This window comes from Undibacterium sp. FT79W, assembly GCF_014284215.1.
Lineage (GTDB): Bacteria > Pseudomonadota > Gammaproteobacteria > Burkholderiales > Burkholderiaceae_D > Undibacterium > Undibacterium aquatile.
In genome coordinates this window covers 286,936-508,059 of sequence record NZ_JACOGB010000002.1, presented here as the reverse complement: position 1 = coordinate 508,059, position 221,124 = coordinate 286,936, and the positions used below count along the sequence as shown (strand labels likewise).

189 protein-coding genes, 9 tRNA genes and 2 riboswitches (1 of these 200 only partly in view) are annotated in these 221,124 nt (G+C 49.2%); of the genes, 115 read left to right on the top strand and 83 right to left on the bottom strand.

Annotated elements, in window-relative coordinates:
* Both H8K38_RS18390 and H8K38_RS05425 read left to right on the top strand, forming a co-directional pair.
* A partial coding sequence (locus H8K38_RS18390) for an ExbD/TolR family protein (protein ID WP_370587062.1) occupies nucleotides 1–129 on the top strand: 129 nt, incomplete at its 5' end.
* 166 nt (nucleotides 130–295) lie between these two features.
* Complete coding sequence (locus tag H8K38_RS05425; RefSeq protein ID WP_186883760.1) at nucleotides 296–1,543, top strand: hypothetical protein; 1,248 nt, start codon at nucleotides 296–298, stop codon at nucleotides 1,541–1,543.
* Nucleotides 1,544–1,637: 94 nt separating this feature from the next.
* Here the strand turns inward: H8K38_RS05425 and H8K38_RS05420 are convergent, their stop codons facing one another.
* Nucleotides 1,638–3,167 carry a transglycosylase SLT domain-containing protein gene (locus H8K38_RS05420; protein WP_186883759.1) on the bottom strand — a complete coding sequence of 510 codons (1,530 nt, stop codon included), beginning with the start codon at nucleotides 3,165–3,167 and terminating at the stop codon, nucleotides 1,638–1,640.
* A 337-nt stretch (nucleotides 3,168–3,504) separates the two neighbouring features.
* On the opposite strand from H8K38_RS05420, the gene H8K38_RS05415 reads away from it, so the two are divergent.
* Nucleotides 3,505–5,190: an amidohydrolase gene (locus H8K38_RS05415; protein ID WP_186883758.1), complete on the top strand. Its 1,686-nt coding sequence runs from the start codon at nucleotides 3,505–3,507 to the stop codon at nucleotides 5,188–5,190.
* Nucleotides 5,191–5,285: 95 nt separating this feature from the next.
* Here the strand turns inward: H8K38_RS05415 and H8K38_RS05410 are convergent, their stop codons facing one another.
* The 3 genes from H8K38_RS05410 to H8K38_RS05400 all read right to left on the bottom strand — a co-directional run bounded on the left by H8K38_RS05410 (nucleotide 5,286) and on the right by H8K38_RS05400 (nucleotide 7,798).
* A complete protein-coding gene (locus tag H8K38_RS05410; protein ID WP_186883757.1) occupies nucleotides 5,286–5,660 on the bottom strand; it encodes a VOC family protein in 375 nt (124 codons plus the stop codon).
* A gap of 87 nt (nucleotides 5,661–5,747) precedes the next feature.
* Nucleotides 5,748–7,550: an ABC transporter transmembrane domain-containing protein gene (locus tag H8K38_RS05405; RefSeq protein WP_186883756.1), complete on the bottom strand. Its 1,803-nt coding sequence runs from the start codon at nucleotides 7,548–7,550 to the stop codon at nucleotides 5,748–5,750.
* A 68-nt stretch (nucleotides 7,551–7,618) separates the two neighbouring features.
* The gene (locus tag H8K38_RS05400; RefSeq protein WP_186883755.1) at nucleotides 7,619–7,798 is read right to left on the bottom strand and encodes a hypothetical protein; all 180 of its coding nucleotides are present in this window, start codon (nucleotides 7,796–7,798) and stop codon (nucleotides 7,619–7,621) included.
* On the opposite strand from H8K38_RS05400, the gene H8K38_RS05395 reads away from it, so the two are divergent.
* From H8K38_RS05395 to gcvP, 4 genes are all read left to right on the top strand, one after another.
* A complete protein-coding gene (locus H8K38_RS05395) occupies nucleotides 7,797–9,197 on the top strand; it encodes a DUF2799 domain-containing protein (RefSeq protein WP_222610752.1) in 1,401 nt (466 codons plus the stop codon). The genes H8K38_RS05400 and H8K38_RS05395 overlap by 2 nt on opposite strands.
* Nucleotides 9,198–9,487: 290 nt before the next feature.
* Nucleotides 9,488–9,586, top strand: a riboswitch (glycine riboswitch).
* Between the two features lie 9 nt (nucleotides 9,587–9,595).
* Nucleotides 9,596–9,734: riboswitch (glycine riboswitch) on the top strand.
* A 75-nt stretch (nucleotides 9,735–9,809) separates the two neighbouring features.
* Entirely contained in the window at nucleotides 9,810–10,940 is a 1,131-nt protein-coding gene (gene gcvT, locus H8K38_RS05390) for a glycine cleavage system aminomethyltransferase GcvT (RefSeq protein ID WP_186883753.1), read from the top strand.
* Between the two features lie 59 nt (nucleotides 10,941–10,999).
* Nucleotides 11,000–11,377 carry a glycine cleavage system protein GcvH gene (gcvH, locus tag H8K38_RS05385; protein ID WP_186883752.1) on the top strand — a complete coding sequence of 126 codons (378 nt, stop codon included), beginning with the start codon at nucleotides 11,000–11,002 and terminating at the stop codon, nucleotides 11,375–11,377.
* 89 nt (nucleotides 11,378–11,466) lie between these two features.
* The gene (gene gcvP / locus H8K38_RS05380; RefSeq protein ID WP_186883751.1) at nucleotides 11,467–14,346 is read left to right on the top strand and encodes an aminomethyl-transferring glycine dehydrogenase; all 2,880 of its coding nucleotides are present in this window, start codon (nucleotides 11,467–11,469) and stop codon (nucleotides 14,344–14,346) included.
* 148 nt (nucleotides 14,347–14,494) lie between these two features.
* On the opposite strand, the gene H8K38_RS05375 is transcribed toward gcvP, so the two are convergent.
* The 18 genes from H8K38_RS05375 to H8K38_RS05290 all read right to left on the bottom strand — a co-directional run bounded on the left by H8K38_RS05375 (nucleotide 14,495) and on the right by H8K38_RS05290 (nucleotide 41,166).
* Nucleotides 14,495–15,091 carry a trans-aconitate 2-methyltransferase gene (locus H8K38_RS05375; RefSeq protein WP_186883750.1) on the bottom strand — a complete coding sequence of 199 codons (597 nt, stop codon included), beginning with the start codon at nucleotides 15,089–15,091 and terminating at the stop codon, nucleotides 14,495–14,497.
* A gap of 42 nt (nucleotides 15,092–15,133) precedes the next feature.
* The gene (locus H8K38_RS05370; RefSeq protein ID WP_186883749.1) at nucleotides 15,134–18,574 is read right to left on the bottom strand and encodes a hypothetical protein; all 3,441 of its coding nucleotides are present in this window, start codon (nucleotides 18,572–18,574) and stop codon (nucleotides 15,134–15,136) included.
* A complete protein-coding gene (locus H8K38_RS05365; protein WP_186883748.1) occupies nucleotides 18,571–19,920 on the bottom strand; it encodes an ATP-binding protein in 1,350 nt (449 codons plus the stop codon). The genes H8K38_RS05370 and H8K38_RS05365 overlap by 4 nt, the downstream gene beginning before the upstream one ends.
* Before the next feature lie 18 nt (nucleotides 19,921–19,938).
* Entirely contained in the window at nucleotides 19,939–26,193 is a 6,255-nt protein-coding gene (locus H8K38_RS05360) for a contractile injection system tape measure protein (protein WP_186883747.1), read from the bottom strand.
* Between the two features lie 5 nt (nucleotides 26,194–26,198).
* Complete coding sequence (locus tag H8K38_RS05355; RefSeq protein WP_186883746.1) at nucleotides 26,199–28,727, bottom strand: hypothetical protein; 2,529 nt, start codon at nucleotides 28,725–28,727, stop codon at nucleotides 26,199–26,201.
* Complete coding sequence (locus tag H8K38_RS05350; RefSeq protein ID WP_186883745.1) at nucleotides 28,717–29,010, bottom strand: hypothetical protein; 294 nt, start codon at nucleotides 29,008–29,010, stop codon at nucleotides 28,717–28,719. The genes H8K38_RS05355 and H8K38_RS05350 overlap by 11 nt, the downstream gene beginning before the upstream one ends.
* 3 nt (nucleotides 29,011–29,013) lie before the next feature.
* A complete protein-coding gene (locus H8K38_RS05345; RefSeq protein ID WP_186883744.1) occupies nucleotides 29,014–29,832 on the bottom strand; it encodes a hypothetical protein in 819 nt (272 codons plus the stop codon).
* Nucleotides 29,829–33,599, bottom strand: a complete 3,771-nt coding sequence (locus H8K38_RS05340; protein ID WP_186883743.1) for a baseplate J/gp47 family protein — start codon at nucleotides 33,597–33,599, stop codon at nucleotides 29,829–29,831. The genes H8K38_RS05345 and H8K38_RS05340 overlap by 4 nt, the downstream gene beginning before the upstream one ends.
* A gap of 18 nt (nucleotides 33,600–33,617) precedes the next feature.
* Nucleotides 33,618–34,031 (bottom strand): GPW/gp25 family protein, encoded by a 414-nt coding sequence (locus tag H8K38_RS05335; protein WP_186883742.1) that lies wholly within the window; start codon nucleotides 34,029–34,031, stop codon nucleotides 33,618–33,620.
* A gap of 18 nt (nucleotides 34,032–34,049) precedes the next feature.
* The gene (locus H8K38_RS05330) at nucleotides 34,050–34,349 is read right to left on the bottom strand and encodes a PAAR domain-containing protein (RefSeq protein WP_186883741.1); all 300 of its coding nucleotides are present in this window, start codon (nucleotides 34,347–34,349) and stop codon (nucleotides 34,050–34,052) included.
* A 19-nt stretch (nucleotides 34,350–34,368) separates the two neighbouring features.
* A complete protein-coding gene (gene vgrG, locus H8K38_RS05325; protein WP_186883740.1) occupies nucleotides 34,369–36,159 on the bottom strand; it encodes a type VI secretion system tip protein VgrG in 1,791 nt (596 codons plus the stop codon).
* Nucleotides 36,160–36,200: 41 nt separating this feature from the next.
* Nucleotides 36,201–36,881 (bottom strand): peptidoglycan-binding protein, encoded by a 681-nt coding sequence (locus H8K38_RS05320; RefSeq protein ID WP_370527212.1) that lies wholly within the window; start codon nucleotides 36,879–36,881, stop codon nucleotides 36,201–36,203.
* 2 nt (nucleotides 36,882–36,883) lie between these two features.
* On the bottom strand, nucleotides 36,884–37,048 hold the full coding sequence (locus H8K38_RS05315) for a DUF5908 family protein (protein WP_186883739.1): 165 nt from the start codon (nucleotides 37,046–37,048) through the stop codon (nucleotides 36,884–36,886).
* 12 nt (nucleotides 37,049–37,060) lie between these two features.
* Nucleotides 37,061–37,528: a phage tail protein gene (locus H8K38_RS05310; RefSeq protein WP_186883738.1), complete on the bottom strand. Its 468-nt coding sequence runs from the start codon at nucleotides 37,526–37,528 to the stop codon at nucleotides 37,061–37,063.
* An 8-nt stretch (nucleotides 37,529–37,536) separates the two neighbouring features.
* Nucleotides 37,537–37,995: a phage tail protein gene (locus tag H8K38_RS05305; RefSeq protein ID WP_186883737.1), complete on the bottom strand. Its 459-nt coding sequence runs from the start codon at nucleotides 37,993–37,995 to the stop codon at nucleotides 37,537–37,539.
* A 74-nt stretch (nucleotides 37,996–38,069) separates the two neighbouring features.
* Nucleotides 38,070–39,755, bottom strand: a complete 1,686-nt coding sequence (locus H8K38_RS18385) for a phage tail sheath C-terminal domain-containing protein (protein ID WP_186883736.1) — start codon at nucleotides 39,753–39,755, stop codon at nucleotides 38,070–38,072.
* Nucleotides 39,756–39,772: 17 nt separating this feature from the next.
* The gene (locus tag H8K38_RS05295; RefSeq protein ID WP_186883735.1) at nucleotides 39,773–40,582 is read right to left on the bottom strand and encodes a hypothetical protein; all 810 of its coding nucleotides are present in this window, start codon (nucleotides 40,580–40,582) and stop codon (nucleotides 39,773–39,775) included.
* Complete coding sequence (locus H8K38_RS05290) at nucleotides 40,579–41,166, bottom strand: DUF4255 domain-containing protein (RefSeq protein WP_186883734.1); 588 nt, start codon at nucleotides 41,164–41,166, stop codon at nucleotides 40,579–40,581. The genes H8K38_RS05295 and H8K38_RS05290 overlap by 4 nt, the downstream gene beginning before the upstream one ends.
* A 506-nt stretch (nucleotides 41,167–41,672) precedes the next feature.
* On the opposite strand from H8K38_RS05290, the gene leuE reads away from it, so the two are divergent.
* Complete coding sequence (leuE, locus tag H8K38_RS05285; protein ID WP_186883733.1) at nucleotides 41,673–42,338, top strand: leucine efflux protein LeuE; 666 nt, start codon at nucleotides 41,673–41,675, stop codon at nucleotides 42,336–42,338.
* 155 nt (nucleotides 42,339–42,493) lie between these two features.
* Nucleotides 42,494–43,438, top strand: coding sequence for a prenyltransferase (locus H8K38_RS05280; RefSeq protein ID WP_186883732.1), 945 nt, complete (start codon nucleotides 42,494–42,496; stop codon nucleotides 43,436–43,438).
* Between the two features lie 44 nt (nucleotides 43,439–43,482).
* Here H8K38_RS05280 and H8K38_RS05275 read toward each other — a convergent pair whose 3' ends face one another.
* Nucleotides 43,483–44,055: a lipocalin family protein gene (locus tag H8K38_RS05275; RefSeq protein WP_255422825.1), complete on the bottom strand. Its 573-nt coding sequence runs from the start codon at nucleotides 44,053–44,055 to the stop codon at nucleotides 43,483–43,485.
* A 423-nt stretch (nucleotides 44,056–44,478) separates the two neighbouring features.
* Between H8K38_RS05275 and H8K38_RS05270 the strand changes: the two genes are divergently transcribed.
* The 3 genes from H8K38_RS05270 to H8K38_RS05260 all read left to right on the top strand — a co-directional run bounded on the left by H8K38_RS05270 (nucleotide 44,479) and on the right by H8K38_RS05260 (nucleotide 47,619).
* On the top strand, nucleotides 44,479–45,366 hold the full coding sequence (locus H8K38_RS05270; RefSeq protein ID WP_222610751.1) for a hypothetical protein: 888 nt from the start codon (nucleotides 44,479–44,481) through the stop codon (nucleotides 45,364–45,366).
* Between the two features lie 2 nt (nucleotides 45,367–45,368).
* On the top strand, nucleotides 45,369–46,697 hold the full coding sequence (locus tag H8K38_RS05265) for a choice-of-anchor X domain-containing protein (RefSeq protein WP_222610750.1): 1,329 nt from the start codon (nucleotides 45,369–45,371) through the stop codon (nucleotides 46,695–46,697).
* 169 nt (nucleotides 46,698–46,866) lie between these two features.
* Nucleotides 46,867–47,619 (top strand): SDR family NAD(P)-dependent oxidoreductase, encoded by a 753-nt coding sequence (locus H8K38_RS05260; RefSeq protein ID WP_186883731.1) that lies wholly within the window; start codon nucleotides 46,867–46,869, stop codon nucleotides 47,617–47,619.
* 140 nt (nucleotides 47,620–47,759) lie between these two features.
* On the opposite strand, the gene H8K38_RS05255 is transcribed toward H8K38_RS05260, so the two are convergent.
* From H8K38_RS05255 to prpR, 9 genes are all read right to left on the bottom strand, one after another.
* Nucleotides 47,760–48,284, bottom strand: coding sequence for a hypothetical protein (locus H8K38_RS05255; RefSeq protein ID WP_186883730.1), 525 nt, complete (start codon nucleotides 48,282–48,284; stop codon nucleotides 47,760–47,762).
* A gap of 148 nt (nucleotides 48,285–48,432) precedes the next feature.
* Complete coding sequence (gene phnE / locus H8K38_RS05250; RefSeq protein WP_186883797.1) at nucleotides 48,433–49,254, bottom strand: phosphonate ABC transporter, permease protein PhnE; 822 nt, start codon at nucleotides 49,252–49,254, stop codon at nucleotides 48,433–48,435.
* Complete coding sequence (locus H8K38_RS05245; RefSeq protein WP_255422824.1) at nucleotides 49,254–50,117, bottom strand: ABC transporter permease; 864 nt, start codon at nucleotides 50,115–50,117, stop codon at nucleotides 49,254–49,256. The genes phnE and H8K38_RS05245 overlap by 1 nt, the downstream gene beginning before the upstream one ends.
* 14 nt (nucleotides 50,118–50,131) lie before the next feature.
* Complete coding sequence (locus H8K38_RS05240) at nucleotides 50,132–51,031, bottom strand: phosphonate ABC transporter ATP-binding protein (protein WP_186883729.1); 900 nt, start codon at nucleotides 51,029–51,031, stop codon at nucleotides 50,132–50,134.
* The gene (locus H8K38_RS05235; RefSeq protein WP_186883728.1) at nucleotides 51,031–51,939 is read right to left on the bottom strand and encodes a putative selenate ABC transporter substrate-binding protein; all 909 of its coding nucleotides are present in this window, start codon (nucleotides 51,937–51,939) and stop codon (nucleotides 51,031–51,033) included. The genes H8K38_RS05240 and H8K38_RS05235 overlap by 1 nt, the downstream gene beginning before the upstream one ends.
* 137 nt (nucleotides 51,940–52,076) lie before the next feature.
* A complete protein-coding gene (locus H8K38_RS05230) occupies nucleotides 52,077–53,096 on the bottom strand; it encodes a GGDEF domain-containing protein (protein WP_186883727.1) in 1,020 nt (339 codons plus the stop codon).
* Entirely contained in the window at nucleotides 53,096–53,707 is a 612-nt protein-coding gene (locus H8K38_RS05225; RefSeq protein WP_186883726.1) for a chemotaxis protein CheC, read from the bottom strand. The genes H8K38_RS05230 and H8K38_RS05225 overlap by 1 nt, the downstream gene beginning before the upstream one ends.
* Nucleotides 53,707–54,069, bottom strand: a complete 363-nt coding sequence (locus H8K38_RS05220) for a response regulator transcription factor (RefSeq protein WP_186883725.1) — start codon at nucleotides 54,067–54,069, stop codon at nucleotides 53,707–53,709. The genes H8K38_RS05225 and H8K38_RS05220 overlap by 1 nt, the downstream gene beginning before the upstream one ends.
* 53 nt (nucleotides 54,070–54,122) lie before the next feature.
* On the bottom strand, nucleotides 54,123–55,808 hold the full coding sequence (prpR, locus tag H8K38_RS05215; RefSeq protein ID WP_186883724.1) for a propionate catabolism operon regulatory protein PrpR: 1,686 nt from the start codon (nucleotides 55,806–55,808) through the stop codon (nucleotides 54,123–54,125).
* A gap of 219 nt (nucleotides 55,809–56,027) precedes the next feature.
* On the opposite strand from prpR, the gene prpB reads away from it, so the two are divergent.
* From prpB to H8K38_RS05190, 5 genes are all read left to right on the top strand, one after another.
* Nucleotides 56,028–56,918, top strand: a complete 891-nt coding sequence (gene prpB, locus H8K38_RS05210) for a methylisocitrate lyase (RefSeq protein WP_186883795.1) — start codon at nucleotides 56,028–56,030, stop codon at nucleotides 56,916–56,918.
* 151 nt (nucleotides 56,919–57,069) lie between these two features.
* Nucleotides 57,070–58,218 carry a 2-methylcitrate synthase gene (gene prpC, locus H8K38_RS05205; RefSeq protein ID WP_186883723.1) on the top strand — a complete coding sequence of 383 codons (1,149 nt, stop codon included), beginning with the start codon at nucleotides 57,070–57,072 and terminating at the stop codon, nucleotides 58,216–58,218.
* Nucleotides 58,219–58,351: 133 nt separating this feature from the next.
* Nucleotides 58,352–60,943, top strand: a complete 2,592-nt coding sequence (acnD, locus tag H8K38_RS05200) for a Fe/S-dependent 2-methylisocitrate dehydratase AcnD (RefSeq protein ID WP_186883722.1) — start codon at nucleotides 58,352–58,354, stop codon at nucleotides 60,941–60,943.
* Between the two features lie 66 nt (nucleotides 60,944–61,009).
* Complete coding sequence (gene prpF, locus H8K38_RS05195; protein WP_186883721.1) at nucleotides 61,010–62,200, top strand: 2-methylaconitate cis-trans isomerase PrpF; 1,191 nt, start codon at nucleotides 61,010–61,012, stop codon at nucleotides 62,198–62,200.
* Between the two features lie 321 nt (nucleotides 62,201–62,521).
* The gene (locus H8K38_RS05190) at nucleotides 62,522–64,417 is read left to right on the top strand and encodes a propionate--CoA ligase (RefSeq protein ID WP_186883720.1); all 1,896 of its coding nucleotides are present in this window, start codon (nucleotides 62,522–62,524) and stop codon (nucleotides 64,415–64,417) included.
* Between the two features lie 73 nt (nucleotides 64,418–64,490).
* On the opposite strand, the gene H8K38_RS05185 is transcribed toward H8K38_RS05190, so the two are convergent.
* Nucleotides 64,491–65,372, bottom strand: coding sequence for an HDOD domain-containing protein (locus tag H8K38_RS05185; RefSeq protein WP_186883719.1), 882 nt, complete (start codon nucleotides 65,370–65,372; stop codon nucleotides 64,491–64,493).
* A 254-nt stretch (nucleotides 65,373–65,626) separates the two neighbouring features.
* A complete protein-coding gene (locus H8K38_RS05180) occupies nucleotides 65,627–67,465 on the bottom strand; it encodes a DUF885 family protein (RefSeq protein ID WP_186883718.1) in 1,839 nt (612 codons plus the stop codon).
* Between the two features lie 195 nt (nucleotides 67,466–67,660).
* Here H8K38_RS05180 and H8K38_RS05175 point away from each other — a divergent pair, with 195 nt between their 5' ends.
* Nucleotides 67,661–68,650 carry a fumarylacetoacetate hydrolase family protein gene (locus H8K38_RS05175; RefSeq protein ID WP_186883717.1) on the top strand — a complete coding sequence of 330 codons (990 nt, stop codon included), beginning with the start codon at nucleotides 67,661–67,663 and terminating at the stop codon, nucleotides 68,648–68,650.
* Between the two features lie 115 nt (nucleotides 68,651–68,765).
* Here H8K38_RS05175 and H8K38_RS05170 read toward each other — a convergent pair whose 3' ends face one another.
* On the bottom strand, nucleotides 68,766–70,973 hold the full coding sequence (locus H8K38_RS05170) for a patatin-like phospholipase family protein (protein WP_186883716.1): 2,208 nt from the start codon (nucleotides 70,971–70,973) through the stop codon (nucleotides 68,766–68,768).
* A 168-nt stretch (nucleotides 70,974–71,141) separates the two neighbouring features.
* Here H8K38_RS05170 and H8K38_RS05165 point away from each other — a divergent pair, with 168 nt between their 5' ends.
* The 4 genes from H8K38_RS05165 to H8K38_RS05150 all read left to right on the top strand — a co-directional run bounded on the left by H8K38_RS05165 (nucleotide 71,142) and on the right by H8K38_RS05150 (nucleotide 73,606).
* Nucleotides 71,142–72,083, top strand: coding sequence for a CysB family HTH-type transcriptional regulator (locus H8K38_RS05165; RefSeq protein WP_186883715.1), 942 nt, complete (start codon nucleotides 71,142–71,144; stop codon nucleotides 72,081–72,083).
* A gap of 95 nt (nucleotides 72,084–72,178) precedes the next feature.
* Nucleotides 72,179–72,832 carry a class I SAM-dependent methyltransferase gene (locus tag H8K38_RS05160; protein WP_186883714.1) on the top strand — a complete coding sequence of 218 codons (654 nt, stop codon included), beginning with the start codon at nucleotides 72,179–72,181 and terminating at the stop codon, nucleotides 72,830–72,832.
* Between the two features lie 87 nt (nucleotides 72,833–72,919).
* Nucleotides 72,920–73,216, top strand: coding sequence for an SCP2 sterol-binding domain-containing protein (locus tag H8K38_RS05155; RefSeq protein ID WP_186883713.1), 297 nt, complete (start codon nucleotides 72,920–72,922; stop codon nucleotides 73,214–73,216).
* Nucleotides 73,217–73,306: 90 nt separating this feature from the next.
* Nucleotides 73,307–73,606 carry a 2Fe-2S iron-sulfur cluster-binding protein gene (locus tag H8K38_RS05150; RefSeq protein ID WP_186883712.1) on the top strand — a complete coding sequence of 100 codons (300 nt, stop codon included), beginning with the start codon at nucleotides 73,307–73,309 and terminating at the stop codon, nucleotides 73,604–73,606.
* On the opposite strand, the gene H8K38_RS05145 is transcribed toward H8K38_RS05150, so the two are convergent.
* Nucleotides 73,593–74,621, bottom strand: coding sequence for a CapA family protein (locus tag H8K38_RS05145; RefSeq protein ID WP_186883711.1), 1,029 nt, complete (start codon nucleotides 74,619–74,621; stop codon nucleotides 73,593–73,595). The two genes, H8K38_RS05150 and H8K38_RS05145, sit on opposite strands and share 14 nt — an antisense overlap.
* On the bottom strand, nucleotides 74,618–75,076 hold the full coding sequence (locus H8K38_RS05140) for a hypothetical protein (RefSeq protein ID WP_223826895.1): 459 nt from the start codon (nucleotides 75,074–75,076) through the stop codon (nucleotides 74,618–74,620). Before H8K38_RS05140 ends, H8K38_RS05145 begins: the two co-directional genes overlap by 4 nt.
* 460 nt (nucleotides 75,077–75,536) lie before the next feature.
* On the opposite strand from H8K38_RS05140, the gene H8K38_RS05135 reads away from it, so the two are divergent.
* Nucleotides 75,537–75,740, top strand: coding sequence for a cold-shock protein (locus H8K38_RS05135; RefSeq protein WP_162021796.1), 204 nt, complete (start codon nucleotides 75,537–75,539; stop codon nucleotides 75,738–75,740).
* Between the two features lie 218 nt (nucleotides 75,741–75,958).
* Nucleotides 75,959–77,677 (top strand): methyl-accepting chemotaxis protein, encoded by a 1,719-nt coding sequence (locus tag H8K38_RS05130; protein ID WP_186883710.1) that lies wholly within the window; start codon nucleotides 75,959–75,961, stop codon nucleotides 77,675–77,677.
* Between the two features lie 62 nt (nucleotides 77,678–77,739).
* Here the strand turns inward: H8K38_RS05130 and H8K38_RS05125 are convergent, their stop codons facing one another.
* Nucleotides 77,740–78,645 (bottom strand): LysR family transcriptional regulator, encoded by a 906-nt coding sequence (locus H8K38_RS05125; RefSeq protein WP_186883709.1) that lies wholly within the window; start codon nucleotides 78,643–78,645, stop codon nucleotides 77,740–77,742.
* Nucleotides 78,646–78,821: 176 nt separating this feature from the next.
* Between H8K38_RS05125 and H8K38_RS05120 the strand changes: the two genes are divergently transcribed.
* The 5 genes from H8K38_RS05120 to H8K38_RS05100 all read left to right on the top strand — a co-directional run bounded on the left by H8K38_RS05120 (nucleotide 78,822) and on the right by H8K38_RS05100 (nucleotide 83,975).
* Nucleotides 78,822–79,499, top strand: a complete 678-nt coding sequence (locus H8K38_RS05120) for a haloacid dehalogenase type II (protein WP_186883708.1) — start codon at nucleotides 78,822–78,824, stop codon at nucleotides 79,497–79,499.
* A gap of 31 nt (nucleotides 79,500–79,530) precedes the next feature.
* On the top strand, nucleotides 79,531–81,117 hold the full coding sequence (gene aceB, locus H8K38_RS05115) for a malate synthase A (RefSeq protein ID WP_186883707.1): 1,587 nt from the start codon (nucleotides 79,531–79,533) through the stop codon (nucleotides 81,115–81,117).
* 229 nt (nucleotides 81,118–81,346) lie between these two features.
* Nucleotides 81,347–81,913, top strand: a complete 567-nt coding sequence (locus tag H8K38_RS05110; RefSeq protein ID WP_186883706.1) for a DUF1415 domain-containing protein — start codon at nucleotides 81,347–81,349, stop codon at nucleotides 81,911–81,913.
* A 499-nt stretch (nucleotides 81,914–82,412) separates the two neighbouring features.
* Nucleotides 82,413–83,663: an aspartate kinase gene (locus tag H8K38_RS05105; RefSeq protein ID WP_186883705.1), complete on the top strand. Its 1,251-nt coding sequence runs from the start codon at nucleotides 82,413–82,415 to the stop codon at nucleotides 83,661–83,663.
* Nucleotides 83,664–83,883: 220 nt separating this feature from the next.
* A tRNA-Ser gene (locus tag H8K38_RS05100) sits at nucleotides 83,884–83,975 on the top strand.
* A gap of 121 nt (nucleotides 83,976–84,096) precedes the next feature.
* Here H8K38_RS05100 and H8K38_RS05095 read toward each other — a convergent pair.
* The gene (locus H8K38_RS05095; protein WP_186883704.1) at nucleotides 84,097–85,302 is read right to left on the bottom strand and encodes an HPP family protein; all 1,206 of its coding nucleotides are present in this window, start codon (nucleotides 85,300–85,302) and stop codon (nucleotides 84,097–84,099) included.
* A 452-nt stretch (nucleotides 85,303–85,754) separates the two neighbouring features.
* On the opposite strand from H8K38_RS05095, the gene H8K38_RS18625 reads away from it, so the two are divergent.
* Nucleotides 85,755–87,485 carry a DUF1566 domain-containing protein gene (locus tag H8K38_RS18625; RefSeq protein WP_222610749.1) on the top strand — a complete coding sequence of 577 codons (1,731 nt, stop codon included), beginning with the start codon at nucleotides 85,755–85,757 and terminating at the stop codon, nucleotides 87,483–87,485.
* A 67-nt stretch (nucleotides 87,486–87,552) separates the two neighbouring features.
* On the opposite strand, the gene H8K38_RS05085 is transcribed toward H8K38_RS18625, so the two are convergent.
* The 3 genes from H8K38_RS05085 to metE form a co-directional block, all read right to left on the bottom strand.
* Nucleotides 87,553–89,310 (bottom strand): hybrid sensor histidine kinase/response regulator, encoded by a 1,758-nt coding sequence (locus H8K38_RS05085; protein WP_186883703.1) that lies wholly within the window; start codon nucleotides 89,308–89,310, stop codon nucleotides 87,553–87,555.
* A gap of 9 nt (nucleotides 89,311–89,319) precedes the next feature.
* Nucleotides 89,320–89,985 carry a response regulator transcription factor gene (locus H8K38_RS05080; RefSeq protein ID WP_255422823.1) on the bottom strand — a complete coding sequence of 222 codons (666 nt, stop codon included), beginning with the start codon at nucleotides 89,983–89,985 and terminating at the stop codon, nucleotides 89,320–89,322.
* Nucleotides 89,986–90,314: 329 nt separating this feature from the next.
* Nucleotides 90,315–92,591: a 5-methyltetrahydropteroyltriglutamate--homocysteine S-methyltransferase gene (gene metE, locus H8K38_RS05075; protein WP_186883702.1), complete on the bottom strand. Its 2,277-nt coding sequence runs from the start codon at nucleotides 92,589–92,591 to the stop codon at nucleotides 90,315–90,317.
* 99 nt (nucleotides 92,592–92,690) lie between these two features.
* Between metE and H8K38_RS05070 the strand changes: the two genes are divergently transcribed.
* The 3 genes from H8K38_RS05070 to H8K38_RS05060 all read left to right on the top strand — a co-directional run bounded on the left by H8K38_RS05070 (nucleotide 92,691) and on the right by H8K38_RS05060 (nucleotide 96,517).
* A complete protein-coding gene (locus H8K38_RS05070; RefSeq protein ID WP_186883701.1) occupies nucleotides 92,691–93,578 on the top strand; it encodes a LysR family transcriptional regulator in 888 nt (295 codons plus the stop codon).
* A 323-nt stretch (nucleotides 93,579–93,901) separates the two neighbouring features.
* On the top strand, nucleotides 93,902–95,617 hold the full coding sequence (locus H8K38_RS05065) for a methyl-accepting chemotaxis protein (RefSeq protein ID WP_186883700.1): 1,716 nt from the start codon (nucleotides 93,902–93,904) through the stop codon (nucleotides 95,615–95,617).
* Between the two features lie 144 nt (nucleotides 95,618–95,761).
* On the top strand, nucleotides 95,762–96,517 hold the full coding sequence (locus H8K38_RS05060; RefSeq protein WP_186883699.1) for a carbonic anhydrase: 756 nt from the start codon (nucleotides 95,762–95,764) through the stop codon (nucleotides 96,515–96,517).
* Between the two features lie 154 nt (nucleotides 96,518–96,671).
* Here H8K38_RS05060 and H8K38_RS05055 read toward each other — a convergent pair whose 3' ends face one another.
* Nucleotides 96,672–98,198 carry an acetyl-CoA hydrolase/transferase family protein gene (locus tag H8K38_RS05055; protein WP_186883698.1) on the bottom strand — a complete coding sequence of 509 codons (1,527 nt, stop codon included), beginning with the start codon at nucleotides 98,196–98,198 and terminating at the stop codon, nucleotides 96,672–96,674.
* Nucleotides 98,199–98,315: 117 nt separating this feature from the next.
* On the bottom strand, nucleotides 98,316–99,254 hold the full coding sequence (locus H8K38_RS05050; RefSeq protein WP_186883697.1) for a bestrophin family protein: 939 nt from the start codon (nucleotides 99,252–99,254) through the stop codon (nucleotides 98,316–98,318).
* A 143-nt stretch (nucleotides 99,255–99,397) separates the two neighbouring features.
* Here H8K38_RS05050 and hpaR point away from each other — a divergent pair, with 143 nt between their 5' ends.
* From hpaR to H8K38_RS05030, 4 genes are all read left to right on the top strand, one after another.
* On the top strand, nucleotides 99,398–99,853 hold the full coding sequence (hpaR, locus tag H8K38_RS05045) for a homoprotocatechuate degradation operon regulator HpaR (RefSeq protein WP_186883696.1): 456 nt from the start codon (nucleotides 99,398–99,400) through the stop codon (nucleotides 99,851–99,853).
* Nucleotides 99,854–100,217: 364 nt separating this feature from the next.
* The gene (locus tag H8K38_RS05040) at nucleotides 100,218–102,095 is read left to right on the top strand and encodes a potassium transporter Kup (protein WP_223826891.1); all 1,878 of its coding nucleotides are present in this window, start codon (nucleotides 100,218–100,220) and stop codon (nucleotides 102,093–102,095) included.
* 56 nt (nucleotides 102,096–102,151) lie between these two features.
* Nucleotides 102,152–102,228 (top strand) — tRNA-Arg (locus H8K38_RS05035).
* A 187-nt stretch (nucleotides 102,229–102,415) separates the two neighbouring features.
* Nucleotides 102,416–102,492: transfer RNA gene (locus H8K38_RS05030), tRNA-Arg, on the top strand.
* A gap of 107 nt (nucleotides 102,493–102,599) precedes the next feature.
* Here the strand turns inward: H8K38_RS05030 and H8K38_RS05025 are convergent.
* Nucleotides 102,600–103,010: a thioredoxin family protein gene (locus H8K38_RS05025; RefSeq protein WP_186883695.1), complete on the bottom strand. Its 411-nt coding sequence runs from the start codon at nucleotides 103,008–103,010 to the stop codon at nucleotides 102,600–102,602.
* Between the two features lie 73 nt (nucleotides 103,011–103,083).
* Here H8K38_RS05025 and tsaB point away from each other — a divergent pair, with 73 nt between their 5' ends.
* The 4 genes from tsaB to H8K38_RS05005 are packed head-to-tail and all read left to right on the top strand — an operon-like array spanning nucleotide 103,084 to nucleotide 106,035.
* Nucleotides 103,084–103,773 carry a tRNA (adenosine(37)-N6)-threonylcarbamoyltransferase complex dimerization subunit type 1 TsaB gene (gene tsaB / locus H8K38_RS05020; protein WP_186883694.1) on the top strand — a complete coding sequence of 230 codons (690 nt, stop codon included), beginning with the start codon at nucleotides 103,084–103,086 and terminating at the stop codon, nucleotides 103,771–103,773.
* Nucleotides 103,774–103,805: 32 nt separating this feature from the next.
* Nucleotides 103,806–104,252, top strand: a complete 447-nt coding sequence (gene rimI / locus H8K38_RS05015; RefSeq protein WP_186883693.1) for a ribosomal protein S18-alanine N-acetyltransferase — start codon at nucleotides 103,806–103,808, stop codon at nucleotides 104,250–104,252.
* The gene (locus H8K38_RS05010) at nucleotides 104,252–105,064 is read left to right on the top strand and encodes a uracil-DNA glycosylase family protein (protein WP_186883692.1); all 813 of its coding nucleotides are present in this window, start codon (nucleotides 104,252–104,254) and stop codon (nucleotides 105,062–105,064) included. The genes rimI and H8K38_RS05010 overlap by 1 nt, the downstream gene beginning before the upstream one ends.
* Entirely contained in the window at nucleotides 105,064–106,035 is a 972-nt protein-coding gene (locus H8K38_RS05005) for a DUF1853 family protein (RefSeq protein ID WP_186883691.1), read from the top strand. The genes H8K38_RS05010 and H8K38_RS05005 overlap by 1 nt, the downstream gene beginning before the upstream one ends.
* Here the strand turns inward: H8K38_RS05005 and lplT are convergent.
* Nucleotides 106,032–107,294 carry a lysophospholipid transporter LplT gene (gene lplT / locus H8K38_RS05000; RefSeq protein WP_186883690.1) on the bottom strand — a complete coding sequence of 421 codons (1,263 nt, stop codon included), beginning with the start codon at nucleotides 107,292–107,294 and terminating at the stop codon, nucleotides 106,032–106,034. The two genes, H8K38_RS05005 and lplT, sit on opposite strands and share 4 nt — an antisense overlap.
* Before the next feature lie 138 nt (nucleotides 107,295–107,432).
* Here lplT and radA point away from each other — a divergent pair, with 138 nt between their 5' ends.
* On the top strand, nucleotides 107,433–108,812 hold the full coding sequence (radA, locus tag H8K38_RS04995) for a DNA repair protein RadA (RefSeq protein ID WP_186883689.1): 1,380 nt from the start codon (nucleotides 107,433–107,435) through the stop codon (nucleotides 108,810–108,812).
* A 28-nt stretch (nucleotides 108,813–108,840) separates the two neighbouring features.
* Here radA and hpnE read toward each other — a convergent pair whose 3' ends face one another.
* Both hpnE and hpnD read right to left on the bottom strand, forming a co-directional pair.
* On the bottom strand, nucleotides 108,841–110,172 hold the full coding sequence (gene hpnE, locus H8K38_RS04990; protein WP_186883790.1) for a hydroxysqualene dehydroxylase HpnE: 1,332 nt from the start codon (nucleotides 110,170–110,172) through the stop codon (nucleotides 108,841–108,843).
* Nucleotide 110,173: 1 nt separating this feature from the next.
* A complete protein-coding gene (hpnD, locus tag H8K38_RS04985; protein WP_186883688.1) occupies nucleotides 110,174–111,007 on the bottom strand; it encodes a presqualene diphosphate synthase HpnD in 834 nt (277 codons plus the stop codon).
* Between the two features lie 253 nt (nucleotides 111,008–111,260).
* On the opposite strand from hpnD, the gene H8K38_RS04980 reads away from it, so the two are divergent.
* Complete coding sequence (locus H8K38_RS04980) at nucleotides 111,261–112,142, top strand: hypothetical protein (RefSeq protein ID WP_186883687.1); 882 nt, start codon at nucleotides 111,261–111,263, stop codon at nucleotides 112,140–112,142.
* Nucleotides 112,143–112,234: 92 nt separating this feature from the next.
* Here the strand turns inward: H8K38_RS04980 and H8K38_RS04975 are convergent, their stop codons facing one another.
* Together H8K38_RS04975 and hpnC are read right to left on the bottom strand one after the other, a co-directional pair.
* Nucleotides 112,235–112,939, bottom strand: coding sequence for a M24 family metallopeptidase (locus tag H8K38_RS04975; RefSeq protein WP_222610748.1), 705 nt, complete (start codon nucleotides 112,937–112,939; stop codon nucleotides 112,235–112,237).
* Nucleotides 112,940–113,419: 480 nt separating this feature from the next.
* Nucleotides 113,420–114,241 carry a squalene synthase HpnC gene (hpnC, locus tag H8K38_RS04970; RefSeq protein WP_186883686.1) on the bottom strand — a complete coding sequence of 274 codons (822 nt, stop codon included), beginning with the start codon at nucleotides 114,239–114,241 and terminating at the stop codon, nucleotides 113,420–113,422.
* A 186-nt stretch (nucleotides 114,242–114,427) separates the two neighbouring features.
* On the opposite strand from hpnC, the gene H8K38_RS04965 reads away from it, so the two are divergent.
* From H8K38_RS04965 to lon, 7 genes are all read left to right on the top strand, one after another.
* A complete protein-coding gene (locus H8K38_RS04965; protein WP_370587059.1) occupies nucleotides 114,428–115,645 on the top strand; it encodes an efflux RND transporter periplasmic adaptor subunit in 1,218 nt (405 codons plus the stop codon).
* Nucleotides 115,642–118,737, top strand: a complete 3,096-nt coding sequence (locus H8K38_RS04960) for an efflux RND transporter permease subunit (protein ID WP_186883685.1) — start codon at nucleotides 115,642–115,644, stop codon at nucleotides 118,735–118,737. The genes H8K38_RS04965 and H8K38_RS04960 overlap by 4 nt, the downstream gene beginning before the upstream one ends.
* A gap of 223 nt (nucleotides 118,738–118,960) precedes the next feature.
* Nucleotides 118,961–119,047: transfer RNA gene (locus H8K38_RS04955), tRNA-Leu, on the top strand.
* Between the two features lie 28 nt (nucleotides 119,048–119,075).
* Nucleotides 119,076–120,425: a trigger factor gene (gene tig, locus H8K38_RS04950; RefSeq protein ID WP_186883684.1), complete on the top strand. Its 1,350-nt coding sequence runs from the start codon at nucleotides 119,076–119,078 to the stop codon at nucleotides 120,423–120,425.
* 19 nt (nucleotides 120,426–120,444) lie between these two features.
* Nucleotides 120,445–121,071, top strand: coding sequence for an ATP-dependent Clp endopeptidase proteolytic subunit ClpP (gene clpP, locus H8K38_RS04945; RefSeq protein WP_304941546.1), 627 nt, complete (start codon nucleotides 120,445–120,447; stop codon nucleotides 121,069–121,071).
* A 182-nt stretch (nucleotides 121,072–121,253) separates the two neighbouring features.
* A complete protein-coding gene (gene clpX / locus H8K38_RS04940) occupies nucleotides 121,254–122,519 on the top strand; it encodes an ATP-dependent Clp protease ATP-binding subunit ClpX (RefSeq protein ID WP_186883683.1) in 1,266 nt (421 codons plus the stop codon).
* Nucleotides 122,520–122,736: 217 nt separating this feature from the next.
* Entirely contained in the window at nucleotides 122,737–125,142 is a 2,406-nt protein-coding gene (gene lon / locus H8K38_RS04935; RefSeq protein ID WP_186883682.1) for an endopeptidase La, read from the top strand.
* Between the two features lie 102 nt (nucleotides 125,143–125,244).
* On the opposite strand, the gene lexA is transcribed toward lon, so the two are convergent.
* Nucleotides 125,245–125,901 carry a transcriptional repressor LexA gene (gene lexA / locus H8K38_RS04930; RefSeq protein WP_186883786.1) on the bottom strand — a complete coding sequence of 219 codons (657 nt, stop codon included), beginning with the start codon at nucleotides 125,899–125,901 and terminating at the stop codon, nucleotides 125,245–125,247.
* A gap of 233 nt (nucleotides 125,902–126,134) precedes the next feature.
* Here lexA and rpsF point away from each other — a divergent pair, with 233 nt between their 5' ends.
* The 7 genes from rpsF (at nucleotide 126,135) to H8K38_RS04895 (ending at nucleotide 131,037) form a co-directional block, all read left to right on the top strand.
* A complete protein-coding gene (rpsF, locus tag H8K38_RS04925; protein ID WP_186883681.1) occupies nucleotides 126,135–126,503 on the top strand; it encodes a 30S ribosomal protein S6 in 369 nt (122 codons plus the stop codon).
* A gap of 34 nt (nucleotides 126,504–126,537) precedes the next feature.
* Nucleotides 126,538–126,837, top strand: a complete 300-nt coding sequence (gene priB, locus H8K38_RS04920) for a primosomal replication protein N (RefSeq protein WP_186883680.1) — start codon at nucleotides 126,538–126,540, stop codon at nucleotides 126,835–126,837.
* A 9-nt stretch (nucleotides 126,838–126,846) separates the two neighbouring features.
* On the top strand, nucleotides 126,847–127,131 hold the full coding sequence (rpsR, locus tag H8K38_RS04915) for a 30S ribosomal protein S18 (protein WP_110252960.1): 285 nt from the start codon (nucleotides 126,847–126,849) through the stop codon (nucleotides 127,129–127,131).
* Between the two features lie 26 nt (nucleotides 127,132–127,157).
* Entirely contained in the window at nucleotides 127,158–127,610 is a 453-nt protein-coding gene (gene rplI / locus H8K38_RS04910; protein WP_186883679.1) for a 50S ribosomal protein L9, read from the top strand.
* Nucleotides 127,611–127,775: 165 nt separating this feature from the next.
* Complete coding sequence (locus H8K38_RS04905; protein ID WP_370527217.1) at nucleotides 127,776–129,164, top strand: replicative DNA helicase; 1,389 nt, start codon at nucleotides 127,776–127,778, stop codon at nucleotides 129,162–129,164.
* Nucleotides 129,165–129,287: 123 nt separating this feature from the next.
* A complete protein-coding gene (locus H8K38_RS04900) occupies nucleotides 129,288–129,914 on the top strand; it encodes a DUF47 domain-containing protein (RefSeq protein ID WP_186883677.1) in 627 nt (208 codons plus the stop codon).
* A gap of 112 nt (nucleotides 129,915–130,026) precedes the next feature.
* Entirely contained in the window at nucleotides 130,027–131,037 is a 1,011-nt protein-coding gene (locus tag H8K38_RS04895; protein WP_186883676.1) for an inorganic phosphate transporter, read from the top strand.
* Nucleotides 131,038–131,121: 84 nt separating this feature from the next.
* Here the strand turns inward: H8K38_RS04895 and H8K38_RS04890 are convergent, their stop codons facing one another.
* The 3 genes from H8K38_RS04890 to H8K38_RS04880 all read right to left on the bottom strand — a co-directional run bounded on the left by H8K38_RS04890 (nucleotide 131,122) and on the right by H8K38_RS04880 (nucleotide 135,716).
* The gene (locus tag H8K38_RS04890; RefSeq protein WP_186883785.1) at nucleotides 131,122–131,877 is read right to left on the bottom strand and encodes a LytTR family DNA-binding domain-containing protein; all 756 of its coding nucleotides are present in this window, start codon (nucleotides 131,875–131,877) and stop codon (nucleotides 131,122–131,124) included.
* An 8-nt stretch (nucleotides 131,878–131,885) separates the two neighbouring features.
* On the bottom strand, nucleotides 131,886–133,244 hold the full coding sequence (locus H8K38_RS04885) for a sensor histidine kinase (RefSeq protein ID WP_186883675.1): 1,359 nt from the start codon (nucleotides 133,242–133,244) through the stop codon (nucleotides 131,886–131,888).
* Between the two features lie 222 nt (nucleotides 133,245–133,466).
* Nucleotides 133,467–135,716, bottom strand: coding sequence for an EAL domain-containing protein (locus tag H8K38_RS04880; protein ID WP_255422822.1), 2,250 nt, complete (start codon nucleotides 135,714–135,716; stop codon nucleotides 133,467–133,469).
* A gap of 265 nt (nucleotides 135,717–135,981) precedes the next feature.
* Between H8K38_RS04880 and aroC the strand changes: the two genes are divergently transcribed.
* The 24 genes from aroC (at nucleotide 135,982) to H8K38_RS04760 (ending at nucleotide 157,680) form a co-directional block, all read left to right on the top strand.
* Complete coding sequence (gene aroC, locus H8K38_RS04875; protein WP_186883674.1) at nucleotides 135,982–137,076, top strand: chorismate synthase; 1,095 nt, start codon at nucleotides 135,982–135,984, stop codon at nucleotides 137,074–137,076.
* A 402-nt stretch (nucleotides 137,077–137,478) separates the two neighbouring features.
* Nucleotides 137,479–138,882 (top strand): 3-isopropylmalate dehydratase large subunit, encoded by a 1,404-nt coding sequence (gene leuC / locus H8K38_RS04870; protein WP_186883673.1) that lies wholly within the window; start codon nucleotides 137,479–137,481, stop codon nucleotides 138,880–138,882.
* A 21-nt stretch (nucleotides 138,883–138,903) separates the two neighbouring features.
* On the top strand, nucleotides 138,904–139,035 hold the full coding sequence (locus H8K38_RS04865) for an entericidin A/B family lipoprotein (RefSeq protein WP_186883672.1): 132 nt from the start codon (nucleotides 138,904–138,906) through the stop codon (nucleotides 139,033–139,035).
* Nucleotides 139,036–139,043: 8 nt separating this feature from the next.
* Nucleotides 139,044–139,691, top strand: coding sequence for a 3-isopropylmalate dehydratase small subunit (leuD, locus tag H8K38_RS04860; protein ID WP_186883671.1), 648 nt, complete (start codon nucleotides 139,044–139,046; stop codon nucleotides 139,689–139,691).
* 15 nt (nucleotides 139,692–139,706) lie between these two features.
* Nucleotides 139,707–140,780, top strand: a complete 1,074-nt coding sequence (gene leuB / locus H8K38_RS04855; protein ID WP_186883670.1) for a 3-isopropylmalate dehydrogenase — start codon at nucleotides 139,707–139,709, stop codon at nucleotides 140,778–140,780.
* A 45-nt stretch (nucleotides 140,781–140,825) separates the two neighbouring features.
* Nucleotides 140,826–141,953 (top strand): aspartate-semialdehyde dehydrogenase, encoded by a 1,128-nt coding sequence (gene asd, locus H8K38_RS04850; protein ID WP_186883669.1) that lies wholly within the window; start codon nucleotides 140,826–140,828, stop codon nucleotides 141,951–141,953.
* 315 nt (nucleotides 141,954–142,268) lie between these two features.
* Nucleotides 142,269–145,034 (top strand): FimV/HubP family polar landmark protein, encoded by a 2,766-nt coding sequence (locus H8K38_RS04845; protein WP_370587058.1) that lies wholly within the window; start codon nucleotides 142,269–142,271, stop codon nucleotides 145,032–145,034.
* A 71-nt stretch (nucleotides 145,035–145,105) separates the two neighbouring features.
* Nucleotides 145,106–145,921 (top strand): tRNA pseudouridine(38-40) synthase TruA, encoded by an 816-nt coding sequence (gene truA / locus H8K38_RS04840; RefSeq protein ID WP_186883667.1) that lies wholly within the window; start codon nucleotides 145,106–145,108, stop codon nucleotides 145,919–145,921.
* Nucleotides 145,922–146,087: 166 nt separating this feature from the next.
* Nucleotides 146,088–147,881, top strand: a complete 1,794-nt coding sequence (lepA, locus tag H8K38_RS04835; protein WP_186883666.1) for a translation elongation factor 4 — start codon at nucleotides 146,088–146,090, stop codon at nucleotides 147,879–147,881.
* On the top strand, nucleotides 147,878–148,789 hold the full coding sequence (gene lepB, locus H8K38_RS04830) for a signal peptidase I (protein ID WP_186883665.1): 912 nt from the start codon (nucleotides 147,878–147,880) through the stop codon (nucleotides 148,787–148,789). Before lepA ends, lepB begins: the two co-directional genes overlap by 4 nt.
* 30 nt (nucleotides 148,790–148,819) lie before the next feature.
* Nucleotides 148,820–149,215: a DUF4845 domain-containing protein gene (locus H8K38_RS04825; RefSeq protein ID WP_186883664.1), complete on the top strand. Its 396-nt coding sequence runs from the start codon at nucleotides 148,820–148,822 to the stop codon at nucleotides 149,213–149,215.
* An 11-nt stretch (nucleotides 149,216–149,226) separates the two neighbouring features.
* Nucleotides 149,227–150,093 (top strand): ribonuclease III, encoded by an 867-nt coding sequence (rnc, locus tag H8K38_RS04820; RefSeq protein WP_186883663.1) that lies wholly within the window; start codon nucleotides 149,227–149,229, stop codon nucleotides 150,091–150,093.
* 7 nt (nucleotides 150,094–150,100) lie between these two features.
* Entirely contained in the window at nucleotides 150,101–151,003 is a 903-nt protein-coding gene (gene era / locus H8K38_RS04815; RefSeq protein WP_186883662.1) for a GTPase Era, read from the top strand.
* Nucleotides 151,004–151,011: 8 nt separating this feature from the next.
* Complete coding sequence (gene recO / locus H8K38_RS04810; protein WP_186883661.1) at nucleotides 151,012–151,854, top strand: DNA repair protein RecO; 843 nt, start codon at nucleotides 151,012–151,014, stop codon at nucleotides 151,852–151,854.
* Complete coding sequence (locus H8K38_RS04805; protein WP_186883660.1) at nucleotides 151,851–152,612, top strand: pyridoxine 5'-phosphate synthase; 762 nt, start codon at nucleotides 151,851–151,853, stop codon at nucleotides 152,610–152,612. Before recO ends, H8K38_RS04805 begins: the two co-directional genes overlap by 4 nt.
* A gap of 1 nt (nucleotide 152,613) precedes the next feature.
* Nucleotides 152,614–153,021 carry a holo-ACP synthase gene (acpS, locus tag H8K38_RS04800; RefSeq protein ID WP_186883659.1) on the top strand — a complete coding sequence of 136 codons (408 nt, stop codon included), beginning with the start codon at nucleotides 152,614–152,616 and terminating at the stop codon, nucleotides 153,019–153,021.
* Complete coding sequence (gene uvrC, locus H8K38_RS04795) at nucleotides 153,021–154,895, top strand: excinuclease ABC subunit UvrC (protein WP_186883658.1); 1,875 nt, start codon at nucleotides 153,021–153,023, stop codon at nucleotides 154,893–154,895. Before acpS ends, uvrC begins: the two co-directional genes overlap by 1 nt.
* Nucleotides 154,896–154,933: 38 nt before the next feature.
* The gene (gene pgsA, locus H8K38_RS04790; protein WP_186883657.1) at nucleotides 154,934–155,521 is read left to right on the top strand and encodes a CDP-diacylglycerol--glycerol-3-phosphate 3-phosphatidyltransferase; all 588 of its coding nucleotides are present in this window, start codon (nucleotides 154,934–154,936) and stop codon (nucleotides 155,519–155,521) included.
* A gap of 50 nt (nucleotides 155,522–155,571) precedes the next feature.
* Nucleotides 155,572–155,647: transfer RNA gene (locus H8K38_RS04785), tRNA-Gly, on the top strand.
* Nucleotides 155,648–155,680: 33 nt separating this feature from the next.
* Nucleotides 155,681–155,756: transfer RNA gene (locus tag H8K38_RS04780), tRNA-Gly, on the top strand.
* A gap of 36 nt (nucleotides 155,757–155,792) precedes the next feature.
* Nucleotides 155,793–155,868 (top strand) — tRNA-Gly (locus H8K38_RS04775).
* A gap of 83 nt (nucleotides 155,869–155,951) precedes the next feature.
* Nucleotides 155,952–156,025 (top strand) — tRNA-Cys (locus H8K38_RS04770).
* A gap of 70 nt (nucleotides 156,026–156,095) precedes the next feature.
* A tRNA-Leu gene (locus tag H8K38_RS04765) sits at nucleotides 156,096–156,188 on the top strand.
* Between the two features lie 223 nt (nucleotides 156,189–156,411).
* Complete coding sequence (locus H8K38_RS04760) at nucleotides 156,412–157,680, top strand: integrase arm-type DNA-binding domain-containing protein (protein ID WP_186883656.1); 1,269 nt, start codon at nucleotides 156,412–156,414, stop codon at nucleotides 157,678–157,680.
* 29 nt (nucleotides 157,681–157,709) lie between these two features.
* On the opposite strand, the gene H8K38_RS04755 is transcribed toward H8K38_RS04760, so the two are convergent.
* Entirely contained in the window at nucleotides 157,710–157,949 is a 240-nt protein-coding gene (locus H8K38_RS04755) for a hypothetical protein (protein ID WP_186883655.1), read from the bottom strand.
* 200 nt (nucleotides 157,950–158,149) lie between these two features.
* On the opposite strand from H8K38_RS04755, the gene H8K38_RS04750 reads away from it, so the two are divergent.
* The 9 genes from H8K38_RS04750 to H8K38_RS04710 all read left to right on the top strand — a co-directional run bounded on the left by H8K38_RS04750 (nucleotide 158,150) and on the right by H8K38_RS04710 (nucleotide 166,456).
* Nucleotides 158,150–158,407: a type II toxin-antitoxin system Phd/YefM family antitoxin gene (locus H8K38_RS04750; protein WP_186883654.1), complete on the top strand. Its 258-nt coding sequence runs from the start codon at nucleotides 158,150–158,152 to the stop codon at nucleotides 158,405–158,407.
* A complete protein-coding gene (locus H8K38_RS04745) occupies nucleotides 158,404–158,670 on the top strand; it encodes a Txe/YoeB family addiction module toxin (RefSeq protein ID WP_186883653.1) in 267 nt (88 codons plus the stop codon). The genes H8K38_RS04750 and H8K38_RS04745 overlap by 4 nt, the downstream gene beginning before the upstream one ends.
* 27 nt (nucleotides 158,671–158,697) lie before the next feature.
* On the top strand, nucleotides 158,698–159,462 hold the full coding sequence (locus tag H8K38_RS04740; RefSeq protein ID WP_186883652.1) for a hypothetical protein: 765 nt from the start codon (nucleotides 158,698–158,700) through the stop codon (nucleotides 159,460–159,462).
* 133 nt (nucleotides 159,463–159,595) lie between these two features.
* On the top strand, nucleotides 159,596–159,796 hold the full coding sequence (locus H8K38_RS04735; protein WP_186883651.1) for an AlpA family transcriptional regulator: 201 nt from the start codon (nucleotides 159,596–159,598) through the stop codon (nucleotides 159,794–159,796).
* Nucleotides 159,793–160,209, top strand: coding sequence for a hypothetical protein (locus H8K38_RS04730; protein WP_186883650.1), 417 nt, complete (start codon nucleotides 159,793–159,795; stop codon nucleotides 160,207–160,209). Before H8K38_RS04735 ends, H8K38_RS04730 begins: the two co-directional genes overlap by 4 nt.
* A 304-nt stretch (nucleotides 160,210–160,513) precedes the next feature.
* A complete protein-coding gene (locus tag H8K38_RS04725; protein WP_186883649.1) occupies nucleotides 160,514–160,972 on the top strand; it encodes a hypothetical protein in 459 nt (152 codons plus the stop codon).
* A complete protein-coding gene (locus H8K38_RS04720; protein ID WP_186883648.1) occupies nucleotides 160,965–161,333 on the top strand; it encodes a hypothetical protein in 369 nt (122 codons plus the stop codon). The genes H8K38_RS04725 and H8K38_RS04720 overlap by 8 nt, the downstream gene beginning before the upstream one ends.
* Nucleotides 161,334–161,475: 142 nt before the next feature.
* Nucleotides 161,476–164,448, top strand: coding sequence for a DUF927 domain-containing protein (locus H8K38_RS04715; RefSeq protein ID WP_186883647.1), 2,973 nt, complete (start codon nucleotides 161,476–161,478; stop codon nucleotides 164,446–164,448).
* A 1,369-nt stretch (nucleotides 164,449–165,817) separates the two neighbouring features.
* The gene (locus H8K38_RS04710) at nucleotides 165,818–166,456 is read left to right on the top strand and encodes an ATP-binding cassette domain-containing protein (RefSeq protein ID WP_255422821.1); all 639 of its coding nucleotides are present in this window, start codon (nucleotides 165,818–165,820) and stop codon (nucleotides 166,454–166,456) included.
* 199 nt (nucleotides 166,457–166,655) lie between these two features.
* Here the strand turns inward: H8K38_RS04710 and H8K38_RS04705 are convergent, their stop codons facing one another.
* Both H8K38_RS04705 and H8K38_RS04700 read right to left on the bottom strand, forming a co-directional pair.
* Nucleotides 166,656–168,218 carry a cryptochrome/photolyase family protein gene (locus H8K38_RS04705; RefSeq protein ID WP_186883646.1) on the bottom strand — a complete coding sequence of 521 codons (1,563 nt, stop codon included), beginning with the start codon at nucleotides 168,216–168,218 and terminating at the stop codon, nucleotides 166,656–166,658.
* A gap of 185 nt (nucleotides 168,219–168,403) precedes the next feature.
* Nucleotides 168,404–168,547, bottom strand: a complete 144-nt coding sequence (locus H8K38_RS04700) for a DUF2256 domain-containing protein (RefSeq protein ID WP_370587061.1) — start codon at nucleotides 168,545–168,547, stop codon at nucleotides 168,404–168,406.
* 616 nt (nucleotides 168,548–169,163) lie between these two features.
* Between H8K38_RS04700 and katG the strand changes: the two genes are divergently transcribed.
* A complete protein-coding gene (gene katG, locus H8K38_RS04695; RefSeq protein ID WP_186883644.1) occupies nucleotides 169,164–171,386 on the top strand; it encodes a catalase/peroxidase HPI in 2,223 nt (740 codons plus the stop codon).
* A gap of 146 nt (nucleotides 171,387–171,532) precedes the next feature.
* Here katG and H8K38_RS04690 read toward each other — a convergent pair whose 3' ends face one another.
* Together H8K38_RS04690 and H8K38_RS04685 are read right to left on the bottom strand one after the other, a co-directional pair.
* Nucleotides 171,533–172,210, bottom strand: a complete 678-nt coding sequence (locus H8K38_RS04690) for a type 1 glutamine amidotransferase domain-containing protein (protein ID WP_186883643.1) — start codon at nucleotides 172,208–172,210, stop codon at nucleotides 171,533–171,535.
* Nucleotides 172,211–172,241: 31 nt separating this feature from the next.
* Complete coding sequence (locus tag H8K38_RS04685; RefSeq protein ID WP_186883642.1) at nucleotides 172,242–173,666, bottom strand: coniferyl aldehyde dehydrogenase; 1,425 nt, start codon at nucleotides 173,664–173,666, stop codon at nucleotides 172,242–172,244.
* Between the two features lie 176 nt (nucleotides 173,667–173,842).
* Here H8K38_RS04685 and H8K38_RS04680 point away from each other — a divergent pair, with 176 nt between their 5' ends.
* Nucleotides 173,843–174,730, top strand: coding sequence for a LysR family transcriptional regulator (locus H8K38_RS04680; protein WP_186883641.1), 888 nt, complete (start codon nucleotides 173,843–173,845; stop codon nucleotides 174,728–174,730).
* Nucleotides 174,731–174,767: 37 nt separating this feature from the next.
* Here the strand turns inward: H8K38_RS04680 and H8K38_RS04675 are convergent, their stop codons facing one another.
* From H8K38_RS04675 to H8K38_RS04655, 5 genes are read right to left on the bottom strand one after another with little or no spacing between them, the layout of a single operon-like run.
* Nucleotides 174,768–176,213, bottom strand: coding sequence for an efflux transporter outer membrane subunit (locus tag H8K38_RS04675; protein ID WP_186883640.1), 1,446 nt, complete (start codon nucleotides 176,211–176,213; stop codon nucleotides 174,768–174,770).
* A gap of 13 nt (nucleotides 176,214–176,226) precedes the next feature.
* Nucleotides 176,227–177,114 carry an HlyD family secretion protein gene (locus H8K38_RS04670; protein WP_186883639.1) on the bottom strand — a complete coding sequence of 296 codons (888 nt, stop codon included), beginning with the start codon at nucleotides 177,112–177,114 and terminating at the stop codon, nucleotides 176,227–176,229.
* Between the two features lie 3 nt (nucleotides 177,115–177,117).
* Complete coding sequence (locus H8K38_RS04665; protein ID WP_186883638.1) at nucleotides 177,118–177,327, bottom strand: DUF1656 domain-containing protein; 210 nt, start codon at nucleotides 177,325–177,327, stop codon at nucleotides 177,118–177,120.
* Nucleotides 177,324–179,357, bottom strand: a complete 2,034-nt coding sequence (locus H8K38_RS04660; RefSeq protein ID WP_186883637.1) for an FUSC family protein — start codon at nucleotides 179,355–179,357, stop codon at nucleotides 177,324–177,326. Before H8K38_RS04660 ends, H8K38_RS04665 begins: the two co-directional genes overlap by 4 nt.
* A gap of 15 nt (nucleotides 179,358–179,372) precedes the next feature.
* A complete protein-coding gene (locus H8K38_RS04655) occupies nucleotides 179,373–179,798 on the bottom strand; it encodes a MarR family winged helix-turn-helix transcriptional regulator (protein WP_255422820.1) in 426 nt (141 codons plus the stop codon).
* A gap of 304 nt (nucleotides 179,799–180,102) precedes the next feature.
* On the opposite strand from H8K38_RS04655, the gene flhB reads away from it, so the two are divergent.
* From flhB to motD, 7 genes are read left to right on the top strand one after another with little or no spacing between them, the layout of a single operon-like run.
* Nucleotides 180,103–181,254: a flagellar biosynthesis protein FlhB gene (gene flhB / locus H8K38_RS04650; RefSeq protein WP_186883635.1), complete on the top strand. Its 1,152-nt coding sequence runs from the start codon at nucleotides 180,103–180,105 to the stop codon at nucleotides 181,252–181,254.
* Nucleotides 181,251–183,353: a flagellar biosynthesis protein FlhA gene (gene flhA, locus H8K38_RS04645; protein WP_186883634.1), complete on the top strand. Its 2,103-nt coding sequence runs from the start codon at nucleotides 181,251–181,253 to the stop codon at nucleotides 183,351–183,353. Before flhB ends, flhA begins: the two co-directional genes overlap by 4 nt.
* Nucleotides 183,350–184,621 carry a flagellar biosynthesis protein FlhF gene (gene flhF / locus H8K38_RS04640; RefSeq protein ID WP_186883633.1) on the top strand — a complete coding sequence of 424 codons (1,272 nt, stop codon included), beginning with the start codon at nucleotides 183,350–183,352 and terminating at the stop codon, nucleotides 184,619–184,621. The genes flhA and flhF overlap by 4 nt, the downstream gene beginning before the upstream one ends.
* The gene (locus H8K38_RS04635; protein ID WP_255422819.1) at nucleotides 184,614–185,459 is read left to right on the top strand and encodes an antiactivator of flagellar biosynthesis FleN protein; all 846 of its coding nucleotides are present in this window, start codon (nucleotides 184,614–184,616) and stop codon (nucleotides 185,457–185,459) included. Before flhF ends, H8K38_RS04635 begins: the two co-directional genes overlap by 8 nt.
* Before the next feature lie 7 nt (nucleotides 185,460–185,466).
* Nucleotides 185,467–186,198: an RNA polymerase sigma factor FliA gene (locus H8K38_RS04630; RefSeq protein WP_186883781.1), complete on the top strand. Its 732-nt coding sequence runs from the start codon at nucleotides 185,467–185,469 to the stop codon at nucleotides 186,196–186,198.
* The gene (locus H8K38_RS04625) at nucleotides 186,180–186,926 is read left to right on the top strand and encodes a flagellar motor protein (RefSeq protein ID WP_186883632.1); all 747 of its coding nucleotides are present in this window, start codon (nucleotides 186,180–186,182) and stop codon (nucleotides 186,924–186,926) included. Before H8K38_RS04630 ends, H8K38_RS04625 begins: the two co-directional genes overlap by 19 nt.
* A gap of 2 nt (nucleotides 186,927–186,928) precedes the next feature.
* Nucleotides 186,929–187,708: a flagellar motor protein MotD gene (gene motD, locus H8K38_RS04620; protein ID WP_186883631.1), complete on the top strand. Its 780-nt coding sequence runs from the start codon at nucleotides 186,929–186,931 to the stop codon at nucleotides 187,706–187,708.
* Between the two features lie 61 nt (nucleotides 187,709–187,769).
* Here the strand turns inward: motD and H8K38_RS04615 are convergent, their stop codons facing one another.
* From H8K38_RS04615 to flgA, 3 genes are all read right to left on the bottom strand, one after another.
* The gene (locus tag H8K38_RS04615; RefSeq protein ID WP_186883630.1) at nucleotides 187,770–188,249 is read right to left on the bottom strand and encodes a flagella synthesis protein FlgN; all 480 of its coding nucleotides are present in this window, start codon (nucleotides 188,247–188,249) and stop codon (nucleotides 187,770–187,772) included.
* 2 nt (nucleotides 188,250–188,251) lie between these two features.
* The gene (gene flgM, locus H8K38_RS04610) at nucleotides 188,252–188,557 is read right to left on the bottom strand and encodes a flagellar biosynthesis anti-sigma factor FlgM (protein WP_186883629.1); all 306 of its coding nucleotides are present in this window, start codon (nucleotides 188,555–188,557) and stop codon (nucleotides 188,252–188,254) included.
* Nucleotides 188,558–188,664: 107 nt separating this feature from the next.
* Nucleotides 188,665–189,372 (bottom strand): flagellar basal body P-ring formation chaperone FlgA, encoded by a 708-nt coding sequence (gene flgA / locus H8K38_RS04605; RefSeq protein WP_186883628.1) that lies wholly within the window; start codon nucleotides 189,370–189,372, stop codon nucleotides 188,665–188,667.
* A 195-nt stretch (nucleotides 189,373–189,567) separates the two neighbouring features.
* On the opposite strand from flgA, the gene flgB reads away from it, so the two are divergent.
* From flgB to flgL, 11 genes are all read left to right on the top strand, one after another.
* Nucleotides 189,568–189,969, top strand: a complete 402-nt coding sequence (gene flgB / locus H8K38_RS04600; RefSeq protein ID WP_186883627.1) for a flagellar basal body rod protein FlgB — start codon at nucleotides 189,568–189,570, stop codon at nucleotides 189,967–189,969.
* Between the two features lie 5 nt (nucleotides 189,970–189,974).
* Nucleotides 189,975–190,379, top strand: coding sequence for a flagellar basal body rod protein FlgC (gene flgC / locus H8K38_RS04595; protein WP_186883626.1), 405 nt, complete (start codon nucleotides 189,975–189,977; stop codon nucleotides 190,377–190,379).
* Between the two features lie 21 nt (nucleotides 190,380–190,400).
* A complete protein-coding gene (locus tag H8K38_RS04590) occupies nucleotides 190,401–191,069 on the top strand; it encodes a flagellar hook assembly protein FlgD (RefSeq protein ID WP_186883625.1) in 669 nt (222 codons plus the stop codon).
* 51 nt (nucleotides 191,070–191,120) lie between these two features.
* On the top strand, nucleotides 191,121–192,473 hold the full coding sequence (gene flgE / locus H8K38_RS04585) for a flagellar hook protein FlgE (protein WP_186883624.1): 1,353 nt from the start codon (nucleotides 191,121–191,123) through the stop codon (nucleotides 192,471–192,473).
* A 54-nt stretch (nucleotides 192,474–192,527) separates the two neighbouring features.
* On the top strand, nucleotides 192,528–193,268 hold the full coding sequence (flgF, locus tag H8K38_RS04580) for a flagellar basal-body rod protein FlgF (protein WP_186883623.1): 741 nt from the start codon (nucleotides 192,528–192,530) through the stop codon (nucleotides 193,266–193,268).
* A 72-nt stretch (nucleotides 193,269–193,340) separates the two neighbouring features.
* Nucleotides 193,341–194,123 (top strand): flagellar basal-body rod protein FlgG, encoded by a 783-nt coding sequence (gene flgG / locus H8K38_RS04575; RefSeq protein ID WP_186883622.1) that lies wholly within the window; start codon nucleotides 193,341–193,343, stop codon nucleotides 194,121–194,123.
* 24 nt (nucleotides 194,124–194,147) lie between these two features.
* A complete protein-coding gene (locus H8K38_RS04570) occupies nucleotides 194,148–194,810 on the top strand; it encodes a flagellar basal body L-ring protein FlgH (RefSeq protein WP_186883621.1) in 663 nt (220 codons plus the stop codon).
* A 78-nt stretch (nucleotides 194,811–194,888) separates the two neighbouring features.
* Entirely contained in the window at nucleotides 194,889–195,959 is a 1,071-nt protein-coding gene (locus H8K38_RS04565; RefSeq protein WP_255422834.1) for a flagellar basal body P-ring protein FlgI, read from the top strand.
* Nucleotides 195,960–195,968: 9 nt separating this feature from the next.
* On the top strand, nucleotides 195,969–196,892 hold the full coding sequence (gene flgJ / locus H8K38_RS04560) for a flagellar assembly peptidoglycan hydrolase FlgJ (RefSeq protein ID WP_186883619.1): 924 nt from the start codon (nucleotides 195,969–195,971) through the stop codon (nucleotides 196,890–196,892).
* 118 nt (nucleotides 196,893–197,010) lie between these two features.
* On the top strand, nucleotides 197,011–199,257 hold the full coding sequence (flgK, locus tag H8K38_RS04555) for a flagellar hook-associated protein FlgK (protein ID WP_186883618.1): 2,247 nt from the start codon (nucleotides 197,011–197,013) through the stop codon (nucleotides 199,255–199,257).
* A 7-nt stretch (nucleotides 199,258–199,264) separates the two neighbouring features.
* Nucleotides 199,265–200,479: a flagellar hook-associated protein FlgL gene (gene flgL / locus H8K38_RS04550; RefSeq protein WP_186883617.1), complete on the top strand. Its 1,215-nt coding sequence runs from the start codon at nucleotides 199,265–199,267 to the stop codon at nucleotides 200,477–200,479.
* Between the two features lie 51 nt (nucleotides 200,480–200,530).
* On the opposite strand, the gene H8K38_RS04545 is transcribed toward flgL, so the two are convergent.
* The 3 genes from H8K38_RS04545 to H8K38_RS04535 all read right to left on the bottom strand — a co-directional run bounded on the left by H8K38_RS04545 (nucleotide 200,531) and on the right by H8K38_RS04535 (nucleotide 204,817).
* Complete coding sequence (locus tag H8K38_RS04545; protein ID WP_186883616.1) at nucleotides 200,531–200,797, bottom strand: hypothetical protein; 267 nt, start codon at nucleotides 200,795–200,797, stop codon at nucleotides 200,531–200,533.
* 167 nt (nucleotides 200,798–200,964) lie between these two features.
* Nucleotides 200,965–203,223, bottom strand: coding sequence for an OPT family oligopeptide transporter (locus H8K38_RS04540; RefSeq protein ID WP_186883615.1), 2,259 nt, complete (start codon nucleotides 203,221–203,223; stop codon nucleotides 200,965–200,967).
* 271 nt (nucleotides 203,224–203,494) lie between these two features.
* Nucleotides 203,495–204,817, bottom strand: a complete 1,323-nt coding sequence (locus tag H8K38_RS04535) for an MFS transporter (protein ID WP_370587056.1) — start codon at nucleotides 204,815–204,817, stop codon at nucleotides 203,495–203,497.
* Between the two features lie 232 nt (nucleotides 204,818–205,049).
* On the opposite strand from H8K38_RS04535, the gene H8K38_RS04530 reads away from it, so the two are divergent.
* The 5 genes from H8K38_RS04530 to dcd all read left to right on the top strand — a co-directional run bounded on the left by H8K38_RS04530 (nucleotide 205,050) and on the right by dcd (nucleotide 208,925).
* Nucleotides 205,050–205,673, top strand: coding sequence for a PolC-type DNA polymerase III (locus H8K38_RS04530; RefSeq protein ID WP_186883614.1), 624 nt, complete (start codon nucleotides 205,050–205,052; stop codon nucleotides 205,671–205,673).
* Between the two features lie 61 nt (nucleotides 205,674–205,734).
* The gene (locus H8K38_RS04525; protein WP_370587055.1) at nucleotides 205,735–205,980 is read left to right on the top strand and encodes a DUF1653 domain-containing protein; all 246 of its coding nucleotides are present in this window, start codon (nucleotides 205,735–205,737) and stop codon (nucleotides 205,978–205,980) included.
* A 302-nt stretch (nucleotides 205,981–206,282) separates the two neighbouring features.
* Complete coding sequence (locus H8K38_RS04520) at nucleotides 206,283–207,086, top strand: substrate-binding domain-containing protein (protein WP_186883613.1); 804 nt, start codon at nucleotides 206,283–206,285, stop codon at nucleotides 207,084–207,086.
* Nucleotides 207,087–207,220: 134 nt separating this feature from the next.
* Nucleotides 207,221–208,240, top strand: a complete 1,020-nt coding sequence (locus H8K38_RS04515) for an XdhC family protein (RefSeq protein WP_186883612.1) — start codon at nucleotides 207,221–207,223, stop codon at nucleotides 208,238–208,240.
* Nucleotides 208,241–208,358: 118 nt separating this feature from the next.
* On the top strand, nucleotides 208,359–208,925 hold the full coding sequence (gene dcd, locus H8K38_RS04510) for a dCTP deaminase (RefSeq protein ID WP_186883611.1): 567 nt from the start codon (nucleotides 208,359–208,361) through the stop codon (nucleotides 208,923–208,925).
* An 88-nt stretch (nucleotides 208,926–209,013) separates the two neighbouring features.
* On the opposite strand, the gene H8K38_RS04505 is transcribed toward dcd, so the two are convergent.
* From H8K38_RS04505 to iscU, 13 genes are all read right to left on the bottom strand, one after another.
* Nucleotides 209,014–209,937 carry a flagellar brake protein gene (locus H8K38_RS04505; protein WP_186883610.1) on the bottom strand — a complete coding sequence of 308 codons (924 nt, stop codon included), beginning with the start codon at nucleotides 209,935–209,937 and terminating at the stop codon, nucleotides 209,014–209,016.
* 183 nt (nucleotides 209,938–210,120) lie between these two features.
* Nucleotides 210,121–212,391, bottom strand: a complete 2,271-nt coding sequence (locus tag H8K38_RS04500) for an arginine/lysine/ornithine decarboxylase (protein ID WP_186883609.1) — start codon at nucleotides 212,389–212,391, stop codon at nucleotides 210,121–210,123.
* Between the two features lie 303 nt (nucleotides 212,392–212,694).
* Nucleotides 212,695–213,483 (bottom strand): MipA/OmpV family protein, encoded by a 789-nt coding sequence (locus H8K38_RS04495; RefSeq protein WP_186883608.1) that lies wholly within the window; start codon nucleotides 213,481–213,483, stop codon nucleotides 212,695–212,697.
* A gap of 15 nt (nucleotides 213,484–213,498) precedes the next feature.
* Nucleotides 213,499–214,068 carry a DUF4337 domain-containing protein gene (locus H8K38_RS04490; protein WP_186883607.1) on the bottom strand — a complete coding sequence of 190 codons (570 nt, stop codon included), beginning with the start codon at nucleotides 214,066–214,068 and terminating at the stop codon, nucleotides 213,499–213,501.
* Between the two features lie 11 nt (nucleotides 214,069–214,079).
* Entirely contained in the window at nucleotides 214,080–214,562 is a 483-nt protein-coding gene (locus tag H8K38_RS04485) for a dihydrofolate reductase (protein WP_186883606.1), read from the bottom strand.
* A gap of 25 nt (nucleotides 214,563–214,587) precedes the next feature.
* Entirely contained in the window at nucleotides 214,588–215,382 is a 795-nt protein-coding gene (locus H8K38_RS04480; protein WP_186883605.1) for a thymidylate synthase, read from the bottom strand.
* A 238-nt stretch (nucleotides 215,383–215,620) separates the two neighbouring features.
* A complete protein-coding gene (locus tag H8K38_RS04475; RefSeq protein WP_186883604.1) occupies nucleotides 215,621–217,234 on the bottom strand; it encodes a sensor histidine kinase in 1,614 nt (537 codons plus the stop codon).
* Between the two features lie 238 nt (nucleotides 217,235–217,472).
* The gene (iscX, locus tag H8K38_RS04470; protein ID WP_186883603.1) at nucleotides 217,473–217,667 is read right to left on the bottom strand and encodes a Fe-S cluster assembly protein IscX; all 195 of its coding nucleotides are present in this window, start codon (nucleotides 217,665–217,667) and stop codon (nucleotides 217,473–217,475) included.
* 16 nt (nucleotides 217,668–217,683) lie between these two features.
* Complete coding sequence (gene fdx, locus H8K38_RS04465) at nucleotides 217,684–218,022, bottom strand: ISC system 2Fe-2S type ferredoxin (RefSeq protein ID WP_186883602.1); 339 nt, start codon at nucleotides 218,020–218,022, stop codon at nucleotides 217,684–217,686.
* A 48-nt stretch (nucleotides 218,023–218,070) separates the two neighbouring features.
* On the bottom strand, nucleotides 218,071–219,936 hold the full coding sequence (hscA, locus tag H8K38_RS04460) for a Fe-S protein assembly chaperone HscA (RefSeq protein WP_186883601.1): 1,866 nt from the start codon (nucleotides 219,934–219,936) through the stop codon (nucleotides 218,071–218,073).
* Nucleotides 219,937–219,999: 63 nt separating this feature from the next.
* Nucleotides 220,000–220,503, bottom strand: coding sequence for a Fe-S protein assembly co-chaperone HscB (gene hscB, locus H8K38_RS04455; protein ID WP_186883600.1), 504 nt, complete (start codon nucleotides 220,501–220,503; stop codon nucleotides 220,000–220,002).
* Nucleotides 220,504–220,511: 8 nt separating this feature from the next.
* Nucleotides 220,512–220,835: an iron-sulfur cluster assembly protein IscA gene (gene iscA / locus H8K38_RS04450; RefSeq protein WP_186883599.1), complete on the bottom strand. Its 324-nt coding sequence runs from the start codon at nucleotides 220,833–220,835 to the stop codon at nucleotides 220,512–220,514.
* Between the two features lie 96 nt (nucleotides 220,836–220,931).
* Nucleotides 220,932–221,124, bottom strand: the end of a protein-coding gene (gene iscU / locus H8K38_RS04445; protein WP_186883598.1) for a Fe-S cluster assembly scaffold IscU. It continues 194 nt past the right edge of the window; only the last 193 of its 387 coding nucleotides appear in the window; its start codon lies off the right edge, out of view; it ends in the stop codon at nucleotides 220,932–220,934.

The window sequence follows — 221,124 nt, the reverse complement described above, 5'->3', positions numbered from 1 at the left end:
CAACCGGAAGTGCATCTGCGTCCGAATGCGGTGGTGCCGTACAAATCGGTGGCGGCGGTAATGGCCTCGGCTCAGCGCATTGGTGTGACCAAGATCGGTATGGTCGGCAATGAGCAGTTCTTGAAGTGATCCATATAAATCAAGTTTCGGACACTTCAATGGTCAATTCTTGATGTATTATAAAAAACGGCAGGGGCATCCCTGCCTTTTTTCATATTTGCCAGAATGCGTACTTTCGGGTCGCGAATATGTACCTTTCTGAGTTTATTTAATTTATTGATTGAGAGATCAACATATGAAGCAACTTCGCTTTTCTCGTATCGCTGTCATGTTTGCAGCAATCGGCTTTGCTGCCGTACCAGAATTAACCAATATCGCAGCTAATACTGCTTATGCACAAGAAGCAATGCGTCCTGAAATTGGTCGTATTGTGCAGGCGGCAGGTGAGTTGTTTAAGGCGAAGAAGTATAAAGATGCTTTGTCTAAGATTCATGAGGCAGATAGTGTCAGCGGTAAAACTGTCAATGAAAATTTTACGATTGAGCGTATGCGCTTGTCGATTGCATCTGCTGCTGGCGATAACGACACTGTGATCCGTGCTGCCGAAACGATTATCGCAGCCGGTAAGTTGCCTTCAAAAGATCAGTTGCAGATGATACAGGTATTGGCGAATGCTTATTATAAGTCGGGCAATTACTCCAAAGCTGCTCAATGGTATAACCGCTATTATGCCGATGGTGGTACAGACCAGTCCTTGCGTCCTTACTTGATCCAGGCAATGAATCAGGGCGGTGACAGTGCTAAAGCGCTCAAGGAAGTAACCGCCGATCTGGCAGCAGATGAAAAAGCTGGACGCACACCTAGTCTGGCGAATCTGGAATTCTATGCTGATGCGGCGCGCAAACAAAAAGATATGGCTGGTTACTCCAGTGCGCTGGAAAAAATGGTGGCATATCATGGCAAAAAAGAATATTGGGTGAATTTGCTGAATAACGTTGAGCGCAAGCCTGGTTACTCTGCTCGCCTGAAACTTGATTTGCTGCGTCTGAAACTGGCTCTGGGTCAGGTGACAAAAGCAAACGACTTCATGGATTTGTCTTTGATGGCAATTCAGGCTGGTTACCCTGCTGAGGCAACTAAAATTATCGAAGCAGGTTACAAGGCGGGTGCTTTAGGTACTGGTAATGATGCTGAGCGTCATAAACGTTTGCGCGATATGGCAGCCAAGGCGCTTGATGAATCAAATAAAGGTGCAGCGGCCGCAGAAACTGAAGCAAAACAAAGCAAAGATGGAAATGGTCTCGTTAGTCTGGGTTATGCCAGTGTCACAGCCGGTAAATTTGATCAGGGCCTGGCAATGATGGAAGAGGGCATTAAAAAAGGTTCTCTGAAAAATCCGGAAGACGCTAAATTGCATCTGGGTATTGCGCAATTCCAGGCTGGTAAAAAAGCCAATGCAATCAAAACCTGGAAAACCGTGCAAGGCAATGACGGTACTTCAGATCTGGCGCGTTACTGGACAATTTACGCGAATCAGAAATAACGCATTTTTACTTGTAAAAAAGGGTGCTGATCACAGCACCCTTTTTTTATTGACTCAGCCTTACAGGTTCATCATGCGGTAATGAAAACCGCAATTAACCATGAGGCTTCCTGCTGCTTTTTGCATTCGCGACTAATGTTTTTCCGCTTGATGCCACAAGCTTATTGCGATGTGTCGGCTTAGAGTGAGAGGCAACTGTGATGTGGCGAGATTTTGCGAGAACAGGAACCTGGATTTGCAAATTTTGTCCTGCGTTGACGTTATCACGCTTCAGATTATTCCAGCTCTTTAAATCGGCAACGCTGACCTTGTAGCGCTGGGCGATGCTATTCAGATTGTCTTTTTTACCAACGCGATAATGTAGTTGGCGCGTGGCTATTCCTTTTTCTATCACCAGTTGGGCTTTGTCTGCAATCTCGGGCGAAATATCCTGATCCGGCGCTTTTTCTGATTTTGGAACCAGAATAGTCGAGCCCGCTTTGACCAGCATGCTTGCCGGAATCATGTTCACTTCACGGATAAATTCCGGTTTGTGCCCAAGTTTATGCGCGAGTGACTCAATTTTTTCAGTTTTTGCTACTGTATAAGTGGACCAGCTTGAAAGCGGGCCTTGCCACTTACTGAGGTTTTCCTTAAACAGGGCAGCATTGTCTGTCGGTAATAAAATCTTGGTGTCGCTGTTGCCGGTAATGACCGGGCGGTTGAATTGCGGGTTGAGTGCGGTGAACTCATCCATTGGCAGTTCTGCCAACTGCGCAGCGACGCGAACATCAATATCCCGGGTTTTTTCAACGGTCACAAAGTAGGGCTGATTCTCTAACTTAGGCAGTGCAATATTAAATTGCTCAGGGTGGCCGATGATGTTTTTGACTGCTTGTAACTTCGGTAGATAATTTCTTGTTTCTGCTGGCATTAGCGCGGACATGCTGTCGAAGTCCACAGGTAAGCCCAGCGCCTGCTGTTTTTTGATCGCGCGTTGAACCGAGCCTTCGCCCCAATTATATGCGGCAAGAGCGAGTTGCCAGTCTCCGAACATGCCGTACAGACGTTCAAGATAATTCAATGCTGCGTCTGTTGAGTCGAGGACGCCGCGTCTGTCATCCTTAAACATGTTTTGTTTAAGATTGAAATCTTTCCCGGTGGCGGCCATAAATTGCCACATGCCGCTGGCTTTTGCGGTTGAAATCGCCTGCGGATTAAAGGCTGACTCGATAAATGGCAGCAACGCCAGTTCAGATGGCATGCCGCGCTTTTCCAGCTCTTCAACGACATGATACAGATAGCGCGATCCGCGCTGGACCGTGCGCAAAATGTAGTCGGTTCGCGTGCTGTACCAGGTCAGTTGATTATCCACCAGCTTGTTGCTCAGATCCGGTATCGCATAACCAGCGCGTATACGCTCCCACAAATCGGCTTCCTGATTTGTGTAAACGAAAGGCGTGATTTCGGCCGGAGAACTAACTACAGAGGGGGAAGTGTTGCGGCTGATGCTGGCTTCTGGTGCATTACTCAGAACAGCGAGTGAAGATGAATCTGCGTGACTGGTATTAGGAAGTGCCCAGAATAGTAAGGCAGACGCCGTAAAAGCAATCAGAGGGCGGGTTTGGTGTCGTAATCGTTTCATAGGCGGGATGATGTGCTCATCGACCATGGTCGACTTTGATAGAAGAATCGTAAGAGTGTACGCAAGGGCAGGCGGGTGCGTCAAGGGAAATGTCATTGTGCTGACATTTTAATCGGCCTCATAAAGGAGATGCGTGGAGTTAGCGTATCAATGTCACTATGTTAGGTGTGACTTGGGTAAAGATACGGCTTTTGTAATTGTTTGTGACTGTTTTAGTGCTTCTTTTTTTAGCTCTTTCTACGACGTGCGGATAGGTAGCGCACGGATGCAGAATCCTCGATGTCTATTTCGCCATTTATCCTACAATGTCAGCCTGTAATTTTCCGACTGGCTCTTTATGATTTTAATTAAAACAGGTTTGTCTTTGATCGCCGTGACGGTTTTGATGTCGATATCAGCGTACGCCACGGCTGATACGATGATTGAAAATGCGAATGGTTACACATTAAATCGTCAGCAAAAGTTGATCCGCTTTGATGCGATTGTTTTTGATGATAGTGGAAAAATCACCGCGGTCGGACGTAGTAAAAAACTGCTCCGGCAATTTCCTCTGGCGCAGCGTATTAATCTTCACGGCAAAACCTTGTTGCCCGGACTGATTGACGCACACGGACATGTGTTGGCGTTGGGGCACCATCAGGCGCAGTTAAGTTTGCGCGAGACGCGGACGTTGGCTGAAGCGCAGGGGCGCATCAGCGATTACGCACAACGCTTTCCGTCACAGCAATGGATACTTGGCGGTGAATGGAATCAGGTTAACTGGGATTCGGGTCGCTTTCCAACTGCACACGATATTGACGCCGTTGTCAGCGACCGTCCAGTCTGGCTGAGCCGAGTGGACGGCCATGCAGCGTGGGCAAACAGTCGCGCGATGCAACTGGCCGGTATTGGCCGCGATACGCCTGATCCCGTTGGCGGCAAAATAGAGAGAGATGCGCAGGGCAATCCTACCGGTATGTTGATCGACAATGCGATGGATCTGATTCAAGCGGTCATCCCTCACGCCAGCGATGCCGGTAACCGTATGGCGTTGGATACAGCTTTACTCACACTTGCGCAGTCTGGCCTGACCAGCGTGCATGACGCCGGTGTGTCTGCCGAAGCTGATCGTTTGTTCCGTGAATACGCTGCAAATGGCAAACTCAGTGTTCGTATTTACGGCATGATCAGTGGCACCGATGATTTTTTTGAGCGTATTTCCAGAAAGGGGCCTTTACTCAGCGATGGACAGGATCGCTATGCTTTGCGTGCCGTCAAATTGTTTGCGGACGGTGCGCTCGGTAGTCGTGGCGCTGCGCTGGCGGCGCCGTATTCTGATGCGCCCGACACTTCGGGCTTATTGTTTCAAACGAAGTCGGCCATGGCGGCGATGATAAAAAAAGCGGCTGACAAAGGTTATCAGGTCAATGTGCATGCGATTGGTGATGCGGCCAATCGCCAGATACTGGATGGTTTTGCGGCTTTGCCTGCAGCTGAAAGGACGGCCGCGCGGCACAGGATAGAACATGCGCAAGTCCTTGCTGTTGAGGATATTCCTCGTTTTAAGATGCTCAATATTATTCCCTCTATGCAGCCTGTACATGCCACCTCAGACATGACGATGGCTGAGCAAAGGGTAGGGCATGAACGCATCAAGGGGGCGTATGCATGGCGCCGCTATTTAAAACAAGGATCGAGGATCGCCTGTGGTTCCGATTTTCCGGTTGAGTCAGCCAATCCGTTCTGGGGGATACACGCGGCAGTAACGCGCCGCAGCCGCGATGGTGAACCTTTGCATGGCTGGTATGCCGATCAGGCAATGACGCTGACCGAAGCTTTCCGCTGCTTCACGCTGGATGCCGCGTATGCTGCCCATCAGGAAAATATCATCGGCAGTCTGGAGAAGGGAAAATGGGCAGACTTTATTGTTGTTGATCGTGACATGTTCACGATCCCCGCTCAGCAGATACATCAGATTCAGGTAGTGCAGACCTGGCTTGCGGGGAAAATGGTTTATCAGAATGAAGCGCCTTCTCTGAAATAAACGCTTCGTCAGATCAGTTGCTATGTGAATCTTATGTTGAATAAATGTGCCTGCACTCTAGCCAGGTTATGCGGCAGGAATGCAGGCGTCCTTGATCAGGCACTCATACAAAATACGTTCAGTTTATTGCCATCAAGGTCACGGAAATATCCGGCGTAAAAACCACTGTCTCCGCGCGGCCCCGCAGCGCCTTCATCTTTGCCGCCGAGTTCAATGGCTTTGTTGTAGAGCGCATCCACTTTTTCTTTTGAATCGACGATCAGTGCGACCATCACACCGTTGCCGACCGTTGCTGCTTGTCCGTCGTAGGGTTTGATAATGCTCAGTCTGGCCTGATTCGGGCTATTGCCCCAGGCGATAAATTCCGCTGATTCCATCGCGCGTTTGGCGCCGATTACTGCCAGCAAATTGTCGTAAAAATGAGCTGCGCGTTCAAAGTCGTTTGTTCCCAGTGTGATGTAGCCGATCATATGTTCTCCTTTGGTGTCATGTCAGGCGCAGTTGCGCATGTTTTTATTGCATCATCATTGTGCCAGTAAAAATACAGAATTGTTGGCTCAGGCATGTTCTGACGCCAGATTAAATTGCAATGCAGCCAGTTTGGCATAGACCCCACCTTGTGCGACCAGGCTGGCATGAGTGCCGGTTTCAACGATACGGCCATGTTCCATCACGATGATTTTATCGGCCCGCTGCACGGTTGCCAGGCGGTGCGCAATAATCAGCGTGGTGCGGTCTTGCATCGCGACTTCCAGTGCACCTTGCACCAGACGTTCTGATTCAGCATCCAGTGCGCTGGTGGCTTCATCGAGTAACAGCAATGGCGGATTTTTCAGTAAGGCGCGGGCGATCGCAATCCGCTGCCGTTGGCCGCCCGACAGGCGCACGCCACGTTCACCGAGAAATGATTGATAGCCTTCCGGCAGCTTTTCTATGAATTCATGGGCTGCCGCCATTTTTGCGGCGGCGATCACTTCGGCGTCGCTGGCATCTGCGCGGCCATAGCGAATGTTGTCCATCGCATTGGCCGAAAAGATGATGGTCTCTTGCGGTACGACGCCAATTGCATTGCGCAGGGTGTGTAAATCGAGATCGCGGATGTTCACCCCATCGAGTTGAATTTCTCCGCTTTGCGGATCATAAAAGCGCAGCAGCAATTGAAATAAGGTAGTTTTCCCTGCACCGGAAGAACCGACGACAGCGATCGTTTGTCCGGCGGGAATATCCAGCGTGACGCCGGCAATCGATGCGGTATCCGGGCGGGATGGATAATGAAAGCGGATGTCGCGTATCGACAAACTGGCGCCGCCCGCTTGCTTCGCCGTACGTTGCGGCAAAGCAAGCGGACGTGCCGGATTTTGTATCGGTGACTGTACTTCCATTAATTCCAGCAGGCGTTCAGTTGCACCGGCAGCGCGTTGTGCGTCGCCCATGACTTCCGATAAAGCGCCGAGGGCACCGGCGACGATAGAGGCATACAGAATGAATTGTCCGAGTTCGCCGCCGCTCATCGTGCCGTCCATGACCGCACGGGCACCCAGCCACAGCACGAAGACGATGGCGCCGAACACCAGCAAGATCGCCATCATGGTCAGCAGCGAGCGTGCGCGTATGCGGCGCATAGCGGTGCCAAACGCGTTTTCGACCGAATCTGCAAAGCGTTGTGCCTCGATGGTTTCGTGAGTAAATGCCTGTACCGTCGGCATCGCATTCAGAATTTCACCGGCGATTGCAGACGCATCAGCGATTTTGTCTTGCGAATCGCGCGACAGTTTGCGCACACGGCGGCCAAACAAAATGATTGGCAACACCACCAGTGCCAGCATCACGATGATGATGGATGAGAGTTTGATGCTGGTGATAAACAGCATCACCAGACCGCCGAGAAACAGCAAGATATTACGCAGTGCCATCGAAATGCTGGTGCCGACCACCGTCTGTATCAGCGTGGTGTCGGTGGTCAGGCGCGACAACACTTCGCCGGTTTGTGTGGTTTCAAAAAACTGCGGGCTCTGCGTAACCACATGCGAATACACCGCATTGCGGATATCGGCGGTGACACGTTCACCCAGCCACGACACCATGTAAAAGCGGGCCGCCGTCGCGATGCCAAGAACGCAGGCAACAGCAAACAGCGCGAGGAAAGTCAGATCCACATGTTGAATGTTGCGCTGCCCATTGTGACCAAAGCCCAGATCGATCATTTGCCGGAAGGCTGCCGGAATCGCCAGCGTCGCACAGGCGGCGACTAGTAAGGCGATACCGGCAAGAATGAACTGGCGGCGATAGGGGAGCAGGAAAGGGAGCAAGCCTTTCAGTGTGCTCAGGCTGCTGCGTTCCTTGGGGATGTCAGTGCTCATAGTGGATATCGACCGGTTGAGTTTATGCGAAATAGCGAAACAGCTACATGAAGACCTTCAGCAGGAAATCAAGCGCGTGGAATGAGGAAGCTGGTATAGAAATGTAACAGGCTGCTGCGGTCTATGCTGGCGAATATGTTTTGCGCTTTCGGCTGGTGAGGTACGCGTGTTTGTTTTATCTTGCTGTCAACAATGTTGCTGTGGCAGCCGTTGTAGTAATTCTTCCGGACTTCTCTCTTTTTCATCATGCGCCTTTCTGATTATGGATTACGTACATTACTGACTTGCTGCGCCATGACAGGCGTGCTGTTACTGAGCGCTTGTCAGAGCACCATCAATCGTATGAACGATTGTCGCAGCGGCGACTGGCAACTGATAGGCAATAAAGACGGTAAGGATGGACTGGACAGAAATTTCGAAGAACGCCGGCGTTTTTGCGCGTCGGTGGATGCCGATAAAATCCGCGCCGAATCTGCGGGGTTATATGAAACTGGCTGGGTGGCCGGGAATCAGCAGTTCTGGTACAAGCTGGGGCGGGACGATGGACGTAAAGCCTATCCGGTCACGCAATATCTGGTGCAAAGCACTTCAGCAACTATCCGCGATCAGCATACGCCTTTAAATCAGCCATCTTACGAACAGGGCTGGCAGCAGGGTATCCTCGACTACTGGTTTGATACTGGCATCAACGATGGTAAGGCCGGGCGCAATGCCAGCGAAGAAAAAGTGCATGCGACGAACCCTGGCAGCGCAGGCTTTCGTGCCGAGGCTTATCGTCAGGGCTGGAGCGAGGGGAATTACAATTATTGGGAAAACCTCGGCTATCAGGATGCCCACGTGGGCATACCCGATTCGACATTGACAAGCCATGCTGCAGCGGCGAAAAGTCGTGAGCTGCTCGTGCGTGAAGACGCGTATCACAATGGCTGGAATCGCGAGATCGTTGAATACTGGAAGCAATTGGGCTGGAATGACGCCGTCAGCGGACGCGATATTCAACTGCGCCGCGATGACGCCAGACGCCGTGGTTTGAAAATCATGGAAGCGGAATATCAGCAGCAGTGGCAGCGTCGGCTGATGCAATACTGGGAAGAGGTGGGAACGGCGGACGGTTACGGCCAGCCTTTTCAGCTTGAACAACGCATGAACAATGCGCGCAACGATCAGGTGTTCGTCATTCCGCAGACGCGTGACATCTACACGCAAGCGTGGAATCGCCAGAATGCCGCTTACTGTACGGCCGATAATGCGTTTAACTGGGCGCGCCAAAATCAGCGCATGGCGATTGAGGTGTGTCCGGTATCTTTGCAATTCCGTTTGCAGCAAGCGCAGATGAGCGGGCGCGATTATGAAGATATCAGCCACCGTTCGCGATCTTTGCATCGCGAAATCGGTGAGCAACAGGACAAATACCGCGACACCGAGCAAAGGCTGAATCGTCTTGAAGCAGAAATACGTCGCAATCAAGACGACAAGAATCGCCCGAATAATCAGGATAACGTGAATGCCGACCGCAGAAATGAACGTGACCGCAACGAGCTGCGCGACCAGTTACAGTCACTGCGCCGCCGTATCGACGATATGCGCAGCCGCGAATCGCGCTATGAACAGCAATTACAACAAATAAAACGCGATCTGCGTTTTTGAGCGGCTGTTACCGTGACATGCTGGGCAACAACTGACGCGGACGGACTTTCAGCTATTCCCTTCTGAATTTTCATATACTCCCCCCATTATTTGATGTTTTTGCTCTCATGTCCTTATAAACAAAGGGCTTCAAAATATACTGGGGGGAGTATATTTTTGCCCCAAAACGGCCTCTGCAAGCATTTCCTGCATCACCTGCCTGTGATGAGACGTTTGTCGCGTTTCGCCGAAATAATTGGCTTCCTCTGGCGGCAAAGCTATCCAAGCCGATCTAAGCCTTATATAATCGTGCGACTTGATCGGGAGAGCGCCGTGACATTGATGCTATGCACAGCCGCCGAAGGGGCTACAACCCAAAAACTCTCAGGCAAAAGGACCGGTCAGCGGGGCATGCAGATGCCTCACACTCTGGAGAGCGGTAGCGGCAGATATGTTTATTTTTATAAATATTCGCCGTACTACCCACCGAAGGTGCGCACGAGACTGCAAATGATTTTGCACTCGTAATCTCTCAGGTATCAGGACAGAGGGGTATGCGATTTTTCGCATGCGGCGAGCTATGTTCGTCAGCGTGCGTTTGTTCGTCCCTTCTAATCTGGTAACGAGGCACTCATGACGCAAGCAGCGACATCACTAAAAGTAACTCCCCTCAATGCAGCCCATCGTGCGGCTGGTGCAAAAATGGTTGATTTCGGCGGCTGGGATATGCCTGTCAACTATGGTTCCCAAATCGAAGAACATCATGCGGTGCGTACTGATTGCGGTATGTTCGATGTGTCGCACATGTGCGTGGTCGATCTGCGTGGCGAGAATGTGCGTTCTTTCCTGCGCGGCCTGGTTGCCAATAACGTCGATAAATTGCAAGTGCCGGGCAAAGCACTGTATTCCTGCATGCTGAAACCAGAAGGCACCGTCATCGACGATCTGATCATTTACTTCTTCAGCGAAAACTGGTTCCGCCTCGTCGTCAATGCTGGCACGGCAGAAAAAGATGTGGCCTGGATGAATGCCCGCAACGCCGCGACAAACAGCGGTATCACTATCACTCAGCGTCGCGACGGCGCGAATGCGTTTGCACTGGTCGCAGTACAAGGCCCGAATGCGCGTGCCAAAGCATGGGAAGTGCTGCCGGAAACCAAAGCTGCCAGTGCAGACATCAAACCATTTAATGCCGTCATCGTTGAAGGCACTGCATACGGTGAAGTCATGGTGGCGCGTACTGGTTATACCGGCGAAGACGGTTTTGAAATTGCGGTGGCGGCAGACCGCGTCAATGATTTGTGGAATGCGCTGACTGCAGTCGGCGTCAAACCTGCCGGTCTGGGTGCACGCGATACCTTGCGTCTGGAAGCTGGGATGAATCTCTACGGTCAGGATATGGATGAATCCATCAACCCACTTGATGCCGGTCTCGCATGGACGATCGATCTGGTCAGTGAACGTGATTTCACCGGTAAGCAAGCATTGCTGGAACAAGGTCAGAAAGCGCAGTTCCTCGGCCTGATTCTGCGTGAAAAAGGCGGCATCCTGCGTGCACATCAACAAGTTGTGACGGCGCAAGGCAATGGCGAAATCACCAGCGGTACTTTCAGCCCGACGATGCAACAAGCGATTGCATTGGCGCGTTTGCCTATGGGTGTTGCCATCGGTGACACCGTGCATGTGGTGATCCGCGATAAACAACTCGCGGCAACGGTGGTGAAATTACCGTTTGTACGCAACGGTAAAATTCTCGCTGTCTGATTTTTAAATATTATTTTTTAGCATTTCCTTTTTGAATAATTAACACTCCGGAGTCCACCATGAATGTACCAGCAGATTTGAAATACACTTCCTCCCACGAATGGGTACGCGTTGAAGCCGATGGCACGCTGACAGTCGGCATCACCGACTTCGCACAAGATGCACTGGGCGATATCGTGTATGTGGAATTGCCAAAAGTTGGTTCAACGCAGACCGCAGGAAAAGAATGCGCCGTGGTTGAATCCGTTAAAGCAGCTGGCGATATCTATTCACCAGTCAGCGGTGAAGTGGTTGGCGTGAACGAAGCACTGGCAGATGCGCCAGAATCAGTGAATACCGATGCGTTCGGTGCATGGCTGTTCAAGCTGAAACCAGCGAATGCAGCAGACGTTGACGCTTTGCTGAGCGCTGAAGCGTACGCTAAGAATATCGGCTGATCCTGACGCAACTATTTTTCTGACCGGCGCTGGTAACGATATCAGCGCCGGCGGATTTCCTCCAGAACAATTCCTGCCGTTCATCTACCATGACCCGTCCATCTTTGTCTCAACTGGAAGCCACTGACGCTTTCATTTCCCGCCATATTGCCCCGTCTGACGCTGAACAAGCGAAGATGCTGGCAGTGCTTGGCTATGCTGACCGTACCGCGCTGATTGATGCGATTGTGCCTGCCAACATCCGTCGTCACGATGTCTTGCCGCTGGCTGACTTCACTGAACCGAAAACGGAGCAGGCTGCGCTGGCGCAATTGAAAGCGCTTGCCGGTAAAAATAAAGTGCTCAAGTCTTTCATTGGACAAGGCTATTACAACACGCATACACCGGGCGTGATTCTGCGTAACATCTTTGAAAATCCAGCCTGGTACACCGCTTATACGCCTTATCAACCAGAGATTTCCCAGGGGCGTCTGGAAGCGATGTTGAATTTCCAGACCATGATCACCGATCTGACTGGCATGGATATAGCGAATGCCTCCATGCTGGATGAAGGTACTGCCGCTGCTGAAGCGATGACGCTGATTCAACGTGTCGGCAAATCCAATTCCAATGTGTTTTATGTAGCCGCAGACGTGTTGCCGCAAACCCTGGAAATTATTCACACCCGGGCAAAGCCGCTGGGCATAGAAGTCCGTATTTGTAACGGTACGGAAGCAATAGAAAACGAGTGTTTCGGCGTTCTGCTGCAATACCCTGGCGTGAATGGCGATGTGCGCGATTACCGTGAATACGCCGCCGCGATCCATGCAAAAGGCGGCATGGTGATTGCTGCCGCTGACTTGCTGGCGCTGACCTTGATTACGCCACCGGGCGAGTGGGGTGCTGATGTGGTTGTCGGTAACAGCCAGCGTTTCGGTGTGCCGCTGGGTTTTGGTGGTCCACATGCAGGCTACATGTCGACACGCGATGCGTTCAAACGCAGCATGCCGGGTCGTCTGGTTGGTGTGACCGTGGATGCGCAAGGTCAGCAAGCTTATCGTCTGGCATTGCAGACGCGCGAACAACATATCCGCCGCGAAAAAGCGACATCGAATATCTGTACAGCACAAGTGTTGCTGGCGGTGATGGCGTCGATGTATGCGGTGTATCACGGCCCTGACGGTCTGCGCCGTATCGCCCAGCGCGTACAGCGTTTCACGGCAATTCTGGCGGCTGGTGTGCAGCAGTTAGGTCTGACGCTGGCGAACAGCACGTATTTTGATACGCTGACAATCAATGTGAGCGATGCGGGTGCGGTGCATGCGGCAGCAACGGCGGCTGGTATTAATTTGCGTCCGATCAGCGCTACGCAAGTCGGTGTTTCGCTCGACGAAACCGTGGTACGTGAAGATATCGTCAGCTTGCTGACAGTGCTGGCGCAAGGTAAAAATGTGCCGGATTTTGCTGCGCTCGAAACTGCTGCGACAGAAACCGTACCATCAACACTGGTGCGCAGCAGTGCGTTCCTGACGCATCCTACTTTCAGCCGTTATCACGCTGAACATGAGATGCTGCGTTATCTGCGCAGTCTGGCGGATAAAGATCTGGCACTGGACCGCAGCATGATCCCGCTGGGTTCCTGCACGATGAAGCTGAATGCGACATCTGAAATGATTCCAGTCACCTGGCCGGAGTTTTCCAATATCCATCCGTTTGCACCGAATGATCAGACCGTCGGGTATCGCGAAATGATTAACCAGCTCGAGGCGATGTTGTGTGCAGCAACGGGTTATGCCGCGGTTTCCCTGCAACCGAATGCCGGTTCGCAAGGCGAGTATGCAGGTTTGCTGGTCATCAAAAAATACCATGAATCACGTGGCGATCATCATCGCAATATCTGCCTGATCCCTTCGTCGGCACATGGCACCAACCCGGCATCCGCTGCAATGGCAGGTATGGAAGTTGTGGTCGTGGCATGTGATGAACGCGGCAATGTCGACTTGGCAGATTTGCAGGCGAAAGCTGAAAAACACAGTGCCAATCTGGCGGCAGTGATGGTGACGTATCCATCCACACACGGTGTGTTTGAAGAAGGTATCCAGCAATTATGCGAGATCGTCCATCAGCATGGCGGTCAGGTGTATGTCGATGGTGCGAACATGAATGCGCTGGTCGGCGTGGCGGCACCGGGCAAATTCGGTGGTGACGTTAGCCATCTGAATCTGCATAAAACATTCTGTATTCCACATGGCGGCGGTGGACCTGGTGTTGGCCCTGTTGCCGTTGGTGCGCATCTGGCGCAATTCCTGCCGAATCAGACATCGACCGGCTATGTGCGTGGCGAACAGGGCATCTCTGCTGTCAGCGCCGCTGCGTTTGGCTCTGCATCGATTCTGCCTATCTCATGGATGTATATCGCCATGATGGGCGCCGAAGGTTTGAAGGCGGCCACCGAAACAGCAATCCTGGCGGCGAATTACATCGCTAAGCGTCTGGCACCGCATTACCCAGTGTTGTATGCAGGTCATGATGGTCTGGTAGCGCATGAATGTATTCTCGATCTGCGCCCATTGACCGATGCAACAGGCATCTCGAATGAAGATGTGGCAAAACGTCTGATCGATTTTGGCTTCCACGCTCCAACCATGAGCTTCCCAGTTCCTGGCACGCTGATGATAGAACCAACAGAAAGTGAATCTCTGGCGGAACTGGATCGCTTCATCGACGCCATGATCACGATTCGTGAAGAAATCGCCAAAGTGGCCAGTGGTGAGTTTGACGCGAAAGATAATCCGCTGAAACACGCGCCGCATACCATCCAAACCTTGCTGTCGGCAGAATGGAATCATGCGTACAGCCGTGAAGTCGCGGCTTATCCCGTGGCCAGCCTGCGTCATCAGAAATACTGGGCGCCAGTCGGTCGTGCTGATAATGTGTATGGCGACCGTAATCTGTTCTGCTCTTGCGTACCGCTGTCGGATTATCAGTAATCTGTCTTGAGTCCGTAAGTAAAAAAAAGGCTGGTGCAAACACCAGCCTTTTTCACATTTATTTTCCTGAACCTCAGAAATTTTTTACTCAAATTATTTTCAGGTAAAGCAAAAACTTGTGTCAAAACTTGTCACGCGGTTTTGTTTTCTACTTTCGCATCAGCACCGTAAAATCATCCGGTAAATAGCCGGAAATAATCTCAGTATCCGGGTCAAGTTGACGACAGAAATTCAGGACTTCGTTCTGATCGTAAGCGCGTAAAACCTCATCGCTTTCAAACTGTGCCGCATCGAGTAAATTAAACACTACGCCCTTGCTTGCGGCTTCCCACATACGGCTGATGCTTTGCCACGGATGCAGGGCATTCTCGGAGCGATAGTTGAGGCTACCCGAGGCGATAACGATATCTACCTCGGGTAAGCCTACTGTCAGAAAGTCTGCCTGAAAAAACTGGGTATTAGCTAATTCGCCGTAACGCAACTGAGCACCGTCGATGAACTCTTTTAAAAAATCGACGCCGAGGTATACAAAATCTTTGTAATGCTGATCCAGAAAAGCTTTCAGATCACCAAAGCCGCAGCCTAAATCTAATACCGAACAGTGTGAAAAATCCCCCAGTTGCAGTAAGGCCTGAAAGCGCTGGGTCTGGCTTTCCTGACTACGATACCCAAGCGCCTGTATGGTGCTGCCGTTCAACCTGCTGCGGTGAAATGCCTGCACCGTGGCTTTTTCTATGAGGTGCATATTACGAAGCTCAGGTGGTCAGAAAAGTAGTCTGGTTTCATTTCAGTAGCCTCCTGTGGTCAGTGATGATATTTCTTTTCCATTGCTGAGCCAGTGCTCGTTATTGGCCGAGCAGTAGGTGATGTTCACCTTTAACTGATGCGCCTGTAATTTCACATCAAAGGCGGTCGCTGCTTCGGGGTCGCTGATAGCCAGACCAATCACGGTCTCACCGGGCATGATTTTCTGTCCGATCAGGGGCATGCTGTTCCATTGCAGATTATTATCGGGGCCTAACACCGCCTCCAGTGCAGTCTTGGCATCGGCAATTGCCTGTCCATCCAGCAGTATTTCGACTTTCTTGATGATGGCATAGCCAGTTCCCTGATTTCTGATAACCCAGCGGAACCCTTTATCATCGTCTTGCAGCGACCACATAATGATAGGAAATCCTAGTCCTTGGCGCTGTGGCAGGGCATTTTGCCGTAATGGCACGTCACGTTTGGAACGCAGATAAAGATAACCAAAGAAAATGCCAGAGATAATAATCAGCAAGGAAATAATGAACGGCAATTTTCCTTTCGACAAATTGACAAGATAGGGGTCATAAAAAAGCAGTAAAGTAAAAAGCAGGAAGATGGGAATCAGTATCAGCGCTAATACCCATAAAAAGTATTTCTTCACCAGATTCTGCACTTCACAATACTTGAAATAGAGTATGGCTAAAGTAATTGCCAGTAACACCAGCAGTGTCAGCATTAATTGCAGATAGCCGCGATAGACGCAGGTGAATTTTTCGATAACGGAAGGCTGGTTTTCTACCTGATCTTGTTCCCGATTATTTTTCAACACGCACAAAGCGATGCTTTTACCGCTATTGCATGACTGCGTCATATCAGTGATGGGTGTTGCCAGATTATTGAAATCAGGTGCCCAGAAACCAATTCCGCCAAAATTATCGCTTGCATACACGATATCGTCTTCCAGTTGCTGCCAGTTATGATTGTCAAACTGCACAACCGGAATCACCCGACGTAAAAACCTCGCACGTCTTTCCCCATGTAAGCCAGCTTCATTCTCGATATCACCCTGCAGACGTTTCTTTGCATCGGAACTGGGCTCTTCTAACAAAACCAGGATGTATTCTTCGACGACAGGTTTATTACCGCCGGAACCGGTTAATTGCAGATCCGCCTTTTTCTGCAAGTTCACCAGATTGGACAGGCTTAAAGCGCTGCGTTTATTTTCCTGACTATTGGTAAAGGTGTCTTGCGATACCAGAATATTGAGCCAGACTTTATCCTGCGCTAACTCTTTACGCAGGTCAGCATAAAACTCATTGAAGAGTAGTGCAGCGTCGGCATCTTGCGGATAGTTTTGAAAATATATGGTGACGCCATCCCCACGCGTCGGTGTTTTTGCCAGACCAAAACTGGTGTAGGGTCTTAATTTAGAAGCGGTATCGGTCAGTCTGGTATGCAATAACAAGGCAATATTACTCACCAGTTTTTTAAATACCGCTTGTTTGTTTGCCCTGGATTGTTTGCGCCAATCACCACTCCAGTCATTTTTTTGTATCACCCAATCTACTTTTGAATTGTATTGACGTGCAGTATTCAAGAACTGATTTTCTTTGGCGCTGCCATTTCTTATATCAAAATTGTCTGACCCAAGATGCAGTTCGCCAACGTTGTCTACCGTTAAACCATAGTAAGCAACCCGGTTGAGTACCTGGAAGTTGATGGTCTGCGGTGTTTTCTGATTGTTCCAGTAAGGATAAAATCCATAGACTGTTCCGCCAAACTCATCTAAAGCGCAACCGCAGTCGCTGCCTTTTATCTGTATCGGAGAAATTTCGTCGGGGATGCGTTTTTTTGCGATGTTTTCAATCGCAACTCCCAGATAAGTCTGATAAATGCTTTGCACCAGAGCTCTGGAATTTCGCAGAGTATCGCTATCGCAGACGCTGAGCTGGGCACGCAGTTTTTCCAGCTCGCTGAACGCGTTATCGATGCTGCTTCCTATCGTGTTTTTTCCATCAATCGCTTGTGCTTGCAAGCTGCTCAGCTCTTTTTTAAGAAGAGAAAATTCTTCATCGCTCATTCTGAGCGTGCCGACAAAGCTGTTGTTGGATGGCGAATTCAGCTTGCAAGCACCGATGCTCATCGCGATTTTAGAAATCGCAGCAGTCCTGAAAAGGCTTACTTCCGGATAATTGACATCTTTGATTTGTTGTAATGCTCGAACGATGACTGCAGGCAGTCCGGTATTTTGTATGTTGCCTTTCAGCTCGCTTTTAATGATATTGATCGACTGTTCCGTCAGGTGCACGTTGTCGAACACCAGCGCTGCATCGGCAATATTATTGCGCTCATCGTCAGATAGCAGTATGACTTTTTCACTGAGTTCTTTCAGAAACTTGTCGAAATCATCCTTTTCCTTGAAGTATTGTGTTCCCTGTAAACGCAATTCATCGATGACGGCGGCAGGGAATTCGCTCGTCTGTTTTAATTTAGTCAGTGCCGCTTCATTGATCAGATAGCCATCGAATACACCTGCATTTCTTTCGATTAAAGGCCAGAGCTGCCGGATGAAATAATCGCGCCCACCCATTGCCTGAGATACTGCAACCCTGAGTGCTTCGGTTGAATTGAATTCTTTATCCTTTAATGTGCTCAGAATCTGAATTACCTGATCTTTACTGCCAAGAACTTCAAGATCTGCCTGGCTCAGGCTATAAGTAAAGTAAGCACTTTCATCGATGTTTCTGTTTTGGGCGATTCGTGGCGCCGTTTTTCTGCTACCGCGAAAGCGATTAACGAGATCTATCAGTTCGCTGTCATTTCCCTGGCGGCGGATCTGATAGTCTTTTGCTTTGGTTTTCTCTGACTGAGATGAATCCCAGCTTTCAAATTCCGGGCTTACTAAAATTTGCAGTTCGCTTTTGTGTTTCTCACCGAAAGCTGCGATGCGGTTAATATTGTCGGCGAAGGCATTCGCATACTCACCTTCCGTATTGACCTTGAAATTAAATCCGAATCGTTGCAGCCATGAAAGCGTGATGGGGCCGACGACGCCGTCACTTAAGGGGGCCTGTTTGAGTGCAAAGTCCCGCTTCCATTCAGCCAGATCCTGGTAGATCAAACCCAGTTGTTTTTGCATCTGAAGAACACTAGTTTTACTCATACCTTTAAAGTGTTCTTGCCGGATATGACGGTTGTAACCCGTGACGGCTACCACTTGTGTATTTGTAGCCGCTGTCGTTTTCTGTATTTCAGCAGGTTTATTGTTTTCTGCGCCTTTGCTTGACGTTGACGTTTCTGCTGACGCGACGGGGGCACTGGCAGAAGTGCTCTGGGCGTGACTGACACCGGCAGTCAGCAACAGCAGACTGGTGATTAGGGTGATATTTCTCAGTATTACGCCAGGATTCATTCGTAAATGAAAAAACGCATCTGTCCGGCGATCTTCTTTTACTTGTGTAATATGGAATAGCGGTTTCACAATGTTTTCCCATCCTTCATCAATTCTCTGCTGATACCCGCCAGCAGGTCGTCTTGTATGATTACATCCCGATGATTTCTGACTGCCCGGATCGCAGCATAACGAGCCACATTCAGTAGCGCGCCACCGGCAAGTTCATAGCGCTCCGAAATCTCTCCGAAATTCACATCTGGTGCCAGCTTTCCTGCGGTTCCGAAAAGACCTTGCCAGAGCCGCTCCCGTTGTTTTGCATCCGGCATGGCGAAATAGACTTCACTCTGAAAACGACGTGAGAATGCGGCGTCAATGTTGGCTTTCAGATTGGTTGCGAGGATGATGACTCCGGGGAAGTCTTCGACCCGTTGCAGCAGATAAGAGATTTCCTGATTCGCATGCCGGTCATTCGAATTACTCGTCTGTGTGCGCTTTCCAAAAAGAGAGTCAGCTTCGTCGAAAAACAATATCCAGCGTTTGTTCTGCGCCTGATCAAAAACGCTGGCCAGATTTTTTTCAGTTTCACCGATGTACTTTGATACCAGCATCGACAAGTCAATCCGGTAAACATCGGCATTCACGGCTTTGCCGATTAAGCTGGCAGTGAGTGTTTTACCGGTTCCGGGCGGGCCGTAAAATAATGTGCGATAACCGGGCTTCAGCGATTTTTCTAATCCCCATGTCTGTAGAATCTGGGTTGGCTGTTGCAGCCAGGTGACGATGTTTTCCACTTCTTCCATGACATCGGCATTTAAGACCAGATCAGACCAGGTCAGTTGCGATTGCATCAGCTTGGCTGGAAAGCTGGCGCTGAAATCAGGTTTGTGAATTTCTCCATCTGCCAGACGTTGCAGGTATTCGTTGCTGAGCGACAGGGCGGAGTTAAAGAAGGGTTCGCCACTGTCTTTCTGTTCCAGTTTGAGTATTCCATGTTTGTGAAAAAAATGCTCATCTCTGAACAGGCGGGCAACAGCAAAACGTTTTGCAAGGTCAGTTCCTGCCAGAATAAACGAAGCAGTTTCGCAGGTAGGTAAAAAACCAATGTGACTCTTTCCATGCCAGCCGCCAATTTCGCTATAAGGGCGTCCCAATACGGCATTCTGCATAGAAAAAATATCGAGCACCTGTGGTCGTAAATGAGGAATGAATGCGAGCATCAGTACGACACGCTCATAAAAACTCATGTTGTGTTCACGTACCAGACTCGCATAGGGGCTGGGGGACTGCGAGATATCTGGCGCAGGACAGCTTGCTTCCAGATCGATCTTTTTTTCGCTCTGCTGGAAATACGCGTTCATGCGGGTCTCACAGACACGGCTGAACCAGGTAATTTCTTGTTCCAGACAATCGGCAATAGTATTTTTCATCATCATAAGAGCCATGATCAGTGATTAACGCCAGGTAACGTGCAAGGGTTCTGGCATCCATGGGAACTTAATCATGGAAAAGCTCCAGGGAAGACGATCTAACAGCATGTCGAACGTTGCGGATGGAATATGTAATTGCCAGCTTTCTTCTTGCTTGAATAAATGTCCTTCTCTATGCAGAAACGTTTCACGCAGGCCCTGGATCGACGTTTTTCCGATCGCGCTCCAGTGTGTAATCACGCCCACCAGCATTTGCTGGATTACTTCCTTTTCATGCTCCGTCATCTGTATTCCTGCAACAATGGGGACGCCTCTGTGTACGCCGCATAAGAGTTTGTTCAGGCTCAGTTGATATTCTGGTGTTTGTTCTTCGCCTGTGACGATGTACTGTAAAAGATGTATTGCTCGTTGCGCGGCAGCGTCGTCGATAAAGGCTGCATTTTTTGTCAGTTCTAAAATACCGAACAGGCGTTGAATGTATGGCGCAACGATAACCAAGCCAGCATTCAAGACATATGAATCTCTATTGAACATTGCCTGTTCCGCCGGAATCTGTGCCGATGTTTCGGTGCTTTGAGGGTGTGGCTGCACTACTTTTTCAATTTCAGTATGTTTGCGATATTCGTTGAGTAACTGCAGGCAGATATCAATGTCTGGCAATGGATATACACTGCACAGCTCGCGCAGGAAGCGAGTGACAAATTCCTGCATTGTCAACGGACGTGACTTGGCAAACTGAGCTCGATAAATTGCTAACCACGTCTGCTTAAAAAAAATGGCTTGAGTTAGCTTCAGGCTGATTCCCAGCGCATTTTCTATCTGTGTCACTAACTCAGGTAATCGCATATCCAGTTCTGGCGTAAGACAATGACATAGTCTTTGCAGGGTTGCGCAGGAAGCTGCTTCAACCAGCCGGGCAATAGCGACTTCCGAATGCAAGGCGAGTGATATTTCTTCACGGGCGGAAGAGGGCATCTCAAAGATTTTATCTAAGATAAAGTTCAGAAATTGCTCATCACGCATCGATAGTGGCGCATGCTTTTGCAGCAGCAATATACATTGTGAAATCCAGTTTTCCAGTGTGGCTTGTTTCGCCTGCGTACCATTCGCGGTCTTACTTACATTGCCATCAGACGATAGCAAAGATGGCTTCGTCAATTTCAACGCAGCGATCACCATCGCCTGGTAGATATAGTCAGAGTTTGCTGTTGTCTGAACAGATGCCGTTTGCTGGGTATTGATCAGGGCGCCTGTAGCGTTGTCTGTGACATGAGCCCTGGCAGTATTGGCTTTTCTGCTGGTTTCTTCATGCAATACATTGGCTGGCGCAAGCTGAACAGTATTCCTTTCCAGATGTCGGGCAAGGCTTTTCCAGAATTCTCTGGTGGCTGTCGGATCGCTTTGCTTTAAACGGCGACGTAACTGTTGTTGCCATTCTTGCTTATGCCAGTCTGTTTCAGGAAATAGAACCTGAAGTGCAGCAAACCAATGCGGTGTCTGTCCGTGTTGGCTCGCCGCTTTCCAGTAAATGGCGATTTCTTGCGTAAGGGGATGAGACAAAGGCTTTTCCGTCAGTGCCGTCAGAATTGTGGCGGCGACAGCAGAGACATCTTCTGAATCTGTCTTTTGCTCAAGAAGAGCATTAAACACGGACGCCAGGCTCTTCTGTTGGCACGTCATTAATGACATGTCGTTTCGTAACACTGGTCGATAAATTTCCCATTGACGCCATAATTCTTCGAGAAGATGGGCTGCCGTCTCAGACAGCGCAGCGATCAAGTCCTTCAGTATCGCCGGATCGTGATCTGCGATCAGTTTGTTGCGCAGATCGATACGACGTAAATAACGCCACTGCGCTTGCGCTAACAGATCACCATGATATTGAATCAGTTCAGACCAGATATGGCTCAGCTTGTTTAACTGACTATGCAACAAAGCATGGGCAAGCTGCCCGGTCAGTGTCGTTTGCGTGCTCATCGGCAGAGGCGACTGATGGCTCGCTGTGACGTTATCAGGGGTATTGTCCCGCGTTGGCGAAAACTCATCAGGCGTGATTCTGTTCCAGGGGACCTGATGAATGAGCTCGACACATTGCTGATAGGCGATCTCATCTGCCGAATTATTCCGGCCACGCTTGTTTATGAGTGACCAGAATTGTTTATCCAGATGGAAGCTGGCATCGGCAATTTCCTGAAACGTTTTTACGATAGGTGCTGGCGCCGTGTTGTTGATTGCTTGCAGTAAGTTCGTAAAAATTTCTGTGGATGTATTTGAAAAGTTAATTTCGAGTTGCAATTCATCTGACGGGTTTTCGTTAAGAACTGAGGATGCGGTTAAGTTCAGCCATTGATAAACCCACTGACGAAACACCAGTTTATTCAGAGTTGGTAAAAGCTCTGTTGAGTAATTCGTCGTATCAGATACCTGCTTCGCGTGCCAATTTTCTCCGGTGATACCGATACTATTGATAACAGATGGTTGGGGGCTATTTATCGACGAGGTCGCTGATAATAACTGCAGCAATTGTGAGTTGAATGACGTTTTATCCTTCGTTGCGGCATCCGGTTTAGTCGTGGGGATATACTCTGCTCCAGTAAGACCGCTCAACGGTGGCTGACGCAGATCGTCAATGGCATATGTGCTTATTTCAGTTAGTTTTCCACGCAGTGTTTCCAGGTTCGGCAGATTGCCATTTTTTTCATTCAGGAGTTGCCGGATGATGTTGATATAAAAAAGACGAATGGATTTTGTTGTCAATGCCAGATTTTCCATTTCATCTAAAAATACAGATGAAATGCCCTTACTCGCAGCCTGATTCACCCATGTTGAAATGAACCGATGTAATTGGGCACTGCGCAATATCGTCAATACTTCCGGCTGCCGCTTCAGCAGTGCAACGACGTCACTCCAGTCTGACTCTGATAATAAAGCCTGATCAACTTGATTAAGTAACTCAATATTTTCCATGAGCATGGGTTGGGTTGCACTTGTCTCGTGGTTAGCAGAGGCGAAGTATGCTTCGTTTAGATTTTTCGGACGGTTTTCAGCAGGATCATCAGTCGTTGATTCGAAAGCTTGAACTTGCTGGCGCGAGGTCGTTAGCTGATTTTCTGCTTTTTTTCGTAACGACTCTATGTCAATGTTTTCGCCATTTCTGATCGCTTCAAGTACGTATTGCAGGAAAAGCTCTGGTGCGCTGGAATGTTTTTCCGCTTCTTTGATACTGGTTAACATCAGACTGAAATCTTTTCCTTCGTTAGCGTTTTGATGCCACATCAGCCAATGTAAATAGCGAAGTAATTCATTTCTGTTGAGACCTAAATTCTGCAGTTGTATCCTGTCTTGTTGCCACGCCCTGAAACTATCTGCCAAGGGCGTGCTCTCGTTTTTCAAAGATACGTTTTCCGATGGGAAAATATGACGCAGATACTTTGTATCAGCTAAGCGGGCGTCGTTACAGATGCGCCGTAAGCTATTTTCGTCAATGATCGATTTGTCTGCGAAAGCCACCATAAAAATATTTTTAATCGTCATTTTTTCTGACGATGGTTCTGCCTGCAAACAAAATGTACATACCTTGCTCAAGACGACGTTGGCGGAAATTTTTTCTGCTGCTAACGAAATTGTTGCTCTGTTATCCGAGATAATATTTGCCAGCGCAGTGGCGTAAACACTCATTTCTTTTACGTAGTGCGCAAAGTTCGGATGCAAAATCTGTATCAAGACAAGCTGTTTTTCTATCGGCAACTGGACAATTAATGTATTTCTCTGAGCATTGGTGAGTGAGAACCACGTACTTTGTAATTGTCTGGTGTGACTCTCAATCAGTGCAGGCCAGATTGCGTTTATCCGATGTATGTCTGCGCACTGAAAAGCAATAGTTAATTCATTCAACTCATCAGGAACAGCGTTAGTGTTTCCGCTATTTCTGAGGGGAGTGTTGGTCACCAGCCCGGCGTTGTCAGCGTCGCTGCTCTCAAGTGGTTTTTCATCCAACGCAATAATCGCGTTGAGTTGTTCTCTGCTGAAAGAATTTTCTGGGCTGGCTAACAGCAAGGGAATAAGTCTCTCTATGGTAGAGAAAGAAATGCCATTTTTTGCCTGCAATATTGCCTGAAGTTCAGGGCGTATCGATGCATGCAATTGAAGAATGAGCAGGTGAAGAAGATGTTTCGGCAGGTTTTTCCACCACCTGCGCCAATGCTGATGCCGGATGCGAATCAGCATTGGCATATCGTTTGCCAACGCGTATTCAATTGCAGTGGAAAGTGTGCTTATATCGTTGCTGCAAAGTGCTGATTGCAACGTAGATATTGTTGTGTAGTTATCCGCCTCGTTATCAACAACCGTAGTAGCAAGCTTAGTAGCGGTAGTGACTGGCGCATGATGCGTCAAGAGGGATGGTGCAGTCGTATTTTCGACGATCGACTGCAAGATGTCAGCCAACGACGGTTGCTCCTGAATCAGTGTTTTTATTTTAGCGACAAAACTTTGTACTGATAAAGTCTGAGTCTTTGCAGTAAATAAAATGTCAAAGCCGGCGCGGGTCGCTGCATCAATCTGGCCGTGATAACCCAACTGGATTTTGGGTTGCCATACGCGACTGGCTTCTGTTTGTACAATTCTGCCGATGTCGCTCAGAAAGTGCAGCGGAAAATGGTCCAGCCATTGTATTTTGTAATCCGGTAATAACTTGAGAATCAGTGCCGGATGCTTGCTGATCAACAGATTCCATAGACCTGATAAACGCGGGATGTCAGCATTTTTTAATGCACTTAATATCTGGCTTTGGGGAATTTTTTTTGTAACTTCAGGTGTGGCTTCATTTTTTTCTATGTCAACACTTTTTCGTGGCTCTGACCCGTGTACCTGTTTGGGAAATGGCGTAGCCAATATCCTGTTCCCTGCCAACATACGCTCCAGGTCTGCGACTTCAAGGCTATTGACCCGCGCAGATAGCGCATACGTAACAAGCTGATCCAGACACTCTTTACTGAGAGTGTGCAGATTATTCTTTAATTGTCCGCGGATGTACTCACTACAATGCTCTTGCAGGACAGCGATCAGATCAAGGCAACTTGTTACCGGAAATTCGCTTAACCACTGCTGCCAGCACTCATTGTGTTGTGCCCGTATGGAATCGACGCTGCTATTGTATAGTTGATTCAACGAGGCGGCTGGGGTTGGATTTTCTCTGTCTGCAGAGGATAGTGCGGTCGTCGATTGCCGGCTTATATTCCTGTCGTCGGCATCTTCCGTAATGCTTGTATTTGATATTGACGGGGGCGAGATTTTCCCAGTCCTGAATTTTTCTTCTGAGGATAAATATTCTGCATTGGCAAGCGATCTTCTCGACGCCATTATCTTGAAGCGATATGAACGCACAAGCTCGTCCGATATGCTGTTTATCGGTAATTTTTCTGATGACACAGAAATAGCCGTGGCTGAGCGAAGTTTTTGTATAGCCTCATTCATCGCAACACGTGACTGCCGTGACAAATATGAATTCTTTTCAAGAAAATTTTGGTAGATGTGGAATACCTGGTTTTTATTTTTTTGCTGGGCAGACAACCACGCTTGTATCACTGAGTCGAAATTCTTGTCAGCAGAATCAAGCAGCGGTAGTACCGACAACCAGAATTCTTCAATTAACGGACGCTTACCATGAAGGGTGATGAGTTCCAGACTCAGCCAGTCAAACAATAAATCCTGATTATCTTCCGGCCACTCGCGTAACTCCTGACGCAATATGGTGAACAATGTTCCGGTATCAAATTGACTGATTAGGCGCAGTAAGCGGCGCTGATTCGACACTACACTGCGCAATAAGTCGTCGGGCGTTCCTTCTTCGAGTACGGCTTGCAAAAGTTTTTTATGTGCGTTTGTCCGGTTGCTTAAATACTTCCAACTGATTTGTCCTGTTTGCAGAAAGTCCAGCAGATGCTGATGTGCTTCGCTGGTGGCTTCCGGTGGGGAAATATCATGAGAAGAATCGCTTATTTGGAAATATAGGGCGTTGCGCAATTGAGCGTGCAGGCGGCGTGCTAATTCGGATTCTGATTCAGCCTGCAGAATACATCCCAAGTCGATTTCCAGTTTTTCTATTCGTTTAACTTCCTTTTTTCCTATCCCCAATTCGATACATATGTCATCCAATACCTGATCTATGACCGGCAGCAGAGACGATTTAATCCAATCAGCTGAGGTAGAGCCATCCGTTTGCATGTCAGCAAACGACAGATCAAACACTAAATGATGGATGAGATTGGATGTTCGCATTTTGCTTATATCCAGAAATGTCTGGGTTGCTGATGACGATTTTTTTTCAAAAACTCAATCAGATCGCCCGCTTTATTATCCAGCTCTTGAGCGTCAGCTTTATAGCCTGCCAGCGCAAAAGTTTTTAGTGCGCTCATCCAATTTTTATAGCGCAGTTCAAATTGCGCCAGAAAGGCAAATTCCAACCAGAAAAATTCCGGCATGATGTGTGCGGGAAGATGTTGCGCAATCAGATTTTCTATCCAGTTGCGACATTTTTGATCAGCATATCTTGCGGTAAATCCCGGCAGGATAATGCTGACGCGATGGGCATAAAAATCATGTGAAATCTTACGATGAGTGTTCTCACCGCGCGGGCGCAGTAAGATGTGCTCGACAACATGAAATCCTTCACAATCCATACTTAGCTGGATTAAGGCATGTTGCATGTGTTGCGCATACAGACCGATTTTTTCGGTCGGCAAAAGAAGAAGAGGCCAGATTTCTTCCGTCTGCACAGTCAGGCATAACCATGCATGTGTACGCCCAGCGGACAGGGATCGGAAGCTAGCCCAATCGACTCCGGCACGCAGCAAGTATTCGCATACTTCCATGCCAGGAAGGGCAAATGCCGGATCAGACACATAGTCAGCAGGTTTAGCAAGCGCTTTGGTATTTTCGTAGGCAATTGTGTTGGGGGCGTCGACTTGCTTTAGACGTCCGTCTTTATAACGGCTATTGCTGATGAATTTAATTTTTTCCCGGAGTGCTTCCGTTAGTGAATTTACTTTTTTGTCATTGACTGAACCGGTCAGAATTTGCAGACGTTTCTGTAAAGGAGTAAGGCTTTCAACATTCCATTCTTTCTGAACATTCATCGCACTACCGCGTCGGCTGCTGAGTTCACACAGGTGTTTTAAAAAATGTATTTTGTTGTTAATCAGATCCTGTTCCAGCTTTTCGTTTTGATAGTAGTTATAGCGTCGCAGGTCTTCTGTGGGAAATTCTTCGCCGTAGATGGCGAGCAATGAGTCCAGTACACGGCTGCGTCTGTCATAGAAGTTATCTTGTCCGGCAATAATTTTTGCGACTTCTGACTCGTTTGCTTTTAATGTATATAAATGCTTGATGTCAGGAATTTCTGCATTCGTAAGAAACTGCGAAAAATAACTGCGATCCAGCGTTTTATCGATGGAATAAAGACTACGTATGTTTTCTAATGACGCAAAGTAATTCGCCATCATTTGTTCGAACGGATAAAGGTAGGCCTTTAATTGTCGTGCTCTGGCATGAACCTCTGGTGGCTCTGACTTTGGTACGCCGTAGTGATTGATACCATAGATTGCAGGAGTATTTTCACCAAGCGAACTGTATTGTGCGAAGTCTCGGTGCTGCCCTTGAGGCAGTTGTATGATGTGATCGATTTTTCCTTTGTTGCGGCGAAATGCATTATGCTCAAATTCATATTTTTTTAAATACAAAGCGATTTGTTCGCCGAACTCCCGGGTTTCATATTTGTTTTGCAGAGTGCTTTTCTGAACGGTTTTTTCATCATCATGACTCGCGTCCAGCGACGTGGTTCTTCCATGCACCAGACGCAGGGCATGTATTTTTTCGCTTTGTTCAACGAAGTGCAATGCCGGACAGTTGATATCTTTGTGGCCGATATGCACCAGTTCCAGGTTAGTCCCGTTTTCATCGACCAGAAACAGCGATTTGACATTTTTTACGCCTGGAATATGACGCACTAAAGTAATCAGCTTCATGACATCAATGTCATAATTTTCCTGGGAAAAATCTCTTTCGTTGATATATCCATGGGTTGTCAACGGCCCGCACAGAATTTCCTCCCATCGCAGGCCCTGATGTATGGCGTCTTCAAAACGTAAAATCTGGCTACCGGCGGTTATCAGTTTTGCGCAGCGGAAGTAAATATCGGCGTAAATTTCAGCACGCGGACGGCTATCATCAATTTCGATTTCACCAGCTAATGTATAGGCTTGCGGAGTGACGACGTGGATCTCATCGATGTCGCGGCAGAGGTTGCGATGTTCTGATAACAAGCGGATGACATCATTGCGTAAGGTTTGCTGCACCTGACGAGTATCTTTTTTACTTGGAAGGAATAAGGATTCGTGGGGTTTGATGAAGACGGAAAACATACCCGGTATCGGGTGATCGTCATTTGCTGACAATATCCACACGTCCTCTACTTCTGGCAAACTGTCGTAAATTAATTTACAAAAATCAAGATCAGTCAGCGCTTGATTGACGAAAATCTCTTGCGGTGCATAGAGCGCTAAGGCTTTGTAATCGATACCGCCGTCCTGTCCGCATAAAAAGTCGCTGACGTCAAAATCGGTGCGGTAGACCAGATCGGTCAGGCCATAACAAAGTAATTCCAGCAGAGTGACGCCAGGGTCGTGCAAATTGTAATCTGTCCATTTTTCTTTGGACAAACTTTGCAAAAGTTCGAGACCCTGCATCCTGAGACCATCGAAGTCGAGGCCGTCAGGATCTGCTTGCAGACGATTAATGTGATCTTTACTGATCACTTTCCTTTGCCTCCTGCATTTGCTGGTGCATGGTGTGTAACAGGGCACTGACACGCTTATAGGGCATTTCCCCCAGTACACTCAGAATCAGACGCAACTGACTGGCGCTGACGTTGATGGTACCGATATCGTCTTCATCCGATCCTTCGGGAAAGCTTGCTGCCGCCTGCTGGTTCAGATGTCCTATCGTTTCAAAAACTTCTTTAAATGGCCGTTCAACCAGTGCTTCCAGTATCAGATTGCCCTGTGCAAGACTCAAAGAGAATGAAATTAAATCTTTCATAGATTAATTTTTAACCTTACCTTTGTCATCGTACTGAGGAACCGGCTGACGTAATGGTTTCTGATCGCTTTCTAACATCAGGGTATCCAGCCAGAGTTGGGTCAGATGATATTTAATCCATACATCATCACCGTAGCTGCAACCAACACGCATCTGTAATTTAAATTCAAATGGCTTCTCTGGATTGTCATTGATCCATCGAAGTTCGATTCGGCTGCATTTGTTACCGAAATGTGTCTGATGATAAGTGATGCTGCCGTTTGCATTAAACGCATTTAATGCAAATGCATGGGTCAGCGCATAACGGCCATCGCTGTCTTTTGCTCCGGCTCCGGCGATCACTTCCCATGCCTGGCAGCCCGTCATCGTTTCAGTAATGTCATACCAGCGACCATCGGCTGGCACAGCTAATTCTCCCTCGCGCCCGATGCGGCCGTGAGATGCAATACAGCCAGCAACATCCAGCTCGTGCTGCGGTTGGGTTTTACGAATACCTACTGCCGTGCGATGTACGCCATCGGCGCCGGTTGTGCTGGATAAGGTCAGAAGTGCCTGATTGCGGGCATCCTGAATACTCAGATTATCGCTGGATTTTTCCAGCCCAAGAGACCAGAGCGCATTCCCGATATTAATGTCCTTGTAAAAACTGACCAGTTTTCCATCGCGTAGTTGCGCGACTTTGAATCCTGCTTCTGGTGTTTTATCGAAACCTTCATCCAGCATGTTCAGCATGGATTCGATTAAGTCGGAAAAATCTTCCTCAGTCGGCATTTTTCCATATTTAAACTGCTCTTGTAGCATTTGACGCGTTCTTCGGGTCATGTCTCTGTTCTCGCTGGAATAATGAATGTGGAACCTACTTTGAGCTCATTGACGCCAATGGCTTTCGCAGAGTGTTGTCCGGGTTTGTCGGCAATGACTATCCAGTGATCGTTGATGGGTACAGCGATACTCCATGGATAACTTGGCTGCAGGTCTTTCTCCTGATGTGAAAATTTGGCATTATCTTTTAATGCGTACAATAGTTCCGCAGAGCTGCCGACCGGGCAAATTTGCAACATGGATACGCCGCTGACTTCATCGACATATTCAAGATCATGCAGAAATGAAACGACGTTATGCTGCTGTATCGACCATCCGAAATGCCGATGCTGGCCGTGTACATTCCACGGTGAGAGGTAGTCGCAAATAGCCTGATTAATCTGCTCAATATAACGTCCGCCAAAACGGCTGTTATTGAACTCTGTTTTCAGCTTGATAGTGCAACGCACTTGTATTTCTTCATACACCGGATTTTCTACGCTGATGGTCGCGTCAGCCGGGGCGTAAGTTTTGATGAAGCTCTGAATTTCATGAATCAGATGTCCGCTCAGATTAGGTTTCTGATTGCTATGCCCGCCCTGATTTAAGTGGGGAATAGGGACGATGAGAATATGCCCGGGCCGTATCTGTCTGCGTGAGCCATGATCTGTACACAAGTTGGAAAAACACTTTACCTTATAGACCTGAGGGAATTTTTCCAGAATCAGCGATTCATAATCCGATGCAGTCAGGCTGCGATTTTTATGGCGCAGACGTTCGCTCGCCCGTGTTCTGAATTGTGAAACGCTTTCTTCTGACTTCCCATCAAAACTGCATCTGATTTGTAGTATCTGGTCGATACCGGCAATATTCTTGCGGCTTTTGTTGATACTGAATGCTGGTAATACGGAGGTCAGTTTTTGCCCCTGATCTGCATCCCACGTGACTTTGATTGCCTGAGTATAGATACCGTACAGGCTGCAAAACCGTTCCAGCCCGCGCTGCGCCGTGACTTTCAGCCAGAACATATCATTTGGCATCACCGTATGATCGCTGTCGATATCGTCAGGTAACTGCAATTGCACGATGCCACTGGTCATGAATCCTTGCGTGGAGTCATCCAGAATTTGTGCCTGCTGTAATTTTTTCCAGCGATTGGATGATAAATACGACCAGGTCAGATTGGCATCTGCAATCTTTGTCATTGGCAGCGAGTCTTCACGTAAATAGAAATAGAGACTCAACGGACCGGAAAGACGTTGTGCAGTTAAACCAATCAATAAATTTCCTGTTGCATCGTAGTCAGGAATCAAGGCAACATCTTTGTTATCGTGAATTTGAATCGCCTCGTAACCGATGGGGTGGAGATGAATAAATTGTTCAGAAAAAAAAGAATGTATTTCTGATTTATTGTGTTCGAAGCTTATTTTCGAACAGGCCTCGTAGTTCAAAACAATACGGCTGATTTGTGGCGTGTAAGGTGGGTTAGGTAAGGCTTTTCTCAGATTTATTTTTTTGGTTTGCGCATTACTTGTCAGCGTTTGCGATAGCAAATGTGGATATTCCTGATGGCCAAAAGCACCATCGGGTGCATTCAGACTGATTTTGAACATACCGTTCATGGTTGCTGACGTATAGCTGAACGCCGTACTTGCTGTTGCCTGAGGTGTTGGTAAACTCTGTTTGTAGAACGGAATAACTGAACGAAAACTGAGACGGTTTTCAGTACGCACTTGATTGCTATGCGTTCCATCGTCATTCGTTTGATGCTGGAACAGATTGTCATTAGCGCTTGCGCTGACCCACTTGCCATCGACCAATACCGACATTTTTATCTGCACTGCGCCGGATTGGAGCGGTGAATCATAAGCACTGTAATAGCTGACGAATCCCCCGGAAGAGTTTGGTAATCCCGCCCACTCTACATCAACCGAAACGTCGCGCAGGTGTTTACCTACTATCTCTTCGCAACCCAGAACTAAGTAAGAGCCGATATCGGGAAGAGGGCCAAACGGTAAAAAAGGGGCGAGTGTGCTGACCTGTCCTATGTGATTATGCAATACAAGCTGACGGCATCCATTGACGTGCACGTCGATATGAATATCGTCAAGAAACCACTGACTTAAAATATCGTAGGGATAGGCATATTCATTCTGTGTCATTTCTCCCCGCAGAACAGGAAGGGCTGTCTGGAACCCAGCTCCGTGAATACTCTCCTGGTATTCTGTGATCGCCGGAGCGCTGGCGGGCAGGGTGAATGTAATGGTCAGGCAGTTGGCGCTTAATTCAGCATTTAATCCCTGGTATTCAGGACGATATTCAGTGATCTGGTGCCAGCCAGTGGCGCTGGTCAGTGAGAGACGAAACATACTGCGGACGAGCTTCACAAACACGTCGACATTCCTTAGCCGTGACGTCTGCCCATGTTGTGTATGTTTTTCCTGTTTCAAAATCTGATTGGCAATTTCTTTCAGACTGGACTCAAGGGTATATTTGCTGTTATTACGGAACTGAAATGTGAGGCATACGGTACGCTCGCCCTCGTGCATCAGCAACGTATGGCTTGCAATCGCAAAACCAAAACGAGCTGCGCTTCCTCCGGATACGTGCTCCCCGGGTTTCGGCGCACCCATCAGAGGAAGGGGCGGCAGACTTTCATGCAGGGATTGTTCTCCATCAGACGGTGGAGGCTCTATCGTGCGCAAATAGGCTGATTGCGTGCTCAGTAATTGAGATGCCGACGCATGCTTATCGAAAAAAAGTGTGTGTATCGCCGCAATTTTTGCATCGCTGAGCTGCGCGCTGTTATCCGCTTTGTAAACAATGTCGCGTTGCGCAGTATCGTTTCCGGCGATGAACTCTGCTCCTTTTTCGATGAAAATCTGACGTACGGCTGTATTGGTTTTGACGACGATATGCGCGCTGTCTGGCCGTTGTCGTTGCGGCTCCATACCGAGAACCTGACCATAATAAAAATCGATATGCTTATCGCTGAACCGATTAATCCGTTTTTTTAGTTTTTCAAAAAGACGTATGAAACTGATTAATAAGCTGGCAGCCGGATCGTGATTACCGCTAGTAATGGACGTTGGTAATAGTTTCTTTACCCCGTTTTGCAACATGTTGATTGCCAGATTCAACGTATGGAAATTATGACGAATCTGCGTCGTTGAAACAGTTAGTTTTTCTACCGGTGAATTTACGGTTACTGAGTTTGCTGGCCATTCAACGAGTTCTTTAAATTGTTTGCTGAACAAAGCATTTACATAGACTTTCAGTTCTGCGGGAGTACTGTTGATCAGGCTTTGAATTTCCCATTTCAGACCACGCAATATCCCTTCCAATAAGGTTTTGGCTTGGCTGGTGAGATTATTTGGTAAAAGGCTGAATGCGGTCAGCCATTGATTCAGCAAACGGAGAACCAGCAATGGCGAGTTGATCAGATCCCGATACGATGCGTCCAACTTTGTTGCGATGTCGGTACGGAACCAGTCGCTATAATCCGGTTTGCTTTGCAATCGATGTTCAAACTGTTTTGAGAGAAATTGTGTGTCAACAGCCAATATAGTCGCTATCAATACAGTTTCATCCGCAGCGAAGAACTGGTACCAGTCGCCATCGGTATTGAGATCAGGCTGATAAAAATGCATCAGGCGTGCATATTCACTTGCGATAGCGAGGAGTTGTTCAAAGCGCATCTCGTTGAGATGGAAGTAATCTCCACTTAATGCCGGTAACTGGCGCTGCGACTGACTGCGGCCATCGCTGATCATTAACTGTGACTTCATACCGATCCTGATGCGGGCTTAAAGTTGCACATCGGTGCCTTCACGCAAGTAGAAGGGGTAGACAATATTGTGACGGGTGTTGGTGCTGATAATCGTGTAGAAAATCGTGAAGTTCAGCTTACCTTCGTAAGCGTCAGCCGCATCGGTCACAATATTTTCTAGAATCACACGCGGTTCATAAAACAGTATCGCGCGCCCGATCATGTCTTTCAGGATCGTTACAGTGCTTTCATTGATATTTTCATAGACCTGATTTTTCAGTCCACAACCAAAATTAGGTTGCATTACACGTTCGCCGGGTGAGGTTGACAGCAATATGAACAAGCTTTGCCTGATATCTTCTTCTGCACTGACCATGATCACGTTGCCACGCTTTGAGAATTCGGGAGGGAAATTCCAGCCGGTGCCAAGAAATGATATGTTTTGATTCATTTTATCTCCCGAATAAAATCAGCCACCGATCATGACTGTCGGAAACCCAAGCGCGATATTTCCACCGTGCGCGGTCGTATCGCCGATTCTCGCTGCCGGGCGGCTGCTGATCATGACTGTTGCGCTACCTTTAACTATGCTGTCTGGAGGACCAACGCAGACGCATAGGTCTCCGACCACGGCTGCCGGTAAGCCGCCTATCAGCACATTTGGTACACAAGGTCCGGAAATCGGTCCACCGACATGCGGGATCGGTGGCAGACCCGGGGTCACCATGGGACAAACATGCATATCGGTTATTCTTGCGGCAGGAGGCATGGTTATGACTTTCTTCCGTTTAGTTAATCATGACCATGGCGCCTTTTACCGTAGTCTGACCGGCAGCAGACAGCTCTGCGCTGGCGGTTCCTTTGGCGACTAAGCTGACGTTGGCTGTGCTATTGATATTGAGACCTGTGGTTTTGACATCCATTTGCGCGGTAATTTCGACATTTTGTACAGCTGAAATTGCTACTTTTCCTTTGGCATTGATGGTGATGTCTTTGGGACTATCCAACAAAATGCCGCTCGGGCTCAGCTCGACCTTGTTATTGTTCTGATCCTGAAGCAGGATGGATTTATCTTCGTCACTGATGACGACTTTATTTTTACCCGGTGTAATCAAGGTAATAATTTTCTTTTCCTCGTCAAACTCGAGTTTCAGTTTGCTGCGTGTGACGATCGCTTTAAAATTATTTTCTGCTGCCAGCTCATATGGTGGTACATGTTTGCTGCTGTACAGACTACCGAGAATAACGGGGCAGGATGGATCATTATTAAAGAACCCCAGAATGACTTCATCACCAATTTCCGGAATAATGAATGCGCCAAAACCCGATGAGCCGTAAAAGCTCGAAAACCGCGCCCAGACACCAACGGTAGCCGCATTCATTAATGGGATCGAAACTTGTATTTTGTATTGACCTTCAGGATCGGCATCGAGTTTCAGCACGATGCCTATGTGTAATCCGCTAATGCCAGCGGTCCATGCCGCCGCCTCTGGCGCTTGTATCTGATGTTCTTCGGTAAACCAATATGTCGGCATACCGAATTCAACTTCGGTGACCCAGTTGCCGTCACTGATACTGTGAATGACATTGCTCGCGATGACATTTCCATTGAAATGTTTTCCTACGCCTTTCAGTTCCAGTAACACGCCCGGTTTTGCCAGCGCGCTTCCCTGAAACTGCATCCGGCCACGAATCCGTGAGAGTGCTGCTTTGGTTTGCTGCGCTTTACTCCAGGCTGTTAAGGCGTCGCTTTCCAACGGTGCCGCGGTTTGCAAACCAAAATCACCCGCATTCAGTACTGCGGCAAGCGTCTTTGAATCAAGATCCCCCTGACCAGTCAGTTTTTCCGGTTGTGCAGTTTGCTGCACGATAGCTAGCTTTGCCAGATCCCAGCTGGTGCTGGTGACGCTGCTCAATTGCCAGCAGGAGTCGAGTTCTGCCTGGAATTCCTGCAGATCGGCACCGTAAGTCAGAGTGAGAACAGGGCTTCCGCTGGTTGCAGGCGCTGCGACACTCACTTTTCCTGCGTTAACATTGACAAGCAAGCCATTCACTTCAGCGCGCGCCATCATGTAATCCCAATCCGTCACGTAATACTGAACAAGTTCTTTATAGGTGACGCTGGTGCTATCGACTGTGGCGCTTAAATCCGCATGATTGCTGATCAGCGTTGAAATGATTTGATTGTCCGTTTTGTTGACGTAGCTGGCATTTTTGCGGCCAACCGTCATGGCTAACGCCTTATCACGACACTCGATAATGAGTCGCGAATAATTATCACCATTAATTTTTACGGCATGCTTAATAACTATGCCTTCAAAGATCACCTGAGTTTTCGAGTCATAGCCTGCACTGATAACGATTTTTGTTCCGGGTTTGAAATTCCCCGCGTCGGCAACAGGAAAGTGTCCGTTTGGCATATCGCCATCCAGAATGGTGATTGTCGCAGAGGGAATCCGGTTAAAACTATGCCGGGTTTCTATAGAGACCACTTTGACAAGGTCTGGCATGCTCTGACCGTCACAGGTAATCAGAAAACTCAGAACCCCTGTGCTGTCGTTCAATGGAGAATTAGCCATGGTTGTTTATTTCAAATTAGTAACAGCATCGTCGGATATCTTTAGTTCGCCAATGGCGGAAACTTAAGCGTTGTTCCGGGTGTTAAATTGCGAAAAGAACTAAGACCGTTGATGCGAGCGACTTCCATGTAGTAGCCACTGTCGCGGTAAATCCTGTCGCATAACAGTGGCAGCGTGTCGCCAGCTTTGACCGTGATCAGATGAGTCAGGTCTGGCGAGCTTGCAGCCTTCTTTTTCCCCATTTCCCCTGGGCTGATGTACTCCACAAAGTTGAGTGTGATTTTTGCGCGCAGAGGTTCACCGTTCGGTTTGAACAGTGTGTAATCAAATTTCATCCCTTCTGCACGCCCGTAGAAAATCAGACTGCCCCACACGATTTGTACAATAGGGGTTTCATGCTTTACTCCTACATAGCTGTAGATCGTGTTTCGTAAAGTCTGAACTTGTTCTTTTACCGTTTTTTTTGTGCCGGGAATGACACCCGTCCCATCCAAAATCAGTTCTTTGAGATTGAGTTTTTGTGGTTGGCTGGCGTGAAATTTTGCCTCATTCCCAGCTTGACCCAAGGTCTGGTTTTTTGCATATTTGATAGAAAAATCATGTCCGTATCCTGAGGGGTTAATCAGAGCCTCAAAAAATGGGCGGCTGCTATCAACGCTGATAGATCCGTTTTCAGCGACGGTGCAACCTGAAATTTTGAGCAGTGTTTTTTGCCCGGACACGATCAGCGCTCCCTTGGTTCACGTAGAAGACTTTGTACCATCTGCCGGAGCTCCGTCAGAATTTCGTCTTTGATGAGTTGTTTATCCACAATAACTTCATCCTCCTTATTCTGAGGATGATTCAGTATCGTCGTTTTGATAATCAGCTCTTTAATTTCTATCGACATGATTTCGCCAGATCATTTACTACGTTTCGAATAGGTATAGGCAAAAGTCATCTTCTCGATTGCCACTTCATTTTTTGTCGCGTTAAATCCTTCGACATCCCACTTAACGGGATAAGCATCAATGAAAGCCCATGCCCGTAGTACTTGTCCATCTGCACCATTGAGTTTAACGATAATCGTTTGAGGAACGATCAACTTGATAAAGGCACCTTCCAACGTATCTTTGCACCATTTGACCAACGGTGAGTTGAGCATAGAAATGCCGCGCTTCAATTCAAGGTTAGGATGTTTGATACTCTTTGGAAGCTGATGTACAAAGCGGTTTTCTCCACCTTCCACAACAGCTTCCGTTTCCATCTCCAGACTGATTCCTGACACTTCGCTGAAGGAAGCATCAGGAACCTGTACGCCGTTACCAAAGGTAACCGTGAAATAAAACGCGGCAGGAGGGTAGCCTTCCTCGAAATATTCACCAGTCATATCAATGCTTATTTATTAGCGATAGTCAGACCTTCGTGGACAATCTCGATAGATTCGATCGCCACTTCATTGCCTTCTGATTTCAAGTCGGTACTTGAAATCTTCGTTGGCCACGCATTAGTCAAAGTCCATACCATCGTGTCATTACCTTCTTCATCAAGCAGACTGATCGTGACCGGAACACGTTTGATGGTGTTCATCTTAATTTTGTTGAGCCAGTCCCAGAACTTGTTATCACCTTTAAACACGCCTTTTTTCATCGTGATGTTGCCGTATTTTTTCATTCCGGGCATTTTAATCACTGAGAAAACAGGGCTGTTTCCGTGACGGTATTTAATTTCTTCTGACTGAACATCAAGGCCAGATACCTCCTGGAATGACATTTCATTGGAGTCCCATTTCACGCGGAAATAGAATTTTGGCAAAGGCCATACATTCGCTGATTGTTTAGATCCATCATCTGCCATAACAAACCTCTTTAAGAAAGTAACTTTAAAAAATACGCTGATTAATGACGCGGTATTGCGTTATAAAAGCATTTTTAAGATTTCTGCATCTGCTGTTGGAACGTAATTTCAATGAACTCGGCCGGGCGGCTCAGTGCAACCAAAATGGTGACACGCAAAATGCCTTCCAGAATATCTTCAGCAGTCATCGTCTCTCCCAGTCCGACATGCACGCTGAATGCATCTTCCGGGCTTGCTCCGGCCAGGCCGCCGCGCTTCCAGATGCCTGTCAGGAAATTGCTTGCCATGCTTTTGATCGTCACCCAGGTACCGCTGACGTTCGGTTCGAAAACATAAGCTTTCGTTGCCAGACGCAGGGATTCTTCCAGCATGATCATGGTCCGACGCACATTGATGTAGCGCCAGTCGAGACTATTGCCATCCAAGGTTCGGGCACCCCAGACCAGCGTTCCTTCGCCGATGAAGCTACGGATCGCATTGATCGATTTACCTGCGGTCGTGACATTCAGATCTTCTTGTTCGTCGTGGGTGATATTGACCGAAGGAGAAACAACCGACGCCAGGCTGACATTGGCTGGAGCTTTCCATACGCCGCGTGAATTATCGACCAGTGTGTAAACGCCTGCCATGGCAGCTGATGGTGGCAACAGATTCAGCTTGACCTGAATGGCACTTAAAATTTTCACGTACAAAGGGCTGATTGTGAACAATGTTTTGTGCAATTCAGCAGGCGCTGAACTGATTTCTGCCTCCGCTTTCGTCTTTCTATCAGCGTCTTCTTTCGCTTTTTTCTTATCTTCGTCCGACATTGCTTCTAACGCGGCTCTTTCTTTCGCTCTGTCTTCGGCGGTTTTTTTCGAATCAGATTCCGCTGTTGCTTTTTTATCGGCTTTCAGCTTTTCAGCTGCTGCCAGCACTGACTCTATGCTGTCGATTTGCTCGTTATAAGCATCCTTCTTATCCTGATGCAGGGTACTGATATTCACTTCTGCTTTCAGGCATTCGCTCAACTTTTTGAGATCAGCGATATTGGAAAAACCTAAATCAGAGAGTTGTACGATGGATGTGTTTGCCCAGGGATAGTAAGCAGAACCAAAGTCGAGAAAGCTGGTGCCTAAAGCATTGCGGAATTTTGCGATGCAGTCACCATCGTCACGACGATCTTTGTAGCCATCATAAATATCAAGAATGGAGAAGCGATTCTTCATTTTTCCGCCGCAGTGCATCAGACTTGCCTGTTGCAGTGAAATGCAGTCATCCATGCTGAGGGACATCGCATCAGGAATGACGATCATTGTCGGTTCCTGTTCCTTGAGCAGTTCGTCAAAGGCACTTTCAAGAGCGGCTTTTTCGATTTTTGCCTGATAGTCACCAACAGAAACGACGTAGCATGCGCCACCACCGTTCTGAAAAAACAACTTCATACCGTAGTAGAGATAGTTGCGGCTTTTGGTGTTAAGTAACTGATATTCGTCGTCGCCAATTCTGAAATCGCTGTTAGGAGCATTTTTTACATTGGCGTCTTCACTCGGGAATGTATCGATGGCGAACTTATCGTTCGGAGCGCCACCAAAGAAATTGACGAATTCAGACATGGAGGAAATGCGCCAGGGCTTATTTTTAAGCGACGCTCCTTTGTTACTTGCTATTTCGGTGTATCCGATAAATGCAGGAACTGCAGTCGCAACTTCGACAACTGAGTTAGGAAAAGCATTTTTTTCTACGATATAGACACCAGGGGTTTTATACGCGCCAGCCATATGTATTCCTTTGAAAATTATTGATGAATATAAATTTCCGCAACGACGAATGAATGCCCGTCGGGACGTCTTTCTTTGCCAATATGCTGCACGTTGGCATTTGGTAATCGCTTCATTAATACTTTTCCTGTGACACCCTCTTCACACAGTTGAAAACGTTGTGACGGAATGCTTCTCATCGGCAGTGCCGCTTCAGAAACGAAGGCAACACTGGTCTTGCTAACTACCTGAGACGAAGGGATGAAGCGGATACCTTCGTCTTCATTGCTACTGTTTAAATCAATGATTTTTAATTTGCGCGATGCCAGAGCGCCGGAAAAAAAATATTTCCAATGTATGGGGCGCGCTTCCAGCTGAATCCAGAACTCTCTTGCATCAATTTTTTTCGTATTTACCGGAAAGTCGTCCGTTATCGAAACTAGAAACAGAGGTTCTTTCGTGCCGACATAAGAGCTCTTTTTTGCGGCATTTTCGTTGACCATTTCTTCTGCATGCAGCAGTTCGTTCACACTGTCAGCCGTTGCCGCGGAATTTTTGAAGCAGAGCGGTAGCGGCATTGGCCAGCGCGTGTAGAAATTCATTAATGGGTCGTCAGAAAAGACGGCAAAGCTGAAGTTCCATTTTCCAGTGTTTGTGACTTGATTTTCAATGTCGCTGGTTTCGAGCCAGATCTCTACGCTATCAGGGCTTTTCCGCATCAAGATATTTTCCCGTTGCATGAAAAGGGCGCATTCCTTCGTTGGCTCAAAACGGATATGCGTACCAGCTCCCTGATCGAAAAAATCATGCCGTACGTAAATCGTAAATAAGCGTTGATATTCGCTCACGATTGCATGCCCACTTCAAATGAATGCTGCGTTTTTGTAATAACAGGTACCTGACCGATGATGGCCTCGCTCTCGACGGTAATCATGCGAACTTTGTAAAAAACCGACGGCAGGTAGCGTCCGCCTAGCAGACTCCACAAATTGTTCAAATCAGGAATTTTTAAATTTTCTATATCCAGTATCAGCTTTTCGATACGTGGATCGAGACCAGGGCTGTTTTTATGATCGAATGAGGCTTGTTGCTGGAAAAAGCTGATTGCCTGAGAAATAGATTTAAGTGCTTCAGCGTAATTGCCTGCGCCGAAATTTGCCGCCATCATCACATATAAGTTCAGATATAAAGGGCTGCTTTGCACTACCTGGCGTTCATCTTGCGTGCGCGTTATCTGGTTCGCGCGATAAGGCAGGGTGTCTTTTTCAATATTAACCAGTGTCAGTACCAGTTTATTATTGGCTTGCGCTGCTGCGGTTCCATCTGTTTCAAAGAGGTTCGATACAACAGCAATATCTTCTATCAGTTGAAAATTATTTTTGAACTGTTGATTCAGTTGTCCGGCGAGGTGACTCAAGGCGGCGTTAATCATCTGCGACTCCGCAGCAGATAGCAGAGAAATAAACAAATGTTAAACGGAACAAAATTCGTAACATGATTGTGTTCTTTCTCTGAGTTCACGCGGACACTGCTAACTTTTTTTATTATTCTTATTCGACTTAGTTTGGATTGTTTTTTAGTAAACGTTGCGTGATTATCTATATTTTTGTTGTTAATTTCAATAGTGAAAAGAAAAACATTTTTGTTGATATTTTTAATATGTCCGTTAGAAACGCGTAACAATGAAGCGCAGCCTGAATGTGGGGCTGGTTTTTATCTGTTCAGATCGTGGAAAAGTGGGCCTTTTATATAAAAATGTGTTGCTTAAATGCACGTAGTCGTTTGCTATGTTCTGCAAATTTGATCCGGATACAGGTGTTTTATTTCTGCCTGATTTGTTCGCGCTGATTATTTTCATTTTTTATTGTCTGGCGACGTACTTTGATCCGGCGCTGCTATGATGACGACCGTTCACCGTTTCTCACTCTGACATTTCAAATGAATGCATTGATTCACGCCAGCTTTGGCGTTTCTGATTTCTGGACTTTTCTGTTAGGGACAATCTTCATTGTTTTGCTTCCGGGGCCCAATTCCCTTTATGTACTGAGCGTCGCAGCGCAGCGTGGCGTGCGTGCAGGGTATCGCGGTGCTTGTGGAATATTTGTCGGTGATCTGGTGTTGATGGTGCTGTCTGCCGGAGGGATGGCGGCGCTGCTGAAAAGTAATGCGGGTTTGTTTTATGCCGTGAAATATGTTGGCGCGGCTTACCTCGGCTGGATAGGTATTCAGATGTTGCTGCAATGCCTGAAAATGCTGAAAACGAGGCAGGTGGTGGTCGCAGCAAAGATACTGCCTGTTCAGGCTGGTGACCCGTTTGCAAAAGCTTTGATCATCAGCCTGATGAATCCTAAGGCGATACTGTTTTTCATCTCTTTTTTCATACAGTTTGTTGATCCTGAATTTCATGCGCCACTGCTGTCATATTGCCTTCTGGGGCTGATTTGTCAGTTAACCAGTTTTACGTATCTGACGTTGATTATTTTTGCCGGTGCCAGACTCGCGGAGTCTTTCCGTCAGCGCCGGCGGCTTTCTGCGCTCATGTCGGGCGGGGTCGGTGCGATGTTTATCGGTTTTGGCCTGAAACTGGCGACGGCGACTCTTTAAGGCGCTTAGTGCTGATGTATAACAATTATTGTTGCCGTTGTTTGCCTCAGATGCAGTGCAAAATCATTGTTTCGCGTTGATTGTTTTTACTGCTTTCGTTTCAGCCTGGCGCTTGTAGTAAAACGCAGGCTGCACCGTGTTTATTCTGAGGACTTATGCCCGCTGTTGAACCCAATCTGAATAATATGGCCAATCCTGTGCTGCGCTATCTGATGGCGACGCGGCCAGCATTTCTGACAGTCACCTTGTTTGCAGGTTTCATTGGCCTCGCCAGCGCTTATGCCGATGGCGTGCAGATCGATTTGCTGACGGCGGGAACGAGCTTGTTGTTTGGTCTGGTGGCTCATGCCGGTATTAACGTCCTCAATGATTATTATGATGCCCTGAACGGCGCTGATGACGCGAACAACGAGCGTATTTTCCCTTTTACCGGCGGTAGTCGCTTTATTCAGAACGGCGTCTTATCTCGTCGTGAAACCGCAATCTTCGGCGGCATACTGATGTTGCTTGTTGTCGTTGCCGGAATCTGGCTGATGCTGGTTTCTGACGCTGCGCTGCTATGGATAGGGGCTGCCGGTTTATTCATAGGCTGGGCATATTCAGCACCGCCGTTCAAACTCAATAGCCGAGGGCTGGGTGAAATCGGCGTCTGGGCTGGGTTTGCACTGATTGCGATCGGGAGTGATGTTGTCCAGCGCGGTGCTTTCTCCGTCAAGCCGTTGATTGCGGTTGCCAGTTACGCATTGTTGGTCACAGATCTTTTGTTTATCAATCAGTTTCCGGATGAAAAGGCCGATGGCATTGCCGGTAAACGTCACTGGGTTGTACGTCTGGGGCATCACAAGGCTCGCTGGCTATATGCTGTCATCGCGGCGGCTGCATATCTCTGGCTCGCAGCGGCGGTGTGGGGCGGTGCTTTACCGCGGCTGGCGTTGCTGGCGTTGGCTTCCGCAGCGTTATCGTTACAGGCGGCCAGAACCCTGATTCAACATTCCGCGACGCCGTCGTCGCTGACACCGGCGATACAACAGACCATCGCCGCGGCAGCTTTACATGGCTTACTTTTATCCATTGGTATCGCCGCCGCAGTCGTGTTCTGATCAGGTGTACTGATATCAAAAAACATATGACGGAAATATTGTATTTACTTTTCAGATTGCTGCGGGCTGACCTGAAAATCTTGTCGGCGGTAGCCAAGTGATTCGGCTTTTTTCCATAACTGCTGTAGTGTTTCCTGATTCAGTGTTGGCGTGCGGGCAAGTATCCAGCCATATTTTCTGGATGGTTCTCCAACCAGTACCCATTGGTATCCGGGGTCCAGATCAAGTATCCAGTAATCGCCGTAAAAAGGCCGGAAAAAGCTGACACGCAATTTTGCGTTATTGCTGCCAGTGACCGGCTCGGCAACACCGATAGCCTCTTCCATACTGCGGTCTGCTTTACGACAACGATTGATCACGCGAATGCTGTCACCCTGTGGAACATATTCCGCCGTGGTATCGCTGACGCACATGGATTGAAAACGATTGGGGATCAGGGCGATCTGATACCAGGTTCCCTGATAGCGTTGCAGCTTCACTTCACTGACAACGGGCAGCGGCGGATATGAGGCGCTGGTACATGCTGCCAGTTCCATGACCGATGTGATGACAAGCAGGTACTTCATCAACGCGCTTAATGGTTTCGTAGGTTTCGCTGGTTTTAATGGTTTGTGCATGGTGATGGTCTGGTGATCGGTAAAAGAAAATGTCTGGAATCTGACTGGCATCTGCTGCGAGGCGGCGGCATTTTACTATTGTACGTAACCGACGTTTTCCGCGCTGATCGTTTAGCTTTCTGCTTCGCGAAGTGTTGTTTAGAGTCAGGTCTCTAATGTCCGGAATGAATTCCTTTCCTCATAGTGTTTTTATCTGTTTTGCCGCTGTCCCTGGCCTTGATCTGTACGATCAGGTGAAGTTATTTTGTTGCATTGCAAGTTGACATCATCGGTGTTGATTTCGATACTGCGCTGCGATCTTCCTGTCTGCATCATTGGTCTTTAGCTTATGCATTTATGCGAGGCGGACGGCTGGATTGTTTTTGTTTTCTGATCTCTGTATTCCATGGTTTTTCATCCAGGCAGCACTCAACAAGGAGTTGAATGATGAAGTTAATGCGGATAATGATTACCCTGATGCTGTTGTCGCTGGCAGCGCTATCCAGCATCGCCAGTGCCACTAATTACACCTTGTGGATTAATGGTCGCGGCGGTGGCGGTGTGGTTGGGGACTACAACAGTTTTACTTACTGGGGCCCTTCCTCCACCGCGGCCGGCGTGAATAAAAAAGCGGTCAACTGGGATGGCTACAACAGTATTTCATCGCAAAACAGCAAGATACGCGACGCGCTGGATTGCTTCTGTACCGGCAGTAACTGGTGTTATGTGGCGACGCACAGCGCTGGCGATCTGATGCTGGGCTATACGCTGGCAAACTATGGCGGCTCGACACGTACCAAGAAAAATGCGGTGGCTAATTCCTCCGGTCAGTGTGGTAACAGCGATGGCACGACACAGGTGGGCTGGAATATCAAGTGGGTCAGAACGGCGTCTGGCGCCGGCGGCGGCTCGGAACTATCTGATGTCGGCTCCTGGGCGGTATCAGAACCATTGGTGAAAGATCTGAAAACGACGACCGCCAGAGCGATGTACAACCATAACGAAACCCGCAACGTCTGGTTCTATATGTATGCCGGAGCGAAAGGCACAGTGTATTCCGGAATTCTGCCCGGACAGGATGACGAGGCCGTGGCTTATCACAGCACAGGTGGTGTGGCAGGTTCCGCAGGACAATCCTTATGCAATCCGAGTGACTGGCTATGCAATGACCTGACGCTGGGAACGGCGGCGAATGAGGGCGGTTCCGTCAAATGGAGTTATCACTCGGTCAGTTTCAGGGATGATGCGGAAGCCTACAATCACTACGCCAATAGTAACTGGCAAGGCATTATTTCTGTCGTGCGGGCGGCGATGGTAAGTAATGCGACGTAATAATGCCACGTAAACCAGCATCCTCCGAACGCCCTCAGCACCGGCGAGCTAAGCCACCAATCGATGGTGGTTCATCTTCCGGTGCCGGTGGGTTCAGTCGCTATAAATTCATCGCCATCATTGCTCTGCTGGTAGTGGTGGTGATGGCTGCTGGCTGGAACTGGTTTCCTGAAGCACCTGCCGGCCAGGTCGCCGCAGCGACAGCAAAGAATGAACGTTTTCTGGCGATGCCCGCTGCTGCTGGCACACAACCAGCAGCGGTCTTACCGAAAGACGCGCAACGCCAGCTGTTGGTCGCGCAACTGGAACAGGCCGATCAGGCGCTTTGCAATTATGTTGAATCAACCCGTTACCCGAATAGCTCCCGCCCGCTGAGCGAACATCCGGATCAGGTTTACCCTAACCAGCCGGTCGCAGAATCGCATCCCATGCGAAAAAAAGGTGGCGGTACGGACAAAGAAATTCAAATCCAGACGACGCAATCGCGTGTTTATCTGGCGGCTGGCGAAGCCGCCATATTCACCATCAAAGCGACCGACACCAGTGGCAAGCCGCTCTCACTCAGTGTCGATAAAGCGATTGCCCGAGGGCTTGTGTATGCGGGTGGCCGCGAAACCTCGCCGGTGCCCGTGCCTATGTCGGACAGTGGCCGCGAGGGCGATGCGATTGCTGGTGATGGTATTTACAGCGGTATGCTGGCACCAGCCCAGACCGGGTTCGCCAGTTTCAACGGCACGATACGTACAGAATTAAATTATGTCGTGAATGGTCAGACCGGTTTCGTGTTTTTCGATGTGATTTATTCGTCGGAAACACCGGCCATCTGGAGCGGCAATATCCGTGAATCGACCGAAGGTGGCTCGCTCAAATTTATCCTGAAAGCCAATGTCAACACGCCGGGACGTTACATCGTCAATGGCCGTGTCGACGATGCGAAAGGGAAGCCATTTGCGCTGGTGACTTTTAACGACCTGCTGCCGCAGGGCAGTAATGATATTCCGCTGACAGTCGTTGGTAATCTGCTGCGTGACCAGCAACCGGCAATGCCGCTGACTTTGCGTGATGTTGATGCGTATTTGCTGAAAGAAAATACCGATCCTGACCGCGCACTGATGCCGCGTCTGGAAGGCAGCGCCTATGTCAGCAAAACCTATCCGCTGAAGACGTTTTCGGATGCCGAATGGAGCAGCGAAGAGCGCAGCCGCTACATCACCGAATTCAGCAAGGATGTGGCGTTGGCCAAATCTGCGTTGCTGCAATTTGATCCTGAACAGGAGCGCAAACCTTTACCGCAGAGCGAATGCAGCAGAAATAAAAAGCCGAAAAACTAGGCATGCAGACGCAGCTGATTTATCGTCCGTCAAAACAGGCCGCAGCGATGGTGGTATCGTGAGTTTTATCATCGGATTGCGGTTAGTTGCATGCGATCTGACATGATGCAGCCGTGCCCATTCAGCGTCATCAGCAAGGATGTGATCTTGCATTTTCAGGAGAACTATTATGCGTTTGAAAGATAAAAACATCATCATCACTGGTGGTGCCGGCGGCATCGGTCTGGCAACGGCTGAGCGTTGTCTGCAAGAGGGCGCGAATGTGGTGATTGCTGATTTGCCGGGTGCTGCCCATGAACAACTGGCGCGTGATCTCGACGCGCGCTTCACGGGGCGCTGCCTGTTTATCGCGGCGGATGTAAGTTCGACCGCGCAAGCCGATGCACTGATTGCGGCGACGGTTGCGGCACTCGGAAGTGTTGATGGTGTGTTCAATAATGCCGGCATCGGTGGCCTGAGCCCGGCGGATATCTACACCGATGAAGAGTTTCTGCGTGTGATCGATATCAACCTGATGGGGGTGTTCCGGATTGCCCGCGCTGCCTTACATCAGATGTATCAGCAGGGCAGTGGCAGCATCGTTAATTGCGCATCGATACTCGGTGTGTTCGGTCAGAGCATGACGGCAGCCTATTCTGCGGCGAAAGGTGGCGTGGTTAACCTGACCCGCACGCTGGCGCTGGAATCGGCGGCAAAAGGCGTGCGGGTAAATGCTGTTGCGCCAGGTTATATCGACACGCCTTTGCTGTCGCTGCTGGACGATAATATGCGCAAAGCTTTGATCAGTCTGCATCCTGTCGGTCGCCTCGGGCGGCCTGAGGAGGTGGCGAATGCGGTCGTGTTTTTGCTGAGTGACGAAGCCAGTTTTGTGACCGGTGCCAATTTACTGGTCGATGGCGGTTTTACGGCAGGTAAATCCTGATCTGCCTAGCCTCTGCAAAAAGGCTGCCTTGTGCAGCCTTTTTTATTGTCCTTAGCGTATTTGAGCTGATTTCGACTGATTCAGCTAATTTCGGTCAATTGGGAAAGCTAAAAATTAATGCAGCTAATTTTTCATCAAAGTTAGTTAATTTTTTTTGATGCTTCGCTTATCTCAAAAAACTTTTCTTTACTTGCGAAAACTCCGAATACCGCACGCCAAAACATGTAAAAAAACAATCCCGAAACTAAGCTAAACACACATATGCTAACCCAGTCGAACTCCAAATATATGCAAGAAAACGAAGGGAAGAAATTTACTGCATAGACACTGACATCCGCTCCAACATAAATATTCTTTATATTTGGAAAAAAAACACGTTGACTGCCACGATCAAATAAAATTATCGACTGCCCTGGGTATGCCCATTCACCCACATACGATTTTGAATTTTTTTGATAATGATAAGTCACTACGCCAACTAATCCATTTCTACTCGTGCGTTCTGTTTTCAACGAAGTAACCCTGGCATTAACCACTTCAACGGGACAAACAAGAAATACTAAAGATCTAAAAACGGATGCTCCAAAATAAAAAAAAGCACTTAAAAAGAACAAACAGAAGACAAAAGCAATGAGTCGTTCTTTTAGATAAGAAATTTTGATCATTGAAATTCCGATGCATTCAAGAAATTGTAATTTTAAATTTTGAGTTAACTAAAGTTTTTCCTAAGTTTGGATCATGAAGAGAAACATGGATGGATACTCCCCATTTTTGATGAAAATCAGGCCTCGCTGCAAACGGGTTGTGTAGCTGCTAGCGCATCAGCCAGCGTCGTATCGCAAAGCTCAGCGCATCCACCAGCGCGACCAGTATCAGCATCGCGATAATGACAGTTGCTGCGGTCGGCATCTGAAACAGTGACAGATGATATTTCAGCATTTGCCCCAGTCCGCCTGCACCGACAACGCCGAGAATGGCAGCGGCGCGGATATTGTTTTCCCAGCGATACAAGGTGTATGACAGCATTTGCGGCAAACCTTGTGGCAAGGTCGCATACAGAAACGCATTGCCAGCACTGACGCCGTTTGTACGCAGACTCGTTTCCGCATGTGGTGGCAGGTTTTCCAGAGTTTCGGCAAACAAGCGACCCAGCACACCGGTGGTATGCGCTGCCAGCGCAACCGTACCGGCAAATGGCCCCAGCCCGGCGGCGATCAGCATGATAGCTGCCCACACCAATTCGGGAATCGCCCGCAGGATATTCAACAGTAACCGCGCGATTCGCATGACGATACCGCCGAAACGACCGCTGGCAGGCAAGGCCATCAATAAGCCCAGCAAGGCGGCAATTAAGGTGCCGAGGGCGGACATTGCCAGTGTTTCCAGTGCCGCGAAAAAGACCTTGTTCACTAAACTGGCACTGGTGTCGGGCGGCGTGAAACCGCGCAAGAATTCTGCCGATGTGCGGATTGCCTCTTCGCTCAGTAGCGCGCGCCAGTCGATTTGCAGACTGTAAAAACTGGCGACCACCAGCAGCAATAGCGTCAGCAACACCAGTGCCGTATTGCGACTGATAAGCGCCGGTGCTGGCGGTAATGCAAGCGGATCTGCCTGGTTGATAGACGACGGTTTCATCATTCCAGACCTTTGCGGAAAAACTGACTGAGCGCATCCGCCGCCGCAACCAGCAAGACGAACACGATCAGCATCGTGGATACTTCGGCACCCGCCAGCATTTTCATCGATTCATCCATACGCTGACCCAACCCACCCGTGCCGACGAAGCCCATGACGACCGAGCCGCGAATCGCGCATTCCCAGCGATAAACGGTGTACGACACTAATTCTGAGGCCGCATTCGGCAGCGTGCCGTATAAAAATGCCGCCAACCGCGAGCTGCCATTTTCGAGTAACACACGGGTGGCCTGTGGTTCGCTGGCTTCGATGATTTCAGCATAAACTTTCCCCAGCATGCCGCAGTAAGTGAGGGCGATTGCCAGTACGCCAGCGGTGGGGCCGAGCCCGACGATGCGCACGAACAGCAAAGCCCAGACCAGCTCGGGGACACTGCGCAATAACACCAGCAGCCAGCGCACACTTTGTCGCAGCAAGCGCGCAACGAAATGCATGCGGCCAGTGCCGAGACGGGAAATGGATAACTGTTCATTCACCAGCAGCGTCATCGGAATGGCGGCGGCGATTGCCAGAGTGACGCCAGCGGTTGCCATCGCGATGGTTTGCCAGGTCGCTTCCAGCACGATCAGTAAAAATTCTTTGTCATGCGCTGGTGGAAAAAAATTGGCGAGGAAACGTTCGGTGGCGCTCAGGCTTTGCGCATCGATCAGCGCCCACGGGCGGAATTCGGTCAGCAGCAAAGTCGGCCAGAGCACGATCAGCGCCAGTATGGTCAGCGTGATGCGGCTGCGCCATGCGGGGTCGCGCGGCATCTCTGCGGTGAGTGCAGGAGAGAGGGAAGGTGAAGCAGGATTAGTGTGCATTGCCGCAGATGAGTTCAGAAACAACGGGCCTGACCGGTATGGACTTCGCCGGAAACGGAGGTACTCCGGGCCTCTGCATCTGTAGCCGCATTCTTCTCATCAGATTCGGTAAGCGACTGTGCGTTCTTGTATAAATCCGCGATCATCTGGTCGCTGACATGCTTGCTGTCGAACAGAATTTTGCCATCACGTAAGCCGATAATCCGGCTGAAATGACTGCGCGCCAGCTCGACCTGATGCAGGCTACAGATCAGACTGGCATTGCGTTGATGCGCCTCTTGCTGCAAGCTTGCCAGCGTTTGCTGTGCCAGCGTCGGGTCCAGTGCCGACAGCGGTTCATCCACCAGCAACAGCCGCGCATCGGACAGCAGCAAACGGGCAAGGCCGCAGCGTTGGCGTTCGCCACCGGACAGTTGATCGACACGCGCATACAGCTTATGTTGCAGATGAAAGCGCGCCAGAGCATCAAATGCCGCGCGGGGATCTACAGGTCTGATCAGGCTGCGTATGGCTTTCAGCAAAGACCAGTGCGGCAAACGCCCTGCCAGTACCGAAGTGACGACACGCTGACGGGCGGGCAGGGGTGGTGTTTGCGGCGCCAGAAATAACTGGCGGCGCAGTTGATGGCGTGCTGAGTGCGACAGTTGCCAGACGGGTTGTCCATTAAAAATCAATTCGCCTTGCGTTGGCTGACTGGCGCAGGCAAGGGTGTGCAGCAAAGTGGTTTTGCCAGCGCCGGACGGACCGATGATGGCAATCTGCTCGCCTTGCTGTATCTGCAGATTAATATCCTGCAGCGCAAACGATGCTGCTGGCTGTTGGCGGAATAACTGTCTGCCACCGGACGCAGCAGTTTGCGGATGCCTGACGAACAAACTCCGCACGAGCACTTGCGGTTGCGGAGAACGCTCCATTATTTCAATAAACCGGCATTGTGAGCGGCTGCTTCAATTGCCTTGTAGTTTTCTGCTTTGGTTGGAATAAAACGGCTGGCGCGTTGCAGCTCCAGGATTTCTTTATCTTCGGCTTTGCTGGCATCCAGAGACAGGAATGCATCCGTGATTTTCTTGCGCAGTTCGGCTGGCATATCGGCGCGGACTGTCCAGTTGTAATCGAAGTAGCCGGGCGTTGTGTAAAACACGCGTACCTGTTTGGTATCGACTTTGTTCTGCGCTACCAGTTTGTCCCAGACCGAGATATTCAATGCACCAGCATCAACCTTGCCGCCGGAAACCGCGGCGACAGTCGCATCATGCGCGCCCGAAAACGCAATACGCTTCAGATCGTTATCCGGATTGATTTTTGCCGCCAGCAAATAAGAGCGTGGCATCAGGTGGCCGGACGTTGACGATTCGGAACCGAAAGTGAAGGTCTTTCCTTTCAGGTCTTCCAGCTTGTGTATGTCTTTGTTGGTGGTGATGAAAACGGATTTGAATTTTTCATCTTCTTCACGTTGCACCAGCGGGATCACCTGATCTTTACTGCGGACTTTGGCTTGCACGAAAGTGAAGCCGCCAAACCAGACCATATCCAATTTTTTATTGATCAGGCCTTCAACTGATGCGGCGTAATCGGTCACTGGAATGAATTCCACTTTCATGCCGGTTTTCTTTTCCAGATACGCGCCCAGAGGTTTGAATTTACGTTGCAATTCGGTTGGTGCTTCATCCGGAATCGCCGACACACGCAATACTTGCTGAGCTTGCGACTGCGCGATGCTGAACCCGCTGAAACCGAGCAGACTCAGCAAGCCAGCTGCGAGCAAAGCTGTACTGCGACGGCGCGAAGGGCGGGAAATATGTAAGGAATGAGTTGGCAACATGATTCTCTCTGTGTCGGTTGATTCGAGGATGGTAAGGATGACAGCCGTGCTGTCATTGCGCTTGCCGCTGGTTGCTTATTTAGTGCTCGTTTAGCTTTTTGATGACTTGATGATGCTTACTGCCGGACTGAAGAATCTTATGCCGCACTGTTTTTGCTCTGCGCTTGTTTCGTAACATCAGCCGTTTGGGGTAACTGCGGCAGTTTCAGAAAAATTGCTTTGTTCCGGCCATTGTTTTTAGCGGCATACAGAGCAGCATCGGCTGTTTTCAGTAACAGCGCGGGATCGCTGCCATCTGCATTGCAATAGCAGCTGTAACCGATACTGATACTGACGTGCTCGCTGATCGGCGATTTCTCATGCCGGATCGCCAGATTGGCCACGGCGGCTCTGATTTTTTCGGCAAACTGTATGGCTCCTTCTTTGCTCATGTCCGGCATGATGACGATAAATTCTTCACCGCCAAAGCGCGCAATCGCATCACTGGCTCTGACCAACTGGCTTTTGAGTCCGGTTGCGACCTGTACCAGGGCTTTATCACCTGCGACATGACCATAGTGATCGTTGTAATCTTTAAAGAAATCAATATCGATCATGAAGACGGCCAGCGGGTTGTTCTGACGAATCGCATTTGCCAGCGCGATTTTGTAATGTTCGTCAAAAAAACGACGGTTGTAGATGCCGGTCAGGCTGTCGGTAGTGGCTTCTTTTTTGAGTATCTCAGAATGGGTACGCAGAATTTTTTCGCGTTTGATCGATGCACTGGAATCAGAAATCTGTACCAGACACCAGCGCTCACCTTCGACGCTGAGCGGTGTCAGAGTGATGGACTGATGCAGACGCTTTTTCTCTCCGGCTTCATCGGCTTGCTCGAACAAGGCCAGCGGGAAACGGTGCAGGGCGTTTGATAACACGACCGGTAAGCCGTAATTCAGCGTGTTGCCGAGTGCCGTTAGAAAAGCACGTGTCGGCGCATCTTCAAACGCCGCATTGATATGCAGTCCTTGCGCTTCGTCGGCACTGATGCCGCTGTGTTTTTCAACCCAGCCATTCCAGAGCACAACGTGTTGTTTTGCATTAACGACGATCAAACCCAAATTGATGGTCTTTAAAATTTCCACTGTTGCTGAAGGCGACAGCGGTAATACATCCGACATCAAATTTCTCCCAGATATCGTTCTATCTGAATGATCAGACTTTCAAGGGAAGTTGAACTTAACAAAAAGATCAAGTGGCCCTCGGAACGGCGTTTTTCGATCGCCAGATCAATGTGCAACAGTAAGACGTAAGGCTGTTTTTCGTCATCACTGACACGCCGGAATATTTCTTCGGTGGTGGCGACGGTATAGTCAGGCAGTGAGCAGTCGAGCGGGATGTTGAGCATATCCGCCATGGCAGACAGGCAGGCATTCAGGATGATGTTGCCGAGTTCGCACATTGCTTCCTGCTCAAATTCGGCAAGGTCTTCCAGACTGATCTGCGAGCCCATCATATCGCGCACGATTTCGAGCGCATGTTCTTCTGTGAATAACAACAAGGCTTCAGCCTGAAATGTGCCACTGAAGGTCTGGTGCACAGTGCCAAAACGATTGCTGTCGAGCGAGATGGCAGATAAATCCAGATCAGAAGATTTGCGGATTTCTACCGAAGGAACAGACAGCAGAACTTCGTCACCAACGATTTCAGACAGGCTGGCCGCTGCTCTGCCGGCGCCGACATTGAAGACTTCGCTTAATGCGTCGAGATGAAGTTCGCTCAGAGTGTTCATTATTCGCTCATGAAGTGATGGACAACGATCGCAATAGATTTTTCTGTGACTGGTTTTGCTACAAAAATAGCGCCGAGTGCATGCGCCCGTGTTTGCATGGTGTCTTGCACGTTTGCTGAGAAAATGGCGATACGCATGTGTGGATGGGCTTGCAATATCTGTTCTGCTGCATCGGTTCCCAGCATGCCTGGCATATTGATGTCCATGGTACAGAAATCCGGCGCGTGTTGCTCTACCATTTTGATTGCTTCCTCGCCTGAGGCTGCTTCGATAAATTCCCAGTCAGGCTGAACTGCTTTCACGTGGGCGCGGATAACCATGCGCGAGACTTTACTATCATCAACAATAAGTAATTTTTTCATATTTCACCGTTGCAATTCGGCAGTGAGGAGGATATCGGAAATTGGGGCTCATTTTACCTTACAGACTGATGATTTTCATCGCCTGATTTGTCGTTAATTTGTAGTTGCTTTAATTTTCGCCAAAGCGTTGTCCTGCTGATGCCAAGATGGGCGGCAACGGCGTCCCGCTGATAACCGAAACGCTGCATGATTTCTTCCAGTGTTTCCTGGTTGGCAGCCCGCATACCTGGTAACTGGTCATTTTGGCCAGAGGGCAGATGGATGGCTTTTGTCGTTTCGTTCGTCGTGATTCTGTCTGATAATTCCGGCAAGATTTTGCTGACAAACGCCGGACTCAGCGCCTGCAATGGCTCTGCGGCGAGAAATAGTGCCAGCCTTTCCATCATGTTGCGCATTTCTCTGACGTTGCCGGGCCATGGGTAAGTTTCAAATAAGTCGGTGCAACTGCTGATTTCCGCATGCAGATTCGGATGAGGGCGGGCGCCCATCGCCGCCAGTGCATGTTTCAGACTCCATTCGGCCAGAGGCATGATGTCGGCGTGTCGCTCGCGCAGCGGTGGCAATTGCAGACGCAACACCGCAAGCCGGTAAAACAGGTCTGAGCGGAATTTTCCTTCTCTGATTCTGGCTTCCAGATCGCAATGCGTGGCGCTGATGATGCGCACATCAACCGCTACCGGGCGCACGCCGCCGACCCTGACGATTTCGCGCTCTTCCAGAACGCGCAGCAGACGGGTTTGCAGGTTCAGCGGCATTTCGCCGATTTCATCCAGAAATAAGGTGCCGCGATTGGCGGCTTCGAATAAGCCCGCATGGCCGCCACGGCGTGCACCGGTGAACGCGCCTTCGTCATAACCGAATAATTCCGATTCCAGCAGCGATTCCGCAATCGCACCGCAATTGACAGCAACAAAAGGCTGCCGCGCCCGTGGGCCCTCGCTGTGAATGGCCTGCGCCGCCAGTTCTTTACCGGTGCCGGTTTCGCCCTGCAGTAACACCGTGGCGGGGGAACGCGCAAATAAGGTAATCGCGCGGCGGGTATTTTCCATGATTGCTGACTCACCGCGCAGGTCATTAATCCCGTGCTTGGTACGCAATGCGTCTGCGGCCGGATGATGGCGACCACGTTGTGATTCCAGGCGTGTCAGCCGGGCAATTTCGAGCGCGTCATCAAATGCCTGACGAATTGAGGTGGCGGAGTACATAAAAATGCCTGTCAGACCCGCCTCGACGGCCAGATCGGTAATCAGCCCGGCACCGACGATCGCCTGAATGCCGCTGGCCTTGAGTTCGCTGATTTGTGCTCTGGCGTCTTCTTCGGTGACGTAGGTGCGTTGTTCTATTTTGAAGCCAAAAGTATTTTTAAAATCAGCCAGTTCGGGCATGGTTTCCTGATAGGTGATCAGACCAATTTCCTTCGACACCTTGCGGGCCCGCGCCAGTGCCTGCATGACGTCAAAGCCGCTGGCCTTGGCGGTGACGACCGGAATTGGCAGGCGGCTTTTCAGATACGCGGCATTCGAACCGGCGGCAACGACCGCGTCGCAGCGCTCGGTTTGCAGGCGTTCACGGATGTGCTGTACCGCTTCCTCAAAACCCATATTGAGCGGAACGATATCGGCATTCGCATCGTATTCCACCATGATGTCGCGGAACATATCGAATAGGCGGGAAATCGATACCGTCCAGATCACGGGTTTGTCTTGTGTTTCGCGCGACGGCAATGGCGGTTGTTTCATATTTGTTTCAATCCTGAAAAACGTGTTTCATTTTTCGTTTTATGAAACATTATTATGAAACATTTCATACTGGATGTGCAATTGATTATTCTTAATCTGCGCTGTTTAAGTCCTTGATTTTTAACATTCCCGGTCTAAGCTGTTGCGATGCCGGCTGGTGCTGGCATGTTGATTGCAATAGACGCTGGCAACTTCATTAACCTGAAAGACATCAACGATATGAGCAACTACTCCGCAGGTGCCGCCTTCCGTAAGGCGATGCAAGAAGAATCCCCGTTACAAGTGGTCGGCGCGATCAACGCGAACCACGCTTTGCTGGCCAAACGCGCTGGCTTCAAGGCTATTTATCTCTCTGGTGGCGGTGTTGCTGCCGGTTCTCTGGGTTTGCCTGATCTGGGTATTTCCAATCTGGACGACGTGCTGACCGATGTGCGCCGCATTACCGATGTGTGCGATCTGCCGTTGCTGGTCGATGTGGATACCGGTTTTGGTTCATCTGCGTTCAACGTGGCGCGTACCGTGAAATCGATGATCAAATTCGGCGCTGCGGCGATGCATATTGAAGATCAGGTCGGCGCCAAGCGTTGCGGCCATCGTCCGAATAAAGAAATCGTCACCAAGCAGGAAATGGTTGACCGCATCAAAGCGGCAGTCGATGCGCGTACCGATGAAAATTTCGTGATCATGGCGCGTACCGATGCGCTCGCTGTCGAAGGTCTGGAAGCCGCGATTGATCGCGCTCAGGCTTGCGTTGAAGCGGGTGCCGACATGATTTTCCCGGAAGCGATCACTGAACTGGCGATGTACAAACAATTCGCTAACGCGGTCAAAGTACCTATCCTGGCAAACATCACCGAGTTCGGTGCGACACCGTTGTATACCGTCGAAGAACTGGCCGCAGTGGATGTCGGTCTGGTGTTGTATCCATTGTCTGCATTCCGCGCGATGAACAAAGCGGCTGAGAATGTGTACACCGCGATTCGTCGCGATGGCTCGCAAAAGAACGTGGTCGATACCATGCAGACGCGGATGGAATTGTACGAACGCATCAACTATCACGATTTCGAGCAAAAACTGGATGCCTTGTTTGCGCAGCAAAAGAACAAATAATTCCTTATTTTTTTACCGGATTCCATTCATTTTAAATACGTATAAAAACACATACTCCCCCTGTTTTTTTAAATAATCGCCTTATTCTCAGCAGATTCATTGGGCGTTAAAAAATACTGGGGGGAGTATCTAATTATCTCAGGAGAACACCATGACCGAAGCAGTTCCTTTCAAACCAAAGAAATCCGTTGCCTTGTCTGGCGTGACTGCGGGTAATACCGCTTTGTGTACCGTGGGTAAAACCGGTAACGACCTGCATTACCGTGGTTACGATATTCTCGATGTGGCCGATGCCTGCGAGTTTGAAGAAATCGCCCATTTGCTGGTGCACGGCAAATTGCCGACGGTCGCCGAACTGCATGCCTACAAAGCGAAACTGAAAGCATTGCGCGGCTTGCCTGCGAATGTCAAAGCAGCGCTTGAGTGGCTGCCAGCATCGTCGCATCCTATGGACGTGATGCGTACCGGTGTTTCCGCACTGGGTTGCGTTTTGCCAGAAAAAGATGACCACAACACACCGGGCGCACGCGATATCGCTGATCGCCTGATGGCGTCGCTGGGTTCCATGCTGCTGTACTGGTACCACTACAGCCACAATGGCAAACGCATAGAAACTGAAACCGACGACGAATCGATCGGCGGCCATTTCCTGCACTTGTTGCATGGCCAAAAACCAAGCAAGCTGTGGGAAAAAGCGATGCATACATCACTGATTCTGTATGCAGAACATGAATTCAATGCATCGACATTTACCGGTCGTGTCATCGCCGGTACGGGTTCCGATATGTATTCTGCGATCACCGGCGCAATCGGCGCATTGCGCGGTCCTAAGCATGGCGGCGCGAATGAAGTCGCGTTTGAAATTCAGAAACGCTACGACAATCCGGATGAAGCAGAAGCCGACATCAAAAAACGCGTTGAAAATAAAGAAGTCGTGATCGGCTTTGGTCACCCTGTCTACACGATCTCTGATCCACGTAACAAAGTGATCAAAGAAGTCGCGCGCAATCTGTCGAAAGATGCGGGCGCTATGAAGATGTACGATATCGCTGAACGTCTGGAAACAGTGATGTGGGACATCAAAAAAATGTTCCCGAATCTGGACTGGTTCTCTGCTGTGTCGTATCACATGATGGGTGTGCCAACAGCGATGTTCACACCATTGTTCGTGATCGCCCGCACATCCGGCTGGGCGGCACACATCATAGAACAGCGTATCGATAACAAGATCATTCGTCCTAGCGCAAATTATGTCGGTCCTGAGGACTTGAAATTTGTGCCGATCAAGAGCCGCAAATAATCTGTCATTTGTCTGAGGCGCTGACGCTGTTTACTCATGTGTAAGCAGCGTCAGCGCAGAAAAGAGGGCAAAGACGCAGTAAGAGATTGCCACGCGTTTCGCTCCCGGAACATCTATTATTCCTGAATAAACCATGAACACTGCAAACCGCAAACCACTCCCCGGCACCCAACTGGATTTTTTCGACGCCCGTGCGGCAGTCGATGCGATTCAACCCGGCGCCTATGACAAGCTGCCATACACATCTCGCGTACTGGCTGAAAATCTGGTGCGTCGTTGCGATCCAGCGACCCTGACTGATTCTCTGAAACAGTTCATCGAAGGCAAACGCGAGCTCGATTTTCCGTGGTTTCCGGCACGTGTGGTCTGTCACGATATTCTGGGGCAGACTGCGCTGGTCGATCTGGCGGGTTTGCGTGATGCGATTGCAGAGCAGGGCGGTGATCCGGCGCAAGTCAATCCGGTCGTGCCGGTGCAACTGATTGTCGATCACTCGCTGGCAGTGGAATGCGGTGGTTTTGATCCTGACGCGTTCGCCAAAAACCGTGCGATTGAAGATCGTCGTAATGAAGACCGGTTTGACTTCATTAACTGGACCAAAAAAGCCTTCAAAAATGTCGATGTGATCCCACCGGGTAACGGCATCATGCACCAGATCAATCTGGAACGCATGTCGCCCGTGATTCATGCGAAAGATGGCGTGGCGTTTCCTGATACGCTGGTTGGTACCGACAGTCATACGCCACACGTCGATGCGCTGGGTGTGATCGCGATCGGTGTCGGCGGTCTGGAAGCAGAAAACGTCATGCTGGGCCGCGCATCGTGGATGCGTCTGCCGGACATCATCGGCGTGGAACTCTCCGGTCGTCCGCAACCGGGCATCACTGCGACTGACGTAGTGCTGGCATTGACTGAATTCCTGCGTAAGCAAAAAGTGGTGGGTGCCTACCTTGAGTTTTACGGCGCGGGCGCTGCTGCGTTGACGCTTGGTGACCGTGCGACGATTTCGAATATGGCACCGGAATACGGTGCGACAGCGGCGATGTTCGCGATCGATCAGCAAACCATCGATTATCTGAAACTGACTGGTCGTAGCGATGAACAGGTCAAACTGGTCGAGACTTATGCGAAAGCCGCCGGTCTGTGGGCAGACAGTCTGATCAATGCCGAGTACGAACGTGTATTGACATTCGATTTGTCCAGCGTCGTGCGCAATATGGCTGGTCCATCGAATCCACATGCACGTGTTGCAACCAGTGATCTGGCCGCTAAAGGCATCGCTGCAAAATGGGATGATGTACCTGGGCAAATGCCGGATGGCGCTGTGATTATTGCCGCCATTACCAGCTGCACCAACACCAGCAATCCGCGTAATGTGATTGCCGCAGCACTGCTGGCACGTAACGCTAACCGACTCGGGCTGACCCGCAAACCGTGGGTGAAATCATCACTGGCACCAGGCTCCAAAGCCGTTACGTTGTATCTGGAAGAAGCTGGTTTGATGGATGATCTGGAAAAGCTGGGCTTCGGCGTGGTTGCCTATGCCTGCACGTCTTGCAACGGCATGTCCGGCGCGCTTGATCCTGTGATCCAGCAAGAAATTATTGATCGCGATTTATACGCGACAGCGGTGTTATCCGGTAATCGTAATTTCGACGGACGTATCCATCCGTATGCAAAACAAGCATTCCTCGCTTCGCCACCGTTGGTCGTTGCGTATGCGATTGCCGGTACGATACGCTTTGATATCGAGAAGGATGTTTTGACCGTCGTTGATGGCAAAGAAATCCGTCTGAAAGACATCTGGCCTACCGATGAAGAAATTGATGCGATTGTGAAATCCAGCGTCAAGCCTGAAATGTTCCGTCAGGTGTACGAGCCTATGTTTGCGATTCAGGCCGACAACGGTGAGAAAGTCAGCCCGCTGTACGACTGGCGTCCACAAACGACGTATATCCGCCGTCCACCATACTGGGAAGGTGCACTCGCTGCTCCACGTACGATGACGGGCATGCGTCCTTTGGCGGTATTGGGCGACAACATCACCACCGATCATTTGTCACCATCGAATGCGATCATGCTCGACAGTGCGGCGGGTGTTTACCTCGCAAAAATGGGCTTGCCGGAAGAAGATTTTAATTCCTACGCAACCCATCGCGGCGATCATCTGACAGCGCAGCGCGCGACCTTTGCGAATCCGACATTGAAGAATGAAATGGTACAGGTCGATGGCAAAGTGAAAGCAGGTTCGCTGGCTCGCATAGAACCAGAGGGCAAAGTGACCCGCATGTGGGAAGCGATTGAAACCTATATGGAACGTAAACAGCCATTGATCATTATCGCTGGCGCGGATTATGGTCAGGGTTCATCACGTGACTGGGCCGCTAAAGGTGTGCGTCTGGCGGGTGTGGAAGCGATTGTGGCTGAAGGTTTCGAACGTATCCATCGTACGAATCTGGTCGGTATGGGCGTATTGCCTCTCGAATTCAAACCGGGCGTGAACCGCCTGACGCTGAATATCGACGGCAGCGAAACCTTTGATGTCGTGGGTCAACGCACACCACGCGCCACGCTGACGCTGATCATTCATCGTAAAAACGGTGAACGCGTCGAAGTACCTGTCACTTGCCGTTTGGATACCGCAGAAGAAGTCTCTATTTATGAGGCCGGTGGCGTGTTACAGCGCTTTGCGCAAGACTTTTTGGAATCGACGAAGAAAGTGTAATTGATGAAATAAGCCCTTCTCCCGCAAGCGGGAGGGGGAGCCTAAAACCAAGTACAGAAGGAAATGATGAATCATCCAGCCCAAATTAAAATCCCCGCGACGTATATCCGTGGTGGCACCAGCAAAGGCGTGTTTTTCCGTTTGCAGGATTTGCCGCCAGAGGCGCAAGTGCCCGGTGCGGCGCGTGACGCGATTCTGTTGCGCGTGATCGGTAGCCCCGATCCTTACGGCAAACAAATCGACGGCATGGGCGGTGCGACATCCAGCACCAGCAAGACCGTGATTCTGTCGAAAAGCACGAGTGCTGATCACGATGTCGATTACCTGTTCGGTCAGGTGTCGATAGATAAGGCTTTTGTTGACTGGAGCGGCAATTGCGGCAATCTGTCAGCAGCGGTCGGTTCATTCGCGATCAGCGCCGGTCTGGTGGATGCGAGTCGTGTTCCGCAAAACGGCGTTGCCGTAGTACGCATCTGGCAAGCGAATATCAGCAAAACTATCATCGCCCATGTGCCGATCACGAATGGCGAAGTGCAGGAAACCGGTGATTTTGAACTCGACGGCGTAACTTTTCCTGCCGCTGAAGTGCAGCTCGAATTCATGGATCCGGCTGCAGATGAAGAAGGCGCTGGCGGTTCCATGTTCCCGACTGGGAATCTGGTCGATGATCTGGACGTGCCCGGTATCGGTACGTTGAAAGCGACGATGATCAATGCCGGTATTCCGACGATATTTGTGAACGCCGAAGCGATAGGTTATACCGGTACCGAATTGCAGGATGCAATTAACAGTGACCCTGCGGCACTCGCTAAGTTCGAGACTATCCGCGCTTACGGTGCAGTCCGCATGGGCTTGATCAAGCATATTGATGAAGCGGCTCAACGCCAGCATACGCCTAAGGTAGCTTTCGTTGCTCAGCCGCAGTCGTATGTGTCGTCGAGTGGTAAGCAAGTCAATGCAGCAGAGATTGATCTGCTGGTGCGCGCTTTGTCTATGGGCAAGTTGCACCACGCGATGATGGGGACAGCAGCGGTTGCGATCGGCACAGCAGCGGCGATTCCCGGCACTCTGGTGAATTTGGCTGCCGGTGGTGGTGAACGCACTGCGGTGCGTTTTGGTCATCCGTCCGGCACCTTGCGGGTCGGTGCGGAAGCAACGCAGGTGAATGGTGAATGGACAGTCAAAAAAGCCATCATGAGCCGTAGTGCCCGCGTGCTGATGGAAGGCTGGGTTCGTATTCCTGGCGATACGTTCTGATTTTACACATCATCATATGTCAACTGACCGCACAATCCGCTTCGTCATGACGACGGCTCTCTTGTTGAAAGAGTGTCGTCGTGCGGTGTTGCGGTTGGTTTCTTCCTGCATGAGGTCTTATCAACCATTGCTGGCAGGTACGCTGGAAAGATCCTGCAAATGCTCACATTCGCATCGCATATCAAACACAGAAACAACGCAGAACAATCAGACGCGACCCGTTAAACGGTCGCGTTTTTTCTTGGTCGCTTACATAAAACTTACAGGTTCATTCGCATTTCGCTGACCCGGAATGCAGCACAATAAAAAACAGGAGAGAGTATGTCTTACGCAGCGTTTTATCAGCAATCGATACAAAATCCAGAATCATTCTGGGATGATCAGGCCAAATTGATCGACTGGCACAAACCTTACCAGCAGGTGCTTGATCACAGCCAGCCGCCATTTGCCAAATGGTTTGTCGGCGGTGAAACGAATCTTTGCTATAACGCGGTTGATCGCTGGGTTGCAACGCAGCCGGATAAAGCGGCACTGATTGCGATTTCTACCGAAACCAACACGGAGAAAGTGTATAGCTTTGCTGAGTTGCATCAGGAAGTGCAACGTATGGCGGCCATTATGTTGTCACTGGGCGTGCAGCGCGGTGACCGTGTTCTGATTTATATGCCGATGATTGCCGAGGCCGCGTTTGCGATGCTGGCCTGTGCCCGCATCGGTGCCGTACATTCAGTGGTGTTTGGTGGCTTTGCTTCAAAAAGTCTGGCAACCCGTATTGACGATGCCAAGCCGGTACTGGTTGTATCGGCAGATGCCGGTATGCGTGGCGGTAAGGCTGTTCCATATAAGCCGTTGTTGAATGATGCGATTGAGTTAGCCGAACATAAGCCTGCACATGTGTTGATTGTGAATCGCGGTCTTGATGCAATGACGCTGGTTGCGGGACGCGATGTCGATTACGCGGCATTGCGTGCACAACATATGCAGACACCGGTGCCAGTAACTTGGCTGGAATCAAACGAGATGTCGTATGTGCTGTATACATCGGGAACGACTGGCAAACCGAAAGGCGTGCAGCGCGATGTCGGTGGTTATGCGGTGGCGCTGGCTGCGTCGATGAAGCATATCTATTGCGGCAATGCCGGTGAAACCTACTTTGCGACATCCGATATCGGCTGGGTAGTCGGACATTCTTACATCGTCTATGGCCCGCTGATCGCAGGCATGGCGACGATTATGTACGAGGGCACACCGATTCGTCCTGATGCAGGTATCTGGTGGAGCATCGTTGAAAAATACAAAGTCACGCGCATGTTTTCTGCACCGACAGCGATTCGTGTGCTGAAAAAACATCCGCCTGAACTGATGAAGAAATATGATTTATCTTCGTTGAAGGCTTTGTATCTGGCGGGTGAACCGCTGGATGAAACGACTTCAAGCTGGATTGCGACCGAGCTAGGCGTCCCGATTATCGATAATTACTGGCAGACAGAAACTGGCTGGCCGATTTTGTCGGTTGCCCGCGCCATTGAAAATACGCCGACACGGTTGGGTAGCCCCGGTGTCGCGATGTATGGTTACAACGTTCAGATCATTAATGAAATGACGGGCGCTGAATGCGGCCCGAATGAAAAAGGCGTCGTCGCGATTCGCGGGCCTTTGCCGCCGGGTTGTATGCAAACGGTGTATGGCGATGACCAGCGTTTCGTCAGTACCTATTGGGCAAATTTTGCGCATGAGCAGTTGTATTCGACCTTTGACTGGGGCATTAAAGACGAAGATGGTTATTACTTCATTCTCGGACGTACTGATGATGTGATTAATGTCGCTGGTCATCGTCTTGGTACACGAGAAATCGAAGAGAGTATTTCCAGTCATCCGCAGATTTCTGAAGTTGCTGTGGTCGGTATTGAAGATAAACTCAAAGGGCAGGTTGCTGTCGCCTTCGCGACACTGAAGCATCCTGATGCCGCGACGACGCCAGAGCAAAAGCATGCATTGGAAGCGGAAGTAATGGCTGTTGTAGATAAGCAACTTGGTGCGGTTGCCAGACCATCCCGTGTGTATTTTGTCGGGATGTTGCCTAAAACCCGTTCGGGTAAATTACTGCGTCGTTCGATACAGGCGATTTGCGAGGGCAGGGATGCGGGTGACCTGACAACCATCGAAGATCCGCATTCATTAGCGCAAATCAAGGATGTGGTTGGTCAGAAGGTGTAGTCAGATGTTCTCAGCATAAAAAGAGGTGGATATGCATAGACCGATATCCACCTCTTTTTTTACTGTTGTTGTTTTACACCAGCAAGGCCGATGTCAGGCTGCTGACTTCTTCGTCAGACTCTTCCAGTATGCTGTTGAGCGTGCCGTCGCCGACAACAAAATCGATTTCAGATGCGAATTGTTCTGCTTCCGCATAAGAATTGTAGTCAAAAGGTGATTTTGTTCTGGCCAGCTCATTCGCCAGTAAGATGGTATCGCCCAGCGTTTCTGGCGGCATCGCGCGCAAGCCAAACCACAGCGCCTCCAGCGCTTCGACTACGGTTGGCGGTAGTTGCAGAGTCTGGATGACAGCACGACCAATAATCGCTTCGCTTGAATCACCTTCGTCCTCATCCAGCGGATCTTCAGACACCGATTTTTCGCTTGTTTCTATGATGGGGTATTCGATTTCGAGTAAAGATGGGAATTCTTCGGCACGTGATAACAGATAGAAATTACCGACTTCATGCACGATGCCAGCGAACATCGCTGTCTCTGGATCAACTTTCGTGATTTTGCGTGCAATGACCCGCGACAGGGCGGCAACTTGCGCCGAGTGTTCCCACAACGTGCTGACCATGCCCTGAATACGTCTGTCTTTGCTGCTTCCGGCTAACTGCCGGACCACGATCGACGCCACTATTGCGTTCAGGGTGGCAAACCCAACACGGTTGATCGCTGCTTTCACGTTGTTGACGACATTGCCCCTGCTATACGCTGCAGAGTTTGCCGTTGCCACCACGCGTGCCGCCAGCAGCGGCTCATTCAGTACCAGCCTGGCAGCAAGATCTGCTGAACATTCGGGGTCTTTGATCGCTTGTTGAATTTTTACGGAAGCCGCGATATTCGTAGGGAATACCAGGTCGCCGTTGTTGGCTTGTTCAACAATGTATTTAAGCGCTGTGGATCTGTTCATCGCAGAGGTCATGTTGGTTAAACGTCGCTGATGTTTCCGGTTTGCGTTTGCCTGCTACACCACCGGAGAAAGAAAACTCGATTTACTGCTTCTGTCACCGTTGCTGTGGCTCAGCCCCAAATACCATTCATTACATTGTAAGTGTTAATTTTAACAATGAAGTTATGAGGCAATGAATATCATTGCCTCATTCTGCTCGACTTGACACTGAAGGTCAATCAAGCTTCTGTAAAAATACGTAAATGTTTCTTCGTTTATTTCATTTGCTTCTGATCATTGATCCACTTCAATACCTTTGTTTCAAGCAAGGACAGTGGCAGCGTGCCGTCGCTCAGTACGACATTGTGGAAACGTCGCAAATCAAAACGATCGCCTAGTGCCGCCTGAGCTTTCTGGCGTAACTCCATGATTTTGAGTGAACCTATCTTATATCCTAATGCCTGACCTGGCCACGCCATATAGCGTTCTATGCATTGGCGTGAAACGGCCTCACTGTATCCCAGTGTCTGTTGCAAATATTGGATTCCCTGTTCGCGGGTCCAGCCTTTGGCGTGCATGCCGGTATCGACAACCAGTCTGGTCGCGCGCAGCATTTCATCACTCAGGTGACCGTAATAGGCCGCAGGGTCATTTTCAAACAAACCCATTTCACGCCCCAGGGTCTCTGCATAAAGCGCCCAGCCTTCTGTGTAGGCATTATTACCACCGACCTTACGGAATTTTGGTACATCTAACTCTTGTAAGGTCGCCAGATGAAAATGATGTCCCGGTTGCCCTTCGTGCAGGAATAAGGTTTTCATTCCTGTGGTGGCGTAATCCTCAGGCTTATTGATAACCGCCCAGAATACGCCGGGCCGAGAGCCATCAATGGCCGGCGCTGTGTAGTGATCGGATGCTGTTGCGCGGCTGATTTCTGGTTCAGGGCGAATTTCCAATGCTGCTTTTGGCGTTTTCTCAAAGAATTCCGGCAGCTTTTGTCTGACAATGCCATCAATCGCAATATAAGCGTCGAGCACTTCTTTTTCGGTTTTGAATGGGCGGTAGCTTGTTTGCGCTTCCATCCATTCAGGCAGGGATTCAGGTTTGCCCTGATAACCGAGTTTTGGCCCAAGTATTGCGTATTCGCGCTGGATGCGGGCGACTTCTTTAAGGCCGGTCGCATGAATTTGTTCTGGTGTCAGGCGCGTTGTCGTCTGATCTTCAACCCATGCCTGATACCACTGTGCGCCACCCGGCAATGCACTCCACCCTGTGCTGTCACGGCTTGCAGGTAGATACTCGTCTTTCAGGAATTGATTAAAGCGGCGTAGTGCTGGTAATACTTGTTCTTGTATCGCGGATTGATAGTCTTTACTCAGACGCAGTTTGTCTGCCTCTGTAAATTCACCCGGAAAATTTTTAACCGGAAGATAGTATGGATGTTCCGTTGCCTGATCTGTTACCAGTTGCGCGAACTGAGGCAACATCGAAATTACCAGCGTTTTTGGCAGCACGATCTTACGACGCATTCCTTCGCGCATATTGGTGCTCGCCTGTTGCAACCATTCTGGCAACTGCCGGATCCGGTTCAGATAGTTGTCGTATTGGGGAACAGTCTTCAACAATTGCGCACTTTGTCCACTGGCGAAATGTGCCAGCGTCAGCGGCACGTTGTCCATTTGATTTACTGGCATGAGCCTGTCGTCAAATTTCGACATGCGAATTGCGGCTGCGATTTCAAATTGCAGGCAATCATAAGTGACCTGGTCAGGTGTGCTCAGCGCATTGCGCCGGATAGCCGACAGTGCTTTTGATATCTGGCTTAACTGGGCTATTTGTTTTGCCTTGATTGCCGGATTTAATGTCTGAGGCAATTTGTCGTCATAGCGGCTGTCGCCGTTATAGGTCGCGGCTATCGGTTCAAATTTAGCCTGGATTTCGTAATAACGCTCTGCCAGTGCCGCCAGTTTTTTTGCTGCCGTGACGGAATGCTTGGCGCGCGTTGGCGCTGTTGCCGAAGATGGCAGATCCTGTGCGTACGTTAAAGATATTTCGCTACCCAGGCAGCTGATGCTGAGAGCGAGCACTGTTAAAGAGATTGAACGACGTAACATGTGATGATGTCCTGAAAAATAGTATGTGCCAGCGCTTTCAGTAGTAATTGATGTTTCAACTGGCGAGTCTGCCCGCTATTTTATGTCAGCACTTGACTTTGTTCCGAGTAATTTATTGTCATCACCGTGCTGACTTATTTCTCTGAAACTTCTTCAGGTAAAATCAGGCTTAACCGAATTACCTCAGGAATGTTGATGAAGCTTGCTACTCTTAAAGATGGATCGCGTGACGGGCAATTAGTGGTCGTGGCCAGGGATTTAAAAACAGCCTGCATCGCGGACGGTATTGCGCCAACACTGCAGCGTGCGCTGGACGATTGGAATTTCATTGCTCCCCAACTCGGTGAGTTGTATGACAGATTAAACGCTGGCAGAGCGGTGAATAGTTTTGAGTTTGAGCCGCAGAATTGCATGGCTCCGTTGCCACGCGCTTTTCAATGGGCGGATGGTTCATCGTATGTGAATCACGTTGAGCTGGTGCGCAAAGCCCGAAATGCTGAAATGCCGGATAGTTTTTGGCATGATCCTTTGATGTATCAGGGCGGCAGTGATGATTTTATAGGGCCTTGCGATGACATCGTTACGCGCTCAGCGGAATGGGGAATTGATTTTGAAAGTGAAATCGCGGTCATCACTGGCGACGTACCAATGGGCGTGAAAGTGCAGCATGCAGGTGAAGCGATACGCTTACTGATGCTGGTGAACGACGTCTCGCTGCGGAATCTGATTCCGGCTGAACTGGCAAAAGGATTCGGTTTTTTGCAGTCTAAGCCCGCGACCAGTTTTTCTCCGGTAGCGGTAACGCCTGATGAATTGGGTGACGCATGGAAGGATGGGAAAGTCCATCTGCCGCTGAGATCCAGCTGGAACGGCAATCTTGTCGGGCAGCCTAATGCAGGCGTGGATATGGTGTTTTCTTTCCCGCAATTGATTACCCATTTGTGTAAAACACGGAATGTGCGAGCCGGTTCCATCGTCGGTTCGGGAACTGTATCGAATAAGGATGCGGCAAAGGGATATAGCTGTATCGCTGAAAAACGTGCACTGGAGATGATCGCAACCGGTGAGCCCCTGACGCCATTCATGCAATATGGCGACAGCATTAAAATCGAAATGCTGGATAAGAATGGAAAATCAATTTTTGGTGCGATTGATCAAAGTGTTGTTGAGGCGGACGGAGTCTGATATACCGCTTGTTTCTTGAGTAAGAACTGCGTGGTCAGTAAACTTGCGCCATCTGTTTTAATACACTTTCTCGAATAAAAAAAACAGCGATGCCGTATAGCATCGCTGTTTTTCATTATTGCCTGCCCAGCTGAAAGAAAATATTTCTTGCGCCATTCTGCCCGAAAGCAAAGCCAAGGTAGATAGGGCCGATAAAGCTGTTAAATCCGGCAAACAGACTCATGCTTTTACGTAAAGAGGCAGCTGTTATTTCTTTGCTGGTGTTCCAGGTATTGCCAGCTTCTAATGATGTGCCGAGGAACAGGCTTTGTCCCGCCATTTCAAAATTCACAGCACGTAATAAATAAGTGGCGCTCCCATACAGCATGTAGTTGCCGCTGAACTGGTCAGGCTGATATGCGGATAGCTTTTGAAAACCGCCGAGCATAGAACCTATTCCCCGGATTTGCGCATCGTTCTGAAATAAACCCGCTGCGCTGAGTTTCAGATTGACGCTATGGTTGTTGACGCTCTTGGCCCATATCGCATTCAGGTTCAGTTCCTGATATGTTTTCTTCGGGCTGTTTAAGCCAACAAACAGGCTACTGTCGAATTTGTAGCCTTCACGTGGAAAACTGGGGTCGCTGAGCTGATCGATGATGACGCTGGTTTTGATGCCTACCTGCTGCAAGTCGGCGCTGGGCAGGCTGCCATTTGTCTGACTACCATCCAGATTATTGATAAGTAAGCCGCCGAGCTTAGGACGAACGCTGTAACTATTAAAATTCACGCCGACCCGGGCTTCGCCCAGAACGCTTTGTTCGCCGATACGGAAGGCGAGATCAACGCCAGCCTTTTCCGATCGCAAAGTGTATTCTGCGAGTCTGACATTGTCTTTATAGTAGTTCAGCGTATTTTCGTTGTAGGCAAGATAGGGTGAGACATACATGCCCTCACGTTCAAAAAGAGGCTGACGCAATTCTGTGCGCAAGTTGATCATATTGCCGAATTCGATATCATTTCGCCATTCAAGACCACTTGCTGTCAGCCAAGGGCGACGATGGCCTACTTGCAGTCTGTATCCGCCTGCGCCTTCAAAACCGCTGGAGAGGCTCAGGCCGAAACGCAGGAAGTGTGGCCCCCAGTTCCGTCCCGTTGCGTTGATGCGTATGCCATATTCGTCACCACGCTGAACGAGTTCGTGGTTGATACTGTCAAATTCACGCGCATTATTCAGGATGGCGAGTTTGCGATTGATTTCTTCAGCGTCGTACATTGTGCCGACTTTAATCGATAACTGACGCCGGATGTCGCTCTCAGGGATCGCACCGTTGGTTTCGATGTCAACAAATCCTATGCGCAGCGGGGGAAGTTGCGGATTCAGACGCAGTTGCTGGGTAGCTGTATGCAGATGATCTGGCAACTGTAATGCGACAAGTTTGGCGGCGATATTCTGTGTTGCTTTCTCACCGATGGCCGTGGCTTCTTTTGAACGGTCAAAATCCATGAAGCCGATATTACCCAACTGAGGTTCAATCAGAACGTCTTCCGGGCGGAGCAGGCCTTTTTGCACGTTGACGTTTTGTTCGGTCAGGATATTCACCATCTGCTGGCTGACATTGAACAAAGTTTGTAGCTGATCTCTTGGCATTAATGGCGTGCCGATATTCACCGCAATGATGATATCTGCACCCATATCTCGCGCAATATCAACTGGCAGGTTGCGAACCAGGCCACCGTCGGATAATAATTTCCCGTCTATTTCTATCGGTGCAAAAACGCCGGGCGCAGCCATGCTGGCGCGCACCGCTTTGTGCAATGAGCCTTTGTTGAAGACGATCATTTTTCCGGTTTCGAGATCAGTTGCAACAGCTCTGAATGGAATTGGCAGGTTATCAAAGTTGATATCGGGTGGCAGGTGGGCGGTCCAGTTTTGCAACAGCTCCTGAAACTGACTGGCTTGCACAACACCTGCAGGCAACTTGACACCGTTCGCACTCAGTCCCAGGGTGGCGCCCAGTGGATATTGCTCGTCTTCTTCTCGGACGGACTGTGGCAGAAGGCGGCGATCAACCCGGTCGAGCGCGATATCATTGAGTTTCAGGCTTGCCAGTCTTTTTTCTATTTCTGTGGCAGGCAGGCCTGCCGCATACAGACCGCCGACAACCGCACCCATGCTGGTTCCTGCAATGCAGTCTATGGGAATATGCATTACTTCCAGTTGTTTTAACACGCCGATATGCGCAAAACCACGGGCACCGCCACCGGATAATACCAGGCATATTTTAGGTGCTTTGGTTTGCAGATGCTGCACGGTAGTGCTTTCTGCGCGTGCATCATGCATACTTAAAATGAGGTTTGCCCACGAAAGTAAACTGATAAAAAGCAGTTTCCAACAAAATGAAAGTCGATTGAGCATGGAATTCTTGTCTTGGTCTCTATATACTGCTGGAAGTATATCAACTTAGCTTTTTTAAATTTAAAAGCATAAGCCAACTATTTAGCGCTCCCCATGAACTTACATCAATTACGTTTTGTACGAGAAGCCGTCAGGCAGAATTTTAATCTGACTGAGGCGGCGAAAGCTTTATTTACTTCGCAACCAGGTGTTTCAAAGGCAATTATCGAGTTGGAAGAAGAGTTGGGGGTTGATATATTTACCCGCCATGGCAAGCGGATACGTGGTTTGACTGAGCCCGGTCGGGCGGTGTTGAAATCGGTAGAACTGATCATGCAAGAGATCGATGGTCTCAAGCGCATAGGCAAGGAATACGCAGCGCAGGATAGCGGCAGCTTTACCATCGCCACAACGCATACTCAGGCACGTTATGCCTTACCCAAGGTGGTGCAGGCGTTTATGCAAAAGTATCCAAAGGTGCGTTTGTCTTTGTTGCAGGGCAATCCCAAGCAGATTGCTGAGATGGTCATGCGCGATCAGGCCGATCTCGTCATTGCAACAGAGTCTATCTCTGGTTTTGATGGCTTAATCTCTTTGCCTTGCTATCAGTGGGAGCACGTGGTAATCGTGCCGCCCGAACATCCTTTGTTAAAACTAAAGAATGTGACGCTGGAAGAGATAGCACACTATCCGCTGGTGACTTATGACTCGGCTTTCGCGGGACGCAGCAAAATTGATCACGCATTTCAGCTGCGGGATTTAAAACCCGATGTATTGCTGGAGGCGATCGATGCCGATGTGATTAAGACCTATGTTGAATTAGGTATGGGCATCGGTATTATTGCCGGTATGGCTTTTGATGCCGAGCGTGATAAGCATCTGCGGGCAATCCCGGTTGGTCATTTGTTTGGTATGAATGTATCCCGGGTCGCGATCAAGCAGGGCGCTTATTTGCGCAGCTATATTTACACCTTTATTGAATTGCTGAATCCGACTCTGACACGCAAGATGGTCGATAGCGTTTTGCAAGGCAATAAAGATAATTACGATTTGTGATTCTCGCACCGAGATTTTCTGTCCCCGGATGGTCTGAAGTGAAGTCCGTGAAGCGGGATGAGTTGTTAAAAAAATTGACTAGATTAGAAATAAGTATGATTGAAAACACCATGCGTGATTATTATGCTCAGCGCGCCAACACTCTTGAGCAGATTTACCAGCATCCTGAACGTCAGCAGGATTTGCTGGATATGCAGCAACGCATTGCTGACCTATTGAAAAACCATAAAGTAATCGAAGCGGCTTGCGGTACCGGTTACTGGACAGAAAAATATGCCCCATCTGCTGAGTCTGTATATGCGACCGACGTGAATCAGGGGATGCTGGATATTGCGCAGACCAAGAGTTACCCTTCCGATAAAGTTCATTTCGGTATTGCGGATGTGTTCGATTTGCCAGAAGCCAAAACAGGTGCATACACTGCGTGTTTTGCTGGTTTTTTATGGTCGCACATCAAGCGCGAACAGCAGACTGATTTAATGGCAAAGTTGAGTCGGGGGGCAGGTAAGGGTAGTTTGCTGGTATTGATAGACAATATTTACGTAGAGGGTAGCAGTACGCCGATTGCGCGTACTGATGCTGAGGGGAATACCTATCAACTCCGCACGCAGGAAGACGGTAGCCGGGTTGAGATAGTAAAAAATTTTCCGACTGACAGTGCGTTGCGGAAAAAATTTGCACCGACTGTTCGGGATATTCGAATTTACAGAAATGAGCACTACTGGTTGCTTAGTTGCATCCTTAAGTGACAGGCTGCTATTCTAGTATTGATCCTCCATTGTTTCCCGATTCTTTCCTATGCTACATTGCGGGTCATTTCAATAAAAGGAGCAGACATGGATTTGCAAGCTTGCACAGAAACGATACGTTCTAAAGTTGGTGATAACAGTGGACTGAACGCTACTTTGAAATTCGATTGCGGTGCCGATGGCGTCGTTTTCGTTGATGCAGTCGCATCCCCAAACACTGTCTCCAATGAAAACAAAGAAGCCTCCTGCACGATCACGATTGCATTGGCTGATTTAGCCGCATTGCTGACCGGACAGTTAAATCCTATGAATGGCTTTATGATGGGTAAACTGAAAGTGGCGGGCGATATGGGTGTGGCTATGCGTTTGCAAACCGTCGTCTAAGACCCAGCGGGCAAGTTCGTTTTGCCAGACAGAGCCGCAGATCGTTATTGATGCTGCGGCTTTTTTTATGTTGTGGCGAACGAGGTGAATATGGATGAAGTCAAAAGCAGGCAAATCAAAGTGCAACCATCAGGCTGGCAATGTGCTGCCGGACCTGGCGACAGCTTGCTGGAGGCTGCCTTGTTGTCCGGGGTGCGTTTGCCTAATTCATGTCGAAACGGAACCTGTCGGACCTGTATGTGTAAGCTGCTGCAAGGTTCCGTTTCTTATCGGATAGAGTGGCCGGGTTTGAGCGCAGACGAAAAATCAGAAGGATGGATACTTCCATGCGTTGCCCTCGCCGAAAGTGATGTCACTCTTGATGCTCCTGGTGCCGTTAAGGTTTTGTAGTGGAGATGAAATCGGTTTTGGCATTGCTGCAAAGTTTGATGCTCGCATCTCCCTGCTGCCAGCAAGGTGTTGTAGCTTCTGGTGCCGGAATGGGGACGCCGTCCGGATTGATTTTTGCCAGCCGCGTATCCCACGCCTTGATACCGGATTTGTTGAACTCCAGCCTGGTTATCCAGCCGCGAGTCTGTGGCTCATTGTCTAATTCATCGATGACGAAATTGCCAAGGCTGTAAATAATTGGTTTGCCTTTGTATTGTTCGGCTTCCTGAATAACGTGTGGATGTCCGCCGATAACAGCGTCAGCGCCTGCATCGATCATCAGATGGGCCAGTTGCTGTTGACGCGCAGTCGAATGCTTGTCATTTTCCCAGCCCCAGTGCATAAATGGGATAACCAGATCGGCGCCGGATTCGGTGCGCGCTTTCCGTATGTCTGCAACCACCTGTTCATCTTCGCTCCAGGCAACACCGGCTTCGCTGGCAGTCGCTTCAAAGCTGCGCGGCATGAATTCGTTGTATCCCAGAAGTGCAATTTTCAGGCCATTTTTTTCTATCAGTAAAGGTGTGTGTGCTTCGTGCAGGTGACGTCCGCCACCGAAGTATTTCACTTGATATTGATTCAGATGGTTGAGCATCTCGGCGAACGCTTCGCGGCCAAAATCGCCGGAATGATTATTGGCAATCGAGACCGCATCAAAATGCCGGCGCAAGGTAGCGAGTGTTTTTGGTGCTGCACGGAAGGTGAAATTCTTATCTGCCGCCCGACCAGATGTAGCAACGACACACTCAAGGTTGGCAACCCTGATGTCCGTTGTTTTGAATATGTCGGAAAATGGTGCCAGCGGATCCTTCCCCTCGGCGATCATTTTTCCCGGTATGCCATCAAGAACGATATCGCCCGCAAAGAGAATACTGACACTATTATTTTTCTCGTTCGCATGCGCTTGTTGCAGCAGGACGGTCAGTGTAAGGGATGCCGCGAGGATTTTTTTTACAGTGGAGAGGCGGAATATCATGGTTGTTTATCTTCCAGCGTGCATTGATATTGCAATTCGCGTTCGACATCACCTGCATAAATAGAATTCTTCGGCGTGAATGGCGTTTCTTGTTTACTTAACTGAAATGGCGGGTAGTAAGTTGCCTGATGAATCGGAACGTCGGCAGACCTTGTTTGGAAAAACGCATATAGCTTGATGTAATTGATGGCGCTGGCGCTACCGTTCATCACTGCTTTAAATTTAAAACGTCCATTGATATCGACCGACTCAACGGAGTAGGGATCGTTGGTTACTCCTGTTTCGATGAGTTGTGTGCTACCGGCGTAGCCCACCACGCAACGTAACCATGGCGTCGCATGGGCATTGACGGACGCTGTGCATAAGCAAATTAAAAAAAACGATGCAGAAAACAAGCGTTGATAATATTGATAATGGCCGTTGCTTTGGATTGTTATAGGTTTCTTTTGTCTCATGTTGACGGCACTTTTGATTAAAAAAATGGAAAAGCATTATTGCAGCGATTGGTAAGATTGCAAAGAGGCCAGTCGTTTCCGTTTTTCGCTGCCATGTTCGGGAAGACTGAGTGCATGCGCTTCAGCTTTTGATGCGAAATAAATGGTATTGTGACCATTTTGATCATTGACTCTTTCCGGACTCGCCCGTTATTTTTCTGCGCCGTGATGATGTTTTAGTTTTTTGCCGTTGCTGTGTACGAAAAGGCTGTGGCGTGTACCTCATAGTGGCGAAAAAAGACCAAAAATGAGGATAATTCTCGTTAATCACATTTTTATTTTACTTTCTCTCAAAAATTGTGCGTATAATCAGATAGTCGTTGAGATTCAAAGTGGTAGTGCAGTATCAGTCTGTCATTTCTTACTTGGTTGAAACGATTTACCGGGCACATGCCCACATTAACTGAAATAGGAAATAGTAATGGCAACAGGTATTGTTAAATGGTTCAATGATTCTAAAGGTTTTGGTTTCATTACTCCAGACGAAGGTGGTGAAGATTTGTTTGCTCACTTCTCTGCAATCGTATCCTCCGGCTTCAAATCTTTGAAAGAAAACCAACGCGTTTCTTTCGAAGTAACGACAGGCCCTAAAGGCAAACAAGCTTCTAACATTCAACCTCTGTAATTCAGACGTTAAATGGCTTTATAAGCCTTGTTGTAAAAGTCCCCGATTCGTCGGGGATTTTTTTTGTCTTTTTTAAAAAAAGTCAGTCGCTAAACTGCGATAAGGACTTTATACTTCGATTACCGACAAAAGAAAATGTTGTCTTCAATCAACACATTTCCTCTCAATTTTTGTATTCTTCTTTGAACCTATTCGGGCATAAAAAAGGAAATTAAATAATGTTCAATTTAACGATTCGATTGCGGCTCATTGGTACTATGGGAGTGATGGCAATTATGCTGACCATAGGTGGATTGATGGGTATCTATGGTGTGCATAATAGTAATACCGTAATCAAGGAGTTATTTACGAATCAGCTCCCTTCGGTTCAGGCATTGAGTGAGGCAAGAGACCATTTGTTAAGATCGCGGGTTGTCGTGGATCGGGCGATTGCTCATCCTGATAGTGCTACGCTCGCCGCCACAGTAGCGCGTGCCGAAGAGTTCTTAAAGAAATCTGATGAAGCGTGGAACAAATATCAGAGTTTGCCGCAAGATGCCGAAGAGAAAAAAATTGCCGATACGGCAGCTTCGACGCGCGAGCAGTTTCTCAAAAATGCTTATCTGCCTTTGCTGGCGGCATTGAAAGCAGGTAACACAGAAGAGGCTGATAAGCTGAACGTTGCAAACGTACCAAAATTGTTTACAGCGTATTCGGATGATGTTGGCAAGCTGGCTGTGTATCAGTTCAATTCATCCTCGTCACTGCTGGCGCAGAGTGAAAAAGAGTTCACGATATTTGTTTGGGTTGACGTACTTGGCGTAATGGCTGGTCTGGTTGGTGTATTCATTTCGGCGTATCTGTTGCTGCGTGCAATTTCTCATCCTTTACGTTTTACCCTCAAACAGTTTGATGCTATTGGTAATGGCGATTTGTCACATCAGATTAAGCCTGATTCGAAAGATGAAATGGGGCAGTTGTTAGCTGGCTTGGAAAATATGCGTCAAAGCCTGATTCAGACGGTGACTGTAGTGCGTCAGGGTAGTAGCTCGATTGCCTTGTCTGCGGATGAAATCGCTACTGGCAATATGGATTTATCTTCCCGCACCGAGCAACAGGCCGCGAGCTTGGAGGAAACAGCATCGTCAATGGAAGAGCTGACATCCACGGTGCAGCAGAATGCTGACAATGCGCGTCAGGCGAACACTTTGGCAGTCGCTGCCTCGCAGGTGGCGACCCGTGGCGGACAAGTTGTGGGTGACGTTGTGCATACGATGTCATCGATCAAAGATAGCTCGAAAAAAATTGTCGATATTATTGGTGTTATTGATGGTATTGCCTTCCAGACCAATATTCTGGCGCTGAATGCTGCAGTGGAAGCGGCTCGTGCCGGCGAACAGGGGAGAGGTTTCGCGGTGGTGGCAACCGAGGTGCGTAATCTGGCACAACGTTCCGCTGGTGCTGCGAAAGAAATTAAAACACTGATTGCAGATTCGGTTGATAAGGTTGAAGCAGGCACACGCCTGGTGGATGATGCCGGTAAGACGATGGATGAAATCGTATCTTCTATTCAAAGTGTTGCCGATATTATGGCTGAAATTACTGCGGCCAGCGCAGAGCAACGCGATGGTATTCAACAGGTAAATCAGGCAATTACAAAAATGGACGAGGCGACTCAGCAAAATGCGGCGCTGGTTGAAGAGGCCGCTGCCGCTGCAGGCAGTATGCGTGATCAGGCAAATAATCTGAATCAGGCCGTAGGTATTTTTAAACTGCAGGAAAATACGGCAGGTACGCCGCACAGGTCTGCTGCTCCGGCCGCATCCCGTCCAGTTGTGAAGCCTGCACCGGCATCTGCTCCAGTCGCAAAAGTTACCAAAGTTGCTGCAATTCCGGCAGCTTCTAATTCGCAAAAAGTCAGTAAGCAAGCGAAAGAAGATGATTGGGAAGAGTTTTAATCTGCATTGAACGATGGAAAAAACGGGCGCTTGAAGCGCCCGTTTTTTTACTCATTTTTTACTCAGAATTTCTTCCAGTAATCGGGCTTGTTGTATGCCTGTCTTAAAAAATCGACGAATGCTCTGATCCGCAAAGGTAGATGGCGTCGTTGCGCAAATATCGCATAAATATCATTTCCCGGCGCTGTGTACTCATCGAGTACTGTGATCAACTGGCCTGATTCAATCTCTGCGCCGACCTCCCACATGGATCGCCACGCCAGTCCTTTGCCGGAAACTGCCCAGTCATGCAAGACTTCACCATCATTGCAAACCATGTTGCCTTCAACTTTCACCGTCATGTTTTTACCATTTTGCCTGAAGGTCCAGCCGCGCTGGCTGCCATCGGCGCTGAATGCGAGGCAGTTATGACTGCTTAACTCATCAATGCTACACGGCGCACCATGACGTTTAAGGTAATCCGGCGAGGCGACGACGACACGCTTGTTGTCGGCGAGTTTAACGCCGATCAGATTCGAGTCGGTGAGTGACGCAATGCGGATCGCAACATCCACGCCTTCACCGATCAGATCGACCACGCGATCATTCAGGCTCAGTGTCAGTTTTAAATCCTGATGCTCACTCAGAAAAGAGGGAATCAGCGGTGCTACATGCTGGCGGCCAAAACCTGCCGGAGCCGATACGGTCAGCAGCCCGCTGGCGTGCGCATTGCGTTCCGATACCGATGATTCCGCTGCTTCGAGGTCGGTGAGTATGCGTTGGCAATCTTCCAGAAACGATGCACCCTCATTGGTTAAGGCGATCTTTCTGGTTGTGCGTTGTAGTAACTTTACGCCCAGGCGTTCTTCTAGCGCATCCAGTCTTCTGCTGATCATGGCTGGTGCAACACCTTCGGCACGCGCAGCGGCAGAAAGGCTGCCACGGCTGGCAACTTCTGCAAAAGTTGAAATTTGTTTGAATTGATCCATAGTTGCTCGCCGGGTGAAGATTGGGAGGTGGTCAGCATACAAGAATTATTGTGCATCTATTTTTAACTTAAAGTAAAAGATAAAGTGATAAAACTGTATATTTATGTTGGTTTTTATTGAATATACTGTACTCATCAGAAATGCATAGTGCATTTATTGCCTGTTTGAGGAGTGACATGTCTATCAGTGCGATTGCCTTTGATGCCTACGGTACCTTGTTTGATGTGTACTCCATCAGTCAGTCAGGTGACAAGCTGTTTCCCGGTAAGGGTGAGGCTTTGGCGCAATTGTGGCGTAGCAAACAGATCGAATACACGCAATTACGCACGATGTGCAGCATGTATAAGCCGTTCTGGGAAGTGACTCAGGATGCCTTGATTTTCACATGCAAGAAATTACAGTTAGATTTGACGCTGGACGCGCAAAACGCGCTGATGGGGCAGTATGCGCGGCTTGATGCGTTTCCCGAAAATCTTGAGGTATTACAGCAGTTGCGTGCCAGCGGAATGAAATTGTCCATTTTGTCGAACGGAACCACACACATGCTGCAGGCCGCAGTTGACGCTGCTGGTATGCAAGGTATTTTCAGCCACTTATTGTCTGTTGATTCAGTGAGGAAGTACAAGACAGCGCCGGAGGCATATCAGCTCGGGCCGGACGTATTCGGATTGCCTGCAAAGAATATTTTATTTGTTTCGGGGAATGCCTGGGATGTGTGCTGTGCGACGTGGTTTGGTTATACAACATTCTGGGTGAATCGCCATGATGCACCCCTTGAAGAGTTAGGCGTGACGCCGCATGGAACAGGGCGTTCACTCAGGGATGTAGTCGGTTTTATTGAACAAATGCAGTAATAATTTTTGTTTTATTTTCTAGGAGAGCAGCATGACACAACTGAATTTACCTGCAGGTATGCAGATTACTGGTGAAATCAAACCAGGTTTTGAACAGATTCTGACACCAGAAGCGCTGGCGCTGGTTGCCAAACTGAGCCGTGCGTTTGAGCCACGCCGTCAGGAATTGCTGGCCGCACGCGTAGAGCGCGCAAAGCGCCTGGATGCTGGCGAGACACCAGACTTTTTGCCAGAAACCAAACACATCCGCGAAGGCGACTGGAAGATTGCCCCAATTCCTAAGGCACTCGAATGCCGCCGGGTAGAAATTACTGGTCCGGTTGAACGCAAGATGGTCATCAATGCGTTTAACTCTGGCGCAGATAGTTACATGACTGACTTTGAAGATTCCAATACACCGAACTGGGATAACCAGATCACTGGTCAGATCAATATGCGCGACGCTGTTCGCCGCACCATCAGCCTGGAACAAAATGGTAAGTCTTACAAACTGAATGACAAGATTGCGACGCTGGTTGTCCGTCCACGTGGTTGGCATCTGGATGAAAAGCATGTACTGGTCGACGGTAAGCGTATTTCCGGCGGTATCTTTGACTTCGCGCTGTTCCTGTTCCATAACGCCAAAGAACAATTGGCACGCGGCGCTGGTCCTTATTTCTACCTGCCGAAAATGGAATCGCATCTGGAAGCGCGCCTGTGGAACGATATTTTTGTCATGGCACAAAATGAAATCGGCCTCCCACAAGGCACGATCAAAGCGACAGTCCTGATCGAAACCATCGTCGCTGCATTTGAGATGGATGAAATCCTGTACGAATTGCGTGAACACAGCTCAGGTCTGAATGCTGGTCGCTGGGATTACATTTTCTCTTGCATCAAAAAATTCAAGAACGACAAAGATTTCTGCCTCGCAGATCGCGCTAAAGTCACGATGACTGCGCCATTCATGCGTTCTTACGCGTTGTTGCTGCTGAAAACCTGCCACAAGCGTAACGCACCGGCAATCGGCGGTATGGCTGCTCTGATCCCGATCAAAAACGATCCGGAAAAAAATGAGATCGCAATGGGCGGCGTGCGCAACGACAAAGCACGTGACGCAACCGATGGTTACGATGGCGGCTGGGTTGCCCATCCTGGTCTGGTTGATCTGGCGATGGCGGAATTCAAAAAAGTATTGGGTGATGCGCCAAATCAGATTTCCAAGCAGCGTCCGGATATCGAAGTGACGGCAAAAGATTTGCTGAACTTCCAGCCTGAAACGCCGATTACAGAAGCCGGTCTGCGTTACAACATCAACGTCGGTATTCATTACCTCGGTGCATGGCTGGCAGGTAATGGTTGCGTACCGATTCACAATCTGATGGAAGATGCAGCAACGGCAGAAATCAGCCGTTCCCAGGTCTGGCAATGGATACGTTCAGCCAAGGGTAATCTGGAAGATGGTCGCAAAGTGACTGCTGATATGGTGCGCGCGATGATTCCTGAAGAATTGGCGAAGGTCAAAGAAGTGGCTGGCAACGGTGCAACTTACGACCGTGCAGCGCAGATTTTTGAAGAAATGTCGACTTCTGAAGATTTTGCGGAATTCCTGACACTGCCTTTGTACGAAGAAATTTAATCTGCTTGTCATTGTCGATATTCGGTTGAATATGAACCTTAATATTCAGCTGAATATGTGACAGATAATGCGGCGAATCCTTGCCCGACGGCAGCGCGTAGTCGCGAATCGAGTAAGTGGCCCGGAATCTTTCCGGGCTTTTTTTTTTACGCCAGTTTTTGTCGGTGCTCAGAAGTTGGTCTCTGGCCGCATGCTATCCTTGCGCTCTTTTAGACGATTCAAATTTCCTATGTCACAAGCAAACTCTCTTTCACACGACGACATCATCGCGCAAACCACCGAATGGTTGGAAAAGGCAGTGATTGGTCTGAATTTATGTCCGTTTGCAAAGTCTGTGCACGTCAAAAAGCAAATTCGTTATGTCGTCAGCGACGTTACGACGCCGGAAGCCTTGCTCGAAGATTTGCGGCGTGAGCTGGAAGTGCTGGCAGAAGCAAATCCGGAGAAAATCGACACCATTTTGTTAATCCATCCTTACGTGCTGAAGGATTTTCTCGATTTTAATGATTTTCTCGATGTGGCCGATGGATTATTGGAAGAGCTGGAGCTCGATGGCATCCTGCAAATTGCAAATTTCCATCCGGATTACCAGTTTGCCGACACCAGCATCGACGACATCGAAAATTACACGAACCGTGCACCATTTCAAACTTTGCATTTATTGCGTGAAGAAAGTATTGATCGTGCCGTTGAATCGTTCCCAGAAGCGGAAACGATCTATGAAAAAAACATCGAAACCATGCAAAAACTCGGCATAGAAGGCTGGCATCAGCTGTTTTCAGGGAACAAAGAATAATTCGTGAAGCAGGCGAGTGCAGCGGGGCGCCGATGTTTCTGCCGCGCTGCCGCAGATGGTGTGGTGAGATCACTTTTTTCTACTATCGATTGCTTATATTGATATGCGAAAAAGTAATGTTGCTTCCTTTTTGTCTGATCAGTGTCACAGTGCTGTTAAAGGTGATTTTTTTACCTGTATATACTCCGGGGAGTATATTTAAACACCCATATTTCATGCTGAGGTTAGGGCAAAATTGACGCATACTCCCCTGAAAATGCCAATTTCGGGATATTTCGATGAAGGTTTTCCGAATTGCCTGTAAAACGCAGACACATAGTCATTATTCGGTTTTCTGGTGAAATTTTTTCTTCGAACAAGAGAAAATTTGTCGGAAATATCGTGATTGCCACGTATTCTTCAGCATTCATGCCGCATCGCTCCTTGTTATTTTGCAGAGCAGCATGTACAGTAAGGGGTTGATTTACCTCATTTTTTACTCCTTCAGTCTTATATATCTATGGCTTTAATCGTCCACAAATACGGCGGGACTTCGATGGGTTCAACTGAACGCATCAAGAACGTCGCCAAGCGCGTCGCCAAATGGCATGATGCCGGTCACCAGATAGTCGTGGTGCCATCAGCAATGTCCGGCGAAACCAATCGCATCATCGGTCTCGCTAAAGAAATTATGGCGCAACCTGATCCACGTGAACTCGACATGATTGCGTCGACCGGCGAACAAGTGTCAGTCGGTTTGCTTTCCATGGCGCTGCAGGCTATCGGCAAACAAGCCGTGTCTTACGCTGGCTGGCAAGTCCCGATCAAGACCGATTCCGCTTACACCAAAGCGCGTATCGAATCGATTGATGATGCCAAAGTCAAAGCCGATCTGGATGCTGGAAAAATTGTCGTCATCACCGGTTTTCAGGGTGTGGATGAGAAGGGCAATATCACAACGCTGGGACGTGGTGGCTCTGATACATCAGCTGTTGCGATTGCCGCTGCATTGAAGGCGCAGGAATGTCTGATTTATACCGACGTTGATGGCGTCTATACGACTGATCCACGTGTGGTTTCCGACGCGCGCCGCCTGAACACCGTGACATTTGAAGAAATGCTGGAAATGGCATCGCTGGGTTCCAAAGTACTGCAAATCCGTTCGGTCGAATTTGCCGGTAACTACCGCATGCCTACCCGCGTTTTATCGTCACTGACTGACCCGTTAATGCCGCTGGAAGAAGAAGCGAATTCCGGCACTCTGATTTCGTTTGAGGAAGATACAAATATGGAACAAGCCACCATCACTGGCATCGCGTTCAGTCGTGATGAAGCAAAAATTACCGTGTTAGGCGTGCCTGATAAACCAGGAATTGCTTATCAGATTCTGGGTCCGGTCGCTGATGCGAATATCGAAGTGGATATGATTATCCAGAATCAGTCCGTTGAAGGTAAAACCGATTTCACGTTTACTGTGCCACGCGGTGAATATGCCAAAGCGATGGCGGTTCTTGAAGGTAGTGTGAAGGCGCATATTGGTGCGGCAAGCATCGTTGGCGATACGAAAGTTTCTAAAGTGTCTGTTGTCGGTGTCGGCATGCGCAGCCACGTTGGCATCGCATCGCAAATGTTCCGTACCTTGTCTGAAGAGGGCATCAATATCCTGATGATCTCGACATCTGAAATCAAAATTTCAGTGCTGATTGACGAGAAATATATGGAGCTGGCAGTGCGCTCGCTGCACAAAGCTTTTGGTCTGGAAAGCGTTTGATAGGACTTGTGCAAAACCGCCCCGGCGGCGTTATGGCTCCCGTACTATTCGTACTGTCTTCGTTGCCATGCCTTGCCGGGACAATTTTGCGTCATTCCTGGATTATTAAGTTTGCAAAAAAGCTGTTTTTGTTTATCTGAGTAGTTGACCAAAAGCAGTTCAGCAGCTATGATCTTGGTCTCGATTGCAACCAAGTTGTAAGACTCGGTTGTGAAAGTGTGGAGACGTGGCCGAGTGGCCGAAGGCACTTCCCTGCTAAGGAAGCATCTGGGGTAACCTGGGTCGTGAGTTCGAATCTCACCGTCTCCGCCAGCAACACTGAAAAAGCCCTTGAGTTTCAAGGGCTTTTTCTTTTTCAGGTTTGCTCAGTAAGTGATCTTGAATGTCATTTCCTTCCTGCACCTGAATTTACTGCGTCATTGAATGCAGGTACTTAGCCCGCTGTTTTTATTTCCGTATCTGCCAGTTTGCCGCGATACAGTGCGGCAATCAGATCTGATTGCGTCAGCATGCCGATCAGACGTCGCTCATCATCCACGATGGGAATATGATGTAAGCCCTTGTCGGACAACAAAGGGACTAGTTCCACGATATGCATATCATGACGGGCGGTTTTGACTGGCTGCGTCATGATTTGTCCTACCACTTCGGGCTTGCTGGAATGCAGGTCGCGGGTGCGGCGTATCAGCTGCCGCAATTTTTCTTCGAATGTTTCATAGACATCCAGATTGGCATTTTTCATAAAATCCACCAGCGTCACAATGCCGATCACACGGCGGGCGCGGTCGGTGACCGGTAAAGCCTTGATTCTGTGCTGGCGCAATAATGTCCAGGCCTCTTCCAGTGTGGTGCCGAACTCTGCCGTAATCACATCTCTGGACATGACATCACTGCACATAATTTCGCCGAAGCGACGGCGATAAGCATGCATCTCGGTTTGCAGGAACAGGGATTCGAGATCATCGCGGCTGACATCCAATACCTGATTATATTGTTGCAGCACTTCATCCAGATCGTGCGAAGTAAATCCCAGGCGGTCAATCGGACGCGCGTCCGCAGTGCCGTGTGTACCACTGTGATCGGGCTGTGAGGCATGCGGATAACGCCGGCCCGTTGCATTGTTATATGCCAGTGCAAACAGCATCAGCAGCAAGGAATTGAGTAAGACGGGGAAGACGACGAACTGATATCCCAGTCCAATAATAACCGGGCCGCCTAATACGGCTGTCAGCGCAACTGCGCCACCAGGAGGATGCAGACAGCGGGAGAAAAACATCGCTCCGACTGCAAGGCTGGTGGCAATCGCTGCCGTCATCATGGAGGCGCCCAGAAAATGAGTGCAGGTGACGCCCACCAGCGCAGAGATCATGTTGCCGCCGACGATAGACCACGGTTGTGCCAGCGGACTGGAGGGCACGCCAAACAGCAACACAGCGGAAGCACCGATGGGGGCGAGTAACATGGGAACACGGAAAACGGAACCCAGCATTAACTGTGTCGCCACCCCTGTCAGTAGCAAGCCTGCTAACATTCCACCGCAGGCGCGCAGACGTTCGATATGGCTGATATTCATACCGGCAGGTAAAAAAGTCCTGAGCCAGACGAGACTCATTTTCGATAAAGACCATTTTCTACGCATACCAGGCATCACTTGACGATAAAGATGGAAGTGTACAGGAGCTGCATTATTTTGGTGCGTGTGACGGTTCCCGTACAGTTAAAGGCCATGCCTCTATTTACCTTTACTTCTCTCAACCATCCAGTCTTGCAGGGGCGAATTCACGCCTTGTTTATCGGAGGTTTTTCTTCCTCGCGTCCATCCATATCTGATTTCTTATGTCGTGAGAGTTGTAATGGCAGACAGGGCGCTGCCTTCCAGCAGCGGATATCATTGCTTAATCCCAGATAGCGTGCAGATGCTTAGTCCAATCAGACTATAGGATTCGCTTGCTTCGAGCCTTATCATCTTACTATTTACAGTTCGTCATGTTGGTGAGTTGCGAAGTACTTGATTTCTATCTGGATCAAAAAATTCTCTCAGCGGTTGCAATTGCCTCATTGGCGGGCTAGACACATACAGGGAGAATGCAGTTGATCATCCGGTCTCATATTCATATCGATAAAAAGCTACTCGTAACCGTATTCGCCGCAATGTTCCTGACTGCTTGCGGCGGCAGCAATGGTGTTGCTACCGATGCTACGTCGGTGACGCCAGCGACTCCACAGGTGATCGCAAAAAATGCTGTCGCATTCGCCACAGTAAATTCTGCGCCAGTAACTGCCTGCGCCAGCGGTGGCGTCACTGTTCAATCCGGGGTCGATATCAACGGAAACGGTGTTTTGGATCAGAGCGAAGTCAGCAATACGCAATTTGTTTGCAACGGCGTTAATGGTACAAACGGTACGAATGGTACCAATGGCACTAACGGTACGAATGGTAAAAATGGCCTGAACGGAGTTAATGCACTGATCGCTACTACGGTCGAGCCAGTCGGAAATAATTGCCCCAGCGGTGGTTCCAAAATCAGTTCCGGAGCGGATACCAATGGCAATGGCCTTCTCGACAACACAGAAGTGACTTCGGTTTCTTATATCTGCAACGGCCTCTCTGGCAGCGATGGTACTAACGGTAAGAATGGCACCAACGGTACTAACGGTACTAATGGTACTGATGGCACAAATGGATCAACTACATTAGTCAAAATCGTTGCCGGTGTTGCTGCCAACATCTGTCCCGCTAACGGTAATCAGATACAGTCTGGCCTCGATCTGAATAACGACGGTATATTGCAGTTATCGGAAGTCACCACGACGGCTTATGTATGTAACGGAGCAACAGGGGCAACAGGTGCCACGGGGGCGACTGGCGCAACCGGTAGCGATGGTTTAACGACATTAGTGACGACGGTTACTGAGCCTGCCGGAGCCAATTGTACCAACGGCGGCAGCAAAATAACTTCCGGCCCGGATGTTAATCGTGACGGCAATCTTGCTGCGGGCGAGGTAACATCAACCACTTACATCTGCAACGGTGCGACAGGTGCTACCGGATCTACTGGGCCAACCGGGCCGACCGGGCCAACAGGACCAACAGGACCAACAGGGCCAACGGGACCAACAGGACCAACAGGGCCAACTGGTCCGACAGGGCCTGCGGGGCCTTCAGGTCGCCTCAATTGGGTGACTACAACGGATGCGAGTGTGCAGGCCGCGACCAATAGTGGATATATCACCAATAACGGCAGTACCGGCGTCGCCGTTATACTGCCAACGGCTCCCGCCATCGGTGATCAGTTACAGGTGATAGGTTTAGCCGCCTGGACGCTGATCCCCAATTTCAATCAGACCATTATTCAGAATATGGCAGGTACAGGTGCGGTGACGGGCGGAGGCTTATCCGGTGCTTTAGGCGACTCTGTATTGCTGCAATACGTCGGTAACAATACGTTTATGGTGACTGCCTTTGTAGGGCATATTAATTCGATCAGCAGTGATATCTTTGTTCGCAATGGCGTGATCTGGACGCCGCCGACGTTTAATATTAATGGCGCCTATACCTGGGCGGATGGCACGACCTATTGCACGAATACGTCATTTGGTGGTTTAGGCGGCTGGCGTTTGCCAACGTCTGCTGAACTGGTCTCGCTTGATAACTTTGGCGTGAAGGGTACACATGGCTGGCCTGCAACTGCGGGCAATATGTGGACGTCAGACATCGATCCCAGCTATGCGAACTCTTATGGTGTCGTCGCGTTTACTTATGGAGTGGCAGTCTACCAGTCAGCAGTGAATCACCTCTTTGTGGCTTGCGCCCGGTCGTGATGTGCCGATCACCTGAGCATGGCTGTGCCGATAGTTCATTTTGAAGACATATCTAGGCGAATTAAAGTTATTGCTCCTGACTTGTTGGCAGGAGTAATGACAGTTCTTTATACAACAGTAATGGCGATACCGGCTTGTGCATTAATGGCAGGCCGGTCGCGGCAGCTTCGCGTAAGCGTATCGGCGCAGTATCTCCGGTCACCAGAATCGCTGGTATCTCTGTTTTGCAAACACTGCGTATCGCCTGAATTACATCGGTTCCTTTACAGTGATCGCGCAGGCGGTAATCGCTGATAATCAGGTCTGGCGGGTGATGGCGGGCGAGTACGAGACTCTCTTCTTGCGATTCAGCGAGATCGCATTGACATCCCCATTCTGCCAATAACTGCGCCATTGCCTGACGCACGATCGCATCATCATCGACGACTAACACTCTCGCGTGCAATTGCGGTGTCCTTAGCGGCGCCGTACTGATGTCATCGTCCAGCACGGCAAGCTGTGTCAGTGGCAGACTTAATTTGAATACGCTGCCGCGTCCCGGGCGAGATGCCAGTTGCAATTCAAGTCCAAGCAAATCCACCATTTTCCTGACGATTGCCAGTCCCAGCCCCAGGCCTTTTTGCCGGTCGCGTTCGCTATTTCCCAGTTGCTGAAATTCACTGAAAATATTCTCAAATTGGGAGGAGGCTATGCCGATGCCGCTGTCCCACACTTCCAGACTCAGTCGCGATTGATATTTTCTGCACAGGATCAGCACGCCGCCGTGATGTGTGTAACGGATCGCATTTGAGACAAGGTTTCTGAGAATTAACTCAATTAATGCAGGATCGGAATGAACAACAGCATGAGTTTCCGGACTGCGGTAGAGCAGCCCTTTGGTGTTTGCCTGCGGTGCCAGTTCATTCTCTATTTTGCTGAGCAATGTTTGCAAACGGAATGCTCGCGCTTGCGGCTCAACCACACCAGCCTCAATGCGTGAGTAGTCGAGCAAGGTGTGCAGCATCTCGGTAGTAGCGTTGGTTGCCGAGCTGATGCTGTTGACCAGCTCACGTTGATGTTGCGATAAATTTGTCGTCTGCAATACTTCCAGAAATAAACCCTGCGCATGGATGGGCTGCCTCAGATCATGACTCGCTGCTGCCAGAAACTGCGATTTTTCTGCATTCGCCCGCTCAGCTGCAGCCAGCGCCTTCGCTGCTTTTTCCGACGCAGCACTCAGTTGTTGAATCAGATCCAGATTGTCGAAACGCAATTGTATGGAGTTGCGCACCGTACGCGAAGAATTATATGCCTGACCCATCAGCGTCACGACATACAGTGCGACGGCAATGCCGATAGCCCAATAGGCAGGATCGTTGAGTGATATGACCGCATAAACGATAGAGCCAAGTTCACACACAACGAATACAACAAACACCGGCAATACCGGTGACAAGATCGACATCGAATTGGCAGCAATGCCTGCCAGCACCGCTAATATCAGCACGCTTCCGGCATTGGTGGAAGTAGAGAGGCTCAGCCAGGCTAATGAACCCCATATCGCGCCATCCATTGCGTGCAGCAGCATCAGCCGTATTTTCAGTGCAGCCGTCTGATCGAGGTGAATTCCACGGCGGATGATGCGTTTTGCGTCATACACGTCAAACAGTTTCGACGCACTGACCGCGATCAGCCATAGTGCCAGACTAAGTTCATTACTATGATTTTTCAGCGTCAGATACAGGATCAGCGCAACCAGAATGCCGGGTAAGGTCGAGCTGCCGAGATTCTTCATCAGCAACAGTTGCAGCTCGCGCTGTATATTTTTTTCGACGACGCTGACCATTTTGATCACTCAGTTCACCAGACCTTTGCGGCGTGCCGCGAATGCCGCTTCAGAGCGATTCGATACCTGCAATGTCGTCAGCACCACCTGCACATGACAGCGCACCGTGTTTTCCGACAGATCCAGACGACGCGCAATCAGCTTGTTTGATAAACCCTGACAGACCAGATCCAGAACCTCGTATTGACGCGGGGTCAGCAAAGGCTTTGCAGCGTTTGCTCTGGTCTTTTCCTGCATCTGTTGCACTGGCATTTCCGCATCGTCTGCTGCACCGCGCAGGACACTGAGAATTGCCGCGAGAATATTGTCAGCAGTGTCGCCTTTCGAAATAAAACTGCGTGCGCCACGTTCACGCGCCAGCTGTGCGGTTTCGGGCGCATCGTCTGCAGACAGAACAAGCACTGGTGTCTCCGGCCATTTTCTCTTCAGTAAGGCAATGCCTTCCAGACCGTTGAGTCCTTGTAATTTGATGTCGAGCAAAATCAAGTGAATATCTGTCAGATCAACCCGCATGGTTTCTTCCAGCGATGCCGCTTCCAGTACGCTGACGTCTTGTAAACCGTTGCAAATCAAGGCTCTCAGCCCGGTGCGAAACAAACTGTGATCGTCTATCAGTAGTATTTTTGAGCTTAACATGGAGGGTAATAAGATTGCTTCATAGCCAGATTTTGCCATGATTGACCGTATGCAGGGGAATAACTCGCCCTGCGGCGTCATTCGCATGCACCGCAACGCCGTATGTATTGCGGGGGCAAGCAGATCGCGTCTTTCTGATGTGACTTTACTGGGCGCCAATCCAGATGCGATATCCCCAATAAAAATAAGCCTCGTGGCGGCTTTTCGTCCTGCGAGGCACGTATTTATTAAGAGATGTCGTTCAACGGTTATCGTTGTGGAGAAATGACGATGCGTTTGCTGCTGATGCTTCAACCGTGCACCAATAATGCAGCTGTAATCGTACCGCAGTGATGCGCCAGGCTCGTTGAGCCTGGCGATGGTGAAAATTACGCTGCCTGGCGTAATTGTTTTGCCGCTGTCACCATGTTTCTGAGGGCGGGGATCACTTCTTCCCAACTGCGGGTTTTTAAGCCGCAATCCGGGTTCACCCATAAGCGTTCTGTGGAAATGCGTTCTGCCGCTTTGCGCATCAGTTGGACGATGTGTTCCTGCGCCGGAATGTTGGGCGAGTGTATGTCATAGACACCGGGGCCGATTTCATTCGGGTAACTGAAGTGGTCAAATGCGTCGAGTAATTCCATATCCGAACGCGATGTTTCTATGGTGATGACATCGGCGTCCATCGCTGCGATAGAGGCAATGATGTCGTTGAATTCGGAATAGCACATGTGCGTGTGGATCTGTGTTTCGTCACTGACGCCATTGGCGGCAATGCGGAACGATTCGACTGCCCAGCGTAAATAGCTGTCCCATTCAGTGCGTCGCAATGGCAAGCCTTCGCGCAGCGCTGCTTCGTCAATCTGAATAATGCGCACGCCGCTTTTTTCCAGATCCAGCACTTCCTGTCGTATCGCCAGTGCGAGCTGGTAGCAAGATACCGACCGCGGTTGATCATCGCGCACGAAAGACCAGTTGAGGATGGTGACGGGGCCGGTCAGCATTCCTTTCATCGGTTTGTCCGTCAGTGACTGTGCAAATGTAATCCAGTCCACTGTCATTGGTTTCGGGCGGTGGATGTCGCCAAATAAAATCGGTGGTTTGACGCAGCGCGAGCCATACGATTGCACCCAGCCGAATTCACTGAAAGCATAGCCATCCAGTTGCTCGCCAAAGTATTCGACCATGTCGTTACGTTCGGCTTCACCATGCACGAATACATCCAGTTCCAGCGCTTCCTGTTCTTGCACGCAGCGGGCAATTTCGTTTTGCATGAATGTTTTGTAACTGGTTTCGTCGAGTTGCCCCAGACGGTAGCGACTGCGTGCCTGACGAATTTCTGGCGTCTGCGGAAAGGAGCCTATGGTGGTCGTTGGAAAGGCGGGCAGTTGTAAGCAGGCAGATTGTTTTTTTGCACGCTGTTCGTAACTGCTTAATCGTTGTCCCAGGCTGGCGTTGATGTCGACAACGGCGGCTTTGACGGCAGGGTTGTGCACGAGGGGCGAGTTTTTTCGGCTGTTGATGGCGGCGCTGTTGGCGACCAGTGCATCTTGTACTGATACGCGCCCTTTGTTCAATGCCTGTGCGAGGATATGCAATTCATCGAGTTTTTGTTGGGCGAATGCCAGCCAGTATTGAATATGACTAGCCAGTTTGTCTTCACTGCGCAAATCAACCGGCACATGAAGCAGGGAGCAGGAGGGCGCGATCCATAAGCGTGACTGCAATACGCGGTGTATGGGTTCCAGCCATTCCAGGGTTGCGTGTAAATCGGTTTTCCAGATGTTGCGACCATTGATGACGCCCAGTGATAACACCATGCTATCCGGTAACAAAGTTTGCAGCCGCTCCAGCTCATGCCGCGCATTGATCGCGTCAATATGAATGCCGTCGACAGGTAATGCACATGCGAGGCTGAGGTTCTCTTGCAAATCGCCAAAATAAGTCGTCAACAACAGTTTCAGTTTGCGTGGTGTCAGCGCTTGATAAGCTGTGGTGAATGCCTGTTGCCATGCGGGATCAAGCTCGGTCACCAACACCGGCTCATCGATCTGCACCCACTCCACACCTTCGGCCGCCAGCGCATCCAGCAGTTGTGCATAGACAGGCAAGAGCTTGGGCAGCAAGGCCAGTTTGTCTGATGCGTCTTTTGTTTTCCCCAGCCACAGATAACTGACTGGCCCGATGACGACGGGTTTCGCTGTCACGCCAAGCGTAGCCGCTTGTCTGATCTGGTTCAGCAGGCGTGAGGCATCGAGGGAAAAAGTCGTCTCCGCATCAAATTCCGGGACGATGTAGTGATAATTGGTATCAAACCACTTCGTCATTTCGCCTGCGTGCACGCAATGGCACGCAGTATCCTGTGCTGCGCGTCCACGGGCAACGCGGAAATAGTTGTCCAGCGTATTGCCTTCATGCTGCCGCACGCGGGCCGGAATATTCCCCAGCAGGAAACTCATATCGAGCACCTGATCGTAAAACGAAAAGTCGCCGACCGGAACAAAATCCAGCTGTGACTGGCTCTGCCAATGACGTTGTCGTAACAATGCGCCAGTGTCTTCGAGCTGGTTCTGGGATATGTTTCCTTTCCAATAGTCTTCTAAAGCGAACTTCAGTTCACGTTTTGCGCCTATGCGTGGAAAGCCGAGATTGTGTGTCGTAACCATATAACTCCTCATGTGTAGGAGTGCATGATAGATAATTTAATTCATGAATAATAATGGTATTATTTAATGAATTGATTATTAATATTCATGGAATAAAATATGCTGGAACGCCTTCATCTGACACTGATACGCGAGGTTGATCGCCAGGGTTCATTGACCGCAGCAGCGGATGTACTGTGTCTGACGCAATCGGCGCTGAGTCACACGGTAAAGAAAATGGAAATGTTTTTGGGGACGCCAGTCTGGGCGCGTGAGGGACGGCAATTACGTCTGACGCAGGCCGGTCAGTATTTACTTGGTCTGGCAAACCGCTTGTTGCCGCAGTTTGAGTATGCCGAAGAAGTCATGCGGCAATACGCCGAAGGTGGCCGAGGCACCTTGCGGATTGGCATGGAATGTCACCCTTGTTATCAATGGCTGCTGAAGGTGGTGGCGCCGTATCTGAGTCGCTGGCAGGATGTCGATGTCGATGTCAAACAGAAATTTCAATTCGGCGGCATTGGCGCTTTGCTGAATGATGAAATCGATCTGTTGGTCACGCCTGATCCATTGTATAAAACCGGCTTATTGTTCACCCCGGTTTTTGATTATGAGCAAGTGCTGGTGGTGGGGGCAGAGCACAGACTGGCGGGGAAAAAATATATTTCCCCCAACGAGTTACTGGAAGAAACGCTGATTACCTATCCGGTCGCAATTGAACGCCTTGATATTTACAAAGAGTTTTTATTGCCAGCGAATTGCTCGCCAAAAAAACATAAAACCATAGAAACAACCGACATCATGTTGCAGATGGTTGCCAGTGGCCGGGGTGTTGCTGCATTACCGGGCTGGCTGGTGGCGGAGTACGCCAGCAAAATGCAGATCGCGCAAGTCCGTTTAGGTAAGCAGGGAATCGCAAAACAGATTTTTCTGGGCGTGCGGGAAGCGGATACAGAAATCGATTACCTGAAAGCGTTTATCACGCTAGCGGGAGAGATAGCGCATTGATAGGAATGATGTTGTTTCATCACGACACTGGACTACGTATCTACTTTGCTTTCAGTGTAAATTCATACGTAAAAGTGATAAAGATTGTTGATTTTTATGAGTTTTTTCTCATAGTTGACAATTGGAAACAGTAATTTATTTCAAGCGGGCTATCCTGCGCGTGAGTTGTCTTGTCAGCGTCTGTTTGTATTTTTTTCATTTTTTCCGGATACCTGAGCCTGATTAATTTTGACAAAGAATTTTAAGAGCATTGCTACTCAAAATTACTGATAAATCTGTCAGTAAGAAGTCATTTTATTTTCAACAAGTAAACGGAGACATTGATGAAATTGTCGAATCTGCCAATTGGTACAAGACTAGGTGCAGGCTTTGCTCTTGTGCTGCTGATGCTGATTGGTTTGGCTTACCTTGGCATTCACGGTATGCAACAATCCAACCAATCCTTGCATCATGTGGTGACTGTGAATATTAAAAAAATGGATGCCTTGGAAGATATGTCCAGATCCATCCATGTCGTTTCGCGGGTAGTGCGTTCAATCGCTTTGCTGTCAGATGAAGCGCAGGCCAAGCTGGAACATAAAAAAATTGACGAAGCGCGGGCTCATTACGATGAGGCTTTTTCCCGATTGGAAAAAATGCCCCTTGACGACCATGGAAAGAAATTTGTTGCCAGCATTAAAGAGGATCAGATTGCAGCGAGAGCACTGGTTAACAAATTTGAGGAAATGGTCCATACGAATAAAGAAGAAGCTGTGCAATTTCTTTTGAAGGAAGCCAATCCAGCTACTGCAAAATGGCAGGATGCCATTCGGGATTTTACAAATCTTCAGGAAGAAAAAAATGCGAGTGATGAAGAGGCCGCGGCACACGCATATCAATCAGCATTATTTTTGATGATTTCCATCACCGTACTTGCCGTTATCTGCGGTGGTCTGGTTGCCTGGTTTACTTCAAGATCTATCGTTAATCCTATCAGTGTCGCTGTTGATCTGGCAAAAACGGTGGCGCAAGGCGATTTAACTTCAGAAATTCAGGTAAATTCAACTGACGAAACGGGGCAGTTGATGCAGGCGCTGAAAGACATGAACGGGAATCTGATCGATATTGTGAGTAAGGTGAGGGTTGGCACTGAAACTATTCATACCGCTGCCACTGAAATCGCTTCAGGAAATCTGGATTTGTCGTCTCGCACCGAAGAACAAGCAGGTGCATTGGAAGAAACTGCTTCTTCAATGGAAGAGTTGACATCGACCGTCAAGCACAATACGGATAACGCGCGGCAAGCGAATCAATTGGCTATTTCTGCGTCAGAAGTCGCTGCCAAAGGCGGCGCCGTGGTCAATGAAGTGGTTCATACGATGGGGGCAATTAATGCGTCATCGAAAAAAATCGTGGATATTATCGGGGTCATTGATGGTATCGCTTTTCAAACCAATATTCTCGCGTTGAATGCCGCGGTGGAAGCGGCGCGTGCAGGCGAGCAGGGACGTGGCTTCGCAGTCGTGGCCAGTGAAGTGCGCAATCTTGCGCAGAGATCGGCTGGTGCTGCCAAAGAAATTAAAACCCTGATAGGAGACTCGGTAGAGCAGGTGGAAATTGGTTCGCGCTTGGTGGATCAGGCTGGCTCCACCATGGATTCTGTCGTATCCAGTATCAAAAATGTTACCGATATCATGGGGGAAATGAGTCTTGCAAGCCAGGAGCAGACCTCCGGTATCGAGCAAATTAATCACGCGGTGACGCAAATGGACGAAGTCACTCAGCAAAATGCGGCGCTGGTTGAAGAGGCCGCAGCTGCAGCCGCATCGCTGGAAGAGCAAGCACAAGTCCTGACGCAAATTGTGAGTGTCTTTAAAATTCCCGGGGCGCAAGGTGGATTTGCACCCACGCCGAAAACCAATGGCCGTGCCGCGCCTGCTTCTGTGCGAAACAATCAGACTCAACGCGGTCAGGTAAAACGTCTTGCCGGTACTGTCAAGGTTGCGGATGGCGGGAATTCAATCAAGGCAGCCGGTGGCGAAGAGTGGGACGAATTTTAATTTAATTAAATTTTGTGTCGCTTCTGGAATTGCTGTTGTTGTCGTTGTTACTGTTTCTCACTGGTGAAGTGGTTTGAGTCATGAAGTTATTTTTTTTGGCTCTTGCTTAAGTAAGATTTTTAAAAAATTGAAGGAGATGATGAAATGAATAAAACAGTTTGTATGGCTGTCTTGGGTTTGTTATCTGTATCATCCGGCCTGGCTCTGGCAGATGATAAGGCTCATGCTCCTCACTGGGGCTATGAAGGAAAAACTGCGCCCGCGCATTGGTCTGAGCTGGATGCTGCCAATACTGCTTGTAAAATGAGTAAAGAGCAGTCACCAATTAACATCGTTGAGCGCAATGCAAAAAAAGCCGCATTGCTGCCGTTGGATTTTAAGTATGTCAGCAACAGTGCTGAGGTAATCAATAATGGTCATACGGTGCAGGTCAATGTACCTGCTGGTAACAGTCTGAAAACTGGCGACGATGAAGGCAGCCTGTTGCAATTCCACTTTCATACGCCTAGTGAAGAAAAAATAAATGGGGTCAGCTATCCTATGGTTGCGCATTTTGTGCACAAATTGAACGACGGTAAATTATCTGTTGTCGCTGTCCTGTTTAAAAAAGGGAAGGAACATGCTGCATTGGCGCCGGTCTTTTCAGCCTTGCCTGCAGAAGGGAAAACAACTCCGTTAACTAATTTTGATCCAGCCAGTGTTTTACCAGCGACGCGCACTTACTACAAATTCACCGGTTCATTGACAACGCCTCCATGCAGTGATGGGGTGCGCTGGCAAGTGCTGAAGCAGCCGGTTGAGTTGTCTGCGAGTCAGATCGCGGCGTTTAAAAAACTTTATGAAATGAATGCCCGCCCAGTGCAGCCATTGAATGGACGTTTAGTCGAGGTCAGCGAGTAATCGCCTGATTTTTAGTCCGAAAGCAAGATGGGGCATATTGGCTAGTTTTCTTATCAAGCCTATGCATTCTCATTGATGCGTCAAGATATGATGAAAAAAACGCCAACTGAAAAAATTCAGTTGGCGTTTTGTTGTATCTGCTCTTTGAAACAGATCAGGCAACAGCTTTCAATGCGACAGCTTGTTCCAGCATAGTGCCAGTCTCACGATAACGGACATGCCAGGAAAACGCCTTCTCCAAGACGTGTGGAGTCTGTCCACCACGTAATTCTGCCTCCGCCAGATAATCTAGTAACATTTGTTTGTAAGGCTCTGCCACACAGTTCTGAATGATTTTCTGTGCGCGTTCACGCGGTGCTAATCCGCGCAGATCTGCTAGGCCGACATCGGTCACGATAATGTCAACGTCATGTTCATTGTGGTCAACGTGCGTGACCATAGGAACGATACTCGATATCTTTCCATTCTTGGCAATCGCCTTGGTCGCAAATACCGACAGGTAGGCGTTGCGGGCAAAATCGCCCGAGCCGCCAATACCGTTCATCATGTGTGTGCCGAGTACATGTGTGGAGTTCACATTGCCATAAATGTCGGCTTCAAGCGCGGTGTTGATGGCGATGATGCCGAGACGACGAATGACCTCGGGATGATTGCTGACCTCTTGCGGACGGAGCACCAGGCGATCTTTGTATTTGCCGATATTGGCAAATACTTCCTGACTTTTTTGCGCCGACAGTGTGATTGATGAGCCGGAAGCAAAGTCCAGTTTTCCGGCGTCAAAAAGATCGAAAGTGGAATCTTGCAAGACCTCTGAATACATTTGCAAATGTTCAAAGGGGCTGTCAATGAAGCCCGTCATGACCGCGTTTGCTATCGTGCCTATGCCAGCCTGCATGGGCATCAGGCTATTGGTCAGTCTGCCATCTTTGACTTCTTGTTTGAAAAAATCAACAAGGTGGGCGGCGATCTGCGCTGTTTCTTCATCTGGCGGCAAAATGGTCGAAGCACTGTCGGCTTTTTCGGTAATGACGATCGCAACAATTTTTTCTGGCGGGATCATGATTGCCGTTGTTCCAACGCGGTCGCTTGCCGACATAATAGGAATTGGCTCCCGTTGCGGTCTGTGCTTAGGAATGAAAATGTCGTGCAGACCTTCCAGATCCAATGACTGTGTCAGATTGATTTCGACGATCACCTGATCCGCCAGGATAGCAAAGCTGGCGCTGTTACCGACAGATGTGGTCGGGATGATGGCGCCGGTTTCTGTGATCGCAATGGCTTCAATGATGGCGACGTCAATCGCATTGATCTGGCGCGTGCGCAATTGCTCAACTGTTTCGGATAAGTGCTGATCGACATACATGATCTCGCCGCGATTGATTGCCGCGCGCAAGGTCGGGTCTGCCTGAAATGGCATGCGGCGTGTCATAGCGCCGGCTTCGGTCAGTGTTTTGTCGACATCGCTACCCAGTGATGCGCCAGTCATCAGGGTGATTTTCAGTTGTTCAGATTTTGCCCGTTCCGCAATCGCGAGGGGAACAACTTTTGCGTCACCAGCTCGCGTAAAACCGCTCATGCCTACCGTCATTCCGTCTTCTATCCACGACGCTGCCCGTTCGGCAGTCGTGACGCGATTTCTTAATTCTGGAAGACGTATCCGTTGTTGTTGAGCTTCGTGCATTTTTATATTCCTTTGTCTCTGAAAGTAGATGGGAGAATTACTTTATGTTCTGATTTCCTGATTCTGCGACCAGGTTGTTGTTGCCGGTGTTTCTGAAATCCGTACTTCTTTTGTGGCCTAAGTCAGCCGGTAACCCACCGGTAGCATTGGTGCGGGGAGCGGGGCATGTTGTATTGCTTCGAGTAAATCAATTTCGATGGCACGACAGATTGCATCTAATGGCAAATCATTCGCGTCAAGACCAAAGGGCTCTTCGATTTCATCGCCGAGTGCATCTAAGCCAAAGAAGGTATAGGCAACAATTGCCACCACAAATGGCGTCATAAAGCCGATCGAATCTACCAGTCCGAAAGGCAGCAGAAAACAGTAGATATAGGCAGTCCGGTGCAGCAGCAATGTGTAAGAAAAAGGAATGGGCGTATTTTTTATGCGCTCGCACGCGGCAGCGGCGGCTGTGATGGCTGATAAGGTAGTGTCAATATTGGCCGCGAGACAGGGATCGATGCGCTTTTCATTCATACTTTGCTGCAAATCCAGCGCCATACGATTAATTAAAAAATCGGGTTTGTTTTTGGATGATTGAATCAGCGTGACCTCTTCTTGATTCAGCCATTGCGGCATATCCTCACCCGGCAAATCGCGCAGCAGATTTTTAAGTGCGTAGGAAAAGGCGATTGCCCGGTAAATCATGCGTACCCTGATATCTGTCAGCCCATTTGATGCCATTGCTGTGATCGGGTATGCAATCAGGCTTTGACATTGGCGTGAAAGGTTGCGACTCCTGATCAGTAGTTCGCCCCAGAGTTTGCGCGCTTCCCAAAAGCGGTCATACGCAGTGTTATTCCGGAATCCGAGAAAAATGGAGATAGGCAAGCCGATCAGGGTAAACGGAATGGTCGTCAGTGTGATTTTGAGTTCAAATAAATCACCATGCGAAATGGTGACCAATGTAGCAATCAGAATATTAATTGTCAGGGCCGGCAATATTCTTGGCAAGACAGAGCCTCGCAACATGAGAAACAGCCGAAAGCCAGACGGGCGATCTCTGACTATCATGCTTTTTCCCAATTTTTAAAATGTTTCACCGATAACCCGTCAGAATACTAATATATTAGTGAATTAAAACACTAATATATTAGTAAGTCAATCTGTACAATGGCTTTGAATTATTGAAAATAATTAATCTGAATGGAGTCAATATGAATCACAGAATTGCCTACCGAAATCTGCCACAACTGTTTTTGAAGGCTCGTGCGAATCTGATGAGTCACTTCCGTCCGATATTGAGTCGGTTTGGCTTAACGGATCAGCAGTGGCGAATTTTTCGTGTACTTGATGAACACGGCCAACTCGAACCACGAGAATTATGTGATTTATGTCAGATATCCAGCCCTAGCATGGCAGGGGTACTCAAGCGCATGGAGGAGCTTGATCTGATCCGCCGTTGTGACGTGAAAGGGGATCAACGCCGCGTCTTAATTGCGTTGTCAGAGCAGGGGGATGCGCTGATGCTGAAAATTGCCCCATTGATTGACACGCAATATCAATATGTTGAGCAGGCATTCGGAAGTGAAGCGATCGATGAACTGATTGCTGCTCTTGAACGGTTTAATGAGGTAAAAACAGACGCGGTCGAGCAGGTTGCGTTGGATTAACTCTTGCGGTTTTTTATTTCCCGGAAAAAATCCAGGGAAGCGCATCGAATTCTCTATTTATATTGATCAGCGTTGATGTTTCGACGTACTTGAAATCGCCGTGCGCGATCGATTGCAGTGATATTCATGGGCATAGTTAGTGTGATGTTTGATTTGCAATTGAGTTTTTTGGTAAAAGGTAAATTTATTCTCTTTCCGTCTGAGCGAGACAACACATGTCGTACCAGTTCCTGCCCGGTGAGGTTACTATTTATGTGCTAACTGTTGCGTATTAACTTAATATGTTCTTTTTTTGTTTTGGACTATTGAGTTTGCCTCTGGAATGCCCTATTGTGCAACGCACCAATAATTACAAGGTACGCAATTGGATAATCATCAAACGAAAAGCAGTCTGGCAGGATTGACGTTAGCGGCAGTCGGCATTGTTTATGGCGATATCGGAACCAGTCCTCTCTATACGATGAAGGAAGTGTTTGCGCCAGCCCACGGATTGCAGCTCACACAGGCCAATATCTTTGGTATCGTCTCTATGATTTTGTGGGGACTGATTATCATCGTTTCTCTCAAGTATGTGACGCTTGTGCTGCGCGCAGATAACCGCGGTGAAGGCGGAATTATGGCGCTGACGGCGCTGTCCCTCGAATCGGTCAGTAAAAATTCTAAACTCTACTTTCCCCTGACTGTGCTTGGCTTGTTTGGCGCCTCACTGTTTTACGGTGACGGCGTGATCACCCCGGCGATGTCGGTATTGTCGGCAATGGAAGGTATTGAAGTTGCCACGCCCAGTTTTAAACCAGTCGTTGTTCCTATTACGCTGATTGTTCTGATCTGTTTATATGCTGTTCAGCGTAAAGGTACTGCAGGCATAGGGAAGATGTTCGGCCCGGTGATGTTGTTGTGGTTTTCAGTTCTGGCCTTGATGGGCTTGTATAACATCATCCGCGTTCCGGGAATTCTTGCCGCTTTCAATCCCTTATACGCAGTGAACTTTGTGATAGACCATCACTGGGGAGCTTTTTTTGCGCTCGGTGCTGTCGTACTGGCTTTTACCGGCTCGGAAGCTTTGTATGCGGATATGGGGCATTTTGGCGCTAAACCGATTCGTGCGGCCTGGTTTTTTATTGTGTTTCCCGCACTGGCACTGAATTACCTCGGACAAGGCGCGCTGCTGATGTTTAATCCGGCAGCAGTGACCAATCCTTTTTATTATCAGTTGGGTGCGTGGAGTATTTATCCTCTGGTCATCTTATCGACGGTTGCTGCGGTGATCGCATCTCAGTCGACGATATCCGGGACGTTCTCGATGACCAAACAAGCTATTTCGCTCGGCTTTTTGCCGCGTATGAAGATTGTGCATACGTCAGCTAAAGAAATCGGCCAGATTTATATTCCGGTGGCGAACTGGATGCAATTGTTTGTGGTTGTTGGCGCGGTGATTGGCTTTGGTTCATCGACGAATCTTGCATCGGCTTACGGTATCGCAAATACCGGTACGATGCTGGTGACGTCATTGCTGACGTTTTTTGTTATCCGGTTTGGCTGGAAATACAATCTTCTATTGTGTGTTGCTGCGACATTTTTCTTTTTAGCCATCGACGTTTCTCTGTTTTCTGCCAATGCATTGAAATTCTTCCATGGCGGTTACTTCCCGATTGTGCTGGGATTGATTATTTTTACCTTGATGCTGACCTGGAAACGTGGACGTGAGCTGGTATTTGAAAATCTGAAAAAACATGCAATTCCGCTGGAGGATTTCCTTGCATCCCTGTTTGTTTCTGCGCCGACCCGGGTTTACGGTACTGCCGTATTCTTACGTGGTGAGGCAGACGGTGTGCCGCACGCACTCTTGCATAACTTATCGCACAATAAAATATTGCATGAACGAGTGGTTTTTCTGACGCTGCATAACAGGGAAATTCCATGGGTACCATTTTCTGAACGTATTAAGATTTCCGATCTTGGTAATTCGTGTTATCAGATCGATCTGTTTTACGGATTTAAAAATGAGCCGGATATTCCAGCTGCGCTTGCTTTGTGTGCATCGAGTGGTCTGATTTTTGAGCCTATGGAAACTTCTTACTTTATTTCCAGGCAGACGATTATCTCTACGCCGGGCGGTGGTATGGCAAGATGGCGCGAGGGCATTTTTGTTGCCATGTCTCGCAATGCACGTGATGCAGCGGACTACTATCACATCCCAAGCAATCGTGTGATTGAAGTCGGCGCTCAGGTTGAAATTTGAAATAATGGCGGGAGGGCTTATAAAATCAAAAGTCCTATGCTATAATTTTGTTTTTCGCGGCTGTAGCTCAGCTGGATAGAGTACTTGGCTACGAACCAAGGGGTCGTGGGTTCGATTCCTGCCAGCCGCACCAGATTCAAGGGACTAGATGTAAATCTAGTCCCTTTTTTCTATTCTGCGCTTCTTTTTTTCTTGTTCATTTTCTTCCCCGGTTCGCTGCATTTTTTTTGCTTGCCTTAATACTTATTTATCTCGCGTCACAAAAGTTGAGCAGAGGGGCTTTAAATGTTGGGTTTACTTGTGCTATAATTTTCTTCTTCGCGGCTGTAGCTCAGCTGGATAGAGTACTTGGCTACGAACCAAGGGGTCGTGGGTTCGATTCCTGCCAGCCGCACCAGATTCAAGGGACTAGATGCAAATCTAGTCCCTTTTTTCTATTCTGAGATGTTCAAGTTGAAGAATGTGCTCACGCTGACATGAACACCGAATTGGCTTAGTGATTGACTAGTCCGCGAGTATTAACCGGCGTAGACTCCAGTTTTCCGGTGCCTCCTGATTGAGGGAGCTGCGCTTGATCGGGTTGGATCGTACGCTTTCTTCGATGGACGTAATGAGCCGGTGGAGTTGTGATGCGTCAGGCAGCATCGTTCCCAGAAATGCCACGTCATCGTTATATTGAATCAGGATGGTAGGGAAATTTTCAATTTCTATATCTTCGACCAGATGGGCATGGTCTTCTATGTCGACCCAGGCAAAGCACTTTTCCGGATGGCGGACAGCCAGTTCTTCAAATGCTGTGCGATAAATATTACAGGTGTCGCACCATGCAGCGCAAAGGCAGGCGACCAGCCAGTGTTTGGTGTTCAGTTGATTTTTCAACTGTTTCAGATCATTAGTGTGAATATGTGCGTTCATGTTGTAATTCTAACCGATTCAATCTCAATAGAAATCCAGCCTTGCACTGAAGTGAACACGGTAAAATACGTCTATGACAACGATTTTAGCAATAGAAACATCGACCGAACTGGCATCAGCAGCTTTGCTTGTCGATGATCAGATTTATGTGCGCGAGTTATCCGGTGTGCAGACCCATTCACAAGGAATTTTGCCTGCGTTGCAGTCATTGCTGTCGGAGGCCAGCATCGCACTGTCTGACTGTGATGTTTTGGCTTACGGATGCGGCCCCGGTGCATTTACAGGAATACGCACAGCTTGCGGCATTGTTCAGGGGCTTGCCTATGGCGCAGAATTAAACGTTGTGCCAGTGGTTAGTCTGCACGCGACGGCGTTGGCAGCATTCGCAGAGGTAAAGACGGATAATTTTATTTGCGTTCTGGATGCGCGTATGAGCGAGGTGTACTGGGCGCAGTACCGCTTTGTAGGTGGAGTCTGCGTAGAAGTTAGCGCTCCAGTGTTGGCGAAGATAGAAGATATTACGCCGAGTGCTGATCTTGATTCACCGTATTTTGTCCTTGGGAATGGCGTTGTTTTGCCTTCTCAATTTATTCAGTTTCCATCGATTCCGATGATGCCGCATGCAAAACAGGTTGCGGAGTTGGGGAGACTGGGGCTGGCAAGCGGTCAGGATGTCTCACCAGAGCTGGCGCAGCCGCTGTACCTGAGAAATAAGATTGCCTTAACTACTGCCGAACGAGCTTTGGTGCAGGGGCAGAAGTAATATGCGGCTTTTCGTACAGAGTATAAGAAAACATGCATAACTTTGTGAAATTGGGTTTTGCGGACATTGATCAGATACTGACGATTGAAGAGGCGGTATACTCTCATCCCTGGTCCAGAGGAAATTTTACCGATTCGTTTTTAAGTGGCTATCAGGCATTTGGTATTCGCGATCATTCCGGAGAAATTGCCGCTTATTTTTTTGTAATGCCTGTTGTTGACGAATTGCATCTGCTGAATTTCGCGGTCCGTAAAGAAAATCAAGGGCAGGGATATGCGAGCGCCATGTTGAGATACCTGCATCTGTATGCAAAAGAACAGGACATGACGTCAGTTTTGTTGGAAGTCCGGCGTAGTAATTATCGGGCAATTGAGGTGTACCTTGCCGATGGCTTTGAGGAAATCGGCAGAAGAAAAGCCTACTATCCTGTCGATGTAAATACCCGTGAAGATGCAATCGTGATGCGGAGAATGTGCTGATGAATGCTGCCGAACAAACGGCTCGTATCAAAATTCTGAATGCAATGGGTTTGGGCCCGTTGTGGCTCTCCCGCTATGCGTCTGAGGAGGTAACTCCAGTAGCTGCGACGTTGGCGTTGGCGGATGTTCCTCCTGCGGCTGTTTTGCCTGACGGTGGTGTCACCGATGTTGTAACAGTGGCGGACGTAACCCCGTCTTCAGCGCCAGTGGCGTCTGATCCCGTGGATCGCGTATCTGTGATGTCCTGGGATGCATTGCAAGCCGAAGTTGCATCTTGTGTGGCTTGTGGCTTGTGTAAAGGTAGGACAAAAACAGTTTTTGGCACTGGAGATACCGCAGCGACATGGTTGTTTGTCGGTGAAGGTCCGGGCTATAACGAAAACTTACAGGGTGAGCCGTTTGTCGGCGCAGCCGGACAGTTGCTTGATAATATGCTGCGGGCACTTGGTGTGCAGCGCGGTGAACGTGCGTATATTGCTAATGTTGTCAAATGTCGACCGACGGATAGCCGCGGTAAAGACAGGCCGCCAACGGCCGATGAAATACAGGCTTGTCTGCCGTATTTGCAGCGCCAGATTGCCTTAATTCAGCCGAAAGTGATTGTTGCTCTGGGTAAGACGGCAGCAATTGCCTTATTGGGGGCAGATCCTGATACGCCTGTTTCGCAATTACGTGGAAAAGAACATCATGTCAACGGTGTGCCTATGATTGTGACCTACCACCCTGCGTATTTATTGCGTAAACCTGTAGAAAAAAGTAAGGCGTGGCGCGATTTGTGTCTCGCTCAAAACGCTTTACCAACAAACGTCTGATGCGAGTCTATCCAGACTATCAGGCACAGTTTCATCAACAGTGGGGACATCTGAACGATGTGCATGTCCGCTCACTCGCATGGTTGTTAAGTTCTCCCGATTTGCTCGATCAGCAGTCCCCCGTGTGGCAAGGTGCGATCGTCGCACCGGAGCTACCATCTCAGATTCAGCTTGAACGGTGGTTAACCAAGCTTGATGTATTTCCGGCGCCTTTGCATCAGGCCTTGCGTGATGCGCCGACAAAACGACTGGGTTTGTATGCGGAGGTGTTGCTTGCTTTTTATCTTGCTGATTCAGGTGAGCTGTTTGCGCATGGTCTGCAAGTGAATGATGAGCAGGCACGTACCATTGGCGAGTTTGATTTTCTGGTAAAAGAAGGCGCGGGGCTTGTGCATTGGGAGTTGGCGACAAAGTTTTATTTGTTTTTTTCTGACGCGGCATCTGAACAAAGCGGAGCACCTGATTTGTTTAATTATCTCGGCCCGAATCTCGCGGATACGCTGGGTGCCAAGATGAAGAAAATAGTGCAGCAGCAATTGCGTCTGGGTTTGCATCCGGCCGCAAAGAAATTGTTGCCTTTTCCTTTGCTGCATTCACAAGCACTTGTCAAAGGCTGGTTGTTTTATCGCGATATGGATATCGGTCGAGCAGGCTCTGCGGTTGATGGAGTATCGGAGCAGCATTGTCGTGGTTACATCTGGACTTTGCGTGATTTGCAGGAAATGACTGAGTGCGAAGGCGTTATTTTGCAGCGCCTTGCCTGGCTGGCACCGGTGCAACTGAGTAGTGACGCTGTATTCGGAAAGCAAGAATTACTGACACAGATCAAATCACATTTTTCGATATCGACGGCGCCAGTGTTGCTTGCGATCACCGTTACCCAGAACGGTATTGCCCGGGAAGTTTGCCGCGGTATGCTGATTCCTGACGACTGGTGGGATCGGGCTTCTGCGGCAATATTGCGTCCCTAGTGCTTATGTTCACCTATCAGTGCCAGTGAATCAAACTGGCGCTGGTTTGCACTATGCTTTCTCATCACAATGAACATTGTACTCGCCACAAATAAACCGAATATTACAATCACAGCTTGAATGTTCAGGTCTAAATAGATCATTAGCGCGTACAAGCCCAACATGATCAGTACTGATAAGTTTTCATTGAAATTCTGTACCGCAACTGAGTGTCCAGCACTCATCAGCACATGGCCGCGGTGCTGTAAGAGGGCATTCATAGGTACTACAAAGAAGCCTGCCAGTGCACCAACCAGAACAAGTAAAGGATAGGCGAGCCAGACGCTGTGTACGAAGATCATGGTGGTGACGACTAGTCCCATTGCGATGCCCATGGGCATGACTGCCAGGGATTTTTTGAGTGGGACAAATTTAGCGGCAGCAACTGCGCCGATGGCAATGCCGATAGCGACAACACCTTGTAATACCGCTGCTTTATTCAGCGGCATTTGTAAAGATTCTTCTGCCCATTTTAAAACGATAAACTGCAGTGTTGCCCCGGCGCCCCAGAACAGCGTAGTGACAGCCAGTGAAATCTGCCCCAATTTGTCTTTCCATAGGGTGACAAAGCAATGAGAAAAATCACACACTAATTGCACTGGATGGGGCTTTTGATGGGCGTAACGGGCACCTGTGTCGGGGATGCGCAAATTAAACAGAGCGGCAAGCCCATAAAAGAAGGTAATGACGCAGAGTGCTGCCTCGGTCGGCGTATTAATTGGAAAATCAACCACCGGGAAATCAAAATTCAGCAAGGTCGCCGAAATATGAGGGGTGACCAGCGCACCACCAAGTACGGTGCCGAGAATGATGGAGGTCACTGTTAAGCCTTCGATCCAGCCATTTGCAGCGACCAGTTTTTCAGGGGGGAGCAATTCCGTCAGAATGCCATATTTTGCCGGCGAATACGCTGCTGCACCAAATCCGACGAGAGCATAGGCAATCAAGGGATGCACATGAAAAAACATTAAAGCGCAACCAAGGACTTTAATCATATTCGTAATGAACATGACCTTGCCTTTGGGGAGAGCATCAGCAAAGGCGCCGACAAAGGCGGCTAGTAATACGTAAGAGACAGCGAAGAAAAATTTCAGTAAAGGTGGCATCCAGCTTGGCGATTGCATCGATACCAGTAACGCCATGGAGGCAATCAGTAGCGCATTGTCGGCCAGCGAAGAAAAAAACTGTGCCGCCATAATTGTATAGAAACCACGTCTCATGCTTGTCGTTTGCCTGTTACAAAGTGTTATCGGTCAGCTTTATACCATGAAAATCTCGCCTGATCGCTGAATTAGAGCATGTATATCAGAAATTACTGGGTAAAATATCAGTGTTTATTACGTTTTCTTTGAAAAGTTATGGCTAAGGCAAAAACTAATTACACCTGCACGGAGTGCGGCGGCATCGTCAATAAATGGGCCGGGCAGTGTCCCTCGTGCGGGCAATGGAATACCTTGGTCGAAACGATCATAGAGGCGGCTGGCAATCGTTTTTCGGGGAAACACCAAAGTCTCGCGCAAACCGCACCAGTGTTGAATCTTTCCGATATCGAAGCGTCAGATGTACCACGTTTTGGTACGGGTATCGAGGAGTTTGATCGCGTCCTGGGTGGCGGCTTAGTGCCGGGTGGCGTCGTTTTGATCGGCGGTGATCCTGGAATCGGAAAGTCCACACTGTTGCTGCAAGCCTTGTCGAATCTGACCAAGATAAAGAAAGTGCTGTATGTCAGCGGTGAGGAGTCTGGCGCGCAGATCGCTTTAAGGGCGAACCGGCTGGTGCTTGATACGCATGGACTGGCTTTGCAGGCGGAGATTCAGCTCGAAAAAATTCTGAACACACTGGCGGATCATAAGCCGGAAGTAGTAGTGATTGATTCGATTCAGACGATCTACTCAGATGCACTAAGCTCGGCACCGGGCTCGGTGGCGCAGGTGCGTGAATGTGCGGCGCAGCTGACACGCGTCGCAAAAACCATGAATATCACCATGATTCTGGTCGGTCATGTGACGAAAGAGGGTGCCCTGGCGGGACCCCGCGTGTTGGAACACATTGTGGATACTGTGCTGTACTTTGAAGGTGATACACATTCGAGTTTCCGTCTGGTCAGGGCGATTAAAAACCGCTTTGGTGCGGTGAATGAACTGGGTGTCTTCGCCATGACCGAGCGCGGCTTGAAAGGCGTATCTAATCCGTCGGCATTGTTTCTTTCTCAGCATGAGTCTCAGGTCGCTGGTTCCTGTGTCATGGTGACCCAAGAGGGAACCAGACCCTTGTTGGTCGAGATACAGGCGCTGGTTGACAGCTCCTTCGCACCGAATGCGAAGCGTTTATCTGTCGGTCTGGAGCAAAATCGTCTGGCGATGTTGCTTGCTGTGTTGCACCGGCATGCCGGTGTTGCGGCGTTTGATCAGGATGTGTTTATTAATGCGGTCGGTGGCGTCAAAATTGCAGAGCCTGCGGCCGACCTTGCTGTCTTGCTGGCGATTAATTCGTCGATGCGAAATAAGCCCTTGCCACGTAGCCTGGTTGTGTTCGGCGAGGTCGGTCTGGCTGGTGAGATACGGCCAGCGCCGCGAGGGCAAGAACGCTTGAAAGAAGCAGCCAAGCTCGGATTTACGATAGCCATGATTCCGAAAGCGAATGCGCCCAAGCAAAAAATCGAGGGGCTTACCATCATTGCAGTTGATAGGATTGATGAAGCAATGAGCCGTATCCGCGATATTGATGATGCGAACTGAGATCTTGCCTCGCGCGCAGCAGTTGTGTTTATTGGCGCAGGCTGTTGATGACCTCAGTTGCTGCGTGGATGCCGCTGCTGACCGCGCCTTCGAGTGTCGCCGGATAATCGCCCTGCGTATAGTCTCCGGCCAATGTCAGCCCGGCTATGCCCGTGCTGTTTGGCGGGCGTTGTAGCGCCGGAGTGCAACTGAAGGTTGCTCTTTTTTCAGTAATGATCTGATGCCACAGAGGGCTTGCCAGTTCGGGGCGCTGGAAGCTGTCAGCTAATTGCCGGGCGATCGCGCCTGCGAGCGACTGGTGATCTTGTTGGTGCTCTTCTGGTGCGCTGATCACGACCGCAAACAAGCCGCTCTGATCACCATGTAACTGGCCGCGGTCAAATACATATTGCCCCCATCGCTGTTGCGAGGGATCGTCCAATAAAGCATACATGGGGCGCGACAGGCTTATTCCTGGCGCATACTGCAAATAGCAGCTCGTGATGGCTTCGTATGTCAGTGGTGGCAATGTCATGCCGGTGTCCGCATCGCTCAGCAGTCGCTGTGCATTACTGGCATCAGTGGCAATAACGATGCCGTCAAATGCCTGCTCATTCTGCTGTGCAGACTCGATGATCCATTGAGATGCGCCGTCTTTTTTGATTGCTTTGATTGCGCTTGAACATGCCACGTCAGCGCCGTGGAGCTGTAAGAATTCCGCCGCTTTTTGCGGGAACAGTGCAGACAGATTCAGTCTCGGCAGCAACATGTCGGATGCGGCGCGACTGGCGCCAAGGCTGTCCCGCAGGACGTTCAGAAATACCTGCGCAGAAGCCTGTTCAGCAGGTGTATTCAATGCAGCGATGCAAAGTGGATTCCACATCAGGCGGCACAGTCTGTCCGTCTGATCAAAGCGTTGCAGCAATTCTGCGACGGTGCAATCGGTATTGAGCGTCCAGCCCATCCAGCGCGCTGCAGAGGAAAATCGAGCGAGTGCCAGCTTGTCTTCGCGGCGCAGACCTTTCGCCCTCCAGAGAGCCACGAGCATATGCAGTGGCGCAGGCAGTCGTGGCGCAATGAAGTGCATGCCATCTTCGTGCTCTGGGTAAATCATTTGTAGCGGCAGCCGCAAAAACGCAGTGTTCAGGTCAACACCGACGGTTTTCATTAATTTCAGACTCTGCTGATATGCGCCCAGCAGAATATGCTGGCCATTATCAACCGTGAGCCCATTAATCCCGACGCCGCGCGCGCGGCCACCGAGTGTTTTGGCTGACTCAAACAGGCTGACCTGATGTCCGTTCTGCGTCAATGTGACGGCTGCCGCACAGCCTGCCCAGCCACCACCGATCACAGCAATTTTTTCCGAGACCTTCGCCATTTCAGCCACGGATATAGGTTTTCCAGGCGAGCCAGAGTTTACGTATCGGTGTCAGCGAGATGCGCTGGCTCAGCACATGAAAGCCATCGCGCTGAATTTCCGATAGCAGTGTTCTGTAGATGGCTGCCATAATCAACCCGGTACGCTGTGCGCGGCGGTCTTCTGGTGGCAGTAATGCCAGTGCCTCATCATAGAGTTTCTGAGCCCGTTCGTACTGGAACTGCATCAGCGCTTCAAATTCAGGGCTATGTCTGGCATTCAGTATGTCGGCTGCCGTCACCTTGAACTGTTGCAGTTCATTGACCGGAAGATAAATTCTGCCCTTGCGCGCATCTTCACCGACGTCACGAATGATGTTGGTCATTTGAAACGCAAGACCGAGTTTCTCTGCGAATACTTTGGTTTGCGGATTGCTAATGCCAAAGATGCTGGCCGATAAAATCCCGACGACACCAGCGACATGCCAGCAGTATTTTTGCAGCGCAGGAAAATCAAGGTAACGGGTCTGATTCAGATCCATTTCCATGCCATCAATAACGGCCATCAGGTGCGCACCTTCAAGCTGGTAAGTCGTCATATGTGGCAGCAAGGCTCTGGTGACAGGATGTGTCGGCGCATTCGCCAGCATTGCTTGAATTTCTTTGCGCCACCATGTCAGTTTGCTGCGGGCAACCATATCGTCAGTACTTTCATCGACGACATCATCCACTTCACGGCAAAAAGCATAGAGCGCAGTAATGGCGCGGCGTCTTTCTGCTGGCAGGAACAGGAAGCTGTAGTAGAAACTGGAGCCGCTTTCTGCGGCTTTTTGTTGGCAATATTCGTCTGGTGACATGCTGGAATATAAAAAAGTTGTTAACGCTGGGCTGATCAAAGTTGATAAGAGTTGCTATGCTAACAAACTTCAACATGTCTCAACCTGTTCAGATTGCGATACCGCATGTAGAACGGAAGTATCGTAATGTAATCAGATTGTAGAATTCTTAACTCAAAACGCGACAGCTCGTATAATAGTGGGCGCATTATATTATCGCTCTGCACAAAAGAGCCTGGCTTTTGACTCGAAACTTTAAATTTGGACAAACATCTTGAATAAATCGAAACTTGTGGCAATTTTGGGTGGCCTGGGAATTATCCTGGCTGGATGTGGTGGCTTCGTTTACACCTCCGTCGGCGGCACCGTCACGGGTCTGGGAACAACAGGGGCAAATTCAGTGATATTAATGAATGAGCAAAACTTCACCCGGACGCTGACCGCTGATGGGCCTTTTTCATTCAATGTGGCGAGCAATGCGAATTACTCTGTCGTTGTCTATAGTCAGCCAAATCTGGTGAATTGCACGGTCGCGAATGGCACGGGAAAAATGACAGGTGAGGGCGCGCTGAATAACATCCTCGTCACCTGTGTGCCGAATGTGCCTGTATCAGGAACCCTGTCAGGCATGGCTGACAGCGGCACCATTACCTTGAACAACAACACCGTGAATCCTGCGACCAGTGTCGCCACAGACAAGACGATGGCCTTGTCTGCCAATGGCGCATTCCAGCTGACCAATTATGTGGTGAGTGGGTATCGTTACAATGTGACGGTGGCGATGCCACCAGCCGCACAGTATTGTACGGTCGCCAATGGTACCGGCGTAGCGGATAATAAATATCCGAACGCGATCAACAATGTCGCGGTTTCCTGCGTTCCTGCGGTACCGGTCAAGGTGACGGTGAATGGTCTGACCGCTGGTAATACATTGACGCTGTCGAATGCGACGACAGCAAAATCCACTGCCGATACCTTGGCGATCAGCACGATCGGTATTTATAATTTTGGCTGGAGTCTGCTCAATGGCATGACATATGCGGTGACAGTGGCAACGCAACCGACCGGACAGACCTGTACTGTGCAGAATGCGAGCGGTGTGGCAGACATTACCAAGCCGGATGCAGCAAGCAACGTCGTGGTTAATTGCGCCTGAGCGTACTTTTATTCAGTATTCGCTTCATATAAAAAAGCCCACCATCATCGGTGGGCTTTTTTACTGCCTGATGTATCGCGCAACGGAGGTGGTTACAGCTCTTCCAGTATCCCCGCGTCATTAAAATAAAAAATGCCTTCCCGCTTGAAACCCCATTTACCACCTTTGAGTCTGATAAAGGGTTCAAAGCTGAAAAAACCAACTTCCGACAAAGGGATGTCATTGCTGGAATCAATATACTGGCGCTGATCTTTGTCGTTAGCGATGCTGTGGCCGACGTTGTTGCGATAATCGAGATTGACGAAACCGTTCTGACGTATGCGCATATTGGCCCATTCGAACAACTGGCCAAACGTGGTCTGAGGTCTTACCAGCGCCTGCATTTGCTGATGCATCTGTTTCAGGAAATTCAGACCATTTCTGAATTCGATTAATTGCGGTGTCGGTGTGACTTTGCCATGTTCTATCGGAAATGAACGGGCGCAGTCGCCCCAAAAGCGATCCCGCGTCGGACTCAGATCGATCGTCACCAGATTATCGTTACCGACACGTTCTTCATTGGGTTGATAATCGCGCCCGGAGACGGAGACGCAACTGCGAGACCCGAGTAATACCAGTGCCGGACAAGAGTGATACCAGGTATCCGGATAGCCTTGCGCCTGCAGTAGCCGGTGCGCTTTTTCAGCGATACTTTTTTCGGTGTCATCTGCAGTAATCAGACCAGCCATTTGCTGCAATACAGTTTTGGCGGCGCTTTGTACTTGTCTGTGCTGTTCGATCTCGAACGCGGTTGGCATAATCTTTCCGTTTCAACTGGGCGTGATAGTGAATCTGGGTTTATTTTTCAGGGTTGCTCTTGGTTACTGCTTTAACGCCTGCGGCGGTCACATCCACCGCCGTTCCAACGACGGCACCCCCGACTTTCACTGTCGTGGAGACCGCGACGTCGGCGATGGCAATGACAGTGCACGCACTCAGTGGGAAAACGCATAGTAGGAAAAACATTCGCGATATACAAGTTCGCATGAGTAAGCCTGGCGTTGTTAAGGTTGCTGGAGGTGGGGACTGGGATCGTCTTGCCAGTCGCATTATGCGGCTTTGTTTCAGTATACGTCAGCGCTTTACGCACTTATTTATGGATGTTGAAATTTTTTGTAACTTGATGTTCATTTTGCAATAATTTATATACTCCCCCACTATTTTTAAGAAACCTCGCTAACCTCAGCGTATTCATTGGGCTCTTTTGCATACTGGGGGGAGTATTTATTGATGCTGAATCAGTCTCTGGATGGCATTCGCAGTGCGCGCCAGCCCAGCAGTAGCCAATCCTGCGCCTTCAGTGTTGGCCGATGATGAAACACATCGCCATTCACAGCTTCAATTTTCTCTATGATGCGCAGACCGCCCTGAATAACTAAGCGCAGCTCCCAGCCTATGCGGCCTGGAAGTTGCGTCGCCAGTCCGCTACCTGAGAGCATCATCTGACGCGCGCGCGCGGTTTGGAATTGCATCAGTGCTTGCCAGGCGGTGTTCAAATTCTGATTCGCGATATCCTGCTCGCTGACGCCGAAGGTTTGCATGTCACTTTGCGGCAGATAGATGCGCTGTTTTTTCCAATCAATAGCGACATCCTGCCAGAAATTAATCAACTGTAGTGCCGAGCAAATCGCATCCGAGTCACGGAGGTTTTCTGGCGTCGCCGCGCGATACAGATGCAGCATAATCCGACCAACCGGATTAGCCGAACGACAGCAGTAATCTTGCAACTGTCCGAAATCAACATAACGGGTGGTGACCACGTCCTGTTTAAATGCCGAAAGTAAATCCCGAAACGCCTGCAGCGGCAGTTGGTGTTGTCGGATAACATCAGCCAGCGCGATGAACATGGGCTGAGTGCTGTTGCTGTTTTGCTCAATGAAGTCGAGCTCCTGCTCATAGGCGCTGAGCGCTGTCAGACGCTGTTCAGGCGTGGCATCTCCCTCGTCCGCAATATCGTCCGCACTGCGGGCAAAAGCATAAATGACTTCGACTGCCGGTCGTAAATGTGGTGGAAGTAAGATCGATGCGACAGGAAAATTTTCGTAGTGTTCAACGGACATAAGTGGGTATAAATCCTTAATGACCGAAAAGTCATTGGCAAAGAGGTTGACCTTAATTATAATAAATAACCAGCCAGTCATTTATTTAAAATCAGTGCGATCAGTTGCATTTAGTTGCGGTAATGATGAATATGTCATCTCGTTACCAGCCGCCTCATTCAGTCCGCATAGTAAAGGAAAACTTTTGTGTTAACACTAAAAACTCCCGTGTTCGCTGACGCGTCCCCCGTTGTCAATCGCGTCAAACTGCGGCATTCAGGTTTGTCCTCGTCGCGGGCGATTGCTGCGCTTTCCTTGTTGAGTTTGTTGGTGGCCTGTTCCAAGCCGGTTGAGAAAACCGAGGACGTGCGGCCAGTGCGTGTGGTCACAGCGACCAATACCACTTCTGATGTGGCATTTGAATTATCCGGCGAAGTGCGCCCACGGATAGAATCCCGCCTGGGCTTTCGTGTCGGCGGCAAAATCGTTCAACGTAAAGTCGAGCTGGGAACCGTGGTGAAGCGCGGACAATTGCTGATGCAGCTTGATCCTCAGGATTTATTGCTGGCACAAACGCAGGCGAAAGCGGCGTTGACAGCAGCAGAAAGTAATCGCGATCTGGCTCAGGCCGATTTAAAACGCTATCAGGAATTACGCGCAAAGAATTTCGTTGCTGCAGCAATCCTCGATAGCAAAGAGGTCGCCTATAAAGCAGCGCAAGCCAGTTTCGAGCAGGCAGTTGCCGGCTTTAAAAATCAGAGCAATCAGGCGGGATACGCGACGCTGATTGCTGATGTCGATGGCGTCGTCACCGGGATTGACGCAGAAGTCGGGCAGGTTGTTGCTGCCGGAACGCCGGTTGTCCGTGTTGCGCAAACCGGTGAGATGGATGTGGTGGTCGGTATTCCGGAAAACAAAATCAATACCATACGGCAGATGAGTGATATCAGGGTCGGCTTATGGGCTGATCCGACATTGGCATTGCCGGGTAAGTTACGTGAATTATCACCGGTCGCGGATGCGGTGACGCGTACTTATCTTGCTAAAGTCAGTTTGCCCGCGGATGCAAAAGATGTGCGCCTCGGTATGACGGCCAATGTCAGCTTCGTCGCACCGAATCCGGCGCCAGTATTTAAACTGCCGACCACGGCTTTATTTCAGGATAAAGGGCAGACAGCGGTCTGGATCGTCAGTGGCGGTGTGGTGAAGTTGGTGCCGGTAAAACTGGCTGGCGCATCGGGCGAAGATGTGTTGATTGCTGGTGGGATTTCTTCTGGGCAGCAGGTCGTGACTGCTGGTGTTAATTTGTTAAAACAAGGGCAGAAAGTCAGCATACTGGGAGCTGAGTCTCCTGCAATAAAGCCGCCAGCAACAAAGCCGCCAGTGACGGAAGCGTCAGCTTCTGCGGTGGGAGCCTCTAAATGAGTAACTCTTCGAGAAGTTTTAATTTGTCAGGTTGGGCGCTGGAGCATATCCCGCTTATCCGTTATCTGATCGTTGTATTGCTGCTTGGCGGTATTTTCAGTTATGGGAAGCTGGGGCAGGATGAAGATCCGCCGTTCACTTTCCGCGCGATGGTCGTCCGCGCAATGTGGCCGGGTGCGACTGCTTTGCAAATGGCCGACCAGGTGACCGACAAACTGGAAAAAAAACTGCAAGAGACGCCGTACATTGATCGCATCCGCAGTTATTCCAAGCCAGGCGAAACACTGATTATTCTGCAGTTGCGTGAATCCACGCCGCCGAAAGAAACGGCGCAATCCTGGTATCAGGTGCGTAAGAAGATAGGTGATATCAAAGCCACTTTGCCGCCGGGTGTGCTCGGCCCTTACTTTAACGATGAATTTGGTGATACTTACGGCTCTATCTTTGCGTTGTCGGGTGATGGTTTCACCTATGAAGAAGTAAAGGAATATGCCGATTTCGTTCGTCAGCAGTTCTTACGCATCCCTTCGGTGTCGAAGGTGGAATTGTTCGGCGTGCAGGATGAAAAACTGAATATCGAATTCTCTCAAAAGAAATTTTCCCAACTGGGTATTTCTTTCGATGCGATTGTTTCTCAGATCGGCTCGCAAAATGGGATTGAAAGTACCGGCGTACTGACAACTTCCACAGATAACCTGCAAGTCCGGGTTTCCGGTGCCTTAATGAAGGTGAAGGACCTTGAAAATCTGCAATTGCGGGCAAACGGCACCACTTTCCGCCTTGGAGATTTTGCGACAGTAAAACGTGAGTATAAAAATCCACCGCAAGACAAAATGCGTTTTAACGGCAAGGAAGTGATCGGCCTTGGTATTTCTATGGAAAAAGGCGGCAATATCATTGAGCTGGGCAAGCATTTACAAGCGGATGTCCGTACGATCAAGGCAAAACTTCCGGTGGGCATACAACTGGAGCAGGTGACAAATCAGCCTGACGCGGTGAAAGAATCTGTCGGTGAGTTTTTACATACGCTGATTGAGGCGGTCGTCATTGTGCTGGCGGTCAGTTTTCTGTCGCTTGGCTTGCATACCAAACCTTTTCGCCTCGACATTTGGCCGGGTCTTGTTGTCGGTCTGACGATTCCTCTGGTGTTGGCGATTACCTTCTTGTTCATGCGTATCTTTGACATCGATTTGCATAAAATTTCACTTGGCGCTTTGATTATTGCGCTCGGTCTATTGGTCGATGATGCGATTATTGCGGTAGAAATGATGGTGCGTAAAATGGAGGAGGGCTTCTCTCGCTTTGACGCCGCCACCTTTGCTTACACATCAACGGCGATGCCGATGTTGACCGGAACTTTGATTACGGCCGCAGGCTTTTTGCCTATCGGCCTGGCTAAATCGGCAGCGGGCGAATACACGTTTTCGATGTTCTCCGTGAATGCGCTGGCACTGATTATTTCGTGGCTGGCAGCTGTGTTGTTTACGCCTTATCTTGGTTATCTGCTGTTAAAGGTAAAGCCGCATAACGTCAATGATAACCACCATCATGAGCTGTTTGATTCGCCGTTTTACAACCGTTTCCGCGCGCTGGTGAATTGGTGTGTCGAGTGGCGCAAGCTGACGATAGCGATCACCCTGGGTGTGTTTGGCCTTGGAGTATTTGGTTTTAAATTTATTGAGCAGCAATTTTTCCCGGATTCAAATCGTCCTGAATTGATGGTCGAACTGTGGTTGCCGGAAGGCTCGTCATTTGCCGCAACGGAAGCGCAGACCAAGAAGTTTGAAAACTTTGTGCGGCAGCAGGATGGCGTTTCTAGTGTGACGAGTTATGTGGGAACCGGTAGTCCACGTTTCTATCTGCCGCTGGATCAGATTTTTCCGCAGACAAATGTTGCTCAACTGGTTGTTTTGCCTAAAGATTTAAAATCACGAGAGGCGTTGCGTTTAAAAATCGTCGATATTTTCAAGAAAGATTTTCCTGAGGTGCGCGGACGTGTGAAATTGCTGCCGAACGGACCACCAGTGCCTTATCCTGTGCAGTTCCGCGTGACTGGGCTGGAAGTGGCGAAGGTGCGCGAGATTGCTGATCAGGTAAAGCAAGTCATGATGGCGAATCCGAATGCGATCGGCGTGAATGACAACTGGAATGAGTCGGTGAAAGTGGTGCGCATCGATTTGGATCAGGACAAGTTGCGGGTATTGGGTGTGACCTCGCAAAACGTTATGCGCGCGGCGAATACGATTCTGAGCGGTACAACCGTCGGGCAATTCCGCGATGGCAATAAATTGATCGACATGGTGGTGCGTCAGCCAGTTGATGAGCGTTCAACCGTGAACGCATTGAACAATGCGAATATCCCTACTGCGAGCGGGAAATCGGTTCCTTTGTCGCAGATCGCGACGATCAAACTGGTCTGGGAGCCAGGCGTGGTCTGGCGCGAGGGGCGGGAGTGGGCTGTTACCGTACAGTCTGACGTGGTTGATGGTATTCAGGGGCCCACCGTATCAAGCCAGATCGCACCGCAACTGAAGGGTATTCAGGCCGCCTTGCCTCCGGGTTATGCAGTGGAGTTGGCTGGTGCCGCCGCGGATAGCGGCAAGGCGCAAGAATCGATTGCTGCCAATGTACCGTTAGTCGTGTTTATCATTTTTACGCTGCTCATGTTGCAACTGCATAGTTTTTCCCGCGTCATTCTGGTTTTCCTGACCGGGCCGCTGGGATTGGCGGGAGCTGCGCTGGCATTGCTTGTGCTGCAGAGGCCGTTTGGTTTTGTTGCGCAACTAGGCGTCATTGCTTTGTTCGGTATGATTATCCGTAATTCAGTCATTCTGATTGATCAGATTGAGCAGGATATCCAAGAAGGCTCAGATGTCTGGACTGCGATCGTGGAGTCTGCTGTCCGTCGGTTCCGGCCTATCATTCTGACGGCGGCGGCGGCGGTGCTGGCGATGATTCCTTTGTCGCGCTCGGTATTCTGGGGGCCAATGGCCGTTGCAATTATGGGGGGATTGATCATCGCAACTGGTCTGACTTTGCTGTTTTTACCGGCATTGTATGCGGCATGGTTCCGTGTTAAAAAGCCGACTTAAGCAAAAGGCGAGGGGTGTTTCAGGTAATCGACGCAGAGTTGCCTGAAATGTTTTTTTTGAAGCATTAAAAAAATAAGGCACGGGCTTACAAAATCCAGTAGAATTACGGGTTGGAGTTGTAATGCCACTATTTAATAGTTTTGGGCGACGCTTGATGTTCGGGTCGCCCTTTGCTTTTGTGCCGGACGCGTCGGATGTGCCGGTAAGTAACATAACTCATCCCGCGAGGATGGCGAAATTGGTAGACGCACCAGGTTTAGGTCCTGACGCCAGCAATGGTGTGGGGGTTCGAGTCCCCCTCCTCGCACCACAGAATTTTTACTATTTGGACGATTTTCATGGCAACTGCAGTCGAAACTTTAGATAAATTGGAACGCCGCCTTACAATTTCCTTCCCGATCGCTGATGTGCAATCAGAAGTTGAAAAACGTTTGAAGGTGCGCGCACGCACAGCAAAAGCACCTGGCTTCCGTCCAGGCAAAGTGCCAATGAAGATGGTTGCCGCACAATACGGTTACCAGGTTGAAACAGAAGTGCTGAACGACAAAGTTGGTCAGTCTTTTGCTGCGGCCGTTGGTGAAAGCAATCTGCGTGTTGCTGGTTACCCAAACATTGAGCCAAAAACAGGTGAAGGCGTTGCTGAAGGCACTCTGGCTTTCACTGCGACTTTCGAAGTCTACCCTGAAGTGGTTGTCGGCGATTTGTCCGCTGCTGAAGTTGAACAGGTTAAATCCGATGTGACTGATGCGGAGATCGATAAAACGATTGATATCCTGCGCAAGCAACGTGTACATTTCCACGTTAAAGGCGAGCAGGGCACGCATGGTGACGGTGGTGCAGATCAGTCTGCACAAAACGGTGACCGTGTTACTGTTGATTTCGTAGGTAAAATTGACGGCGTAGAATTTGCGGGTGGCAAGGCCGAAGGTTTCACTTTCGTGTTAGGTGAAGGCCGCATGTTGCCAGAGTTTGAGACAGCTACTGTTGGCTTGAAAGTTGGCGAATCTAAAACGTTCCCGTTGGCGTTCCCAGAAGATTATCATGGCAAAGATGTTGCCGGTAAAACTGCAGAATTTACCATCACTTTGACAAAGCTGGAGTGGGCGCATTTGCCTGAAGTTGATGCTGAATTTGCTAAGATGCTTGGCGTTGAAGATGGTGATCTGGTAAAGATGCGCACTGACATCAAAGAAAACCTCGAGCGTGAAGTTAAAGGCCGTGTTAAAGCGAAAACAAAAGAAAGCGTGATGGACGCTTTGGTTAAGGCGGTGATATTTGATGTTCCGACTTCTTTGGTTGCGCAAGACAGTGAGCGTCTGGCTGAAATGACTCGTCAGGATATGGCACAACGTGGCATGAACGTGAAAGACGTTCCATTCCCGATTGAGATGTTCAATGCACAAGCAGAGCGCCGTGTCCGTCTGGGTCTGATTTTGGCTGAATTGGTCAAGGCTAATAATTTGCAGGCAACTGCAGGGCAGATCAAAGCTCAGGTTGAAGATTTCGCGCAAAGCTACGAAGATCCGCAACAAGTAGTGAAGTACTACTACAGTGATCGTAATCGCCTTGCAGAAGTTGAAGCCCTTGTATTAGAAGAAAACGTCGTTAACTATGTTCTCGGTAAGTCGAAAGTGACTGAAAAAACACTGCCTTTCGATGAGTTGATGGGCAATAACGCACAAGCATAAGTTTTAAAAGGAAAATCACATGACAGGCATCATCCGTAATTCGGCGTTGGATACAAATATGCTGGGCATGGTGCCTATGGTGGTAGAGCAAAGTGGGCGTGGTGAACGTTCCTATGACATCTACTCCCGCTTATTGAAAGAGCGTGTGATTTTTCTGGTTGGTCCGGTGAATGATCAGACGGCAAATCTGGTCGTCGCGCAGCTGTTGTTTTTGGAGAGTGAAAATCCAGATAAGGATATTTCTTTCTACATTAATTCTCCGGGCGGCTCCGTTTCTGCCGGGATGGCGATCTACGACACCATGCAGTTCATTAAGCCAGATGTATCGACATTGTGTACTGGTCTGGCTGCGTCGATGGGGGCGTTTTTACTGGCGGCAGGTGCTAAAGGTAAGCGATTCTCTTTACCGAATTCCCGCATTATGATTCATCAACCCTTGGGTGGTGCGCAGGGGCAGGCATCTGATATCGAGATTCAGGCGCGTGAAATTTTGTACTTGCGCGAACGTCTGAATGGCATTCTGGCGGAAAACACAGGCCGCAGCTTAGATCAGATTGCCAAAGACACTGATCGTGATAATTTTATGTCGGCTGACGCCGCTGTCGAATACGGGTTAATTGATAAAGTTTTGACTCATCGCGCTTAAGCTGCTTGAATTAGATAAACGCCCGTTCCCATAAAGGTTCGGGCGTTTTTTATTTATTTTCTAAATTATTCGATTTCTCAGGTACTTCTGGATCTTGTGCATGCAATGACGAAAACTGTTTTTGCAGGTAATATGCTCTTCGTTCCGATTTATATTTATTTTGTTTTTCTCATATTCGTACCATGCCCGATAAAAAATCCTCCAGCGGTGAAAAACTGCTCTACTGCTCATTCTGCGGAAAGAGTCAACATGAGGTTAAGAAGCTGATTGCAGGGCCTTCGGTCTTTATTTGCGATGAGTGCATAGACTTGTGCAATGACATTATTCGCGATGAAGTATCTGAAATTGACAATATAGCGAGCGCGAAAACTGAGCTGCCAACTCCCCAGGAAATTACCGATTTATTAGATCAGTATGTGATTGGTCAGCCTAATGCAAAGCGTATTCTGGCGGTCGCTGTCTACAATCATTACAAGCGTCTGAAGCATCTGGGTAAAAAGGATGATGTAGAGCTCGCAAAGAGTAATATTTTGCTGGTTGGTCCTACCGGTTCAGGTAAAACGTTGCTGGCGCAGACGCTTGCTCGCATGTTGAATGTACCGTTTGTGATCGCAGACGCGACGACCTTGACCGAGGCTGGTTATGTTGGTGAGGACGTTGAAAATATCATTCAAAAATTACTGCAGAACTGTAATTATGAAGTCGAACGTGCTCAGAAGGGTATCGTCTATATCGATGAGATTGATAAGATTTCCCGTAAATCTGACAATCCCTCGATCACACGTGATGTGTCTGGTGAAGGCGTGCAGCAGGCTCTGCTGAAGCTGATCGAGGGCACGATGGCATCGGTGCCGCCACAAGGAGGTCGCAAGCATCCAAATCAGGACTTCATTCAGATCGATACCACGAATATCATGTTTATTTGTGGCGGTGCTTTTGATGGACTGGCAAAGATTATTTTAGACAGATCAGAGCGTAGTAGTATTGGTTTTTCAGCCAGCGTTAAAAGTCAGACGGAAAAGAGCGCAAGTCAGATGATGCAGGATGCGGAGCCGCAAGATTTGATTAAGTTCGGTTTGATTCCTGAGTTGGTTGGTCGTTTGCCTGTTATTGCAACGCTTAACGAACTTGACGAGGCGGCATTGATTCAGATCCTGGTTGAGCCAAAAAATGCGCTGATTAAGCAATATGCAAAACTGCTGGAAATGGAAGGCACTGAGCTTGAAATACGCCCGGCTGCTTTGCAGGCAATTGCAAAAAAAGCGATTGCCCGTAAAACTGGTGCGCGTGGTTTGAGATCGATACTGGAGCATGCATTGTTGGATATTATGTACGATCTGCCTAGCCATCAAAATGTTGAAAAAGTGGTGATTGATGAGGGGACTATCACTAACGGTGCTAAGCCTTTGCTTATTTATCACGAGCAAGTCAAAGTGTCCGGAGCTTGAGTTTTTGCAAAAAAAGGGGAGATATCCCCTTTTTTTTATGGTTATTCACCGCATTTTTTTTAATCGAAGTAGAATGAAGTAGGAAAAAACATGGCTTCAGCCGTAAAGCTACTCGGGGAGCTCTCTGCGTAGCTTTTTTATTGTTTTTTCTGATAATGGGCTTGTGTTTTAGCCTTGTGCGCCAACATTACCAACTAGTATTTATGAAAGGTGCGCCATGACAACTACTTCAATTACCGAGCAAATTCAACTGCCGCTGCTGCCATTACGTGACGTGGTTGTATTTCCCCATATGGTTATTCCACTGTTTGTGGGGCGCCCAAAGTCCATTAAGGCTTTGGAGGCTGCAATGGAGCAGGGTAAAAGCATTATGCTTGCTGCTCAAAAAGCCGCTGCGAAGGACGAGCCTTCGGCTGACGATATTTATGAAATTGGTTGTATAGCCAATATTTTGCAAATGTTGAAGTTGCCTGATGGCACAGTAAAAGTATTGGTTGAAGGGGCGCAGCGTGCCCGCATTCACCAGATTCATGATTCTGAGTCACACTTCAGTGCTGAAGTGACGCCGGTTGCGGCAGTTGAGGAAGATGATTCTGAAGTTGAAGCGATGCGTCGTGCAATTGTTCAACAGTTTGATCAGTACGTAAAACTGAACAAAAAAATCCCGCCTGAAATTCTTGCCTCTCTCTCTGGTATTGACGACGCCGGTCGTCTTGCAGATACCATTGCGGCACACTTGCCTCTGAAATTGGAGCAAAAGCAAGTGATTCTGGAAATTTTCAGTGTAGCCAAAAGGCTTGAACATCTGCTTGGGCAACTTGAAGGCGAACTCGATATCTTGCAGGTGGAAAAACGTATCCGTGGTCGCGTGAAGCGTCAGATGGAGAAATCGCAGCGTGAGTACTATCTGAACGAACAAGTGAAAGCGATTCAGAAAGAGCTGGGCGAAGGCGAAGAGGGTGCAGATATCGATGAACTTGAGAAGAAAATCATTGCTGCCAAAATGCCGAAAGAAGCTCGCGACAAGGCTCTTAATGAGTTGAAAAAACTCAAAATGATGTCACCGATGTCTGCAGAGGCAACAGTTGTCAGAAATTATATTGATACTATTGTTGGTTTGCCTTGGAAGAAAAAATCCAAAGTAAATAATGATCTGACGAATGCTGAGAAGGTTCTGGAGGATGAGCATTACGGTTTAGATAAGGTTAAAGAGCGCATTCTCGAGTATCTTGCTGTTCAGCAACGCGTGGATAAGTTAAAAGCTCCGATTCTGTGTCTGGTCGGCCCCCCGGGTGTAGGTAAAACGTCTCTCGGTCAGTCGATTGCCCGGGCAACGAATCGCAAGTTCGTTCGCATGGCGCTTGGTGGTGTGCGTGACGAGGCAGAGATTCGTGGACATCGTCGCACTTACATTGGCTCCATGCCTGGCAAAATTTTGCAGAGCCTGGCCAAGGTTGGTGTTCGAAATCCTCTTTTTTTGTTGGATGAAGTCGATAAAATGGGGGCGGATTTCCGTGGCGATCCTTCGTCCGCATTGCTGGAGGTGCTTGATCCTGAACAAAATCATACGTTCTCGGATCATTACATTGAAGTCGATTTTGATCTGTCTGACGTGATGTTTGTCGCGACGTCTAACTCGTACAATATTCCGCCTGCTTTACTTGATAGGATGGAAGTGATTCGTCTTTCTGGTTACACAGAGGATGAAAAAACCAGCATTGCTCAGCGCTATTTGTTGCAAAAGCAAATTAAAAATAACGGCCTGAAAGAAACGGAAATCACTGTCGCAGAAAGTGCGATCAGAGATATTATCCGCTATTACACAAGGGAGGCTGGTGTTCGTTCGCTGGAGCGCGAAATTTCCAAAATATGTCGTAAAGTCGTCAAAATGCTTTTGCTGAAGAAGAGTGAGAAAAAAGCGACGATTACCTCCAAAAATCTGGATAAATATTTGGGTGTACGCCGATACGATTTTGGCGTTGCGGTCAAGGATAATCAAATTGGTCAGGTAGTTGGTCTGGCATGGACGGAAGTTGGTGGCGATCTCTTGACTATCGAGGCTGTTTCTATGCCCGGTAAAGGTGGCGTTATCCGCACTGGAACCTTAGGTGATGTCATGAAGGAGTCGATCGAAGCTGCCCGGACAGTTGTGCGTAGCCGGGCTCAGCGCTTGGGCATTAAGGCTGATGTCTTTGAGAAGAGTGATATTCACATTCACGTACCTGAAGGGGCGACGCCTAAAGACGGTCCTTCTGCTGGTATTGCAATGACGACCGCTTTGGTATCTGTGTTCACCGGGATTCCTGTGCGGGCAGATGTTGCGATGACAGGTGAGATCACTTTGCGTGGCGAGGTATTGCCAATTGGTGGTTTGAAAGAGAAATTGCTGGCAGCGCATCGCGGCGGAATTAAAACTGTTTTAATTCCGGAGGAGAACGCAAAGGATCTGGCTGAAATCCCGGACAATGTAAAAAACAAACTGGAAATTATCCCGGTGCGTTGGATAGACAAGGTGTTGGAAATTGCTTTGGAGCGTCAGCCGCAGCCTTTGGTTGACGCGGAAATTCCCGTTGCCGCTGGATCAAGTGAGCCTTCTGCTGATCTTGCTGTTGTGAAGCATTAATGTTGTATGGATAAAAAAACGCCCGAATTTTCGGGCGTTTTTTATTTAGATTTTATCTAAGCGTCATTGATAGCAATATATTTTCGTTTGATTTTCTTAGTATCAGATCCAATTTCGCATCAGCCCGACAGCCAGTCCTTCCAGTGAGAAATTTTCCTCGTTTTCATTTACTTTGATAATTGAGTAGTCAGGATTCTCAGGAATTAATTCAACAGAATTTCCGGTTTTTTTATAGCGCTTGACAGTCACATCATCGCCAAGCCTGGCAACAATAATTTGCCCATTTCTTGCAGTATCAGTCTTCTTTACTGCTAACAGATCGCCATCGAGTATGCCTGCGTCACGCATAGACATGCCGCGAACCTTGAGAAGAAAATCCGGCTTGGCAGAAAATAGTGCAGGGTCTACTTGGTAGATGGTTTCAATGTGTTCTGATGCGAGTATTGGCGATCCGGCCGCAACCCGCCCGATTAGTGGCAGGTTTATCTGAGAAAAAACAGATTGTGATGACGCCAGTTGTTGACCTGTGATGTGACTTGATAATTCTGACTCCAGCAGGCGTATGCCGCGCGATGTTCCGGGCGCTATTTCAATCACGCCCTTTCTTGCGAGTGCCTGCAGGTGCTCTTCCGCTGCATTGGTGGAGCGAAATCCCAGCTCAGCCGCTATTTCAGCGCGGGTCGGCGGGAAGCCTGTATTTTGAATGGCATCTTTGATTAAATTCAGGATCTGCTCTTGTCGGGCTGTCAGCTTAAGCATTTTGTGTGAACGTAGATCATTACGCTGTATATAAAAACAGTCTGTATTTTTATACAGTGCGCTGTGAAGTGCAAGGAAATTTTGTGGCGATGTGCAATCTAGTGCCATCGGATTAGCTCTGTACTGAATTAATTGAATAAAACGGAAAAGTGCGTTATGATCGTCGGCTTTCCTCTTCCTGCACTCGTCTTGACGCCGAGGCAGGCTATTTTTATTGTCCACAAGGAGAATATATGCGTCATTATGAAATCGTATTTATTGTACATCCCGATCAAAGCGAGCAAGTTCCTGCAATGATCGAACGTTACAAAGCTAGCGTTGTTGCACGTGGTGGTCAGGTTCACCGCGTTGAAGACTGGGGCCGTCGTCAATTGGCTTACATGATTCAAAAATTGGCTAAAGCACATTATGTTTGCATGAACATTGAGTGCGATGCAGAAACATTGCTTGAGCTGGAAACAGCATTCAAATTCAATGATGCCGTTCTGCGTCACCTGACAGTCAAAATGAAAAAAGCTGAAACAGCACCATCTCCAATGATGAAAGCTGTTCAAAAAGAAGACGCGGCTAAAGCACAGCGCGTTGAAGCACCAGCTGCTTAATTCATTTGATTTGAAAAAGGTCGTATAAAAAACAGTGAATCAACTGACAGTGATGGCTCGTATCATAGAGAAATCAGCGATACGTTACACGCCAGCTGGGATACCAATAGCATCAGCAATATTGATGCACAGTTCGCAGCAGGTGGAAGCCGGAACAGGGCGATTGGTTGAATTTGAAATTTCCGCACAAGCTGCAGGTGAAATTTCAGGAAAATTCTCCGAACTGCCTTTAGATGTTGAGATTGCATTCACGGGTTTTTTAGCACGCAAAAATCGCAACAGCAAAAGTCTGGTATTTCATATCAATGGAATACGGGCAAATTTACTAGATTAGGAGCCACAAATGGCATTCGGTAAAAAATTTGATAAAAGCAAATTGAAGCAAAAGCGTCAACAACAAAACCCTTTGTTCAAACGCAAAAAATTCTGCCGCTTCACAGCAGCACATGTAGAAAAAGTTGATTACAAAGATATCGACACATTGAAAGATTTCGTGCAAGAAAACGGCAAAATTATGCCTGCACGTCTGACTGGTACTAAAGCGCTGTACCAACGTCAAGTTGATACAGCGATCAAGCGCGCACGCTACTTAGCGTTGTTGCCTTACACTGATCTGCACACAGCGTAATTGACGACAGGTATTAGGAGAAAAATATGCAAGTTATTCTGATGGATAAAGTCGTTAATCTCGGCAATCTTGGTGATGTAGTTCGTGTTAAAGATGGTTATGCACGTAACTTTTTGATTCCACAACGCATGGCTCGCCGTGCGACTGCAGCAGCAATCGCTGAATTTGAAGCGAAACGTGCTGAGCTGGAAAAAGCAGCAGCAGCAAAATTGGCTGTAGCTCAGGCTCAAGGCGAGAAGCTGGAAGGTTCTACAGTTCAGATTTCACAAAAATCTGGTGTTGATGGTCGTTTGTTCGGCTCAGTAACTAATTTTGACATCGCTGAAGCGTTGGCTAAAGTTGGTTTCACTGTTGAAAAAGCACAAGTTCGCTTGCCGCAAGGTCCGTTGAAAACGGCGGGTGATCACGCTGTTTCCGTTGCACTGCATACTGACGTTGTAGTTAACGTGAATGTATCAGTTGTTGGCGAGCACGCATAATTAGCTGTCAGCTAGATATAAAAAAAGCCGGGGTTTCCCCGGCTTTTTTTATGGTAAGCGTAAAATTATATAAACAATTTTGTTTATTGATGTTTATTGTTCACACCGTACTTTGTCGCCTTCAGTCGTTATTTGTAATTTGATTTAGCAGGTATAATGCGCGCCATGAAAGCCGCTACTGATCCACAACTTGATGCGATTCGCGTCCCCCCCCATTCCATTGAGGCAGAGCAATCTGTCCTTGGTGGCCTCTTGCTCGATAACGCCGCTTGGGATCGTATTGCCGACTTTATCGGTGAGGAAGATTTTTATCGTTATGATCACAGAATTATTTTTCAGTGCATTGTAAAACTGATTAATTCTTCAAGGCCAGCAGACGTCATTACTGTTTACGAGGCCCTGAATGGCATGGGCAAGGCCGAAGACGCAGGTGGTTTGACTTACCTGAATGCGCTGGCGCAAAACACGCCTTCGGCTGCAAATATTCGCCGCTATGCAGAGATTGTCCGTGATCGTGGTGTACTGCGCAAACTGATCACTGTTTCAGATGAAATTGCTGGTAATGCTTTCAATCCTCAGGGTAAAGAAGTCAAGCAAATGCTGGATGAGGCAGAATCAAAAATTTTTGCGATTGCTGAAGAGGGGGCGCGTGGAGCGCAGGGTTTTCAGGCAATTCAGCCTTTGTTGACGCAGGTTGTAGAACGTATCGATGAGTTATACAACCGTGATAACCAGAACGATATCACCGGTGTTCCAACTGGATTCGTTGATCTGGATAAGATGACTTCTGGTTTGCAGCCAGGTGATCTGATTATCGTTGCTGGTCGTCCATCTATGGGTAAAACGGCGTTTTCACTCAATATCGGCGAAAACGTCGCAATTGACAGCGGCCTGCCGGTGGCGGTGTTTTCAATGGAGATGGGCGGAGCACAGTTAGCGATGCGTATGCTCGGTTCTGTTGGGCGGCTGGATCAGAGCCGTTTGCGCGTGGGTAAGTTGAGCGACGAAGACTGGCCTCGGTTGACGCATGCCATTCAAAAAATGAATGACGCGCAGTTATACATCGATGAAACTCCGGCGCTGAGTTCTATCGAATTGCGTGCGCGTTCGCGACGTTTGGCTCGTCAGTGCGGCAAGCTTGGTTTGATTATCGTCGATTACCTGCAGTTGATGTCGGCGAATTCTGCGGGTGAAAACAGGGCAACCGAAATTTCAGAGATTTCACGAAATCTTAAAGGCCTCGCAAAAGAGTTAAATTGCCCGGTCATTGCACTTTCTCAGTTAAATCGTTCGCTGGAGCAGCGCCCGAACAAGCGGCCTGTGATGTCAGATTTGCGCGAGTCGGGAGCGATTGAACAGGATGCCGACGTGATTATGTTTATTTACCGGGATCAGGTTTACAACCCTGACTCTCCCGATAAAGGTACTGCCGAAATTATTATCGGTAAGCAGCGTAACGGTCCAATTGGCAGTGTGCGACTGACTTTCCTTGGTGAATATACCAAGTTTGATAATTACGTCGGTTCGTTGTCGGTGTATGGCGATAATGAGTAATGCAGAATAATTTTTACCCAGTGAGTACATTTCACTAAATGTCTTTCTTCAGTTTGTCAGGTGTAATTAACTTGTGCCCTGACAAAAATATTCCAATTTGTTTCAAATTTCAGTGAGAAAAAAATGTTTGGACGCCTGATGCCTACGGAAGGCAAATTCTTTGAATTATTTAATCAGCATGCAGATCTGTGTGTTAAAGGATCAAAAGAAATGCTTGCCTTGATGACCAATTTTGATGATCTTGAAAGCAGGGTGCATGCGATCGAGAGCATCGAAAAGCAAGCAGATACAGTGACTCACAATACAATAGAGTTGCTGCATAAAACGTTTATTACGCCACTTGATCGCGATGATATTCATAAGCTGATTACGCGTATGGATGACATACTTGATTTGCAGGAAGACGCTGCGCAGACCATTTCGCTCTACGACATCCGTGAAATTACACCTGAAGCAAAGCGACTGGCTGAGTTGTGCCTGGCCTGTGCGGAAAAGGTTAAAGCGGCCGTTGCCTTGTTACATAACATGAATAATTCACGCGAGATTCTGACGATTTGTGAAGAGATTGATCGTCTGGAATCCGATGCTGATCACGTAATGCGTGCTGCGATGTCGAAGCTGTTCCGCGATGAGCCGGATGTTCGCAATCTGATTAAATTGAAAGCAATTTACGAAATTCTGGAAACTGTTACCGATCGTTGTGAAGATGTCGCGAATATTATCGAAGGCATCATCGTCGAAAACGCTTAACAGCAGATATTGACCCGGCCAGTATTCTGAGCGGGGTCTGTCTACTTCACTCTCTCAAATGAATAACCTGGCTCCCGAAGAATCGGGAGCTGTATAAAGCAGAGTAAATTTCATGCAGACTTTACAAATCAGCATTTATGTCGTCGCAGCTTTGGTTGTGCTGGCATTGCTATTTGATTTTATGAACGGCTTTCACGACGCCGCCAATGCGATCGCGACCGTTGTTTCTACCGGAGTATTAAAGCCTCAGCAGGCGGTGGCGATGGCCGCGTTCTTCAATGTTCTGGCGGTAACCGTGTTTCCGTTGACGGTGGCGGCTACGATTGGCAAAGGAACGATACAGCCCTGGGCAATTGATCATTATGTTATTTTTGGCGCACTGGTTGGTGCGGTGTTCTGGAATCTCGTGACCTGGTATTTTGGTATTCCGTCCTCTTCATCGCATGCGCTGATCGGTGGCTTAGTCGGCGCCGCAGTTGCTAAGTCAGGTACGACTGCGTTGGTGTCGGCCGGATTGATTAAAACGATCGCTTTTATCATTGTTTCGCCGTTACTCGGATTCATACTCGGCTCTCTGATGATGTTGCTGGTGTCTTGGCTGTTTGTTCGTTCAACGCCGATGAAAGTCGATAAATGGTTCCGGCGTTTGCAATTGATCTCCGCTTCTATGTATAGCCTTGGGCATGGTGGTAACGACGCACAGAAAACCATGGGCATCATCTGGATGTTGCTGATTGCCGGTGGATATTCAAGCACCCATGATGCTATGCCGCCATGGTGGGTCATTTTGTCCTGTTATACCGCGATCGGTCTTGGCACCTTATTTGGTGGCTGGCGTATTGTAAAAACGATGGGGCAAAAAATTACCAAGCTCAAACCAGTTGGCGGTTTTTGCGCAGAGACTGGTGGTGCGATTACCTTATTTATTGCGACAGCGCTGGGTATCCCTGTTTCGACGACGCATACAATTACGGGGGCGATTGTCGGTGTTGGTTCCGCGCAAAAAATGTCTGCCGTGCGCTGGGGTGTTGCCGGCAACATCGTATGGGCGTGGGTATTAACTATCCCGGCGTCGGCTTTTGTTGCTTCGATTGCGTGGTGGGTAGGAACGAAAATCTTATAACGGACGTTGGTATTCAACGATATAAAAAAAGCGCCAGTCAATCTGGCGCTTTTTTATTGATGATGGTGAATCTGCGCAGATTTTTTACATCTGTTTAAATAAGTGGACGAAGCTTCTGCTGACTTCCAGTTTTTCTGTCAAACCTTTGACTTGTACCAGGTGGCGGCCGCGCAAGTCTCTGACTACGCCGGAAATTGCTTTTGCATTGACCAGTGTTGAACGGTGGATTTGCCAGAATAAAGCCGGATCCAGTTCTTCCGATAAATCACGGACGGGTTTGCGGATCAGGGCTTCATAATTTGCCGTTTGTACCCGGGTGTATTTTTCGTCTGACTGAAAAAAGAGTATTTCTTCAACCGGAATTAAGCGTAATTCTTGTCCGATGGATGCTTGTATCCATTGCAGATAGTTGGGTTTCGACATGCCCATCTGTTTCGCCAGCTGCGACAACATATTGCTCATGTCTGCAGGCTGATCATGGGCCTTTAAGCGTGATTTCAGGCGCTCTACGGTTTTGCTGAGCCGCTCCACATCTGCTGGCTTCAATACGTAGTCTACCGCGCCATGATCAAAGGCCTGAATCGCGTACTGATCGTAGGCGGTAATGAATACGATGTGAGCTTTGTTGCCGATTTCCTTTGCCGCCTCAAGTCCTGTTTTGATTGGCATTCGTATGTCGAGGAAAATCAGATCAGGCTGGTGTTTTTCAACCAGTTGTATTGCTTCTTCTCCATTTTTTGCTTCGTCCAGAATTTGCAGTTCTGGCCACACTTGCTCAAGGCGTGACCTTAGCTGCTCGCGCATCAGTCGTTCATCATCTGCAAGGATTGCGGTTGGCATCATGATTATTAATTGGCTAATTCGTAAGGAATTTCTATGGTAACGCAAACGCCGCTGGGTTGATTCGGTGTAATGATCATTTGTCCTTTTTCTTTGTAAATCAGTTTCAGGCGTTCACGTATATTTTGCAGACCAAGTCCTGTTCCGTTGCTTGGCATTGCACCAAATCCCAGGCCATCATCGGTGACGGAAACGCGCAACTTGTTGTGAGCGACCTCGACTCTGAATTTAATTGTGCCACCTTCGGCTTTACATTCGAGACCGTGTTTAATCGCATTTTCTACCAGTGATTGCAGCATCATCGGAGGGAAAGATGCGCTGCGTAAGCCTTCCGGCATAACAAAGTCGACGTTGAGTCTTTCCTCCATCCGCATTTTCAGCAGATCGAGATAAGCTTTGATCATGTCAGCTTCGCGTCCCAGATTCGTCGTGGATGCGTTCTCGCGCATCTGCGGCAAGACAGCACGCAGATAGCTGATCAGACTGCGTTGCATCGCTGCTGCGCGAGGTGGGTCGGTTTCAATCAAGTGCTCGACAGACGCCAGTGTGTTGAACAGAAAATGTGGCTCTACCTGTGCCTGCATCATTTGCATCTTGGCTTCGCTGACCTGACGCAGTAAGGATTCTCTTTCTGCTGCGAGACCGGCTTCTTCCGCTTTTTCTTCAGCTCTGACTTTGCCGCCCATCAGTATTTTCATGCCGAAAAGCCCGAATACCAGAAGCAGAACAAAATTAACAAACCATTTCGATGATGTTTTTTTGTAGCTGCGCACCTCTTCATCGGCCGCATCTGCCACTGCATTATTGATATCTTCACTGATTTCTTTGGCGACTTCGGGCGGAAGTTTTATGTGTATATCTTCTGTCGTCGGGCTTGTTTTCTCAGTTACAGCAGGTGTTGCCGGTGTTGCTGGTACTGCGGGTGTTGCAGGCGTGGCCGCGGTGGCAGGAGCGCCCGGAGCCTCGGGCGTCGGTGATGTGTTAGCGCCCGACGTTAAATCGATATCACTTTTTGTGCGGATGCCATTCTCATCAATTTCGATTTGCTTACCTTTGCCATTCGAATTGGCCTTGCGGATGCGGATCCCGGTGTCGTCGATTTCTATGCTGGTATCGTTGTCAATGACCTGGGCTTTTTTGTTTGCTTTTTTTGATGGAACGTTTTTTGTGACGACAACACTTTCTTCCGACGTAAACAGCATGTCTTGCAGTATTGCTCCTGCGAGCATGGTGATAGCGGCGAACAGTAAAAACTTCCACCAGGATAATTTGGTTACCCATGCCGCAGTCTGATCGAAACGCTTACTCAGCCAGTTACTGAATTCGCTGATCAGGTCTTTAATGGTTTGTGTCGTTGTTGGATTCATGGATGATCTCCCTGTCTGTTGCTCTGTGCCGTTGCGCCCCACATGTATTTCAATGCAGAGGCGTTTTCTTGTTGATGGTCAGACTTTGACAAAAATGACGCCAACACGCCATCGGTATGCGATAGTCCGTCAGAAACGGGGGGCAGAATGAAAAAAAGACGACACGACTGTGTTGTGTGTCGTCTTTCCTGGTGTTTCTATGTGAGTTTGGCGCCAGAATGCTCAGTGCGATGGTCTGTTTTCCAGCCATGCGTGAAGATCGCCGCGCGTCAGCGGCTTTGCGTAAAAATAGCCCTGCGCCAGATTGCAGCCGTAAGACAGTAAGGTATCCGCCTGCATCTGATTTTCCACGCCCTCAGCAATGACAGCCAGACCAAGATTCTGACCGAGCTGAACGATCATTTTTGCGATGCTGCCTTCGCTCGCGTTTTCCTGAATGTCATTGACAAAGGCTCTGTCGATTTTAAGTTTATCGATATCGAGTTTTTGTAAGTGGCTTAATGACGAGAATCCTGTACCGAAATCATCAATTGAAATACTGACGCCAAGTTGCTTAATCTGACGCAGCGTTTTAATCAGCAACTCAGGATCTTTCATCGCCATTGACTCGGTGATTTCAAGTTCGACGAATTGTGGCGGCGCTTTGGTGTCTTCAAGCGCTTTGTTGAGTGTTTGCAGGAACAGAGGGTGAGAGAACTGTACCTGAGAAACGTTGACTGCCATTTGGAATTCGGTATAGCCCAAGCCACGCAGGTGCACTAGTTCATGGCAGGCGCTGCGCAGCACCCATTCGCCGATATCGACAATCAGGCCAGAATATTCTGCAATCGGGATAAATTGATCGGGAGGGATAAACTTCCCATCATCCGTTCTCCAGCGTAACAAAGCTTCGGCGCCAAGAATTTTGCCGCTTCGTATATCGATCTGCGGTTGATAAACGACAAATAAGCGTTGATGCTCAAATGCGGCGCGCAAAGCATGCATTAAAAGTACGCGTTCACGAATTTCAACCCCCATACTTCTGGTGAAATATTCGTAACCGCCGCGCTGATGCGTCTTTGCACGTTTCAGTGCGATGTTGGTGTCTTTTAATGCCTCAGAGCCGTCGCCATCGTATTCATCAAGTTTAATCAAGCCGATTGTGGCGGAAAGTTGCACTTCCTGATTATCAACGTCAAACGGCTTGGTAAATAGCGCCAGAATATTTTCAGGGCAAACCAGTTTTTGGTCGCCGACCAGAGCGAACGTGTCACTGCCGACTCTGGCTAACTTACATTCACAACCGAAATGATTGCTCAGACGCTGCGCAACGGAGTACAGCAGCAGATCTCCGAAATGATGGCCCAGCGCATCGTTGGTTTCGGCGAAATGATCAATATCGATCAGCGACAGCGTGCTGTGATTTTTGAGCGGCGAGGCAATAATTTCATTGAGTGTCTGGAGCAATTTTAAGCGATTAGACAGACCTGTCAGCACATCGTAGAAGGCGTAATTGTGCAGGCGCGACGTTAGTACCACATTGTCCAGTCCTACTGAAACATTGCTGCAAAATACTTCCAGGAGTCGCTTATCCATTTCATTCAGACGCAAGCCGTTTTCAAGGTACAGCGTAAAGTCTTTTCTGGCCGGATTATTGAACCGGAGTACGGTCGCATCATTGCCGTATATGCTTTGTCCTTCCGCGAGCGATTTTGTGATGACGTCGATCGCTTTGGTTTGCCTGATCGCCGAAATCGGTTGTTCCAGCAGGTCAGAAAAAGCTTTTGTGGCGGCGACGATGTGCAGATCATTGGCGTGCTCGTCTTTAACGAGCGGGTTTTGCCGGGCGCAGATAAAACCCTCTGCACTGATGCCCAGTAAATGATTGATCTGCGTGAGTACACCCTCGGCAAAATGTGACAATCCATGCAGTGCCATTAATTCAGTGCTGGCATTGATAACATTCTCAAGTCCGTGCCGGCTGGCGTTGATGTCGCAGATCTGCTCGTACGAGCGGATGGCCGATGTCACTGCTGTATAAAGCTTGGTGCGGGTCAGTTCAGACTTGGTTTTGTAATCGTTGATATCGTAATCCCGGATCGCATCGATCTCAGGAGCATAGCCAGGTTGCCCGGTTCTCAGAATAATACGGACATCGCTCAGTTTCAGTGATTTGCGGATGTAATTAACGAGTTGCAAGCCTGCATCTTCCTGCTCCATCACGACGTCGAGCAAAATGATGGCGATATCGGATTCTGTCTCCAGTATGGCCCGCGCTTCCGAGGCTGAATAGGCATGGAGAAAACTCAACGGTCTGTGCTGTATTTCTAGGCTGCCAAGCGCGAACGTTGTTGCTGAATGGACGTCAGGATCATCGTCGATGATCATGATCCTCCAGCTGGAGCGCGCTTTAGGTTCTGCCGGGGATGGCTCCTGATCGTGTTCATCAAGGAAAATCAGGTTATCTTCGGCAGGGTGAGTCGGTGAAATCATCGGAAATGCGGCTCCATGCGTTGCATATCTTTATACTCAGATTGCGTGATTTTGTCTTCTGCTCGAACTATGACATTAAAAATCACCTAAGCCAAGCCTCCGGCCTTTTCTTTATCAATAAAAAAGCATTATTGGTGTGGAAAACATCAAATGCCTGCTTTTCAGTGCAAAGCAAGCGCGGATGTGGTGCGTACACGGGCGGCAAGCCCGCATTAAGCTGTTAGAATGATTTAAATTCTGTTTTTAACTTCTCTCGCAAAATATTATGTCTGGCAACACTTTTGGAACGCTGTTTACTGTCACTACATTTGGTGAATCTCATGGTCCTGCGATCGGTTGTGTGATTGACGGATGCCCGCCTGGTATGGATTTGTCTGAGGCCGATATTCAGCCTGAACTGGATCGTCGCAAACCCGGAACATCCCGCCACGTTACTCAGCGCCAGGAGCCTGACACGGTAGAGATACTGTCCGGCGTTTATCAGGGGAAAACAACCGGAACACCGATCGCATTGCTGATTCGTAATCAGGATCAGCGCAGCAAAGATTATGGCAATATCACTGAAACCTTCCGTCCCGGGCATGCCGATTTCACCTACTGGAGCAAATATGGTATTCGTGATCCGCGTGGCGGTGGCCGTTCGTCGGCACGTCTGACGGCGCCGGTGGTTGGTGCCGCGGCGATTGCAAAAAAGTGGCTGAAGCAAAAATTCGGTACGGAATTTAAAGGCGGCATGAGCCAGCTAGGCGAGATTGCGATCCCTTTTCAGGCCTGGGAACACGCGGCAGAAAATCCTTTTTTCGCGCCGACTGCCGACGCCGCATTGATTACGCAATTGGAAAACTACATGGACGACCTGCGTAAAGATGGCGACTCCATCGGAGCGAAAATCGATGTGGTGGCGACCAACGTGCCGGTGGGACTGGGTGAGCCTATTTACGACAAGCTCGATGCCGATATTGCGTTTGCCATGATGGGGATTAATGCGGTGAAAGGGGTGGAAATCGGCGCTGGTTTTCAATCGGTTGCACAGCGTGGTTCTGTGCATGGCGATGAAATCACACCGCAAGGTTTTGTCGGTAACAATGCTGGCGGAATTCTGGGCGGCATCTCTACCGGGCAAGATATTACGGTGTCGATAGCGATTAAGCCGACCTCATCAATTCGTACCCCGCGCCAGTCGATTGATAAAGACGGCAAACCTGTGATGGTGGAAACTTTCGGGCGGCATGACCCCTGTGTCGGTATCCGCGCGACGCCAATTGCCGAAGCGATGCTGGCCTTGGTGCTGATGGATCATGCGCTGCGTCACCGGGCGCAATGTGGTGATGTGGTCAGTCCGGACTTTTTTGCACGTTAAATCAAGCAGGCATTCTCACAGCCTGCCTTAAAGTCACCGCAAATTTAGTATTTTGGGGAGTATCCGGTCTTTTTGCCTTTATCTCCGCGTAAAGACTGGGTCTCTGGATATACTGGGGGGAGTATATTTGGGCTTCCTACGGGTGCTGTCACCCTCGTTTCTACTCCCTTGCCGTTTTATTCGTGACGGAATAAATATTGGTTATTCTGTGAAAATTCCTTTTCATGCAGATGAAAATTCGGGAATTTTTTTAAATTTCAGACTTTTCTACTGATTTGGAATTCCATTTTTGGCTTTCAGCGTGGTTTTGCATAGCACAATTGTGGCATAATCAAATGCAAAAAACAGACCCAATGCGGTTTCGCGGTTCAAATTCATCACGACTTCTTCAGGCTTCAGATTATGCTCAAAACGCTTTACGACAAATTGTGGGAATCTCATGTAGTTCACTCCGAAGACGACGGCACAGCCATTCTGTATATTGACCGTCATTTGCTACACGAAGTCACGAGCCCGCAGGCGTTTGAAGGCTTAAAGATCGCCGGACGCCAACCTTGGCGTAATGCAGCAAATCTGGTGGTCGCCGATCACAATGTGCCGACCACGAATCGCATCAATGGCATTGATGACCCTACGTCCCGTTTGCAAGTCGAAACGCTGGATAAAAATGCGAAACAATATGGTCTGACGTATTTCAGTATGGCGGATAAGCGTCAGGGTATCGTCCACGTTATCGGCCCTGAGCAAGGCGCGACTTTGCCTGGTATGACGGTCGTTTGTGGTGATTCTCACACCTCGACGCACGGCGCGTTTGCCTGTCTGGCGCACGGTATCGGCACGTCCGAAGTCGAGCACGTACTCGCAACACAAACCCTGATTGCAAAAAAATCCAAAGCCATGCTGGTACAAGTGGATGGTGCTTTGCCTGCCGGCGTGACTGCAAAAGATGTGGTGCTGGCGATTATCGGCAAAATAGGCACCGCTGGTGGTACTGGTTACGCAATTGAATTTGCTGGCTCGACGATACGCAGTTTATCGATGGAAGGCCGGATGACCGTTTGCAATATGGCGATTGAGGCAGGTGCCCGCGCCGGTATGGTTGCGGTCGATCAGACCACGATTGATTATGTGAAAGGTCGTCCATTTTCACCGGTGGGTCCGCATTGGGATCGTGCCGTTGAATACTGGAAAACCTTACATTCAGATGCTGGCGCAAAGTTTGATCTGGTGGTGACCTTGAATGCGGCAGAAATCAAGCCGCAAGTAACCTGGGGTACTTCGCCGGAAATGGTGGTGGCGATTGATAGCCGCGTTCCCGATCCGGATCAGGAAAGAGATGCGGTCAAGCGCGATGCGATTGAAAAAGCGCTGGCTTATATGGAATTGAAACCAAATACGGCCATTGCTGACATTCGTATCGATAAAGTCTTTATTGGTTCGTGTACGAATTCGCGGATTGAGGATTTGCGTGCCGCGGCTGCCGTAGTGCGTGGCAAATTCCGCGCCTCAAACGTGAAGCTGGCCTTGGTTGTACCGGGCTCTGGTCTGGTCAAAGAGCAGGCGGAACGCGAAGGTCTGGATAAGATTTTCCGTGATGCCGGTTTTGAATGGCGTGAGCCAGGTTGCTCTATGTGCCTGGCGATGAATGCAGACCGCCTGGAACCGGGCGAACGCTGTGCATCCACATCCAATCGTAATTTTGAGGGGCGTCAGGGGCAGGGTGGACGCACTCATCTTGTGTCTCCGGCGATGGCTGCTGCTGCAGGAATTGAAGGTCATTTTGTTGACGTACGTCGCTTGTCATAAACATTTGCAAAAGGAATCATCATGAAAAAAATCTTCTTTATTTTGTCTTGTGTGGCTTGTGTATTGACTTTGTCCGCTTGCAATACCGTGCAGGGTATCGGTAAAGATGTCAAAAAAGCCGGTGAGGTTGTTGAAGGCGCAGGGAAAAAATAAGCCGTTATATGGAAAAATTTACTTTACTGGATGGCGTCGTAGCGCCTATGGACAGGGCGAATGTAGATACCGATGCCATCATTCCCAAGCAGTTTCTGAAATCGATACAGCGTACGGGCTTTGGTCCGAACCTGTTTGATGAGTGGCGTTATCTGGATCATGGCGAGCCTGGTATGGATAATAGTGTTCGCCCGCTGAATCCGGATTTCGTGTTGAATCAGGCGCGCTATCAAGCTGCTTCGATCCTGCTGGCACGCAAAAATTTTGGCTGCGGCTCTTCACGGGAGCATGCGCCGTGGGCGTTGGAGCAATATGGTTTTCGCGCAATTATCGCGCCGAGTTTTGCCGACATTTTCTTCAATAACTGCTACAAAAATGGGCTGCTGCCTATCGTTTTGAGTGAGACGCAAGTCGATCATTTATTTAACGAGGTTAAAGCTTTTCCAGGTTTCCGTCTGGTGATTGATCTTGAAAAACAAATGGTCACGACATCGAACGGTAGTCTCAGTTATCCGTTTGAAATTGATGCCTTCCGCAAATATTGTCTGATCAATGGCTTGGATGATATTGGGCTGACATTGCGTCAGGCAGACAAAATTCGCGCGTTTGAAGAACGTCACATCGCCGCGCAACCGTGGTTGGCGAATACGATTTAATAAAGAACAGAAAAAATGAAGATAGCAATTTTGCCAGGTGATGGTATAGGCCCGGAAATCGTTGAACAGGCAGTACAAGTGCTGAATGCGCTGGGCGAGCAATTCGAAATGGAAACGGCACCAGTTGGCGGTGCAGGTTATGAAGCCTCAGGCCATCCGCTGCCGGATGCGACCTTGAAGTTGGCGCAAGAAGCCGATGCGGTATTGTTTGGTTCTGTCGGTGATTGGAAATACGATACGCTGGAACGCGCTTTGCGTCCCGAGCAAGCGATTTTGGGCTTGCGTAAAAACCTGAAGTTATTTGCTAATTTGCGCCCGGCGATTTTGTATCCTGAGTTGGCTGGCGCTTCAACGCTGAAGCCGGAAGTCGTGTCGGGTCTGGATATTCTGATTATCCGTGAGTTGACTGGCGACATTTATTTCGGTCAGCCGCGCGGCGTACGTGTTTGTCCTGATGGCCCATTCAAAGGTGAGCGCGAGGGCTTCGATACCATGCGTTATGCTGAAACGGAAATCCGTCGCATTGCTCACGTTGCTTTCCAGACTGCGCAAAAGCGTGACAAGCGCCTGACCAGTGTTGATAAGGCAAACGTGCTTGAGACTTTTCAGTTCTGGAAAGACATCGTAACCGATGTGCATAAAGAATATCCTGATGTCGCGCTGGATCACATGTATGTTGATAACGCGGCGATGCAATTAGTGCGCGCGCCTAAGAAGTTCGACGTGATCGTGACCGGTAATATGTTCGGCGATATTCTGTCTGATGCTGCTGCGATGCTGACTGGTTCTATCGGCATGCTGCCATCGGCTTCGCTGGACGCGAATAACAAGGGTTTGTATGAGCCTTCTCACGGTTCTGCGCCGGATATCGCTGGTAAAGGCGTGGCAAATCCGCTGGCGACGATTTTGTCTGCAGCGATGATGCTGCGCTACTCTCTGAATAAAGCAGAGCAGGCTGATCGTATAGAAAATGCGGTGAAGAAGGTACTGGCTCAGGGCTTGCGTACACCGGATATTTACGAGGCGGGCACAACCAAGGTAGGTACGGTGGAGATGGGGCGCGCTGTGGTGAATGCGTTGGCGAGTTAAGGTTTTTATTGATGGGCAGGGACGTCCTGCAATTTTTAGGGAAAAATGATGAAACTGGTGGGTTTGGTAGGTTGGCGTGGGATGGTGGGATCGGTTCTGATGCAGCGTATGCAGGAAGAAGGCGATTTCGCTCATATAGAACCAGTATTCTTTTCAACATCGAATACAGGCGGTACCGCGCCTGCGATGGCAAAAAATGAGAAGACGCTGAAAGACGCAAATGATATTGACGCATTGAAGAAGTGCGAAATTATTATTACCTGCCAGGGTGGTGATTACACGAACGAGGTTTTCCCAAAATTGCGTGCGGCCGGTTGGAATGGTCATTGGATTGATGCTGCGTCGAGCTTACGTATGAACGATGATGCCGTGATCGTGCTGGATCCGGTTAATTTGCCAGTGATTAAAGATGCGCTGGCAAAAGGTCAGAAAAACTGGATCGGCGGCAACTGCACCGTTAGTTGCATGTTGATGGGTGTCGGTGCTTTGTATAAAGCGGGTCTGGTTGACTGGATGAGCACTCAGACTTACCAGGCTGCATCTGGCGGTGGTGCTCAGCATATGCGTGAATTGCTGACGCAGTACGGAACCTTGAATGCCGAAGTAAGAGATCTGCTGGATGATCCTAAGAGCGCGATTCTGGAAATTGATCGTAAGGTCATTGCGAAGCAACGTTCCTTGTCTGCTGCTGAGACTGCCAATTTTGGTGTGCCGCTGGGCGGTTCCCTGATTCCATGGATCGACAAAGACCTCGGTGACGGTATGTCCAAGGAAGAGTGGAAGGGCATGGCTGAGACGAATAAGATACTTGGTCAGGGCGAAGGTTTCGGCACTGCGGCTGTTCCTGTGGATGGCTTCTGCATCCGTATCGGTGCAATGCGCTGCCATAGTCAGGCGCTGACATTTAAGTTGAAAAAAGACGTTCCTGTTGCGGACATCGAAGCGATGATCGCGGCCGATAACGAATGGGTGAAAGTGGTGCCAAATACACGCGAAGCCAGTGTTCGCGATTTGACACCAGTTGCTGTAACGGGAACGATGACGATCCCTGTTGGGCGCATTCGTAAGCTCGCGATGGGGCCGGAATATGTTGGAGCATTTACTGTTGGTGATCAGCTTTTATGGGGAGCTGCAGAGCCTCTGCGCCGGATGTTGCGTATTCTGATTGACTGATATCGGTCTGCTGTTGCAAAAGGGGGAGGGCAAATGCCTCCCCCTTTTTTTTACTTACAAATAATTACAAAATACCCCCCTAAGTTACTTGCATTGTTAAATGACAGCAACGATATTGACAAATCGTGCCCTCATTCTCTTCTTCTTGTATTTACCATGCTTGCAAATCGGGTTAAGCTTGCACCGCTAAGTTGGTAATGTTATCGTGAAACAATATGACGCTTAGCCCGGCAATTTATTAAGCCTATCCCAGCGGACTTTGTTCGCCAAATTCCCAATATGTCTGACAAAATGCATAAACAAAAAAGAACATCTGTGACTTCCCTGGGACGCAAAGTCTTGAGCATTGCGGTAACGTCGAGCTTGCTGTTAATGTCGCAGGCAAATGCGACAGGTATGGGGCGTCTGACAGTGTTGTCTTCTCTGGGGCAACCACTCCGCGCAGAAATTGAACTTACCTCGCCTAGTAAGGATGAAATTGGCTCGCTGGTGCCTAAATTGGCTTCCGCTGAAGCGTTTCGTCAGGCAAATATCGATTTTAATGCAGCACTTCTGTCGTTGCGTTTTGCAGTAGAGCCGCGTGGTTCAGGTTATGTGATCAAGGTGACGTCGTCGCAAGCGATGAATGAGCCGTTTGTTGATATGTTGCTGGAAATGAATTCCTCCAACGGGAAGTTGCTTCGCGAGTACACATTCCTGCTTGATCCTGCAGAATTGAGAAACAGTCAGTCCCCTCAGTTAGCAAATCCAACGGTTGTCGCAAATAAGCGACAAGCTGGAACGACTTCTGAGGTCGCAACCCGTGTTCCGGCGCAGGCGACCGCTGCCGTGAGTCCGAAATCATCTGTCCAAGTAAAAGAGGCGGCGGCGCCTGCCCAAGCACAAACCAAGGCGGGTGATTATGCTGTAAAAAAAGGCGATACCCTGATGAAGGTCGCTTCGGCCTACCGCTCTGAAGGGGTGTCTCTGGATCAGATGTTGGTGAGCCTGTACAAGGCTAATCCACAAGCGTTCGTCGGTCAGAATATGAATCGCCTGAAAGCTGGCCAGATTTTATCAATACCGGATAGCGATGCCATACAGGCGAGTGCCGGAAATGCGTCTGGCGCGCATTCTGTTGTATTGGCTCATGCTGCTGACTTCAATGCGTATCGCAATAAACTTGCGGATCATGTTGATCGCGCTCCTGCGGAAAAAGGGCAGGCAGCAAAGCAAACGGCAAGCGGGACTATTACGGCAAAGGTTAAAGAGACTCCCTCAGCTACCAGCGAGTCTGCTGATAAGTTAAAACTGTCAAAATCAGCTAATACTGCGACCAAAACCAGTGATGGTAAAGGTTTGCCTGAAGAGGATAAGCTGGCAAAAAATAAGGCTGCCGCAGAGGCGGCTGGCCGCTTGAAAGAATTGGAAAAGAATGTCAGCGATCTGCAGCGACTGCTTGATGTTAAGAACAAAGATCTTGCTGCAAAAGAGCTTGAGTTAAATGCGAAGGCAAAAGCTGAGCAGAAATCCGCGCCTGCAAGTGCAACTGTCGCAACGGTTGGGAAAGCGGAAGTAGCATCAAATGCGGTGTCGCCAGCTGAGCGCGCTGATGTTGCATCAGCTCCGGCATCCGTTGTTGATGCTTCTCCCGCGAGCGCGACTACTGCGGCGAACAAGCCTGCCAGACGTAAGCCTGTTGCACCTCCGCCACCTCCGCCAGAACCGAGTTTCTTTGAAAGTATTTCTGATTTCTTGCTTCCAGGTGGTGCTGTAGCCTTGGCGCTTCTTGCTGGTGCTGGTTTATGGTTTAACAATAAAAAGAAAAAGGCACAACAGTTTGAAGACAGTATCCTGACCGGTTCCAGCATGAAGGCAAACTCCATGTTTGGTTCGACAGGTGGTCAGAGCGTCGATACAAATAATAGTGTCTTTAATTCAAATTTTGCTCCATCCGCCAGTCAGTTGGATGCGAATGAGGTTGATCCTGTTGCCGAGGCCGATGTCTATATCGCTTACGGACGCGATTCTCAGGCGGAAGAAATTTTAAAAGAAGCGCTGCGAACTCAGCCTGACCGTCATGCGGTCAGAGTTAAATTACTGGAGATTTATTCTTCCAGAAAAGACACGAAGTTGTTTGAGCGATTGGCGAGTGAACTGTACGGCATGACCGGTGGAGAAGGTGAAGAATGGGCGCAGGCAGCGTCGATGGGTATTGCGCTGGAACCAGGTAACCCTTTGTATGCGGGTGGCAAAGCTATTCCAGAAGCCAGTGTGCAAGGTGGTTTGGGGGCGACAACGCAGCCGTTGGAGGATCTTGATCCTGATGCTTTGCTGGCAAATTCCTTATCCAGAGATATGCTGGATGCCATCAGTATTATAGACACGGCGTCGCATGGGCAGGCAGCAACGTCAGAAGCCGGGAAAGATGTTGTGTCGGACATTGACGCTGATCATGCAGCTAGTCTTGATTTTGACCTGGGTTTAAGCGAGGCAGATGTACCTCAGATTCCAGAGGCTCAGCCAGTTGCGCCTGTAGCAACTGTTGATGAGCAAGTGCCTGACGTGGACTTTGGTAGTATTGATTTTGATTTTGGCGATAATAAGCCTGTTGTGGAAGAGGTCGCTGCAGTAGCTGAGTCTGGATCAGATCAAGAGATTGCTAGTGATGTAGCTGCTGATCTTGACTTTGCCTCATTGGACTTTGATGTGCCTGCGATTGAAGCTGCTCCGGTTGAGCATGGCTTACTTGATGCGCAGGTCGCTGATGAACATGTGGACCCAGTTGCGGAGGTTGTCGCTGAGACCTCTGAGACTGCTGAGCAAGACCATGGATCTGCATTTGAATTTGATTTGTCGGGAATCGATCTTGATTTGCCATCCGACGATGCGCATAAATCTGCAGAGGTTGAATTGGCTCCAGCTGTTGTTGAGGAGCAGATTGAGGAAAATGCTGAAATGTCTACTAAGCTTGATTTGGCGGTTGCCTATCATGAGATTGGAGACAAAGATGGTGCCAGAGAGTTGCTTGATGAAGTGTTGAAAGGTGGCACTGCATCCCAGAAAGAGCGTGCAAGCGCTATGTTGGCTCAAATGGCATAATCTTCTCTTGAGTTTTTTTTGCGGGCGCAGCGATTGCTTGCGCCCGTTTTTATTTTGAATGGTGATTTGTTGTGAAACGTCTTGTGTTGGGAGTGCAGTACGACGGAAGTGGTTGGCATGGTTGGCAGACGCAACCGTCTGGTGAGACCATACAGGACGTCTTAGAAGGGGCGCTGTTTCAATTTTGTGGGGTAACGGTTGATACCGTCTGTGCCGGGAGAACGGATGCGGGAGTGCATGGCTTGGAGCAGATTGTGCACTTTGATACGAACCTTGCTCGCGCACCTTATTCCTGGGTCAATGGCGTGAATGCTTTCTTGCCGGAAACGATAGCGATACAGTGGGCGAAAGAGTTGGTTTTGGATGATGGGTCGCAAGATAATTTTCACGCCCGATTCAGTGCCAGAGCCAGAACCTATCACTATGTATTAAGTAATAGTAAAATACGGTCTCCCATGTGGTCTGGACGAGCAGGATGGGTGTTTCGCCCAATCGATGTTACAAGAATGCGCGAGGCGGTTGTCTATTTGCTCGGAGAGCATGACTTTTCTGCTTTTCGTGCATCTGGTTGTCAAGCGAAGACTCCGGTCAAGCAAATGTATGACATCAGGATCAGGCAGCAAGGGGAGTTGATTGTTTTTACTTTGAAAGCAAGTGCTTTTTTACATCATATGGTGCGCAATATTGTCGGTTCTCTTATTTTTGTTGGAACCGGTAAGCGTGAGCCTTCCTGGATTGCAGATGTTCTTGCAAGCAAAGATCGAAGCATCGCTGCACCTACGTTTATGCCAGATGGTTTATATCTGGCAAAAATTGATTATGACGAGAAGTGGGGGTTACCTCAGATGGCGAGTTCAGATCTTCCCGGTTTCTTATCTCTTTTATAGTATTTAGTCGTTCGCTTTATGTGAATTCTCAGTTACCCATCTTGAAATCCGGTAAAATGGCGGTTTGCAAAACCAGAACTGAAGGCGCTCGCCTGGGGACTGTTGCCCAGACTGGAGCGCTTTTTTTTAGCCCTTTGCCTCACCTCAGTAAATATTAGTAATTTCAATGAACAATATCCGGAATTTTTCTATTATCGCCCATATCGATCACGGCAAGTCCACGCTTGCGGATCGGATTATTCAAATTTGTGGTGGCCTGTCAGATCGCGAAATGGAAGCGCAAGTCCTTGATTCTATGGATATTGAGCGCGAGCGCGGAATTACAATTAAGGCTCAGACTGCAGCGTTGCATTATAAGTCCCGTGACGGCCAGATCTATAACCTGAACTTAATTGATACGCCAGGGCACGTCGATTTTAGCTACGAAGTCAGTCGTTCATTGTCTGCTTGCGAAGGCGCGTTACTGGTGGTGGATGCATCCCAAGGTGTTGAGGCGCAAACCGTTGCAAACTGCTATACCGCGATTGAGTTGGGGGTCGAAGTTGTTCCTGTGTTGAATAAAATTGACCTGCCGTCTGCTGACCCGGATAACGCTTGCGCTGAAATCGAGGAAGTCATTGGTATTGATGCTTCTGATGCAGTTCATTGTTCAGCGAAGACAGGGCTGGGTGTTGTCGACGTGCTGGAGTCTCTGATTTCCAAAGTTCCGCCGCCAAAAGGTGATCCTGCTGCGCCATTGCAAGCACTGATCGTCGATTCCTGGTTTGATAATTACGTTGGTGTGGTCATGCTGGTCAGAATCGTCAATGGCACCTTACGGCCAAAAGACAAAATTCTGTTTATGGCAACGGAAGCACAGCACTTGGTGGAAAGCGTAGGTGTTTTTACGCCGAAATCATTGTCGCGGGATCAATTGTCGGCGGGGCAGGTGGGCTTTGTTATAGCGGGGATTAAAGAGCTGAAAGCAGCAAAGGTCGGCGATACAATTACGATTGCGAACAAACCGGCAACTGAGCCGTTACCTGGTTTTAAGGAAGTTCAGCCACAAGTTTTTGCCGGTCTGTTCCCTGTCGAGGCAAATCAGTACGATGCGCTACGCGATTCGCTGGAAAAATTAAAGCTCAATGATGCCGCCTTGATGTATGAGCCTGAAGTGTCACAGGCGCTCGGTTTTGGTTTCCGTTGTGGTTTCTTGGGCTTGTTGCATATGGAGATCGTTCAGGAGCGTCTCGAACGCGAGTTTGATATGGATCTGATCACGACGGCACCAACGGTCGTCTATGAAGTGGTCATGGCTGACGGTTCCATTCTGATGGTTGATAATCCATCCAAAATGCCAGACCCATCCAAGATTGAGGAAATTCGGGAGCCGATTGTCACGGTTAATTTATACATGCCGCAGGAATATGTCGGTGCGGTCATCACCTTGTGTACGCAAAAGCGTGGTGTCCAACTGGATATGAGCTATCACGGTCGTCAGGTTAAATTGACGTACGAAATGCCGATGGCGGAAATCGTCCTGGATTTTTTTGATCGTTTGAAATCGACGTCGCGGGGATACGCGTCCATGGATTATGAATTCAAAGAAAACCGTGCCGCCGATGTTGTTAAGGTGGATATGTTGATTAATAGCGAAAAGGTGGATGCTTTGGCGATTATCGTTCATCGATCAAACAGTCACTTCCGGGGGCGTGCTGTGGCCGCTAAAATGCGGGAGCTGATTCCAAGGCAAATGTTTGATGTAGCGATTCAGGCTGCTATCGGTTCTAATATTATTTCCCGTGAGAACGTGAAAGCACTGCGCAAAAATGTATTGGCGAAGTGCTATGGTGGAGATATCAGCCGTAAACGAAAATTGCTTGAAAAGCAAAAAGCGGGTAAAAAACGAATGAAACAGGTCGGTTCTGTAGAAATTCCTCAAGAAGCGTTTTTGGCAATTTTACAAGTGGATGAAAAATGAGTTTTCAGTCAATTTTAGGGAATTTTGCCCTGATTCTGTTTGTGTTGACGGTGGGTACTGGAATCGTCTGGTTCCTCGATGTGTTTTTTCTATCCAAGCAAAGGCGTCTTGCAGCAGATAAAGCGTTGGCTGAGTTTGATGCGAGAACGGCAAAGCTGGAAGCAGATGGTATCCGCATTGAGCAAGGAAAGCGCGCTGAATTGGAGGCGGGCATATTGCGTCAGCCAGTATGGATAGAGTATTCCGGTAGTTTCTTTCCTGTGATCGCACTGGTTTTTTTTCTCCGCTCGTTTCTTTACGAACCATTTAAAATTCCATCGAGCTCTATGTTGCCAACCTTATTTGTAGGCGACCTGATTCTGGTAAATAAGTTTGAATATGGTATTCGTTTGCCTATCCTTAATAAGAAAGTTGTTGAAGTAGGCAACCCACAGCGTGGCGATGTTATGGTCTTTAAATACCCCGTGGATCCGACGGTGGACTATATTAAACGTGTGGTTGGTGTACCAGGAGATAAAGTTGTTTATAAAAATAAACGACTTTTGATTAACGGGAAAACGCTTTCTTATCAGACGATGCCAGATTTCCTCGATGAAGAGCATTTGAATTATTCAAAACAATATACAGAAAATCTGACGGGCGTATCACACCGGATTTTGAATGATGAGCATGCATCTGCTTTTGTCCGGGATCCTTTCAATTTTCCGAAAAGAGAAAATTGTACTTATGATAGCGAAGGATTTTCCTGCGTGGTTCCTGAAGGGCATTATTTCATGATGGGTGACAATCGCGACAATAGTCTCGATAGTCGCTACTGGGGATTTGTTCCTGATCAGAATATTGTTGGTAAGGCATTTTTCATCTGGATGAATTTGGGAAATATCAAGCGCATCGGTAGTTTTAATTAAAATAACTGGATAGGTAAAGAAAGAGAAATTATGCAAACAGCTCAACGTTTTTCTTTAAAGTCGCAGCATGGTATTTCTTTGATAGGCCTCATTTTATCTTTGGGTGTAATTGTATTGATTGCGATGCTGGCAATGAAAGTAGTGCCAACCGTGATTGAGTACACATCGATAAAAAAAGCGATCAGTGTTGCTAAAGCAGGTGGAACGACTGTTAATGAGATTCAGAATGCTTTTGATAAACAGGCAGATGTTGGTTACATTACTTCAATTACAGGCAAGGATCTGGTGATTACCCGGGATAATGGGAATATTGAGGTAAGTTTCTCCTACCAGAAAAAAATCCCTTTGTTTGGCCCAGCGACATTATTGCTGGAATATGAAGGTACAACGGCAAAAAGTGGCATCTCCGCTAAAAAGCCAGAATAAGCAGAACACGTATGAATCTTCAACTATTGCAAAAAAGGCTGGGATACCAGTTTTGTAATCCGGCTTTATTGCAGCAGGCTTTGACGCATCGCAGTCACAGCGTTTTACATAATGAGCGATTAGAATTTCTTGGCGACTCCATTTTGAATTGTGTTGTCGCATCGTTGCTGTTTGAAAGTTTCTCGGATATTGATGAGGGTGACTTATCGCGTGTTCGTGCCAATCTGGTCAAGCAGCAGTCGCTTTATGAAATCGCACAAAGAATAGAGTTATCTCAATTTTTAAGATTGGGTGAGGGCGAACTAAAGTCTGGCGGTTTTCGTCGTCCATCCATTCTTGCGGATGCTTTGGAGGCTTTGTTCGGAGCAATTTTTCTTGATTCTGGTTTTGATGCAGCGAAAGAGGTGATTCGCGCCCTCTATGCACCGGTAATGATTGCGATTGATCCGACAACCTTGGGTAAGGATGCTAAGACTTTGCTGCAGGAATTTTTGCAGAGTAAAAAAATTGCTTTGCCTCAGTACAATGTTGTTGCCACTCACGGAGCTGCGCACAATCAAGAGTTTGAGATTGCGTGTCTGGTTCCTAAACTGGATATTCAGGTTTTTGGCACTGGTGGTAGTCGCCGTGCTGGTGAGCAGGCCGCGGCTAAACTTGCCCTTGAGGCGGCAATGTTGGCGTTAGCAAAAACACCTGGCGCGCGTAAATCTAAACCGAGAGCGGCGCAATTGAAACTGGCAGGAATAGCGACGGCGCAACTTGATAGCACACCATTACCTACAGACTTGCCTGAGACTAAACAAGATATATCTGACTCTGCTTCGATGAGTCTGCCTGAGGCAGACGGAGATTCCAATCAACACCCAAAAACAGCATGAGCACTCTATGAATGAATTAATTGATAACCCTGATTTTCGCTGTGGGTATATTGCTATTGTCGGTCGTCCTAACGTAGGTAAATCGACCTTGATGAATGCGTTGATTGGGGCAAAAGTCAGTATTACTTCTCGTAAGGCTCAGACTACCCGTCATCGTATTACCGGAATACAAACCAAAGACAATACGCAGTTTGTGTACGTTGATACACCGGGTTTTCAGACACGTCATTCAAATGCTTTAAACCGCACACTGAACAGAACCGTGACGACAACGCTGACAGCAGCGGACGTGATTTTATTTCTGGTCGAGGCTGGCACTTTTGGCCCTGCCGATCAGCAAGTGATCGATTTATTGCCAAAAAATGTGCCTTGCATTCTGGTGATTAATAAATCTGATCGCATTAAAGATAAAGCGGTCATGATGCCGTTTGCACAGAAGGTTGCCGCATTGTTTCCATTTGCCGCGATTGTTCCGGTTTCTGCGACTTTGCGTTTCCAGCTTGAAAATCTGGAAGGTGAAACAAGAAAATATTTGCCACTGAATCCGCCGATGTTTGCGGAAGATGATATTACTGACCGCAGTGAAAAATTTCTTGCCACGGAAATTGTCCGCGAAAAATTATTCCGTTTTGTCGGCGATGAGTTGCCGTATACAAGCACTGTGCTGATTGAAAAATTTGAGCAGGAAGGAAATTTACGCCGGATTTTTGTCGCCATATTGGTCGATCGTGATGGGCATAAATCGATGGTAATTGGTAACAAAGGTGCGCGTCTGAAGGATATATCCACGCAATCTCGTGTCGATATGGAGAAGCTTTTCGGCGGTCCTGTTTATCTCGAAATCTGGGTCAAAGTAAAATCTGGATGGGCGGATAACGAAGCAGGTTTAAGAGCCTACGGTTACGAATAGTTCGTTGCATGACTGATGTTCATACAGTCGTTTTAACTCAGCATGGCGATGCTTTTAATAAGGTCGCCACTGCTATTGATCCGGTTCCGGCTCAATCAAAAAAAAAATCCCAGACGATGGCTGCCGGAGTATTGCCACGCGAGCGAAAAATACTTCACCAGCCTGGTTTTGTATTGCACTCCTGGCCGTATAAAGAAACCAGCCTGATCGTAGAGATATTCACACGCGATTATGGTCGGATTGCTCTTGTAGCCAAGGGGGCTAAGCGACCGCATTCTCAGTTGCGCAGCGTGTTGCAGACCTTTCAGCCTTTGCAGTTGGGATGGACTGGGAAGTCCGAAATCCCGATACTTACCGGGGCTGACTGGGTCGGTGGTATGCTGCCGCTCGAGCGATCAGCGTTACTGTGCGGGTTTTACCTCAATGAGTTGTTGATTAAATTTCTGGTGCGTGATGAGCCGCATACTGCACTGTTTGAACAATATATAAGTACACTGAATTTATTGGCTCATGATGAGCCTGCACCGACCGTTTTGCGTCAGTTTGAACTGGCGTTGTTGCGAGAGTCAGGCTTGTTGGGCGATCTGACGTTTTGCACGTTTTCCAGAAGTAAAGTGGATGCAGCGTTGAATTACGTTGTTGACCCTGAGGTCGGTACGCGGATTGCGACTACATCAGATCATATTCCTATTGTCAGTGGAAAAACCTTATTGGATATGGCGCAAGCGGATTACTCTGATACGGTCACGCAATTTCAAAGTAAGATGTTGATGCGTTTTTTGCTCGGACACCACTTGCATGGCGCATCTCTAAATACCAGGCAGATTTTGATCGATTTGCAAAATTTATGAACGTTCATTCACATCAACAATCTACCTTGCTTGAAGTCAGTCTTGATCCACTGCTCAGTTTTTTGGATAGCCGCAAAGACAGTTCTCTTGACCCACTTGCATTTGCGATTACTGCAGAGGAAGCTGGTGCAGATGGATTATCTATTTATTTGTCAGCGAAAAAGGCAAATGTCCGGCAAGCGTTGATGCAAACCATGTCGCAGCAGTTTATTGGGCGTTTCAAAATAAACGCAACGGCGACTGCGCAAACACTGGATATCGTGTCTGAAATTCGTCCTGCGAATGTATGTCTGGTTGCAGCAGATGGCGGATCAGATGAGCGATTCGCGCCAGTGGATGTTGTTGAGGATTTTTCGCTATTACAGTCGTTTGTCAGTCAGTTGCATCGTAACGGGCATCGCTCATCCCTATTTGTCAGGCCAAAACCAGAACAGATTCAGGCATGTGCTGAATCTGGTGCGAACGCGATAGTGCTCAGTGCTGAGCACTATGTTCAGGCAGACAATAATGCGATGCGCCAGCAGGCGTTGAGTGAGTTGCAAGCGATGGCTATTGAAAGTATTCGGCATGGCTTATCGGTGCAGCTCAGTGGCAACTTTAACTACCAAAATATTGTGGCTCTTGCCTCATTATCGGATGTTACGCAAATTAATACCGCCGATGTAATTTTTGCCCGGACTCTGTCTGTTGGATGGAATGTCGCGGTGAAAGAGATGAAAGCGATTTTAGTCCGCTCAGGGTTAACGCAGAGGGCTTGAGATGATTTATGGCATCGGCACTGATATCGTTCAACTTGCCCGTATTGAACATGCGCTGGTCAGAAGTGGTGAGCGGTTTGCCAGGAAAATTCTGGGGGAAGATGAACTGCGTATTTTTTTTCAGCGACGAGAGCAAAATTTGCTACGTGGTACGCGCTATCTGGCGACCAGATTTGCCGCAAAGGAGGCATTCTCAAAGGCGATTGGTACGGGTATAACAGCACCTATGACCTTGCACAACATGCAAACGCTGAACGACGATGAAGGAAAGCCTGTTGTGAGGCTGACTGGCACCTTGCATGAATGGATGGCGTCACGTTGTCTGACGTCCCATATTTCCCTTAGCGACGAAGCTGATCACGTTTTGGCCTTTGTGATTGTGGAAAAAAAATCCGGTACGGATATCTGATGGATACAAATCAATCTCCGGCGAATGATGCTCGTCAGTCTGTTTTAGATACGGTATCGAAGCTTCCTCATTTGCCCGGGGTGTATCGTTACTTTGATGAGCAGGGGCAGGTTTTGTATGTGGGTAAGGCGCGTGATCTGAAGAAGCGCGTCAACAGTTATTTTCAAAAGACGCTGTCGAGTCCGCGTATTGCTATGATGGTGGCGAAAATAGTCAGGTTGGAAACGACGGTGACACGCAGTGAAGCAGAAGCCCTGATTCTGGAAAATAACCTGATCAAAGCTTTGCGGCCTCGCTACAATATTTTATTCCGGGACGATAAGTCTTATCCTTACCTGAAAATTACTTCAGAAAAGACGCCGCGAATGACCTACTATCGTGGCGCTATCGATAAAAAACACCAGTATTTTGGCCCCTTTCCATCTGGTTGGGCGGTCAAGGAATCGATGCAAATCCTGCAGAAAGTGTTCTTGTTGCGTAGCTGCGAGGATAGTGTATTTGCGAATCGTACCAGGCCTTGTCTATTGCATCAGATTCAGCGTTGCAGTGCTCCTTGTGTTGACTTTATTACGCCTGAAGATTACCTATTGGACGTTAAAAATGCTGCCGATTTTTTACGTGGACGGCAATTAGAAGTCATGCAGACGTTGGAGAAAAAAATGCTGGCTTTTTCCTCCGAACTGAAATTCGAGCAAGCAGCATTCGTTCGTAATCAAATGTCAGCCTTGTCTAAGGTGTTGCATCAGCAAAGCATGGAAACCACTGGCAATGCGGATGTTGATATTGTGGCCGTGATTGTCGAGGGGGGGCGAGCTTGTGTGAACCTGGCGATGGTGCGGGGTGGACGGCATCTTGGCGACCGCGCGTATTTCCCCAGTCATGTGGATGATGTCAGATCGACTGCAGAAGATTCGATTGAGCAGGAAATCGTTGCCGCTTTTCTCGCGCAGCATTATGTTGATCAGTTCATCCCATCAACGATTGTGATGAATGTCGAGTTGGATGAACCAGATCTGATGCTGGCACTTGCCGAACAGTGTGGACACAAAATTCATTTATCTTTTCAACCTCAGGAACAGCGGCGTATCTGGCTTGAAATGGCGGTGAAGGGTGCCGCTTTGGCCTTGACCAGACTACTGTCTGAGCAAGGCTCGCAGCAAGCACGGACGCTGGCGCTGGCGGCGGTTCTTGATTTGGATACTGACAATCCTGAGCAGTTGCGAATCGAGTGTTTTGACATCAGCCATACGCAGGGGGAAGCGACTCAGGCTTCATGCGTGGTATTCCATCATCATGCAATGCAAAGTGGAGAATACAGGCGCTACAACATCAAAGACATTACGGCCGGCGATGATTACGCGGCAATGCGGCAGGTATTGTTCCGTCGTTATGAAAAAATTGTCTGTGATCAGGATGACAGCGTGCGGACTTTGCCGGATGTTGTTTTGATTGACGGTGGCAAGGGGCAGGTGGAGATGGCGCGCCAGGTGTTTGTCGAACTTGGCTTGGATACCAGCAGGATCGTGGGTGTTGCCAAAGGCGAGGGGCGTAAGGTTGGTCTCGAAACTTTGGTTTTTGTTGATGGACGTGAACCAAAAGAATTGGGAAAAGAGTCCGCCGCTTTGATGTTGATTGCGCAGATTCGTGATGAGGCGCATCGCTTTGCTATTACGGGTATGCGGGCAAAGCGCGATAAATCCAGACAGGCATCGCAATTAGAAGAGATTGAGGGAGTGGGGCCAAAGCGCAGACAAAAACTATTGGTGCGCTTTGGTGGCTTGAAGGGAGTCAGTGATGCCAGCGTTGAAGAGCTGGCGAGCGTTGAAGGTATATCCCGGCAGTTGGCAGAAGAAATTTACAAGCGATTGCGTTAGCCCAATATAATTACCGGAAATAATCTGAATAAAAACTTATGCCATTTAATTTTCCTATTTTGTTGACCTGGTTACGTGTCGCTCTGATTCCGTTGGTGGTCGGCGTATTTTATTTGCCTGATACATGGTTGAGTCCTTTTGAAAAAGGGGTTGCATCCAGCCTTGTCTTTATAATCGCAGCTGTGACAGATTGGTTTGATGGTTTTCTCGCGCGCCGCTGGAATCAGACATCTTCGTTCGGCGCCTTCCTTGACCCGGTCGCTGACAAGTTAATGGTCGCCGGTGCTTTGCTTGTGCTCGTTGAGTTTGACCGTGTTAACGCCGTTGTTGCATTCGTTATTATTGGTCGTGAAATTACTATCTCGGCCTTGCGTGAATGGATGGCGCTGATCGGTGCTTCAAAGTCGGTTGCCGTCAGTTCGATTGGTAAAATTAAAACGGCGGCACAAATGATGGCGATACCACTACTTCTGAGCCCGAATTTTGTTTTATTTAATTATATTGACAGCGGTTTGACCGGATCCTGGTTGTTGCTTATTGCCGCAGTATTGACGGTATGGTCTATGTTTTATTATTTGCGAAAAGCATGGCCTCTGATTAAAGAGTCAACTGAAAAACTCAGTTAGCTCGCTTGACAGAATTCATGGATACTATATAATTCTGGTCTTTCGTTGATGCGGGAATAGCTCAGTTGGTAGAGCGCAACCTTGCCAAGGTTGAGGTCGAGAGTTCGAGACTCTTTTCCCGCTCCAAGTTTTTTCAGCGAAAAAAATAGTAGTAAAAATGCGGGAATAGCTCAGTTGGTAGAGCGCAACCTTGCCAAGGTTGAGGTCGAGAGTTCGAGACTCTTTTCCCGCTCCAGTTTTTATCAGTGCCTGATGTATTTGTAGTGCAAATGCGGGAATAGCTCAGTTGGTAGAGCGCAACCTTGCCAAGGTTGAGGTCGAGAGTTCGAGACTCTTTTCCCGCTCCAGATTCTGAAGGGAAGCAAAGCTTCCCTTTTTTCTTAAAGTTGTTTTGCCGCGTTTCAGCTTTTATGATTGAAACAGCACCCTTGGCGGGGTAGCAAAGTGGTTATGCAGCGGCCTGCAAAGCCGTAGACGCCGGTTCGATCCCGACCCCCGCCTCCAGTTTTAAGAAAGCGCTGTTAAGCGCTTTTTTTTCAGAGCAAGCAGCTTCGGCTGCATGTTGTAGTGATGGGCCCGAGTGGTGAAATAGGTAGACACATCGGACTTAAAATCCGCCGCTTCGTTAATAGCGGGCGTGCCGGTTCGATTCCGGCCTCGGGCACCAAAACTACGTTTCAAGCAGTTCCAAGAAATACAATAACCCGCCTTCTTCATAGAGAGAACGCGGGTTTTTTGTTCCCTGACGTTCCATGAAGTTCTTTGACAGCCCAGATTTTTGGCGGTATATATGACGGTATTCAGCGAAACTCAGATACCGCCAAAAACTGAATACCGTCAAAACGGCACTTCTTGATGGTATGCGGTATCGCCTTATAGGGAAACCTGACATGCCTAAGAAAATTATCCCGCTTACAGATATCAAGGCAAAGAGTGCGGCGGCCAAAGATGCGCCCTATAAATTGACGGACGGAGGCGGCCTCTATCTGATGGTGGGTAAGGATGGCTCAAAACTGTGGCGCATGGATTATCGATTTAATGAAAAACGCCTTACGTTGTCTTTCGGCAAATATCCTGATGTCTCGCTGGCGGCGGCGCGGGCAAAGCGTGCCGAAGCAAAAGAGCAAATTGCTTCTGGCATTGACCCCAGCGACCTGCGCAGATCAGAGCGGGCGCAAGCCAGCCAGCAAAAGGAGGCGGCTAAACGCGATGCAGAGGGCTTGCCGGTGATTGATTCTTTTGAGGCGGTAGCATGGGAGTGGTTTGAGGCAAAAATTAAGCCGCTGTCAGAGAGTCACCGTTCACGGACTACCGCTTATTTGAAAAACGACCTAATACCGTATCTCGGCAAGTTGCCCATGGCTGAGATCAAGGCACCTGTTTTGCTGGAATGCTTACGCCGTATTGCTGTCAGAAAAAACAATCAGGGCAAAACCATTACGGAAACTGCAAACCGTGTGCGCGAGCAAATGGGGCAGTTATGGCGCTTTGCCATTGCCACCGGCAGGGCAGAGCGTGACATTGCTGCTGACTTGCGCGGTGCGTTAGAGGCGCACGTACAGAAAAATTTTTCACATATCACTGACCCAAAATTGTTAGGCCAGCTTATGCGCGACGTTGAAGGCTACGGCGGCGCACCGGTTACGGTAGCAGCACTGCGCCTGCTGCCTTTGGTGTTTGTGCGACCTGGCGAATTCAGGGCGGCGCGGTGGCAGGATATCGACTTAGAGGCGAAAGAGTGGCGTTACTTCAGTCCTAAAACGAAGATAGACCACATAGTTCCATTATCTGAGCAAGTCCTGACACAGTTACGCGCATTGCAGCCGCTTACCGGTATGGGGGAATATGTGTTCGGCGTCAGATCAGGCCAGCGGCCATTGTCAGAAGGCACGATTAACCAAGCCCTCAAGGCGCTGGGTTATTCCAGCGACATCATTCACCCGCACGGCTTCAGGCATACCGCCGCGACGATGCTGGCCGAAATGGGATGGGATGAAAACACCATAGACCGGCAATTGTCGCACGTGGTGCAAGGTGTAAAAGGCGTGTACCAGAAAGCCAAATACATAGAAGACCGGCGCAAAATGATGCAGGCATGGGCGGATTACGTTGACCAGTTAAAGCGAGGTGCAACGATTATCCCTCTACGCACGGCCTGATAAACAGTGAGCCTGATTGCTGGCGCAGCTTACCAGCATTTTTGCCTTGCAAACCCGCATGAAATATAGCCGCCTTGTGCGGCTTTTTTTACGCCCACCATAAATGCCACAAAAAATAGAAGCCTTATCTCAGCAAAAACAGGTGTACCGGTGTACCAAACAGCGGAAACCAGCGCCAGCCTTAGCTTTCCATGGAACACAATATATATAAATAGGTGTACCAAAGGTGTACCAAATGTGTACCAGATAAAAACGGCCTTCCATTTCATGCGTGTTTGCAAGGCAAAAGCGGTGAAAGGCTGCACCGGCTATGGGTTTTGATTGAAATGGTCTTGTTTTGAAACCAGCCTGCACCTTCTGGTATGCCGCGCAAGGGGAATTTTCTTGCGCAACCACCCAGCGGCGAGCAATCAAACCAAATGTTTGCGCTATACTTGAACAGTTATTTGTACATATAAGAGAGGCCGCCATGCGCGTTATCAGCTATTCAGAAGCCCGTAATTCCTTGAAATCCGTCATTGATAACGTCATTGACGATGCTGACATCACTGTGATTAACAGGCGCGATGGTGGCGATGCAGTTGTTATGTCGCTAGATCATTATCAGCAAATGGCAGAGACCTTGTATCTGCTATCAGCGCCAGCGAATGCGCAGCGACTGGCCGAATCTATTAAGCAATATCGTGCAGGCAAGACAGCAAAGCGCACATTGGTGACATCGGAATGAGTCGGTCAATCTGCTTTACCCCGCATGGATGGGATGATTATCTCTACTGGCAAGGGCAAGACAAAAAGACCCTGAAGCGTATTAACACCCTGATCGAAGCATCCAGCCGTGACCCGTTCACAGGCATAGGCAAGCCAGAGGCGCTTTTAGGGGATATGTCCGGCTTCTGGTCTAGGCGTATTGATGAGCGTCACCGGTTGGTCTATGCGGTGGATGATGACGCATTAACGGTACTGGCTTGCCGGTATCACTATGGGGATTAAATCAGAAAGAACTTAACAGGTGAATACATGGATTTAAAAAAATCTGCGATTGCCATGGATGATAGATTCGTTCTTAAAAAGCGACTTGAGGCACAGGATATGAATCTTGAACCTATTCCAGATTGGGGGCTTGAAAGTATTCGAGGTGGCTTTGTTGAGGATGTTCTCACTCAGGAACAAATTGCTGGATTAATTAGCAGCAGCGAGTCTATTTGGCCTGAGGGTGCAAGTGAAGATCAAAAGAGAGTTTTTTTAGATGAAATCGACGGTTTTCTTTTTGATCGAAATGAAACAAAAGAACACTTTCAGACAGATTTAACGCCAGCGCAACAAAAAGAGCGGTTGCGTGATGCCGTGAAATTAATCAAAAAAGCCAAAAAGAACTTAGAAGGCATACGAGATATGCCTTTGCTACATGCTGAAATGGCTTTTATGTGGGCAAGGCGCTCAGATAATGCCGCTTTTAAGTTGCGTTTGAAGGATGAATATGGCGATTATGTGAGTTCAATGTTTGCCAGAACATGGCTGCATTTAGATGATGTGGAAAGCACACTCCAGTATGCTGCCAAACGAATCACTATCTCAAAGAAAAATAAACCATCGACGTATTTTAACGAAGGATTTTTGAAGAGATCAGCTAAAAGCTGGAATTCGATTTTTGGTAAATGGCCTCCCCATTCAAAGGACGGACGTTTTTTTCGCTTCTTTGAATCATTGGGGAAAATAATCAATGAAGAATTTACGGATTATGAGGTGTCTAAAGCAGTTCGCGAAGCGAAAGAAGGTAAGTGACCTACTGTTTGATACCCCAGTTTTTGATATCAAACAGTAGGTACAAATAGACACCGTAAAAATAAACTTCGTCCTGAAGTGATCGGGTTCCCGCTAATTCCTAACGGGACTCATGAAACCAGAAAGGACGAATATGCAAACATCATCCCCCGCAAGATTATTGCGACTCCCCAGCGTCTTAGGGCGCGTTCCATTCAGTAAATCTGAGACGTATCGCCGCATTAAAGCCGGTACATTCCCTGCACCAGTTCGGCTGGGTTCGCGTGCTGTCGCTTGGCTGGAATCAGATATAGATCAGTACATTCAAAAGCTGGCGCAGGAGTCTGGGAAATGAGCGCCATCAATGAAAACATGAACAAGGTCATTGCGATAACAGCCCCTGACAAAATCGCCGCAAAGATCAATGCAGAGGATAAGCAGCGTCGCAATTTTATGGCGGAATATGACCGCTACAAGATCAACAAAAAGGCTTATCCCGAATTGCAGCTTACACCTGATGCTTATCCGCTCATGCTGGAATTATTTGAAGCCTGTAAAAAGCATCTGCGTGGCTTGACTTTGGATGAAATACAGCGCCAGCAAGATAAGGTCAGTTTTCGTTACTTTGGCCGGTCATTGTTGATATGTCTGTGTGGCGGGGATTACAAGTTGCCAAATCAAGTGTACCTGGCAATTTGTTTCGACGAGTCTAACCCGTCACCGTTTGCCGTGATCGGGGGCTTCAAACTGCCTGAGCATTGGGATTAGCCATGATGAAAACCTACTTTGCTTACGCACGGGTGCTTGCAATTCGCATAGACAGGGCTTATTCTTTGCCTGTCCCTGAGAAAAAAGGGAACGAGTTTGACAGCTCGAATTACACAAAAGCGCACAGGCCGCGCAATGCGGCTTTTTTACGTGCGTATGTCATTGCATCCTCTTTACGGGCGGCAGTGGCGGGGAGGCTTCGGCCTGCCGGTTTCTTTTGTGTCCGGTCTGTCAACCCCGTCATTTGCTGCCCACCCCGTTTGACAGCGGGGCGCAGTGTAACCACTACACAAAGGAGTCTGCCATGACTGCACCACGCACATCCAAACAAAGCCGCAAAGAAGAACTACTCCCATTATCTGAGGCAGAAAAAGAACTGCTAAAAGCCCTTCGCGTAATGAATAGTGATGCGCAAGCGCATGTGCTTCGGATAGCTAAAACATTCGCTTTAAAATTTCCAGCATCTGCATCAGCGATAGCAGAAAAACCGGCATTCGTTTCTATTGATGTCGTTAAAAAAACTCAATCTTTAGGGTTCGAGATTGAGTGCACCTTATTTGATCTGGTGGTGTTTGTGGAGTCAATACTCGACAAGATAGACGCGATTGGAATGGACAGCTTAGATAGAGAGGGCGCGGCGGCAGTGAATGCAATTTGCTGTTTTGCCGGATACGCTGACAGGAAGGTAAAAGAAATTCAGCATACCAATAATCGGATATTAGAGGTCGTCTTTCACGCCATCAGAGGAGGCCAGCATGTCTGACTCATCTTTTCAGTATGCTACGTTGCCAGCCCCTGCTGGTGCTGGTTTGCCGGTAATGACTTTGCCAGTAGATGCCCGTTATCAGCAAGCAGTTGATTGCGGTGTTCGGGCTGCACAGGCGTTTTTCTGCGAAGACGATGCAATCAGCCTTCACGCTCATTTGCCAGCCTGTCTGCATCACTATTTGCAAATGGTAAGGCAAGCCTGTGCTTTGCTGGTATCAGCAGAAACGGTCTGGCAGCAACATGAACAGGCCAGCCGTGACGCTTTTTGTGCCGGTTATCTTGGCCGCATTCAGCAGGAATTACGCCTGATGCGACCGCCTCCACCACGCCAGCGCCACGCTGCCGCGATGCACTAAGAGGCAGACATGACCCCGAAACAATTAAAGAGTCGCATTGATTCATCAATGCGCTGGGTGTGCATACGACTGTACATTTTGCACCTCAATGTGTGTTCCCGTCTGTTGATGAAAACAAAGTGGCAAAGGATAAGGAATGGCAATGACCAGAAAACCTATTGAACGGCCTACACCAGAGGCCATACAAGCCGCCCTGAGCTTTATTCCGTCCGATGACCGGCAGTTATGGTTAAAGATCGGCATGGGGATTAAACATGAATTTGATGAAGCCGGTTTTGACCTGTTTGATTCTTGGAGTCAGAGCGGCAGCAACTATGATGCGGCGGCTGTAAAAACAAGCTGGCGCAGTTTTAAAGCGGGCGGCAAGATCGGTATCGGCACGGTGTTGTATGAGGCAAAACAACGCGGCTTTCATATCAAAGACCATGCACCGGCAGCGCCGGTCAGCGCGGAACAGGCGGCCAGCATGGCGCAGGAAAGAGCCGCCAAGTTAGCAGCAGAACAGGCAGAGACAGAACGCAAGCAGGCAGCCGCTGCCAGTATGGCGCAAAAACAGTGGGGCAGCGCCAGCGAACAAGGCCATTCAGACTATCTGCAAAGAAAAGGCATTGCAGGGCATGGTGTGCGTTTTGCCCGTCATAGCAAAGGCGATACGTTGCTGATTCCTGTCATAGATACCAGCGGCCAGCTTTGCAATATTCAGCGGGTGTTTGCCAATGGCGATAAACGTTTTTACACCGGTGGCAAAGTATCGGGAGGCTTTCATTTAATCGGCGGTGTTGATGCTGATGCTGGCTCTGCTGTCTGGCTGCTGATTGCAGAGGGATACGCTACCGGCGCGGCCTTATATGAAGCGACCGGCTACCCTGTGGCGATTGCCTTCAGCGCCAGCAATCTGAAGCATATCGCCGCCCTGATGCAGCAGCGGCACCCAGATAAACGCCTGTTGCTGTGCGCTGATGATGACAACGAGACAGAACAGAACACCGGCAAAAATACCGGTGTGATCGCTGCCAAAGAAGCCGCCGCCGCGATTGGCGGCCTGTGGTGCAAGCCGCTGAATTTACCGGCAGGCGGTAATGATTTTAATGATCTTGCGGTGGCGCGTGGGCTGGCCGAAGTTAAAAGCCAGATCGAGGCCGCAATGAACGGAACAGCGCCAGCCAGTGCAGCGGCAGTCAATGCAATGTCAATAAGCGGGCAGGAAGTGAGCCAGATCGCGGCACAGGCACATGACGTTGACGCGGTAAAGGCTGATAAGGGCAGCGTACAAAAAACGCCTCAAAAGCCAGCCAATGCCCCGCGCCAAAATCGAGGCAGCAAACCTGCTGGCGCTGGTCAAACAAGCAAGCCGTTTTTTACTGCCAGTGATGAGGGCGTGTTTTATCATGCCTTCCATGAAGGCGAAGCCTTACCCGCTCTTAAAATCTGTTCACCCTTGCATGTGATCGCCAGAACGCGAGACGCGGCCAGCAGTGAATGGGGTTATCTCTTGGAATTAAACGACCCTGACGACAATATCAAACGCTGGCCGATGTCGTCCCGCATGTTGTCTGGCGATGGTAATCAATATCGTGCTGATTTACTTTCGCTGGGCTTGATGATCGAACCTGGCATGAAGGTGAAAAACCTGCTGACGACCTACATACAAACAGCGGACGTGCCTGACCGTGTGCGGTGTGTTGAGCGCACAGGCTGGCATGATGATGTGTATGTGCTGCCAGATCGCAGCATAGGGCAAGGGGTAGAAACAGTGCTGTTTCAGGCGAATGGCAGTACCACGTCGCAATTTAAACAAAAGGGAACGCTGGCTGAGTGGCAAGCCCATGTGTCTGCCTATTGTCGGGGTAATTCGCGGCTATTGTTTTTTGTATCGGCGAGTTTTGCTTCTGTGCTGCTGCATCATGCAAAAGTGCAGAGCTTTGGCTTGCATCTGATGGGTAGTAGTTCCACCGGCAAAAGTACCGCAATGAAAGTGGCAGCGTCAGTCTTTGGTGGTGTTGATTATGCACAAAGCTGGCACGTGACCGACAATTCGTTAGAAGCGACCGCGCAAAAGCATTCTGATGCCTTACTGGTATTGGATGAACTCGGGCAGGCTGACCCTAAGATGGTGGGTAATATCGCCTATATGCTCAGTAATGAAAAGGGCAAAGGCCGCGCCACACAGAACGCGACAGCAAAGAAGATCGCCACATGGCGGCTGATCTTCATCAGTGATGGGGAGTTGTCTTTAGAGACCAAAATGGCCGAAGCAGGCAAAGCGACCAAAGGCGGCCAAGATGTGCGCATGGCACACATTCATGCCGATGCTGGCAAAGGCTTAGGCGTGTTTGATACCGTACACAGCTTTACTGATGGCGCTGCACTATCCCGTCACTTGGTCAGCATGTCGCAGCAATATCACGGCACTGCGGGTTTATCGTTCATTGAATGGCTGGTGGGCAATGTGGGGCTTTTGCCAGAGATGTTGCGGCAAGCGATAGGCAGCACGGCTGGCAAGCTTTGTCCGACCAATGCGCACGGCCAAGTAAAGCGCGTGTCTGAGTTCTTTTCGTTGGTGGCGGCTGGCGGTGAATTAGCGACCGCAGCAGGTGTGACAGGATGGGCAGATGGTGAAGCCACCGAAGCGGCCACGACCTGCTTTAATGACTGGCTATCGAGTCGCGGCACAGCGGGGGATATTGAGCATGATCGTATGCTGGCGCTGCTGCCTGACTTCATTCAGGTCAATGGCGATTCCCGCTTTGCATGGGCGCACAGAGCGATGGATGACCACGCACCTAAAACCATTAATCAGGCTGGCTTTAAACGCATGGTCAGCAAGGCAGGAAACCCTATTAGGAATAATACAGACTGGCACAAGGAATACGGCGACAAGGTGCATCCAGAAGAAGCCGAAGGCGCAAGCATTGAATACTTCATGTTGCCCAAAGTGTTTAAAGAGGAAGTCTGTAAAGGTTTTGATGCCAGACTGGTAGCAGCCAAGATGACAGAAATGGGGGTCTTTGAAAAAGACAAGGAAGGTAAGAGCAGCATCCTTGAACGATTCGCCGGAACCAAAGCCAGATACTACAAAATACCGAGCGATAAACTCTATTCATTGATTGCCTGACCAGCGTAGCGCACCGGCGGCGCGGCCTGTGGTGGTGGGGTGAGAATCCCCTTCGCGCTGCAAAAACGCTGCTGTTTTGCATTTCTATTCCAGAACAGTCCAATCAAACGGCACTGAAACCCCGCATTGCCTTAAATGCACAGATTCATGCTGAAAAGCAATGATTCTGGTACACCGGTACACCTTACAAGTGACTTGGTACACCTCAGATGTGTACCACGAAAACCCAATGCCCATGCGGGTTTGCGGCCTGTTTGTATACCGTGGTACACCGGTACACCGGTTTAAAGGTACATTCCTACTTCATTTCGATAACACCCCTGTTTTCTGGAATTTTAATTAGGCTGCACCAGATATAGGTTTTAAGGCAAAAACGGCTTGCAGGCTGCGCCAGTGCTACGTTTGACGTATAACTACTATCCATGAGGGTTATCAGAGAGAATGCTTTGTGAGGCTGCACCAGTGCTGCATGTGACATAAGAGAGCGAGGCGGTGTAAGGCCTGATAGTTTGTTTGATGTCCCTGTACACCGATAGTCAGGGGCATTTCAGCGCACATTAGGAACGCCCCCTGTTTTCTGGAATATTACAAGGCTGCACCAGATATCGGTTTCAAGGCAATAATGGCTTGCAGGCTGCACCCGCCTTAGTTCTCACACCCCCTATCAAGGTACTTCCACACTTTAATAGACCAAGGGTAATTCAAACCCCGACCAGACTCTAGTCAATGACTTACGCTAAGGGGGTTGTGCCGTGTGATACAGGGGGGGATCAAATGTCTGTAAGACTATGAGCCTAGACCGTCCGTTTCCTCAATCTTTCCGTGGGTAGTATTTTTCAATAGGGGGGGGAGTCAAAAATAGAGGCATTGACCTGCTGGGGATTGGTTTAGTCCAGATTGTTTGTTTGGCGGCGTATCGCTTGAAATAGACGGTGCATTTCTTAATTTTGTGGTGGGGGCGGGTCAAGAGTCTAAAAAAGCACAGGCGGAAACCGTTAGCTTAACTGTGAATTTATGGAGAGCGAAAACTACCCCCTAGGGGTTTAGATTTAATTGTCATTAAGTTATAAAAACAGAGGCGCAAAATTTTTTGACGGTATATTTGACGGTATTGTTTTAAATTGAAAAACATAAGTATTTGATTTAAAAGTAAATTTAAATAAATTTAGATTCCGGCCTCGGCACCATATCGACATCTTAGTAAGTGTAAAAACCCGCAAATTCTTTGGAGTTTGCGGGTTTTTTGTTGTCTGTTTCAAATGTCCGATACCATTGTTGCCCGATTGTCGCGTGCATAGTTTGCAGACATAATGTTTGCCTGACTGAACCGGCCACTGGGCTTGCTTTTCTCTAATCACAAGGATCATTGATGTCTGCTATATCTCCAGAAAGCACGGTAGTTTTACAGATTGACGGATTGCATATCGCGCATCTGCGCCTTGTCTTGCGCGACTGGTCGACTGAGATTTATTCTGGTGTAACGCTGGTGTGTGATGAGGAGGTGGAGTGTAAGACGGATTTTCTGCGTTTGCTGGCGGCTGAGCTGCCGTACGCTGCGGGCGACCTTACTCTGCTGGGTGTGGCGCAGCATGTGGACGTCTCGGCTTACAGGCAACAGGTTTTCTGGATCGAGCCATCCGCTACAGAGTATGATGAATTCACCGTGGAAGGATTTTTTTCTTGGCAGGCAAGTCGCTATGCCGGCTTTGATCAGACTGTGTTATTGCAGTTGATAGAGGGGCTGGCGCTGGGGCCGCATTTGTTTAAGCAGATACAGATGTTATCGTCTGGCACCCGGCGCAAGGTGTGGATTTCCGCAGCGTTCGCGAGCGGCGCCGCGCTGACTTTGCTGGATGATCCGCTGGCAGCACTCGATAAAAGTTCTGCGCTGTTCGTATTATCACAGATGGCCGCCTTGGCGCAGGATGGGCAGCGCGCATTGGTAGTGGGGGACTATCAGGCACTGGCGAATGTGCCGCTGGCGGCAAGAATAGATCTGGGGGGATGACCGACGTTTGAGCCTTGTTGCATGCTTAATCGGCAGACGGAGATGTTGTGTAACAGGATTGATATATGCCTGTCTTAATGCAGGACAAAAATGTCCACGTCAATTTTCACCGGTTGAGCTGCTTTTCCGTGTCGGTTTAAAAGCGCCCCCGTTTTAGACAAATGTGGTGACGTTACTGTACTCGGTGCAACGCGGCTCGTCACAGAGTATCGATATTCTCTAAGATAATTTTTGCCTGTTTCTGGAATTCTGCAACCGTTGCAGTATCCATTTTTTCCAATTGACGGTAGGCCATGCCGATACGTGGATTCTTCGCAAGAGAATTGGCGTTACGCTGAAAAAAATTCCAATACAGAGCATTGAACGGGCATGCGCTCTCGCCAACGCGCAATTTTTTATCGTAGCGGCAGCCTTTGCAATAATCACTCATGCGATCGATGTAGGCAGCGCTCGAGACATAGGGTTTGGTCGCTAATAATCCGCCATCTGCGAATTGACTCATGCCTATGGTGTTTGGCAGTTCCACCCACTCAAATGCATCGATGTAGATACCCAAATACCAGCGATGCACTTCCGCTGGATCCAGACCCGCGAGCAGCGCAAAATTTCCGATTACCATCAGGCGCTGAATATGGTGTGCGTGTGCGTGATCCAGCGATTGTGTGATGGCATGGGACAGACAATTCATCCGAGTTTTGCCATTCCAGAACCAGCTCGGTAACTGACGGCTGTGTCCGAAGAAATTTTTCTCTCCGTACTCAGGCATGTTTGCCCAATACACGCCGCGTACGTATTCGCGCCAGCCTAATATTTGTCGGATGAAGCCCTCTGCTGCAGCCAGCGATGCACGCCCGGAGTGATACGCTGCCTCTGCTTTTGCAACCACTTCACGAGGATTCAGCATTTTTACATTTAAGGCGAACGACAGGAGCGAATGAAATAAGCGCCATGATTTAACACTCATCGCGTCTTGAAAATCGCCAAACTGCGGCAGCGCATTATCGATGAAAGCATCCAATTGTTGTAGCGCTTCCTGACGGTTAAGTGGCCATGCCAATTGCCTGGTCTGAGGATTGCCGAAACTTTTTACTCCCGCATCGACAATGGTCTGCCACAAATCAGAGTGATCATGCAAAGTCCGCGTATCTTGAGGCTCAGGCGGATTGCCGCGCCACGGCTTGCGATTGTCGTGATCATAGTTCCATTGACCGCCAAGAGGCTTTTTCGTGTCTTCCATTAATACGTGATGAGTCACGCGCATCTGGCGATAAAAAAATTCCATTAACCATTGTTTGCGTCCGGTAAAGATGTCGGACACTTCGTTACGACTTGTATAGAAATGTTCGCTATCAACCATGACCCACGGAATATTTGCGCGGCGACCATGTTGATATAGCTGCTGATCCAAACGCCACTCATCCGGCGCCTGATACTCAAATACCGTCGCCTGATATTGACTGATCAGTGCGTCAATATTGGCTGGTAGGGATTGCAGATTATCCGTATCGTCAATCGCGATGTAATGCACTTGATGTCCCGCGTCGCGCAACTGCTGGGCCAGATCGCGCATCGCCGCAAAAATCGCCAGAATTTTTTGTGCGTGGTGCAAAACATAATCTGTTTCTTGCCGCACTTCCATGAAGACATAGGTTGTCGCATCATCGACTTCGCTGAACCAGCGATGTTGTGGATTGAGCTGGTCACCCAGAATCAGTCTGATTGTCCGGTGAGGCAGGGTTGTGCTGGCGATAGTGTGTTTCATATGGTTTGTGTGCTTACCATCTATTTCTATTTAGCGTTCCAGAGTCGCTGATATGTGCCATCGCGATCGTAATCATGGACTTGTTTTGTATGTTGAACCTTCTGCCGTTGCGAGGATCGATACCCGCCTGGATATGAATAACCAATTGCCCTGAGCGCTATAGACATCATCAATTATTGGTCTCGTCAAGTCTTTCGCTTGCTATCCTGGCGGCATCGGTCGGAACAGTATTTCACATCGTTCCACACTTTTTCCCATTTCTTGCGCCATGCAAATGGTCTGTCGCATTGAAGACAGAGCTTGGTCGGCAACTCCGACTTTTTTCGCATACGCATGTCAGTCGTCCTAATAAACTGCATTAAAAAATTCGTTTGGTCTTGCTAAGTAAAACGAGTCACTTATGTCGGTGTCTATATATTTACCTTGAGATCAGCCTGTATGTGTAATTCATCGATTTGTTTGCGTGGCAATTGATGTGTGTTTGTAACGGGGCTAAATAGTAGCGTGGAAATAGAGACTTCGCATTTGGTCGTAAACATCGCGTACTAAGGATGTGCCCATTCAGGACTTGGGATAGCTTGACGGTTCAGGGTAATAAATTAAAGTTGAAAGCTGTAAAAGATTTTGTGGTTGGATTAAAACGGAGTGATGCACTGTCCGCAGAAATACTGATATCTGACGTTGTTTCTGAGAAATGATTTAAAGGTTGACATACAACGAACGCTATGTGGCTTTCAATTTCATTAGTTAAATTAAATCGAATCCATAAATTTAATTAAGTTGATTAATCGATTTGTGCTCTCTAGAATGAATTCCGTAGCAGATGTTAAACAAATGATGCGGTGATTGAATAACTGATCGCAGTATTGATGCACTTACAGTTGACTCGTGCTGAGTTTTTACCTAATCCTGCCTTATCCGAGTCTGAATTCCGAGGAGAAATCTATGTCAAACGAAGCAAAATGCCCTTTCAACCATGGCACTGCCAAACACACTGTTGCCGCAGGCGCACCGAATAATGCCACTTGGTGGCCGAATCAGCTCAAGTTGAATATTTTGCACCAGCATTCCCCTAAATCGAATCCTATGGGGGAAGACTTTGATTACACAAAAGAATTCAAGTCGCTCGATCTGCATGCCGTTGTTGCTGACTTAAAAGCCTTAATGACCGATTCACAAGATTGGTGGCCAGCAGATTGGGGACATTACGGCGGTTTGATGATACGCATGGCCTGGCATGCGGCGGGCACTTATCGCGTATCGGATGGGCGTGGCGGGGCAGGCACTGGCAATCAACGCTTTGCGCCTTTAAATAGCTGGCCAGACAACGGCAATCTCGACAAAGCACGTCGTTTGCTGTGGCCGATCAAACAAAAATACGGTCGCAAAATTTCCTGGGCAGATTTGTTCATCTTAGCGGGCAATGTCGCCTTGGAATCAATGGGCTTTAAGACCTTTGGTTTCGCTGGTGGACGTGAAGATATTTATCAACCAGAAGAAGATATCTACTGGGGTTCAGAAACCGAATGGCTCGCAACCAGTGATAAAGAAAATAGTCGTTATGCTGGCTCAGTCGCAGGCTCACGTGACTTAGAAAATCCCTTAGCGGCCGTGCAAATGGGTTTGATTTATGTGAACCCAGAAGGTCCTGATGGCAATCCTGATCCAGTCGCATCTGGTCGTGATGTGCGCGAAACCTTCGCACGGATGGCGATGAATGATGAAGAAACGGTGGCCTTGGTCGCTGGCGGTCATACATTCGGTAAAGCGCATGGCGCTGGTGATCCTGCTTTAGTAGGACCAGAACCAGAAGCGGCAGGCATAGAAGAGCAGGGCTTAGGCTGGATCAACAAGTTCGGCTCAGGCAAAGGTGTACATACGACCACGAGCGGCATCGAAGGTGCTTGGAAGCCGAATCCTACAACTTGGGACAACGGCTACTTTGACATGCTGTTCGGTTACGAATGGGAATTGACGAAGAGCCCGGCAGGCGCGAAACAATGGGTGGCGAAAGATTGCAAACCTGAGCACCTGATTCCAGATGCGCATGATCCATCGAAGAAGCATCCGCCGATGATGACGACTGCCGATTTGTCACTGCGTTTTGATCCTGCTTACGAAAAAATCGCGCGTCGCTTCCACCAAAATCCGGCAGAATTTGCCGACGCATTTGCACGTGCCTGGTTCAAATTGACGCACCGTGACATGGGCCCCGTGGCACGTTATTTAGGCGCATTGGTACCGAGCGAAACACTGATCTGGCAAGACCCTATTCCTGCTGTGAATCACGCATTGGTGGATGCGCAAGATATCGCTACATTGAAAGCAAAAGTGCTTGCATCTGGATTGAGTATTGCGCAATTGGTTAATACTGCATGGTCATCCGCATCGACTTTCCGGGGCAGTGATAAGCGTGGTGGTGCGAATGGTGCGCGGATTCGTTTATCTCCACAGCGCGATTGGGAAGCGAATCAGCCATTGGAATTAAATAAAGTGCTGACGACTTTAGAGACTATCCAACAAGAATTCAATGCGGCGCAAACTGGCGGCAAGAAAATTTCTTTGGCTGATTTGATCGTGTTAGCTGGCGCAGCAGCGATAGAAGCAGCGGCAAAAAAAGCAGGGCAAGAGGTGCAAGTGCCTTTCGCACCAGGTCGTATGGATGCAGCGCAAGAGCAAACTGATATCGAGTCATTCGCGGTCTTAGAACCAGCAGCCGATGGTTTCCGTAACTATGTGCGTGCGGGTTTAGAAAAACACGCGGCCGAGCTCTTGCTCGATAAGGCGCAGTTGCTGAATTTAAGCGCACCAGAAATGACGGTCTTGGTCGGCGGCTTACGTGCTTTGAATGCGAATACCGGAAAAACGCAGCACGGTGTTTTCACCAAACGCCCTGAAACCTTGAGCAACGACTTCTTCGTTAATTTGCTCGATATGCGCACCAAGTGGCAGCCATCCAGTACAGCGGGTGTACTCGAAGGCCGTGATCGTCAAACCGGCGAAGTGAAGTGGACAGGTACTACGGTCGATCTGGTGTTTGGTTCAAATTCACAGTTACGTGCCTTGGCGGAAGTGTATGCCAGCAGCGATGCGCAGCAAAAATTTGTGCATGATTTCATTACTGCCTGGAATAAGGTAATGAATGCAGATCGCTTTGATTTGGTGTGATCCAGAGTGATTCTCTAACGGTAGTCCTTCAGTAGCTGAAGCGTACCCACTTTCCCCCTTTTAACTGGGCAAGAGTGGGTACGCTTATATTTATCTGAACCAGGATAAATACGGACTTATAAGGGGCCGTTTATTTTGCCCAGATATTAACGCAACTGAGCCAGCACCGTTTTTGCCACTTCTTCAGAGCTTGCTGGATTCTGACCGGTGATCAGATTACCGTCGGCAATCACAAATACTTGCCAGTCGGGTCCTTTTTCATAGCGGGCACCAAGCGCTTTAAATTCGTCTTCGATTAAAAAGGGAACGACATCTGTCAGTTGAACGGCATCTTCTTCACCGTTGGTAAAACCATTGACTCTGCGACCACGAATCAATGCTTGTCCATCAGCGCCTTTTACGTGACGCAATGCGCCGGGTGCGTGGCAGACAAAGCTGATCGGTTTTCCTGCACGGTCAAATGCTTCGATCAATGCAATAGATGTTTGTGATTCGGCCAGATCCCATAATGGACCATGTCCACCCGGATAGAATACGGCATCAAAGTCTTTTTCATTGATGGACGAGAGCACGACTGTATTTGCCAAAGCGAGCTGCGCCTTTGCATCGCTTTTGAAACGGTGGGTTAAGTCGGTCTGAAATTCCGGCAGATCGCTTTTTGGATCTAATGGCGGTTGTCCGCCGGCAGGTGATGCTAGAACGATGTCTGCGCCCGCATCGGCAAACGTATAGTAAGGTGCTGCAAATTCTTCCAGCCAGAAACCAGTTTTTTTGCCGGTGTCACCGAGTTGATCGTGGGATGTCAGTACCATTAAGATTTTCATTTTATTTTCCAGTTCTGTAAAAAGAGAGGTGTTATTTATTGCCATTCAGTAGCGCTGTTGCAGCGCCGAGTTTTTCTTCATAGGGGGCTCTTAAACGCAGGTTGGATGCGCCATCTTCGCTCTGCCGTACCACAGCTTTGGCGTGTGTGAATTGCCGGAAACCGTGTATGCCATGATATGCGCCGATACCCGATGCACCGACACCGCCGAACGGTAATGTCTCTACCGAGGCGTGAGACATCACATCATTGATTACCAATGCGCCGGATGTCGTTTTCTCTGCGAAGTGGTTTTGTTTTTCCGTATCGTTGCCGAAGTAATAAGCGGCCAGCGGACGCGGACGCGCATTGATAAAGCGGATGGCCTCAGTGACTGAGTCAGCCGCAACCAGGGGCAGGAGTGGTCCGAAAATTTCTTCTTGCATGACCGCCATGCTGTCATTCGCGTTCAGAATCAGATGAGGCGCAATTTTCCCAGTGATAATGTCGTAATCTGGTTCGCCTTCTGGCGCCAGACTCACAATGCGGGCGCCTTTATTTTTGGCGTCCTGTATCAGACCGATGAGCCGCTGAAAATGTCGCTCGTTAACGATGGATGTATAGTCTTTATTCGTCTGTATCTCCGGGTAACTGTTTGCAATCAGGGACTTGGCCGCAGCAACAAATGCATCGGCTTTATCGTCTCTGATCAGGACATAGTCAGGTGCAAGGCAAATCTGACCGGCATTGAAGGTTTTCACTGTCATCACCCGTTCGGCAGCTAAGCCGATATCGGCATTTTCCTCGATAACCACGGGGGATTTACCACCTAACTCCAGCGTGACAGGCACCAGATTTTCTGCGGCAGCTTTCATCACATGACGCCCGACGGTGGTGCTGCCGGTGAAGACCAGATGATCAAATGGCAGTGCACTGAATGCAGCGCCGACCGAGGCATCTCCTAATACAACGCCAAGCTCCATCGGGTCGAAATATCGGGCAATGAGTTCCGCCAGGACTTCGGATGTTCTCGGTGTCAGTTCAGAAGGCTTAATCAGTGCGCTGTTGCCTGCGGCGAATACGCCAGCAAGTGGGCCAAACGCCAGATTTACCGGAAAGTTCCATGGACTGATGATGCCAACCACACCCAGGGCCTGATATTGAATCCAGCTTTGCATTCCAGGATAAGGGGACGCGACCGGTTCTGCTTGCATCCAGCCTTCCAGTTGTTCCGCGGAGTGGCGCAGCATATTTGTTGTCGTCAGTATGTCAGCGGCTAAAGACTGATAATGGCTGCGGTTACCAAAATCGGCGCTCATGGCCTTAACTAACTGCTCGTGATTGTCAGTGATTAATTTTGCGGCACGCTGCAGACGGTTTTTGCGGGTCGCTGCGTTCACATGCCCGTGCGCGAGATGTGCTTTTTTCATCGCGCCGAGTATCGTCATTAAGTCTTGGTGAGTCTGAGGATTAAGCATGATGTCAGATATTCTTTTTAAAAAATGATGTCAGGGGTGCTGCATTTGTCTCATGAAGGTGAGCGTCATTCGTGCTACGCACACCTCGTCGGCATGGGAAACATCTTACTGGGTGGTGACAGTGCTGGCTAATTAGACTATCTTAGTGGTGCCATAAATTAATTTATACCTTATTCATGTCTCTACAGCGTCTCCGGACTTTTATTGAAGTGTACAGGCAGCGCTCCGTCACGAATGCGGCGCGCAGTCTGAATCTGACCCAGCCAGCGGTGTCTCAGCACATCGCCGGGCTGGAAGTGGCGATAGGTCGTAAATTGTTTGAGCGGGAGGTGCGTGGTGTTGTGCCGACGGCAGCTGCGGACGAGCTGGCTGCTGATTTGGGCAATAAACTCGATGATGCAGAAGCGGCCTTATCCTCCGCCAGAGCCAGGTCGATTGAACTTACCGGTGCGCTGCGTATTATCGGGCACGGCGACTTTCTGGCCGAAGTGGTGACAATACATTTGCAACCCTTGCTTGAAGCTGGTATGAAAGTCCGGTTGCATACGGGAGACAGTGACCTGATTACTCATATGCTGACGGAGGGACATTGTGATCTGGGGATTTCCGCTTACCCTGCAAATGATAAGCGTCTGCATTGTGAGTTGATCCGGAACGAGCGGGTACTTGCGGTCGCTTCGCCTCAGGTTGCCGATAGGATTATCAGTGCACCGGATTTCCGGCAGGCATTGCTTGCTGAGCCTTTACTGGCGTATAACCTTGAGCTGTCGATGATAGATCGTTGGCTGGTAAAAAATAAAATTGATCATGGGCAGATCAATCCGGCGATGACAGGTCAGGATTTACGATCGCTTCGTAACCTCTTATGCAGGCATTTCGGTTGGACTGCGCTGCCCGAATATTTGTGCGCGCCGTATCTGGATAATGGTCAACTGATGGAAATTCCGGCCCCCGTCGGTTCCACCTTTCTTGATTACTATCTGGTGTGGACGCCGTCAGCGTTAAGGCAGCCGAGGGTAGCGCATGCACGTCAGTCCTTACTGTGGAATTTAAAGAAAACCTGATTGCTGTAAGGTCGTCAAAGTTGTGCCGACATTGCATTTACTGATGCGTGATGACTGGCTGAGCGTTGCCACCGCCAAGTGCCAGGAATAAGCTGATCTGATCGTTTGTCAGTTGTGCATCGGATGCCGCTAATGCCGCTTCTGATGAGGCGGCGCCGCGATCTGCATCCAGTACAGACAGAAAATCTGTCCGGCCACTTTCAAACAAATGGCGTATCTGCTGTGCCGCCCTGACACTTTCGTCACGGGCGGTCTGTAGTGCGGTATTTCTATCTTTTTCTCTGGCGTAGATAATCAGCGCGCTCTCCGCTTCTTTCAGTGCATTCAGAACGACCGCATCAAAGTGAGCCAGTGCGCCCTCTGCGCTGGCCTCTGCTGCGGAGACCCGACTACGGGCGCCTGCAGACGGGAAGCTCCATGAGATCAGTGGGCCGAGATTCCAGTGAAAGGCATTGCCTGCGCCAAAGTGATCTAACAATCCGCTGCTTCCGGCGGATATACCAAAGGAAACGTGAGGATAAAGATCCGCGATTGAGACGCCGATGCGGGCGGTGGCTGCAGCCAGATTACGTTCCGCCTGGCGGATATCTGGCCGGCGGCGCAGAAGGGCTGCACCGTCACCTACGGGTAACGGAGACGTTAATCTGGGAACATCGTGACACTGAGGCTGGTTCAGACTCATTTCCTGCGGGGTTTTTCCGGTTAATACTGCCAGTTTGTAATAAGCCACACGTTGTTGTGATTGATATTGCGGCAGTGCCGATTGCAACAGGGCAAGTTGCGCAAGCGAACGCGTATGGTCGATCTCGGTTCCCCGTCCGAGTTGAATGCGTTTTGCGATGAGGTCGGTGGTTTTTTTCTGTAAGTCGATCGACCGCTGGCCGATGGTAATTTGCCGCATTGCTGAGCAGGCTTCGGTATAGGCACGGGCTGTATCGGCGACAACGCTGATTCTGACCAGATCGTATCCAGCCTGTGCCGCCTGAGTATCCGCGTTGGCGGCTTCAGTCGCGCGGGCAATTTTGCCGAACAAATCGGCCTGGTAAGAAACACTGACAGTGCTATCGTAACTCCAGCTATCCGGCAGGGCATTTGGTAAACCTCTTGCCGCTGCAGAAGCTCGCCCGGCAGATGGTGCAGCGCTGAGACCGATAGTGGGTGTTGTCGCATCCGCAGTTTCTTTTTCTACTGCACGGGTTCGTGCAAGGTTTGCGGCAGCAACTTTCAGATCTGCATTTGCGTTCAGCGCCTCTTGGATTAACGCGTTCATCACCGGTTCGTCATAAAGTTGCCACCAGTTGTCTGGTAATGGTGTGGAACGATATACCGTTTCGCCGGCCGCCAGAAAAGGTGCGGCAGCAACAGGCCGCTGTACCACGGACTGCGATGGTAGTGAATACTGTGGTCCGGAGGCAGTGCAGCCGGACATCAGCAGAATGGCGGCGTAGCAGGTGACCTGTGTGTAAGCAAGGATGGATTTCATTTTAAAAATCTACTCAGGTACGGCTGTTGCGGACATCGACGGTCACTGTCTGTCCTGCGACCAGTGTGGTTCCCTGCGGCAGCTTATCGAATGTAATGCGGACTGGAATGCGTTGTGCAAGCCGGACCCAGTTAAATGTCGGATTGATGCTGGTTAATAAATTGGGTGAGGTAAGACGATCGCGTTCGGCAATCCCGCTGGCAATACTATCGACGTGCCCGGGCAGCTTGGTCGTGCCGCCCATAGGAATAATCGTGACGGCATCACCGGCAGCAATGCGGGGCAGTTTCGTTTCCTCGAAATAGCCTTCGACATAGTAAGAATCGGTGTCGATCAGCGCCAGAACGGCGTGACTGGCACTGACGTAGGAGCCAGTTCGTAAATCAAGGTTGGCAACGCGGCCATTAACTGGCGACAGTATGTGAGTCCGTTTCAGATTCAGTTTTGCCAGATCCCGGTTGATCGTCGCCTGAGTCAGTGCTGCGCGCAGTTGTTCAACATGGGCGCTGCCTTGTTCCTTGCTTTCATCGGAAACCAGTTCGCGTAACGCGTTGTTGCGGCGTGCTTCTTTAATCGCCTGCTCAAGTGCGATTCGCTGAGATAATTCTGCTGCCTCGGCCTGCCGCAAAGCCAGCTCAAAGCGTGCGCTATCAACGTCGAACAGCACATCGCCGATGCTGACTTGCTGGTTGTCATGAACCAGGACTTTGGTGACTTGACCAGAAACATCTGGTGCAACCTGAATCACGTTTGCCTTGATGCGACCGTCCCGTGTCCACGGGTCCATTTCATAGTGCCACCAAAGACGCCAGGCCAGAAAGCTGGCGATCACGACAAAAATGCAGGTCAATGCGACGCGAGAGTAAATTGCGAGAGTTTTTTTTAAATTATTCAGTTGCATAAATCAATAACCTGAGTTTGTCAGAACAAGTGAAAAACTGCCTAAAAAAATGAAAAACAAGGCCAGTTCAAAAAGAGCCGGATGCCATAGGAAGCGGTAAAAGCCGGTGCGCATCAGGAAACGTCCGGCCAGCATCGTGCACAGAAAAGCGACGATGGCGAGTAGTAAAAGGACGGGAACGTACAGCCCGAAAATACTGATTTCTGCTGTCACGCTATCTTTTCCTTTACAAACGGGTTGTATGTACGGGCATCGGGAAACAGATCACGACGCATACTGGTTAACGCTGAAATCGCTGCCAGATGAATAGGTTTGCTATCGCTGGCGCAGATCTCACGCAGCGTTTGATCGATCTGATAATTCAGTGCGTTGGCGGTGGTGTTGTCCAGGTTTGTAAAGTGATTGCCGATACTGGTGAATAGCGGCGACAACAGAATGCCGTTCATTTTCAATTCCGCATTCATCCCGCGTAATTGCGTAATATGAATCCCTGCGCGCAGCTCACGTAAATGATGGATAGTGTGATTACGTTCATCGGGGTTGGGGTGACGTTTGGATAGTCGCGGCATCAGCAAACCGATGCGGTCAACAGTGCGGATCGCGATGTCACGTAATGGTGGCGCTGATAAGTGGCTCATTTCTACAAATTCACGATGGACGGTTTGCATCATCCGGGAAATCATCCAGTCGTTGCTGACCGTGCGAATCAGGCTGGTGACAACGCCGGCTGTCACAAATCCGAAAAGCTGCGCAAGTAAGCCGTTAAGAAAACTGGTGATTTCCAGTGTGCCTGTGTCTTGCAGTGACAACGCGCCGGCAACTCCGATTAGGAAGGCGAGTGCTTTGCCTCCGGTTGCAGGATGGGGAATGTAGCTGCCAGCGACGATAAATAAAGGGGCCATGCAAAGCAGCAGCATTTCAAAACTGTGAATCGCCGGAATAATGCTGATGATGTAAAGCATCGCAACAGGTACCGACAGCAAGGTATATTTGATAAACATCTTAATCGCCGGAACCGGATCGTCCTGCGTTGCAAAAAATGAGCAGAACACGCCTGCCATCATGGGCGCGGCGGCCCCGGCAGGCCATGCGGTGAGTATCCAGAATGCGCTGCAGACAGAAATGGCGACGACAGCAGCAAAAGCAGATCGGAATGCCATGCCATGATCGCGGTGCAAAACGGATGTATTGGCATGTTCCTGAGTGGAAGTGGTTCCTCCTTGCATCGCGAGTGTAATCTGACTCCTTAACTCCAACACTTCCGCATAGATGGTAATCAGTTTACTGAGGCGCCTGATCAGATTCAGACACAGGATATCGCTCCAGCTTGAGGCCGCGCTGAACTTCGGCGTCAGTAGTTCAAGTTCTTTTTGGAATGCTGTTAAGCGTTGAGCCGCCTCGCTATTTTCCTCTTGCAGCCAGGCGGCGACGTCATTTAGCAGCTTTTGCCAGCGCGGCGTTAAACTCGCCGGACTCAGATGTTGCAACGTGTTCAGCCGGTCTTCTACTGCCAGTAGCAGGGCAAGCATATTGGTGATGTTGTCGGCTAATCTGTGAACCAGCCCCGAGGTCAGTCGCAAGTTAGAAGTGTCAAACGGCAGGTGCGTTGACATTACACGCAGATCAGTAATTTCAGCCGCGAGGGAGAGACGGGCAGATCCCAATGCGGATACGCTGCCGGGCGTCGGTTGCAGCACGTCGTACATCCAGCTCCGTACATCACGGATCGCTGCATCCAATCTGTTTAAAATGCCTGGGCCTATCCCTTGCGGAAATACAACGGAGTGAACGACACTGGCAGACAAAATACCAATGCAGATTTCTTCAACGCGAGCCAGACCAGTATCGAAGATTGAGGTCGGATCTGAGACCGCGGGAAAACCGATCAGACCGGCGGTATAACCTGCCAGCATAAAAACATAGGAGCGGGGTGTACGGTCAAGTAAGGAAATATACAGACATAGTCCCACCCACAAAGCGATTGCGGCGGATAGCAGCTCAGGCGCGTTCGCTAACTGCGGCACTATCAGAATGGTGAACAGCGAGCCCAGAATCGTACCAAAAACACGGTAAATCGCTTTGGAACGTACGGCTCCGGCAAACGGATTGGCGACAATATACGCGGTCATCATCGCCCAGAACGGTCGGGGTAAACCGGATGCCATTGCGATATACAAAGCCAGCATGGCCGCAACAAAGCATTTTGCAGAAAACAGCAGGTGAGAAGGTGAGGGAAGTTTCACGATATTTCTGCAGTCTTATTCTATAGGTGTCTCGGTCAGTTGCCCATTGAGTTTGTTGAGCACGCGCAGGCAGGCTTCGACGTCAGCCTGCGGAATGTCGCTGAACAGTTCCCTGCGAAATGGTAAAAGCGCCGCTTCTAAACGTTCTGCCACTTGTTTCCCTTCTGCGGTCAGAAAGAGTGCCTTGGCTCGCCGGTCTGTAGGGTCATCCTGTTTTAAAACAAGACCGCTGTCGATTAACTGATCGATCAATCGCACCATCGACGGAGGCTCGATGCCAACCGCCTGAGCGACTTTGCCCGGGCGCACACCATCACCCAACCGCGAAATCATCAGTACAGGCCAGGCGCTTGCATGTGAAAGATGAAAGTCCGCCGTCATTTGGTCTGCGGCAGATTTATAAGCGCGACCAACCTGTATCAGCGTATGTGTCAACGACATCAGGGTTTTATCGTAAGGGGTCATTGTGCGATTAATTTAATTAGCATGCTAAATATTAGCATGATATTTAAAAATCCGCCGGGACCTGAAACCAATCTGTAGCTACACCAGAGATCCTTACTAAAGGGTTATTCAATCGCTTGTATCTGAAATGAGATGTCCGGCTGGTGTCCTTTAAAGGGAATAAACGGGTATTTACTCCTTTATTCCTCGCATCCAAGTTCGGCGGCGCGTTCAATAATCTCATCTGTAAATTTACGTAATCGAAGCATTACTTGCTTTGTGGAAATGACAGGAGTCGGCAATGGCCGAAGATAGCGATCTCGAAAAAACAGAACCGGCCTCGGAGAAGCGCCTTGAGCAGGCGCGTGAGGAAGGGGATGTTCCGCGTTCGCGTGAGCTGTCAACCTGCACGATTTTACTGGCAGCTGGCGGTGCGCTCTGGGCGATGGGCGGCACTCTGGTTCAGCAATTAAATAAAAATCTGATTACAGGTCTGACTCTGGAACGTGAAGCTGCCTTTGACTTTAATTTGTTGATTGGAAAAATCGGCGTTAATTTACTGGATGTTCTGTTGGCATTTTCCCCCGTCGTATTGGTGCTGTTGCTGGTGGCATTGGGCTCACCGTTGTTGATTGGTGGCTGGTTGTTCAGTGCTAAGGCGCTGCAACCTAATTTCGGGCGCATGAATCCGATTTCCGGCTTGGGAAACATGATTTCTGCTCGTGCCGGTGTTGAATTGTTGAAGGCGATTGTAAAAACAGTGCTTGTCGGTAGCGTTGCCTGGGTTGTCATCATGGGGCAAAAAGAGGCGATTTTTGGTTTGCCTCTGGAAAATCTGCACGCGGGGATCGCACACGTTGGTCACATGATGGCCGTGTGTTTTATGTCTATCGTTGCTGCTTTAGTTGCGATTGCGGCGATAGATGCGCCGTATCAGATGTGGCATTACGCGAACAAATTAAAGATGACGCATCAGGAAGTGGTGCAGGAATCGAAAGAGTCGAATGGTAATCCGCAAATTAAAGCGAAGATTCGCCAGCAACAACGTGAAATGGCGCGTCGCCGGATGATGACTGAAATTCCGACTGCTGACGTTATTGTGACCAACCCGACGCACTTCGCCGTCGCACTGAAATATACCGAGGGTGGTGGCGGCGCACCAAAGGTAGTGGCGAAAGGTGCGGATGAAGTTGCTGCAAAAATCCGTGAGCTTGGTGCCGAACACAATGTTCCTTTGCTAGAAGCGCCACCGCTGGCGCGTGCGCTGTATAAGCACACAGAGTTAGGCGACGAAATTCCGGAAGCTTTATACGCGGCTGTCGCTGAAGTCCTTGCATATGTATTCCAGCTTCGCAGCTACCGCGAACGTGGTGGCATCAGACCGGAAGAACCACGCGAATTAGAAGTTCCCGCAGAGTTGGACCCGAATAATCAAGTAGGAGTAGCAGTATGAATAGCCTGAAATTGCCGTTGTGGATGAACGGGCTCAATGGCAGGGCGCTGGCAGCGCCTATCTTGATTATTCTGATGCTGGCTATGATGGTGTTGCCATTGCCAGCATTTATTCTCGACGTTTTTTTCAGTTTCAATATCGCGATTGCGATCATTGTTTTGCTGACGAGTTTGTACACGGTGAAGCCGCTGGACTTCATGGTGTTCCCAACAGTGCTGCTGGTCAGCACTATGTTGCGTTTATCGCTCAACGTCGCGTCTACCCGCGTGGTGTTGACTGAGGGGCATACAGGCCCGGACGCCGCAGGTAAGGTGATTGAGGCTTTTGGTCATTTTCTGATTGGTGGAAATTACACTGTCGGTATCGTGGTGTTTGTGATTCTGACGATCATTAACTTCACGGTGGTGACAAAAGGTGCAGGTCGTATCGCTGAAGTGGGCGCACGTTTTGCGTTGGATGCGATGCCTGGTAAGCAAATGGCGATTGATGCTGATCTGAATGCTGGTCTGATTGCCGAGCAAGAGGCACGTCGTCGCCGTACCGAAGTCGCGCAGGAAGCTGAATTCTACGGTGCGATGGACGGTGCGTCTAAATATGTCCGTGGTGACGCGGTTGCCGGGATCATGGTGACGGTGATTAATATCGTCGGCGGTCTGATTGTGGGTATGGTGCAGCACGATCTGGACTTTGGTTCAGCACTGAAGAACTACACGTTGCTGGCTATCGGTGACGGTCTGGTTGCGCAGATTCCATCGTTGATTATTTCTACTGCTGCTGGTGTGGTTGTCTCGCGTGTCGCCAGTGAGCAAGATATCAGTGGTCAGTTGATAGGGCAGTTGTTTGCCAAACCACAGGTGATGTTTATCACCGCTGGCATTATCGGTGGCATGGGCATTATTCCAGGTATGCCGCATATTGCTTTCGTCTTGTTAGCAGGATTACTGGCTGGTGCCGGGTATCTGGCGCGTCAGAAAGCGGAACAGGCAGCGGGTATTTCTCCTGCCGAAGCGGCGGCGCAAGCGGAAGCGCAGAATGCGCCGGCACCTGAAGTTGAAGAAGCCACCTGGCAGGATATCTTACCCGTGGATACTTTGGGACTTGAGGTAGGTTATCGCTTGATTCCTTTGGTCGATAAATCACAGGGCGGTGAGTTGCTGCGTCGTATTAAAGGAATACGTAAAAAATTCGCGCAAGAGGTTGGCTTTCTGTCGCCGCCGGTGCATATCCGCGACAATCTTGAACTGAAGCCATCTGCATACCGCATCGCGTTGAAAGGCGTTGAAGTCGGCGCTGGTGAAGCGATGAATGGCCAATATCTGGCGATTAATCCCGGCATGGTTTCCGGGCCTTTACCGGGTGTAGAAACGACTGATCCTGCGTTTGGTTTGCCTGCGATCTGGATCGATGCCAGTGCGCGCGAACAAGCGCAAGCGATGGGTTACACCGTGGTTGATGCCGGTACCGTAATCGCCACCCATCTGAATCATCTGATCACCACCCATGCCGCTGAATTGTTAGGTCGTCAGGAAGTGCAGCAGTTGCTGGATCATCTTGCAAAAGAAATGCCGAAAATGGTTGAGGATCTGGTGCCTAAACTGATTCCTTTGTCGGTACTGCAAAAAGTCTTGCAAAACCTGCTGCTGGAAGGCGTACATATCCGCGATATGCGTACCATTATCGAGACCTTGTCTGAGCAGGCGATGCATACCCAGGATGCCAATGAACTGACCGCACAAGTACGTATTGCGCTTGGTCGTGCGATTGTTCAGCAAATTTTCCCGGCAACAAATGAGCTGACCGTCATGACTCTGGATAGTCGTCTTGAACGTTTGCTGATGCAGGCGATCCATGCCGGTGGTGGCGATGGTGCTGCTCTCGAGCCTGGCTTGGCTGAGGCGCTGACAACACAAACCGAAACTGCGGCCAAACACCAAGAAGAAATGGGCATGACACCAGTCCTGCTGGTGCCTGCGCCGCTGCGTGCTTTGCTGTCTAAATTCTTACGTCGTACATTGCCGCAACTCAAAGTGTTGTCGCATGCCGAATTACCTGAAACAAAAACCATTAGAGTTACCAGCCTTGTTGGAGGGCAATCATGAACGTCAGAAAATTTACTGCTAACACCTCGCGCGAGGCGCTTCGCTTATTAAGGGAAGCATTGGGTGCGGATGCGGTGATTTTGTCCAACCGGAATGTTGACGGTAAGGTCGAGATTATGGCGATGGCCGATGAAGCGATGCAGTCGATCACACCGACTAAGGATGAGCGCCAGATCACCCCCGACCACACCAGAGCGGCGCCATCTCTTCAACATGAAACACGGATATTCACACCGCGCGGCATCGCTGCGGAGCCGCAGGAATATGCTGCAGCTCCGGTTTCTGTTACGGGTGAGTTAAGTGATGTGATGAACGAAATTCGTTCCATGCGCAATATGCTGGAATCGCAACTGGCGGAGTTGTCGTGGGCTAATACGCAAAAACGCGAACCACAGAAGGCGCTGGTGTTGAAAGAGATGCTGGCAACTGGTTTGAGCGCCAGCTTGTCGCGATTCATGGTAGCAAAATTGCCGGAAAATGAAACAGGTGAACAAGGTATTGAATGGATAAAGTCTATTCTGGCACGCAATCTGACGACCATCGATAATGAAAATGAAATTTTAGAAAAGGGCGGTGTGTACGCTCTGGTCGGGCCGACAGGCGTTGGAAAAACGACGACCACTGCAAAACTGGCAGCGCGCTGTGTGATGCGTCACGGTCCGTCGAAGCTGGCGTTGATCACAACCGATGGTTATCGTATCGGCGGCTATGAACAGTTACGAATCTATGGGAAAATTCTTGGTGTGATGGTTCACGCAGTCAAAGATGAGAGTGATTTACGGATTGCTTTGTCCGAGCTCAAGAATAAACATACTGTTTTAATTGATACTGTCGGGGTCAGCCAGCGCGACAAAATGGTGACGGATCAGGTCGCGATGTTGTCTGGTTCTGGCACTGATGTGAAACGCCTGCTGTGTCTGAACGCAACATCGACTGGTGAAACACTGAGTGAAGTCGTGCGTGCTTATCAGGGGACAGGTCTCGCAGGATGTATTCTGACTAAACTCGATGAGGCGGCGACGATAGGCGGTGCGCTGGATATTGTGATCCGCCAAAAGTTAAGTCTGTATTACATTGCGAATGGGCAACGGGTACCGGAAGACTTGCATGTGGCAAACAAGCAGTACCTGATTGATCGCGCCTTTAAGTTGAAACGTGAAACGGCGCCGTTCCGTTACCTGGATGAAGAGCTGCCTTTGCTGATGGCTGGTGTCGGATCTGCTGCAACTGGCGGACAAGCGGCTGCGCGGGAGGTGTCTCTTGGCTAATGTTGATCAGGCAGAGGGACTGCGTCGCATGCTGGCTGGACCAAAGCCGCGTGTATTTACTTTTTTATCAGCGTTGAAAGACAATGAAAAAAGCGAAATGCTGGTGAATCTGGGTGTGTCAGTAGCGCGGCAGGGACAGCAAATTTTGATGGTTGATGCACGTTCGTCTTCCGATAGTGTAGGCGCGTGGTTCAATGCGAGCATAGAGCGCACCTTGTTGGATGTAGCGCAACAACAGCGTACAATGCACGAGGCAGTAAAAATGGTTGCATCTGGCTTGTCAGTATCGATGTTATCGCGTCAGAGGACTGTGTCATCCAGCTTGTCCGCCGAGAATTCGAGACGATTGTCGAGAGTATTTGATCTGGCAGTACATCGTGCCGATATGGTCGTGGTTGATTGTGATATTGATGCGTGCGATGCGTTTCCACTGGCATCTCTGGATGACAGTGAAGTGGTGATTCAGGTTTCTTCAGATCCGTCAGCAATCAAATCTGCGTATGGACTGATTAAGCGTATGAGTGCTCGTCTGGGGCGACGCTCTTTTAGTATTTTGGTGTCCGGTGTATCTGAGAAAGAAGCAATGTTGATTTATACGAATATGGCTCAGGCGTCTCAACGATATCTTGCGGTACCCTTAAATTTCATTGGTTATGTGCCGGATGATGAATTCGTCAGAAGAGCTGCTCATCAGGGGCGGTCAGTGATCGACGCTTTTCCAAAAGCGCGCTCTTCCATGGCTTTTTTTCAACTGGCAGAGCGGCTTGCTGTCAGTGCGCGATCTGCATTGTGTCTGGACAGTGTATCCGGACAACAGGGCATCGCTCTCGGAATCTAATTTGAATATGTACACGGCCAGCGGAAAATCAGATAAAAATTTTCTCCTCAGGGAGCATGCGCCTTTGGTTAAGCGACTGGCTTACCAATTAAAGGCGCGCTTGCCTCCCAGTGTTGAGGTGGATGATCTGGTGCAAGCTGGAATGATTGGTCTGCTTGATGCGATCAGTCGTTACGAAGACACGCATGGTGCGCAATTCGAAACCTATGCGGTTCAGCGGATTCGTGGCGCGATGCTCGATGAGCTACGCAACACCGACTGGTTGCCGCGTGGGGTTCGGCAAAATATGCGGAAAATCGAAAATGCGATGAACCAGATGCAACAAAAACTGGGGCGGCCGCCGACAGAAACAGAAGTGGCCAAGTCGCTTAAGTTATCCCTTGGAGAGTATCAGGGACTTTTGGGAGATAGCGGCGGACATCAGTTGGTGTATTACGAAGATTTCCATGACGCAGAAACAAAAGAGCACTTCCTCGATCATTATTCTTCCGATAGTTCCGGTGATCCTTTGCAGGATCTGTTGAATGACGATTTTCGTGATGCCGTAATCGGTGCGATCGACAGTTTGCCCGAACGCGAAAAATTGTTAATGGGCCTGTATTACGAACAGGAGTTAAATCTGAAAGAAATCGGCGCGGTCATGGGCGTTTCAGAGTCCCGCGTTTCTCAGTTGCATAGCCAGGCGGTTGCACGTATGCGTGCGCATTTAAGGGAGAAAGCGTGGACTGGGCTAGCTTAGTAGGATTTATTCTGGTCGTTGTCGGCATCAGTTCCGGTCAGTTAATGGAGGACGGGCGTCTTTCTTCATTAGTGCAACCAGCGGCATTTGTGATTGTTGCGATTGGTACGCTGGGGGCGGTACTTCTGCAGAGTCGTATGAGTACTTTCCGACGCGGTTTGCGTATGTTGAAATGGGTCATTTCTGAGCCGCAAGACAATAGCCGTAAAAATATTCAGGATGCATTGATCTGGAGTGCGGTTGCCCGGCGCGAGGGATTTTTGAGTCTTGAGCGTTACATGGATGCTTCTGATGACGCCTTTATCAGTAAGGGATTGCGGCTAGTCATTGACGGCGTCGACCCTGCGCGACTGAAAGACATTCTGGACGTTGATATTTCATTGTATGAAATTGAGCAACGTCAGGCCGCCAAAATCTGGGAGGCAGCTGGTGGCTATTCTCCGACCATCGGAATCTTAGGGGCGGTACTGGGGCTGATTCACGTTATGGAAAATCTGACTGACCCTGCGAAACTTGGTGGCGGTATTGCCGTGGCATTCGTGGCGACGATTTATGGTGTTGGGCTGGCTAATTTATTTTTTCTGCCCGTCAGCAATAAGTTAAAAGAAATTATTGGCAGAGAAATTACCCGACGCGAGATGTTGTCCGATATTTTTTATAGCATTGCTGTTGGAGATAGTCCTCGTATCGTGGAAGAGCGGGTTGATAACCACAGTAGTCAGGTTTAAACATGGCAAGAAAAAAATATCACGAAGAGCCAGAAAACCACGAACGATGGATGGTCTCTTACGCTGATTTCATTACCTTGTTGTTTGCTTTTTTTGTTGTTATGTATGCGATCTCTTCGCTGAATGAGGGAAAGTATCGCGTGTTGTCCAGCTCCCTGACTGGCGCATTTAGTAACGACCCTACCTCTCCTGTTGCTGCCGGAGTAACTCCACAGGTGGTGAAGTTAGATCCGCTGCCAATAGTGAAGCGGAAATCAACTGAAAACATACGTAAAGAGCGGGAGGTAATGACAGGGTTAGCAAAAGATGTACTTGCTGCCCTGGAGCCCTTGGTCAAGGAAGGTAAAGTCAGAGTGACGCAAACTGCCAGGGGTGTGACGATAGAAATCAATGCAAGTTTGTTGTTTCCACCTGGCGAAGCTAAGTTAAACGCAGACTCCGTACAGGCACTGACCGCAATTGCTTCTGTATTAAAATTAGACAATCATGCAATTCAGGTCGAAGGACACACGGATAATGTACCAATCAAAAATCCGGTTTTTCCCTCGAATTGGGAGTTATCAGCGGTTCGGGCAAGTACGGTAGCGCGTCTTTTAACGGAAAATGGTGTTGATGATTTCAGGGTGACTGCCGTTGGGCAAGGAGCAAAATTACCGGTGGATTCAAATGATACGCCTGAAGGAAGATCGCGTAATCGCCGGGTGAGTGTCACTATCTTATCGGTATTGCCAGAGCCGGTAGTGGATATTCCTGTTGCGACTCAAGCGCCAATTACTCCCTGACAAAGATCGCAATAAAAAAAGCCCCGAACAATCGGGGCTTTTTTTATGTACTTGCGAACGATCAGCGGACAATAAGTCCTTTGGCGGGAGTTGTTCTGATCGACGACTGCCCATTTGGTCCGTATAAAGAGCCTGTCGTTGTCCCTTGTTGAAACGTGCTGAGTGCAGCCTGATTTTGCGACAGTCTGCGTGTGATCATCAGGCCATTGGTTTTATTGTCTTCTTTAGCTTGTGCTGATAATTCCAGTAAACCATCCCAAAGCAATTGTGCCTCCGGTGTCTGGCGTACAAACTTTAATGTACTTTCTGCATCGTCACCGAAACCCTGCTGTTTAAGATAAGAGTTACGCAGTTTTTCTGCCTCAGACAGTTTTCGAACTAATTCACTTTTTTGTGCAGAAGTCTGAGTCAACAGAGACACATCACCATCTACAAGCGCAGCTTGCTCTTCTTTGAGTAAGTCAGCCAGTGCCGCCATTGCTTCTTTTTCTTCTTTTAAGCAATGCAGAATAGAGTCACTATTTGCGCTTGTATTGGTCATGTTCAGCGTTTTCTGGAGTTAAGTAAATCTTTCACGGTTTCCAGAAGTCCATCAGCAACTTTTTCGGAGTTCACTTGAAAGCGTCCCTCAGAAATGGCTAATTTGATTTCTTCAACCTTTTTTGCCTCGAATACGCCATTACTTGCTTGTGTACTTTGTAAAGCTTGCAATTGCGTAGACAGAGGGGAAATCTGTACGTTAATAGAAGGCGCCGGAGTGGAAACTGCTCTCTCTGGTGCTTTTTCGGTCCGTACGGGCTGCTGGCTTGGTAAGCTTGCAGCTTTATTTAGTGTGTCATCAATTTTCACGGCGATACCCTCGAAAGTGGGAATGGTCTACTTCTACAATCCGGTTATCGGCCAGGTATTTTTAAACTTTAATTTTACGTACAAATATATTCCAATTGTGGTGCTTGTTAATATGTTATTTCAATGACGCCACCCGCTTTGGCAATGCCACTGACAGTTTGCCCGGAACTTGTTTTAGCCTTAGCTACTTGGCCTTCCGCTGCATTATTCAGTGCTTGCGCATCTGTGGCAACCTGAAACCCCGGGCCATTGCTGACAACTCTGACAGATTGCCCTTGTTGCACTACTGCCGGGCTTCGGAGTAATTCCTGGCGTAAAGGTGTGCCGGACGAAATGGAGCTTTGCAAGGATTTGCCGATGACCTGTTCAGGATTGGTAACAATGCCAGCAGGTAAATTTGATATGTCGCCTTTAATTTTACTCATGTCGTCAACTGTGATGAGCTGTCCCTGACTCAGGGTACGGGATGCGACGTAATATTCAGAAGTGATTTGTACGTTTGCCTGCAAGTAAATAACCCAGTTAACAGGTGCTGTGCAACGTACCCCGACCGTGATCTTGCCCCAGGCTTTACTTCCGTTAGGCAGAAATGCTGTAGGAGACTGGCACGCTGCCAGATTCAGCCGTTTATCGACTTGTCCCATCGTAACCGTACTCTCACCCGGTTGAGTTCTTGCCTGCTGATTTAAAAAGTCGGTTGCCAGTTTTCTGATGATTTCGTGATCTTGCATAGCAGCCGTGGTTTGCGCCTGCGCCTGATTAAGGGCCGACGTCAGCACTAACAAAAAAATAATTGATCTGAAAAGTTGTTTCATAGCCGGGCGGATGCAGATAACTTTTAACGTGTTGCCATTGTAGATGTCAGGATCGGTTTGCTAAGGCTTGAATAGAAGAGGTTTTTCGCCTTTACTCAATGAATTGAATTGTCTTTGCGGGATATAAGATGCCAATAATGGAAAACCGTTATATGGCTGGCAGAAGGCTGGCTCTGGACTGGCGAGGGGCTTCGGATGACTAAATTAGATGATTTCATGCGTTTTCACGAAACAGCTTTATCTGTTCGTGGTCAGCGGCAGCAATTGCTTGCTTCTAACATCGCCAATGCGGATACGCCGAATTACAAAGCCAGAGATATTGATTTCACATCGGTTTTGAATAACGCACTGCATCTCGATTCTAAGCAGGCGACGGCAAGTCTGAATAAAACGGATGCGCAGCATTTGGGCAGCGCATCAACCGTGGCGGGGGCTGAGCCGATGTATCGCACGGTTTCACAAGGCAATATCGATGGCAATACTGTAGATATGGATGTTGAGCGCAATCAGTTTGCCGAAAACTCACTTCGATATGAGGCGAGTCTGACGATTATTAATATGCAAATTCGTAACATGCTTGCAGCAATTCAGGGGTAATTATCATGTCGCTTTTTAATGTTTTTAATGTGGCTGGTTCCGCCATGAGTGCTCAGGCTCAGCGTCTGAATGTGGTGTCCAGTAATCTGGCCAACGCTGACAGCGTGACCAGTTCTGATGGCAAGCCATATAAGGCTAAGCAGGTTGTATTTAGTGCGGTGCCGGTTGCTGGCTCACCTTCTACCGGAGTGAAAGTAACGGAAGTGGTTGAGGATGCGACACCAGCAAAAATGAAGTATGACCCTAGACATCCGCTCGCAGATGATAAGGGCTACGTGGCAATGCCAAACGTCAACGTGGTGGAAGAGATGGTGAATATGATTTCGGCATCTCGCTCATATCAGACCAACGTTGAAACGATGAATGCGGCGAAAACAATGTTGCTGAAAACGCTGACTTTGGGTCAGTGACCTTCATAAAAAGGAAATGTAATGACAACGATACAAAGCAATACAGTTGATCAGAGCTTGCTCAATACCATGAATGGTACGACCAGCAGCACATCAGCCGCAAAAACTTCAGAGAGCACGTTTCTGAACCTGTTGGTCACGCAAATGAAGAATCAGGATCCGTTGAATCCTATGGACAATGCCCAGGTAACAAGTCAGATGGCGCAATTGTCGACGGTGTCCGGAATTGAGAAGTTGAATGCATCGTTCGCGGCACTCAGCAGCAATATGCAGGCAAGCCAGAATTTGCAGGCGGCAAACATGATTGGTCATGGTGTGATGACCGCAGGGAACTCCTTGCCACTCTCCAGCGCGAAGGGGATCTACGCTGTGGATTTGCCGCAGGGTGCTGATAAGGTCGAAGTGGTGATTAAAGACGCCGCCGGCGCAACGGTGCGCAAGCTGAGTCTCGGTGCTTTGCCCGCGGGTGTGAACGATCTGACCTGGGATGGAAAAAATGATTCTGGGGCAGCGGTCGCCGATGGTACTTATACGTTTGATGTTGCCGCGAGCTCAGGCGAAAAAGCATTGGATGTGACTAAATTATGTTTCGGTATGGTGAATAGTGTGAGTTCGGGGTCGCAAGGTGTGAAGCTGACAGTTTCTGGTGTCGGTGAAATTTCAATGGCAGATGTGAAGCAAATTTTCTGAGATTGCTGATTACTCAGGTAATCGCAGTATTTAAAGTTAGGGAGAAAAATCATGGGTTTTCAGCAAGGTCTTAGTGGATTAAACGCGGCATCGAAATCACTGGACGTGATCGGTAACAATATTTCGAATGCAAATACAGTCGGTTTTAAGCAGGCGCAAGTGCAGTTCGCCGATGTTTATGCGAACTCATTGAGTGGCGCTTCTGCGAATGCAGTTGGTATCGGTGTGCGGGTGTCGACGATAGCTCAGCAATTTACCCAAGGGAATATCAGCTCGACCAATAACCCGCTCGATACAGCGATTAACGGTAACGGCTTTTTCCGCATGATTAAAAACGGTGCTGTCACCTATACTCGTAATGGTCAGTTTCAACTGGATAAAAACGGTGGTCTGGTCAATGCACAAGGACAGCAACTGACCGGTTATATTGCGAATGCGGCGGGTGTGCTTTCAACCGGGTCAGCGTCGCCAATTACGATTAATACTGCGGATATCGCGCCGGCGCAAACAGCAAAGGTCAGTGGCGTGATGAATCTGGATTCGCGTGAATACGTGCCAGGGACGCAAAAGCCAGTGACGATTCCACCTGTCATTACGCCGATCGCCTTTTCTCCGACTGATCCTACGTCCTACAATAAATCGACATCGGTAACGGTGTTCGATAGTCTGGGCAATTCTCACGTTTTACAAACTTACTATGTGCGCGTTGATCCGGTTGCTACGCCACCGGCAACGGCCGGCACCATAGAATGGAATGTCTTTGCGACAGTTGATGGTAATCCTTTCGATGCGGCGGGTGCTTTGACGCCGGCAGCGACGACGCCAACACCGATTGGTAAGCTGGCGTTTGACAATATGGGTAAGTTGACTGGTGCGATTCCTGCGTATGCAGCAACTGATCCGCGTGCATTGCAGATGATTGTGCCTGTGGCTTCAGGTGCTGTGACACCGATTAATACGACAGCAAACATCAAATTTGATTACACGAATTCAACGCAGTTCGGCTCGGATTTCAGCGTCAGCAGCATGAAGCAGGATGGCTTTACATCTGGCAAATTATCCAAGTTCAATACTGCTAAAGACGGCACGATTGTCGGCAGTTACACCAATGGTCAGACGAAGGTGTTGGGGCAGGTCGTGCTTGCTTCATTTACCAATTCTAACGGTTTGCAATCGCTGGGTGATAACCAGTGGGCAGAGACTTCTGAATCTGGTCAGCCTCTGGTCGGTCCTCCAAATTCAGGTGGTCTCGGTGCGTTAACGGCGTCGGCAACGGAAGACTCGAATACTGATCTTACCGGTGAACTGGTCAATATGATCACGGCGCAACGTGTTTATCAGGCAAATTCACAAACCATTAAAACACAGGATCAGATTTTGCAAACAATCGTGAATCTGCGTTAATCATCTGAATAAAAATGGATATTGAATTGAGTACGTGCTTATCGGGAGGTGGTCATGGATAGGTTGATTTATACAGCGATGACGGGTGCCAAGCATATCCTTGAGCAGCAGGCAACGAACGCGCATAACCTCGCCAATGCAACGACGACAGGGTTTCGTGCTCAATTAGATTCCTTCAGGGCAGTGCCGGTGCAGGGGGCGGAGCTGCCAACCCGCGCGTTTGTTGTTGACGCGACGGTAGGTACGGATTTCTCTGCGGGTAGTTTGCAATTGACTGGGCGTGAACTGGACGTTGCGGTTCAGGGCAAAGGTTGGCTGGCGGTAGAAAAGCCTGACGGTTCTGAGGGCTACACCCGCAGTGGCAGCCTGAAATTAAGTGAAAACGGGGTTTTGCAAACGCAGAATGGTTTAAATCTGATTGGCGACGGCGGTCCGATTACGATTCCGCCGGACGTGTCGATTGCAATTGCAAAGGACGGTACCGTTTCAACTGTGCCAGTCGGCTCCAATCCAAATGCGGTGCAAGTGATCGGTCGCTTAAAACTGGTAAATCCGCCAGAAGAAAATCTTGTACGCGGTGATGATGGATTATTTAAAACGAAAGACGGCACCGTTGCCGATGCAGACGCTGCGGTCGGTGTAGCTGGCGGTATGCTGGAAAACAGTAATGTCAGCGTGGTGGAATCGATGGTGACCATGATTAACCTTGGTCGGCAATTTGAAATGCAAATGCGTCTTTTGCAGAATGCGGAGAATAACGCGACAAAAGCCAGTCAGATCCTCAGTTTGGGTTAGTCGTTTTAGGCGCAGAATAACCGGTAGCAAATTAAGCTGTTCATTACGCCGCAGGGCGTACAGGAGAAATAAATGATACGTTCACTCTGGATCGCCAAGACTGGCCTGGATTCACAGCAAACACAAATGGATGTGATTACCAATAATCTGGCGAACGTCAGCACTACCGGATTTAAGCGTTCACGTGCAGTTTTCGAAGACTTGTTATATCAGACTATACGTCAGCCTGGTGCGCAAAGTTCGCAGCAAACACAACTGCCTTCGGGGCTGCAGTTAGGCACTGGTGTACGTACAGTTGCAACCGAGAAAATTTTCACACAAGGCAATCTGCAACAAACCGGCAATGCGAAAGATGTGGCGATTCAAGGTCAGGGTTTTTTTCAGGTGTTGATGCCTGATGGCTCGACTGCTTACACCCGTGATGGCTCTTTTCAGATGGATAGTCAGGGGCAATTAGTCACATCAAGTGGCTTTGTGATTCAGCCTGCAATCACGATTCCTGCCAATGCGCAGTCGATTACTGTGGGACGCGATGGCACTGTTTCTGTCACGCAGCCAGGCTCCAGCGCGCCGGTGCAAGTTGGTTCCATTCAGCTCGCGACGTTTATTAACCCGACAGGTTTGTTGGCTCTGGGCGAAAACTTGTACTCAGAGACGGCCGCGTCAGGCAATCCCGGAACTAATACACCAGGCACAAACGGCGCAGGGTTACTGATGCAAAATTTTGTCGAGACCTCGAACGTGAATGTTGCTGAAGAATTGGTCAACATGATACAGACGCAGCGTGCATACGAAATTAACAGTAAGGCGATTACGACCTCTGATCAGATGTTGCAAAAATTAACGCAACTCTGATTCTGGTAACTAGTTGAGGACATCATGAAGGCTTTATTTTTTTCCGGTAGTGTCGTCTTGTTGCTGGCCGGTTGTGCTGTGACCCCGCCTGCCATCGTGCATCAGCCAACATCGTTGCCGGCGCAGTCTGCGAAACCGCACAAAGAAATTAATGGTGCGATTTTTCAGTCGGCAAGTTATCGTCCTTTATATGAAGACGCGAAGCCCAGAATGGTGGGCGATGTATTGACAATCTCTATCAGTGAAAGAACTTCAGCAGCAAAAGGCAGCGCGAGTTCTTCCAGTAAATCGTCTGGTCTATCGCTGGCTGCACCGGCAGTATTTGGTGTGAAGTCCTCAACCACGGCACAGTTGGGGCTGAGTACCAACGGCTCTTCAAAATTTGATGAAAAAGGTGCGGAAACGGCGAGTAACAGTTTTACTGGGACGATTGCTGTGACTGTGATTGATGTTCTGCCCAATGGTAATTTGCTCGTCAGTGGTGAAAAGCAACTTGCCTTTGATAAGGGCGCTGAGTTCGTCCGGTTTTCCGGCGTGATCAATCCTCAGACCATCGCAGCGGGCAATGTTGTACCGTCCACGCAGGTGGCCGATGCCAGATTTGAATACCGCTCAACGACGAGAATCGATAAGGCTGAGGCGAACTCCATGCTGACGCGTTTCTTCCTCAGTTTTCTTCCTATGTAAGAAACTGAAAATAGGTTGAATATGAAAAAATATACGCAGTTGCGGTCGTCGCTTTGCACTCTGCTCATTACTCTGACGATGGGCATGACGCTGACGGCAGAATGCCGGGCCGAAAGGTTGAAAGACCTTGCCGGTATTCAGGGCGTTCGTCAGAATCAGCTGCTGGGTTACGGCTTGGTTGTCGGCCTTGATGGAAGCGGTGATCAGACTACACAAACGCCGTTTACGGTACAAAGTATCGTGAGTATGTTGCAGCAGATGGGGGTTACTTTGCCTGTCGGTACGAGTTTGCAGTTGAAAAACGTCGCGGCAGTCATGGTAACTACTTCGCTTCCACCGTTCGCACAACCGGGGCAAGCTTTGGATGTGACGGTATCGTCTATGGGGAATGCGAAGAGCCTTCGTGGCGGTACTTTGTTGATGACACCGCTCAAAGGTGCGGATAACCAGATTTATGCGATGGCGCAAGGCAACGTATTGGTCGGTGGCGTCGGCGCTTCTGCGAATGGTAGTAAAGCACAAGTCAATCATCTGAGCGTAGGACGTATTTCTTCGGGAGCGACAGTGGAACGGGCAGTTCCCAGTTCTGTCGGCCAGGGAAATACGATACAACTGGAATTGAATACATCAGATTTTTCTACCGCAAGCAGAGTTGTCGATGCGATTAACCGGCGTTTTGGCCCGGAGACTGCGGCCGCACTGGATGGTCGTGCGATTCAGGTGAAAGCACCGGTCGGTGCAGATCAGCGGGTCTCATTTTTAGGTGCTTTGGAAAGTCTGGATGTGACTCCGGCGCAGACTGTGGCAAAAGTGATCTTGAATGCGCGGACAGGCTCTATCGTGATGAATCAGGCCGTTACGCTGGATTCCTGCGCTGTCGCACACGGCAATCTTTCCGTTGTCATTAATACGGATAACGCGATCAGTCAGCCAAATGCTTTGGCGGGTGGTCAAACCGCAGCAACTGCAAACTCTGGCATTAGTATCACAAAAGATGCGGGGCAATTAATGATGCTGAAGGCAGGCACATCGTTAGCCGATGTCGTGAAAGCTTTAAATGCGATCGGTGCAACGCCACAGGATCTGCTGGCGATTTTGCAGGCGATTAAAGCCTCTGGTGCTTTGCGTGCAGAACTTGAAATTATTTAAGGATGCCTCATGATCGGTCGTGCTGATCTTTCGGATAATAAATTAGCTTTCGATAGCAAGAGTCTGGATGGACTTAAGCAATCGGCGAAAGATAATTCCCCCGAATCTATCAAGGCAGCAGCCAAGCAGTTTGAGGCATTGTTCATGAATATGATGCTGAAATCCATGCGTCAGGCTGGCGGCCAGGATGGTGCCTTCGACAATGAACAAACTCGTACCTACACATCGATGCTTGATCAGCAATTGTCGCAGTCGATGGCAAACCGCGGTATCGGTCTTGCCGATGCACTGGTAAGGCAATTGACTAATAATGCGGTGAGCCAGGCGTTGCAAACGGATGATACTACTGCTAGCAATGGCGTCGGTATTAGTGGGAACATCGCGGGTAACGCCAGAGGCATCAGTTCGTATCTGGATAATCTGAAATTTGAGCAACAACCTGCCACAGCGGCGAAGACGAGTTTTTCGGGACCGGCACACGTTCGTGAATTTCAGGAAAAATTAAGTGCCGACGCTGAGGCGGCAAGTAAGGCGACGGGAATTCCGGCTAAATTCATGCTCGGACAAGCGGCGCTGGAAAGTGGTTGGGGGCGCCGTGAAATTAAAACAGTCGATGGCAGCACCAGTCACAATATTTTTGGCATGAAGGCGACCAGTAAATGGAAGGGAAAAACTGTTGATGCGGTAACAACGGAATATGTCAACGGTGTCGCCTATCGTAAAGTTGAAAAATTTAAAGCCTATGATTCCTACGCAGATGCATTCAAAGACTACGCAAAGCTTTTGACAAAAAATCCTCGCTATGAAAATGTCATTGCAAATGCCAAAGATGCGACCAGTTTTGCTGTCGGCCTGCAAAAGGCAGGTTATGCGACTGACCCGCAATACGCCAATAAACTGACTAAAATAATCAAGCAAACATTGTCGACGTAATGTGACGGTCTTGGTTAACTGTTAGTTATTATTTTTACTACATTAAAGTTTTTGTGTTTTTCTCCGAAAACCTTAAGGTGATAGCTCAACAAAGCTCAAATAATCAATAGGTTAAATTATGGGTACAAATATTCTGAACATCGGGCAAACCGCATTGGCCGCTGCCCAAGTGGGAATTAGTACCACTGGACATAATATTGCCAACGCTGGGACGGCAGGTTATAACCGCCAGGTTGTGTTGCAATCGGCGAATGCGCCGCAATTGCTGGGTGGTTCTTTTGTTGGGCAGGGCGTCTCCATCAGCCAGATACAGCGACAATACGACGCATTTATCAGCCAGCAAGTGAATGCGACGCAGACTACCAAGAACCAGGCTGATGCTTATTACTCGCAAATTCAACAAATCAATAATCTGGTTGCCGATCCGACAGCAGGAGTGACGCCGGCATTGCAAGAGTTTTTCACATCTATACAAAATCTTTCTGCGAGTCCGAACGGAACTGCCGGTGCAGCTGCACGTCAGGCGGTTTTATCCAGTGCGCAGTCATTGGCTGGCCGTTTCAATAGTTTACAGACCCGTCTGGACGAGATCAGACAGAACGTCAACGGTCAGATTGGCGGTGCGATCACCGCAATCAATACGTATGCGTCGCAAGTCGCCAATTTAAATGAGACGATTGCCAAGTCAGTCAGCACAACGGGTTCACCACCAAATGACTTACTTGATCAACGCGACCAGTTAATCACAGAAATGTCGAAGTACACCAAAGTCACGGTGATACCTCAAGATAATAAATTCAATGTGTTTATCGGGAATGGGCAACCGCTTGTTCTGGGCGGGGTCGTTAATCAGCTCGAATTAAGTGTCTCTAAAACTGATTCGACCAGAGCGGAAGTCTCGTATTCTGCTAACGGTACGTCGGTGCAAATTGCCGAAAATGGTTTGCCAGGCGGCGTTTTGGGCGGGCTCTTTGATTTTAGGGCCAATACTTTAGACCCTGCGCAGAATGCGATCGGGCGTGTGGCGATTGGTATTGCCACGGCATTCAATGAGCAGCACGCATTGGGGCAAGATCTGAACGGTGCGACTGGTGCGAAGTTCTTTAATATTCCCCAACCAATTACAACGCCAAGTACATCAAATACAACGAATGCTGATGTGACGGCGAATATCTCCGATGTCAGCGCACTGACCACCAGTGATTATCGTTTGCAGGTAACCAGCCCCGGAAATTACCGTGTTATCCGCGTGTCGGATGGTCAGACCCAGACTGCGACATCACAGCCGATCAAAATTGACGGCATTACGATGGAATTTCCGCAGCCACCTGCGGCTCAGCCTGCGACCGGAGATGAGTTTTTGATTCGTCCTACCCTGGCTGCCGCAGCAGGGTTTTCCGTTGATGTGATTGACCCGTCTAAAATTGCGGTTGCTGCGGCGATCAAAACGGCAGTACCGACAACGAACATCGGTAATGGAAAAATTTCAGTTGGCACAGTGGATTCTGCTGTCGCGAGCGCATCAACCTCCGCAACTGCAACCATTAGTGCGGTTAAAACAGATAGTTCTTTCGCAAGCTCTTCCGTCGCACCGCCAGTCACGCTGACATATTCCGGCGGTTCATTCACTGGCTTTCCAGCCGGAGTCAATGTGTCTGTGACTGTGGGCGCGACCACAACAAATTATGCGCCTCCGGCAACAGTACCTTATACGACAGGCGCGAAGATCAGTTTTTCCGGTATGAGTTTTACGGTTCAGAACAGTTCTGGAGCACCGGCAAATGGTGATACTTTTACTGTGTCGCCATCTGTTCCTGTGGCAGCATCCAAATTAACCTTTAATTCCGCGGGAAATACCCTGACTGGTTTTCCTGCAAACGCGAATGTTACCGTTACCAAGGGGGCAACGTCGACTACTTATCCTGCGGGTACAGCAGTTCCTTATTCTGACGGTGCAACGTATAGCTATTCTGGGACAAGTTTCACTCTTTCTGGTACGCCTTCGAACAGCGACGTGTTTAATATCTCAGCCAATGTGACGGGTTCCGGCGATAACCGGAATGCCTTATTGTTGGCGGGTATACAGACAAAAAACAGCATGGTTGGCAGTACTACGACGATACAAGGTGCATACGCACAATTTGTTAGTCAGGTTGGTAATAAAACACATGAATTGGGTATCACGACAGCGTCTGAAGCGACCTTGTTGAAGAATGCAACGGATAATCAACAATCCATCTCTGGCGTGAATCTGGATGAAGAAGCCGCCAATTTACTTAAATACCAGCAGGCATATCAGGCTGCCGGCAAATTGATGCAGATTGCCAGTCAGTTATTCGACGCAATACTGGCCATCGGAAGGTAGGTAATTTATGCGTATCAGCACAAGTATGATCTATGAGGGCGGAGGTTCCCGTATCAGCGATCTGCAATCCTCTCTGAACCGTACGCAACAACAGATTGCTTCCGGGCGCAAGATACTTACGCCAGCGGATGATCCTATAGGCTCGGCGCGTGCTTTGGTGATCACGCAGGCCGATGCAATCAATGAGCAGTATGCGGTGAATCGGGCGAATGCCAAAGATAATCTGAGTATGGCTGAAAGCACTCTCGGCAACGTCACAACAACGCTGCACAACCTTAAAACCCTTATCGTCAGTGCCGGCAACGGAACGCTGAATGATAAAGACCGCAGTTACATTGCGGTTGAAATGCAGAGTAATCTTGATCAGTTGTTAGGTCTGGCGAACGCGACAGACGGAACTGGCGCCTATTTGTTTTCCGGTTTTTCGACAACGACTGCGCCTTATACAAAGACGATCAACGGAGCAACATATAACGGTGATCAGGGACAGCGATATCTGCAGGTTGAAACATCGCGCCAGTTGCCGTTGAGTACTCCCGGAACACAGATTTTTGAGAATATCCGTACGTCGCCAGGGCAGTTCAATGTTGTTCCGAATCCTTCAAACAATGGGCAGGTCGTTGCCGCAGTCACTATCAACGCACCGACAGCAAATGCATTGACGGGTCAGAACTACGATATTGCATTTGACTCCACGGGCTTGAATTTTACCGTAACGAATAAAACGACCGGCGCTGTAGTCGTGCCAAGTACCGCTTACACCAGCCCGGCAACGGTGACGGTTGATGGCATGGATATTACTCTGACCAATACACCCGGCGCACCAGGGCCTGGAGATCATTTCAGTGTGCAGCCAGGCAATCAGAATATTTTTGAGACGCTGACTGACATTATTAATGCGCTCAATACTCCTGCAACGACAAGCAGCGCAAAGAAAGATCTGGCAGCTGCTTTAGCGCAGGGGAATAACAATCTGGATGCGTCCCTAAGTAATGTGTTAACGGCACGTGCGCAATTAGGTTCAAGTCTGAAGGAAATTGATGATCTTGATAGTTTTGGCTCTGCAAATGCACTGAACTATAAATCTGCGTTGTCAGATATTCAGGATCTGGATTATGTGAAAGCGCTGACGTCGTTATCACAACAGCAAACTACTTTACAGGCAGCGCAGCAATCGTTTGTAAAAACTGCCGGGCTGTCCTTGTTTAACTATATTAATTAAATATTTTTTGCTGGGCACTCTTCAAGGTGTGAGTCTGTCAGATGTGCAGATTCACACCTTTTCCATTTCTTCGGAATCCAAAGCGATGACATGCGTTTGCAGTATGCCACGCTCATCGTGCCATTCCCGCATAACGCACGGATAACCGTCTTCATCCAGATCGATCACTTTGAAAAATTGCCCGATCATCGATTCAATTAGGATGCGCTCGTCTTCGGGGAAATTATTGATAAATTTTTTACTGAGTGTGATGACACGGACAATATCGCCGATAGCGACGGCTTGATTTTTGCAATCGAGGATGGGTGTGGTGGACATGAATTTAATTTTAAATTGGTGTGGCTGTCATTGTACTGGCAAATTTCCGGACGAAGAAGCGTGCTGACTATGCCAATGAAAAAGGACTTAAATCTATACTGATTTAAGTCCTTTTAATTTTTTCGCCGCTCGGTTCAGAGCTGGCTTAAGTCTGGCTAAGTGGCTGGTCAGCTTGCTTTTACATTCTTTTCACGGGCAACCAGATACAGGGTCACAATGATGACGGCATACGGGATCAGCGTTAATCCATTCGCGTAAGCGCCTTCAAAGAATGGATTGTGTGTAGTAGCCCAGTCACCGATCGCTTTGTCGAAACCGGTCAGAATGCCCGCAGTAAATGCAATCACGATGCCCGCCAGCGCACCACCTGCGATATAGCCGGAGGAAAGCAAGACACCAGAACTGCGGTCGCCAGCGGCCTGCATTTCTTCCTCATTCAGCGATTTATACTGATCGAGTTTGTTGTTACGGCGATCCACCAGCCACCGTATCATGCCGCCGACAAACAAAGGGGCGGACGAAGATAAAGGCAGATAGACGCCGACCGCAAATGCCAGCGATGGTATGCCCGCCATTTCAAGTACAAGTGCGATCATGACGCCGAACAAAACCAGCGTCCATGGCAGTTGCTGATCGAGTATGCCCTTGATGATGTAAGACATCAGTACGGCTTTTGGAGCGTCGTATTTCTTGACTTCAGTACCGTCAGGACGTTTGTTATAGGCACCGTTGATGCCCGGATCAACCAGGTACACGGCTTTGCCAGCGTTATCGACCAGATACTTGCCTGCCGGGCCGCCAACAGTATCGGTTTTATGCCAGACCTTGTAACTTGCTTTATCCTGCTCTGCCTGCGGACCTTGCAAACTGGCTGTTTCTGTCAGTTTGCCAGCATCCGTGCTTAATGTCGGAGCGACCTGCGCTGCCGGTACATATACCGTGCCAGCATCATTCAGTTTCAACAGAATAGGGCCGAGAATCAATGCGGACGACAGCGCTCCTGCCAAAATCGCATATTGTTGCAGACGTGGTGTTGAACCCACCAGGTAGCCGGTTTTTAAGTCTTGCGAAGTTGTTCCACCGTTGCTCGAAGCGATACAGACAATCGCGCCGACCGACAAAGCAGTGACGTAATATTGACCGCCAGTCCAGCCCATCAGCAAGAAAATCAGGCAAGTGAATAACAGCGTTGCTACAGTCATGCCGGAAATTGGATTGGATGAGGAACCGATTTCACCCGTCAGGCGCGAGGAGACGGTGACAAACAGAAAGCCGAATACCAGTATCAGCAAGGCACCGAGAAAATTCATGTGCAGCGGCGTGGCGAAGGTAATGATGGCAATGATGGCGAGTGCGCCGATCACAACCCATTTCATCGGAATATCCTGATCTGTACGCAATGTCGCTACATCATCGTTTTTACCATTGCGCATACCAGCCAGACCAGCTGAAAGGCTGCGCCAGATGGTTGGCATCGCGCGTACCAGACTGATCAGCCCGCCCGCCGCAACTGCACCTGCACCGATGTAAAGAATATACGAGCTGCGGATATCATGCGGGCTCATTTCGCTGATGAGTTTGGTTGCAGGTGCCAGTGGTGTTAGCAGTGCGTCGCCGAAAAATTTGATCATCGGAATCAGCAACAGGTAAGACATGACGCCACCCGCAGCCATCACGGCGGCAATGCGCGGGCCGATGATGTAGCCGACGCCGAGTAATTCTGGCGACACTTCCGCGCCCAGCGAACCAGCTTTGAGAGGTGCGCCGAAGGTGACTTCCGGTGTGTCTTTCCAGCCTTTAAACGCAACGTTTGCAATTTTGTACAGCAAGCCTATGCCAAAACCCGCAAAGATAATTTTAGCGCGGCGATTGGCATCGTCCTGTGCATGCGGGTTGCTGCTTTCTCCGGCTGCTTCGCGTGACGTATCGGTCGCTGCGGCTTTCAATACTTCCGCACATGCCGTGCCTTCCGGATATTTCAGTTCGCCATGCTTTTCGACGATCATCGTCCGGCGCATAGGAATCATCATCAGAATACCCAGCAAGCCACCGAGGCAGCCGACCAGCATTACCCGCGAAATTTCCAGATCAAAACCCAGAATCAGTATCGCCGGCATGGTGACGCCGAGACCAAATGCCAGCGACTCACCTGCAGAGCCGGCGGTCTGCGTAATACTGTTTTCAAGGATGGTTGAATCTTTACCGCCGAACTTATTAAACAGGCGGAATAGCGTGATCGCAATGACGGCGACCGGAATCGATGCGCTGACCGTTAAACCGACTTTTAGTACCAGATACAGCGATGAAGCACCAAAGATCATACCGAGAATGACACCCATGATTAAAGCGCGTGCTGTCATTTCCGGTAGTTGTGCCGATGCCGGTATGTACGGCTTGAATGAAGAAGCTGACGTTTCTTTTGGCATTGAATTACCTTTTTTATTGTCAATGAAGAGCCCGTATTGCTGTATTCCCCCGGGCCCGCCTGATATTGCTTTTCGTTATTACGTTGTGACGAAACGTTAAGCAATTAACACCGATCGCGCATTATCACGCTTTTTTTCTTTTCTGCGCAATCGTATGTGCACCGTGCTGCGAAATATTTACTGACCGCCACCGGATCACTCGTCTGCGCGGAATGAGCATGCGTATTGGCCAGTATTCAGCGCAATGATGCTGAATCCTTTACGCAACCGGTCACAACGACTGCCTTTCTTCCTGCGGGCTTAGCGTTGGTAAAACACTGATGCCACGAATAATAGGATTACGCCACGCGAATGTTGCCAGCAGCAGTGCTGTAATGCCTGCGAACGCCAGTGAATAATGCAGACCCGCGTGTTCGCCCATCCAGCCGCCGATCAGAGCACCGGGGCCCGCGGGTAACAGGATCAGCCAGCGCATGGTGCTGGTCATGCGTCCCAGCATAGGCTCAGGGGTGACGGCCTGACGTAAAGCGAGGAAATTGATAAATATCAGTACCGCACCGACAGAAAAACACATCAGCATTAAAGCGAATGCCGCAATGCCCCAATGATTGACTGGCGCGATAGCCAGCAAACTCCAACCCGCGCCGCAGATCGTGATACCCAGCACCATACAAGGCCCGGGGCCGATCGCGCGGCTGATGCGATAACCATAAACACTTGCAAGGATGGTGCCCAAGCCCATACCCATGTAACTCAGACCGACGGTTTGCTCTGATAAACCGAGGATGCGGGTCGCATACAAAATCTGCACGACTAAGGCAGCGTTGTAGCAAAGCTGCCAGCCGCCGACAGTTGCTGCCAGTGCCAGTAACAGGGGTTTTTTCGCGACAAAATGGACCCCGGCTTTCAAGTCGCGCCAGAACGCCGCATCCTTGGCAACCGGGCGGTTCTCGGTGACCTTGATTCCACGCAGTATCATCGCCGAGCTGATCAGTAAAGCGGCGTCGGCGATCAGTGCAAGCGGTGCGCCGAGTAATTTGATCAAGGCACCTGCGGTTGCCGGTCCGGCAACTTCAGCGCCGGAGGTTGCCAGCGCATTTTTTGCATGGGCTTCGACCAGACGTTCCCGCGGTACGATTTGCGTCAGAACGATTTGTGCAGCGGTTCCTGCCATGGTATTGACCATACCGATGATGAAGCCGACGACATACAGCCAGCGCATGTTCACCATGTCCAGCCACCAGGCCACCGGTACACTGATGACGGCCAAGCCTATGATGGTTTCGCCCGCAATATACACCGGCAGCTTGCGCATGCGATCCAGCCAGACCCCGGTCGGCAGCGACAGCAATACAAACGGCAGCGTTTCCATCATCGTCAGTATGCCCATCTGGCTGGCGCTGGCATTGAGCATGACGGCGGCGGTCAATGGCAACGCCAGCATCGTGATCTGCGCACCAAACGAGCTGATCAGTATCGACGTCCATAAACGACGGTAGATCAGGTCCCGTAAAAGATCATTGGCAGGCAGCGAAAATCGCCGTTGTAAAAAATTCTTGCGCATGAATGGCGTCTGGTTTTGTTTTTTGTTCACACGATAGCTGCGGCGCTGTCGTGATGAATGAGATCATTATTGTTCATTATTATTGTATGCAGAACCGCGCTGCATCAGCGATTACAATGTCGGGCAGCTGTGCATGGATGGGAAGCTTTTTAAGTTCTATTTCTTCTGGCGCTGCTGCCCGGTGTGCGTGGATGCATCAGGGCACACAATAATGATATTGGTAGATACTCTTACACAATTTTAGTTCCGGTGAATAAAAAATATGTTTGCACAAGCGATAGTCGTGATCGACTTTGAAACCTCGGGCATGAGTCCGGAGCAGGGCGGTCGGGTGACTGAAGTCGCGGCCTTGCGTGTGGTGGGGGGCGAAGTCGTTGACCGTTATGTGTCCCTGATTAATTGTGGTGTACGGATTCCGTATTTCATTACCGAGTTGACCGGGATTACGCAAACGATGGTGGATCGCGCTCCGGCGGTCAGTGAGGTGATGCCGGCGTTGGTGGATTTTATCGGCAACGATACGCTGGTTGCTCATAACGCCAGTTTCGATGAAAAATTCCTGAAGGCAGAAAGTGACCGCCAGGGCTTATGGCCTGAGCATGATGGGCTGGTCTGCTCGGTCAAGCTGGCGCGCCGGATTTTTCCCGGTATGGCGAGTTATTCGCTGGGGCGACTGGCTGCTGCACTCGGCATCCGTTTTCAAGGCGCGGCACACAGAGCCGAGGCCGATGCCGAAGTCACCGCCGCGCTGATGCTGCATGTTGCAGATGAATTGCGCCGCCGTTATGCCGTTGCGGCGATTGATCCGCAATTGCTGATCGCGGTGAATCAGCTCAGTGCTGCCAAGGTGCCGGCATTTTTGAAAAAGCAGTTTGCTGCGGTGTGAGTGTGCCGCTGGTGGTCGGCAGAGTTGCGGCGGACGAGGCATAATCGCGGCCTGATGTTGAATGGATGAAAGAGCTCTGACGATGATCCAGCCACAAAAATACCGGCACTACAAAGGTGGTGTGTACGAATTGGTTTGCGAAGCAATACAAGAATCGGATCTAAGTCCCGTGATCGTTTACCGTTCACACAATGGCAGTATCTGGACGCGTCCGAAGGCGGTATTTTTTGAAATGGTGGAAGTGGATGGTGTACTCGTGCCGCGTTTCGCCGCGATCAGTGACGATGAGGTGCGGACCGGCTTGTAACCGCAGGCTGCTGTCAGCTTCCCGGATCTTGCTCTGCTCACTGCCTGATCGCGCCGCATAGTACAGAATGATGCCGGATGGTGCCGAACAGTGCCAAAATATACTCCCCCCAGTATATTGAAAGCCCCTTTGTTTATGCGGACATAAAGGCAAAATAGGCAGATACTCCCCCTAAAATCGTTGTAACAGAAAATTTAACCGACGAAATCAGCCCATTGTTAATGTGTTTTCGCACGATACCGCTCCCGCGAGGGAAACTGGGTTTCGTGAGAAAATACCCGCACTCATTTACAGGAGAAATCATGAAACGTCTTATCCTCGCTATTTCACTGACTTTGCTCGGTGCTCAGGCGCAGATCAGCGCGCAGGAAGTGTTGCGCTTGTCCACCACGACCAGTACCGAAAACTCCGGCTTGCTGAAAGCCATTTTGCCGGATTTTGAAGCGAAAATGCACATGAAGGTGCATGTGATTTCCGTCGGCACAGGCAAGGCGCTGGAGCTGGCGAAAAATGGCGACGTGGATGTGACCTTAGTGCATGCGCGCGCAGCGGAAGATAAATTCATCGCCGAAGGTCATGGCATTAATCGCCGCGACGTGATGTATAACGACTTCATTATCGTCGGCCCGGTGGCAGATCCTGCTGGTCTGAAAGGTAGTAAAGATGTGATCAACGCTTTGCGCAAACTGGTGGCCAGCAAAGCGAAATTTATTTCTCGCGGCGATAATTCCGGCACAGATCAGATGGAGCAGGCGTACTGGAAAGAAGCGGGCGTGAAACCTGCTGGCAGCGCCTATGTATCTGCCGGTCTGGGGATGGGCGAAGTGCTGACAATGGCAGCGCAGATGCAGGCCTATACGCTGACGGATCGCGCGACTTACGGTGCGTATAAAGCGAAGACGGGATTGGATGTGCAGGTCGAGGGCGATGCGAAGATGTTTAATCCCTACGGCATCATTGCAGTCAATCCTGCGAAGTACAAAGACATCAATATTCGCGGCGCGAACAGCCTGATCGAATGGATGACATCAGCAGAAGGCCAGAAGAAAATTGCCGACTATAAAGTCGATGGCCAGCAATTGTTTTTCCCTTCGTATAAAAAATAAGCTGAGTTTCTTTAGTTTTTTTTAGCTTCTTCAGTTTCAATGGCAACGGTCATCGTCACACGATCACCGTTGCAGACTTCTCTGGTTCTGCATGAAGGTGCCGGACCGATGTCTTACCATCATGAATAATCAATATGGATAGTGTCGATCTCGAAGTGCTCAAATCCTGTGATGCCTGGGTCAAAAGCGGGCGTCGTTGCGAGTTGGTGACGGTCATCAAGACCTGGGGCTCCAGCCCCCGTCCTGAGGGGGCTATGCTGGGTATTTGCGAAGATGGGCGCGTCATCGGCTCGGTTTCCGGTGGATGCATAGAGGATGATCTGATTGCCCGTGTTCAGCAGCATGGCATCACCCGTAATGCGCCTGAAATCGTCACTTACGGCATTTCCGCCGATGAGGCGCATCGTTTTGGCTTGCCGTGCGGCGGCACGATACAACTGGCGATAGAGCCGTTGACTGACAGCAGCAAGATAGGCGAATTGCTCGACAGACTCGCTGACCATGAACTGACAACGCGTGAATTAGATCTCGTGTCGGGTGCTGTAACACTGAGTAAAGCCGATGCGCATGCGCAATTACTGCTGACATCTGAACGCCTGATCACGGTGCATGGCCCGCGCTGGCGCTTGCTGATTATCGGTGCTGGTCAGTTATCACGTTTTCTGGCGAGCATCGCAGTCGGTATGGATTATCAGGTGACCGTGTGCGATCCTCGCGAAGAATATCGTGTCGGCTGGCAGGTGGATGGTGTGCAGGTCGTCCATGCGATGCCGGATGATCTTGTGCTGGAGATGCAACTCGACAGCCGTAGCGCTGTGGTGGCCTTGACGCATGATCCTAAACTCGATGATCTGGCGCTGATGGAAGCATTAAAGACCGAGGCGTTTTATGTCGGTGCAATCGGCTCCCGTCTGAACAATGCAAAGCGGCGCGAACGTTTGCAACAGTTTGATGTCAGCGAAGCGCAACTCGCAAAATTGCATGGCCCGGTCGGTTTGTATATCGGTAGCAAGACTCCGGCTGAGATTGCGATTTCCATTCTGGCGGAAATGACCGCTGTGAAAAATAAAGTGCAACTCCCCGCTGGCATGCGCGTTGAAGAGGCAAAAACGCTGGCGGCGCAGGCGGCGTCCGACGCGGTTTGCGGCGTCTGATCATCACGACATGCGTTTTCTGCAGGGCTGCAGATGTAATAAGCTGCGTAATAAGCTTAATTCACGGGGCGATTTCGCGTAAAATTCCACCCAATATCAATCGGGCAGGAGATTTTGCATGAGTATCAAATCAGATAAATGGATACGCCGGATGGCGGAATCGACGAACATGATCGAGCCGTTTGAGGCTGGTCAGGTGCGCGAGCGTGACGGTCAGCGCATCGTCAGCTACGGCACGTCATCTTATGGCTACGATATCCGTTGCGCCGACGAATTCAAAATCTTCACCAATATCAATAGCACCATCGTTGACCCAAAAAATTTCGATGAAAAATCGTTCGTCGATTTTAAAGGTGATGTTTGCATTATCCCGCCAAATTCTTTTGCGCTGGCACGAACCATGGAGTATTTCCGTATTCCGCGCAATGTGCTGACGATCTGCCTCGGCAAATCAACCTACGCGCGCTGCGGCATTATCGTTAATGTGACGCCGTTTGAGCCTGAATGGGAAGGCTACGTGACGCTGGAATTCTCGAATACCACGCCGCTGCCAGCCAAGATTTATGCAGGAGAAGGTTGTGCCCAGGTCTTGTTTTTCGAAAGCGATGAAGTATGCGAAACGTCTTACAAAGATCGTGGCGGAAAATATCAGGGGCAGCATGGCGTGACTTTGCCAAAAACCTGATTTAATCGCCATTGTCTGGCGTTTCGGCAAACAAAAACGGACGGGTTTAATCCCGTCCGTTTTTATTTTGTGTCGAGTTTTTCTGAGTTTAATCCATCTCTGCCAGTGTCTGATGCACAAACGCAGACAAAATTAATCTGGACTGCGGTGTCAGATTAATAAACTCGAAACCGAGACGGAATTCTTCGCCGGTTTCGGTGATGGCCACCGAACGCAGAATCACGTCCAGCACCAGATACTCATCGTTGCCAGCAGCGTTGACTTTGAATTTGATGACACCGACATCGCCTTTTTTTCCTATGGATTTTTTCACTACACCGGAAGTGCCGCCCATGCTGAGGTCTCCCAGCGTGGCGGCAGCAGTTTGTTCCGGATTACCGATCGTGACAGATGCGATGATTCTGACGGTTGCACGCGCACCCTGGCGGATGGTGGTGGAGCGCACCTGTCTCGGATAGCTGAGGTGCAGATAAGAAAAGGGCATGTACACGTATTTGAGCAGATTCGCGGTAAATGCGTAGGCTTTTTTACCGGGAAAAGCACGGATGATAAATGCCTGTCCTTCACGGATAGATGCAGATCGCCCATCGATAGTCGGCGCGGTGACGAGTAATGATTTATTTTTTACGTAGCCTATCAGTCTGACCGTGTAGCGAGTTGCGGCCTGATCATGCGTTTGCAGATGAAATATTTCGCCGACGGTCCAGCGCACACTGTCGAGCTCGACAATGGTTTCTTTATTCAGTTCTTCTGCTGGTTTTGATGTCGTGTCGGGCGCGGTCTTTGCACCGAGTTGTTCGAGGCTTGGCAGTTTTGAAGGGATACTATCCCACAAATTATTCGCATCGCAGTAACCGACTTCTAACAGATGATTCAGTTGCTGTTGATCCGCAATGTGAACGCCTGATTTAAATAATATCTGACCAGCCTGATTGTAAATGGGCCAGTGTATCGTCTGGCCGACGGCAACATCGGCATGTTTCAGAGACATTAATCCTTGTACTTCACCCATCTGTCATTTCCATCAATTGGTCGCAGCGCATTGTTATTCTGTGATCGGCAGCAGGCATTACTTTTACTGCCGGGCCGCCCGATTATTCCGGTGTTACATGATTGCATGTAACAATAAAACAAGCACCTGAAAATTGAAAGATTTTCAGGTGCTTTTGATGTTTTATCGGGGTTTGCGTGAGGTTTATTTGCCGTTTTCTGCGCCGAGTTTCACACAGTCAACAAAGTAACCCAATTTGCCATTCAGCTCTGCTTTGACTAATCCGTGACAGTCAGTTTCAAAGCCGGGGAAGCGATCATTGAAGTCGCGGACGAAACGCAGATAATCAACGATAGTGCGGTTGAAACGCTCGCCCGGAATCAGCAGCGGAATACCCGGTGGATATGGTGTCAGCAGAATCGCGGTGACACGTCCTTCCAGTTCATCAATAGAAACACGCTCAATCTCGCGGTGCGCCATCATGGCAAATGCATCGGATGGTTTCATCGCCGGTTGCATATCAGACAGATACATTTCTGTTGTCAGGCGAGCGACATCATGGCCTTTGTAGGCTTCATGAATGCCCTGGCAGAGGTCTTTCAGTCCGGCGCCTTCATAGCGTGGGTTTGCTGCCGCAAACTCAGGCAAAATACGCCAGATAGGCTGGTTTTTGTCGTAGTCATCTTTGAACTGCTGCAATGCTGTCAGCAATGTGTTCCAGCGACCTTTGGTAATGCCGATGGTAAACATGATGAAGAAGGAATACAGGCCGCATTTTTCAACAATAACGCCATGTTCCGCCAGATACTTGGTGACTATCGATGCCGGGATACCGGTTTCGCCAAATTTACCTTCTAGCGACAAGCCCGGTGTGACGATGGTTGCCTTGATCGGATCGAGCATGTTAAAGCCCGACGCGAGGTTGCCAAAACCATGCCAGTTGTCTTCCGCGCGGATCACCCAGTCTTCGCGTGAACCGATGCCGTCATCAGAAAATTCTTCTGGTCCCCAGACCTGGAACCACCAGTCTTTACCCCATTCCTGATCGACTTTACGCATCGCACGGCGGAAATCCAGTGCTTCCAGAATCGACTCTTCTACCAGCGCAGTGCCGCCCGGTGCTTCCATCATGGCTGCAGCGACGTCGCATGAGGCAATGATGGAATATTGCGGTGATGTTGATGTATGCATCAGATAAGCTTCATTGAAGCTGTCGCGATCCAGTTTAACGGTCTGCGATTCGCGCACCAAAATTTGCGACGCCTGAGAAATCCCTGCCAGCAATTTATGTGTCGATTGCGTTGAGAAAATCATGGATTGCTTGGCGCGCGGTCTATCCTTGCCTATCGCATGCATGTCTTTGTAGAACTCATGGAAGGTCGCATGTGGCAACCAGGCTTCGTCGAAATGCAAAGTGTCGATTTCACCATCCAGCAAGTCTTTCAGCACTTCGACGTTGTACAGCACACCATCGTAGGTCGATTGTGTGATGGTCAGAATGCGTGGCTTCTTATTTTTAGCTTCGCGTGCAAACGGATTCGCCTCGATCTTGCGGCGTATGCTTTCCATGCTGAATTCTTCCAGCGGAATCGGGCCGATAATACCGAGGTGATTGCGGGTTGGCATCAGGAAAACCGGAATCGCGCCGCACATAATAATCGAATGCAAAATCGATTTATGGCAGTTGCGATCAACGACCACGATGTCGCCGGGCGCGACAGTGGAATGCCATACCATCTTGTTCGAGGTGGACGTACCGTTGGTGACGAAGTAGCAGTGATCAGCATTGAAAATGCGTGCGGCATTCCTTTCCGAAGCAGCAACCGGGCCGGTATGATCGAGCAATTGACCGAGTTCTTCCACCGCGTTACAGACGTCAGCGCGCAGCATGTTCTCACCAAAAAACTGATGGAACATCTGACCTATCGGTGACTTCAGGAAGGCGACGCCACCTGAGTGTCCCGGACAATGCCACGAATATGAACCGTCATTCGCGTAATGCACCAGCGCGCGGAAGAACGGTGGTGATAAACCATCCAGATAGGATTTCGCTTCACGGATGATGTGGCGTGCGACGAATTCCGGCGTGTCTTCAAACATGTGAATGAAGCCATGCAATTCGCGCAGGATATCATTCGGAATGTGGCGGGACGTGCGTGTTTCGCCGTACAGATAAATTGGGATATCTGCGTTTTTATAGCGGATTTCTTCGACGAAGGCGCGCAGCGATTTCAGCGCGTAATCGGTTTCTTCGTCGGTGCCGCCGCCAAACTCTTCATCATCAATCGAGAGAATGAAGGCAGAGGCGCGCGATTGCTGTTGCGCAAACTGGGACAAATCGCCATAGCTGGTCACACCCAGCACTTCCATGCCCTCAGTTTCGATCGCATCGGCGAGTGCGCGGATGCCGAGACCTGAGGTGTTTTCAGAACGGAAGTCTTCGTCAATGATGACGATGGGGAAGCGGAATTTCATTGAGGTCTCCAAAAAAGCCTGGTACGGGGGAGACGCCTGGGCAAGTTAAATCAACCGCTTGCGCGCCGAAAAATTCAAAGAAGCGAATTCTCTCAGATATGTGGTCTGTCATGTGAAAAAAAACAGTGATTTTAAGCAATCGGAGTGTAATTTCACGGGATTGTCATCGACTGCGGAATATCGCTATTTTTTGATGTTAAAAAAGCTAATTGAGCCGTGTTCTTCTGATTAAAATCATCTCTTCAAAAGAAAAAAGTGAGTACCGCTGGCGATACTCACTTTGGCTGTCAGTATGCGTACAACTCAGAAGCGATAACTTGCCGCAGAGAAGACGGAGACCGGTGTTTTGTCAAAGACGAACGGGCTTTTCGCCGCATCACCAGACAAGCGGCTGATGGAGGCGCCGGTCGTCAGCGACCAGTTAGTATCGATAGTCCAGTGCCAGCTGGCGCCGATGCGGACATCGGTAATGCCGGCAGAAGGTGTGAACTGCGCGTAACCACTGGCAGCCGACTGACGGGCATTCACGCCGAAATAGGATTGCGCATAATGACTATTAGCCCAGTTCGCACCGATGCTGGCTGAGATCCGGTGATCTTTGTTTAACGCGGTTGTTGCGCGCGCACCGAGGCTGACTTGCAAACCATTATGATCGACGCCGGAACCATAGCGTAACGACGACACCAGTGAATAATTCGGATTGAACGAGTAGTTCAGGAACGCACCAGGCTCCAGCGCAGTGCTGACATCGCCGAGTCCACGCAATTTGCCAGAACGGGATTCGTCACGCGCGGCTTCCAGCGACATGCGCAGGCCGTATTGCAAATTGGCGTTTTTCGAGAAGTTATAGCCCAGGCCGTTGAATGCGCTGAAAAACGCGCCATTTTTCCATTGCGCATCGAACAGGGGATAAGCAGCAACGCGGTGTTCATCGGAACCTTTGTATTTAGGGATGAACAATACTGCGCCACCAAGCGAGAAGTTAACGTCTTTAGGTAAATAAGCTTCCGGCACCAGATTGACGAATTCTGCTGTCTGCGCCTGCGCTGAACAGGCACTGACCAGTAAAATAAGGCTAAAAAGTTTTTTCATTCTGATCTCTCAATATTAAATATGAAACCAGGCGAGCCCGGCAAGCGCTACACCAATACCGGCCACACCATAAGAGGCATATTGCAACCATTTCTTTTTAGTCAGTAATGTGATGGCGGCAAGCGAAATTGCAATCTGCACCGCCGTCATTGCCTGCGCCCAGCGATGGTGCTGATGCAAGGCGTTTTCTGATTTTTCTTCCCACTCTTTCGATTCCGCTTCGAGTTTTTCAGCATCTTTCTTGATCGCTTCTTTCTCGCTTTCGTAACGGGCTACCTTAGCTTTGTATTTTTCGGCATCGGCACCGGGCAATACCATGGCGAGTTCAGCCAGATTTTGCTTACTCGATTTTGACTGATAAAAATTCCATTGGTTCGCTGCTTCGGTTTTTTTGATCGCTGCTTCGTTTTTAAACATGGCTGCGTCATTTTGTGTCGCGCCACCTTCGTAACCAAACAAGGCGCCGACGGTTGCCATAATCGCGGTCATGACGGCGATACGGCTGGCAAAATCATCGTTGCCATGCGCTGCATGCTCTAATTCATGGTCATGTGGGCCGTGTACGTGAAAGCCGTGTCCTGACATTGTGTTTCCCTTTAAATTTTTTCGTATGTAACGAATGCGTAATGTAATTGTTTTTGTTCTGAAAAATGCTCTTCGCGTTGCGTTTCTTTCCATGCCTCTGGCGCTATCGCCGGAAAGAAGGCGTCGCAGGCGAATGCCTGGCCGATTTCGGTGACAATTAACTTATCGGCGAGCGGCAATGCCTGCTGATAAATTTGCGCGCCGCCGATGATGAAGGCGTCTTGTCCATCCAATGCGGCTTGCGCTGCCGTTATTGAAGGATAAGTTTCCACTCCTTCCTGCTGCCATGCCGGATTGCGGCTGATGACGATATTACGCCGGTTCGGCAATGGTCGCCCGATGGACTCAAAAGTCTTGCGTCCCATAATGATGGTATGACCGCTGGTTGTCCGTTTGAAATGCGCAAGATCTTCCGGCAAATGCCAGGGCAGGGTGTTGTTGATCCCTATGCCTGACTGGCTATCCGTGGCAACGATAATGGTCATGGATGACATGCTGATGACTTTCTGTTCTTTTTCGTTACACCGCAACCGGCGCTTTAATATGGGGATGGAATTCGTAGTTGCGGAATTCGAAATCCTCAAACTTATAATCGAAAATCGATGCTGGCTGGCGCTGAATTACCAGCTGCGGCAACGGTAATGGCGCGCGCGACAGCTGTAAGTCAACCTGTTCCATGTGATTCGAATACAAGTGGCAATCACCGCCGGTCCAGATAAAGTCACCAACGCCAAGACCCGTTTGCTGCGCAATCATGTGCGTCAGCAGGGCATACGAGGCGATATTAAACGGCACCCCGAGGAAAATATCGGCACTGCGCTGATACAACTGGCAGGACAGCTTGCCGTCGGCGACATAAAACTGAAACAGCGCATGGCAAGGAGGCAGTTTCATCTGCGGAATATCGGCGACATTCCATGCCGATACGATTAAACGACGCGAGTCAGGATTGCTTTTGATTTGCTCGATCAGCTGCTGGATTTGATCGATATGCTGGCCGTCCGGCGTGGGCCAGTTGCGCCATTGCGAGCCATAGACAGGCCCGAGATCGCCATTCTCATCGGCCCAGTCGTCCCATATAGAAACGCCATTGTCGTTGAGATACTTGATATTGGTGGACCCGGCCAGGAACCAGATCAGTTCATGCACGATGGATTTCAGATGCAGTTTTTTAGTCGTGACCAGCGGGAAACCCTCATTCAGGTCAAAACGCATCTGATAGCCGAAAACGGACACCGTGCCGGTGCCGGTACGGTCAGTTTTTTTTGTTCCGTGATCGCGCACGTGACGCATGAATTCCAGATATTGACGCATAAAGATGAGGTGAAAGCGGAATGAAATGAGGCAGCAGTATACATCAGCCAGACACTTGCCTGCTCGTATCTGCTCTATGAACAACGGTATTTGTTGCGCTGCACACGATCAAACATCTGTTGTACTACGGGAAATGCAGGTATTTCAGATACTCCCCCGGTAAATCACTAAAAACCGCTAAATCTCAGCGTCAATATTGGGGCTTTTTATATACTGGGGGGAGTATATTTTGGGCGGATTAACGCTCTGTCAGCAATGGATCGTTGGAATCGGGGTCGCCAGGTGCGACGAGGGGTAATCTGATTTCGAAGCGGGAACCCTGATCTGGTTTGCTGGTGACATGGATCGTGCCGCCAAGCACATTGGTGATAATGTTAAACGTGATACTCAGGCCCAGGCCACTACCGCCCTGACCAAACTTGGTGGTGAAAAACGGTTCGAAAATGCGGTTGATAATTTCAGGCGGTATGCCTTTGCCATCATCGGTAAAGATGATGAGAACGAACTCGCCTTGCTTGACTGCAGTGCAGTGCATAACGCCGTGGTTGCGGCCTTCCAGCCCGTGAATCACAGAGTTGTTAACGAGATTGGTGAACACTTGTCCCAGCAAGCCGGGATAGCTGTTGAGCTGAATGTCATCTGGAATATCGAGTTCCAGCGTGAAGGGTGTTTTGCGCAAACTGGAATGCAGCAGTGCGGATAATTCCTGCAGCGTGACCTTCAGGCCAAACGTGCGCCGTTGTGCACTTGACTGATCGACCGCCACTTGTTTGAAATCACCGACCAGATGCGCAGATTGCTGCAAGCCGCGCAATAACAGTTTGGACGAGTCCAGCGCAGTGGTGGCGTAACGGGTCAGGTCGGAACGCCTGATCTGGTTGTCTTCCACCATTTTCAACAACTGACGGGTTTCTTCTTCCAGTGTGCTGGCAACGAGCAAACAGTTACCCAGCGGCGTATTCAGTTCATGCGCGACCCCGGCGACCATAGAGCCCAGTGCCGCCATGCGTTCTACCCTGGCCAGCTCAGATTGCGCCGTGTTGACATTGTGTAGCGCGGCTTCAAGGTTGCGATTGACCGATTCCAGCTCTTGCGTTCTTTGCCGTACTTTGGATTCCAGCGTGCCCGAGTATTCCAGTAATTGCTGGTTTTTGATTTCGAGTTCGCCAAATGAACGCTTGAGTGCCTGACGGGTTACTTCCAGACTGGTGGCGAGGTGGCCCAGTTCGTCTTCACGATTGAGGGTGATCGGTGCGTTGAGTTCGCCATTGGCAAGGCGGTCAGATTCGTCCATCAGCAGGCGCACTGGCTTCACCAGACGCCATTGCAATACCATCAGAATAAAGACGATTGCCAGAAACAGTGAGAGCACGGCGGTTGTCACATAACGGCGGAAGTCAGAGCGCAGGCTTTCGCGCAGTAAATCTTCAGCAAGTGTCAGTTTGACTTCACCGATGACCTGGCCGCCGTGCTTGATCTCACGAACCATGCTGGTGAATGGTCCCACCTGGTTTTGCATGTGAACGTCATTTTTAATGAATTCTTTGCGGTCTGGCAGGGTGATGACTTCGATCTTCGCAACGCGCGGATCGGAATAAACAACTTCGCTCGAAATATTCGCGATTTCCGGTGTGATTTGCCATAACGGTTCGCTCAGAATCACAGACAAAATATCGACCAGACGATTGTGATCTTCGTTATTGCGAATCCGCGCTGCACTTTCTATTGTGCTCAGATGGTAGGGAACCAGAATGGCGGAAGGAACTGCGACACCGAAAACGACCGCTAAGATAATGGCAAGGCGAAGTGTGATGCGGCTGCGGATGGAAGAAAGAAAGTTTCGAAACCGCATTACTATGTCCTTGAACGTCACAGTTGTGTGGAATGCCGGGGCCAGTTGCGCTTGCTGCGAATTGATCCTGAGCACAATGTCAGACGAGTCAACCGGGTGACCGGAGACGCATGATTTTGCATCGGCAAATCGGTAGACAATCAGGAAATATTAAGAGGTTTTTTGTTTTTGAGCAAGACATGCATGTGATTGTTTGGGCAATTCACATGCATTGCGTTGTGATAGCAACAAACAGCTTTTATTTGGCTTCTTCTATCCAGGCAGCCTGGATAGCTTCGAGGACTTTTTCGCCGCCACGGGCGTGGTCATCGTCAAACTCCGCAAGATCGACGATCAGGTTGTGCAAATCGGTGAAGCGCAAGGTTAGCGGATCAATATCCGGAAATTGATCGTATAAAGCCTCAGCAATACGGTGTGTCTCAGACCATTTCATGGCGTTCACCTGATGTTTAATGATTTTCGCGAGCGTGATTGATCGTGTATTTCGGAATCTCTATCGTGATGTCCTGTTTCCCCAGTTTGACCTGGCAGGACAGGCGTGAAGTTGCTTCGAGTCCCCAGGCGGCGTCGAGCAAGTCTTCTTCATCGTCAGACGATGCATTCAATGACTGGAAGCCTTCGCGTATGACCACGTGGCAGGTGGTGCAGGCGCATGACATTTCACACGCATGTTCGATTTCAACATCGCTTTCAACCAATGCCTCACACAGTGATTTTCCTTCCGGCGCGTCGATCACGGTGCCTTCCGGGCAGAGTTGAGGGTGGGGCAGAACGATAATTTGTGGCATGTCAGTCTCAGTATTAGTCAATGTTAGCCGATGGCGATGCGGCGAAAATCAGGCGATCTCGTCAAGTTTTTTTCCAGCCAGTGCTGAACGTACGCTCTGATCCATGCGACGGGCGGCGAATTCTTCGGTGCCATGCGCCAGAGCAGTAATCGCGTTGTGTAAAGCCTGATGATCGTCTTGCTGTGCCAGGTTTTTTACTTGTTGCATCAACTGCGAGATTGCGTTGTATTCTGCGTCTGAAATCAGATGGCGATCTGCCTCTAACGCGGATTGGGTTGCCAGCAAAATTCTTTCTGCTTCCACCTGTTCTTCACGCAATGCCCTTTGTTGCATGTCCTGATCTGCGGAACTGAACGAATCTTGCAACATGCGTGTGATGTCGTCGTCGGCAAGGCCGTACGAAGGCTTGACGGTGATCGTCGCTTCAACGCCGGAGCGCAATTCACGCGCTGAGACCGATAACAGGCCGTCGGCATCAACTTGATACGTAATCCGGATGCGCGCAGCACCCGCAGCCATTGGTGGAATACCGCGTAATTCGAAACGCGCCAGTGAGCGGCAGTCGCTGACCAGTTCACGTTCGCCTTGTACGATATGAATTGCCATCGCCGTCTGGCCATCTTTGAATGTCGTGAATTCTTGCGCGCGGGCGCAAGGAATCGTCGAATTGCGCGGAATGACTTTTTCCGCCAGTCCACCCATGGTTTCTACACCCAGCGAGAGTGGAATCACGTCCAGCAGCAACCAGTCATCGCCAGCAGCGCGATTACCCGCCAGCAGATTGGCCTGTATTGCGGCACCGAGGGCGACCACTTTATCCGGATCGATATTGGCCAGCGGCGTTGTATGGAAAAATTCACCGACCGCTTTGCGCACATGCGGCATGCGCGTGGCACCGCCGACCAGCACGACGCCGTCGATGTCGTCAGCCGACAAACCGGCATCGCGCAGCGCTTTGCGGCACGGTGTGATGGTTTTCAAAACCAGATTTTGCGTCATTTCCGAGAATTGCGCGGCGCTGATCTGCAGATGTACGCTTTCGCCTGAATTCAGCTTGGCATCGATATAAGTGCTGGTTTTGCTGGATAGAATCTCTTTGGCTTCACGTGCCTTGATCATCAGTGTGCTGGTATCTTCGTCGGATAATGGCGCCAGCTGGGATTCCTGCAAAATCCAGCAAAACAGGCGATGGTCAAAGTCATCGCCGCCGAGTGCAGAGTCGCCACCGGTCGATAAAACTTCAAATACACCCTTGCTCATTTTCAGTATCGAAATATCGAAAGTGCCGCCGCCGAGGTCATAGACCGCATATGTGCCTTCCGATGCATTATCCAGACCATACGCAATCGCGGCGGCGGTCGGCTCATTCAGCAACCGCAATACATTGAGGCCAGCCAGCTTGGCCGCATCTTTGGTTGCCTGCCGTTGTGCATCATCAAAATAAGCAGGAACAGTAATCACGGCACCGACCAAATCATCGCCGAGTGCATCTTCGGCTTGCTGGCGCAGTGTTGCGAGTATCTGGGCGGAAACTTCGACCGGACTTTTGATGCCGGCGATAGTTCTGAGTTGCACCATGCCTGGCGCATCGATAAAGTCATACGGAAGATTTTCGGCGTGGCTAATATCTTTCAGGCCACGTCCCATAAAACGTTTGACTGACGCGATCGTATTTTTGGGGTCGTTACTTTGTTCTGCCTGCGCTTTAAAGCCGATGTGCGCATGTCCATTCGGAAGATAGCGAACGACAGAAGGAAGTAAAGGACGTCCCTCTTCATCGTTTAATACTTCGGGGATACTGTTGCGTACAGTGGCGACCAGAGAGTTAGTCGTACCAAGATCAATTCCGACAGCCAGGCGGTGCTGGTGTGGAGCAGTGGACATGCCGGGTTCGGAAATCTGCAGTAAAGCCATGGTGTTATATGCGTGGATGGCAAGCCATCAGATGGGCGCAAAGAATGCGCGGGTTATTCGGATTTACTCTTCCAGTGCTGCAATATCGGCGATGAATTTTTCCAAAAACATGCAGGTGCGGATATGTAACGTCGCTGCCTTGTAGTCCTGCGCATCAAGCGCTGAGCCAACTTGTTGCAGCGCTGATTTCAGTGCGTCGTGCAATTCTTTTTCGAGTGCAAACAGGGCGCTGATGTTATTGGTGTGACGCGCGTCTTCGAACGTTTCGCGCCATTCCATTTGTTGCATCAGAAATGCAGCGGGCATGCTCGTATTGGATTCAGTCTGTAAATCAACGCCCTGTAATTGACAGAGGTAGGTTGCGCGTTTTAACGGCTTTTTCAGCGTCTGGTAAGCTTCATTGGCGTGTGTCGCCCATTGCATTGCAACGCGCTTTTCTGCGTCACTGGCCTGCACAAATTTGTCTGGATGCACGGTGTTCTGGACTTCGCGATAAGCGCGGTCGAGTTGTGCGCTATCTACGGCGAACTGTTGTGGTAATTGAAACAGCTCAAAATGATTTTGCATGCTAAACCTTAAATCCGGAAGCTTTCACCGCAACCGCATTCATCCTTGACATTCGGGTTATAAAATTTAAAGCCTTCGTTCAGGCCTTCGCGCGCGAAGTCGAGTTCAGTGCCGTCAATGTAAGGCAGGCTTTTCGGGTCGACAAACACTTTGACGCCGTGCGATTCAAACACCTGATCATCACTGCCGACTTCATCAACGTATTCGAGTTTATACGCCATGCCTGAGCAACCGGTCGTGCGTACGCCAAAGCGCAGGCCTATGCCTTTGCCGCGACGCTCCATATAGCGGGAAACGTGTTTTGCTGCTTTTTCTGTCAGTGTGATTGCCATGGTATTTCCAATCTCTACGGCAGCACCGCTGCCGTATTTATAGTCAAGCCTGATGCTGCGTTGTTGATACTGATTGATGCTTCGCTGCTGGTTTGTTTATTGCGCGCCGTGCTTGTTTTTGTAATCCAGCACTGCAGCTTTGATCGCATCTTCCGCCAGAATTGAGCAGTGGATCTTGACCGGCGGCAAAGCAAGTTCTTCTGCAATCGCGGTATTTTTGATTTCCAGCGCCTGATCCAGCGTTTTGCCTTTTACCCATTCGGTGACGAGCGATGATGAAGCAATCGCA

Excerpts from the sequence above, each read along its gene's own strand:
- flhB (WP_186883635.1), top strand. The coding sequence starts at position 180,103 with ATGGCCGAAGATAGCGATCTCGAAAAAACAGAACCGGCCTCGGAGAAG.
- H8K38_RS04655 (WP_255422820.1), bottom strand. The coding sequence starts at position 179,798 with ATGTCGTTGACACATACGCTGATACAGGTTGGTCGCGCTTATAAATCT.
- clpX (WP_186883683.1), top strand. The coding sequence starts at position 121,254 with ATGCCCGATAAAAAATCCTCCAGCGGTGAAAAACTGCTCTACTGCTCA.
- leuB (WP_186883670.1), top strand. The coding sequence starts at position 139,707 with ATGAAGATAGCAATTTTGCCAGGTGATGGTATAGGCCCGGAAATCGTT.
- H8K38_RS04890 (WP_186883785.1), bottom strand. The coding sequence starts at position 131,877 with ATGCCAACCGCAATCCTTGCAGATGATGAACGACTGATGCGCGAGCAG.
- H8K38_RS05400 (WP_186883755.1), bottom strand. The coding sequence starts at position 7,798 with ATGATGAAAAAGAGAGAAGTCCGGAAGAATTACTACAACGGCTGCCAC.
- iscX (WP_186883603.1), bottom strand. The coding sequence starts at position 217,667 with ATGAAATGGTCTGAGACACACCGTATTGCTGAGGCTTTATACGATCAA.
- H8K38_RS05050 (WP_186883697.1), bottom strand. The coding sequence starts at position 99,254 with ATGATAGTCAGAGATCGCCCGTCTGGCTTTCGGCTGTTTCTCATGTTG.
- H8K38_RS04700 (WP_370587061.1), bottom strand. The coding sequence starts at position 168,547 with ATGCGAAAAAAGTCGGAGTTGCCGACCAAGCTCTGTCTTCAATGCGAC.
- H8K38_RS05410 (WP_186883757.1), bottom strand. The coding sequence starts at position 5,660 with ATGATCGGCTACATCACACTGGGAACAAACGACTTTGAACGCGCAGCT.
- lepB (WP_186883665.1), top strand. The coding sequence starts at position 147,878 with ATGAGTTTTCAGTCAATTTTAGGGAATTTTGCCCTGATTCTGTTTGTG.
- H8K38_RS04805 (WP_186883660.1), top strand. The coding sequence starts at position 151,851 with ATGAACGTTCATTCACATCAACAATCTACCTTGCTTGAAGTCAGTCTT.
- H8K38_RS04545 (WP_186883616.1), bottom strand. The coding sequence starts at position 200,797 with ATGTCCACCACACCCATCCTCGATTGCAAAAATCAAGCCGTCGCTATC.
- H8K38_RS05340 (WP_186883743.1), bottom strand. The coding sequence starts at position 33,599 with ATGAAGTCACAGTTAATGATCAGCGATGGCCGCAGTCAGTCGCAGCGC.
- H8K38_RS05185 (WP_186883719.1), bottom strand. The coding sequence starts at position 65,372 with ATGAACAGATCCACAGCGCTTAAATACATTGTTGAACAAGCCAACAAC.
- rnc (WP_186883663.1), top strand. The coding sequence starts at position 149,227 with ATGAATCTTCAACTATTGCAAAAAAGGCTGGGATACCAGTTTTGTAAT.
- H8K38_RS05085 (WP_186883703.1), bottom strand. The coding sequence starts at position 89,310 with ATGGTCAGCGTCGTCGAAAAAAATATACAGCGCGAGCTGCAACTGTTG.
- lepA (WP_186883666.1), top strand. The coding sequence starts at position 146,088 with ATGAACAATATCCGGAATTTTTCTATTATCGCCCATATCGATCACGGC.
- H8K38_RS05175 (WP_186883717.1), top strand. The coding sequence starts at position 67,661 with ATGAAGCTTGCTACTCTTAAAGATGGATCGCGTGACGGGCAATTAGTG.
- H8K38_RS04570 (WP_186883621.1), top strand. The coding sequence starts at position 194,148 with ATGAAGGCTTTATTTTTTTCCGGTAGTGTCGTCTTGTTGCTGGCCGGT.
- H8K38_RS05425 (WP_186883760.1), top strand. The coding sequence starts at position 296 with ATGAAGCAACTTCGCTTTTCTCGTATCGCTGTCATGTTTGCAGCAATC.
- uvrC (WP_186883658.1), top strand. The coding sequence starts at position 153,021 with ATGGATACAAATCAATCTCCGGCGAATGATGCTCGTCAGTCTGTTTTA.
- H8K38_RS05065 (WP_186883700.1), top strand. The coding sequence starts at position 93,902 with ATGAAATTGTCGAATCTGCCAATTGGTACAAGACTAGGTGCAGGCTTT.
- H8K38_RS04755 (WP_186883655.1), bottom strand. The coding sequence starts at position 157,949 with ATGAAATGGAAGGCCGTTTTTATCTGGTACACATTTGGTACACCTTTG.
- H8K38_RS04490 (WP_186883607.1), bottom strand. The coding sequence starts at position 214,068 with ATGTCAGGACACGGCTTTCACGTACACGGCCCACATGACCATGAATTA.
- prpC (WP_186883723.1), top strand. The coding sequence starts at position 57,070 with ATGACCGAAGCAGTTCCTTTCAAACCAAAGAAATCCGTTGCCTTGTCT.
- H8K38_RS04740 (WP_186883652.1), top strand. The coding sequence starts at position 158,698 with ATGGATTTAAAAAAATCTGCGATTGCCATGGATGATAGATTCGTTCTT.
- H8K38_RS05365 (WP_186883748.1), bottom strand. The coding sequence starts at position 19,920 with ATGATGATGAAAAATACTATTGCCGATTGTCTGGAACAAGAAATTACC.
- H8K38_RS04760 (WP_186883656.1), top strand. The coding sequence starts at position 156,412 with ATGCCTAAGAAAATTATCCCGCTTACAGATATCAAGGCAAAGAGTGCG.
- H8K38_RS05080 (WP_255422823.1), bottom strand. The coding sequence starts at position 89,985 with ATGGCAAAATCTGGCTATGAAGCAATCTTATTACCCTCCATGTTAAGC.
- H8K38_RS04480 (WP_186883605.1), bottom strand. The coding sequence starts at position 215,382 with ATGCGTCAATATCTGGAATTCATGCGTCACGTGCGCGATCACGGAACA.
- H8K38_RS04865 (WP_186883672.1), top strand. The coding sequence starts at position 138,904 with ATGAAAAAAATCTTCTTTATTTTGTCTTGTGTGGCTTGTGTATTGACT.
- H8K38_RS18385 (WP_186883736.1), bottom strand. The coding sequence starts at position 39,755 with ATGGCTGGCGCGTATAAAACCCCTGGTGTCTATATCGTAGAAAAAAAT.
- H8K38_RS05240 (WP_186883729.1), bottom strand. The coding sequence starts at position 51,031 with ATGGAGCGTTCTCCGCAACCGCAAGTGCTCGTGCGGAGTTTGTTCGTC.
- flgB (WP_186883627.1), top strand. The coding sequence starts at position 189,568 with ATGACTAAATTAGATGATTTCATGCGTTTTCACGAAACAGCTTTATCT.
- rplI (WP_186883679.1), top strand. The coding sequence starts at position 127,158 with ATGCAAGTTATTCTGATGGATAAAGTCGTTAATCTCGGCAATCTTGGT.
- H8K38_RS04670 (WP_186883639.1), bottom strand. The coding sequence starts at position 177,114 with ATGCAACTGAATAATTTAAAAAAAACTCTCGCAATTTACTCTCGCGTC.
- H8K38_RS04735 (WP_186883651.1), top strand. The coding sequence starts at position 159,596 with ATGCAAACATCATCCCCCGCAAGATTATTGCGACTCCCCAGCGTCTTA.
- H8K38_RS04565 (WP_255422834.1), top strand. The coding sequence starts at position 194,889 with ATGGGCATGACGCTGACGGCAGAATGCCGGGCCGAAAGGTTGAAAGAC.
- lon (WP_186883682.1), top strand. The coding sequence starts at position 122,737 with ATGACAACTACTTCAATTACCGAGCAAATTCAACTGCCGCTGCTGCCA.
- rpsR (WP_110252960.1), top strand. The coding sequence starts at position 126,847 with ATGGCATTCGGTAAAAAATTTGATAAAAGCAAATTGAAGCAAAAGCGT.
- H8K38_RS05120 (WP_186883708.1), top strand. The coding sequence starts at position 78,822 with ATGTCTATCAGTGCGATTGCCTTTGATGCCTACGGTACCTTGTTTGAT.
- H8K38_RS05330 (WP_186883741.1), bottom strand. The coding sequence starts at position 34,349 with ATGCCTCCTGCCGCAAGAATAACCGATATGCATGTTTGTCCCATGGTG.
- H8K38_RS05170 (WP_186883716.1), bottom strand. The coding sequence starts at position 70,973 with ATGCATGATGCACGCGCAGAAAGCACTACCGTGCAGCATCTGCAAACC.
- lexA (WP_186883786.1), bottom strand. The coding sequence starts at position 125,901 with ATGCTTAAGCTGACAGCCCGACAAGAGCAGATCCTGAATTTAATCAAA.
- H8K38_RS05220 (WP_186883725.1), bottom strand. The coding sequence starts at position 54,069 with ATGAAAAAATTACTTATTGTTGATGATAGTAAAGTCTCGCGCATGGTT.
- H8K38_RS05095 (WP_186883704.1), bottom strand. The coding sequence starts at position 85,302 with ATGCGTAGAAAATGGTCTTTATCGAAAATGAGTCTCGTCTGGCTCAGG.
- H8K38_RS04690 (WP_186883643.1), bottom strand. The coding sequence starts at position 172,210 with ATGAAAATCTTAATGGTACTGACATCCCACGATCAACTCGGTGACACC.
- H8K38_RS04680 (WP_186883641.1), top strand. The coding sequence starts at position 173,843 with ATGTCTCTACAGCGTCTCCGGACTTTTATTGAAGTGTACAGGCAGCGC.
- dcd (WP_186883611.1), top strand. The coding sequence starts at position 208,359 with ATGAGTATCAAATCAGATAAATGGATACGCCGGATGGCGGAATCGACG.
- rimI (WP_186883693.1), top strand. The coding sequence starts at position 103,806 with ATGCATAACTTTGTGAAATTGGGTTTTGCGGACATTGATCAGATACTG.
- H8K38_RS04500 (WP_186883609.1), bottom strand. The coding sequence starts at position 212,391 with ATGAAATTCCGCTTCCCCATCGTCATCATTGACGAAGACTTCCGTTCT.
- H8K38_RS04540 (WP_186883615.1), bottom strand. The coding sequence starts at position 203,223 with ATGCCAAAAGAAACGTCAGCTTCTTCATTCAAGCCGTACATACCGGCA.
- H8K38_RS04505 (WP_186883610.1), bottom strand. The coding sequence starts at position 209,937 with ATGGGTGAAGTACAAGGATTAATGTCTCTGAAACATGCCGATGTTGCC.
- H8K38_RS05255 (WP_186883730.1), bottom strand. The coding sequence starts at position 48,284 with ATGATCAAAATTTCTTATCTAAAAGAACGACTCATTGCTTTTGTCTTC.
- H8K38_RS04960 (WP_186883685.1), top strand. The coding sequence starts at position 115,642 with ATGAGTAACTCTTCGAGAAGTTTTAATTTGTCAGGTTGGGCGCTGGAG.
- hpaR (WP_186883696.1), top strand. The coding sequence starts at position 99,398 with ATGAATCACAGAATTGCCTACCGAAATCTGCCACAACTGTTTTTGAAG.
- acpS (WP_186883659.1), top strand. The coding sequence starts at position 152,614 with ATGATTTATGGCATCGGCACTGATATCGTTCAACTTGCCCGTATTGAA.
- H8K38_RS05225 (WP_186883726.1), bottom strand. The coding sequence starts at position 53,707 with ATGAACACTCTGAGCGAACTTCATCTCGACGCATTAAGCGAAGTCTTC.
- H8K38_RS05420 (WP_186883759.1), bottom strand. The coding sequence starts at position 3,167 with ATGAAACGATTACGACACCAAACCCGCCCTCTGATTGCTTTTACGGCG.
- H8K38_RS05270 (WP_222610751.1), top strand. The coding sequence starts at position 44,479 with ATGATGAAGTTAATGCGGATAATGATTACCCTGATGCTGTTGTCGCTG.
- flhF (WP_186883633.1), top strand. The coding sequence starts at position 183,350 with ATGAACGTCAGAAAATTTACTGCTAACACCTCGCGCGAGGCGCTTCGC.
- H8K38_RS05315 (WP_186883739.1), bottom strand. The coding sequence starts at position 37,048 with ATGTCGATAGAAATTAAAGAGCTGATTATCAAAACGACGATACTGAAT.
- H8K38_RS04705 (WP_186883646.1), bottom strand. The coding sequence starts at position 168,218 with ATGAAACACACTATCGCCAGCACAACCCTGCCTCACCGGACAATCAGA.
- hpnD (WP_186883688.1), bottom strand. The coding sequence starts at position 111,007 with ATGTCACCAGACGAATATTGCCAACAAAAAGCCGCAGAAAGCGGCTCC.
- H8K38_RS04900 (WP_186883677.1), top strand. The coding sequence starts at position 129,288 with ATGTTTGGACGCCTGATGCCTACGGAAGGCAAATTCTTTGAATTATTT.
- H8K38_RS05310 (WP_186883738.1), bottom strand. The coding sequence starts at position 37,528 with ATGACTGGTGAATATTTCGAGGAAGGCTACCCTCCTGCCGCGTTTTAT.
- H8K38_RS04590 (WP_186883625.1), top strand. The coding sequence starts at position 190,401 with ATGACAACGATACAAAGCAATACAGTTGATCAGAGCTTGCTCAATACC.
- H8K38_RS05235 (WP_186883728.1), bottom strand. The coding sequence starts at position 51,939 with ATGTTGCCAACTCATTCCTTACATATTTCCCGCCCTTCGCGCCGTCGC.
- flhA (WP_186883634.1), top strand. The coding sequence starts at position 181,251 with ATGAATAGCCTGAAATTGCCGTTGTGGATGAACGGGCTCAATGGCAGG.
- katG (WP_186883644.1), top strand. The coding sequence starts at position 169,164 with ATGTCAAACGAAGCAAAATGCCCTTTCAACCATGGCACTGCCAAACAC.
- clpP (WP_304941546.1), top strand. The coding sequence starts at position 120,445 with ATGACAGGCATCATCCGTAATTCGGCGTTGGATACAAATATGCTGGGC.
- asd (WP_186883669.1), top strand. The coding sequence starts at position 140,826 with ATGATGAAACTGGTGGGTTTGGTAGGTTGGCGTGGGATGGTGGGATCG.
- aceB (WP_186883707.1), top strand. The coding sequence starts at position 79,531 with ATGACACAACTGAATTTACCTGCAGGTATGCAGATTACTGGTGAAATC.
- H8K38_RS04675 (WP_186883640.1), bottom strand. The coding sequence starts at position 176,213 with ATGAAATCCATCCTTGCTTACACACAGGTCACCTGCTACGCCGCCATT.
- H8K38_RS04515 (WP_186883612.1), top strand. The coding sequence starts at position 207,221 with ATGGATAGTGTCGATCTCGAAGTGCTCAAATCCTGTGATGCCTGGGTC.
- tig (WP_186883684.1), top strand. The coding sequence starts at position 119,076 with ATGGCAACTGCAGTCGAAACTTTAGATAAATTGGAACGCCGCCTTACA.
- prpF (WP_186883721.1), top strand. The coding sequence starts at position 61,010 with ATGAATCATCCAGCCCAAATTAAAATCCCCGCGACGTATATCCGTGGT.
- phnE (WP_186883797.1), bottom strand. The coding sequence starts at position 49,254 with ATGAAACCGTCGTCTATCAACCAGGCAGATCCGCTTGCATTACCGCCA.
- gcvH (WP_186883752.1), top strand. The coding sequence starts at position 11,000 with ATGAATGTACCAGCAGATTTGAAATACACTTCCTCCCACGAATGGGTA.
- H8K38_RS05025 (WP_186883695.1), bottom strand. The coding sequence starts at position 103,010 with ATGAACGCACATATTCACACTAATGATCTGAAACAGTTGAAAAATCAA.
- H8K38_RS05280 (WP_186883732.1), top strand. The coding sequence starts at position 42,494 with ATGCCCGCTGTTGAACCCAATCTGAATAATATGGCCAATCCTGTGCTG.
- fdx (WP_186883602.1), bottom strand. The coding sequence starts at position 218,022 with ATGCCACAAATTATCGTTCTGCCCCACCCTCAACTCTGCCCGGAAGGC.
- H8K38_RS05350 (WP_186883745.1), bottom strand. The coding sequence starts at position 29,010 with ATGAAAGATTTAATTTCATTCTCTTTGAGTCTTGCACAGGGCAATCTG.
- H8K38_RS05135 (WP_162021796.1), top strand. The coding sequence starts at position 75,537 with ATGGCAACAGGTATTGTTAAATGGTTCAATGATTCTAAAGGTTTTGGT.
- H8K38_RS05130 (WP_186883710.1), top strand. The coding sequence starts at position 75,959 with ATGTTCAATTTAACGATTCGATTGCGGCTCATTGGTACTATGGGAGTG.
- H8K38_RS05305 (WP_186883737.1), bottom strand. The coding sequence starts at position 37,995 with ATGGCAGATGATGGATCTAAACAATCAGCGAATGTATGGCCTTTGCCA.
- H8K38_RS04485 (WP_186883606.1), bottom strand. The coding sequence starts at position 214,562 with ATGTCATCCATGACCATTATCGTTGCCACGGATAGCCAGTCAGGCATA.
- H8K38_RS04530 (WP_186883614.1), top strand. The coding sequence starts at position 205,050 with ATGTTTGCACAAGCGATAGTCGTGATCGACTTTGAAACCTCGGGCATG.
- H8K38_RS04710 (WP_255422821.1), top strand. The coding sequence starts at position 165,818 with ATGTCTGCTATATCTCCAGAAAGCACGGTAGTTTTACAGATTGACGGA.
- H8K38_RS05260 (WP_186883731.1), top strand. The coding sequence starts at position 46,867 with ATGCGTTTGAAAGATAAAAACATCATCATCACTGGTGGTGCCGGCGGC.
- acnD (WP_186883722.1), top strand. The coding sequence starts at position 58,352 with ATGAACACTGCAAACCGCAAACCACTCCCCGGCACCCAACTGGATTTT.
- H8K38_RS04720 (WP_186883648.1), top strand. The coding sequence starts at position 160,965 with ATGTCTGACTCATCTTTTCAGTATGCTACGTTGCCAGCCCCTGCTGGT.
- H8K38_RS05155 (WP_186883713.1), top strand. The coding sequence starts at position 72,920 with ATGGATTTGCAAGCTTGCACAGAAACGATACGTTCTAAAGTTGGTGAT.
- H8K38_RS05125 (WP_186883709.1), bottom strand. The coding sequence starts at position 78,645 with ATGGATCAATTCAAACAAATTTCAACTTTTGCAGAAGTTGCCAGCCGT.
- H8K38_RS05265 (WP_222610750.1), top strand. The coding sequence starts at position 45,369 with ATGCCACGTAAACCAGCATCCTCCGAACGCCCTCAGCACCGGCGAGCT.
- leuD (WP_186883671.1), top strand. The coding sequence starts at position 139,044 with ATGGAAAAATTTACTTTACTGGATGGCGTCGTAGCGCCTATGGACAGG.
- H8K38_RS04525 (WP_370587055.1), top strand. The coding sequence starts at position 205,735 with ATGGATGAAAGAGCTCTGACGATGATCCAGCCACAAAAATACCGGCAC.
- H8K38_RS05150 (WP_186883712.1), top strand. The coding sequence starts at position 73,307 with ATGGATGAAGTCAAAAGCAGGCAAATCAAAGTGCAACCATCAGGCTGG.
- H8K38_RS05405 (WP_186883756.1), bottom strand. The coding sequence starts at position 7,550 with ATGAGCACTGACATCCCCAAGGAACGCAGCAGCCTGAGCACACTGAAA.
- H8K38_RS04895 (WP_186883676.1), top strand. The coding sequence starts at position 130,027 with ATGCAGACTTTACAAATCAGCATTTATGTCGTCGCAGCTTTGGTTGTG.
- H8K38_RS04745 (WP_186883653.1), top strand. The coding sequence starts at position 158,404 with ATGAGTCGGTCAATCTGCTTTACCCCGCATGGATGGGATGATTATCTC.
- prpB (WP_186883795.1), top strand. The coding sequence starts at position 56,028 with ATGAGCAACTACTCCGCAGGTGCCGCCTTCCGTAAGGCGATGCAAGAA.
- aroC (WP_186883674.1), top strand. The coding sequence starts at position 135,982 with ATGTCTGGCAACACTTTTGGAACGCTGTTTACTGTCACTACATTTGGT.
- rpsF (WP_186883681.1), top strand. The coding sequence starts at position 126,135 with ATGCGTCATTATGAAATCGTATTTATTGTACATCCCGATCAAAGCGAG.
- H8K38_RS05290 (WP_186883734.1), bottom strand. The coding sequence starts at position 41,166 with ATGATTAACGCCGCCTTGAGTCACCTCGCCGGACAACTGAATCAACAG.
- H8K38_RS05345 (WP_186883744.1), bottom strand. The coding sequence starts at position 29,832 with ATGACCCGAAGAACGCGTCAAATGCTACAAGAGCAGTTTAAATATGGA.
- leuE (WP_186883733.1), top strand. The coding sequence starts at position 41,673 with ATGAATGCATTGATTCACGCCAGCTTTGGCGTTTCTGATTTCTGGACT.
- H8K38_RS04975 (WP_222610748.1), bottom strand. The coding sequence starts at position 112,939 with ATGCCAACCGCGTTCGAGATCGAACAGCACAGACAAGTACAAAGCGCC.
- hscA (WP_186883601.1), bottom strand. The coding sequence starts at position 219,936 with ATGGCTTTACTGCAGATTTCCGAACCCGGCATGTCCACTGCTCCACAC.
- flgF (WP_186883623.1), top strand. The coding sequence starts at position 192,528 with ATGGATAGGTTGATTTATACAGCGATGACGGGTGCCAAGCATATCCTT.
- flgA (WP_186883628.1), bottom strand. The coding sequence starts at position 189,372 with ATGAAACAACTTTTCAGATCAATTATTTTTTTGTTAGTGCTGACGTCG.
- H8K38_RS05375 (WP_186883750.1), bottom strand. The coding sequence starts at position 15,091 with ATGCACCTCATAGAAAAAGCCACGGTGCAGGCATTTCACCGCAGCAGG.
- H8K38_RS05005 (WP_186883691.1), top strand. The coding sequence starts at position 105,064 with ATGCGAGTCTATCCAGACTATCAGGCACAGTTTCATCAACAGTGGGGA.
- hscB (WP_186883600.1), bottom strand. The coding sequence starts at position 220,503 with ATGCAAAATCATTTTGAGCTGTTTCAATTACCACAACAGTTCGCCGTA.
- tsaB (WP_186883694.1), top strand. The coding sequence starts at position 103,084 with ATGACAACGATTTTAGCAATAGAAACATCGACCGAACTGGCATCAGCA.
- H8K38_RS05160 (WP_186883714.1), top strand. The coding sequence starts at position 72,179 with ATGATTGAAAACACCATGCGTGATTATTATGCTCAGCGCGCCAACACT.
- gcvT (WP_186883753.1), top strand. The coding sequence starts at position 9,810 with ATGACGCAAGCAGCGACATCACTAAAAGTAACTCCCCTCAATGCAGCC.
- H8K38_RS04825 (WP_186883664.1), top strand. The coding sequence starts at position 148,820 with ATGCAAACAGCTCAACGTTTTTCTTTAAAGTCGCAGCATGGTATTTCT.
- H8K38_RS04615 (WP_186883630.1), bottom strand. The coding sequence starts at position 188,249 with ATGACCAATACAAGCGCAAATAGTGACTCTATTCTGCATTGCTTAAAA.
- iscA (WP_186883599.1), bottom strand. The coding sequence starts at position 220,835 with ATGGCAATCACACTGACAGAAAAAGCAGCAAAACACGTTTCCCGCTAT.
- H8K38_RS04685 (WP_186883642.1), bottom strand. The coding sequence starts at position 173,666 with ATGCTTAATCCTCAGACTCACCAAGACTTAATGACGATACTCGGCGCG.
- pgsA (WP_186883657.1), top strand. The coding sequence starts at position 154,934 with ATGCCATTTAATTTTCCTATTTTGTTGACCTGGTTACGTGTCGCTCTG.
- H8K38_RS05070 (WP_186883701.1), top strand. The coding sequence starts at position 92,691 with ATGCTGGAACGCCTTCATCTGACACTGATACGCGAGGTTGATCGCCAG.
- gcvP (WP_186883751.1), top strand. The coding sequence starts at position 11,467 with ATGACCCGTCCATCTTTGTCTCAACTGGAAGCCACTGACGCTTTCATT.
- H8K38_RS04750 (WP_186883654.1), top strand. The coding sequence starts at position 158,150 with ATGCGCGTTATCAGCTATTCAGAAGCCCGTAATTCCTTGAAATCCGTC.
- H8K38_RS05060 (WP_186883699.1), top strand. The coding sequence starts at position 95,762 with ATGAATAAAACAGTTTGTATGGCTGTCTTGGGTTTGTTATCTGTATCA.
- H8K38_RS05110 (WP_186883706.1), top strand. The coding sequence starts at position 81,347 with ATGTCACAAGCAAACTCTCTTTCACACGACGACATCATCGCGCAAACC.
- H8K38_RS04520 (WP_186883613.1), top strand. The coding sequence starts at position 206,283 with ATGAAACGTCTTATCCTCGCTATTTCACTGACTTTGCTCGGTGCTCAG.
- motD (WP_186883631.1), top strand. The coding sequence starts at position 186,929 with ATGGCAAGAAAAAAATATCACGAAGAGCCAGAAAACCACGAACGATGG.
- hpnE (WP_186883790.1), bottom strand. The coding sequence starts at position 110,172 with ATGGCGAAGGTCTCGGAAAAAATTGCTGTGATCGGTGGTGGCTGGGCA.
- H8K38_RS05190 (WP_186883720.1), top strand. The coding sequence starts at position 62,522 with ATGTCTTACGCAGCGTTTTATCAGCAATCGATACAAAATCCAGAATCA.
- H8K38_RS05395 (WP_222610752.1), top strand. The coding sequence starts at position 7,797 with ATGCGCCTTTCTGATTATGGATTACGTACATTACTGACTTGCTGCGCC.
- H8K38_RS05360 (WP_186883747.1), bottom strand. The coding sequence starts at position 26,193 with ATGCGAACATCCAATCTCATCCATCATTTAGTGTTTGATCTGTCGTTT.
- H8K38_RS04905 (WP_370527217.1), top strand. The coding sequence starts at position 127,776 with ATGAAAGCCGCTACTGATCCACAACTTGATGCGATTCGCGTCCCCCCC.
- H8K38_RS05245 (WP_255422824.1), bottom strand. The coding sequence starts at position 50,117 with ATGCACACTAATCCTGCTTCACCTTCCCTCTCTCCTGCACTCACCGCA.
- hpnC (WP_186883686.1), bottom strand. The coding sequence starts at position 114,241 with ATGTCCGTTGAACACTACGAAAATTTTCCTGTCGCATCGATCTTACTT.
- flgG (WP_186883622.1), top strand. The coding sequence starts at position 193,341 with ATGATACGTTCACTCTGGATCGCCAAGACTGGCCTGGATTCACAGCAA.
- H8K38_RS05010 (WP_186883692.1), top strand. The coding sequence starts at position 104,252 with ATGAATGCTGCCGAACAAACGGCTCGTATCAAAATTCTGAATGCAATG.
- H8K38_RS04725 (WP_186883649.1), top strand. The coding sequence starts at position 160,514 with ATGACTGCACCACGCACATCCAAACAAAGCCGCAAAGAAGAACTACTC.
- H8K38_RS05105 (WP_186883705.1), top strand. The coding sequence starts at position 82,413 with ATGGCTTTAATCGTCCACAAATACGGCGGGACTTCGATGGGTTCAACT.
- flgE (WP_186883624.1), top strand. The coding sequence starts at position 191,121 with ATGGGTTTTCAGCAAGGTCTTAGTGGATTAAACGCGGCATCGAAATCA.
- prpR (WP_186883724.1), bottom strand. The coding sequence starts at position 55,808 with ATGAAACAACCGCCATTGCCGTCGCGCGAAACACAAGACAAACCCGTG.
- radA (WP_186883689.1), top strand. The coding sequence starts at position 107,433 with ATGGCTAAGGCAAAAACTAATTACACCTGCACGGAGTGCGGCGGCATC.
- recO (WP_186883661.1), top strand. The coding sequence starts at position 151,012 with ATGACTGATGTTCATACAGTCGTTTTAACTCAGCATGGCGATGCTTTT.
- vgrG (WP_186883740.1), bottom strand. The coding sequence starts at position 36,159 with ATGGCTAATTCTCCATTGAACGACAGCACAGGGGTTCTGAGTTTTCTG.
- H8K38_RS04885 (WP_186883675.1), bottom strand. The coding sequence starts at position 133,244 with ATGAATCCAACAACGACACAAACCATTAAAGACCTGATCAGCGAATTC.
- H8K38_RS04495 (WP_186883608.1), bottom strand. The coding sequence starts at position 213,483 with ATGAAAAAACTTTTTAGCCTTATTTTACTGGTCAGTGCCTGTTCAGCG.
- H8K38_RS05275 (WP_255422825.1), bottom strand. The coding sequence starts at position 44,055 with ATGCACAAACCATTAAAACCAGCGAAACCTACGAAACCATTAAGCGCG.
- metE (WP_186883702.1), bottom strand. The coding sequence starts at position 92,591 with ATGGTTACGACACACAATCTCGGCTTTCCACGCATAGGCGCAAAACGT.
- leuC (WP_186883673.1), top strand. The coding sequence starts at position 137,479 with ATGCTCAAAACGCTTTACGACAAATTGTGGGAATCTCATGTAGTTCAC.
- H8K38_RS04730 (WP_186883650.1), top strand. The coding sequence starts at position 159,793 with ATGAGCGCCATCAATGAAAACATGAACAAGGTCATTGCGATAACAGCC.
- H8K38_RS04630 (WP_186883781.1), top strand. The coding sequence starts at position 185,467 with ATGTACACGGCCAGCGGAAAATCAGATAAAAATTTTCTCCTCAGGGAG.
- flgL (WP_186883617.1), top strand. The coding sequence starts at position 199,265 with ATGCGTATCAGCACAAGTATGATCTATGAGGGCGGAGGTTCCCGTATC.
- H8K38_RS05415 (WP_186883758.1), top strand. The coding sequence starts at position 3,505 with ATGATTTTAATTAAAACAGGTTTGTCTTTGATCGCCGTGACGGTTTTG.
- H8K38_RS04715 (WP_186883647.1), top strand. The coding sequence starts at position 161,476 with ATGACCAGAAAACCTATTGAACGGCCTACACCAGAGGCCATACAAGCC.
- H8K38_RS05180 (WP_186883718.1), bottom strand. The coding sequence starts at position 67,465 with ATGTTACGTCGTTCAATCTCTTTAACAGTGCTCGCTCTCAGCATCAGC.
- H8K38_RS05140 (WP_223826895.1), bottom strand. The coding sequence starts at position 75,076 with ATGAGACAAAAGAAACCTATAACAATCCAAAGCAACGGCCATTATCAA.
- H8K38_RS05055 (WP_186883698.1), bottom strand. The coding sequence starts at position 98,198 with ATGCACGAAGCTCAACAACAACGGATACGTCTTCCAGAATTAAGAAAT.
- H8K38_RS05165 (WP_186883715.1), top strand. The coding sequence starts at position 71,142 with ATGAACTTACATCAATTACGTTTTGTACGAGAAGCCGTCAGGCAGAAT.
- era (WP_186883662.1), top strand. The coding sequence starts at position 150,101 with ATGAATGAATTAATTGATAACCCTGATTTTCGCTGTGGGTATATTGCT.
- flgK (WP_186883618.1), top strand. The coding sequence starts at position 197,011 with ATGGGTACAAATATTCTGAACATCGGGCAAACCGCATTGGCCGCTGCC.
- flgC (WP_186883626.1), top strand. The coding sequence starts at position 189,975 with ATGTCGCTTTTTAATGTTTTTAATGTGGCTGGTTCCGCCATGAGTGCT.
- H8K38_RS05335 (WP_186883742.1), bottom strand. The coding sequence starts at position 34,031 with ATGAATCAAAACATATCATTTCTTGGCACCGGCTGGAATTTCCCTCCC.
- H8K38_RS04475 (WP_186883604.1), bottom strand. The coding sequence starts at position 217,234 with ATGCGGTTTCGAAACTTTCTTTCTTCCATCCGCAGCCGCATCACACTT.
- lplT (WP_186883690.1), bottom strand. The coding sequence starts at position 107,294 with ATGAGACGTGGTTTCTATACAATTATGGCGGCACAGTTTTTTTCTTCG.
- H8K38_RS05145 (WP_186883711.1), bottom strand. The coding sequence starts at position 74,621 with ATGATATTCCGCCTCTCCACTGTAAAAAAAATCCTCGCGGCATCCCTT.
- H8K38_RS05230 (WP_186883727.1), bottom strand. The coding sequence starts at position 53,096 with ATGTCGGATGTATTACCGCTGTCGCCTTCAGCAACAGTGGAAATTTTA.
- H8K38_RS04880 (WP_255422822.1), bottom strand. The coding sequence starts at position 135,716 with ATGATTTCACCGACTCACCCTGCCGAAGATAACCTGATTTTCCTTGAT.
- flgJ (WP_186883619.1), top strand. The coding sequence starts at position 195,969 with ATGATCGGTCGTGCTGATCTTTCGGATAATAAATTAGCTTTCGATAGC.